At 59.3% G+C, this 227,772-nt stretch carries 209 protein-coding genes, 5 pseudogenes and 1 riboswitch (1 of these 215 only partly in view); of the genes and pseudogenes, 157 read left to right on the forward strand and 57 right to left on the reverse strand.

The window, feature by feature from the left end:
• Both PM3016_RS12840 and PM3016_RS38600 read left to right on the forward strand, forming a co-directional pair.
• Positions 1-248, forward strand: the 3' end of a protein-coding gene (locus PM3016_RS12840; RefSeq protein WP_013916019.1) for a glycoside hydrolase family 127 protein. Its footprint begins 1,735 nt before the window's first position; only the last 248 of its 1,983 coding nucleotides appear in the window; its start codon lies off the left edge, out of view; its stop codon occupies positions 246-248.
• 187 nt (positions 249-435) lie between these two features.
• A complete protein-coding gene (locus PM3016_RS38600) occupies positions 436-582 on the forward strand; it encodes a hypothetical protein (protein ID WP_013916021.1) in 147 nt (48 codons plus the stop codon).
• Between the two features lie 823 nt (positions 583-1,405).
• Here the strand turns inward: PM3016_RS38600 and PM3016_RS12845 are convergent.
• Positions 1,406-2,056: a hypothetical protein gene (locus tag PM3016_RS12845; RefSeq protein WP_014369762.1), complete on the reverse strand. Its 651-nt coding sequence runs from the start codon at positions 2,054-2,056 to the stop codon at positions 1,406-1,408.
• A 132-nt stretch (positions 2,057-2,188) separates the two neighbouring features.
• Between PM3016_RS12845 and PM3016_RS12850 the strand changes: the two genes are divergently transcribed.
• From PM3016_RS12850 to PM3016_RS12860, 3 genes are all read left to right on the forward strand, one after another.
• The gene (locus PM3016_RS12850) at positions 2,189-3,133 is read left to right on the forward strand and encodes a helix-turn-helix transcriptional regulator (protein ID WP_014369763.1); all 945 of its coding nucleotides are present in this window, start codon (positions 2,189-2,191) and stop codon (positions 3,131-3,133) included.
• The gene (locus PM3016_RS12855; RefSeq protein WP_238540501.1) at positions 3,123-3,464 is read left to right on the forward strand and encodes a TfoX/Sxy family protein; all 342 of its coding nucleotides are present in this window, start codon (positions 3,123-3,125) and stop codon (positions 3,462-3,464) included. Before PM3016_RS12850 ends, PM3016_RS12855 begins: the two co-directional genes overlap by 11 nt.
• A 237-nt stretch (positions 3,465-3,701) precedes the next feature.
• A complete protein-coding gene (locus PM3016_RS12860; RefSeq protein WP_014369765.1) occupies positions 3,702-4,367 on the forward strand; it encodes a stalk domain-containing protein in 666 nt (221 codons plus the stop codon).
• 110 nt (positions 4,368-4,477) lie between these two features.
• Here PM3016_RS12860 and PM3016_RS12865 read toward each other — a convergent pair whose 3' ends face one another.
• The gene (locus PM3016_RS12865) at positions 4,478-4,921 is read right to left on the reverse strand and encodes a ribonuclease domain-containing protein (RefSeq protein ID WP_014369766.1); all 444 of its coding nucleotides are present in this window, start codon (positions 4,919-4,921) and stop codon (positions 4,478-4,480) included.
• A 195-nt stretch (positions 4,922-5,116) separates the two neighbouring features.
• Between PM3016_RS12865 and PM3016_RS12870 the strand changes: the two genes are divergently transcribed.
• The 8 genes from PM3016_RS12870 (at position 5,117) to PM3016_RS12905 (ending at position 10,354) form a co-directional block, all read left to right on the forward strand.
• Complete coding sequence (locus PM3016_RS12870; protein ID WP_014369767.1) at positions 5,117-5,611, forward strand: rRNA adenine N-6-methyltransferase family protein; 495 nt, start codon at positions 5,117-5,119, stop codon at positions 5,609-5,611.
• 36 nt (positions 5,612-5,647) lie between these two features.
• Complete coding sequence (locus PM3016_RS12875; RefSeq protein WP_014369768.1) at positions 5,648-5,911, forward strand: hypothetical protein; 264 nt, start codon at positions 5,648-5,650, stop codon at positions 5,909-5,911.
• Positions 5,912-5,990: 79 nt separating this feature from the next.
• On the forward strand, positions 5,991-6,365 hold the full coding sequence (locus tag PM3016_RS12880) for a VOC family protein (protein WP_013916029.1): 375 nt from the start codon (positions 5,991-5,993) through the stop codon (positions 6,363-6,365).
• A 26-nt stretch (positions 6,366-6,391) separates the two neighbouring features.
• Entirely contained in the window at positions 6,392-7,087 is a 696-nt protein-coding gene (locus PM3016_RS12885; protein ID WP_013916030.1) for a LysE family translocator, read from the forward strand.
• A 34-nt stretch (positions 7,088-7,121) separates the two neighbouring features.
• Positions 7,122-7,979, forward strand: coding sequence for a phosphotransferase (locus PM3016_RS12890; RefSeq protein ID WP_014369770.1), 858 nt, complete (start codon positions 7,122-7,124; stop codon positions 7,977-7,979).
• 24 nt (positions 7,980-8,003) lie between these two features.
• On the forward strand, positions 8,004-8,504 hold the full coding sequence (locus tag PM3016_RS12895) for a GNAT family N-acetyltransferase (RefSeq protein ID WP_013916032.1): 501 nt from the start codon (positions 8,004-8,006) through the stop codon (positions 8,502-8,504).
• Positions 8,501-9,025 (forward strand): DEAD/DEAH box helicase family protein, encoded by a 525-nt coding sequence (locus PM3016_RS12900; protein WP_014369771.1) that lies wholly within the window; start codon positions 8,501-8,503, stop codon positions 9,023-9,025. Before PM3016_RS12895 ends, PM3016_RS12900 begins: the two co-directional genes overlap by 4 nt.
• A 561-nt stretch (positions 9,026-9,586) precedes the next feature.
• Entirely contained in the window at positions 9,587-10,354 is a 768-nt protein-coding gene (locus tag PM3016_RS12905; RefSeq protein WP_014369773.1) for a TIM barrel protein, read from the forward strand.
• 125 nt (positions 10,355-10,479) lie between these two features.
• Here the strand turns inward: PM3016_RS12905 and PM3016_RS12910 are convergent, their stop codons facing one another.
• The 3 genes from PM3016_RS12910 to PM3016_RS12920 all read right to left on the reverse strand — a co-directional run bounded on the left by PM3016_RS12910 (position 10,480) and on the right by PM3016_RS12920 (position 14,273).
• Positions 10,480-12,036 carry an ABC-F family ATP-binding cassette domain-containing protein gene (locus PM3016_RS12910; RefSeq protein ID WP_013916035.1) on the reverse strand — a complete coding sequence of 519 codons (1,557 nt, stop codon included), beginning with the start codon at positions 12,034-12,036 and terminating at the stop codon, positions 10,480-10,482.
• A 266-nt stretch (positions 12,037-12,302) separates the two neighbouring features.
• Positions 12,303-13,043, reverse strand: a complete 741-nt coding sequence (locus tag PM3016_RS12915) for an MBL fold metallo-hydrolase (protein WP_014369774.1) — start codon at positions 13,041-13,043, stop codon at positions 12,303-12,305.
• Positions 13,044-13,373: 330 nt separating this feature from the next.
• Positions 13,374-14,273: a DMT family transporter gene (locus PM3016_RS12920; protein WP_014369775.1), complete on the reverse strand. Its 900-nt coding sequence runs from the start codon at positions 14,271-14,273 to the stop codon at positions 13,374-13,376.
• 158 nt (positions 14,274-14,431) lie between these two features.
• On the opposite strand from PM3016_RS12920, the gene PM3016_RS12925 reads away from it, so the two are divergent.
• Complete coding sequence (locus PM3016_RS12925; RefSeq protein WP_013916038.1) at positions 14,432-14,809, forward strand: MerR family transcriptional regulator; 378 nt, start codon at positions 14,432-14,434, stop codon at positions 14,807-14,809.
• A 190-nt stretch (positions 14,810-14,999) separates the two neighbouring features.
• Here PM3016_RS12925 and PM3016_RS12930 read toward each other — a convergent pair whose 3' ends face one another.
• Positions 15,000-16,361, reverse strand: a complete 1,362-nt coding sequence (locus tag PM3016_RS12930; RefSeq protein WP_014369776.1) for an MATE family efflux transporter — start codon at positions 16,359-16,361, stop codon at positions 15,000-15,002.
• Positions 16,362-16,508: 147 nt separating this feature from the next.
• On the reverse strand, positions 16,509-17,930 hold the full coding sequence (locus PM3016_RS12935) for a hypothetical protein (protein WP_014369777.1): 1,422 nt from the start codon (positions 17,928-17,930) through the stop codon (positions 16,509-16,511).
• 480 nt (positions 17,931-18,410) lie between these two features.
• On the opposite strand from PM3016_RS12935, the gene PM3016_RS12940 reads away from it, so the two are divergent.
• From PM3016_RS12940 to PM3016_RS40740, 6 genes are all read left to right on the forward strand, one after another.
• Positions 18,411-19,877: an oligosaccharide flippase family protein gene (locus PM3016_RS12940; RefSeq protein ID WP_013916041.1), complete on the forward strand. Its 1,467-nt coding sequence runs from the start codon at positions 18,411-18,413 to the stop codon at positions 19,875-19,877.
• A 763-nt stretch (positions 19,878-20,640) separates the two neighbouring features.
• On the forward strand, positions 20,641-21,624 hold the full coding sequence (locus tag PM3016_RS12945; RefSeq protein WP_013916042.1) for an aldo/keto reductase: 984 nt from the start codon (positions 20,641-20,643) through the stop codon (positions 21,622-21,624).
• A gap of 330 nt (positions 21,625-21,954) precedes the next feature.
• The gene (locus tag PM3016_RS12950) at positions 21,955-24,456 is read left to right on the forward strand and encodes a glycosylhydrolase-like jelly roll fold domain-containing protein (protein ID WP_013916043.1); all 2,502 of its coding nucleotides are present in this window, start codon (positions 21,955-21,957) and stop codon (positions 24,454-24,456) included.
• A 2-nt stretch (positions 24,457-24,458) separates the two neighbouring features.
• A complete protein-coding gene (locus tag PM3016_RS12955) occupies positions 24,459-25,133 on the forward strand; it encodes a rhamnogalacturonan acetylesterase (protein ID WP_014369778.1) in 675 nt (224 codons plus the stop codon).
• Between the two features lie 327 nt (positions 25,134-25,460).
• Positions 25,461-27,107: an AAA family ATPase gene (locus tag PM3016_RS12960; RefSeq protein WP_238540502.1), complete on the forward strand. Its 1,647-nt coding sequence runs from the start codon at positions 25,461-25,463 to the stop codon at positions 27,105-27,107.
• A 54-nt stretch (positions 27,108-27,161) separates the two neighbouring features.
• Positions 27,162-27,545, forward strand: coding sequence for a helix-turn-helix domain-containing protein (locus PM3016_RS40740; protein ID WP_274379998.1), 384 nt, complete (start codon positions 27,162-27,164; stop codon positions 27,543-27,545).
• A gap of 8 nt (positions 27,546-27,553) precedes the next feature.
• Here the strand turns inward: PM3016_RS40740 and PM3016_RS12965 are convergent, their stop codons facing one another.
• On the reverse strand, positions 27,554-28,915 hold the full coding sequence (locus PM3016_RS12965; RefSeq protein WP_014369779.1) for a cytochrome P450: 1,362 nt from the start codon (positions 28,913-28,915) through the stop codon (positions 27,554-27,556).
• 252 nt (positions 28,916-29,167) lie between these two features.
• Here PM3016_RS12965 and PM3016_RS38605 point away from each other — a divergent pair, with 252 nt between their 5' ends.
• On the forward strand, positions 29,168-29,344 hold the full coding sequence (locus tag PM3016_RS38605; RefSeq protein ID WP_014369780.1) for a hypothetical protein: 177 nt from the start codon (positions 29,168-29,170) through the stop codon (positions 29,342-29,344).
• A 214-nt stretch (positions 29,345-29,558) separates the two neighbouring features.
• Here the strand turns inward: PM3016_RS38605 and PM3016_RS12970 are convergent, their stop codons facing one another.
• On the reverse strand, positions 29,559-30,392 hold the full coding sequence (locus tag PM3016_RS12970) for a DUF2797 domain-containing protein (RefSeq protein ID WP_014369781.1): 834 nt from the start codon (positions 30,390-30,392) through the stop codon (positions 29,559-29,561).
• 247 nt (positions 30,393-30,639) lie between these two features.
• On the opposite strand from PM3016_RS12970, the gene PM3016_RS12975 reads away from it, so the two are divergent.
• From PM3016_RS12975 to PM3016_RS13010, 8 genes are all read left to right on the forward strand, one after another.
• The gene (locus tag PM3016_RS12975; protein WP_014369782.1) at positions 30,640-31,368 is read left to right on the forward strand and encodes a response regulator transcription factor; all 729 of its coding nucleotides are present in this window, start codon (positions 30,640-30,642) and stop codon (positions 31,366-31,368) included.
• Complete coding sequence (locus PM3016_RS12980; protein ID WP_014369783.1) at positions 31,358-32,389, forward strand: sensor histidine kinase; 1,032 nt, start codon at positions 31,358-31,360, stop codon at positions 32,387-32,389. The genes PM3016_RS12975 and PM3016_RS12980 overlap by 11 nt, the downstream gene beginning before the upstream one ends.
• Before the next feature lie 151 nt (positions 32,390-32,540).
• Positions 32,541-33,461, forward strand: a complete 921-nt coding sequence (locus tag PM3016_RS12985) for an ABC transporter ATP-binding protein (RefSeq protein ID WP_014369784.1) — start codon at positions 32,541-32,543, stop codon at positions 33,459-33,461.
• The gene (locus PM3016_RS12990) at positions 33,454-34,188 is read left to right on the forward strand and encodes an ABC transporter permease (protein ID WP_014369785.1); all 735 of its coding nucleotides are present in this window, start codon (positions 33,454-33,456) and stop codon (positions 34,186-34,188) included. The genes PM3016_RS12985 and PM3016_RS12990 overlap by 8 nt, the downstream gene beginning before the upstream one ends.
• Before the next feature lie 97 nt (positions 34,189-34,285).
• Positions 34,286-35,083: an undecaprenyl-diphosphate phosphatase gene (locus tag PM3016_RS12995; RefSeq protein WP_014369786.1), complete on the forward strand. Its 798-nt coding sequence runs from the start codon at positions 34,286-34,288 to the stop codon at positions 35,081-35,083.
• Positions 35,084-35,161: 78 nt separating this feature from the next.
• The gene (locus tag PM3016_RS13000) at positions 35,162-35,650 is read left to right on the forward strand and encodes a GyrI-like domain-containing protein (RefSeq protein WP_014369787.1); all 489 of its coding nucleotides are present in this window, start codon (positions 35,162-35,164) and stop codon (positions 35,648-35,650) included.
• A 689-nt stretch (positions 35,651-36,339) separates the two neighbouring features.
• Positions 36,340-36,582, forward strand: a complete 243-nt coding sequence (locus PM3016_RS13005; protein WP_013916055.1) for a hypothetical protein — start codon at positions 36,340-36,342, stop codon at positions 36,580-36,582.
• A gap of 37 nt (positions 36,583-36,619) precedes the next feature.
• On the forward strand, positions 36,620-40,288 hold the full coding sequence (locus tag PM3016_RS13010; protein WP_014369788.1) for a CBM96 family carbohydrate-binding protein: 3,669 nt from the start codon (positions 36,620-36,622) through the stop codon (positions 40,286-40,288).
• A 143-nt stretch (positions 40,289-40,431) separates the two neighbouring features.
• Here PM3016_RS13010 and PM3016_RS13015 read toward each other — a convergent pair whose 3' ends face one another.
• Positions 40,432-41,145 (reverse strand): ArsR/SmtB family transcription factor, encoded by a 714-nt coding sequence (locus PM3016_RS13015; protein WP_013916057.1) that lies wholly within the window; start codon positions 41,143-41,145, stop codon positions 40,432-40,434.
• Between the two features lie 121 nt (positions 41,146-41,266).
• On the opposite strand from PM3016_RS13015, the gene PM3016_RS13020 reads away from it, so the two are divergent.
• Positions 41,267-42,151: a DMT family transporter gene (locus tag PM3016_RS13020; RefSeq protein ID WP_014369789.1), complete on the forward strand. Its 885-nt coding sequence runs from the start codon at positions 41,267-41,269 to the stop codon at positions 42,149-42,151.
• A 125-nt stretch (positions 42,152-42,276) separates the two neighbouring features.
• Here PM3016_RS13020 and PM3016_RS40745 read toward each other — a convergent pair whose 3' ends face one another.
• Positions 42,277-42,411, reverse strand: a complete 135-nt coding sequence (locus tag PM3016_RS40745; RefSeq protein ID WP_014650557.1) for a hypothetical protein — start codon at positions 42,409-42,411, stop codon at positions 42,277-42,279.
• Positions 42,412-42,676: 265 nt separating this feature from the next.
• Between PM3016_RS40745 and PM3016_RS13025 the strand changes: the two genes are divergently transcribed.
• The 4 genes from PM3016_RS13025 (at position 42,677) to PM3016_RS13040 (ending at position 45,510) form a co-directional block, all read left to right on the forward strand.
• Positions 42,677-43,267 (forward strand): TetR/AcrR family transcriptional regulator, encoded by a 591-nt coding sequence (locus tag PM3016_RS13025; RefSeq protein WP_013916060.1) that lies wholly within the window; start codon positions 42,677-42,679, stop codon positions 43,265-43,267.
• A gap of 220 nt (positions 43,268-43,487) precedes the next feature.
• Positions 43,488-44,636: an MFS transporter gene (locus tag PM3016_RS13030; RefSeq protein ID WP_013916061.1), complete on the forward strand. Its 1,149-nt coding sequence runs from the start codon at positions 43,488-43,490 to the stop codon at positions 44,634-44,636.
• Between the two features lie 31 nt (positions 44,637-44,667).
• Positions 44,668-44,928, forward strand: a complete 261-nt coding sequence (locus tag PM3016_RS13035; protein ID WP_016362543.1) for a hypothetical protein — start codon at positions 44,668-44,670, stop codon at positions 44,926-44,928.
• Positions 44,929-44,964: 36 nt separating this feature from the next.
• The gene (locus PM3016_RS13040; RefSeq protein ID WP_014369791.1) at positions 44,965-45,510 is read left to right on the forward strand and encodes a PadR family transcriptional regulator; all 546 of its coding nucleotides are present in this window, start codon (positions 44,965-44,967) and stop codon (positions 45,508-45,510) included.
• Positions 45,511-45,643: 133 nt separating this feature from the next.
• Here PM3016_RS13040 and PM3016_RS13045 read toward each other — a convergent pair whose 3' ends face one another.
• Complete coding sequence (locus PM3016_RS13045) at positions 45,644-47,020, reverse strand: family 43 glycosylhydrolase (RefSeq protein ID WP_014369792.1); 1,377 nt, start codon at positions 47,018-47,020, stop codon at positions 45,644-45,646.
• A 498-nt stretch (positions 47,021-47,518) separates the two neighbouring features.
• Positions 47,519-48,064, reverse strand: a complete 546-nt coding sequence (locus PM3016_RS13050; protein ID WP_014369793.1) for a DinB family protein — start codon at positions 48,062-48,064, stop codon at positions 47,519-47,521.
• Between the two features lie 194 nt (positions 48,065-48,258).
• On the opposite strand from PM3016_RS13050, the gene PM3016_RS13055 reads away from it, so the two are divergent.
• The gene (locus tag PM3016_RS13055; protein WP_013916068.1) at positions 48,259-48,675 is read left to right on the forward strand and encodes a VOC family protein; all 417 of its coding nucleotides are present in this window, start codon (positions 48,259-48,261) and stop codon (positions 48,673-48,675) included.
• Between the two features lie 151 nt (positions 48,676-48,826).
• Here the strand turns inward: PM3016_RS13055 and PM3016_RS13060 are convergent, their stop codons facing one another.
• Positions 48,827-49,705: a YwqG family protein gene (locus PM3016_RS13060; RefSeq protein WP_014369794.1), complete on the reverse strand. Its 879-nt coding sequence runs from the start codon at positions 49,703-49,705 to the stop codon at positions 48,827-48,829.
• A 158-nt stretch (positions 49,706-49,863) separates the two neighbouring features.
• Between PM3016_RS13060 and PM3016_RS13065 the strand changes: the two genes are divergently transcribed.
• From PM3016_RS13065 to PM3016_RS38615, 7 genes are all read left to right on the forward strand, one after another.
• Positions 49,864-50,169 (forward strand): hypothetical protein, encoded by a 306-nt coding sequence (locus tag PM3016_RS13065; RefSeq protein WP_014369795.1) that lies wholly within the window; start codon positions 49,864-49,866, stop codon positions 50,167-50,169.
• 463 nt (positions 50,170-50,632) lie between these two features.
• A complete protein-coding gene (locus tag PM3016_RS13075) occupies positions 50,633-50,851 on the forward strand; it encodes a hypothetical protein (protein ID WP_014369797.1) in 219 nt (72 codons plus the stop codon).
• A 239-nt stretch (positions 50,852-51,090) separates the two neighbouring features.
• The gene (locus PM3016_RS13080; RefSeq protein WP_014369798.1) at positions 51,091-51,387 is read left to right on the forward strand and encodes a hypothetical protein; all 297 of its coding nucleotides are present in this window, start codon (positions 51,091-51,093) and stop codon (positions 51,385-51,387) included.
• Between the two features lie 388 nt (positions 51,388-51,775).
• Positions 51,776-51,922 (forward strand): hypothetical protein, encoded by a 147-nt coding sequence (locus PM3016_RS38610; protein ID WP_014369799.1) that lies wholly within the window; start codon positions 51,776-51,778, stop codon positions 51,920-51,922.
• A 70-nt stretch (positions 51,923-51,992) separates the two neighbouring features.
• Positions 51,993-52,334 carry a hypothetical protein gene (locus tag PM3016_RS13085; protein WP_014650563.1) on the forward strand — a complete coding sequence of 114 codons (342 nt, stop codon included), beginning with the start codon at positions 51,993-51,995 and terminating at the stop codon, positions 52,332-52,334.
• 30 nt (positions 52,335-52,364) lie between these two features.
• Entirely contained in the window at positions 52,365-52,583 is a 219-nt protein-coding gene (locus tag PM3016_RS13090; RefSeq protein ID WP_013916078.1) for a hypothetical protein, read from the forward strand.
• A 40-nt stretch (positions 52,584-52,623) separates the two neighbouring features.
• Positions 52,624-52,767: a hypothetical protein gene (locus PM3016_RS38615; protein WP_014369801.1), complete on the forward strand. Its 144-nt coding sequence runs from the start codon at positions 52,624-52,626 to the stop codon at positions 52,765-52,767.
• Positions 52,768-53,677: 910 nt separating this feature from the next.
• On the opposite strand, the gene PM3016_RS13105 is transcribed toward PM3016_RS38615, so the two are convergent.
• The 3 genes from PM3016_RS13105 to PM3016_RS13115 are packed head-to-tail and all read right to left on the reverse strand — an operon-like array spanning position 53,678 to position 55,932.
• Entirely contained in the window at positions 53,678-54,529 is an 852-nt protein-coding gene (locus PM3016_RS13105) for an SDR family NAD(P)-dependent oxidoreductase (RefSeq protein WP_014369803.1), read from the reverse strand.
• Positions 54,530-54,569: 40 nt separating this feature from the next.
• The gene (locus PM3016_RS13110; RefSeq protein WP_014369804.1) at positions 54,570-55,382 is read right to left on the reverse strand and encodes an alpha/beta fold hydrolase; all 813 of its coding nucleotides are present in this window, start codon (positions 55,380-55,382) and stop codon (positions 54,570-54,572) included.
• Positions 55,360-55,932 carry a PadR family transcriptional regulator gene (locus PM3016_RS13115; protein WP_014369805.1) on the reverse strand — a complete coding sequence of 191 codons (573 nt, stop codon included), beginning with the start codon at positions 55,930-55,932 and terminating at the stop codon, positions 55,360-55,362. Before PM3016_RS13115 ends, PM3016_RS13110 begins: the two co-directional genes overlap by 23 nt.
• Positions 55,933-56,095: 163 nt before the next feature.
• On the opposite strand from PM3016_RS13115, the gene PM3016_RS13120 reads away from it, so the two are divergent.
• From PM3016_RS13120 to PM3016_RS13130, 4 genes are all read left to right on the forward strand, one after another.
• Positions 56,096-56,962, forward strand: a complete 867-nt coding sequence (locus tag PM3016_RS13120; protein WP_014369806.1) for a helix-turn-helix transcriptional regulator — start codon at positions 56,096-56,098, stop codon at positions 56,960-56,962.
• Positions 56,963-57,072: 110 nt separating this feature from the next.
• Positions 57,073-58,068 carry a quinone oxidoreductase family protein gene (locus tag PM3016_RS13125; protein ID WP_014369807.1) on the forward strand — a complete coding sequence of 332 codons (996 nt, stop codon included), beginning with the start codon at positions 57,073-57,075 and terminating at the stop codon, positions 58,066-58,068.
• 65 nt (positions 58,069-58,133) lie between these two features.
• A riboswitch (ZMP/ZTP riboswitch) is annotated at positions 58,134-58,212 on the forward strand.
• A gap of 63 nt (positions 58,213-58,275) precedes the next feature.
• Positions 58,276-58,431: a hypothetical protein gene (locus PM3016_RS38620; RefSeq protein ID WP_014369808.1), complete on the forward strand. Its 156-nt coding sequence runs from the start codon at positions 58,276-58,278 to the stop codon at positions 58,429-58,431.
• 62 nt (positions 58,432-58,493) lie between these two features.
• Entirely contained in the window at positions 58,494-59,006 is a 513-nt protein-coding gene (locus PM3016_RS13130) for an acetyltransferase (RefSeq protein WP_014369809.1), read from the forward strand.
• 108 nt (positions 59,007-59,114) lie between these two features.
• Here PM3016_RS13130 and PM3016_RS13135 read toward each other — a convergent pair whose 3' ends face one another.
• Positions 59,115-60,122 carry a DUF3231 family protein gene (locus PM3016_RS13135; protein ID WP_014369810.1) on the reverse strand — a complete coding sequence of 336 codons (1,008 nt, stop codon included), beginning with the start codon at positions 60,120-60,122 and terminating at the stop codon, positions 59,115-59,117.
• Between the two features lie 235 nt (positions 60,123-60,357).
• Positions 60,358-62,148 (reverse strand): oligoendopeptidase F, encoded by a 1,791-nt coding sequence (gene pepF, locus PM3016_RS13140; protein ID WP_014369811.1) that lies wholly within the window; start codon positions 62,146-62,148, stop codon positions 60,358-60,360.
• A 446-nt stretch (positions 62,149-62,594) separates the two neighbouring features.
• Between pepF and PM3016_RS13150 the strand changes: the two genes are divergently transcribed.
• From PM3016_RS13150 to PM3016_RS13170, 6 genes and pseudogenes are all read left to right on the forward strand, one after another.
• Positions 62,595-62,885 carry an AMP-binding enzyme gene (locus tag PM3016_RS13150; RefSeq protein ID WP_014369812.1) on the forward strand — a complete coding sequence of 97 codons (291 nt, stop codon included), beginning with the start codon at positions 62,595-62,597 and terminating at the stop codon, positions 62,883-62,885.
• A gap of 3 nt (positions 62,886-62,888) precedes the next feature.
• The gene (locus tag PM3016_RS13155; RefSeq protein WP_014369813.1) at positions 62,889-63,137 is read left to right on the forward strand and encodes a hypothetical protein; all 249 of its coding nucleotides are present in this window, start codon (positions 62,889-62,891) and stop codon (positions 63,135-63,137) included.
• Positions 63,127-63,978, forward strand: a complete 852-nt coding sequence (locus PM3016_RS13160) for an SDR family oxidoreductase (protein ID WP_014369814.1) — start codon at positions 63,127-63,129, stop codon at positions 63,976-63,978. Before PM3016_RS13155 ends, PM3016_RS13160 begins: the two co-directional genes overlap by 11 nt.
• A 173-nt stretch (positions 63,979-64,151) precedes the next feature.
• On the forward strand, positions 64,152-65,372 hold the full coding sequence (locus tag PM3016_RS13165) for a glycoside hydrolase family 130 protein (protein WP_014369815.1): 1,221 nt from the start codon (positions 64,152-64,154) through the stop codon (positions 65,370-65,372).
• 246 nt (positions 65,373-65,618) lie between these two features.
• Positions 65,619-66,018, forward strand: a pseudogene (locus PM3016_RS41365) (IS30 family transposase); the annotation flags it as partial.
• Between the two features lie 200 nt (positions 66,019-66,218).
• Positions 66,219-68,252 (forward strand): RCC1 domain-containing protein, encoded by a 2,034-nt coding sequence (locus PM3016_RS13170; RefSeq protein WP_238540503.1) that lies wholly within the window; start codon positions 66,219-66,221, stop codon positions 68,250-68,252.
• A 521-nt stretch (positions 68,253-68,773) separates the two neighbouring features.
• Here PM3016_RS13170 and PM3016_RS13175 read toward each other — a convergent pair.
• The gene (locus PM3016_RS13175) at positions 68,774-69,625 is read right to left on the reverse strand and encodes an AraC family transcriptional regulator (protein ID WP_014369817.1); all 852 of its coding nucleotides are present in this window, start codon (positions 69,623-69,625) and stop codon (positions 68,774-68,776) included.
• Between the two features lie 873 nt (positions 69,626-70,498).
• Between PM3016_RS13175 and PM3016_RS13180 the strand changes: the two genes are divergently transcribed.
• Positions 70,499-71,656 carry a Gfo/Idh/MocA family protein gene (locus PM3016_RS13180; protein WP_013916101.1) on the forward strand — a complete coding sequence of 386 codons (1,158 nt, stop codon included), beginning with the start codon at positions 70,499-70,501 and terminating at the stop codon, positions 71,654-71,656.
• 599 nt (positions 71,657-72,255) lie between these two features.
• On the opposite strand, the gene PM3016_RS13190 is transcribed toward PM3016_RS13180, so the two are convergent.
• A complete protein-coding gene (locus PM3016_RS13190; RefSeq protein WP_014369820.1) occupies positions 72,256-73,017 on the reverse strand; it encodes a LytR/AlgR family response regulator transcription factor in 762 nt (253 codons plus the stop codon).
• 40 nt (positions 73,018-73,057) lie between these two features.
• Complete coding sequence (locus PM3016_RS13195; protein WP_014369821.1) at positions 73,058-74,803, reverse strand: sensor histidine kinase; 1,746 nt, start codon at positions 74,801-74,803, stop codon at positions 73,058-73,060.
• A gap of 75 nt (positions 74,804-74,878) precedes the next feature.
• On the opposite strand from PM3016_RS13195, the gene PM3016_RS13200 reads away from it, so the two are divergent.
• The gene (locus tag PM3016_RS13200) at positions 74,879-75,616 is read left to right on the forward strand and encodes an MBL fold metallo-hydrolase (protein WP_014369822.1); all 738 of its coding nucleotides are present in this window, start codon (positions 74,879-74,881) and stop codon (positions 75,614-75,616) included.
• Between the two features lie 236 nt (positions 75,617-75,852).
• A complete protein-coding gene (locus PM3016_RS13205; protein WP_014369823.1) occupies positions 75,853-78,447 on the forward strand; it encodes a beta-mannosidase in 2,595 nt (864 codons plus the stop codon).
• A gap of 239 nt (positions 78,448-78,686) precedes the next feature.
• Here the strand turns inward: PM3016_RS13205 and PM3016_RS13210 are convergent, their stop codons facing one another.
• Positions 78,687-80,060, reverse strand: coding sequence for an aminotransferase-like domain-containing protein (locus PM3016_RS13210; protein ID WP_014369824.1), 1,374 nt, complete (start codon positions 80,058-80,060; stop codon positions 78,687-78,689).
• A 135-nt stretch (positions 80,061-80,195) separates the two neighbouring features.
• Here PM3016_RS13210 and PM3016_RS13215 point away from each other — a divergent pair.
• Positions 80,196-81,226, forward strand: a pseudogene (locus PM3016_RS13215) (DMT family transporter).
• Positions 81,227-81,306: 80 nt separating this feature from the next.
• On the forward strand, positions 81,307-81,465 hold the full coding sequence (locus tag PM3016_RS38630) for a hypothetical protein (RefSeq protein WP_013916109.1): 159 nt from the start codon (positions 81,307-81,309) through the stop codon (positions 81,463-81,465).
• A gap of 208 nt (positions 81,466-81,673) precedes the next feature.
• Here the strand turns inward: PM3016_RS38630 and PM3016_RS13220 are convergent, their stop codons facing one another.
• Together PM3016_RS13220 and PM3016_RS13225 are read right to left on the reverse strand one after the other, a co-directional pair.
• Positions 81,674-82,084: a DUF2203 domain-containing protein gene (locus PM3016_RS13220; RefSeq protein WP_014369826.1), complete on the reverse strand. Its 411-nt coding sequence runs from the start codon at positions 82,082-82,084 to the stop codon at positions 81,674-81,676.
• 371 nt (positions 82,085-82,455) lie between these two features.
• Entirely contained in the window at positions 82,456-83,298 is an 843-nt protein-coding gene (locus tag PM3016_RS13225; RefSeq protein WP_014369827.1) for a helix-turn-helix transcriptional regulator, read from the reverse strand.
• A 174-nt stretch (positions 83,299-83,472) separates the two neighbouring features.
• Between PM3016_RS13225 and PM3016_RS13230 the strand changes: the two genes are divergently transcribed.
• Both PM3016_RS13230 and PM3016_RS13235 read left to right on the forward strand, forming a co-directional pair.
• Positions 83,473-84,198, forward strand: a complete 726-nt coding sequence (locus tag PM3016_RS13230) for an SDR family NAD(P)-dependent oxidoreductase (protein WP_014369828.1) — start codon at positions 83,473-83,475, stop codon at positions 84,196-84,198.
• 46 nt (positions 84,199-84,244) lie between these two features.
• Entirely contained in the window at positions 84,245-84,922 is a 678-nt protein-coding gene (locus PM3016_RS13235; protein WP_014369829.1) for a ThuA domain-containing protein, read from the forward strand.
• A gap of 1,087 nt (positions 84,923-86,009) precedes the next feature.
• Here the strand turns inward: PM3016_RS13235 and PM3016_RS13240 are convergent.
• On the reverse strand, positions 86,010-86,828 hold the full coding sequence (locus PM3016_RS13240; RefSeq protein ID WP_014369831.1) for a helix-turn-helix domain-containing protein: 819 nt from the start codon (positions 86,826-86,828) through the stop codon (positions 86,010-86,012).
• A gap of 270 nt (positions 86,829-87,098) precedes the next feature.
• On the opposite strand from PM3016_RS13240, the gene PM3016_RS13245 reads away from it, so the two are divergent.
• From PM3016_RS13245 to PM3016_RS13265, 5 genes are all read left to right on the forward strand, one after another.
• Positions 87,099-87,908, forward strand: a complete 810-nt coding sequence (locus tag PM3016_RS13245; protein ID WP_014369832.1) for a phytanoyl-CoA dioxygenase family protein — start codon at positions 87,099-87,101, stop codon at positions 87,906-87,908.
• Positions 87,877-88,800 (forward strand): sugar phosphate isomerase/epimerase family protein, encoded by a 924-nt coding sequence (locus PM3016_RS13250; protein WP_238540504.1) that lies wholly within the window; start codon positions 87,877-87,879, stop codon positions 88,798-88,800. Before PM3016_RS13245 ends, PM3016_RS13250 begins: the two co-directional genes overlap by 32 nt.
• 442 nt (positions 88,801-89,242) lie before the next feature.
• A complete protein-coding gene (locus PM3016_RS13255) occupies positions 89,243-89,962 on the forward strand; it encodes a class I SAM-dependent methyltransferase (RefSeq protein WP_238540505.1) in 720 nt (239 codons plus the stop codon).
• Positions 89,963-90,038: 76 nt separating this feature from the next.
• On the forward strand, positions 90,039-90,218 hold the full coding sequence (locus tag PM3016_RS13260; protein WP_014369835.1) for a hypothetical protein: 180 nt from the start codon (positions 90,039-90,041) through the stop codon (positions 90,216-90,218).
• A complete protein-coding gene (locus PM3016_RS13265; protein WP_014369836.1) occupies positions 90,215-90,799 on the forward strand; it encodes a class I SAM-dependent methyltransferase in 585 nt (194 codons plus the stop codon). The genes PM3016_RS13260 and PM3016_RS13265 overlap by 4 nt, the downstream gene beginning before the upstream one ends.
• Here PM3016_RS13265 and PM3016_RS13270 read toward each other — a convergent pair.
• Positions 90,756-91,700 carry a GNAT family N-acetyltransferase gene (locus PM3016_RS13270; protein WP_014369837.1) on the reverse strand — a complete coding sequence of 315 codons (945 nt, stop codon included), beginning with the start codon at positions 91,698-91,700 and terminating at the stop codon, positions 90,756-90,758. The genes PM3016_RS13265 and PM3016_RS13270 overlap by 44 nt on opposite strands.
• Positions 91,701-91,865: 165 nt before the next feature.
• Here PM3016_RS13270 and PM3016_RS13275 point away from each other — a divergent pair, with 165 nt between their 5' ends.
• The 10 genes from PM3016_RS13275 (at position 91,866) to blaI (ending at position 103,333) form a co-directional block, all read left to right on the forward strand.
• Positions 91,866-92,147: a hypothetical protein gene (locus PM3016_RS13275; RefSeq protein ID WP_014369838.1), complete on the forward strand. Its 282-nt coding sequence runs from the start codon at positions 91,866-91,868 to the stop codon at positions 92,145-92,147.
• Between the two features lie 203 nt (positions 92,148-92,350).
• Positions 92,351-93,313, forward strand: a complete 963-nt coding sequence (locus tag PM3016_RS13280) for an NAD-dependent epimerase/dehydratase family protein (protein ID WP_014369839.1) — start codon at positions 92,351-92,353, stop codon at positions 93,311-93,313.
• Positions 93,314-93,369: 56 nt separating this feature from the next.
• A complete protein-coding gene (locus tag PM3016_RS13285) occupies positions 93,370-94,848 on the forward strand; it encodes a multicopper oxidase family protein (RefSeq protein ID WP_014369840.1) in 1,479 nt (492 codons plus the stop codon).
• Positions 94,849-94,997: 149 nt separating this feature from the next.
• Positions 94,998-95,393 carry a hypothetical protein gene (locus PM3016_RS13290; protein WP_014369841.1) on the forward strand — a complete coding sequence of 132 codons (396 nt, stop codon included), beginning with the start codon at positions 94,998-95,000 and terminating at the stop codon, positions 95,391-95,393.
• Positions 95,394-95,506: 113 nt separating this feature from the next.
• Positions 95,507-97,510: a serine hydrolase domain-containing protein gene (locus tag PM3016_RS13295; protein WP_014369842.1), complete on the forward strand. Its 2,004-nt coding sequence runs from the start codon at positions 95,507-95,509 to the stop codon at positions 97,508-97,510.
• Positions 97,511-97,580: 70 nt separating this feature from the next.
• The gene (locus PM3016_RS13300; RefSeq protein WP_014369843.1) at positions 97,581-98,288 is read left to right on the forward strand and encodes a response regulator transcription factor; all 708 of its coding nucleotides are present in this window, start codon (positions 97,581-97,583) and stop codon (positions 98,286-98,288) included.
• Between the two features lie 38 nt (positions 98,289-98,326).
• On the forward strand, positions 98,327-99,667 hold the full coding sequence (locus tag PM3016_RS13305; RefSeq protein WP_014369844.1) for a HAMP domain-containing sensor histidine kinase: 1,341 nt from the start codon (positions 98,327-98,329) through the stop codon (positions 99,665-99,667).
• A 47-nt stretch (positions 99,668-99,714) separates the two neighbouring features.
• Entirely contained in the window at positions 99,715-100,659 is a 945-nt protein-coding gene (bla, locus tag PM3016_RS13310) for a class A beta-lactamase (RefSeq protein ID WP_014369845.1), read from the forward strand.
• Between the two features lie 424 nt (positions 100,660-101,083).
• A complete protein-coding gene (locus tag PM3016_RS13315) occupies positions 101,084-102,883 on the forward strand; it encodes a BlaR1 family beta-lactam sensor/signal transducer (protein ID WP_014369846.1) in 1,800 nt (599 codons plus the stop codon).
• 60 nt (positions 102,884-102,943) lie between these two features.
• Complete coding sequence (gene blaI / locus PM3016_RS13320; protein WP_014369847.1) at positions 102,944-103,333, forward strand: penicillinase repressor BlaI; 390 nt, start codon at positions 102,944-102,946, stop codon at positions 103,331-103,333.
• 136 nt (positions 103,334-103,469) lie between these two features.
• Here the strand turns inward: blaI and PM3016_RS13325 are convergent, their stop codons facing one another.
• Positions 103,470-104,324, reverse strand: coding sequence for a helix-turn-helix transcriptional regulator (locus PM3016_RS13325; protein ID WP_081484323.1), 855 nt, complete (start codon positions 104,322-104,324; stop codon positions 103,470-103,472).
• Positions 104,325-104,464: 140 nt separating this feature from the next.
• Between PM3016_RS13325 and PM3016_RS13330 the strand changes: the two genes are divergently transcribed.
• The 4 genes from PM3016_RS13330 (at position 104,465) to PM3016_RS13345 (ending at position 107,405) form a co-directional block, all read left to right on the forward strand.
• Positions 104,465-105,208, forward strand: a complete 744-nt coding sequence (locus tag PM3016_RS13330) for an SDR family oxidoreductase (protein ID WP_014369849.1) — start codon at positions 104,465-104,467, stop codon at positions 105,206-105,208.
• 202 nt (positions 105,209-105,410) lie between these two features.
• On the forward strand, positions 105,411-105,803 hold the full coding sequence (locus tag PM3016_RS13335) for a RidA family protein (protein ID WP_014369850.1): 393 nt from the start codon (positions 105,411-105,413) through the stop codon (positions 105,801-105,803).
• Between the two features lie 224 nt (positions 105,804-106,027).
• Entirely contained in the window at positions 106,028-106,603 is a 576-nt protein-coding gene (locus PM3016_RS13340) for a LysE family translocator (RefSeq protein WP_014369851.1), read from the forward strand.
• A 25-nt stretch (positions 106,604-106,628) separates the two neighbouring features.
• The gene (locus tag PM3016_RS13345) at positions 106,629-107,405 is read left to right on the forward strand and encodes an AraC family transcriptional regulator (protein WP_013916141.1); all 777 of its coding nucleotides are present in this window, start codon (positions 106,629-106,631) and stop codon (positions 107,403-107,405) included.
• Positions 107,406-107,452: 47 nt separating this feature from the next.
• Here PM3016_RS13345 and PM3016_RS13350 read toward each other — a convergent pair whose 3' ends face one another.
• Complete coding sequence (locus PM3016_RS13350) at positions 107,453-107,806, reverse strand: MerR family transcriptional regulator (protein WP_014369852.1); 354 nt, start codon at positions 107,804-107,806, stop codon at positions 107,453-107,455.
• 38 nt (positions 107,807-107,844) lie between these two features.
• A complete protein-coding gene (locus tag PM3016_RS13355; protein ID WP_014369853.1) occupies positions 107,845-108,585 on the reverse strand; it encodes an SDR family oxidoreductase in 741 nt (246 codons plus the stop codon).
• Between the two features lie 175 nt (positions 108,586-108,760).
• Here PM3016_RS13355 and PM3016_RS13360 point away from each other — a divergent pair, with 175 nt between their 5' ends.
• From PM3016_RS13360 to PM3016_RS13385, 6 genes are all read left to right on the forward strand, one after another.
• On the forward strand, positions 108,761-109,150 hold the full coding sequence (locus PM3016_RS13360) for a MerR family transcriptional regulator (protein ID WP_013916144.1): 390 nt from the start codon (positions 108,761-108,763) through the stop codon (positions 109,148-109,150).
• Complete coding sequence (locus PM3016_RS13365; RefSeq protein WP_014369855.1) at positions 109,114-109,851, forward strand: SDR family oxidoreductase; 738 nt, start codon at positions 109,114-109,116, stop codon at positions 109,849-109,851. Before PM3016_RS13360 ends, PM3016_RS13365 begins: the two co-directional genes overlap by 37 nt.
• A 192-nt stretch (positions 109,852-110,043) precedes the next feature.
• Positions 110,044-110,421 (forward strand): hypothetical protein, encoded by a 378-nt coding sequence (locus PM3016_RS13370; RefSeq protein WP_013916146.1) that lies wholly within the window; start codon positions 110,044-110,046, stop codon positions 110,419-110,421.
• A 78-nt stretch (positions 110,422-110,499) separates the two neighbouring features.
• Positions 110,500-111,450: a GNAT family N-acetyltransferase gene (locus PM3016_RS41125; RefSeq protein ID WP_014369856.1), complete on the forward strand. Its 951-nt coding sequence runs from the start codon at positions 110,500-110,502 to the stop codon at positions 111,448-111,450.
• Positions 111,451-111,474: 24 nt separating this feature from the next.
• Complete coding sequence (locus PM3016_RS13380; protein ID WP_014369857.1) at positions 111,475-111,705, forward strand: DUF7660 family protein; 231 nt, start codon at positions 111,475-111,477, stop codon at positions 111,703-111,705.
• 215 nt (positions 111,706-111,920) lie between these two features.
• Positions 111,921-112,862, forward strand: a complete 942-nt coding sequence (locus tag PM3016_RS13385; RefSeq protein ID WP_014369858.1) for a DMT family transporter — start codon at positions 111,921-111,923, stop codon at positions 112,860-112,862.
• A gap of 114 nt (positions 112,863-112,976) precedes the next feature.
• Here PM3016_RS13385 and PM3016_RS13390 read toward each other — a convergent pair whose 3' ends face one another.
• On the reverse strand, positions 112,977-114,125 hold the full coding sequence (locus tag PM3016_RS13390; protein ID WP_014369859.1) for an RCC1 domain-containing protein: 1,149 nt from the start codon (positions 114,123-114,125) through the stop codon (positions 112,977-112,979).
• A 208-nt stretch (positions 114,126-114,333) separates the two neighbouring features.
• The gene (locus tag PM3016_RS13395) at positions 114,334-114,912 is read right to left on the reverse strand and encodes an MOSC domain-containing protein (protein WP_014369860.1); all 579 of its coding nucleotides are present in this window, start codon (positions 114,910-114,912) and stop codon (positions 114,334-114,336) included.
• Positions 114,913-115,106: 194 nt separating this feature from the next.
• Here PM3016_RS13395 and PM3016_RS13400 point away from each other — a divergent pair, with 194 nt between their 5' ends.
• The 8 genes from PM3016_RS13400 to PM3016_RS38635 all read left to right on the forward strand — a co-directional run bounded on the left by PM3016_RS13400 (position 115,107) and on the right by PM3016_RS38635 (position 121,106).
• On the forward strand, positions 115,107-116,105 hold the full coding sequence (locus PM3016_RS13400; protein ID WP_013916153.1) for a glycosyltransferase family protein: 999 nt from the start codon (positions 115,107-115,109) through the stop codon (positions 116,103-116,105).
• A gap of 279 nt (positions 116,106-116,384) precedes the next feature.
• Positions 116,385-116,807 (forward strand): mechanosensitive ion channel domain-containing protein, encoded by a 423-nt coding sequence (locus PM3016_RS13405; protein ID WP_014369861.1) that lies wholly within the window; start codon positions 116,385-116,387, stop codon positions 116,805-116,807.
• 21 nt (positions 116,808-116,828) lie between these two features.
• Positions 116,829-117,026 carry an LSm family protein gene (locus PM3016_RS13410; protein WP_013916155.1) on the forward strand — a complete coding sequence of 66 codons (198 nt, stop codon included), beginning with the start codon at positions 116,829-116,831 and terminating at the stop codon, positions 117,024-117,026.
• Between the two features lie 53 nt (positions 117,027-117,079).
• The gene (locus PM3016_RS13415; RefSeq protein WP_014369862.1) at positions 117,080-117,544 is read left to right on the forward strand and encodes a DUF1796 family putative cysteine peptidase; all 465 of its coding nucleotides are present in this window, start codon (positions 117,080-117,082) and stop codon (positions 117,542-117,544) included.
• 65 nt (positions 117,545-117,609) lie between these two features.
• Positions 117,610-119,165, forward strand: a protein-coding gene (locus PM3016_RS41370) for an IS3 family transposase (protein WP_420798945.1) whose coding sequence is annotated in 2 segments (ribosomal slippage) — positions 117,610-118,261 and positions 118,261-119,165 — 1,557 coding nt in all. Because the reading frame shifts where the segments join, the coding sequence is not laid out codon by codon here.
• A 67-nt stretch (positions 119,166-119,232) separates the two neighbouring features.
• Positions 119,233-119,385, forward strand: a complete 153-nt coding sequence (locus PM3016_RS38140) for a hypothetical protein (protein ID WP_238540506.1) — start codon at positions 119,233-119,235, stop codon at positions 119,383-119,385.
• Positions 119,386-119,711: 326 nt separating this feature from the next.
• Positions 119,712-120,911, forward strand: coding sequence for a DHH family phosphoesterase (locus PM3016_RS13430; RefSeq protein WP_013916157.1), 1,200 nt, complete (start codon positions 119,712-119,714; stop codon positions 120,909-120,911).
• A gap of 33 nt (positions 120,912-120,944) precedes the next feature.
• Complete coding sequence (locus PM3016_RS38635; protein WP_013916158.1) at positions 120,945-121,106, forward strand: hypothetical protein; 162 nt, start codon at positions 120,945-120,947, stop codon at positions 121,104-121,106.
• A gap of 173 nt (positions 121,107-121,279) precedes the next feature.
• Here PM3016_RS38635 and PM3016_RS13435 read toward each other — a convergent pair whose 3' ends face one another.
• Positions 121,280-121,897 (reverse strand): TetR/AcrR family transcriptional regulator, encoded by a 618-nt coding sequence (locus PM3016_RS13435; RefSeq protein WP_014369864.1) that lies wholly within the window; start codon positions 121,895-121,897, stop codon positions 121,280-121,282.
• A gap of 194 nt (positions 121,898-122,091) precedes the next feature.
• Here PM3016_RS13435 and PM3016_RS13440 point away from each other — a divergent pair, with 194 nt between their 5' ends.
• The gene (locus PM3016_RS13440) at positions 122,092-123,309 is read left to right on the forward strand and encodes an MFS transporter (protein ID WP_014369865.1); all 1,218 of its coding nucleotides are present in this window, start codon (positions 122,092-122,094) and stop codon (positions 123,307-123,309) included.
• 211 nt (positions 123,310-123,520) lie between these two features.
• On the opposite strand, the gene PM3016_RS13445 is transcribed toward PM3016_RS13440, so the two are convergent.
• Positions 123,521-124,228, reverse strand: coding sequence for a response regulator (locus PM3016_RS13445; RefSeq protein WP_014369866.1), 708 nt, complete (start codon positions 124,226-124,228; stop codon positions 123,521-123,523).
• A 6-nt stretch (positions 124,229-124,234) separates the two neighbouring features.
• The gene (locus PM3016_RS13450) at positions 124,235-125,851 is read right to left on the reverse strand and encodes an ATP-binding protein (RefSeq protein ID WP_014369867.1); all 1,617 of its coding nucleotides are present in this window, start codon (positions 125,849-125,851) and stop codon (positions 124,235-124,237) included.
• Between the two features lie 355 nt (positions 125,852-126,206).
• Here PM3016_RS13450 and PM3016_RS13455 point away from each other — a divergent pair, with 355 nt between their 5' ends.
• From PM3016_RS13455 to PM3016_RS38640, 9 genes are all read left to right on the forward strand, one after another.
• Entirely contained in the window at positions 126,207-126,455 is a 249-nt protein-coding gene (locus tag PM3016_RS13455; RefSeq protein ID WP_014369868.1) for a hypothetical protein, read from the forward strand.
• 2 nt (positions 126,456-126,457) lie between these two features.
• The gene (locus PM3016_RS13460; protein WP_014369869.1) at positions 126,458-127,768 is read left to right on the forward strand and encodes a CitMHS family transporter; all 1,311 of its coding nucleotides are present in this window, start codon (positions 126,458-126,460) and stop codon (positions 127,766-127,768) included.
• Positions 127,769-127,878: 110 nt separating this feature from the next.
• Positions 127,879-128,922 (forward strand): type I glyceraldehyde-3-phosphate dehydrogenase, encoded by a 1,044-nt coding sequence (gene gap, locus PM3016_RS13465; RefSeq protein WP_014369870.1) that lies wholly within the window; start codon positions 127,879-127,881, stop codon positions 128,920-128,922.
• Entirely contained in the window at positions 128,898-130,469 is a 1,572-nt protein-coding gene (gene pckA / locus PM3016_RS13470) for a phosphoenolpyruvate carboxykinase (ATP) (protein WP_014369871.1), read from the forward strand. The genes gap and pckA overlap by 25 nt, the downstream gene beginning before the upstream one ends.
• Positions 130,470-131,038: 569 nt before the next feature.
• Positions 131,039-132,607: an ABC-F family ATP-binding cassette domain-containing protein gene (locus PM3016_RS13475; RefSeq protein WP_014369872.1), complete on the forward strand. Its 1,569-nt coding sequence runs from the start codon at positions 131,039-131,041 to the stop codon at positions 132,605-132,607.
• Positions 132,608-132,811: 204 nt separating this feature from the next.
• Entirely contained in the window at positions 132,812-133,867 is a 1,056-nt protein-coding gene (locus PM3016_RS13480; RefSeq protein ID WP_014369873.1) for a LacI family DNA-binding transcriptional regulator, read from the forward strand.
• A gap of 98 nt (positions 133,868-133,965) precedes the next feature.
• On the forward strand, positions 133,966-134,259 hold the full coding sequence (locus PM3016_RS13485; protein WP_013916169.1) for a DUF6509 family protein: 294 nt from the start codon (positions 133,966-133,968) through the stop codon (positions 134,257-134,259).
• A 189-nt stretch (positions 134,260-134,448) separates the two neighbouring features.
• A complete protein-coding gene (locus tag PM3016_RS13490) occupies positions 134,449-135,144 on the forward strand; it encodes an urease accessory protein UreH domain-containing protein (RefSeq protein ID WP_014369874.1) in 696 nt (231 codons plus the stop codon).
• Between the two features lie 140 nt (positions 135,145-135,284).
• Positions 135,285-135,446 (forward strand): hypothetical protein, encoded by a 162-nt coding sequence (locus PM3016_RS38640; protein ID WP_014650623.1) that lies wholly within the window; start codon positions 135,285-135,287, stop codon positions 135,444-135,446.
• 138 nt (positions 135,447-135,584) lie between these two features.
• Here the strand turns inward: PM3016_RS38640 and PM3016_RS13495 are convergent, their stop codons facing one another.
• Positions 135,585-136,025 (reverse strand): hypothetical protein, encoded by a 441-nt coding sequence (locus PM3016_RS13495; protein ID WP_013916172.1) that lies wholly within the window; start codon positions 136,023-136,025, stop codon positions 135,585-135,587.
• A gap of 202 nt (positions 136,026-136,227) precedes the next feature.
• On the opposite strand from PM3016_RS13495, the gene PM3016_RS13500 reads away from it, so the two are divergent.
• From PM3016_RS13500 to PM3016_RS13525, 6 genes are all read left to right on the forward strand, one after another.
• Complete coding sequence (locus PM3016_RS13500; protein WP_013916173.1) at positions 136,228-138,045, forward strand: sensor histidine kinase; 1,818 nt, start codon at positions 136,228-136,230, stop codon at positions 138,043-138,045.
• Positions 138,023-139,597: a response regulator transcription factor gene (locus PM3016_RS13505; RefSeq protein WP_014369876.1), complete on the forward strand. Its 1,575-nt coding sequence runs from the start codon at positions 138,023-138,025 to the stop codon at positions 139,595-139,597. Before PM3016_RS13500 ends, PM3016_RS13505 begins: the two co-directional genes overlap by 23 nt.
• Positions 139,598-139,696: 99 nt before the next feature.
• Positions 139,697-141,034: an ABC transporter substrate-binding protein gene (locus PM3016_RS13510; protein ID WP_013916175.1), complete on the forward strand. Its 1,338-nt coding sequence runs from the start codon at positions 139,697-139,699 to the stop codon at positions 141,032-141,034.
• Between the two features lie 14 nt (positions 141,035-141,048).
• Positions 141,049-141,927 (forward strand): carbohydrate ABC transporter permease, encoded by an 879-nt coding sequence (locus PM3016_RS13515; RefSeq protein WP_013916176.1) that lies wholly within the window; start codon positions 141,049-141,051, stop codon positions 141,925-141,927.
• A gap of 29 nt (positions 141,928-141,956) precedes the next feature.
• Positions 141,957-142,859: a carbohydrate ABC transporter permease gene (locus tag PM3016_RS13520; RefSeq protein ID WP_013916177.1), complete on the forward strand. Its 903-nt coding sequence runs from the start codon at positions 141,957-141,959 to the stop codon at positions 142,857-142,859.
• Between the two features lie 261 nt (positions 142,860-143,120).
• Positions 143,121-143,729, forward strand: coding sequence for a transglutaminase-like domain-containing protein (locus tag PM3016_RS13525; RefSeq protein WP_013916178.1), 609 nt, complete (start codon positions 143,121-143,123; stop codon positions 143,727-143,729).
• Positions 143,730-143,930: 201 nt separating this feature from the next.
• Here the strand turns inward: PM3016_RS13525 and PM3016_RS13530 are convergent, their stop codons facing one another.
• The gene (locus PM3016_RS13530; RefSeq protein ID WP_014369879.1) at positions 143,931-145,643 is read right to left on the reverse strand and encodes an alpha-amylase family protein; all 1,713 of its coding nucleotides are present in this window, start codon (positions 145,641-145,643) and stop codon (positions 143,931-143,933) included.
• A gap of 433 nt (positions 145,644-146,076) precedes the next feature.
• Here PM3016_RS13530 and PM3016_RS13535 point away from each other — a divergent pair, with 433 nt between their 5' ends.
• The 3 genes from PM3016_RS13535 (at position 146,077) to PM3016_RS13545 (ending at position 150,453) form a co-directional block, all read left to right on the forward strand.
• Positions 146,077-148,287, forward strand: coding sequence for a putative bifunctional diguanylate cyclase/phosphodiesterase (locus PM3016_RS13535; protein WP_014369880.1), 2,211 nt, complete (start codon positions 146,077-146,079; stop codon positions 148,285-148,287).
• A gap of 81 nt (positions 148,288-148,368) precedes the next feature.
• Positions 148,369-150,018 (forward strand): thiamine pyrophosphate-binding protein, encoded by a 1,650-nt coding sequence (locus PM3016_RS13540; RefSeq protein ID WP_014369881.1) that lies wholly within the window; start codon positions 148,369-148,371, stop codon positions 150,016-150,018.
• A gap of 27 nt (positions 150,019-150,045) precedes the next feature.
• A complete protein-coding gene (locus PM3016_RS13545) occupies positions 150,046-150,453 on the forward strand; it encodes a carboxymuconolactone decarboxylase family protein (protein ID WP_014369882.1) in 408 nt (135 codons plus the stop codon).
• 168 nt (positions 150,454-150,621) lie between these two features.
• On the opposite strand, the gene PM3016_RS13550 is transcribed toward PM3016_RS13545, so the two are convergent.
• Genes PM3016_RS13550 through PM3016_RS13560 form a run of 3 tightly spaced genes read right to left on the reverse strand, consistent with a single transcriptional unit; the run spans position 150,622 to position 154,328 of the window.
• Entirely contained in the window at positions 150,622-151,011 is a 390-nt protein-coding gene (locus PM3016_RS13550; protein WP_014369883.1) for a carboxymuconolactone decarboxylase family protein, read from the reverse strand.
• A gap of 11 nt (positions 151,012-151,022) precedes the next feature.
• Positions 151,023-152,702, reverse strand: a complete 1,680-nt coding sequence (locus PM3016_RS13555; RefSeq protein ID WP_014369884.1) for a thiamine pyrophosphate-binding protein — start codon at positions 152,700-152,702, stop codon at positions 151,023-151,025.
• 36 nt (positions 152,703-152,738) lie between these two features.
• Positions 152,739-154,328, reverse strand: a complete 1,590-nt coding sequence (locus PM3016_RS13560; RefSeq protein WP_014369885.1) for an ATP-binding protein — start codon at positions 154,326-154,328, stop codon at positions 152,739-152,741.
• A 455-nt stretch (positions 154,329-154,783) separates the two neighbouring features.
• On the opposite strand from PM3016_RS13560, the gene PM3016_RS13565 reads away from it, so the two are divergent.
• The 11 genes and pseudogenes from PM3016_RS13565 (at position 154,784) to PM3016_RS13615 (ending at position 166,632) form a co-directional block, all read left to right on the forward strand.
• Positions 154,784-155,584 (forward strand): ABC transporter ATP-binding protein, encoded by an 801-nt coding sequence (locus PM3016_RS13565; protein ID WP_014369886.1) that lies wholly within the window; start codon positions 154,784-154,786, stop codon positions 155,582-155,584.
• Complete coding sequence (locus PM3016_RS13570) at positions 155,568-156,380, forward strand: ABC transporter permease (protein ID WP_014369887.1); 813 nt, start codon at positions 155,568-155,570, stop codon at positions 156,378-156,380. Before PM3016_RS13565 ends, PM3016_RS13570 begins: the two co-directional genes overlap by 17 nt.
• The gene (locus tag PM3016_RS13575; protein WP_014369888.1) at positions 156,377-157,270 is read left to right on the forward strand and encodes an ABC transporter permease; all 894 of its coding nucleotides are present in this window, start codon (positions 156,377-156,379) and stop codon (positions 157,268-157,270) included. Before PM3016_RS13570 ends, PM3016_RS13575 begins: the two co-directional genes overlap by 4 nt.
• Before the next feature lie 79 nt (positions 157,271-157,349).
• The gene (locus PM3016_RS13580; RefSeq protein WP_238540507.1) at positions 157,350-158,423 is read left to right on the forward strand and encodes an ABC transporter substrate-binding protein; all 1,074 of its coding nucleotides are present in this window, start codon (positions 157,350-157,352) and stop codon (positions 158,421-158,423) included.
• Positions 158,424-158,605: 182 nt separating this feature from the next.
• Positions 158,606-159,964, forward strand: a complete 1,359-nt coding sequence (locus tag PM3016_RS13585) for an aspartate aminotransferase family protein (protein WP_014369890.1) — start codon at positions 158,606-158,608, stop codon at positions 159,962-159,964.
• Positions 159,965-160,037: 73 nt separating this feature from the next.
• Positions 160,038-161,325: pseudogene (locus PM3016_RS13590) on the forward strand (M20 family metallo-hydrolase).
• Positions 161,313-162,194 carry a nitrilase-related carbon-nitrogen hydrolase gene (locus PM3016_RS13595; protein ID WP_014369892.1) on the forward strand — a complete coding sequence of 294 codons (882 nt, stop codon included), beginning with the start codon at positions 161,313-161,315 and terminating at the stop codon, positions 162,192-162,194. Before PM3016_RS13590 ends, PM3016_RS13595 begins: the two are co-directional and overlap by 13 nt.
• Positions 162,195-162,258: 64 nt before the next feature.
• Positions 162,259-163,621 (forward strand): annotated as a pseudogene (locus PM3016_RS13600) (NAD(P)-dependent oxidoreductase).
• Positions 163,622-163,648: 27 nt separating this feature from the next.
• Positions 163,649-164,950 carry an NAD-dependent dihydropyrimidine dehydrogenase subunit PreA gene (gene preA / locus PM3016_RS13605; RefSeq protein WP_014369893.1) on the forward strand — a complete coding sequence of 434 codons (1,302 nt, stop codon included), beginning with the start codon at positions 163,649-163,651 and terminating at the stop codon, positions 164,948-164,950.
• A gap of 2 nt (positions 164,951-164,952) precedes the next feature.
• On the forward strand, positions 164,953-166,401 hold the full coding sequence (gene hydA, locus PM3016_RS13610; RefSeq protein WP_014369894.1) for a dihydropyrimidinase: 1,449 nt from the start codon (positions 164,953-164,955) through the stop codon (positions 166,399-166,401).
• Between the two features lie 12 nt (positions 166,402-166,413).
• A complete protein-coding gene (locus PM3016_RS13615) occupies positions 166,414-166,632 on the forward strand; it encodes a hypothetical protein (RefSeq protein ID WP_014369895.1) in 219 nt (72 codons plus the stop codon).
• A gap of 143 nt (positions 166,633-166,775) precedes the next feature.
• Here the strand turns inward: PM3016_RS13615 and PM3016_RS13620 are convergent, their stop codons facing one another.
• Positions 166,776-168,389 carry a PucR family transcriptional regulator gene (locus tag PM3016_RS13620; RefSeq protein WP_014369896.1) on the reverse strand — a complete coding sequence of 538 codons (1,614 nt, stop codon included), beginning with the start codon at positions 168,387-168,389 and terminating at the stop codon, positions 166,776-166,778.
• Between the two features lie 212 nt (positions 168,390-168,601).
• Between PM3016_RS13620 and PM3016_RS13625 the strand changes: the two genes are divergently transcribed.
• The 9 genes from PM3016_RS13625 (at position 168,602) to PM3016_RS13660 (ending at position 177,299) form a co-directional block, all read left to right on the forward strand.
• Positions 168,602-170,149: a CoA-acylating methylmalonate-semialdehyde dehydrogenase gene (locus PM3016_RS13625; RefSeq protein ID WP_014369897.1), complete on the forward strand. Its 1,548-nt coding sequence runs from the start codon at positions 168,602-168,604 to the stop codon at positions 170,147-170,149.
• A gap of 539 nt (positions 170,150-170,688) precedes the next feature.
• Positions 170,689-172,677, forward strand: coding sequence for a methyl-accepting chemotaxis protein (locus PM3016_RS13630; RefSeq protein ID WP_014369898.1), 1,989 nt, complete (start codon positions 170,689-170,691; stop codon positions 172,675-172,677).
• 189 nt (positions 172,678-172,866) lie between these two features.
• The gene (locus tag PM3016_RS13635) at positions 172,867-173,229 is read left to right on the forward strand and encodes a PadR family transcriptional regulator (protein WP_013916203.1); all 363 of its coding nucleotides are present in this window, start codon (positions 172,867-172,869) and stop codon (positions 173,227-173,229) included.
• A complete protein-coding gene (locus PM3016_RS13640; protein ID WP_014369899.1) occupies positions 173,192-174,019 on the forward strand; it encodes a permease prefix domain 1-containing protein in 828 nt (275 codons plus the stop codon). Before PM3016_RS13635 ends, PM3016_RS13640 begins: the two co-directional genes overlap by 38 nt.
• Before the next feature lie 21 nt (positions 174,020-174,040).
• Positions 174,041-174,838: a hypothetical protein gene (locus PM3016_RS13645; RefSeq protein ID WP_238540508.1), complete on the forward strand. Its 798-nt coding sequence runs from the start codon at positions 174,041-174,043 to the stop codon at positions 174,836-174,838.
• Between the two features lie 43 nt (positions 174,839-174,881).
• Entirely contained in the window at positions 174,882-175,052 is a 171-nt protein-coding gene (locus PM3016_RS39630) for a hypothetical protein (protein ID WP_238540509.1), read from the forward strand.
• A gap of 24 nt (positions 175,053-175,076) precedes the next feature.
• Complete coding sequence (locus tag PM3016_RS13650) at positions 175,077-175,901, forward strand: permease prefix domain 1-containing protein (RefSeq protein ID WP_014369900.1); 825 nt, start codon at positions 175,077-175,079, stop codon at positions 175,899-175,901.
• 13 nt (positions 175,902-175,914) lie between these two features.
• Entirely contained in the window at positions 175,915-176,769 is an 855-nt protein-coding gene (locus PM3016_RS13655) for a hypothetical protein (RefSeq protein ID WP_014369901.1), read from the forward strand.
• A 20-nt stretch (positions 176,770-176,789) separates the two neighbouring features.
• On the forward strand, positions 176,790-177,299 hold the full coding sequence (locus PM3016_RS13660) for a hypothetical protein (protein WP_014369902.1): 510 nt from the start codon (positions 176,790-176,792) through the stop codon (positions 177,297-177,299).
• A 186-nt stretch (positions 177,300-177,485) separates the two neighbouring features.
• Here the strand turns inward: PM3016_RS13660 and PM3016_RS13665 are convergent, their stop codons facing one another.
• The 3 genes from PM3016_RS13665 to PM3016_RS13675 all read right to left on the reverse strand — a co-directional run bounded on the left by PM3016_RS13665 (position 177,486) and on the right by PM3016_RS13675 (position 180,513).
• Positions 177,486-178,445, reverse strand: coding sequence for an arabinan endo-1,5-alpha-L-arabinosidase AbnA (locus PM3016_RS13665; protein ID WP_014369903.1), 960 nt, complete (start codon positions 178,443-178,445; stop codon positions 177,486-177,488).
• A gap of 376 nt (positions 178,446-178,821) precedes the next feature.
• On the reverse strand, positions 178,822-179,439 hold the full coding sequence (locus PM3016_RS13670) for an SAM-dependent methyltransferase (RefSeq protein ID WP_014369904.1): 618 nt from the start codon (positions 179,437-179,439) through the stop codon (positions 178,822-178,824).
• A gap of 75 nt (positions 179,440-179,514) precedes the next feature.
• The gene (locus PM3016_RS13675; protein WP_014369905.1) at positions 179,515-180,513 is read right to left on the reverse strand and encodes a MerR family transcriptional regulator; all 999 of its coding nucleotides are present in this window, start codon (positions 180,511-180,513) and stop codon (positions 179,515-179,517) included.
• Positions 180,514-181,161: 648 nt separating this feature from the next.
• Here PM3016_RS13675 and PM3016_RS13680 point away from each other — a divergent pair.
• The 5 genes from PM3016_RS13680 to PM3016_RS13700 all read left to right on the forward strand — a co-directional run bounded on the left by PM3016_RS13680 (position 181,162) and on the right by PM3016_RS13700 (position 188,266).
• Positions 181,162-182,124, forward strand: a complete 963-nt coding sequence (locus tag PM3016_RS13680; protein ID WP_013916212.1) for an ABC transporter permease — start codon at positions 181,162-181,164, stop codon at positions 182,122-182,124.
• Positions 182,125-182,170: 46 nt separating this feature from the next.
• On the forward strand, positions 182,171-183,067 hold the full coding sequence (locus PM3016_RS13685) for a carbohydrate ABC transporter permease (protein WP_013916213.1): 897 nt from the start codon (positions 182,171-182,173) through the stop codon (positions 183,065-183,067).
• Between the two features lie 80 nt (positions 183,068-183,147).
• Positions 183,148-184,800 (forward strand): extracellular solute-binding protein, encoded by a 1,653-nt coding sequence (locus PM3016_RS13690; protein WP_014369906.1) that lies wholly within the window; start codon positions 183,148-183,150, stop codon positions 184,798-184,800.
• Positions 184,801-184,881: 81 nt separating this feature from the next.
• Complete coding sequence (locus tag PM3016_RS13695) at positions 184,882-186,447, forward strand: response regulator transcription factor (RefSeq protein WP_014369907.1); 1,566 nt, start codon at positions 184,882-184,884, stop codon at positions 186,445-186,447.
• 28 nt (positions 186,448-186,475) lie between these two features.
• Positions 186,476-188,266 carry a sensor histidine kinase gene (locus tag PM3016_RS13700; protein ID WP_014369908.1) on the forward strand — a complete coding sequence of 597 codons (1,791 nt, stop codon included), beginning with the start codon at positions 186,476-186,478 and terminating at the stop codon, positions 188,264-188,266.
• 174 nt (positions 188,267-188,440) lie between these two features.
• On the opposite strand, the gene PM3016_RS13705 is transcribed toward PM3016_RS13700, so the two are convergent.
• Positions 188,441-189,328, reverse strand: a complete 888-nt coding sequence (locus tag PM3016_RS13705; protein ID WP_013916217.1) for a LysR family transcriptional regulator — start codon at positions 189,326-189,328, stop codon at positions 188,441-188,443.
• A gap of 127 nt (positions 189,329-189,455) precedes the next feature.
• Between PM3016_RS13705 and PM3016_RS13710 the strand changes: the two genes are divergently transcribed.
• From PM3016_RS13710 to PM3016_RS13730, 5 genes are all read left to right on the forward strand, one after another.
• Positions 189,456-190,541: a branched-chain amino acid aminotransferase gene (locus tag PM3016_RS13710; RefSeq protein ID WP_013916218.1), complete on the forward strand. Its 1,086-nt coding sequence runs from the start codon at positions 189,456-189,458 to the stop codon at positions 190,539-190,541.
• Positions 190,542-190,776: 235 nt separating this feature from the next.
• Positions 190,777-192,423, forward strand: a complete 1,647-nt coding sequence (locus PM3016_RS41575; protein ID WP_014369909.1) for a stalk domain-containing protein — start codon at positions 190,777-190,779, stop codon at positions 192,421-192,423.
• Positions 192,424-192,667: 244 nt separating this feature from the next.
• Entirely contained in the window at positions 192,668-193,975 is a 1,308-nt protein-coding gene (locus tag PM3016_RS13720; protein ID WP_014369910.1) for a homocysteine synthase, read from the forward strand.
• Positions 193,976-194,188: 213 nt separating this feature from the next.
• On the forward strand, positions 194,189-195,076 hold the full coding sequence (locus PM3016_RS13725; RefSeq protein WP_014369911.1) for an alpha/beta hydrolase family protein: 888 nt from the start codon (positions 194,189-194,191) through the stop codon (positions 195,074-195,076).
• 185 nt (positions 195,077-195,261) lie between these two features.
• Positions 195,262-195,513 carry a hypothetical protein gene (locus PM3016_RS13730; protein ID WP_013916222.1) on the forward strand — a complete coding sequence of 84 codons (252 nt, stop codon included), beginning with the start codon at positions 195,262-195,264 and terminating at the stop codon, positions 195,511-195,513.
• Between the two features lie 105 nt (positions 195,514-195,618).
• Here PM3016_RS13730 and PM3016_RS13735 read toward each other — a convergent pair whose 3' ends face one another.
• The 5 genes from PM3016_RS13735 to PM3016_RS13755 form a co-directional block, all read right to left on the reverse strand.
• Positions 195,619-196,812, reverse strand: a complete 1,194-nt coding sequence (locus tag PM3016_RS13735) for a hypothetical protein (RefSeq protein ID WP_014369912.1) — start codon at positions 196,810-196,812, stop codon at positions 195,619-195,621.
• Positions 196,813-196,828: 16 nt separating this feature from the next.
• Positions 196,829-197,656 (reverse strand): hypothetical protein, encoded by an 828-nt coding sequence (locus tag PM3016_RS13740; RefSeq protein ID WP_014369913.1) that lies wholly within the window; start codon positions 197,654-197,656, stop codon positions 196,829-196,831.
• Positions 197,653-198,342: an ABC transporter ATP-binding protein gene (locus PM3016_RS13745; RefSeq protein WP_014369914.1), complete on the reverse strand. Its 690-nt coding sequence runs from the start codon at positions 198,340-198,342 to the stop codon at positions 197,653-197,655. The genes PM3016_RS13740 and PM3016_RS13745 overlap by 4 nt, the downstream gene beginning before the upstream one ends.
• The gene (locus PM3016_RS13750) at positions 198,335-198,736 is read right to left on the reverse strand and encodes a GntR family transcriptional regulator (RefSeq protein ID WP_014369915.1); all 402 of its coding nucleotides are present in this window, start codon (positions 198,734-198,736) and stop codon (positions 198,335-198,337) included. The genes PM3016_RS13745 and PM3016_RS13750 overlap by 8 nt, the downstream gene beginning before the upstream one ends.
• A 544-nt stretch (positions 198,737-199,280) precedes the next feature.
• Positions 199,281-200,957 carry a ribonuclease J gene (locus tag PM3016_RS13755; protein WP_013916227.1) on the reverse strand — a complete coding sequence of 559 codons (1,677 nt, stop codon included), beginning with the start codon at positions 200,955-200,957 and terminating at the stop codon, positions 199,281-199,283.
• A gap of 167 nt (positions 200,958-201,124) precedes the next feature.
• Between PM3016_RS13755 and PM3016_RS13760 the strand changes: the two genes are divergently transcribed.
• Both PM3016_RS13760 and PM3016_RS13765 read left to right on the forward strand, forming a co-directional pair.
• Positions 201,125-201,985, forward strand: a complete 861-nt coding sequence (locus PM3016_RS13760; protein ID WP_014369916.1) for a manganese catalase family protein — start codon at positions 201,125-201,127, stop codon at positions 201,983-201,985.
• A gap of 243 nt (positions 201,986-202,228) precedes the next feature.
• Complete coding sequence (locus PM3016_RS13765; RefSeq protein WP_014369917.1) at positions 202,229-202,879, forward strand: phosphatase PAP2 family protein; 651 nt, start codon at positions 202,229-202,231, stop codon at positions 202,877-202,879.
• 280 nt (positions 202,880-203,159) lie between these two features.
• Here the strand turns inward: PM3016_RS13765 and PM3016_RS13770 are convergent, their stop codons facing one another.
• Positions 203,160-203,516 carry a hypothetical protein gene (locus tag PM3016_RS13770; RefSeq protein WP_014369918.1) on the reverse strand — a complete coding sequence of 119 codons (357 nt, stop codon included), beginning with the start codon at positions 203,514-203,516 and terminating at the stop codon, positions 203,160-203,162.
• A 20-nt stretch (positions 203,517-203,536) separates the two neighbouring features.
• Positions 203,537-204,238 carry a pirin family protein gene (locus PM3016_RS13775; protein WP_013916231.1) on the reverse strand — a complete coding sequence of 234 codons (702 nt, stop codon included), beginning with the start codon at positions 204,236-204,238 and terminating at the stop codon, positions 203,537-203,539.
• A 190-nt stretch (positions 204,239-204,428) separates the two neighbouring features.
• On the opposite strand from PM3016_RS13775, the gene PM3016_RS13780 reads away from it, so the two are divergent.
• From PM3016_RS13780 to PM3016_RS13800, 5 genes are all read left to right on the forward strand, one after another.
• Positions 204,429-204,686 carry a hypothetical protein gene (locus PM3016_RS13780; RefSeq protein ID WP_013916232.1) on the forward strand — a complete coding sequence of 86 codons (258 nt, stop codon included), beginning with the start codon at positions 204,429-204,431 and terminating at the stop codon, positions 204,684-204,686.
• 92 nt (positions 204,687-204,778) lie between these two features.
• Positions 204,779-205,471 (forward strand): aspartate/glutamate racemase family protein, encoded by a 693-nt coding sequence (locus PM3016_RS13785; protein ID WP_013916233.1) that lies wholly within the window; start codon positions 204,779-204,781, stop codon positions 205,469-205,471.
• 236 nt (positions 205,472-205,707) lie between these two features.
• Complete coding sequence (locus tag PM3016_RS13790) at positions 205,708-207,288, forward strand: spore germination protein (protein WP_013916235.1); 1,581 nt, start codon at positions 205,708-205,710, stop codon at positions 207,286-207,288.
• Positions 207,285-208,400, forward strand: coding sequence for a GerAB/ArcD/ProY family transporter (locus PM3016_RS13795; protein ID WP_013916236.1), 1,116 nt, complete (start codon positions 207,285-207,287; stop codon positions 208,398-208,400). The genes PM3016_RS13790 and PM3016_RS13795 overlap by 4 nt, the downstream gene beginning before the upstream one ends.
• Positions 208,387-209,595: a Ger(x)C family spore germination protein gene (locus PM3016_RS13800; protein ID WP_013916237.1), complete on the forward strand. Its 1,209-nt coding sequence runs from the start codon at positions 208,387-208,389 to the stop codon at positions 209,593-209,595. Before PM3016_RS13795 ends, PM3016_RS13800 begins: the two co-directional genes overlap by 14 nt.
• A gap of 437 nt (positions 209,596-210,032) precedes the next feature.
• On the opposite strand, the gene PM3016_RS13810 is transcribed toward PM3016_RS13800, so the two are convergent.
• On the reverse strand, positions 210,033-213,167 hold the full coding sequence (locus PM3016_RS13810; protein ID WP_014369920.1) for an ATP-binding protein: 3,135 nt from the start codon (positions 213,165-213,167) through the stop codon (positions 210,033-210,035).
• A 203-nt stretch (positions 213,168-213,370) separates the two neighbouring features.
• Here PM3016_RS13810 and PM3016_RS13815 point away from each other — a divergent pair, with 203 nt between their 5' ends.
• From PM3016_RS13815 to PM3016_RS13850, 8 genes are all read left to right on the forward strand, one after another.
• Positions 213,371-215,131, forward strand: a complete 1,761-nt coding sequence (locus tag PM3016_RS13815) for a methyl-accepting chemotaxis protein (protein ID WP_014369921.1) — start codon at positions 213,371-213,373, stop codon at positions 215,129-215,131.
• Positions 215,132-215,513: 382 nt separating this feature from the next.
• Entirely contained in the window at positions 215,514-217,004 is a 1,491-nt protein-coding gene (gene araA / locus PM3016_RS13820) for an L-arabinose isomerase (RefSeq protein ID WP_013916241.1), read from the forward strand.
• A gap of 192 nt (positions 217,005-217,196) precedes the next feature.
• On the forward strand, positions 217,197-218,198 hold the full coding sequence (locus PM3016_RS13825) for an aldose 1-epimerase (protein ID WP_013916243.1): 1,002 nt from the start codon (positions 217,197-217,199) through the stop codon (positions 218,196-218,198).
• 163 nt (positions 218,199-218,361) lie between these two features.
• A complete protein-coding gene (locus PM3016_RS13830) occupies positions 218,362-218,835 on the forward strand; it encodes a DUF4385 domain-containing protein (RefSeq protein ID WP_014369922.1) in 474 nt (157 codons plus the stop codon).
• 349 nt (positions 218,836-219,184) lie between these two features.
• Positions 219,185-219,382, forward strand: a complete 198-nt coding sequence (locus tag PM3016_RS13835; protein WP_013916245.1) for a GapA-binding peptide SR1P — start codon at positions 219,185-219,187, stop codon at positions 219,380-219,382.
• Between the two features lie 220 nt (positions 219,383-219,602).
• Positions 219,603-222,077, forward strand: coding sequence for a beta-mannosidase (locus PM3016_RS13840; RefSeq protein WP_041619444.1), 2,475 nt, complete (start codon positions 219,603-219,605; stop codon positions 222,075-222,077).
• A gap of 125 nt (positions 222,078-222,202) precedes the next feature.
• A complete protein-coding gene (locus PM3016_RS13845; protein ID WP_014369924.1) occupies positions 222,203-224,257 on the forward strand; it encodes a methyl-accepting chemotaxis protein in 2,055 nt (684 codons plus the stop codon).
• A 164-nt stretch (positions 224,258-224,421) separates the two neighbouring features.
• Complete coding sequence (locus PM3016_RS13850; RefSeq protein WP_013916248.1) at positions 224,422-224,775, forward strand: hypothetical protein; 354 nt, start codon at positions 224,422-224,424, stop codon at positions 224,773-224,775.
• Between the two features lie 154 nt (positions 224,776-224,929).
• On the opposite strand, the gene PM3016_RS13855 is transcribed toward PM3016_RS13850, so the two are convergent.
• From PM3016_RS13855 to PM3016_RS13870, 4 genes are all read right to left on the reverse strand, one after another.
• A complete protein-coding gene (locus PM3016_RS13855; RefSeq protein WP_013916249.1) occupies positions 224,930-225,154 on the reverse strand; it encodes a hypothetical protein in 225 nt (74 codons plus the stop codon).
• 292 nt (positions 225,155-225,446) lie between these two features.
• Positions 225,447-226,049: an ATP-dependent Clp endopeptidase proteolytic subunit ClpP gene (gene clpP, locus PM3016_RS13860; protein ID WP_013916250.1), complete on the reverse strand. Its 603-nt coding sequence runs from the start codon at positions 226,047-226,049 to the stop codon at positions 225,447-225,449.
• 52 nt (positions 226,050-226,101) lie between these two features.
• Complete coding sequence (locus PM3016_RS13865) at positions 226,102-226,440, reverse strand: hypothetical protein (protein ID WP_013916251.1); 339 nt, start codon at positions 226,438-226,440, stop codon at positions 226,102-226,104.
• The gene (locus tag PM3016_RS13870) at positions 226,424-227,089 is read right to left on the reverse strand and encodes an ArsR/SmtB family transcription factor (protein WP_014369925.1); all 666 of its coding nucleotides are present in this window, start codon (positions 227,087-227,089) and stop codon (positions 226,424-226,426) included. Before PM3016_RS13870 ends, PM3016_RS13865 begins: the two co-directional genes overlap by 17 nt.
• A 387-nt stretch (positions 227,090-227,476) precedes the next feature.
• Here PM3016_RS13870 and PM3016_RS37370 point away from each other — a divergent pair.
• Positions 227,477-227,701: pseudogene (locus tag PM3016_RS37370) on the forward strand (two-component sensor histidine kinase); the annotation flags it as partial.
• Between the last annotated feature and the right edge of the window lie 71 nt (positions 227,702-227,772).

A 227,772-nucleotide genomic window follows, 5' to 3' on the forward strand; every position in this document is an offset into this window, starting at 1 on the left:
CGAACCTGCAGGACATCGTCGTGGAGCGCGATGCGGAGTTCGAGGCCGAGTTCGACGCGGGGCTGCTCGGCGGCGTCACCGTCCTGCGGGGCATGGGTACGCGCAGCGTGGTTCCTCCCGAGGGCGCGGGTGTGCTTTACACGACGCAGGAGTACGACCGGACGGCCGTGCCGCTGCAGGCGGTGCCGTACTTCGCCTGGAGCAACCGCACGCCGGGCGAGATGACGGTGTGGATCCGCAGCAGCTGAGCGGGGGAAGGCTGTGGCCTCGGGTGGCGCAGGAGTACGAGCGGACGCTGTGCTTCCGCCGCTGCAGGCGGTGCCGTACTCCGACAGGGGCAACCGGACGCCGGGCGAGGTGACGGTGTGGATCCGGAGCAGCTGAGCGGGGGGAAGGCTGTGGCCCTCGGGTGGCGCAGGAGTACGACCGAACGCTGTGCTTCCGCCGGTGGCGCTCTACTTCGTGAGGAGCAAATCGGACGACGGACGAGGTGCGGTGCTTCTGCCGCTGCAGGCGGTGCCGTACTTCGCCTGGAGCAACCGCACGCCGGGCGAGATGACGGTGTGGATCCGGAGCAGCTGAGCGGGGGGATGGCTGTGGCCTCGGGTGGCACAGGAGTACGACCGGACGCTGTGCCGCTGTAGGCGGTGCCGTACTTCGCCTGGAGCACCCCAACGCCGGGCGAGGTGACGGTGCTTCTGCCGCTGCAGGCGGTGCCGTACTTCGTCTGAAGCAGCCGGACGCCGGGCGAGTGCGTTCTAATCCCGCAGCTAGCGAGGGCCGGGATTGGGCATAGAGGTAGTGGCTACGCAGGAGCACGGCCGGACACGGGAGATGGTGGTGTGGTTCCGATGCATCCGAATGTGTGGGGGGCCGCCCGCTGCCGGAGCCGCTAGCCGCCCCTTTTGCAAATAGAGGAACTCAGATGTCTTATTCGAGTATTTCCCGTCATTTCCCAAAGGATAGCGGAACTCAGATGCCTTATTGACCCCTACTTCCTCTCAAAGTGGGCATGAGGGACAGAATAGCGAATCTCAGTTCCTCTATTCACAAAAAGAGTCATCAGATAAGGAGCATAGCGCATCTGAGTTCCGCTATTTGTTATGGCCTGTATACCTGGATTGTCTAATCTCCAATCTCAGTTCCAGCCATCCGAAGGATCGCCTATGCGGTCCTTCTTTTTTTCTGCATCCCATTCAAGACTGAGCAGCCCAGCGAGCAGACATTCGGAGCGGGAACGGTCAGGTCCATTCAAACAAATAAAACGAGGAACTCATACCCGTGAGCGGCTTCCTTCGGGACCAGGCCCATTCATCCGGACACTCGCGGCTTTCGAGCTCCCGGCTGCCGCCTCAAGAACTATGGACCAAGCCTGATCCCGCTGGCCGTGCCATAGCATCTCCCCTCAAAACTCCACAGGAACGGCAAACGTCATCGTTAACGTGGTTTCATCGAGCAGCTCCATGCAGGCTTTCATGCAGGGGGCGTCCTTGATTTCGGCGAACATTGCGTCCGCGGAGGCACGGTCCCGATAGAAGATCGTCTCCAGCCACTGTCCCGTCTTGGCGATGTAATAGACCTCTCTGCGGATGAATCCCGCATGGGTCCGGAGGGTCTCCGACATCTCGCGCAGCACATCCTCGTAGTTCGGCAGGCTGGCCCCTGCGAGCAGCCGGTACTGCAGCAGCTCGACGCAGCCGGAAGGGGTGTCGATCGGATTCCGTGCGGAGACGGCACCAAGCTCCTCCCGCCAGTTATAATGATGCATCGCGAGGCCCGCCGGGTCCAGGCAGCCGATCAATCCCGCTGCATGGGGGTGGTCCATGAATGTCTCCGCCGCATGCTCTGCAGCCTGCAGATCCGACCACCGGACGAGATCGAACCAGGTGTCCTGATGCACATCGTGATACAGTTCCCGGCTGACATAGCCCGGATACTGCTTCAAGGAAGCTTGGGATGCGTGAACATGGCGCAGGAAATCTACACGGTCCACACCGGCTTTCAGCCTGCATGATACGAACTCTGCAGCGGCTGCAGTTGAATTAGAGATTCTCATAAGGGATTCCTCCTGGGGATGGATTGGACTTCGGGACTAAGCATACGCAAAAATAGTGACAGCTGCTGGCACATTTATCCTCTATACTGGATTTATTATCTGCACGGGAATGACATAGGGAGGGAAGTGTCCATGCATAAAGCGCAGCGGCTGGTTCAGCTGATCATGCTTGTGAATGAGCGCATGAGGTTTACGGTCCAGGAGCTGGCCGACGAGTGCGGGGTATCGCGCCGGACGATGATCCGCGATTTGATGGAGCTCGGTGAACTGGGCGTGCCGCTATATTCCGAGGTTGGCGCAGGGGGCGGCTACAGGGTGCTGCGCGAGAAGGTGCTGCCTCCGATCAGCTTTACGGAGCAGGAGGCGATGGCCTTGTTTTTTGCAGCCCAATCCCTTGGCAATTACAGATCGCTGCCCTTCGGGAACGAGGTGGAGGGGGCGCTCCATAAGTTTTTTCATTATCTGTCCAGTGACCTCAAAGCCAAGATCATCCGGATGCAGCAGCGGCTGGTCTTCTGGGTGCCGCCGCATGAGCTGGAAGCACCGCACCTTGGGGAGCTGTTCGAAGCGGCGCTGGAGCAGCGGGTGGTGACCCTTCTGTACGAATCGTCCTCCCTGCGGGAGCGGAACATTCAGCCGCTTGGGATCTATACGATGAACGGACTCTGGTACTGCCAGGCGTACTGCTTCTCCACGGGGGAGTACCGGGTATTCCGCGTGGACCGGGTCCAGTCCTGCCAACCGGCGAAAGACCAAAGCGTACGTCTGGATGCCGGCGGAGAGCCGATTGACAAGTGGATCATGCGGCCTGCGGAGAACGCGGATCTGGTGCTTGAGGTAGAGCTGACCCCGGAGGGGGCAAGGCGGTGCCGGACGGATGTATGGCTGGCGAAGACGCTTAGAGTGCATGACGATGGCTCAGGCAGCATCCGCACCCCCATGCCCGATTCGTATGTGCCTTGGGCGGTGCATTTTTTCCTGGGCCTCGGAGTGGAGGCGAACGTGAAGGGTCCCAAGCAAGTGCGAGAAGGGATCCACGGCAAGCTGCGGGAGATGCTTGTCCAATATGAAGAGTAGAGGTGAGCAGGCTGTGGCACAAGAACGCAAGTCGGAAGCGGGAGGCGGCCGGATCAAGAACATGGGCCCGAAGGGCAGCCAGTGGCTGGAGAGCATAGGCATCAAGACGCGGGAGGACCTGGAGCGGGTCGGATCGGTAGAAGCCTACAAGCGCCTGAAAGAGAGCATTCCGGGGGTGAGCATTCTTGCGCTGTATGCGATGGAGGCGGCGCTGTGGGATCTGCACTGGAACGCGCTGCCGGAGGAGATCAAGGCCTCGCTCCAGGAGCAGGTCGGGCATACTCCGCCGAACCGCGCAGCGCGAAAGGGAACCGGAACAGGGATCGATTAGGAGGGGCTGGCATTGGACCCCGGCTGGGTACATTCCGATGCAACCACGTCCTGATGGGGATGGAGCGTATTCCTTTCGCTGGCTCTCGGGGCAGTAGGATCAGGAATCTTATATGTAAATATATAGAAATAATGGGTTCATAAACCTGTAAATCCATGGTACATTAATGGAGTGCTATGCCAATCCGTGGTGTAACATACATAGATTCATTCCATCCCAAGGAGGAAAGTGACTTTGATGAAGAAGATCACCGCAGCCGCCGTGTTAGCAGTTACAGCTCTCGGTTCTGCAGCCGTCGGCGTATACGCCGCCTCAGATCTGAAGCTCTTTGTGAATGGAAAGCCGTCTCCTTCCGTCGTTGAGAACATCAATGGGTCCAGCTACGTGCCTCTCAGGGCCGTTGCGGAGATGCTGGGTGCCGAGGTGAAATGGAACGGGGACTCCCGGACGATTCATATTGATGCTAAAGATGCCCATCCCGAGGAAGCTTCTGTGCCGGCGGCACCTGCCGAAGCGAAGACATTCGCTACCAGCATTGCAGTGTCCAGCGGTCCCATGAGAATGCAGATCTCCAAGGTGATACTTGATCCGGCGTATAAAAAAGAGGGTGCTCCCGCTCCGATGAAGGCCGTTGTGCTTGAAGTGAAAGTGGAAAATACATCGGATGAGCGGTTAACTTGGCAGGTTGGGAACGGGAAGGTGATTACCAATACCCAGGAGCAAATCAACGGGTCCGCTGCATCGGATCCTGTAGGCGGAGAATTTAACGGGAAAGTGATCAAAACAGGGAAGATCGTGTTTGAGGTAGAGAACCTGGACGGAATCACAAGCTTGCAGTACTTTGCTGAGGGTGCGTATAAGGAAGGGTATAACCCGGCTGGTGCCAATATTACATGGAAATAAAGTCACCGGCCTCCCCTTTGCCCGAACACCGGATCGGTTTCTCTGTTCCATACTTATATGCGGAAAGGGACCTGCTTCTCAGCAAGTCCCTTTTTCCTTGTTTCAGCGTATCAGTACCATCTCTTGAACGTCGCGTAGTGGTCGCTGGTCGTGTAATACAGACCGTCGTTCGAGAACAGAACGCGCTGGGCGCCTCTGCACCCGGACGTGTAGTACGCGTCGGCCTCGTACCATACGCGGCCGGAGGCGGACGGCAGCTTGCCCTCGCGGTTGTAGAAGACATCGCCGCCGATGCTGTAGCCCGGCGCTACCGTGGCCAGATTGCACTGGCTGGAAACCCAGCCTCGCTGGGTCGCCTGGCTCTTGGTAATGAAATTGCTCGGGAGCCAGCCGTTCGCTTTGATGTAATTGATGATGCCGGCAAAATCCGTCGGCCCGGACACGGCCGCTTCGGCAGTGGAGGTACCTCCGTTCGGGATCACCGAACCCACGCTGCCGAATACCAGGCTGAGCATAAGGGCGAACATGGCGATGAATCTCAACGCGGTTTTCATCACATAAAGCCTCCTTTGATAGAGAGATGGGAATGCGAAATTCCAAGATTAGTATAAAGGAAAATATTCCCTTTGTTTGTAATGTTTTTATGAAGCCGACTTCGAAAAAGCAGTTGCTGCAGAGGATGCCGCATGATACGATCTCCTGAATACCAATAAATTCCTGGTGCTTGCAAGCACGAGGGAGGCCGTGGGATGGAACGCAAACATACCTTTAATGAAGTGACGCGGGAATATGAACGGTACCGGCCGCGTTATCCGAAGGAGCTGTTCGAAGAGATTGCGGCATCCAACTCGGTCACGCCCACAAGTCCGATCCTGGAGATCGGCTGCGGAACGGGGCAGGCGACCGGCGGCTTGGTGGAGTCGGGATTCGACCGGATCACCTGTATTGAGCTGGGGGAGAAGCTGGCCGCGGCCGTACGGGAGAAGTTCAGGCACAGCCCGAATGTCCAAGTCGTCCATGCGCATTCGAAGAGTGGCAGGCGAGCACCGCGCGGTACGATCTGGCGGTGTCGGCCACGGCCTTTCACTTCGAACAGCCTCAGGAGCTCGGTTACCGGATGGTGTATGATTTGCTTCACGAGGGTGGAAGCATCGGGCGGATGCGGAAGTACCCATGAACTCACGGAGGACGAGAAAGCGGCTGGGGAGGCTGTACAGGCGGCGGGTTACCGAATCACCGCTTAACTCGGCGAAGTTCACCGGTACATCCTGGACCGGAGCATGCTGTACGGAAGCACGGAATCCATTCCCTACCGGCAGGCCTGGGAAGTACAGAAGGTGGAGCCTGAGCTCTACTTTGGCCAGGAAATCCGGATTGTCGGCTTCATCGTGCGCGATCATCCGCCGGAGCGGATCTACGGTTTGAAGACCTGTGTGTACCTGATGATAAACGGCGGCAAAGTGATCGGCGGGCATGCTTTCCCGGCGGGTGAAGGGATGGCAGGGGCTTATTATACGTTGGACGGGAAGACCTGGAGGAAGTGACGGGATGGACCTACGTGGAGTGGAGCGTGAGGTGGAAGGCGAAGTATGGCGGCGGGTGAGACAGATAGGAGGGAATGCTGTGCCATTTTCATTCGAAGGAATCGATCATATTCAATTGGCTGCGCCTGAGGGATGTGAAGAGGAAGCCAGAGGGTTCTATGCCGAACTCTTAGGTTGGCAGGAGATTCCCAAGCCGGAGCCGCTGAAGAAGCGGGGAGGGGTATGGTTCCAATGCGGTACGCATCAGGTCCATATCGGTGTGCAGCAGGACTTCCGTCCCGCGCTCAAAGCGCATCCCGCTTTTGCTGTCAGAGGGCTTGAGGAGCTGCGCGCGCGTCTGGTTCAGATCGGCATTCACGTCATAGACGATGAGATCCGGGCGGAGGAAGGCATCAGCCGAATCTATGTCAGGGATCCGTTCGGCAACCGGCTGGAGTTCCTGGAACGGCATTAATATACGGTAAAAGATGAGGGTGTGCGATGAGTATCCTTTTGTTGAGCAAAGGCATTCTGATCGGCCTGGCCATTGCGGCGCCCGTGGGGCCGATCGGGCTGCTCTGCATCCGGCGGTCGCTGGTCCATGGCCGGATCTATGGGCTTGTATCGGGGCTTGGCGCCGCTACGGCAGACACGATCTACGGCTTCATCGCCGGATTCGGCCTTACGGCGGTGTCCGGCTTTCTGACGGCCCACGCCTTCTGGCTGCAGCTCCTCGGCGGGATCTTCATGTGCTATCTCGGCTGGCGGACCCTGCGCTCCAAGCCGCCGGAGCAATCCGCCGCGGTGCAGGGAGGAAGCCTGCTGAAGTCGTACTCCTCGATTTTTCTCCTCACGATCACCAATCCCATGACCATTCTGTCCTTCGCAGGCATCTTCGCGGGGCTGGGTCTTACGGCCGGCTCAAGCGATTGGACCGCTTCTCTCTTCCTGGTTGGGGGCGTCTTCGTAGGATCGGCCCTTTGGTGGCTCCTGCTCAGTACGGGCGTGGGACTCCTGAGGCACAGGTTGAGCCCGTCTTCCCTGGCATGGATTAACCGCATCTCCGGGTGGATCATCATGGGATTCGGCTTCGCGGCGGTAAGTCTGGCGGTTCATTCGGCAGTCCTTCGCCTCCAGCGGGACAGTTGGCTTATACTCATACTCTCCATCGCTTGGGCGGGGTCCGTGATTTTATAATGGGTGTATGGAAAATCATGGGGAGGACCAATACATGGCACAGAGAGCAGACGTCCAAGACCTGCTGCAAACACTCCGCCGCACGGGCGTAGTGGACCGTCGCACTTATACCCAAGAGCAGCTGAAAGGCACCACCGATGGCGTGGTGTACGAGCTTGCGGTCGCTGGGGAGACGGCCTATATTCTGAAGCTGGACTGTCCGGAGCAAATTCGCCAGGTGGAGCGGTTCTACGAGGCGTATGCGGACAGCAGCCTGCTGCCGCGGCTCCTGCAGGCGGACCCGGCGGGCGGCAGCATGGTCTATTCCTATGTGCCCGGGACGACGCACATTCACCGGGGGCCCAAGGTCCGTTGGATGATCCGGCTGGTGCAGGAGCTGCTGAATCAGTATCAGGCGTATCCTGGCATCGGAGGATGGGGGCGGCTTGAGGCGCCGCGGGAATCCTGGCGCGCCTTTCAAGAGCGGAGTGCGGAGGATGCGTCCCACATCTTGGCCGGCGTCCTGCCTGCTGAGGCTCACGCAAGGATCAGGGGACTGATCGGCCGGATTTCCGATGCGGGGGAGCCTTATCTGCTGCACGGAGATACCGGCATTCATAATTTTGTATTTCATCACCGGGAGCTGAGCGGCGTGATCGATCCTTCGCCGATGACCGGTCCGGTGCTGTATGATTTTACATACGCGTTCTGCTCATCCCCAGACGACTTGAATCTGGATACCCTCCTCGCCGCCTATGACATGCTCGATCCCAAGCCGGTAGACCGGACCAGACTGATGGAGGAAACGTTCTTCCAGCTCTACTGCCGTATCGCCATCTGTGTCCGAGTGCACCCGCAGGATCTGGAAGGCTATCTGCAGGTCTGGCCGTATTGGCGGGACCTGATCTCCTGACGGTACGATGAGAGGGTGGGACATATGGAGCCGGCAAAAGAATTCGAGATCACAGTGCGGCGGCCAACGGTGGCGGAGCACCAGATGCTGTGGCAGGCCGCCGGGTGGGGGACGGTCGACTCCCGGATGGCGGAAGCGTCACTCGCCCGTTCCGTGCACGCTGTGGTGGCCGAGGCGGAAGGCCGCGTAGTGGGCATGGGCCGCATCGTCGGCGATGGCGTGATGTACTTTTATATCCAGGACGTGGCTGTCCTGCCCGGGTACCGGGAGCGGGGAGTCGGCAGGGCGATCATGGAGCGGCTGCTGGCGTATATCCGGGCGAACAGGTATGAGCAGGGGCTCGCCTTCGTCGGGCTGTTTGCGTCCCCGGGCAAGGAAGGGTTCTACGAACGGTTCGGCTTCCGGGATCACTCCCCCGGCATGACCGGTATGTTCCTGGTGATGGAAGACGCTGCGCCTGCTCGCGAGGATAGAGAGACAGGGGGCAGCGGAGAAGAGAACAGCGAAGGGAGGGAGAGCCCATGACGGGTGAATCCAAGACGCCGCTGTTTATCGTTACGGGAGCAAGCGGCTCGGGGAAAACAACGGTCATTCCGGAGCTCCGGAGAATCCTGCCGGACATGGCTGTATTCGATATCGACGACATTCTTCCGTTTGCCGGGGAGGATTGGCACAGCATCCGGAATATCTGGTTTCGTGTGGCCAGAGGCCTTGCCGAAAGCGGCAGAATGACGGTGATCTGCGGGACCGTCATGCCGTGGGATGCCGAGCAGTGTGAGGATTATCCTTATTTTGCGAACGTGTACTATTTGAATCTGCATTGTGACGAAGAAAGCCGGGAAGCCCGATTGCGGGCAAGGAGCTGGCCCGAGGAGAGGATTGCGGAGCATCTGAAGTTTGCCGGGTGGCTGCTGGACAATGCGGATCAAGCCTATACGCCGCCCATGCCTACCCTGGATACGTCCGAGACTGTCCCAGCCGAGGTGGCTCTTGGAATACGAGAGTGGATACACAGCCATGCCGGCCGTGGTTCGATGAAGGGATGAACGAAGTGGAGCAAGAGGTGAAAGAGATATTCAATGATTCCATCCTGCAGGCCGGAGCAGTTCCCTGCATTCTGCGATTCACCCCCAGCATTGTATGAGTGTCGGGTGTCATCAACATCCTAAGGAGGACTATTCGTGAAGCTGACAAGCTACCGGGCAGCCTAGCCTGCTGCTCTACTATGAACAACCTGCAGACGATACACTCGCGCACTTTTTCAAATAGAGGAACCAGGATGCCTTATTGGGGACATTCGTGTGATATCTCAAACCATAACGGAACTCAGATTCGTTATTGGCAGGCAATTCATCACAATGCGGCTTTATTCATCGAGATAGCGAATCTCAGTTCCTCTATATTCAAATTCATCCATTCCATGAGGAAGATAACGCATCGGAGTTCCCTTATTTCCGTTTCACACTAGAGTGCTCCTCTGTTTTTACCGACTGCCGCCTCCAGGGGCGGCTTTTCAGCATACTGCACGAGAGGTGTTATTAACCGGAAGTTTCGGTGTAATGATTGAAGAACTGTAAAATCATTGCAGCGGAAGGGGCGGACAGGCCATGAAATTGTCCTTCAATACGGAGACGCTGTTTCCGGGGAAGAGCATCTACGAGAGCATGAGAGTGCTGAACCAGAACGGGCTGAAAGCCATCGAATTCTGGTCCTGGCACGATAAAGATCTGAGGCAGATCAAGGAAGCGAAGGATGAGTACGGCATGGAGGTCGCTTCCATTGTCGTCAAGCTGGAAAGCCTGGTCGATCCTTCCCGCAGAGAGCAGGCCGTCGAAGCGGTCAAACCATCGTGCGAGGCGGCCAAGTATCTCGACTGCAGGACGATGGTCCATACGGTCGGCTTCGAGGTCGAGGGGCTGTCCCGTGAGGAGATGCATAACAGCCTGGTTGAGGGTCTTCACGCCTGCATCCCCGTACTGGAAGCATACGGGATCACCACGGCAATCGAACCGCTGAATACGAAGGTGGATCTGGAGCTCAGCGGCTACTACCTGACCACCTCCGAGGAGGCGTTCGAGATCGTCAAGAAGATCAACCATCCGCTCGTCAAGGTATGCTATGACATGTACCATGTGCAGATCATGGAAGGCCATGTGATCTCGCGGATGCAGAATCATATCCATCACATCGGCCACATCCAGGCAGCCGGCAATCCCGGAAGGCACGAGCTGTATATCGGGGAGATGAATTACGACAACATTTTCGATGCGATCAAGCAGATGGATTATCAGGGGTATGTAGGGATCGAATACTTCCCGATCCACGATCCGGTGGCGGATCTCAGGCAGCTTCATGCGAAGCATCACACCGGCTAAGGGAGTAGAGCCTTGCCATCCGGGCAGGCTTAGTGATCCACAGAAGCCAATTGCCCTCTGCGGAAACGGGAAAAACAAAACCCTGCGACCTCTCCGGTCAGCAGGGTTTTTCATAATCATACGCTCTAGAATACCTTCGTCGTCCAGGACTCGCAGTTCCACGTATCCGTCACGACATCGCGGTAGAATTCCGGTTCGTGGGAGATGAGCAGGATGCTGCCTTTGTACGCCTTGAGGGCGCGCTTCAGCTCATCCTTCGCATCCACGTCCAGGTGGTTCGTGGGCTCGTCAAGCACGAGAAGGTTCGTCTCGCGGTTGATCAGCTTGCAGAGGCGGACCTTGGCTTTCTCGCCGCCGCTCAGCACGGCGATCTTGCTCTCGATGTGCTTCGTCGTCAGGCCGCACTTAGCCAGCGCCGCGCGCACCTCGAACTGCGTGAAGGAAGAGAACTCGTTCCAGATTTCCTCGATGCAGGTGTTATAATTGGCATCCTTCGCTTCCTGCTCGAAGTAGCCGATGTCGAGATTGTCGCCGAGCCGGACCGAGCCGGATACCGCCTGAATCTCGCCGAGGATGCTGCGCAGGAGCGTCGTTTTCCCAATCCCGTTCGCACCGACGAGGGCGATCTTCTGCCCGCGTTCCATGCGCAGGTCAAGCGGGCGGGACAGGGGGCTGTCATAGCCGATAACGAGCTGCGACGTCTCGAAGATGAGCTTGCCGGACGTTCTCGCCTCCTTGAAGTTGAACTGCGGCTTCGGCTTCTCCTTCGCAAGCTCGATGACATCCATCTTGTCGAGCTTCTTCTGACGGGACATCGCCATGTTCCGGGTAGCCACGCTTGCCTTGTTGCGGGCCACGAAGTCCTTAAGATCCGCAATCTCCTGCTGCTGGCGCTTGTAGGCGGACTCCAGCTGCTGCTTTTTCATCTCATAGACCGACTGGAAATGATCGTAGTCGCCGACGTAGCGGTTCAGCTCCTGATTCTCCATATGATAGATGAGGTTGATGACGCTGTTCAGGAACGGGATATCGTGGGAGATAAGGATGAAGGCATTCTCGTATTCCTGCAGGTACCGCTTCAGCCATTCGATGTGCTGTTCGTCGAGATAGTTCGTCGGTTCGTCGAGGAGCAGGATGTCCGGCTTCTCGAGCAGCAGCTTCGCCAGCAGCACCTTCGTCCGCTGCCCGCCGCTGAGGTCGTTGACGTCCTTGTCGAGTCCGATATCGGTCAGCCCGAGACCGCGGGCGGTTTCTTCGATCTTCGCGTCGATCATATAGAAATCCTGGTCGGTCAGCGTATCCTGGATCACGCCGACTTCCTCGAGCAGCTGCTCGAGCTCCTCCGGAGAGACCTCGCCCATCTTGGCGTACATGTCATTCATCTCCTGCTCCATATCGAACAGGTATTGGAACGCGCCCTTGAGCACGTCGCGGATCGTCATGCCCTTGTTCAGCACAGCGTGCTGGTCGAGATAGCCGACGCGCATGCGCTTGGACCACTCCACCTTGCCGTCGTCCGGCTGCAGCTTGCCGGTGATGATGTTCATGAAGGTTGATTTGCCTTCGCCGTTGGCGCCGATCAGTCCGATGTGCTCGCCTTTGAGCAGGCGGAAAGATACGTTATTGAAGATCGCGCGGTCCCCAAAGCCGTGGCTCAGTCGTTCTACGTTAAGTATGCTCATTGAGTGACACCTTTTCTTTTAGTCTTCATTCTTTCCCTATTATATGCGCAGGGGGCGAACAACTCAATGTGGAGACTTTGGTTATTATTGAAAAATTCCGTACAAGACGGGGACCGCGGCCCATAACATAAGGGACAACCGCAGCGGAAGAGGCAGGAGGACCGTGACCGGTTGGACATCGGGGCAAGCTTGGTGAGATTTTATTTTGAAAAAAGGAGGGGGCCCAGCGGCCCCCGGTGCTCCGGCCCACCAGGCCGGATCTGCGGTCAGACCTCGAGCATCTCGCCGGGCCTCAGCAGGTTCAGGTTCACTCTGCCTGCCGCGGCGGCTTCGAGCCGTGCCGCAATGTCCGGCGTCTCCCGGTAGATCGGGGGATGGTGAATCGCCCCGTAGTGGATGGGGATGAGGACGCCGGCTTGGAGCACGGCCGCCGCCGAGACGGCCTGCTCGGGCGTCAGGCAGATCGGCTGGCCGCTCGGAATGCGGCCGGGAAGCTCCAGCACGGCGCCGTTGACCGGAAGGCAGGCGGCGTCGAACGGGCCGTGAGCTGCGGCGATGGACCACCAATAGCCGTGCCACAGCGTGTCGCCGCAGTGAATCGCTCTGCGTCCTCCGGCTTCGACGATCCAGGCGACCTGCGGATCACCCACGCCGTCTACCGAGAGGGCTGCGGTTGCGGTAACATCGCCGCCAAGCTCGTAAGCGGCGCCGATGCGGCTGCCCGTGACTCGACGGAGTCCGGCCGCCCGCGCGGCCTCCACGCCCTGCTCCGGGACATAGACGGGAATGTCGGGACCATAGGCGGCGATAATCGCTTCGGGATCGAAGTGATCCTCATGCATATGCGTCACAAGCACGGCGTCCGTACGGCCGAAGGTCTCGAGCGGAAACATCGGCTCCTTGGAGCCGCCGAACTTCGCCGGAATGCGTGTCACGGCATCGATGACAACGGAAGTGTCTCCGGCTTCGATCCGGATACCCGCCCAGGGGAAGCGCTGGATTCTCATGATTCCTCATCCTTTCGTTAGTAACCTTCAAAATTTAATTATGACGGTTATTCGAGATCATCATAACAGAGTAAACATAACCTGTAAATAATTATTTTGATGGTTAGTTGTATTTGGGCAAGGTACGGGATCACAGCGGCGTTCCAGGTCACCAGTGAGCTTGGGGGAACAAGCCACTAAGTGGGGAAAGGGGAAGGATGGCAGCGCAAAAAGCCCCGCCATCCTTAAGGGGACGGGGGGCCCTACGGGTTGATTATCCATGATGCTTCTCTGCGCCTGCGGGTAGATCGGCTGCACGCCGTCACCAGCCGGGTGGGGCGGCCTGCCGCGTTATGCGGTGGGTACGCCGGGGGCCATGGGGGCCGGGGCTTTGGCCTTCTTCTTGAGCGTGGCGAGAATCACGCCGCCGACGATTAGGACCGAGCCGGCCAGCTGCACGGCGGTCACCGGCGTGCCGAGGAAGGCGAAGCCGACGATCATGGCCACGAAGGGCTGCAGGTTCAGGAACACGGACGCTTTGCCCGCGCCGACCCGGCGCAGCTGCGTGTTCCAGACGAGCCCGCATATGCCCTGCATGACGATGGCCGTCACGATAAGCAGCGCCCAGGCCCACAGGTGGGAACTGCTGCCCTGCAGCGGCTCCTTGATCAAGGCTGCCGGGATCACCATACCGGAGCCGATAACGGTCGAATAGACCGTGGCGATGAAGGGCTCGATACGCTCGGTGAGCCTGCGCATCATGATGATCGAGGCGGCGAAGGTCAGCATGGCGATGCCGATGTAGACCAGCCCCCGGGACAGCGCCAGTCCCCCGGACTGTCCGACCACAAGGAAGATGCCCGCAATGGCGAGCACGGACCCCGCTGCCATACGCAGCGTGAAGGTCTCCTTCAGGAAAAGCGCGGCGAGCAAGGCGGTAGTGATCGGGGCGAGCGACAGGACGAGCGAGGCGGTCGTGGCGCTGACGGTCTGCAGGCCGGTGAAGAAGGCGGCCTGGTTCACCAGCGTGCCGATGAAGCCGAGCGGAACGAGCAGCAGGTAATCCCGGCGGGAGAGGCGCTGCAGCCGTTTCGTGCTCCACGCATAGCCCAGCAGGAACAGCGAGGTGGCGGTGAGCCGGAAGGCCGACAGCAGCAGGGGCGGGAACTCGTGAACAAGCATCGAACCGAAGACGAAGTTGCTGCCCCAGCAGGTGACGCAGAATAACAAGAGCAGATAGGAGCGCATCATGGGAGGGTTCTCCTTTTACAACTAAGAATGATCGTGCTAAAATCGTGCTGACATGCCGTATACCCAACGTAAAACTCAGGCGGATCATCACGATACATAACTGCGCATCCGGCGGAACGGAAAATCCCCGCGGTGCGTGAATACGGGAGGATGGAATCATGGGTTTATCCATCAAGGAAGCGGCACAGCAGGTGGGCCTCATGCCCCATACCCTGCGGTTCTACGAACAGGAAGGCCTGCTGCCGAACGTCCGCCGGGACGATCACGGCAACCGGATCTTCGAGCCCCAGGACATGGGGTGGCTCGGGCTCATCACCTGTCTGCGCGCGACGGGCATGCCCGTCTCCGAGATCAAACGGATGGTCGAGCTCACCCGCGAGGGCGACGGAACGATCCCCCAGCGAAAGTCGATGCTGGCCCTTCACCGGACCGCGATCCAGGAGAAGATGAACGAGCTGCAGGACGCGCTCGGCAAGATCGACGCCAAGATGGAGTGGTACGATTCGCTCGAGCGCCGCGCCCTTGAACAGCAGTAAGTTTCGAGGCCGCGCAGGACAGCATGGAAAGACAGCGATAAAAAAACACAAGGCTTCCGGTCAGCGCCGCAAAAGTGAGCGTGTCCGTCAGCCGGTTCATAGAAGGCAATGCCCGCCCGAATGCTGCATTCGGGCGGGCTTTTTGTGCGCGTTCAAGGTAGCAGGGGACTTCCCTTCCGGCAGGCCCGGTTTACATATGCATGGCTGCGCCGGAAGCGGCCGGGGCCGACTTGGCACTGGCGCTTCTCCAGTCGAGCGAGAGGTAGCGCCAGCCGTTCGCGATGGCCTGCAGGACAATGAGCATGCACAGCGCGGTCCAGGCGCCGACCTGGCCGAAGTCGTAGACCTGCGTGAGCAGGACCGTGCAGGGGATGAACAGCGCCCAGTTGAGCACCAGCGAGGTGCGCGACAGGAAGGTCGTATCCCCGATGCCCCGTAAGCCCCCGGCGAAGATGATGCTTCCCCCCGTGAAGAGCTGGATGAACGAGGCCAGGTGGATCAGCGAGATCGCCGTCATGTACACGGCCGCTTCGCTCGTATAGAGCTTCGCTACCGGCAGGGCGAACAGGAACAGGAAGAGCGATACGAGCACCATGAAGAGAAGACCGAGGTACACGGTCACGAGTCCGAAGCGCCTGGCCTCCAGCGGCCGGCCCTTGCCGACCTCCTGGCCGATGCCGATCGTGGAAGCGGCACCGAAGCCGTTCGACGGCATGAAGCCGAACGAGAGGATATTCAGGGCAATCTCGTTGGCCGCGATCGCCGTGGTGCCCAGGCGCGTAATACAGGCGGTGAAGACGAGCATCCCGACGCTGTTGGACATTTCGGTCACGCCGAGCTTGACGCTCTCGGAGAAGATCATTTTGACCTGCGCAAGCTCCATCTTGATCCATGCCCTTGTGTTGTACTTCTTGTGCATGAGACGGTAGAAGACGATCAGGTTGAGCAGCAGGGTGATGACCTCCGCCGCCACCATGCCCCATGCCGCTCCCTGCAGCCCGAGATCCGGGAAGCCGAACTTGCCGTAGGCGAGCAGGTAAGTCAGGGCGACGACAAGTCCGCTGTTGATCAGCGAGATGGTCATCGGGGTCTTCGTGTCGCCGATGGCCCTCATGTAGGCGAAGAAGACACCGCTGAAGAGCGTGAAGATCATGGCGTAGATGCGGACCTGCACGTAAGGGGCGCCGAGGGTCAGGATTTCCTCGTTCGAGCCCATCACCTTCAGGATCCAGTAGGGCAGCGCGAAGCTGGCGCCGAACAGCACGACGGCCTGCAGCAGGGTGCCTAGCAGAGCGATCTGCATGCGCTGGTTGCCCTGCTTCATCGTATTCGAGCCGAAATTCTGGGCGACGAGATAGTTGATCGTGCCCTGGACGCCGGAGAACATGGCCCAGACGTTGTACATCAGAATATTGGAAATGCCGACGACGGCGATGGCCGCGGCCCCCAGCTTGCCGACGATCATCAGGACGAGCAGTCCCGTAAATGTCATGGAAGAGAACGTGGCAATCGAAGGCAGGGCCAGCCGCAGAATCGGTCTGACTAAGTCCATGGGATCACCGTCCGATCCGCTTTACTCGATCCCGGATAGCGTGAACATTGGGTATGCATTGGATCTTTTCACCTCAAGTCACCATGCTACACCTTCAAGTGGACTTTAAGGCAAGGGGGTGGAATGACATTTTGTAAGCCAATGCCATCAAAGCAGCAGAAGTCCCGCCGCAATGCCGATCCCCCCGAACACGATGCCGTAAGCCAGGTTCCACAGCGTGATCCGGTACGGATTGACCTCGAGCAGCCCGGCCATGATCGTCACGGTCGTGTTGAAGGTGCCCATAAAGGAGGACGCCAGCGTCGAGGTGATCATCACGACGGCCAGACTCAGCGGGCTTACATGCTCCATCACCGGCTGCAGGAAAATGCCGAACAGGCTCATGACGACGAGCGGATGGATGCCCAGCACCGGCAGCACGAGCGATGCGGCCAGGATGATCAGAAACAGCAGCAGCGGGGAGCCGGAGATGCTTTCGACGCTTCCGCTGAGTTCACTCAGCAGCGGCGTACGGGCGAGCACGCTGTTGAAGAGGCCGAAGGACAGGAACAGCACGAGCAGATGGCGCAGGTTGTCCGCCCCTTCCTTCCAGTGCCTGCGGCTGAGCGCCGCGAAGCGTCCGAAGCGCCTGAGGAGCAGGGCCCAGCCGGCCGCGAAGGGCACGAGCACGAAGGTCATCGCCGCGAAAAAGGTGGAGCCGAGCGCCGCCTGCAGCAGGAAGGCCGAGCCGATGAGCAGCACGAGCGCCCCGAGGAAGACGAGTGTCTTCGGGACGGAGTGGGCCTTGGGCTGCGCCGGGGGCCGGGACGGGTCCGCTTCCTGCGCGGGCGCCAGCGGCAGGCCGCGGAACTTCAGGGCCCACAGGCAGCAGGCGGCGAAGAGCACGAGCGAGACGGCCAGCAGCCACGGCAGCAGCGCGAGATAAGACACGCCGGTCAGGAGGACGGCGGTGGCGACGAGCGGCTCCACCGGGCTCCATACGGCGACCATGCCGAAGCCGCGGAGCACCGATATGCCGATGAACCGGCGGGCCGTGTCCTCTCCGGCATTCCTCAGCTGCCTGCCCAGCACGCGGTGCAGCAGGGGCAGAGCCGCGAAGAAGAGGAACAGGCTCAGGATGTAGCTGACGGCCAGGGAACGGACATACAGCTGGCCCATGCCGCCCGACGGGGCGTTCAGCCAGCGGCTGAGGTTGCGGTCGTACCCGCCGAGCCGGATGGCCCGGTTCACGAAGGGGAGCATGAACAGCAGGGCGACCAGCATGACGTTGCGCGTCATGAGGCCCGGCAGCTCGCTCAACGGCACCCCGGCCCAGGCCATACAAGCCAGCGAGGCGGCGATGAACATGGAGCCCACCACCTGGAACATGCGGCGGGCGGCCGGGAAGGAGACGAGATAGCAGAGGACGGCGAGCCAGCCTTGAAGGGCGGCGGCCCAGGCCCAGCCGGTCAGCACGTGCACGGCATAGGCGGCTACGAGGAGCGAAATGAGATAGGGCCTGGCCGGATGCATGAGCTCCATGAAGCTTCTGGGATTCAAGGGATTCAAAGGTCGGGTAAGTAACGTCACGGCAGGCTCTCCTATTCCGGTGCTTTGGCCCGCAGAGAACGCGGGGAATGCATTTGTCGCACATCCATGTCAGTACTGCGCAATGATGATGATCCGTCCTGATTCACGCGAACCGTTCTTTAAAAATCGATGAAGCGGTCATTCTTCCATTACACCCATGTTGAATCGCAGACGTTTTATTTTGTCGCCGTCCGTATTTCATGAGTCCCGGGGACCGCAGCCATACGCACGGCGGAGCCGGTTAACTTAACGGGTATTATAGCACTTCCCTTCGGGGGCCGCCTCTAGCGGCTGGCCCTGGGAAGAATTCAACTTCGTGTCAGAAGAGCAAGAAATGGATGTTTTTTCGGTGAATTGAGTCCGAGAGTCCCTTTTTTCGCATTTTTTGGCCTTTGCGCTTAAAACGTTTCACTGATACGATGTAGCAAACGTTTGCATTGCCGCAACAGCAAGTGATTTCATCTGAAGAAGGGGATGGCCATGTCCGAACCGGGTATGCCGCCGAGCGGCTCCCAGCGATTTTTGATTCGAAGCGTCTCGATTGTGGTCTTGGGGCTGTTCGTGAACCAGCTCCTGCAGACGGTGGGGAGCATCGGACTCGCCCGGCTGCTGAATGATCCGGTGGCGTTCGGGGAAGTGAATCTGCTCCTGCAGATTTTTGGAATGGTCACGCTGTTTCTGAATGTGGGGTTCAACTCGGCCCTGGTGTATGCTTTCTCAACGCATAAGGAAGAAGCCCTGCACGTGAAATTCCGGCACGCGGTTGCCGGCAGCGTGTTTTTTGCCGTCTTGACGGGCCTGGTTCTGGTTCTGCTGGCGCCGGTGCTGGCAGGAGCCTACGGCATTCCGAAGCTGCAGGGGGCGCTGGTCATCAGCGCGGCGACCCTCCTCTTCCAATCGGTCGTGAACATCGGCGTAGCCTCGTTCTCCGGCTCCCGCGAGTTCCGGACCCAGGCGTTCTTCATGGTCGTCATGACGGTCTTCTCAACAGCCGGCATGGTCGTGGGCGTTCTGCTGCCGGTCGGCGGGTATCTGTGGGGCGTCGCCCTGTGGAGCTGCATCGGGTCAGCCTGTACGGCGGCCTATGTCAGCTGGCGGGCGCACCGGGTGCACCGCCCGAAGTGGCGGGGCCCGCTGTCCGCCCGGCAGCTGCGCGAAATGCTGCAGTACGGGGTGCCGATGTGGGCCGGCAATATCGCCAAGGCATTCCAGCAGCCGTTCCTTGTCATGATGATCGGCTCGATCTCCGTCATCGCCGTCGGCGAGCTGGCGAACGCATCGCGGATCACGGGCTTCGTGGGCATCATCACATGGGCGTTCATGATCGTGACGCTGCCGTTCGTCGCCGACAGCATCCGCGACCCCGAGGAAAGCCGGCGCCGGGGCACGCTGTGCATCCGCTACAACAATCTGGCGCTCTATCCGCTGACCGCGGCGATCTGCCTGTTCCCGGACGAGCTTAACTCGTTACTTTTCGGGTCGGGGTATACGACCCAGGATTCGGGCACGTACATCCGTCTGCTGGCGCTCGGGGTGTTCTTCTCCTCCGTCGGCCGGCTCGGCGGCAACATCCTCGCGGGTGTCGGGAAGACGAAGGCGAACTTCTGGGTGATGATCGTCGCCGGCGTGCCGGTCATCGCTCTGGTGCCGCTGCTCGTCGGCGTCCACCCCGTATGGGCCGTCTGGATCTATACCGGCAGCTGGGCGGCCTCGGCGGCAGCCATGATCGGCTTCTTCCACCGGGAAGGCTTCGCGCTGGATTGGTGGCGGGCTTACGGCCAGCCGCTGATCCCGACGCTGGCCATGTGCCTTTTCATCGGGCTCGGCCGGCTGGCGGGAGCCTGGTTCCCGGTGTTCGCCGCGCTCGGCGTGGCGGGGCTGATTCTGCTTACCCTGCGGATGGAGACGAAGGGCCTGTCCCTCGGCCGCGTGCGGATTACGCGCTGAGCCGGGGGAGCAGAACAGGCAGGCGAAAGCGCATATGCGGGAGGGCGTAGGAGGGTAGGGCCGGTTTCGTCCGACTTGCTTGGCGGGCCGGTTCCTCGTGGTTCACGGCGCTCGATGTGGCAGGCTGGGTGCGCCGGATAGCGGAACTCAGATTCCTTATTCGGCTATTTCCCATCATTTCCCGAAGAATAGCGGAACTCAGATGTCTTATTGGGTACTATCATGGGGAGCTAGGCCTGTCGGGGCGCCATTAACGCACCTGAGTTCCGCTAATTTACAAAAGGCCCCCCTCACGGTGGCAATAACGCATCGTAGTTCCTCTATTTCACAAAAGCCACCTCTCACGGTGGCAAAGCGAATCGAAGCTCCGCTGTTTCGCGAAAGGCACCTCTCATGCTGGGAGCTCTCAGGCTGGCAGCGCACGGGGTTCCGCTATCTCACAAAAGGCACCTCTCACGCCGGGGGGCAGCACAAACGGAATTCGAGAATCGCCTTCTACGGTGGGAGCAGCGCAAAACCGCTAATAACGCATCCACCTCTCATCGGACCTGAGTATTCCGACTTTGGGGGCGAACCTTTCGGCGGCGCGAATGGTCGTTCCGGCGGCACCCTTTTTCGAAACCACCATATACATACCGGCTAGCCTGACTGATCCATCACAGTAAAAGGTGCCTCAACATTCCTTCATTGTTGTGTCTTCCGTTTCTTCCCTTTATGGGATATCATGGAAAATAAGCTTGGCTAAAGAGGAGTGAGTGGGAAAATGGAGTATGTGAAGCTCGGATCTACCGGATTGGTCGTGTCCCGGCTGTGCCTGGGATGCATGAGCTATGGAGTGCCGGAGCGCGGGGCGCACCCGTGGTCGCTGAACGAGGAGCAGAGCCGTCCTTTTATCAAGAGGGCGCTGGAGCTTGGGATTAATTTTTTCGATACCGCCAACATGTACTCCGACGGGACGAGCGAGGAGATCGTAGGCCGGGCGCTCAAGGATTACGCGAACCGGGACGAGGTCGTCATCGCTACGAAGGTGTTCTATCCGATGCGCAAGGGGCCGAACGGCGGCGGGCTGTCGCGCAAGGTGATCATGACGGAGATCGACCACAGCCTGAAGCGGCTCGGCACCGACTATGTGGACCTCTACCAGATCCACCGCTGGGACAACGCGACGCCGATCGAAGAGACGATGGAAGCCCTCCACGATGTCGTGAAGGCCGGCAAAGCCCGCTATATCGGCGCCTCCTCCATGTACGCGTGGCAGTTCCTTAAGGCGCAGCACACGGCTGAACGCCACGGGTGGACGCGCTTTGTCTCCATGCAGAATTACCTCAACCTCCTGTACCGTGAGGAAGAACGGGAGATGCTGCCGCTTTGCAAGGACGGGGGCATCGGCGTGATTCCGTGGAGCCCGATGGCGCGCGGACGGCTGACGCGGGATTGGGAGGAGAGCAGCGAGCGCTCGATGACGGACGAGTTCGGCAAGACGCTCTATGCCGCTACGGCCGAGGCCGATCGCAGGGTCGTCGAACGGGTGGCCGAGGTGGCGGCGGAACGCGGCGTGCCCCGTGCGCAGGTGGCGCTGGCATGGGTGCTGCAGAAAGAGCCCGTGACGGCGCCGATCATCGGAGCGACGAAGACGCACCACCTCGACGATGCGGCCGCAGCCCTGACGCTGAAGCTGACACCGGAAGAGATTGCGCGTCTCGAAGAGCCCTATGTGCCGCATCCGGTGCTGGGCGGACTGAATTAGACCTACGGGGCACTCCGGAAACGGGGTGTCCCTCTTTGAATTGGCGTTTTGCGGGCATCGCACACCGATCTGCAAGAAAATCCTATAGCAGTCAAGCCGCCTTACAGGTATCGTGAAAAGCAGAGGCGGCAGCCTTATGCCCTTGAACCCGGTGCCTGCATGGCACATGCCGACCGGACCTGCTCTGATTCAAGCGGAGCGAACAAGGCCGAAACCCATAGGGCAGCTTCCATAGAAGTAACCTACATAGAAGACGCGGCAACCAACCGGCTGCCGGCCTCGCGTAAGCCAACCAACTCAACCCACTTTTGACCCTGGAGGTACAACCGAATGCTGGACCGTTTGAAGCAAACGTTCGTTCATCCCCCCGACGAATTCACGCCGGTACCGTTCTGGTTCTGGAACGACGAGCTGTCGAAGGAGGAAATCATAAGACAGATCCGCGACTTCCACGCGAAGGAGGTCGCGGGCTTCGTGCTCCATCCGCGCATGGGACTTCCGCGGTCCCAGCCTTACCTGGGGCCCGAGTTCCTGGACCTGGCCGAAGCGGCCGTGAAGGAAGCGGCGGAGCTCGGCATGCAGGTGATCCTCTACGATGAGGGCATGTATCCCTCCGGTGCGGCGAACGGCCTCGTGGTGAAGCGCAATCCGGCCTTCGCCAGCCGGGGGCTGCAGCTGACCGAGCATCCCTGCGCCGGGGCGGGCAGCACCCGGCTCCAGCTGAGCCGGGCTCCGGGAGAGCACATCGTCGCGGTCCTGGCCGTCCGCAAGGTGTCGGAGAAGGAGATCGACCCGAAGGCCACACGGCAGCTCCAATCCTCAACCGGTGAAACGATCGAATTCACACCGCCTGGCGAGGGGACTTGGTCCATTCTCGTGCTCAAGGATACCTTCTCCAAAGGGACGATCCGGGGCATTCACGAGGGTCAGGACGACGGGGATGCGGACGCGCCCCTGGCCGCCGACCTCCTGAATCCGGAGGCGGTCCAGGCGTTCATTGAGCTGACGCACGAGAAATACTATGCGAAGCTGGGCGCTTACTTCGGCTCCACGGTGATCGCGATGTTCACCGACGAGCCCGACCTGCTCGGCCGGCGGCATCTCCGCGGGCTGAAGCCGTGGACGACGGACCTGCTCGAAGAAGTGCTCGTCGCCGGCGTTGGTCCGGAAGAGCTGCCCGCCCTGTGGCTCGAGGCGGGGGAGGAGACGCAGCGCATCCGCAGCGCCTACGAGCATGCGGTCTACCTGCGGATGACGCGCTCCTACTACAAGCCGCTGTACGATTGGTGCGAGGCGCACGGGGTTGCCCTCACCGGCCATCCGGCGGCAAGCGACGATATCGGGCTGCTGAAATATTTTCACATCCCGGGGCAGGACGTCGTATGGCGCTTCATCGCTCCAGAGAACGATCTCGGGGTGACCGGAGTGCACAGCACACTCGGCAAATGCTCGGCGGACTCGGCCCGCCACCGGGGCAGACGGCGCAACCTCAACGAGGCCTTCGGGGTGTGCGGGAAGGAGAGCGGCTGGGCGCTGAAAGCGGACGAGATGAAGTGGTATCTCGATTGGCTGTTCGTGCGCGGTGTGAATCTCATCTCCCCGCATGCGTTCTATTACTCGATCCGGGATCAGCGCCGTGACGAGCGCCCGCCGGATGTGGGCCCGAACAACATCTGGTGGCCCGAATACCGGCGGTTCTCCCGCTATATCAAGCGGATGAGCTGGCTCATGACGGACAGCGTCAACCAGGCACAGGTGGCGGTGCTCACCCCGCCCGCAGGTCTTCCCTGGAAGTCGGTGAGGGGACTCTACGAGCGCCAGCTCGAGTTCAACTACCTCGAAGAAGAGCTGCTGCACTCCGCGTGCGAGCTGGACGGGGGCGTGCTGCGCATCGCGGACCAGGCGTACCGGGCCGTGCTGGTGGAGGACGGCAGCCGTTTCGGAGCGGAGACCTGGAGCAGGCTGCAGACCTTCGCGGAGCAGGGCGGCCTCGTGATCGAAGCCGTGGAAGAGGAGCGCGGCAGGGGCAGCGGCGCGGACATCGGCCAGCAGCGGACCACGCCGGCCGGGGCGGCGGAGCTGCTCGAAGCGGCGCTGGGCCGGGGCGCCAGCCTGTCTCCCGCCCATCGGGACATTCGGATCAGCCATGTGGTCAAAGAGGGCGTCCACTTCTTCTGCGTGGTCAATGAAGGAGAGACGGCCTACGAAGGGGCCTTCTGTCTTCCGGCTGCGGTCTCCGGCCGCACGGAAATCTGGCACCCCTGGCACGGGACGGTGGAAGCGGCGGCAGCCGTACCTGCAGAGCACGGGGCAGAGCTTTCTCTGCGGATCGAACGGCGCGAAAGCCTCGTGATCGCAGTCGACCCCGGGCAGTCTGCGGCCCCGGCATCTGCAGATGCCGGCCGGTTGAGGCTCACGGAGGAAATCCCGGTCACGGCCGGCTGGCGTGTGCAGGGAGCGCCCGGCGTGGAAGAACCCGCCTCCCTCTCGTCCTGGACGGAATGGGAGGGTATGGCACATTACTCCGGTACGGTCGTCTATGAATGCAGCTTGCCGCTCGACGGCCGCACGGCAGGCGGGAACGCCAAAATCGTGCTCGACCTGGGCGAAGCCCACGAGCTGGTGCGGGTCTGGGTAAACGGCCGGGAGGCAGGGGCTGTGATGTGGAGTCCGTACCGGTTCCAGGTCGGGGAGCTGCTGCACGAAGGGGATAATGAGCTGACGGTAGCGGTAACGAACACGCTCGCGAACCGGTACGACGGGCAGTCGCTGCCCTCGGGCCTGATCGGTCCGGTGAAGCTGTCCGTCTATACGGCTGGGGAGGAGAGATAACGATGAGCGCGGAAAAGAAGATCAAAGTCTATCTGGCAGGCGATTCCACGGTTCAGACGTATCCGGAGGAACGGGCGCCGCAAGCCGGATGGGGCCAGTTTATTGCGGAGCATTTTACAACAAAGGTTCTCTTCGTTAACCGGGCGATCGGCGGGCGCAGCTCGAAGACGTTCGTTGAGGAAGGGCGCCTGGCGGAGATCCTCGCGGAGATCGGGGAAGGGGACTATCTCTTCGTGCAGATGGGGCACAATGATGCGACGCCGAGCAGGCCGGAGCGGTACACAGAGCCGTTCGGCAGCTATAAGGACTATCTGCGGCAGTACATCACGGGCGCGCGCGAGCATGGGGCCCGGCCGGTGCTGATTACACCGATGGGCCGCCTGCACTACGAGGACGGCGTCTTCCTCAACGACTTCGCGGACTACTGCACGGCGATGAAGGAACTGGCGGAGGAGCAGGGTGTGCCGCTCGTCGACCTCATGACCCGCAGCCTGGCCGATTATGCGGCGATGGGCTATGACGAGGCGCAGCGCCTGTTCATGATCTCCGTGAACGGCACGGACCTCACGCACTTCAGGGAGGCCGGCGCGCAGCGGATTGCAGCCCTCCTGGCCGAGGGGGTGCGGGAGCTGGGGATCCCGCTGTCGGAGCAGGTGCCGGTGCTGCAGGAAAAGTAGCAGGGCGCTGCAGGAAGTAATGGATTGTATGGAAACGGAAGGGAGCCGATTCGCCTCAAGAGAGGGGGAGTCAGGTTCCCTTTTTGTGTTCAATATCAGAAAGGATAACTCGCGTTAGCAAAGTCATTCGTCTGGGGTTACCCCTGCGGATTCACCGGGCACTTGCGAGGCGGTATCCGGTTTATGCTCTATGGCGTGGCGGAGTGCCCGGCTTTTCTGCTGCGGCCCGCTTCTGTGAATCTTTTAACAAAACATGGAAATCGTCTCCTGGACCGGGAAATTTTCTGATATACTGTGGCTACCAAATCAGGAATACGGGTGAAGAGAATGCCGCAAGGAACGAACCGGATTGCCGACCGTGAGTCGGAGTTTATCGTAGGCAGGGAACGGGAAATGGAGCTTTTTCGCGCGCTGCTTGAGCGGCGCCGGGGCGCTGGTGAGGGTGTGGGACCGCTGACGATCCTGCACTTGTACGGCACAGGCGGGGTAGGCAAAAGCACGCTCCTCCGCCAGTTCCTCCGGGAGGCGGAGGAGAAGGGGGAGACGGCCCTGCTGCTCGACAGCCGCGACTTTGTGCATACGGAGCAGGGGCTCTTCGAAGCGCTGCTCCGGCAGCTGCAGGGGGTGACGCCGGCAGGTTCGGATCCGCAGGCTGCTGCGCTGCAGCCTGCAAGAATGGGCTGGCTGGCGGCGCTCGAACGCCTGCCGGCGGACCGCCGGCTGATCCTGGCGTTCGATACGTTCGAGGAGATGCAGGACATCGAGGCGCTGCTCCGCGACCGTCTGCTCCCGTGGCTGCCCGAAGGGGCACTGGTGCTGCTGGCCGGACGGCTTGCCCTCGGCAGCGGGTGGATGAGATCGCCTGCTTGGAGGGAGCGTGTCCGCCAGCTGCCGGTGGAGCACCTCTCCAGGCCCGACTGCATGCGCTACCTGGAGCAGTGCGGGGTGCGGGAGGAAGAGCAGAAGGAGCGGGTCTGGCGCCAGACGCACGGCCACCCGCTGTCCCTGTCGCTGGCGGCAGCCGCCCATGCCCTCAGCGGGAGCTGGGAAGAAGCCGCGCCGCTCGACTGGTTCGCGGAGGTGGCGGCCCTCTGGCTCCGGGAAGTCCCGGACGGGGAGCTGCGGAAGCTGGTTGAAGCGGCTTCGGTGCTGCGGGTGTTCGACCAGGAGCTCCTCTCGTCGAGCCTGGAGGCCGAGGTGCCGGCCGAGGTATTCGACCGGCTGACCGGGCTATCCTTCGTCCGCAAGTCGGAGAGAGGCTGGCAGCTGCACGACTTGATGCGGGAGACGACGGAGGCCCGGCTCAGGGAGCGGGCGCCGAAGCTGCACCGGCAGATCAAGGACCGGATCGCGGCCTACTATGCCGATGAGATCATCGCCGCCTCCGGAAGAAAGAATATGGACTGGGAGGTTGGCGAGCTGTTCCGCCATGCCGGGGTAGAGGTGCTGCCGGCCCTGACGGCCGAGCGCTCCCGCAGCCGGTACTACTGGGAGACGGTGACGGAATCCTCGCTCGGGGATGCTCTCGCCTATCTTGAGGGACGGAGGAGCAGCATGACGGCGATCCGGGGCTGGGAGACCGATCCCCAGACCGGCCAAAGCTTCCGCATCGATTACTCGGCGGAAGCGGTCAGGTACAATTCGGCCGGCCTGGACCTCGAGGAGGTGTTCCGGCTCGAGCCGTCATCCATTCAGCTGCTGCGGGATGCGGAAGGGGGAACTCAGGCTCTGTCCGTGAACATCCCCATCCACAAGGGGACCCTGACCTGGCTGACCAGGGACCCTTTCTGCGGCCCGTATCTCCGGTCGCTGTCCCCGGGCGAGCTGCGGGCGCTGGAAGCTCCGCCGGAGCGCCCGGCCGGCTGGTTCCTGCGGTGCTCGGATTATGCCGACCTCATGAATCCGGCCGTACGCACGGAAGGGGTCTATCTCATCTATTCGTATATCGGCCGGGGCGGCATCCTCATCTGCTAGCCTTATCCTACGGAGATTACCCGCAAGGCCTACATTGGCTTCGGGTTCAGCGAGGTGCCCCAGGCCGAGCACCGGAACTATGACGGCGTCACGCCTGCTCCAACCTATGTGCTCGATGCCAGAGGCGCCAAGCTCCGCTCCTTCTTCGAAGGGCTGCTCGGCAAGCCGGATGCGGCGAAGACCTCTGCCGAGACCGCGTCGTCTGCGGAAGCGGGCGGCAGCGGCGGAGAAGCCGCCGGTCCCTCCCCGCTGTGGGAGAAGCTGACGGAGCGGGAACGCGAAGTCGCGGGGCTCGTGCTCGGCGGCTGCTCCAACCCGGAGATCGGCGCGAGGCTGTATATCTCGGAGGTGACGGTGAAGAAGCACCTCAAATCCGTCTACGCCAAGCTCGGAATCACGAAGCGCATCCAGCTTGCCGGCCTGCTGCTCGGGGAGTGAGCCGGTCCTTAGCGCTGACGCCGCTCGGCGGTAACGCGGATGCCTCCCTTCGGGGCAAGCGTGAGCAGCGCCTCAGGGACGGCCGGCGGATGGCCGGGCACATGGCGGAGCCGGTACCGCTGGCCGATGACGACGAGAATCTGCACCATCTCCAGCATCGCGAAGTGATTGCCGATGCAGGACCTCGGTCCGGCACCGAACGGGAAGTAAGCCATCTGCGGCAGCGACTTCAGGAGCCCGTTCTCGAACCGCTCCGGCCGGAAGGCCAGCGGGGCGTCGAAGTACTTGTCGCTCGTATGCAGCGGGTAGGGGCTGATCATAATCACTTCTCCCTGGCGCAGGGACAGCGGACCGATCACCACGTCCTCCAGTGCCGTCCGGCTGGTAATATACCCGGCAGGCCGCAGCCGGAGCGTCTCCCAGAGGACATTCTGCGTATACTCGAGCGCGGGGTAATCGTCCGCAGCCGGCAGCCGGCCGCCCAGGACGCGCTCCCATTCCTCGAGGAGCTTGGTTTCCACTTCGGTATGACGCATGAGGAAGTCGAAGGCCCACGCCAGCGTATGGGCCGACGTCTCATGTCCGGCGAGGAACATCGTCATGATCTCGTCACGCAGCTGGCGGTCGGTCATGCCGGAGCCGTCCTGCTCGTCCACGGCGGACATCAGGGCGGAGAGCAGATCCTGCCGGGACCCGGGTCCCTGGGCCCGGCGCTCCCCGATCAGCCGGAACACGATATCATCGAGCGTGCGCAGCGCCCCCGTGTATTCGCGGTTCTGCCGGGTGGGGACGAACAGGGGCAGCCGGACGAGCTGCCGGATCTTCTCCGAGGCGATCCGGTTGACGGAGTCGAAGGCTTGCCCGATCATGTCGAGCTCGCTGCGGGAATCATAGCTGAACATGGTGCTGGCGATAATGTCGAAGGTAATGGCGAACAGATCGTGCGTGAGGTCCCGGGTGTCCCCGTCCTTCCAGCTGTCCAGCCTCGTGAGGGTGCTGGCGGCCATATTGTCCGCGAACCGCTGAATCTGGGTGCGCGTCAGTTTGGGCTGCAGAATGCGGCGCTGCCGCTGGTGGAACTCGCCCTGGCTGAGCACAAGTCCTTCGCCGGTCAGCCGTTTGAGCTCGTCGAAGGTGCCGGCTTTGGTGAAGGAGTCGGCCTTAGTAACGAACACCTCCTTGAGCAGATCCGGGTGGAACAAAGCATGGAAGCGCTGGGGGCCTAGCCGGAAGACGGCCGCGTGGCCGTAAGTGCGGTGCAGCTGCGTCATAAACTCAAGCGGATCCTGGCGGAAAGCGGCCAGGGAGCTGCCGATACGGGTTTCTTTGGGAAGGGCCGAAGGGGCCTTGGTTTCGGTAAGCGGGTTCATGGTTATGATGTCCTCCTTCATCCTGCGCTCAGCCGGTCAATTACCGGCTGACTCCGTCATTATGGCATGGGGATGAAGGGAAGGGGCAGTACCCGGTAGGATACTTTTGCGGGACCGGGAGGATAGGACAGCGGGAGCCGGAAGAAAACCCTTCGCATTTGACAGTAAATGGTTCCCATTTTGTCCTGTTACGTAAGGGAATCCCCCAGAAACCTCAACAGCTTCCCCCTGCTTGCCCAAAGGAGGTACGGCATGAAATTCGATACGGCGGTCAAAGCAGCCCCGTTCGCCATCATCCTGTTGATGATGTTTGCCCTGTTTGGCAGAAAGTACGTAACGTATGCGCCAGCCATCGGTTGGTTAGGAACGTTCGCTGTGCCCCTCCTGCTGGCGATCTGGTATGTGGTGTTGAAGCTTCGGAAGGAATAGGCGGTACGGAGCGGCTTCAAAAGCTGCTGTTCCTCGACACCTCCCGGTTCACATGCCTGTTCAGAGGATGCGAAGCGGGAAGAGCGGAGGCGGTTCGCTTCTTCCCTGCTTTGTTCATGTCAAGCAAAACAGCCCCCGATGGGATGCATCGGGGGCTGTTTCATTCCGGGCTCTGCAGATCATGGATGATACGATGGCAGGATGAGAACAGTCTTTAGAATACGAGCTGGTCTTCGGCCTCCTCGGCAGGCACCGGGGCTGCGATGTCGATATTCACCTTGTAGCCGCTGAATTTTTTGACATTGAGAACGGCCCCTTCGAAGATCAGGTAATTGCCCTTGATCCCGATGAGCCGGTCCGTGATGAGCGGAGCCTTGGCCAGATCGTAGGTCTTGATCTTTTCGGGTGACTGGAGCTGGGGATACACGAACTCATGTACCTCCTCGTCATCCAGCAGATACGGACGGAACGCTTCGGGCACGTAGGCCAGAATCTCCTGCCGGCTCCGCAGCAGGTCGATCTCGTCGACCTGGCCCTTGAGCATTTTGCGCCAGTCGGTCTTGTCCATCACGTGCTTGCTCAGCTCGAATTCGAGCTCGCCGGCGAGCTTCCGTGTCGGCAGCTCCGCCAGCGGAATCGCCTGCATCGCGCCCTGGTCGGTCCAGCGCTTCATCTGGTTGCCCTTGCGCGTCAGGCCGACCTTCAGGCCGCTGCTCACCGCAAGATAGACATAGTGCGGAACCATGCAGTAGGTCTGCGCGAACTCGGGGTCCCGGCAGGTCCCCTGATCGAAGTGGCATTCATGAGGCTTCACGATGCAGAGATCGTTCTCGGCCAGCTCGGTAAAACAGGGATAGCAGTAGCCGGAGTTATAGGTTTTCTTGATCTTCCGCGAGCAGTGAACACAGCGGATCTCTCCCGTGAACTGGATGTGGAGCGTCTCACCGATCCAGTCGTTGAGGGGGATTTCGGTATCGTCGAGCTTCAATCTATACTGAACCGGCGCTTCGTACCGGTGGGCAAGGCCTTGCAGCATTCCGCTGGGCATAAGGGAAATCCTCCTGTTGTGCATGTAATGATGTGAGAAAGTAAGAATGAATGTTCCTCTATTATACCTCCTCCACCCCCAAAGGGACAGGAAGGAAAGGGAAAATCGCGGGACGGGCGGGATCTCCGGGGGGAAAAGTACCGGAATTGAAACATTTGGGCGGGATCTACCGTCTGCCCTTAGGATCATTGCGGTGAAGGCCGGATGGCTGTGACGCACTAGAGAGAAAAGGAACAGGTGAGGAACGATGGAAGAAGTTCGGGTGCTTGTCGCCGATGACGAGAAAGAAATCCGGGAGCTGCTCAGGCTCTATCTGGAGCGGGAAAGGTGCCGCGTAGATCTGGCCGCAGACGGGGAGGAGGCGCTTCGACGGTTCGGGGGGCAGACGTACAGTCTGGTTCTGCTGGACCTGATGATGCCGGGTCTGGACGGCGTGGAGGTGTGCCGGCGCATCCGCGCCGTCTCGAACGTGCCGATCCTCATGCTGACCGCCAAGGATCAGGAGATCGACAAGGTGCTCGGCCTCAGTATGGGGGCCGATGATTATATCACGAAGCCGTTCAGCATCCACGAGGTGATGGCCAGGGTGAAGGCGCAGCTGCGCCGCTTCAGAGTGCTGGGCAGTGAGGCGGACGCCGGCGGGGGCGGGAGCCGCGATCATGCCGTACTGCGCTTCCGGAATCTGACGGTCGATACCCGGACCTATACGGTAACCAAGGACGGGCACGAGGTAAACCTCACCGCCAAGGAGTTCCAGCTCCTGAAGCTGTTCGCCTCGCACCCCCACCAGGTGTTCACGAAAACCCAGCTGTTCCGGCAGGTGTGGGACAGCGAGTATCTCGAAGATGACAATACCGTGATGGTGCATATCCGCAAGCTCCGTCTCAAAATCGAAGACGACCCGTCCGACCCGAAACGCATCCAGACCGTATGGGGAATCGGGTACAAATTCGCAGGTGAGCCTCATGAAGCGTAACGAAGGGCTGCTGCCCCTCCTGCAGCTGACGGCCGCCGGGGGACTGCTGTTCACCGAGGCCGGGGGCTGGGGCTGGAACGGGCCGGCGGGGCTCCTTCGGGGCGTCCTGTGGGCTGTGGTCGTGACGGTCTCCTTGCTACTACTGCGGAGCAGTCTCCGTTATACCGCCCGCCTGAAGGGCCTGACAGCCGAACTGCACCGCGTCCTGGCGGGCCACGGCGGCGCCCGGCTGCTGGCCGGCGGGGATGCCGTATGGAACGAGGCCGTCTTCGCGGTGAACGGGCTCATCGAGCGCCTGGCGGAGGTGCAGGCCCGCTCGATCCGGTCCGAGGCCGCAAGGAAGAGCCTGCTCGCGAACATTTCGCATGATATCCGAACCCCTCTCACGTCGATGATCGGCTACGTCGATGCGCTGCGGGACGGGATGGCGCCGACCCCCGGGGAGCGGGAGGAATATGTGGCGATCCTCTCCCGGAAGGCGTATGCGTTGAAGCGTCTCGTCGATGAGACGTTCCATCTCGCGAAGCTCGACGCGGACGATCTGCCCCTGCGCCCCGAGCCGCTTGACTTCGCCGAGGAAGCCCGGGAGGCGCTGATCTCCCGGCTCCCCGAGCTCCAGAAGCGGGGGATCGAGCTGCAGGTCCGTCTGCCGGAGGAGGGCTGCCGGATCACGGCCGACCGCCTCAGCCTGCAGCGCATTCTCTCGAATCTGCTGGAGAACGCGCTGCGGTACGGCGGGGAAGGCGGCGTCCTGGGCGTGGAGCTGGCGGCGGAGGACGGGGAATACCGGCTGCAGGTCTGGGACCGGGGGCCGGGCATCCCGGCGGAAGAGCTGCCGCACATCTTCGAGCGCAGCTACCGGGGGGACCGTTCGAGATCGTCCCGCGACGGAGGGAGCGGACTTGGTCTTGCAATCGCCCGGGCGCTGGCGGAGAAGAACGGGGGAAGACTCCGGGCCGAGAGCGAGCCGGGGGTGCGTACGGTGTTTATGCTGGCTTTCCGACGCGCGGAGCAGCCTTGACGGTCCGCCGTGTGCCGTACAGTGATGCCCTGCTGCCAGCTGGAGCGGCCGGTTAAGGAAATGGTAAGAACTCGATAAGCGGGGCTTAAACTCTGCCCGTTATGATGATGAAGTAACGGTGGATATCCACACGAAGGAGAGGAGGCGCCGCATGGGCACTGTCATCCGCACGACGGAGCTGAGCAAGATCTACGGTAAGCAGAGAGCGGTGGACCGTCTGAACATGCACGTGGAGCAGGGCCGGATCTACGGGTTCCTCGGACAGAACGGGGCGGGTAAAACAACCACCATCCGCATGCTGCTCGGCCTGATCCGCCCTTCGCAGGGAGAGATCGAAATCTTCGGCGAACGGCTGCAGGAGAAGCAGAAGGAGATCCTGCGGAGGATCGGGTCGATCGTCGAGTTCTCCGGCTTCTACGAGAACCTGACGGCACGGGAGAATCTGGCGGTCAATGCCAGGCTGATGGGCGTACATAAGAAGAATGCGGTTGAAGAAGCCCTGGAGACGGTCGGCCTCCTGGGCGAGACGAAGAAGCGGGTCGGCTCCTATTCACTCGGCATGAAGCAGAGGCTCGGCATCGCCCGGAGCATCCTGCATCATCCGGAGCTGCTGATCCTCGACGAGCCGACGAACGGACTCGATCCGATCGGGATCAAGGAGATCCGCCGGCTGATCTCCTCGCTGGCCCGGGAGCGTGGGATCACGATCCTGATCTCAAGCCACATCCTGCCGGAGGTCGAGCAGCTCGCCGACCGGATCGGCGTCATCCACCACGGACGTCTGCTCGAGGAGATATCCCTGGAGGAGCTCCGGCGCCAGAACCGGCGGTATCTCGAATTCCAGGTGTCGAGCGACACGAAGGCGGCCATGCTGCTCGAGAAATTCCGGCACATCCACGATTATGAAGTGGGGGATGAGGGACGCATCCGCATCTACTCCCACATCGGGGAGCAAGGGAAGATCAACAAGCTGTTCGTCGAGCACGGCATCGAAGTAACGGGGATGACGGTGAGCGAGGACAGGCTCGAGGATTATTTTGTGAGGAAGATTGGAGGAGGAAGCTTTGGTTAATCTGCTCTATACGGAGCTGCTGAAGCTGAAGCGGGCGCGCATGTTCCTGGTCAGCCTGATCGGGGCGGCCGCAGCCCCGGCGATGATGTTCCTTGGGCTGCTGGACTTCCACATGAGGCGGCCGGGCGAAACCGTGACCTTCGCCAAGGTGTTCGAGGACACGAACCTGTATGTGATGCTGCTGATCGGGACGCTGCTCTACGGGGTGATCACCGCGTACCTGTTCCAGCGCGAATACACGGAGGATACGCTGAAGAACCTGCTCACGATTCCCGTATCGCGGACCAGCCTGATTGTCAGCAAGCTGCTCCTGCTCTGCCTCTGGATTGCGGTGCTGACGCTGACCGCCTGGGTGCTGGCCCTGGCGGCCGGACTGCTGGGCGGAGCCGAAGGCCTGGACGCGGACGTGCTGCTTCATTCGCTCGGGCAGTATTTGGCCGGGGGCGGCCTGCTGTTTCTTTTGTCCACGCCGACGATGTTCGTGACCTTCCTGTTCAAGAATTACGTTCCCACGATCATCTTCACCTCCGTGATTACGATGGGGAATGTGGCGCTGGCCAATAGGGACTATAAGGCGCTCTTCCCCTGGTCGGCCGTGCAGGTGATTGCGGGCGGCGGACAGGTGGACGCATACCCGATCCACTATTCGTACCTGGCGGTCGGCCTCGCCTCCCTGGCGGGATTCGTGGCGACGCTGATCTATTTTAAGCGTGCGGATATCCAGTAAGAGGAAGATCCAGTAGAGGAAGATCCAGTAGAGGAAGATACGGAAGAGGAAGGTACGGAAGAGAGAGATCCAGTAACGAGGGAAGAAGGAGAGTAGCATGAGTGATTTGTGGAAAGCCGTCATCATGGGCATCGTCGAGGGGCTGACCGAATTCCTGCCGGTCTCGTCTACCGGGCATATGATTCTGACGGGACATCTGCTGGAGTTCGAGGGGGACAAGGCTTCGACCTTCAAGGTCGTGATCCAGTTCGGCGCGGTGCTGGCGGTGCTGGTGCTGTACTGGAGGCGGTTCTTCGGCTTCCTTCGGATTTCCCCGCGGATGCTGGAGCGTCCTGGCCTGAACCCGCTTCATGTGGGAGCGGCGCTGGTGCCTTTTTTGGTGGCGGGACTGACAATCTACGGATATATGAAAAAACACCTCTTCGGCCCGACGCCCGTGCTCATCGGACTCGTCGCCGGCGGCGTGCTGATGATTGCCGCAGACCGCTTCCGGGGAAGGGTGACTGCGGAGACGATGGATGACATCACCTACAAGCAGGCGTTCGGCATCGGGCTGTTCCAGTGCCTGGCGATCTGGCCGGGCTTCTCCCGGTCGGGCTCGAGCATCTCGGGCGGCATGCTGCTCGGGACCAGCCAGAAGGCGGCGGCGGAGTTCACCTTCATCATCTCCGTGCCGATCATGTTCGCCGCATCCGCCTACGACCTGTACAAGAGCCGGGAGTTTCTGTCCATCGGCGATCTTCCGCTGTTCCTGACAGGACTCGGCACGGCGTTCCTTGTGGCGATGCTTGCGATCGTCACGTTCCTGAATCTCATCAAGCGTCTGAGCCTCTCGTGGTTCGCCGTTTACCGGTTCGTGCTTGCCCTGGTGTTCGTCATTATCCTCTATTTTTAAAATCGACGGATGACAAAAAAAGGGAATCACCGGGCGCTTATCGAATAGTTCAGGAAACGTTCACGGGGAGGCGGGAGCATGACAAGAGTACTGGAAGCCCAAGTGATTCAGAAGCCGGCGTTTCGGGCGGTTGGATTGCGGTGGGAAGGCACGTTCGCGGAGGCGGCCGCAGGCGGCATCCGGCTCGTTCAGCAGGAGCTGCGCGGGAGGCTCGGTGAGATTGCGGGTCAGGTGAACCCGGAGCAGCTGCTCGGCCTCTCCTACCACGCGCATCCCGAGGCGGAGGGCTTCGTTCACTATGCCGTGCTGGAGACGGTTCCCGGGGCGGGGATTCCCGAAGGCATGCTGGAGATCAGCGTCCCGACCCTCGCCTATGCCGAATGCGGGCATGCCAAAGGACAGGACATCCAAGAGACGTACCGGCTGATCTACGAGTGGATCTCGGAGCAGGGCTACGTCCTGAATAAGGACACGGAGCTCACGCATTACGAGGTGTACCCGGTGTCCCAGAATCCGTACGATCCGGACCCCGAGTTCACGATCCGGATTCCGATCAAGGGTCAATAAAGTGGACGGAAGAGGGCGCTATGGAAACAAAGCGTCCTCCGGGCCATTGAAATGGCAATCGGCCCATAAGGCACCTGCGGTTCCGCGGAGAAAAGATCCCGCAGTGATCGGAGGTTCCCGCCCTATGGCGTCGGTGGGTCAGCTGGTTTGGCGGGAACTTTCTGTTCGACAGCCGGAGCAAGCGGCCTATGTCCAATGCCAGACCGATGCTGTCTCTCCTGCAGCTCCATGTTCCGATGTGCCTGGATGGGGTCCGTGGCTCGAAGAGGCCGTGGACTTACCGGAGGGATGTGGCTTTATTCTTCAGATTTTTATTCTTCAGATTTTTATTCTTCAGATTTCTTTCTCGGAAAAGCCGTGCTGGATGGCGGGGGATAACAGGAATCTATACCTTTTCAAAACTCGGTTGACCAGGGAATGGGATTTGGATTGGGACTGTTATGGACCAAGTACATATCCCTTCCGAATAATGGAATTTTTACTCACTGGGCTGATTCATCTACTCCTTCCGCGGGTAACTATACACATGACACTACCAGATCGTACCAGCAGCCCCAATCCATTCGCCCTACGATTCGAAGTCAGCGCCTTACAAGAGGCCTGGCTTTGTTGGCGTTTCCCTAAAGAAAGCGCCAACAATTGCCGTGGCCCTCAACTTGTGCCATACTGTCATGTGGAGGTGGTATAATATGTATAAAAATCCCAATTACATGGGCAGGGACTACAAAGAATTGGTCTCTGGCACAGAACTCTTTGCCGCTGCGCTGTTTCAGCGGCCCGTACACATCTGGCTCTCGCAGCCCGAGACGGAGCGACGGCTCGACTGCAGCGGCATCATTCAAGGGTATGATGACGACTATGTGCAGATCCGGGGCGTACGCTACAGCCGCACCTGGTGCAAGTTCTATGTAGGCAAAAGAATCCGGGCTTAGTGTCGCGGACAACGTGGATGAGAGAAAGGATGAACTAGTGATTGTTTTGAATGGATTGTTTCGTAACTGGATGCTTTGGCTGCTGGTGTGCAGCCTGCTAGCCATGCTGCTGCCGATGTCCGGCAGAGGGACTGCGGCCGGTGCCGCGGTCCTGATCGACGACCTGACCGATTGGAGTAAGGTGTACGACCGTTCCGATTCCCTGAGTTTACGAAGCTTTCCGGACTATCCGGCGGAGGACCCGACACGTGCGGTGCCCGGCGGTTCCGGAGGGGAGTACGTAACTTACAGGACGAAGGATCCCCTTCGTTCTTTTGCCGTGAGTGCTTATTACTCGCCCGCGGGAGGCCGGCACGGCCATCCCACCTTCTATGTATCCCCGGACGGGATGACATACAGCCCGGTTACGGCTAGTGTCTATGAGAACGGCGGGTACTTGCAGGCGGTGAGCTATGAAGCGAATCGGCTCCCGCCAGACGCGCATTATCTTCAAATTCGTTATAACGCCCGATCCGCCGGCGAGCCGCCCACCCTGGGGAAGGTGGTTCTGAACGGCCCGGGGAGCGTTCAATCGTCCCTGCCCGGAGGGCTCGTTCCCTACGGAAGCAAGGTGGTGCTTAGGTCCGAGACGCCAGGGGTTACGATCTACTATACGACAGACGGCAGTGATCCCCGGTCGTCCCGCACACGCAGGCATTACGGGGGGCCGATCGACGTCCTGGACTATATGGAGCTGCGCACCTGTGCTGTCCTGACCGGGACGGCGGCGAGCCGCGTGTCCCTCTACCGTTATGTGCCCCTTCCGGCCGAGGATGAGGGCCGGATCGGACAAGTCTTCGAGGACGGGTTCGTGGACAGCGGTGTACCCCAGGCCGTCTACGGGCAGACGAACACGCTGCTGCTCAAGAAATTCCGGAGCAGGGAGGCTTATCTGAAGTTCCGGCTGCCGGAGGTCATCGGCGAAGGGGATACGGTCACCCTGCAGGTGTACGGGTATGCGGCGGACAGCTCCCGCCAGCCCGCAGCGCTGAAGCTGTATTCGGTCTCTCCGGCGTGGTCCGAGGGGACCTTAACCTATGCGAACAAGCCGCTGACCGTGACCGGCTCCGCCTATGGAGCCGCGCCTCCTTCATCGGTAGGGGGGACGGTCTATGGAGGAAGCTCTCCCCCCAGTGTGGGAGACGAGGTTTATGGACAGTCCTCCTCCAGCACAACGGAGGCGGTGTACGGACAGCAGCCCGTGTCCGGATCCTCGACCGTAACGGGAGCCGCCTACGATCCGGCTCCCTCCACCGTCACCGGAATGACCTATGGGAAGCTGCTGGACAGCCTAACCCTGGATTACGGTCCATCCGGCTGGCTGCAGTTCGACATTACGGCGTATGCCCGGGAGGCCCGGCAGCACGGGCTAACGGAGATCAGCCTGGCGCTCGTCAATGAAACCGACGGGATGACCTTCCTCGGCAGCCGGGAGTCCGGAGCGACGGCACCGTTCCTGCTCTCTTCCCCTCAGGTGAAGGAAGGCTTCACCGACGGGCTCGAGACGACGGGCCGAATCCATTCCCGCTCGAATGTGTATCTGACCGGCACCGACCCGGATTACTATGGCGGGGATACCGGCCGTCTGGCCCGGACGTCGACCGCTGCAGGGTGGGTAATCTACCGGTCCGACGAAGATATCCGTTCCGTGACGATGACGGTGTATAAGTATGTGGCTGCCGGAGGGGACAAGTTCCGGCTGTACGGCTCCAAGGACGGCACGGTTTACGTGCCGATCGAAGCGGAGGCGTATGGAACGAACTCTTCAGCCGGCGGCTGGCTCGGCTACCTCTACGAAGCCGTAACGTCCGAGGAAGGGATCCGCTACCTGAAGATCGAGCTGCCGGCGTCCACCGACAAGCCGTGGGCTTCGCAGCTTGCCGAGGTGACGCTGAACCGCAGCACGGCGTCCGTGCAGCTGTCTTCCACCCGGACCGCCGGCGGACTGGTGGCGGAGCTGTCTTCCGCTGCCCCGGGTGCAGCGGTCTTCTACCGGCTTGGGGAGGAGCAGCCGTACCGGCGCTATTCGGAGCCGCTGCTGCTCACGGGCTTCCCTAAGCTGCAGACCTACGCTGTGAAGGACGGCTTGAAGCCGAGCCCTCTGCGCACCTACACCCTGAATGCATCGGATGCCATCAAGGTGGACCGCTTCGGACAGCTCGGTACGAACCCCTTCGCAGGCAGGGTCCATAGCGAGCAGGAGCTTCGCAATGACGCTGCTGCCGACGAGGCCTATTACGGCAGCCTGGCGCCGCCGGAGGAGTGGGACCGCTTCGGCGGGCTCGACGGCAGCGCCGAACGGTTCGGCCTGGAGGCCACGGGCTATTTCGCCGTCGGCGATGCCGGGGGACGGAAGGTGCTGAAGACGCCGGAGGGCAACGTCTTCTTCAGCCTCGGGGTCAACGGCCTGACGAACCTGGAGACGTTCACTAAGGTAGAGGGACGGGAGGAGCAGTTCGAGTGGATTCCGCCGTCGGACGGGGAGTACCAGCAGGCCTTTGTCCCGGGGGATCCGGGGAGCTTCTCCTACTACATGGCGAACAAGTACCGCAAGACGGGCCAGTTCCCGACCAGCAGCGCTCTCTACACGGAGGCTGTGGGGCGGCTGAAGGACTGGGGCTTCAATACGGCGGGCAGCTTCTCGCCGGAGCAGTACGGGAGCAAGAATGCGTTCCCTTATGTGCGGATGCTGCCGCTGAGCTGGATGGACTGGGCCCGCGTACCGGGACTGTCCCTGTTCGATATCTTCGCTCCGGATGCGGAGCAGAAGATCGATGCGACCTTCGCGTCCGTACTGCCCCAGCATGAGAACGACGAGATGCTGATCGGGTATTTTCTCGATAACGAGTACGATTACCACAAGTTCCGCCGGGAGGTGCCTAGGCTCAAAGGAAGCAGGGCGGCCATCAAGCTGAAGCTGGTGAGCGAGCTCGAGGCCAAGTACGGCACGATCGCCGCATTCAATACGGCCTGGGGAACCGCCTTCGCCTCGTTCGAAGAGGCGAAGGAGCAGGAGCTGCCCCTGAAGAGCTCGGCCTCATGGCATGACATGAACGCTTTCTTCGAGCTCTATATGGATACCTTCTACGGTACGGTCTCGCGGATCTACCGCAAGTATGACAGCAATCATCTGCTCCTCGGCGACCGCTGGATCACTACGCCTTTCCACGATACGAAACTGAGGGAGATCATGGCCGAGGCGTCGGGCAAGTACATGGATGTCATCTCCATCAACTACTATACGCGGAAGCTGGAGACCGACCTGCTGAGCGAGGTGCATGCCAAGTCGGGCGGCAAGCCGATCCTCTTCAGCGAGTTCGGCTACGGAACGGCGGAGCAGGGGCTGAAGCCTCTCGTACCGGGTGCGGCGCTGAACCAGAACGACCGGCAGCTGCGCTACCGCAATTATGTGGAAGGGGCGGCGAGCCTCAGCTACGTCGTGGGTGTGCATTGGTTCAATTACGTGGACCAGGCCGGCACGGGGAGGTACTGGCAGGGCATCGGCGATTGGGCGGAGCGTTACAACTCCGGTCTGCTCAATGTGGCGGACAGGCCCTACAAGACGTTCCTGGCCGGCGCGATGAAGAGCAACTACGAGATCTACCAGGTGATGCTGGGGGAGCGTCCGCGCTTCTATTACGAATTCAACAGCAGCAGCACTCCATAATATTTTTAAAAATAATACAAAAGAACCCTGCCAGGACCTTCGGTCCGGACAGGGTTCTTTTGTGTGCAAAGGAACTGCAAACGCGCCAGGGATGATCCTTGAGCGGTACTGGTGCGGGAGGCACGGTGCAGCGCGCGGCGCGGCTAGGGCTTGCCGGGTGCCGGCTCCAGCGACAGCCCGAACGCCGACGCCAGCCCCCGGGTACCCTCGGCCGTGACACGGAGGGACCGCCCGCCGGGCAGCCGCTCAATCCACTGCAGCTCGAAGAGCCGGGCAGTGAGCGCAGCTCCAAGGCTCCCGGCCAGGTGGGGACGGCGCTCGCTCCAGTCGAGGCACTGCCGGGCAAAATGCCGGCGCCTGCCGCCGGACTCCAGGGCGTGCACGCCGAGGTCCGCGAACCGCTCCCGGCCCAGCTCTGTCAGGGCAAAGTCGCGGCTGCCGTCAGCTTCGAGCCACCCGAGCTCGAGCAGCCGCTCCGTCACGGCGACGCCCAGCCGGCCGGCCAGGTGATCGTAGCAGGTGCGCGCCTGCCGCAGCGCGCGGAGCTGGTCGGACTCCCGCAGGGAGCGGACGGGCTTCGGCGGGGCGATGGCATGCAGCGCCTCCAGCGCATGGGCGACATCCCGTCCGGCAAGCCGGAAGTACTTGTGCCGGCCCTGCGTTTCCCGGACGAGGAGGCCGCCTTCGACGAGCTTGGCCAGGTGGGCGCTGGCCGTCTGGGGCGAGACCCCGGCGCTGCGTGCGAGCTCCCCGGCCGGGAGCGATTTGCCGCCGAGCAGGCTGAGCAGGATGGAGGCACGCGACGGGTCGGCGATCAGGGCTGCGGCAGAGATGAGGTTAGGGCCTGGAATGCTCATGCGTAGGTTTCTCCTTATCACAGAAGATGATTTCATACTTCGATCATAACCGAAGTGTTCCCATGCTACAATCGCATAAGGAATAACATATTCATCTCCCGATAGGAGGGGACGCACACACATGAATCCCATCTCATATCTGCTGCTGATGCTGCTGGCCACCTCGCTGATGGGCTCGTCCTTTGCCGCAGGGAAGCTGGGACTGCCTTATGTCTCTCCGCTGCTGCTTGTGGGGATCCGGTTTACGCTGGCCGGCGGGCTGATGGCCGGATGGGCCGGCCTCCGGAAGCTTCCGCTTCCCGCGGACCGGGCCGATTGGGGCCGGCTCCTGCTCATCGGCTCCCTGCAGACCGCAGGCGTCATGGGCTGCATCTTCCTCAGCCTGCGGACCATCACGGCGGGGGAATCGTCGATCCTCACCTTCATGAATCCGCTGCTCGTCGTCGTGCTGGGCACCCTGTTCAGGGGCTGGAGGTACCGGCCCGTCCAGTGGCTGGGGGTGCTGACCGGCTTTGCCGGCGCAGCCGTTACGCTCGGCGGCGGGCTGCGCCTGGAAGCCGGCACGCTGCTCGGTCTCGGCTCCGCCTTCTCCTGGGCGGCCGCCACGCTGCTGGTGAAGGCTTGGGGAGCGCGATTCCACACGTCGGTGCTCACTGCTTACCAGATGCTCTTCGGAGGACTGATCCTGCTGGTTCTCAGTCTCCTGGCCGAAACGCCGAAGCTGCAGTGGAACGCTGTATCGGTCGGCGTCATTCTCTATCTGGCGCTGCTTGGCTCCATCGTTCAATTCGCTGCCTGGTATTATCTTCTGAGCCGGGGAGATCCCGGGCGGACCAGCGCATTTCTGTTCCTGGCCCCCTTCTTCGGGGTGCTGTCCGGGTGGCTCGTACTCGGCGAAGAAATCACGGGCCGTACCGCTGCGGGCGGGGCGCTGATTTTTGCGGGCATCTTCCTGGTGAACTGGACCTTCGGCGCCCGGGGCGGAGCCAAAGCAGGCAGGCCGTGAAGCTTTGAAGGGGTCGGACGCATGCGAAAAAGGCCTAGCGGCTCGGGGATCCGGCCGGGCTAAGCCTTCGGGTTAGCTGGGGATGCTGGAAGGAGATCGGTCCGTCTGAAACGCGCGCGTCAGGGTTAATCCTCCAGCTTCTCGATTCCCTGGATGACAGCCTGGCTGTTATCCGACATGAAGTTGCAGAATTCCGCATACGTATCAAAGATGTGATCCTGATCGTCCACCTTGACAATGTACTGTGCCTTTTCATCCATGACAACCATCACTCTCCTTTACTTACATATATGTGGCAGGAGCGAATGTAGTACAAGATGACCGGCCATATTCCAAAAATTCTGAACAGTTGTTTGGGGATGATTACCCGCTCTGCGCTCCGTTGAAACAGGGCGGGGGACAAGCTTTTCGATAAGCGTAAACGGCAGACTCGGGAAGATGGCCCTATGCCCATTGACATCTTCCAGGATAAGGAATAAGATGAATGTCAGTACTCACTGACATTGAAAGAGAGGGGGCGTTCGGATGACCGATCATCCTCCCCGGGACACGGATGAGAAGCTGCTCCGCGCAGCGGTGGACCTGATGGCCGACCGGGGGTACAACGGAGTTACGACGAAGGAAATTGCCGATGCCGCGGGGCTGAGCGAGAAGACCCTGTTCCGGCGCTTCGGCACCAAACGCAATCTGCTGGAGACGGCATTCGACCGGTATCATTATGGGACGGAGATGATGAAGCTCTTTCACGAGAAGCTGGTCTGGGAGCTGCGAACCGACCTTCTCCTCGTGGCCCGGACCTATCATATGCTCATGAATGCCAACCGGAAGATGATCCTGATCAGCATCAAGGATGAAGGCCACCTGCCGGGCTTCCGGGAGAGAACACGGAAGCACCCCGTTCAGCTCATGGAGGGGCTCGCCTCTTATTTTCGGGAGATGGCCGGGAAGGGCAGGATGCGGCCGGGAGATCCGGAGCTGCAGGCTGCAGCGTTTCTCATGCTGAACTTCGGGATGTTCATGAACGACCTGGAAGCGGGCTCCTCGCTGCCGGGGATTCACCTTGACCCGCTGATCGAGGAGAGCGTGGCGATTTTTGCTAGGGGGCTGGCTCCCTAGTATTTTTTCAAACTGCATGTCAGTGGGCACTGACATTCCGCCATTCTGCAGGGGAGCGGGAATCAACGGACTCAGGTGAAAAAAAGGGATTGTAAAATCCAGGAAATGGCTGTATCATATGTCGTAACGATGGGTCGTAACGACATATTAGATTCTCGCTGACATTCATTTTTTTCAGGCTTAGCCAGAGAATTCATCCATTGGATCGGGAGGGATCGGCATGGACAAATTGTGGACGCGATCGTTCATTACACTTACGGTCGGGATGCTGTTTCTGGGAACGGGGTTTTATCTGCTGCTGCCTACACTGCCCTTTTTCATCCGGGAGCTTGGCGGCAACGATTCGCAGATCGGCCTTGCGGCGGGCATGTTCACGATCGCGGCGGTGGTCTGCCGTCCGCTGGTCGGCGCCCTGCTGGACCGGTACGGCAGAAGGCCGTTCATTCTTGGAGGGATGCTGGCCTTCACGGCTGCGATGTATCTGTACGACTGGGTGTTCGGCATTGCGGCTCTGATGATCCTGCGCGCGCTTCATGGGGTAAGCTGGGCGTTCACCACGACCTCCATCTTCACAGCCATCACGGACAGCATTCCGGCCTCCCGGCGGGCCGAAGGCATGGGGTGGGCGGGCGCGTCCATGACCGTCGCCATGGCGGTGGGCCCCCTGCTGGGTCTGTGGGTGCTGGAGCAGTCCTCCTACCACCATCTCTTTCTGTTCGCCGCCGGACTATCGGCCGTCTCGCTGCTTCTGGCGTCCGGTGTTCGAACGCCGTTTCAGCCTTCGGCTTCCCGCGGCCCGTTGGTATTCTTCGACAAGTCGCTCGGTCCGATCGCGGCCGGCGTCTTCTTCCTTGCGGTCGCTTACGGAGGGGTAACGACGTTCCTGCCGCTCTTTGCACAGTCTATTGGTGTTAACGCCGGGCATTTCTTCCTCACCTATGCCATCACGCTTACCCTGACCCGCCCGCTGGCCGGCTCGCTGTCGGACCGGCACGGCGAGCTCGCTGTCATCGTGCCGGCACTTGGGGTCACAGTGGCGGCACTGGCTGTTCTCGCGGGCTCCTCAGGCCTGCCGGGGGTCCTGACGGCAGCCGTGCTGTACGGGATCGGCACGGGCGGCGCCCAGCCGGCCCTGCAGGCCGCTACGCTGCGGATTGCACATCCGGAGCGCAGGGGCGTGGCCAACGCCTCGTTCCTGACTGCCTTCGATCTCGGCATCGGGCTGGGCTCGATTCTGCTCGGCGCCGTATCCGAATATCTGGGCTACCCGACGCTGTTCACTATCAGCGCCGTATCGGTGGCCGTGTCGATGATGATCGGGGCCGTCTTCGTACGCAGAATGCTGGCACAGCGTGCCGCCCGGCACTAGGCTGAAGCCGGCAAGCCGGGAGGGGCCCGCTTTGGAAAGCGGGCCTTCCACCGGCAGCGGATGCCGGCGGCGGCTGCAGACAGCAGGAGCCGCTGTGCTGATGGAGGAAGCTTGCGCCCCCGCCGGGAGTGAGAGTGAATTAGACTGGGGAGAAAGGAATCCCGCTGTCACCGAATTCGAGCGGCTGGACGAAGAGGCCTTTTGGCGTACCGCTGACGCTCTGGAGAAGGAACTGGACGTGAGTCCTTATCGGAGAATCTTCGAGCAGGCGCTTCAGGAGGGCACGGCATGAGCAGCAAGGGCTATTACCGGATGGAGGCGTCACAAGATGTACGAATTGTTTGTATTGGGCGAGCTGTCAATCGGACCCAAACACGGATATGAGCTGCAATACATACTGAAATCCACGATCGGCCCGTTCCGGCAGATCAGCTCCGGCACCCTGTATCCGCTGATGTCGCGCCTGGTCGGGAGCGGCTTCATCACCCAGCGGGACGAGCCCCAGGAAGGCGGCCGGCCCCGCAAGCGGTATGAACTGACGGAGGCGGGCCGGCAGCGGTTCCATGAGCTGATGACCGCCCCGCTCGAACACGGCACGGACATCGGGCTGACGTTTCAGTTCAAGCTGAACTTTTTCGGCTATGTCGACCCCCGGGTGCAGCTGGATACGCTGGAGCAATACCTCGGCTACCTGCAGGCGGACCGGAAGTATATCGCCGAGCTGGAGCCGCAGGTCCGCGCCAAGCCGGGGATTCCCGAGCCGAAGCGCGCCCAGGTGCTTCGGATGTTCAGCCACCGCCGGTGCGTAACCGAAGCGGAGATCGGCTGGGTGACGGAGGAGATCGACCGGCTGAAAAGGAAACCCGTTATCTGATCGGGCCCCCTGCGCAGATCACCCTCATAGGGTCCCGCAAAAAAAAAGCATCCCCGGAACCCTGTACTTATTGGGTCCGGGGATGCTCGCGCTTTTACGCTAAACGTCACCTCAAGTTGAGTTCCACTTCCGCTTAATTCACGATTCTAAAGGTGGCGTCCTGCTTCTCCAGATCCGTGCTGATCGGATCGAGTTTCAGCTGATAGCCGCTGTGCCGGATATAGCGCGCAGGGAAGTTATAAGACTGGAAGGAGGTCCATGAGGCATCCTTCAGCCCCGGCACCTTCTTGAAAGTCGCATCGGCCTTGAAGGTGTCCGTGCCGTCGTTTTTCGCCAGGACAAAATCGTAATTGGAATGCCTCAGATAATATCCCGGATAGTAGACCGATTGGAAGGAGACATATTCCGAGCCTCCATTCGCAAGCCCCGGCACGACCTGCCAGTACTGGTCGCCGGCAGGCGTGATGTTCGAATCGATGGTGACATCAAAGCTCGCATGCCGCACGAACATATTCGGAACATTATAGGACTGCAGCCGGTTCTTCACCCCATTCACTCCGGTGGAGGTCTGCTCGAGCGTCGGAATGGTCCCATCCGCATTGTAGTTGAATTTCTCGATGGCTACCGAACGACGGTAATCGCCGCCTGTGGGAAGGGCGCCGTTATGGTATATGAAATAAGGCTGCCCCTTAAATTCGATGATGGATTGATGATTCGTACCGCTGGTTCCCGTCGGCGCCATGATGACCCCTCTGTACGTCCAGGGGCCCGTCGGGCTGGTGCTGGTGGAGTAGGAGATCGCCTCCGGCCAGCCGGAAGCATACGACAAGTAATAGAGTCCATTGCGTTTATGGATCCAAGGCGCTTCCGTAAACTGCGTAGGACCGAAGGAAGCCTGCGTCAAGGGAACATTGTTGATCGAACCGCTGTAGGAGATCATATCGCTGTTGAGCTTGACATACATCAGGGCGGTGTTCCCCCAGTACAGGTAGGCCTGTCCGTTGTCATCGATCATCACGCTCGGGTCGATGTCATCCCAGGAGATGCCCGAGAACTTCGTCATATCGTTGGTGATCAGTGCGCGTCCCAGAGCATCCCGGAAAGGACCGGTCGGACTGTCCGATACCGCCACCCCTATGGCTTTGCCCGGAATAGTTTTATGCTCTGCACAGATGTACCAGTAGAACTTGCCGTTGCGCTCGATCACCTGGCCTGCCCAGGCGTCCCCCTTGGCCCAGCTGAAGGCGCTTACAGCCAGCGGCGTTCCCCGATCCGTCCAGTTCACCATATCCGTGGAGGAATATACCTTCCAATCCCGCATGACATACCCTGTGCCGGTGGCGGAAGCCTCGTCGTGTCCGGTATACAAGTAGACCATATGGTTATATACCATGGCCGCCGGATCCGCCGTATAGGTGTTCCGGACTACGGGGTTATCCGCAAAGCATGTGGCGGCAGACGTCCATAACATCACCAGCGCCATGGACAGAGGTCTGACTATGTTTCTCATTAACATCGTCTCCTTCATTTTGGTTTTCCACGCATTGTATCCGCTTTCTTATGTGGGTGAAAGTGCTCCCCGCCAGTGATTCCTCCTTCACCGGTAACGTAACCCCACCTCTAGATCGGGGCGAAGAAGGCCGCTGCAGCCTCTCTTTACGCCTTCTCTGCTGCGAGTTCATACCAAATCTTATCCTACTTCCTCTGCGAAAAAAATAGAATGATTTGAGTTAAAAGTGGAATTTCATTACAACCATGTCACAAAAACTTCGAGTTTATTGTCTTTGATATTGAACAAATCGATTTATACCGCGAATACGTACCTGGCATTGACCGGGTCTTCCTGGATGCACAGGAAAAAGTAAAGCGGAGTGAGCGATTGACAGTAAGCGGCGCACACAAGCTCGCCTGCCAAACAGCAAAAAACGGACTGCGCCGGCAGTCCGTCTTGTCTTATCGCGGGGCTCCGCGGTGATCTTCCCGGGCTTCCCCTGACCGTGGTGATCCCTTACTGGGCTCTGCCTGCCGGAGCTGCCCGCCCGGTATCCTGGGCACCGCCCATATACCAGAACAGCGCGTATTCCGTCATCGTCGAGGCGTGGCCCATCTGCCGCAGCATGGCCGATACGTTCCCCCGGTGATAGGTCGCGTGATTGACCACCTGCAGCACCATCTCGGCCAAACTCGTTTCCCTCACGGTGACGTAAGGATTATCGAGCAGGACCGTCCGTTCCAGGTCCGTCTCCTTCCGGAAGAAGGCTTCATACCGTTCGGACAGGAGTCTGAACCGTTCCGAGAGCTCCTGGATGCTCAGCTGCTCGGCTTCCTCTTCCAACGGACGGCAGGTAATCAAAGCTTCCGGCATCGGCACGCCGTTCAGGATCTCCAGCCAGGTATAGTCGACAGCATAGATATGGGCCATGCCTTTGGCGACGGTAGGGAAAATACTTTTCACTTCCTGCGTGTATACCTCGGAAGGCAGCTCGCTGATCCGGTTCAGCAGGGTTTGGTTGGCCCAGGCATGGTATTGATACATCGTTACGGCGCTTGGCATTTGAAACATCTCCTTTGTTCCTCTGATTGACTTTATACCCTTATTATAAGGAGGCACAGTGACAACAGTCTGTCAGGGTTCCTGAAGAAAAGCCGCAATCGGTAAGAAATATTCGGAGCCGCACTTTGATATGATCAAGAAGTCAAAAACACAAGGGAAGCCGTTCCAAACTATTCTGATGAGGTGATTCAAAGATGGCACTGACTGCGAACATGATTTTTGTCAATCTTCCCGTTCGGGATCTGAAGAAGTCCAGGGCGTTCTTCGAGGCGGTAGGCTTTGAGTTCAACGACCAATACTCCGATGACACGGCAGCTTGTCTGGTCATCAGCGAGCAGATCTTCGCGATGCTGCTCACACATGAGAAGTTCCTCTCCTTCAGCACCAAAGAAATCTGCGACACGGCCAGAAGCAGCGAAGTGATCCTCGCGCTGACCGCACAAAGCAAAGCCCACGTGGACGAGATTGTTGAGAAGGTGCGTCAGGCGGGAGGCAAGCCGGCCAAGGAGCCGCTTGATTACGGTTTTATGTACGGGTGGAACTTCGAAGATGTGGACGGCCATCATTGGGAAGTCTTCTTCATGGATCCGAGTGCAGCGCAGCAGGGATAAGCAGACAGGTTATACGGGAGGCACCGCAGGCAGCTGCGGTGCTTTATTTTTGTCCGAACGGCCGGCTTTGAGACATACGAGAGGAATCAGCGGGTGACGGGACAATGCCCGCCCAATGGATTCTTCCGCCTAGCATTTCCTTCCGTCGAACTCAGCAGCACTGCATCTCACATACCACCCGGTCAAACCGCTGTGCGGACAAATCCTCCTCTTTGATCCAAAAATAAACCCGTCCGACGTCGCCCCACATCATGCCCGTCTTCTCCTCCTCGGAATCGATCTGCAGCAGCAGGCGCCAGCCCAGCGCGGATTGCTGCACGCGTTGACGCTCCGCTTCCGACTCCCGGATGTCCTCCCATGACAGCCCCTGCGTATGCATCTCACAGCTGAACTGCATATCTCCCTGGATCGGATCGGCATGGCCGAGGAAGCGGTGGATGCAGTTTCCGGCGGACTGGCGTTTGTTGAAGCTTTTCAGGAATGTTCTCCAATACTTGTCAAAATCTTTCCGGTTGCTGTTCCAGCCAAGACCCAGGCTCTCCAGGAAGGCGGACTCCGAAGGGGGAACGGACAAGGTCGGAGCGAAGTCCACCCGGTTCGGCTTCAGGGTGAATTCCTCTTGGAGATCATCCGGCGCCGGACGGCGGGTCATCTCATCCAGCCGCTCTGCGGGGGTATAGATCACACGGCAGGTATCCGGATCACCATAGAACTCCGAGTCCTCGAACATCCCTTGAACGGCATAAAAGAAGGACAGCAGTCCTTGGGAGGGCAGGCCGTGGGCGGGGGGAATGTCCGCGAGATTGATTTGGGCAAGGAAGCTCTGGGGGTAATCCTTCCACATCGGCCATTCCACATCAGGAGGCAGGTCGGGACGGCCGCCCACCTTGCTCGAGCCAAACGGGAATTGCTCCTCCTGCGCCGGCTGCAGATGTAACTGATGGGATGGAAAAATCCAGGAAGCGATGGCCTCCCGGTATGCCTCAAGTCCTGAATCATCAAGCAGTTTAACGATTTCATCACGGTTCATAGGTTCTCTTGTCCTCCTGGCAGCGGCAGCCAACCAAGGTCCATCGATCATCCTTCCTCCGGACAGACGTTTGGTTTGAACTGTATAAATTGGTTTAAAAACGGAATAAGAGGAACGGATTTTCCAATTATATCATGAATTCGGAGGAGGTGGAGGGTGTGGATTCGCTGTGGGGACCCACCTGGTCGGGGGTTGTGCTGGTCTTGGTGTCGGTCATTTACATGCTGCTGCTGACCAAGGTGGTGAACGTTGTGCATGATCGGCTGCCGCTCCGGAAGTCGACGATTCATTTTATCATCGTAATGCTCGAGGCTGTTCCGTTCACTTACAAGGTAGTGGACCTCTATCCTTGGAGGCTGCTGTCGTATTCGACCACACTGCTGTCGATTATCATGCTGTATACGCTGATCCGGGGCATCTGGGTCCGGAGGCAGGAGGATTGGGGTAAACCGGTTGCCAAGTAAAGTTAAGCGTAATAACCTCCCTTGGCCGGATACTCATGGGACTCACGAAAATGCCTGTATATTTTACTGAAGACCCTGTTCGCCATGGCTTGGGTTTGCTTGTCATTCATCAGCCTTACGACTTTGCTCATAGGTGTATCTTCAGCAAGTTCTCCATGAACGCATGCAGACAGATCCGTTACGAATATCCCATCCAGGGGCTGCCCGCAGGGTCCGAATCGGTACACGGCCGTGGTGCCGCGGATTTCAACGAGCTCATATTCAAGACAGATGGCCATCATTATCTCTCACCTTTACATGTTGGATGGATCTTACATCTCACTGTTCTATAAGCCTACCCGAAGCACGGGCCGTTGACAAGCGATCCTTGGGCCGGGAGATTTCTCGCCAAGCTGGTGATTCTTACCTCCTCAGCCCGTCCAAGTAAGAAGAGAGGACTAATAAGGAGAAAGGGTGAATTGACATGTCCGGTAAGGGACCTGAACGAAAAATGGAAGTGATCGAGAAGCTGCGGGAGATGGGCGAGGAGGAAGCGGCCCAGCGGCTCGACAAGTGGCGCAACGACCGGGACGAGAACCGCGGCTGGGACAGCTGGTTCGTCACGGAATACCCTGATCTGGCCGAGGAAGCGGGCGTGGACCTGGTGCCGATCCAGGACCGTCCCGAGCGCAAGAATAAATAACGCATCCTGTGCTCCGGACAAGCCGGCAGAACAGGAATCAGGCGTAGCTTCAGAAGGAAGGAGGGGCCGTGAGGCTCCTTCTTTTTGTGTCTGCAGCAGGCCTGGGATGCGTTCATACCTCCGTTCGATCTCTGCATGAAGTGTTAAATTCAACTGGAATGGCGCAGACTGTGAGCGCGCGGCAGGAGACACCCTGTGATTTTTTTGGTAGAATGGGCTGTGGATTGGAGGGGTTAAGGATGATGAATGAACTTCAAATACAGGAAGTCAAGGATGATATGGCAAGGCAGTACCGACAAAAAACGCTGAACGCGGCGCAGATCGTCACGGCCCTCCTCGCCCTGAAGCTAGCGGGTGTCATGACGGAGAAGACGATGCAGTCTATCATCGAGGAGATCGTGCGTACGGCCGAGATCCCCAAAGCGGTAAAGGACTCCCTGTCCTTCGCCAAGAAGGACAAAAAGACGATGCGGGGACTCATCGACCTGGCGAAGGAGCGTTACGGACCGAAGGACGAGAACGCCGTGCAGGCTTAAGGGCACCATTTCACTGAAGAGGCTTCGGACGAAGCTGAGAGCTTCGGGTCGACTCGCACCGGGTACAGCCCAGCCTGACCAAGGAGGAGCTGAACCCGGTTTTCGGCGCGTGTGCCTCGGTGAGAGCCTTCGGAGAGATCCAGGCGGCAGACAAAGGGGATCCGGCCGATGCAGAAAATGAATAGATTCCAAAGCTAAAGGACACTCCGGCTGCTCAGTGGAGTGTCTTTTGTTTTGGGTTGATTTGTAGACGCCCACCGTACCGTGCAGGAGGGAATGCCGAATTCCCTCGGGAGTGTCTTCGGAAGCCGATTGGAAGGATTGGCGTATATTTACAACCGGGCGGGGGACAGTAACTGATGTTCCAATGAAAAGGAGGGATTTTCGAATGGATCAGCAAACCAAAGCGGGGATCGACCAGCAGGAGCAGACCGTGGATGCGGCGAACCTGGCCAGTGCCATGAACGGCGAGGAAGAAGAGAACGTCACAGCCAAGGAAAAAACTATAAGCTCGACAATTCCCATATTTCCGTAAGAAACGAGTAGGGAGCCGGGCCGGGTCAGCCATGAACGGTGAGCCCGGCCTTCCTGCGTAAGACGGAGGAATGATCGTGGAGAGGGAAGAGAAGAGCAGCGGATTGGAGATCCAGTATAACGAGGGTCTGCGGGTCAGCATTACCGCGGCAGGGGAGGAGGAGCCCCTTGCTCTCCGAAGGCGGGCATTCCAGGCCGTGCTGACGGAGCTGGTCTGGTCTGTGAGAGAACCGGGGGATCCGGCTTCGGAAAGGCAGCAGAAGGAGCTGTGGACCTGGATTCTGCACGAGATCGGGTGGGCGCTGACCCATGCTTCCCCCTTCCGCGCCGAATCGGAGGAAGACCCTCTTGCCGTGCTTGCTGCTGCGGTCGGCACGCTTCGGGAGGAAGCGGGTCAGGAAGGCCCGTATTGAGATCGAAGGAAACAAGGGAGGGGAACCGTCATGGATGATGCACTTCCGCCACGGGCGCTGGTTCACCACCTGCTGTCTGTCATCGAAGACGATGATACGGTCGAATCGATCGTATATGTCGCCCGGATGAAGGACGGCACCATCGTATCCGGCTGGTCGGATCTGCTGCACACCGAGGTGATCGGGCTGCTCGAAGTAGGCAAGCTGCAGGCCGTCAAGGAGATGTGGGAAGATTGGCAGCCGCGATGAACCCGGCAGCCGTGCGCTGCCCCGGAGGAGGTGACAGGAGATGAGTCAGCAGGAGAACAAATCGGCGAGCGAGAAGATCATGGACAGCCATCCGATCGATCCGGCCTTTGCTCCGCAGGAGAACGAGCAGGAGCGCAAGTTCCGCGTGAATCAGCCGGACCCGGAGCAGAAAGGAAGATCCTAGCATGCTCCAGGCAAAGGGCCGGGAGGGCTGGCGTTTGGAGCATGGGCGGACGATAGCGGGGCTCAGGCAGGGGCTGCAGCTCGGACAGGCGGAACAGGGCTCCATATGTCAGGAGCCCCTGTTTGCGCTGAGCGTCGGGCCTTGCCGGCATAGAGCCGGAGGCCATCAGGCGTTTGCAAGCACAAGCGGATGAAGCGGTGCTCCACACGCCCGGAGCCCCTGTCTTGTGCTGGCCGCCAAGCCTTGCTTGCCGGCATAGAGCCGGAGGCCATCAGGCGTTTGCAAGCACAAGCGGATGAAGCGGTGCTCCACACGCCCGGAGCCCCTGTCTTGTGCTGGCCGCCAAGCCTTGCTTGCCGGCATAGAGCCGGAGGCCATCGGGTCGCGAAACGGGCTGCCAGGCTCCGCTTCGTGTGCTGACCGGCGTGCCAAGCCGGACGATCTGTCTCCTTACCGGTGTTCCCGGTATCGTACCGGCTGGATAGACACCGGTTTTTGAGATAAAGGAACTAGGATTCCTTATTCGAGTATTTCCCACGATTTCCCGGCCGATAGCGGAACTCAGGTGCGCTATTGCCCGCATATCCATCGAAAAACAGCCGTTGGCACCGAAATAGCGAATCTCAGTTCCTCTATCGCAAGACCGGCCCTTCCTGCACGGAACTTAACGAATCTCAGTTCCGCTATTTGCATTTGCACCGCATCCCAGTGCCGCGGGCGCATCGATCCCACCCACAAAACGGACCCAAAAAGCGGAGCCTCTCCCTGCAGGCTCCGCTTTTCGCATCCCCGGGCCGGTCGCACACGGACCGCTCCTTCTGCCGAACCGTGCGGACCGGCTCCCAGCTGCAGTACTTCGCCGTCCCGTCATCCTTCCCCGGACCCGCCGTCAACGCTGAGGCCGCTCCTTCTACCGATCCGTGCGGACCGGCTCCCAGCCGTAGTACTTCGTCGTCTCATCGTCCTTCTCCGGCATGCCGGGAAGGATCAGACCGCCGTCGACCTTGAGCGAGGCGCCCGTGATGTAGGAGGCCGCATCGGAGGCGAGCCACAGCACGGCCTCCCCGATATCCTCCGGCTGGCCGACCCGCCGCAGCGGGATCTTTTCGCCGAGCTTGTCATAAAACGCGGCGCTGCCGCGCTCGATCTCGGTCGCGCCGGGCGCCACGTTGTTCACGCGGATGCCGTGCATCGCCAGCTCGATGGCGATCGATTCCGCCGCACGGCGCAGGCCCGCCTTCATCCCGCCGTACAGGGAGTCATGCGGGTAGGCCCGCTCGGCCCGGGTGGAGGTGATGTTGATGAGGCTCCCGCGGATGCCTTTCTCCTTCATGTGCCGGCCCACGTGCTTCATGAGCAGCATCGGAGCGACAAAGTCGATGTGGATGAACGCGAGCATCTCCTCTGTCCCGATATCGAACAGATGCTTCCCGAAGCCGGCTCCGGCGTTATTGACGAGCAGGTGCACCTCGCCCAGCTCCCGGATCGCTTCCGCCGCATAGCGCTCGACGAAGGCGGGATCGGACAAATCCCCCTGCACCGCATGGAACTGGCGGCCGTAGGTCCCCTTTACCGTTTGCTCCAGCTCCTGGATGCCGAGTTCATTCGATTTATACACGGTGGAGATATGATAGCCCGCTCTTGCGAGCACGAGGGAGATCCCTTTGCCGATCCCGCTGCTGGCTCCGGTCACAATCGCGGCCCTGCGCTGTCTTCTGGTCGGTTCGGCCTCCATTTTGGTCTCCTCACGGCTTCCGCTCATTCCCCTTGCTCCTTCCTGCCTTAGGCGCGTTTACCCCTACTTACCCGCAAACGCCCCGCTTCAAAAAGGCCGTCACCACTTCATTAAACGTCCGGGGAGCGTCCATATTGGCGCAGTGGCCGGCATGTTCAATCTCCACGTAGGTGCTCTGCGGCTCCTGCTCCTGCCAGCGGATCGAAGCCTCCTTCACCACCGGCAGATCCCGGTCCCCGCAGACCAGAAGCAGCGGGGGGCCGTCGGGACGGTCCGGAGCCATCCCGGTCAGGTGGCGCAGGCCGGACATGACCCGGAAGGAGCGGCGGGTGAACGAGCAGGCCATCTCATAGAACTGCTCCTGCTGCTCGGGACGGATCACGGTGACGGAAGCCAAATACCGGCGGAAGCGGTGCATGGAGAGGATGCCCATCAGCAGCCATTTGAGCATCTCGGCGCGCTGGGCCTTCACGATCTCCGGGTGCTCCTCGCGGATCGAGTAGCCGCCGACGGAGACGAGGGAGCGCACCTTCCCCGGGTGGCGGAAGGCGAAGGCCTGTGCCAGCAGCGCCCCCATCGACACACCGACGAGATGGCAGCGCTCCGCGCCCTCTTCGGCCAGGATGCCGAGCAGATGGCCGGTCGTGCTCTCGATACCGAGACCGGCATCGTATACCTGGCTGCGCCCGTGGCCGAGCAGGTCCACCGTAACGACACGATAGTTATCGGCAAAATGGCCCAGCTGCCCGTCAAAGCAGCGGTGGTCCCCGAAGGCCGGATGCAGGAAGACGATCAGCTCCCGGTCCGGCTGGCCCGAGACATAGTAATGAACCTGCGCCCCTCCTGCGCGCAGCACCTTATGCACCGTGGAGACTCCCATCGCTGCGGCCGCCCCCCTCTCTCATATTCTGCAGCAGTTCCGCATACCACTTCGCGCTGAACGCATACTGGTCGACGCCGTACCGGAGCGAGAGCATCTGGCAGCGGTAGATGTCCCGTTTGTCCTCCGGGATCTCGGGCTCCATCAGAGCCGCCTGGATCTCCAGCGCGGTCAGGTGCCGGTGCATCTCCGTGAGCGACGCCGCATAGCTTTCAAGCACCCGGGTCCGGTCCGCTGCGGGAAGAAGTCCGAGGAAGAACAGCCGGGCGACCGCCAGATCCTTCAGCTTGTCGATGGGAATCGGGGAGCGAAGCCAGTCCAGCAGCTGTTCGCGTCCGGGCGCTTCGATGGAGTACACCTTCTTGAGCTTGCCGTGCTCCACGATCTCAATGCAGGAGATCCACTCCTTGTCCATCAGCTTTTTGAGGGCCGCCTGGATGCCGCCGAGGCTGTCGCTGTAGAAGAGGGCGACGGTATTTTTCATATTCTTGCTGAGCTCATAGATGGTCTGCCCGCGCAGCGCAAGCAGTCCGAGCAGGACATATTCCAAGGGACCCAGCCTCCTTCGTCTTATTGCCTTTAGTAATATTACGCTTGGGAAGATGGAGATATGACTGCCGGGCAGGGATGAGAACAACGAGAGGGGGATGGCGTACGGGGCCGGGCAGAGGTTACAATGAGAAAAAAAGGAAGAAAGCGGCAGGTGAGGAACAATGGCAGGCAGGGAAGCGGCGATGAGACCGGCGGAAGCAGACAGCAGGGCGAAGCTTCTGGGGGATTTTCTCAAATCCCGGCGCGAGCGGCTGCAGCCGGAGCAGGCTGGAATTACCGGGTCGTTCGGCAGGCGGAGAACGCCGGGACTCCGCAGGGAGGAGGTGGCCTATCTGGCAGGGGTGAGCGCCACCTATTACACCTGGCTGGAGCAGGGGCGCGAGGTGACGGCCTCGAGGGAGGTCATCGGGAGCATCGGCCGGGCCCTGCAGCTCAGCGGGGATGAGATGACGCACCTCCTGAGGCTGGCCTCCCCGGAGGCCGCAGAGCCTCCCGCCCCCGAAGAAGAGGGCTTCAGCCCCGAGTGGCAGCGCATCATCGACCAGCTGGCGTACCCTTCTTTTATCAGCAATGACCGGACCGAAGTGCTCGCCTGGAACCGGGCGGCCTCCGTGGTGATCGCGGATTTCGCTTCGATGGAGCCGGGCGACCGCGTGATGATGCGGCTGCTCTTCGAGGACGCGGGACTCTGGGACCGCCTGGTCAACCGGGATGAATTCGCAGCGTATTCCGCGGCGGTCTTCCGCACTTACTGCGACAAGCACCGCAGCGACCCGTGGTTCGGGGAGACGGTGGAGAGACTGTGTGCGAGCAGCCCCGTATTCGAGGAGCTGTGGCGCCGGCACGACATCCAGCTGAAGAAAATCGCCCGGATCAGCCTGATCGCCCCCGGGGCAGGGGAGCTTGCGTTTGAGATCCACTCTTTTGCCAGCCTCAATGGGAGAACGGACCTCCACTGCTGTGTGTATACGCCGGTCGCCGGAACAGAGACGGAGTCGAAGCTGATGAGCCTGCTGGGCAGTACCTGAAGCGGCCGGCAGCCTGGTAATCCTGTTACTAGTATAAACATGCTGTGGCTGCACTCCCCGGAGCCGTCTAGCATGGTGTTATCAACCAATCCGGGGAGGATGCATAACAGATGAAAAGCATGGTAATTGACCGGCCTATGGGCGCAGATGAGCTGGTGGTGAAGGAGCTGCCGGATCTGCAGCCGCCTCCGGGAAGACTGGCGGTGGACGTCGTGTATGCAGGCGTAGGGTATGTGGATGTCCTGCTCCGGCGGGGAGCCTTCGGTGATCTGGTGCCGCTGCCGGCCGTACCGGGCCTGGAAGTGTCCGGTTATGTCCGGGCCGTCGGGGCCGGCGTGCAGGGGTTCCGCGTGGGGCAGCCGGTGGCTGCCATGACCTTGACCGAACTCGGGGGCTACGCTTCCATCGCCGTCACCCGGCCGGAGCTTACGGTCCCGCTCGACGGGCCGCTCGGCAGTCTGGATCTGTGCACCGCCGCAGCGAGCATTGTGAACCTGACGACCGCGTATATGGCACTCGGGCAGGTGGCGAGGCTGCGGCAGGGGGATCACGTGCTGGTCCATGGCGCAGCAGGGGGACTCGGGAGCTTCATCGGACAGATGGCGAGACATTTCGGCGCCGGCCGGGTCTACGGTACGGTAGGAAGTGCGCAGAAGCTGGAGCTGGCCTCCTCTCTTGGCTACGACGAGCTGTTCCTGCGGGAAGGCTTCGCGGAAGAGCTGCGCAGCAAGGACGGCTTCCGCGGCCTGGATCTGGTGCTGGACCCTGTAGGCGGTGAGATGCGCCGGGCGAGCCAGGAGCTGCTGCGCCCGCTCGGCCAGCTGGTGGTCCTGGGCAATGCCAGCGGGGCGGAGGACGTCCCGCAGTCAATGCTGGAGGCTTGGCTGGCGAACCGGTCGCTGACCGGTTTCAGCATCGGCGGCTACAGCCAGTACGCTCCGTCGGAGGTGGGAGAGGCGGCGAAGGCGGCGCTTCACCTGCTGGCGGACGGCGTGATCCGTTCGGAGGTGTTCGGCGTGTACCCCCTCGAGAAGGCCTCCGAGGCTCATGAGCTGCTTGAGACGAAGAACACGGTGGGTAAGCTGGTGCTGCAGATTTCCGGGTGAGCATAAGACCGATACAGGCGGCAGTTGATGAATTGGCAGCGATTCATGTACAATCATAGAAACTGATCGCTGTGTGTGACTGGCGGAGCATGGGGAACCATGAGGAAGCACACGGACATACGAGCCGTACGCCTGGCAGAGGTAAGGGGAGACAAGGTCCCCTTGCCTCTTTTTGTTTAGATCTCCAAGCGAAGGAGCGGCAGGAACATGAAGGAACCTATGGTGCTGGACGGCAGCCGTGTGGCGGCAGAGATCAAAGCAAGCCTGGCGGGACAAAGTGGATTATTTCCACATGACGTAACAGACTCCTTATATGTATTTGTCTCGACTATTCTACCATATATTAGAAGAGTGGTAGAATAGGCTTGGGGAATACCTGCTGAAGAGACGTTAGCCTATCAAAAGCAAAGCTTGGAGGACTTGTCATGACAATCGACATTATCGCTTATCAAGAGAAATTCCATGATCAGCTCGTGGATATCTGGTACCGGGCGGTCCGGCAGACACATGCCTTTTTGACTGAAGAGGATATGGAGTTTTACCACGGAATCGTTCGGGGCGGTGCCCTGCGAGAGGTTGAAATCTGGGTAGCACTGAGGGATCATCGGGAGCCGGTCGGATTCATCGGGCTGGACGGAAGCAAGATCGAGATGCTGTTCATCGATCCGTCATATCACGGACAGGGGATTGGGAGCGGGCTGATCCGGCATGCCGAGAGCCTGAAAGGCGGCACGCTCCAAGTGGATGTGAACGAACAGAACGAGGGAGCATCTTCGTTTTACAAGCGGTATGGATTCGTACAGAAGGGCCGCTCCGAGCTCGACGGGGCCGGCCGGCCGTATCCCCTTCTTCATCTTCAGTGGAAAAAGGATTCTATGAACGAGTACGACGATGAACCAAACTCATCATCTTTGACGGCATCGGATGGAGCCGAATGAGGAGTGGACGGTTCCCAAGAAGCAAGGCGGGGGAAACCCTCCCCTAAGAAGGAGGGAAACACCCAATGGCAGCAGGTCTCAGGGCGCGGCTTCATGACACTTTCCCTATTACACTCCTGCGAGTTCGGCCCGGTTAGGGGAGTGAGGAGGCTCTTCCATCCATTCCCGCTCAATAAGGAGATCGGTTAGGTCCTTCCCATACTGCATTACATCACTGATCAGCTTGGTATACTCCACAGCCAGATCAAGACGGGTGGACATGGATAACGCGCTGCCCAGGTAGGTAAGTGCAGTAGAATTTAGATAGTTGGTAAGGGTGAGAATCAGCTTGTCGGAGAAGGGCGACACGGTGGAAGTGGTGACCTCGGTATTGACCATGATCGTCCCGAGCAGGTCATCCTGAATCAATTTTTCATTAATATATTCGATTTGATGCTGCGCCAGCTTTTTGCCTCGGAACAGGAGGTGCTTTATTTTCTCGTCTTTTACCACTTGAATGAACGCCATTAGCACAATCAAGCCGAAGAAATTCCGTTCAATGTTGAAAAACATTTCGGACATCTCCATGACGTTCAGTGTGCGCTGCGGCGCGAACCATCTGGAGAGGATGTTTTCTTTCCTCTGAATGAAAGATACATGATCCGGATAGGGAATCAGCGGCGGGCGATCGTAGATCCCCTTCGACAGCATGAGTTCTACCGATTGATTGTACAGTTCGGTTGTGGAATGCAGAGATTGTGAAAAAAAGCTCCTTATATCCTTACGGGCTACGTTGGCCATATTCATGGCGTGCTTGGCCAGAGCCATTCGGCTCATGGCATACACATAACTGAGGGGGAAGAGATCGAAAAATAACGGGGGAGCAGAAAGATTGACGTCCGCTTCCGTTAAACCCACAGGGACAGGAAACTTCTCTCCTTCGAAAATGTCCCGGATCGTTTTCAAATGCGTCTGGGATAAGGCCATCGAAAGCTCAAGGAGCGGCTTCACTTCTTTATCCTCAATAATGGCAAGGAAGTACCTGGACATCTGCAATGAGATGCTGTCGCCCATATAAGTTGACCATAGAGCCGAGAGCTCCGTCGCCGTTAATCCGATTACATGTGAACCTGCCATGGAAGAACCCCCTCCGGCTGTAAATATCGTTGCATCAAAGAAAGTATTTCCACACGTGGAAGGCCCTATGCAATGAGGCGGTGATGTCGTTACGCCGTTCGGCCACAGCAGGCTCACATTCCCTGAGGGATGACCGGAACGAGCAAATGCGAGTCATCCATCCTGCTATTTTCAAAAAAGCCAAGCCCCTCTCCGCGGCGGAGAGGAGGCTTGGCTCCTGTTATTCCTGGTGCACTCAGAACGTGCTCTCGAATTCCTTCACGATCCCGGCGAACGCCTCCATGGCCCCCTGGATCGGCTCCGGCTGCAGCAGATCCACGCCGGTGCGGCGCAGAAGCTCGAGCGGGTACTCGGAGCGGCCGGACTTCAGGAACTCCAGGTATGTCCGCACCGTATCGGTATCCCCGTCGAAGATGCGGGAGGCCAGATGGAACGCCGACGCATAGCCGGTCGCATACTTGTAGACGTAGAACGCGTTGTAGAAGTGCGGAATGCGGGCCCAGCCGTATTTGACCTCGGGGTTGAGCTCGAGGACGTCGCCGTAGTAGGTCTTGTAAAGGTCCTCGTACACCTCGCTGAGCGAATCGCTGTTCAGGGTCTCGCCGCGCATCGCTTTCTCGTGCACCCGCTTCTCGAACTCGGCGAACATAACCTGCGTGAAGTAAGTGCCGCGGAACTCGTCTATGAAGTGGTTCAGGAGGTACTTCTTGAGGCTCGCCGACGGATTCTGCTTCAGGTAGTGCTTCATGAGCAGCACCTCGTTGACCGTAGAGGCCACCTCCGCCACGAAAATCGTATACTGCGCCGAGATCGCCGGCTGGTGCTTGTCGCTGTAGTACGAGTGCATCGCATGACCCATCTCGTGCGCCAGGGTGAACATGCTGTCGAACGTGTTGTTGTGGTTGAGCAGCACATACGGGTGCGTGCCGTACGGGCCCGAGCAGAAGGCGCCGGAGCGCTTGCCCTCGGTCTCGCGGACGTCGATCCAGCCGGAGGTGCGGGCTCCGGCCAGCACGCTCACATACTCGTCGCCGAGCGGAGCCAGGGCTGCCAGCATGGTGTCGTACGCTTCCTCGTACGGAATCGTCATCTCCACATCGGTGACCAGCGGCACGCTGAGGTCATACACGCGCAGATCCTCGACGCCGAGTGCTTTTTTGCGCACCTGAAGGTAGTGGTGGAGGGGAGCCAGGTTCGCCTTGGTGGCTTCCAGCAGGTTATCGTACACCGAGACCGGCACGTCGTCCTTGAAGAGGGAGCGCTGCAGCGGCGACTCATAGCCCCGCATCCGGGAGAAGAGGACGTTGTTCTTCACCGAGGAGCCGAGGGTGGCGGCGATGGTGTTTTTCAGCTCGAGGTAGGGCTTGTTGAACGCATGGAACGCCTCCTCCCGCTTCGAGCGGTCCTGGTGCTCCATGATCTTGGCGTACATCCCGCGGGTCAGCGGAACCTCGCCGCCTTCCTCGTTATGCACCTTGCCGAAGCGGATGTCCGCATTGTTGAGCATATTGAAGATCGTGCGCGGGGCGCCGATCACCTCGCCGAGCTGGGAGAGGACCTCCTCTTTTTCCTGGCTCAGCACGTGCTTCTTGTATTTGTATTCCTCGTAGAGGTCTCTCTCGTAGTAGCGCAGTCCTTCCTCTTCCTTGATATAGCCTTCGAGCACCTCGGGATCGAGGGACATCAGGAACGGGGAGAAAAAGGCCGTCGAAGCGCTGACCCGCACACCGAGCTGGCTGGCCTTGTCGAGCAGGGCCTGCGAGGAGGTTTCGCGCGTATCCTGGGCGAGCTGGAGAGAGGCGTACACAAACACCTTTTCGTACAGGCGGTACATCTCTTCCTGGCTGCGGAGGAAAGCGAGCAGGGAGCCGCTTGCGGTCAGCTGGTTCTCGAATGCCTTGATCGTGGTGATCAGGGTTTCGATCTTGGCGTAGTCTTCGTCCCACGCGGCGGGCGAGGGGTAAATGTCGGCCAGATTCCATTTTTCGTGCGCGGGCACGTCTTGGCGCTGCAGTTGGTTTGGCATGCGAACACCCTTCTCTCTGTAGTGTTTGGTCCGCCCGAGGGGCAGTGGCACAGGGGTGGAAAAAAGCTCCACCTCCCTATTGTAGCACTTCTTTACTTTTCATTCATATAAGCGGGGGGCCTCTGATATGATGACAGTAGGAAGCGGAAGGCAGGAATCTACTCACGGAGGTGCCGCTGGATAGGAGAATTTCCGTGTTCGCGCAAAAAGAAATCGTATCCCGCACGGCCGCAGGGGTGCTGCGATATACTGCCGCTGCTCGAGAAGGTGAAGGACCGGCTGGTCCACGTCGAGGGTTATATCGTCATGTCGGATGGGGAAGACCTTCCGGAGACCTCTTTACAGCCTCGCTATTCCTATGAGAACATGATAGAGAGCGGGGACGCAGGCTCCGAGTTTCCGAACGACTTTGATGAAAGCGCTCCCGTGGGCATGCGAGTCCGCTCGTGACCGTCTCCCGGCTGGCGCATCCCGCTGTCTTCGAGGCGTGTGTCATCGGGGTCCCGCATGTGAAGTGGGACGAGAGGCCGCTGGCTTTTGTGTCATGGAAGGAAGGCGCGGAAGGGACGGCCGGGAAGGAGGAGCTGACCTTTCTGGGGGAACGGTTTGTCAAGTGGTGGATTCCGGACGATGTCGTGGTGCTGAAGGAGATTCCCCGGACGTCTGTAGGCAAGTTCATGAAGCGCGAGCTTCGCGGGCAGTACAAGGACCACTACCAATCAGGAGATGGGGCATAGACGATGAATCATACGCTGATCGGGCTAAACCTTAGGATGAATGCGGTGCAGGGGAGATTAAGGCAGGTGGAGTCTGCGGTACTGACCGCCGATGAGCACGAGCGGAGCAGCGAGGCGGAGGCTGCTGCAGCAGAGCATCCCGCGAAGTGGCTGGCCCGGGGACTGTTCGGAGGGTACCGGCGACTGCGGGACAAAGGATCGGCCGTGCCGGGAAGCCGGCAGGCCGGGAGGGGGCGCCGCCATGTTCGATAAGGAGCTGCTGCGGGATAAGGTGGTGCTGATCACCGGGGGCGGCACCGGGCTTGGCCGGGCGATGGGCGAGCGCTTCCTGGAGCTCGGGGCGAAGCTGGCGATCACGAGCCGCCGGGAGGAGGTGCTGGCGCAGACCGCTTCGGAGCTCCGCGCCGCAGGCGGCGAGGCGTTCCATACGCCCTGCGACGTGCGCGATGCGGCCCAGGTGCAGGCGATGATCGATGCCGTCGAGGGGCACTACGGGCACATCGACGTGCTCGTGAACAATGCGGCGGGCAACTTCGCGAGCCCGACGGAGAGCCTCTCGCCGAGGGCCGTGGACGCGGTGCTGAACATCGTGCTGCACGGCACGTTCTACACGACGCTGGAGCTTGGCCGGAGGTGGATCGCAGCGGGCCGGGGCGGCACGATGCTGAACATCGTGACGACGTACGCGTCGACGGGCTCGGCGTTCGTCGTGCCTTCCGCGGCCGCGAAGGCCGGCGTGCTGGCGCTGACCCGCTCGCTCGCGGTGGAGTGGGCCCGCTACGGCATCCGCCAGGCGGCCATCGCACCGGGCCTGTTCCCGACGGACGGCGCGTGGAGCCGGCTGGCGCCGACGCCGGAGCTCGCGGAGAAGCTGGTGCAGGGCGTGCCGCTGAAGCGCGTCGGGGAGAAGGCGGAGCTGGCGAACCTGGCCGCCTATCTGATCTCCGACTACGCCGGCTACATCAACGGCGAGGTCGTGACGATCGACGGCGGGGAGTGGCTGCAGGGCGCCGGGCAGTTCAACGACCTGCTTGAGGTGACCGCAGAGGAGTGGAGCGAGCTTGCCGGGCTGACCCGTAAGGGGAAGTCCTGAGAGTGAGCGGGGAGCAGGCGGCTTCAAGCGGAGAGCAGCTGTGAAAACAGGACCGCAGGACGGTAAGGCGGCATCATCGACAAGCAAAGCCGGGGCGGCAGCCGATGCCCCCTTCTTCAGGCGGTTCGTTCCGCCGTATATCTCTGTATTTTGATAAGGAGGCGGAGAGAGGCATGAAACCCCAGTTTTTCTATTCGCCGGAGCCGGTGCTGGTCCCCCAGCCGGGCTGCGACTGGGCCAGCAAGATGGTGCTCAACCCGGCGATCGTCCAGGACCCGGAGGAGGCGGATACCCTGCATATGCTGTTCCGGGCGACAGGGCCGTGGCCGCAAAAGCAGCGCGAGGGCAAATACCCGCCCTACCCGATCTTCCTTGGCTATGCCGTCAGCCATGACCGGGGGCAGACCTGGGCTGCGGATTTCTCGCGTCCGGCATTGGCCCCTGAGCTGGGCTGGGAGGAAGAGGAGCTGAAGGTCACGGATGCGGAGGGGCGGCAGGTATGGAATTACGCCAACGGCTGCATCGAAGATCCACGGATTTTTCCGGTCGAGGGGCAGCTGTATCTCTCGGCTGCATGCCGGCTGTTCCCGCCCGGGCCGTATTGGCTGGTGGATGGGGACCCTCCCATTGAGACCCGTTACGATTATGTGCCGGAGTGGACGCAGGAGGGGGAGGGCCCATTCTACGAAACGTGCCGGACGAATGTGACGGTTACCGTGCTGTACCGGCTTGACCTCGACAAGCTGAAGGCGCGCCGGTACGAGGAAGCCTTCGCTTATGTGGGCCCGCTGACCGAAGGGCATGTGAGTGACAACCGCGATGTGTTCCTGTTCCCTGAGCGGATGAAGATCCACGGGCGGCTGCAGTATGTCATGCTGCACCGTCCCATGACCCCGGCGGCCTTCCCGGACGGGGCGGATCTCGGCCCTTCGATCTACCTGGCGGCGGCCGAGGAGATCGGGGACTTCGCTTCGCCGAAAGCCGAGCACCGGCTGCTGGCGGCCGGCCGGTTCGACTGGGAGGAGAACCGCATCGGGGCGAGCTGGCCGCCGCTGCGCATCTCCGAAGACGAGTGGCTGGTCGCGTACCACGGCAAAAAGGATGCGCACTTCGGCTACACCCAGTCGTTCCTGATCGTGCTGGAGCAGGAGGACGATTTTCCGGTCGTGACGCACCGCTGCTCCGAACGCATGATGTATGCGCAGCAGGAGTGGGAGATGCCGACGGATTATCCGACGCCGTGCCTGTTCACGACCGCGGGGATCCTTGTCGGAGACGATCTCGTAATGGCCTATGGGGCGGCCGACCAGAAGGTGGGACTGTCGTGGGTCAACTGGGCGGAGCTTGTAGCGTACGTACGGTTATTTGATGCGGATGGAGTAAAAAAGGGCTGAGTAAAAAATCCGTTTCTTCGGGCAGGGCTGACCGGGGAGACGGATTTTTTTAATGAAGACGGATTGAAGAACCCATCATAAACTACTCCGTTCCTAGCATAATTGAACGTGCACAACTAGAGACGCTGCCTAAACTAGGCTGGTCATCGAGATCCATTGGTCAAAAACTCAATCGTCATCACTCTACCAATGCCCCAGAAATTCAGCAGGTCACCAGAGCAGATCGCGAAGTACATAGAACCGAGCGAACGTAAAACACGCCTCTACTTCGCTGTAAAGATGCCTGATCGCACCGCTGATTCAATGGAGATCGCCTCTTTAGTGTGACGACCAGTCAGTACCCGCGTAGTGCCTTCAAGACAGCCACAACCGATCTGGTAAGGAGTTTGCCTGCTATACAGCTTTAGAAAATCGCCATGATATCAAAGTGTATTTGCAGATCCTTACTCCTTATGGCAGTGCGGATCCACCGGAAATGCTAACGGTCTCTTACGGAAGTTCGTTCTTCCCCAAAGGACATGATCTCTCAACGGGATCCGATGAGGAGTTGACATATGCTATCCACCTAATCAATAGTCCTGGGAAATGTCTACAATGGAAGTCGGACTGCGAAGCCTTCATGGGTGAACTGTCACACTTGGCTTGACAATCCGTCATAATAAAGTGCCGTTGGGACGATCTTTAGTCTTTAACTTTACCCTCTGTTATGACAATTACACCAGATTTGTATAGTGCAACGGGCAGATCAATAGACTTCCGTAATATGGTAGATTTAAGTGAAACAAAGATGGGAGTGAAGATGGAGTGAGACGACGGTGTATGCTTTGGGTTTGTGGATTTTTGCTGATGTCGCTGCTTCTGCCCTTTCAGGCAGCCGCAGCGGAGGTTGGTTCCGCGGTTGCAGCAGAGAGCTCGAAATCGGGTGTAACGATGGTTGCAGCAGGACGGTTTCATAGTCTGGCTCTTAAAGAGGATGGAACCGTCTGGGCGTGGGGAAAAGATTCACTCGGCAATGGAACCCCGTATTCCAGTGCCACTCCCGTTCAGGTAAAAGACCTTGAAGAGGTGGTTACCGTAGCTGCAGGTGGAAATCATAGTTTGGCGCTCAAAAGCGACGGAACCGTTTGGGCGTGGGGGCAGAATGAGTATGGCGTACTCGGCGAAGACCCATATAAAACAAGTTGGCGTTTAACCCCCGTTCAAGTGCAGGGTCTCAGTTCGGTAGTCGCCATCTCTGCGAACTTTTCACATAATTTGGCGCTCAAAAGCGACGGAACTGTTTGGGCGTGGGGAATGAATAACGCTGGGCAACTCGGCAATGGAACAACGTCAGACATGTATACTTCCTTCTATACTCCATCTCAAGTGCAAGGTCTCGATTCGGTGATCGCCGTAGCTGCGGGTCCTGGCACAAGTTTGGCGCTCAAAAGCGACGGAACCCTCTGGGCGTGGGGAGGTTTGGTCGGCGATGGAACAACTGAAAGCCGTTCTACCCCCGTTCAAGCACAGGGTCTCAGTTCGGTAGTCTCCTTCGATGCGGGCGATAGCCGTTTCGTGGTCAAAAGCGACGGAACCGTCTGGGCGTGGGGATGGAATGGTTATGGTCAACTCGGTGATGGAACAACCACAACCCGCTATACCCCTGTTCCATTGCAGGAACTCAGTTCGGTGGCCGCCTTCGCTGCGGACGAATGGCATAGTTTGGCGCTTAAAAGCGACGGAACCGTCTGGGAATGGGGATGCAATTCGAAAGGCGAAATGTGCTACGAATCTGACATTCGTACCACTCCCGTTCAAGTGCAAGATCTCAGTTCGGCGGTAGACATAGCTGCGGGTTTTGAGCATAGTTTGGCGGTCAAGAGCGACGGAACCGTCTGGGCCTGGGGAAATAATGGTTACGGTCAAATGGGCGATGCAGCAAGGACTTACCATTCTACTCCCATACAAGTTCTAGGACTTGGCGAGCCCAGTCCCAACACTCCTGAAGCGCCGCAGTGGCCTGCTGGTAACATTCTCAGCGTCACGGAAGCGACCTATAATAGTGTAATACTGAACTGGGTGCAGGCAGTCGACGATACGGGCATAGCCGGATACCGATTATACCAAGATGATCTGTTCCTTGGTAACGTGACAGGGACTACCTATAAGGTGACGGGGCTGAAGGCATCGACCTCCTACCTCTTCCACCTCACTGCCTTCGATAAATCAGGAAACGTGAGCCTGCCGAGTCCCTCACTGAGCGTGACAACGGACACTTACACACCTCAGCCAGAGAAGGCACCACTCGCTTTGAACGTCAAACCCGGATTCTATGAGGTAGGTTCGGAGGTAGAGGTTTATGTGCACGCCAAGGATCAACAGGACCTGTACGCCTTCCTTCTCAAGATTGGGTACGATCCAGCGAAGCTGCGTCTGAATCATATTCTTCTCAGTAAGGAATTTGGCGTTGAGGGGCAGAGTGCGGTCTTCAGCAAAAACACTTCCAAGGCAGGGCTTGCGGGGGTCAGCGGAAGTCTCCTGGGCAGCACGACCGGGCGCAATGGAGATGTTAAATCCGCCGTGCTGAAGTTCACGCTTTTGGCAAAGGGCAGCTCGGAGATCGTGCTCAATCCTGGTTCCAGTACAGCCGACAGCAAGAATCAGATTCGACAGCTGACAGAGCCGGTAAAGCTGGTGATTTCGACAAGCAGTATTGATTTTAACGGAGATGGGCTGATTGGTCTGGAGGACCTTGTGCTCATCTCGCGGAAAAGCGGAGAAGTCAGCGGACAAACAGCCGGGTTTGACGCCCGGTACGATATCAATCACGACGGAGTGATTAATGTTCCGGATGTACAGTACGTCGCTAATAAAGTTGCATCGGTTGCTATTGTGAATTAATGTGCATTGATATGAAATGCCATCAGGATTGTGATTAATGTAGTCACTTATACTGGTGGCTTTTACGGCTTGCTTCGGAACCTACAACTGGACTAACGTTACATCAATCATCGTCCTCGAAAATGTCTGCCATGGAAGTCGGCCTTCGAAGCCTTGATGAGTGAACTGTCGAAGTTTCCAAAGAAGCTGAAGCGTTCTTATATCGCAAGAAAACTTCATATTAACCCACGAAACCACTTCTTCGAAAGTACCCCGATCAGGGGTTTTTCTTATGCCTATCGGGGCGCACGGGACGGACGTGAAGCGATTCTGGCTGCCGCCTGATCTGGGAACGGAGCTCTAACTGTCCGACGGTGTGACGGCCGCTGCGGGAGTACGCGTGCCGGAGGAGAAAGGGGGCTCACCCAGGGACAAGCCCTCCTGACAATCGGTCCATCCCATGGAACGAGCCGGGAGTGTCGGCCGGGTGGGAAGCATGTTGGGTTTCCTGAACCGGCAAGCTTCCTGCAGCGGAGAGCCCGCTACTTCTGCACACGCAGCCGGTACTGGTGCGGCGTGGTGCCCATCGCTTCGCGGAACACCCGGCAGAAGTACGAGGGATTCGGATACCCGGTGCGGATGCCGATCTCCGGGATGGCCAGCAGAGTCTGCCTCAGCAGCACGCAGGCATGGCGGACACGCGTGGCATGCACGTAGGAGAGGATGGTCGTGCCGGTCGCTTCCTTGAACAGATGGGCCGCATGGTAGCGGCTGATATGCAGTTCGCGCGCCAGCCGTTCCAGCTCGAACGGATCGGCGTAATGCCGCTCGATCCACTGCATGATCTCCTCGGCCCGGTGACTGCAGCGGGAGGCGGGGGCGACCGGTCCGGGAGCGGGCTGGCGGAAGCGGCGCAGCTGCCGGAGGAAGCCGAGCAGCAGGAACGCGTACTCCTCCTGCGTCTCGTGCAGCGCCAGCTGCGGCAGAGTGTCGTGGAACTGAGTCAGCAGCGACACGGCCGGATCCCCGGGGGCCAGGCACAGCGGCGGGCTCACGGGTTGGCTGAGTTTCAGTGACTGGAAGAACTCCTTCAGCGCGGGGAACTGGCTCCAGTAGGGCTGCAGCACCGCGGGATCGAAGATCAGCAGCGTCCGGACAAAAGGCCTCCCCGGCGCCACATCCATGCGGATCCGATGGAGCTGGAACGGATGGAACATGAGCAGCGTCCCCGGCGAGATGGCATACGTCCGCCCCTCGAGGATCAGGTTGCCCTCGCCCTCATGCACGTAGGTAAACTCCATCTCGGGATGAGCGTGGAACACTTCCTTGAATTCATGAAGGGACGTGCGCCGGTAGTCGAACAGATAAGGTTCGGCCATCGGAGGAATCATCATGGCAGATCACCGCCTTTGGCTAAGATGGGTGGAGCGGACAGGCGGATAAGGTGATAGAGAGAGCCGGACAGCGGCCGGGCTTAACCCACGTAAGCCGGATTTTCCGTATACGGTCGACCAATCCGCCCTCGGCAGGCCGGCGAACGCGGAAAATCCGTGTTCGGAGCCGGAAGCCTCGGACATTCGGCCGAACGCAGCCTCTGTAAGACGGATAATCCGTCTTCGAGCGGCCAATCCGCCCTCGGCAGGCCGGCGAACGCGGAAAATCCGTGTTCGGAGCCGGAAGCCTTGGACATTCGGCCGAACGCAGCCTCTGTAAGACGGAAAATCCGTCTTCGAGCGGCCAATCCGCCCTCGGCAGGCCGGCGAACACGGAAATCCATGTTCGGAGCCGGAAGCCTCGGACATTCGGTCGAACGCAGCCTCTGTAAGACGGAAAATCCATCTTCGAGCGACCAATCCGCCCTCGGCAGGCCGGCGAACACGGAAATCCGTGTCCGAGCAGCCAACCTGGCCCGCAGGCACCCGTCTTACGCTCGGATGCCGCCCGCACCTTTTGCATCGATCATAGCAAGATCGGAGCATTCCCGGCAAGTGCCTGCGGGGCAGTAAAAGCTCTTCCTCCAGAGTGCTGCAAGCCACTCCAAGCCTGCCGCTCATCCACTCGTACAGGCTTCTCCCTTAGCTGCCAAAGCACGGAGCCATCCGGCAGACCCGATCCTTCGCATCCGCACGGTTCCTCAGTTCCTCCCGGCAGCCGTTCGTACAGTTCCGCAAGATCGAAGCATTATCCCACAATATTGCGGCATAAAGGAGGCCGGGTTTCTTTTACAATGAAAGAAAACAAGAGAAGCCTGAGGAGGTCTTTCCCCTATGTTGAAGATTGCCATCATTGGTACCGGAGCCATCTCGCGTGCCCACATCGAGGCTTACCTGCAGTTCCCCGATCGCTGCCGGATTGTCGCGGTCAGCGACATCTATCAGGACAAGGCGGAAGCCCGCATCGCCGAATTCGGACTGGAGGGGGCACGGGCGGTCGCGGATTACCAGGAGCTTCTGCAGGAGGACATTGACCTTGTATCGGTCTGCACGCCGCCCTACACCCATGCGCCCATCTCGATCGACTTCCTTCGGGCCGGCAAGCATGTGCTCGTAGAGAAGCCGATGGCGTCCTCCCTGCAGGAGTGCGACGAGATGAATGCGGCGGCGCGCGAGAGCGGCCGTATCCTGTCGGTTGTGGCCCAGAACCGATTCACGGCACCTCTGTGGAAGCTGAAGTCGGTCCTGGACAGCGGGCTCATGGGACCGGTCGTCCACGCGCAGGTGGACTCGTTCTGGTGGCGGGGCCACTGTTATTACGATCTGTGGTGGCGCGGCACGTGGGAGAAGGAAGGCGGGGGCTGCACCCTGAACCATGCGGTGCATCATATCGACGCGTTCCTGTGGATGATGGGCCGGCCGGCCGAGCTGCAGGCGTTCATGAGCAACACGTCCCACGACAATGCGGAGGTCGAGGATCTCTCGATAGCGATGCTGCGCTTCCCGGACGGGGCGCTGGCTCAGATCACGAGCTCGGTCGTGCATCACGGCGAGGAGCAGCAGCTGATTTTCCAGGGCAAGCGGGCCCGCGTATCCGCCCCTTGGAAGGTAAAGGCTTCGCGTTCCCGGCCGAACGGCTTCCCGGCTGCGGACGAAGAGCTGGAGGCACAGATCCGGGAACTGTATGACAGCCTGCCGGGTCCGGAGTACGCGGGGCACGCCGGCCAGGTGGACAATGTCCTCGCCGCCATCGAAACCGGGGCGCCGGTCCTCGTCGACGGGATCAGCGGCCGCAGCACGCTGGAGCTCATTCTCGGGATCTACAAGTCGGCAAGCACCGGAGAGAAGGTGACCTTCCCGCTGCAGCCGGACGACCCGTTCTATACCCGGGAAGGGATTCAGGCGAATGCCACCCATTTTTATGAAAAGAGCGCATCCGTGGAGAACTTCCAGGATCTGCGGATCCCTACCGGAGCGGGCGAATCGCAGTAGGACTGTACGGACCAAGGCCTCAGCACCTCCATTGGAATGAATGGAAGCAAGCCATGAGGAGATGCTCCATGAATAGAAAAGACCCGGGATCACAGGATTCCGGGTCCTTTTTTCCTTGAATGATCAGTAAGAATAAATCGCATTTGCTTGTTTACCTTACGGAACCGAGCCACAGCCAGCTGCCGCGCAGAACAAACCGGTCGGCGCCTCTTCTTCCTTTCCAAGTCCACCCCTCGCAGCACATTTCGGGCGCAAGATTCCGCATTTCGGACGCAACCCATACCCAAACTGTGCCGCCGGTTGGTACAGTAGACTTAGATACTGATCGAAAGAGGACGGGAACCATGAGAGAACGCTGCATACACTGTTCGTCGGAGAGACTGATTATGTATGAGGAGCTGGGCCTGGGGCGCTGTCGTTCGTGTCAACGGCCCTTTCCCCTGTCACAGCTTCCCCACGTGAACGAAGCGTACGTCAGCCGGAAGCTGCCTGTTCCGCCGGTGCGGGGGATGCGGCCCGGCCACCGCCTGCTCCCGATGCCGATTCCTCCGGATTCGTCCAAGCCGCTGCCGGCCGGGAAGGTCCGGATGCGCTGGTCCTCATAGCGGGCCGCCCGTGAACGATTCCATCTGCTGCCTGCATTCACCGTAGTACGTAGGCGTCAGCGGTACCTTGACCGGGCAGCCGATCAAGGTAATCTCGTAATTGCGCCTGGAACCGCCCGGTACCGTCTCGATCGCCGCGATCCGGGCGGTGTTGACGAGGTAGCTCCGGTGGCTGAACACGATGCGCTCCGAGCACTGGGCCTGAATGTCATGCAGGGGGGTGCTTGTGAGAAAATGGGTGCCGTCGCTGAGAACCACCTTCGTCTTGCGGAGCATCGTCCGCTCGGCATAGAGCAGCTGGGGCTCGGCGAACTGCAGGTCCCTGTAACGGACCTTGCAGGTGATGAAGTTCACCTGATCCGGAAGCGCGGCCGCCCGGCGTCTGGCATCCACCCTGGCCTTGGCCCGGTCCACGGCCTGCTTGAAGCGGGCACGCAGGATCGGCTTGCGCACATAATCCACGGCGGCAATGTCATAGCCGGCGAGCAGGTGCTCGGGATCGACGGAGCCGGAGACAAGGATCACCACGGGGGCGAGCCCGTCCCCGATCATCTCCCGGATGGCGGAGATGCCGTCCTGCCTCTTCAGGGTGATGTCGGCGATGACGAGATCCGGCCTGCCTGCCGTGACCTCTTCGATGAGCCGGCGGCCCGACGAGACCGCGCCGAACACCTGCAGTCCCTCCTCGGTGCAGAACTGCTCCAACAGCCTCGCCTGCAGGGGATCATCCTCGGCTATGATAACGGTATATGTCAAGATGCATCCCTACCCTCTGTATTTCTCCTGATGTGTTTCCCTAGACCGGAATGCTGAGCACAAACCGGGTTTCGGCCTTAGAGCTGTGAACCTCGATCTGTCCCTTGTACCTGCTCAGAATAGACTGAACGATGGACAGCCCGAGTCCCTCATGATCGCCGCTTTCCGTCTTGGTAGTGAAGCCGGCTTCAAATAAGCGTTCCCGCACCGCCCCGGGAATCGGTTCGCCGTTATTGGCAACCACGAACTGCAGCCTCCCGTCCGCTAGTCTGCCGGTCAGCCCTACGTGCTTATCGGACCTTGGCGAAGCGCTGACGGCGTCGAAAGCGTTATCAAGCAGGTTGCTCACGACCTTGACGAGGTCGGTAGCCTTCAAGGCCCCGAGATTCGCACCAGACAAGTTCTCCACGTCGTGGGTGAAGCGGATTTTCCGCTGGGCGGACTCGATCAGCTTGGCCTGGACGATGGCGCACAGGGCCGGAACGTTGATCTGGATGATGTCGTTCAGGGCATGAGTCTCCTCCGTGAGCTGCTCCGTATAACGGGTCAGTTCCTCATACTGCTTCAGCTGCACGAGGGCGGAGAGAGCGGCAACATGGTTGTTAAAATCGTGCTGCTGCTCCTTCATCGAGCGGAACAGATCGTCGATCTTGTCGGTGTATACTTCCTGTACGCTCTCGGCCGTGCGCTCCCGGCTGCGGCTCATCACCCTGGCCGAGAGGAAGAGGGTGAGCAGCCCGATGAAGATCGTGGAGCCGATGAGCAGCGTCAGCTGCGTCTGCTGTTCGCGGACCCAGTCGAGGATGGGCTCATAATCCGCGGTCAGCCCGATGACGGCCGGGTACTCCAGCCCCAGCGGGATGAACATCTTGAGATAGGTATGCCCGTCCAGCACGGTCGTGAACTCCTGCTTCTGTCCGGTTCGCATCACTTCGCGGACGGAGGAGGCATCCCGGCTGTCCTTCAGAGTGTAGCTGCCGAACAGGATCTCGCGGTCGGAGAACCAGGTGAAGGCGTCCTTGCGGTACTGCTCCTGCTCCTTCAGGAAGGTCGGGGGATTATAGACCGTAATCTCGCTCGCCGCATTCAGCCGGTCCTCGCGCGTCATCTCGCGGATGAACGCGTCCACCCCGGTGTCCCGCTGGTATGATCGCAGATGGGTATCGTGAACGAAGGGATCGGTGATGTAGTTCGTCGAGCCGTCATGATAATAGCCCCATTTGTCCACGGAGCTCGGATTGGTCATCGAGGTGTTGATCGGACCGGACCAGTAGTTCGGCAGCGCCTGTCCGCTCGGGACCTGCGTCTCTTTCCGGTCCAGCAGCTGGTTGAACGCCTTGAACCAGTCACCGCGCCAGTCCTTTGTGCTCATGCCGATCTCCTTCGGGTCGGAAGACCTGTAGCCGACAATATCGTCGCCCTGCCGCTTCATCAGCGTGATATGGTTGACCATCAGCTGCCGGCTGAGCGTCTGCAGCTCTTCGTTCGAGACCTGCTCGATGTCGGCGGGCAGCTGGCTCTGGGCTGCGATCGACACGGACCGGAGGTTCAGGCCGATCAGATCCTCCACATGCTTCTCGCCGGCCCGCGCATGCTCGATGGAGACGGCCAGGACATCGGAGATGAGCTGCAGACGCTCCTCTAGCTCCCGGGTCATTCTGTTTTTTGTATAATAATAGAAAACGCTGTTCGTAAGTAGTACAATGATCAAGGAGATCAGCAGCATCGATAGCGATGGCTTCCATCTTCGCCGCTCCGGGCGGGAAGGGAAGAGACGGCGCAGCATCAGGGTGTCCTCCAAGTAAGGGGTGTCAGTTTATCCTTACTATAATAGATTCACTGTGGGAGGGGAATAGAGAATATGAAACTCACTTTTCTGGGGGCGGGCGACGGGTTCAGCGTGGGGCAGGGGCATAACAGCGCGCTCCTCGAGTTCGGCGGCACGAATCTGTGCATTGATTTTCCGGAGTCCAACCATGCGGCGCTCCATAAGCTAGGGCTGGAGCTCAACCGGGTGGAGAACGTCTTCGTCACCCACCTGCACGAGGACCACATCAACGGGCTGCAGAAGCTGGCGTTCTACCACGGGGTCTACCCGCTGAAGGGCAAGCCCCGGCTGTTCGTGCACGAAGAGCTTCTCGGGGACCTGTGGGATGCGCTCCGGCACGGGCTCGCTTATTCGACGCGGGGGCCGAAGGAGCTCTCGGACTTCTTCGAGGTCGTCCCTGTACAGGAGGCGTTCGAGCTCGAAGGACAGCGCTTCGAGCTGGTAAGAACAGTACATATCCCGGGGATGATTTCCTTCGGGCTGCTCTGCGCGCCTTATTTTTATTTCAGCGGGGATACGCGGTTTGACCTCGGCCAGATTGAAGAGGCCGCAGCGAAAGCGAAGGTGCTCTTCTACGAGTGCCACATGCAGCCCTACAACCTGCCGTCGCACACCTCACTGGATGAGCTGCTGACGCTGCCGGAAGAGCTTCAGCGCAGAACGGTCCTTATGCACTATCTCGACGATTATCTGGATGCGGAGAAGCGGGAAGCGTTCCATAACGCGCACGCCCTGAGATTGGCGGAGCTTCTTCAAGCGTACGAATTCTAGGTTTGTTCTTATCCCAAAAGCTTAGCCGGTTTCCATAAAGGGAAGCCAGCTAGGCTTTTTTCGCGGATACGGCAGCATTCATCCTTTATGGCCATGGGGGGATAACCCCCTTCCCTCTATGTTATATTTGTTATATTTAATGTCCGTATTATGTTATTGTCAGGGGTGGTCATTTGCCTTATAATGGGGGCACAGCATTCCACTCTATTCCACTTCCATAGAAGGAGACGGTGATTGTGACGATAACGAAACCTGCCTATATGACCCTGTCCGGCTGGGAATTCAAGGCCTGCAAAGATGAGCACTGGCTGCCCGCCGCCGTACCGGGCTGTGTACATACGGATCTGCTCCGAAACGGGAAGATCGAAGATCCTTTTTACGGCACGAATGAGAAGAGGCTGCAGTGGATCGACAAGGAAGACTGGGAGTACCGCACGAGCTTCGCTGCATCACCCGAACAACTGAGCCGAGCGAACGTCGAGCTTGTATTCGACGGCCTCGATACGTATGCCGACGTTACCCTGAACGGGCAGCCGATTTTGTCGGCCGACAATATGTTCCGCTCCTGGCGCGCCGACGTCAAAGAGCTGCTGCAGGAGGAGAACACGCTGCGCGTCCGGTTCCGCTCTCCGATTCAGGAGGATCTGCCGAAGCTGCGGGCGCTCGGGTATGCGCTGCCTGCGGCCAACGACCAGAGTGAAGCGGGCGGTCTTGGGGACGAAAAAGTAAGCGTTTTCGCCCGGAAGGCGCCGTATCACTACGGCTGGGACTGGGGCCCGCGGTTTGTAACCAGCGGCATTTGGAAGGACGTGCGGCTCGAGAGCTGGTCCGGCATCCGCATCCGGGATTTCCACATCCGCCAGGATCAGGTGACGGCGGAGGCGGCGCGTCTCACGGCGCTGGTCGAGGTCGAGACGGACGAAGCCTGGAGCGGGGAGCTCCGCGTATCGGCCGAGGGGCGGCAGTGGAGCCGCGACGTCCGTCTGGAAGCCGGCAGCCATACAGTCCAGCTGGCCGCCGAGCTGGAGAGCCCGCGTCTGTGGTGGTCCCGCGGCCTGGGGGCGCAGGAGCTGACGGACTTCCGTGCGGAGCTGGTATCCGGCGGGGATGTGCATGCGCAGGAGACGGTGACGACCGGCCTGCGGTCGGCGAAGCTCGTACGCCAGAAGGATGCGCACGGCACGAGCTTCTACATCGAGCTCAACGGCGTGCCGGTCTTCTGCAAGGGCGCCAACCACATTCCGAACGACAGCTTCGTGACCGAGGTCACTTACGAACGCTACCGCCACGAGGTGGCCTCGGCGGCGGAGGCCAACATGAACATGCTGCGCGTCTGGGGCGGCGGGATCTACGAGCACGACGATTTCTACCGGCTGTGCGACGAGTACGGCATCCTCGTGTGGCAGGATTTCATGTTCGCCTGCAGCATGTATCCGGGGGACGAGGCGTTCCTGGCCAGCGTCCGCTCCGAGGCCGAGGAGAATGTGAAGCGGCTGCGCCGCCACCCGTCGGTCGTGCTGTGGTGCGGCAACAATGAGATGGACACGGCCTGGTCCCACTATGACGAGAATGCGGGCTGGGGGTGGAAGAAGAAGTACAGTCCGGAGCTCCGGGAGAAGATCTGGCGGGATTACGAGGCGATTTTCCATGAAATTCTGCCCGAAACCATCCGTGCCCTGTCGCCGGAGACGGATTACTGGCCGTCTTCCCCGATGCGGGAAGTGACCGGGGATGCGAATCAGCATGCCACGAGCTCCTCGCCGGATGGGGATATCCACTACTGGGGCGTGTGGCATAACGTCGAGCCGTTCTCGAACTACAAGGTGCATATCGGCCGCTTCATGAGCGAGTACGGCTTCCAGTCGTTCCCTGAGGAGAAGACGGTGGAGACCTATGCGGCCGAAGAAGATATGGCGCTCGTCTCCGAGGTCATGCTCAGCCACCAGAAGAACGGGCGGGGCAACATGCTCATCAAGGAGTACATGGACCAGTATCTCAGCGAGCCGAAGGACTTCCGCTCGTTCCTCTACATGAGCCAGGTGCTGCAGGGCGAAGCGATGAAAACCGCGATCGAAGCGCACCGCCGCCGCATGGGCTTCACGATGGGCTCGCTGTACTGGCAGATGAACGACTGCTGGCCGGTCGCTTCCTGGGCGGGCATGGATTATCTCGGCCGCTGGAAGGCGCTGCAGTATTACGCAAAGCGGAGCTTCCGCGACGTGATGCTGTCGCTCGACGAGAATGACGGCAAGGTCGAGATCCATGGGGTGTCCGACCTGCAGGTGCCGCTGACGGGAACGCTGGAGCTCCGGCTGCTCGACTTCCAGGGGAACGTGCTGAGGCAGTGGCCGGCTTCCGTGACGCTGGCTGCGAATGCGGCAGGCCATCTGAAGTCGCTGGCACGGGAGGAGGTGCTGGAAGGGGCCGACCCGGCATCGGTCGTACTCACGGCCCGCTTCGAAGGCAGCGAAGGCACGACCGATCTCAAGGAGCACTACTTCTTGCCGGTGAAGGATCTGCGGCTGGAGGAGCCGGGCGTGAGGATCACGCGGCGGACCGAAGGGGAGCAGGTGCTCTTCACGCTGGAGGCGGACCGTCTGGCGAAGCAGGTATGGCTGTCTTCGGAGGCCGAGGGCCACTTCACCGACAACTTCTTTGATCTGCTGCCGGGCAGTCCGGTGACCGTGGCGTTCCGCAAGCGTTCGGACGGCGGCGAGCCTTTCGCGGCCGGGGACCCGGGCAGCATGCAGGTGCGGTCGATGTACGATTTTATCAAAAGCAGTGCTGGGGCTCAGGAAGCGGACCGTCAAGCGGAGGAGCAGGCGCTGTAGCCCCTCTGCAGCCGGTGGCGGAGCACTGCAGGCAGTCCGGCAGGTACTGCGGAGGGGCCGCGCGGCATTACGTTGACCCCAACGCCACGAAAGTCATCAGGGCGCGAACCCAGATGGCTGCTGCCATGCGGGTCTTCCGCCTGAACCCCACGCACCACGCACCAATCCATCGAGGCTGCCTTCGGGCAGCCTTCGTTATTTTTGTTATACTTTGTTGTTTGCTGTCGAATTACAAGGCTCTAGGTGCTAAGCCCCTTGGCTGTGTGCAGAGGACTTCCGGATATCTCCTCCGCGATCAGCTCCACCCCCCGTTCGATCTCGTCCGCCTTCACCTGCGATACGTTCAGTTTGAGAAGAGGATCCCGGGGAAAGCCCTCCAGATAATGCTGATCCATCGGCCCGATCAGCACGGACCGGCGGGCGAGCCGGGCGGCCAGCCGGGGGACGTCGATCCCGGGATGCAGCTCCAGATGCGTGTGGATCATGGGTGCCGGAGCCGGACGGAACGCTGCTCGATCCCCCAGCTGCCCGGCAGCTCTCTGCAGGCTGTCTTGGAGCAGACGGGCTTTCTCCGCATAGGAACGGGAGAGCCGCTGCTTGTGACGCCCGAACATGCCGCTCTTCAAGTAGATTTCGAGCGCCGCCTGCGACAGCATGGAGGTGTCGATATCCTGCAGTTTCTTGTGCCTGGAGAACACTTCGGCGAGTGCCGGCGGCAGGACCGCGATGCCCAGGCGCAGGCCCGGGAACAGGATCTTGGCGAAGCTTTTGAGATAGATCACGCGCCTCGAAGGATCATGGGCGAAGAGAGGATCGGCCCGGCGGTTCTCCTCGAAGTCCGCCATATAATCATCCTCGACAAGGTAGACATCATGCTTCGCGGCGAGCCTCACGATCTGTTTTTTCTGATCCTCGGTGTAGGAGCACCCGAGCGGATTGTGAAAGCGGGGCATCGTGTAGAAGAACTTGATCTCTCCTCCGCGGAAGAGGCGCTCCAGCTCTTCCATATCGATCCCCTCCGCTGTACGGCGGATGCCCCGGGCCGGTACGCCATAGGTTTGAAGGTAACGAACCATGAGATGGTAGCCGGGCTGCTCGATCAGGACGGTGCGGCGGCCGCCGGGGAACGGCATGGCGGCCAGCAGGGACAGCGCCTGCTGAACGCCGGAGGTGACGAAGAGGCGGTCCGTCTCCGTGAATATCTGGGAGGAAGCAAGCAGACTGCGGACCACACGCAGCAGCGAGGGCAAGCCCTGGGGCGTACCGTAGACGAACAGGTCGTTCTTGTAGGTTTCGATGGCCTTGTTGATGCAGTGCTGAAAGTCGAGATACGGAAAAAGCTCCGGGTCCGGGGCGGCGGCGATGAAGTCGAGCACCCCGGTACGGGTATCCTCCGAGGCCGCCCGGCTGCGGACGACGTAGTAGCCGCTTTTGGGCACGGCGTAGATGCGATGCTGCCGTTCGAGCTCCTGCAGGGTGCGGATGATCGTGCTCTTGCTGCATTCATAGCGCTGGGCCAGCGTACGGATCGAGGGCAGCTTGCCGCCCTCCCGGAGCGGAAGGGTCTCGATCAGCCCTTCGATTTCGTTCGCCAATTCCATGTATTTCAGCATGCGGTTCACCTCCCGGGTTCATCTGTACCGGTACAGATTTAGTATTTGCCATATTGTACCACGCTGGGGATCGGGTTACGATAGGTCTCGACAGAACCTGGAAAGACACTCAGGCAGAAACGGAGGGGCAGCTTGATGATGCACATGGAGAATAAGGGCAGGACAAGGGAAGAGGGGGCCCGGAAGGCCGACGGCACCCGTCAGCAGAAGAACAACGAGGCCTCGCGTGACCGCGGGCAAACAGCGGCATATCTGGCGGCCGTCGGTAATGCGGTGATTATCGGCTTCTCGTTCCTCTTCGTGAAGATTGCACTGGACACCGCACACCCGCTCGATACACTGGCCCACCGGTTCACGGCTTCTTTCGCCGTCCTGGCGCTGGCCGCGGCCTTCGGATGGATCCGCGTGAAGCTCCGTCCCCGGGAGATGGCCGCCTTGCTGCCGCTGGCGCTGCTGTACCCGTCGCTGTTCTTTGCCTTCCAGGCCTTCGGGCTGGCTTACAGCTCTTCGTCGGAAGCGGGTATCATCCATGCGACCGTCCCGATCTTCACGGCACTGCTGGCGGCTGCGGTGCTCAAGGAATATGCAGGCGTACGGCAGATCCTGTTCATTCTCCTGTCGGCGGCGGGCGTGGTCTACATCTTCGTGATGAAGGGGGCGGCCATCGGATCGGGAGCCCTGCTCGGGACGGTACTGATCCTGGTCTCCGCCGGCTGTATGGCGGCTTACAGCGTGCTTGCCCGGCGGATGACGCGGCGCTTCACGGTGATGGAGATGACCTTCGCCATGACGCTGATCGGCTTTTTATTTTTAATGGCATGTCCGTGATCCGCCACTTGCTGGCCGGGACGCTCCCGGCTTACTTCGAGCCGCTGGGCAGCCTGCCGTTCCTCGGTTCCGTGCTGTACCTCGGCATCCTCTCGTCGATGGTGACCGCCATGCTCAACAACTACGCGCTGTCGAAGCTTGAAGCGTCGAAGGCCGGGGTGTTCACCCACCTCTCCACCTTGGTGACGATGGCTGCAGGAGCGCTTCTGCTCGGCGAGCAGCTGTTCTATTATCATTTCGTCGGCGCGGCGCTGATCGTGCTCGGGGTCGTGGGCACGAACCTGCCGGGCAGCCAAAAAAAGCCGGTGTCAAGCGCGGGCCGCAGCATGATAAGGTAGATTTTTCCGGAACGGGGTATAGAAAAGCCTTCCTGTGGAATGATAACGATGTTGTTGTCATTTTCAGGAAGGAGGTGCTTATGATGGCAAACCAGCGGAATCAAGTGTCCAAGGCGGACGTGCAGTCCACGGAGCTGAACAAGCTGCCTGTCGAGGGCGAGAACGATACGGAATTCTCCGCAGAGGAAGCGGCTGAGGTGTTCTCCGAAAACCAGAATGCGAACAACAATCAGCAGTAATCTGCGCTGGAGTATGGCGGGGGCGGGTAACAGCGGCCCCGCTGTGTTCGGATGAAATACATCACTATAACGGCTGCAGGGTACACGAAACAGCCCGCGTTCCCCGTAAGATGGGGGATCCGCGGGCTGTTTTTTTTGATAAAACAGACACCCAAAAAGCCGAATGATTCGATCATACACAGGCTCCTGCAATGTACATCTATTCCTATTAGGCGTCCGGAAAAGGCTTGCGGCCCGCGAATCCGTCATGCCAGCCATGGTAGTGCGTGATGCGCTCCTCGCCTTCCTTCCAGCAGATGAGCACCTCTTCGCCGTCCACAACGGCAGGGAAGTCGATCAGTCCGGGCTTGATCATCTTGAGCAGCACGCCCTGGCGCGTGAAGTTCTCGATGAAAAGCTCCGCTTCGATCCGCAGGAAGTCGAGCCGTCCCTCCATCTCGAAGAACGGGTCACCGCCCTCCTGGCCGGCGGGCTGCAGCAAGTATTCAGCCTTGGCCTGCTTCAGTTCCTGGTAGAGTCCCTCGAACTGCTTCACGAGCTCCTGCAGCTTGGCCAAATCTTCCCGGAGCCGGGGCAGCATCGCATTGGCTTCCTCCAGAGTAAATCTTCTGTTGTTCACCGCATATCACTCCTTATCCTTCAAGTGTACTAAATCCGGGGCCGGATTGTCACGCTGAGGATGGAAGGGTCATGGATGGCAGGGCCGGCTGCCGTACGGATTACCGGAAGTGCCGGAGCGGAGGGGAGGGGCGGGTGTAAGCGGAGAAGAGGGAATGGAAGGATGGCCCAAATGATGTAAGCGCCGGTCAGGTGGAGCGAAGGGGGAAGGGCCGGGTGAAAGAAGCGGGAGCGGAGACCCAAAGAAGACCTCGCATAGAAACGGATACCCCTGCACGCCAAACAGGCTGCCATGAGACAGCCTGGAATCACGTTCGCGGGTATGTACATGGCGGCTTGACGGAGTCCCATGCCCTTTTATTATGGGAGCGGCTAGACCCCTCCGGATTTCCGCCGGTATTCCTTGGGCGCATAGCCGAACGTCTTTTTGAACATGCGGGAGAAAATGAGCTGGTCGCTGTACCCTACGGAATACGAGATTTCCTTGATCGACAGGGAGCCCTGCATGAGCTCGCGGGCTTTCTCCATCCGGTAGCGGCAGAGATACTGCTGGGGCGGGACGCCGACGGCAGTCTTGAAGAGGCTCGCGATATATTTGCGGCTCAACCCGAGCGCGTGGGCCATGTCCTCGATGGAGACGGACCACGAGTAGTTCGTTTCGATAAAATCGAGCGCCTGGGCGACGTAATAGGACTTGATGGAGCTGCGGTTCGGGTCAACCGGGCCGGCCTGGATCGCATCGAGCAGAGCCGCGAGGAAGGTGTAAAGGGCCGCCGTCAGGCGGAGCGGCCGGCTGAAGCTGTCCGGATTCCGGTCCGCTTCGATCATGGCCTGCAGGCTCTGGCGGGTCGGGCCGTCCGGCGGACAGGTGAACAGCGGGCTTTCGTAAGAAAGGCCGGCCTGCTCAAGATACAGAGGCACCGCTTCGCCGTTGAACGCCACCCACGATAACTTCCACGGATCGTGTGCATCGGCCTCGTAATCATAGAGCTCGCCGGGCACCAGGAAGAATCCGTCTCCCGCCGACCGCGGGTATTCCGCTGCTGCGGTGCGGAAGGTTCCCCGGCCGCTGTGGATGTAGAAGATTTTGTAATGATCCTTGACGCCGGGCCCCCAGGTCTGTCCGCTCTCGCATGCTTCCGTGCCGGCATAGTAGAATTTGATATCCTGGCAGGAATTGACGGTGTGTTTAATCCTCGGATGACGGGATTGCATGGGCTTCGTGCTCCTCTCTGGTTCCATTGTTGAATGCGCATACAGTCCATGACATTATACTATATTTGTCGTCCATTGGGTTATGTTCGCAGAAGCTTCCGTATTTTACGATGAGAGGGAACATGGCGGCTGAGCCGCTCTAACTTTATAAAACGAAAACGGAGCGTGAGCGTCATGGCAGAGCACCGGAGGGTTTGCGTCACGGGAACGGACAGAGGCGTAGGGCTGGCACTGACGGAATCGCTGCTGCACGCAGGGTGTACTGTATTTGCGGGCGGGATCTCCAGGGAGAATCCCGAGATGGACCGGCTGAAGGAGGCGTTTCCGCAGACGCTGCATGCGTTCTACCTTGATGTGGGCAGCGACGAGAGTGTACGGGAAGCGGGAGCGCTGATCCGCAGCCGGACGGATGCTCTGGATGTGCTGATCAATAATGCGGCGCTGCTCGGGGATACTTCGGTACCGATCGAGGGGGAGCTTGATTTTGACGAGATGCTGCGGGTGTATGATGTCTCGGCCCTCGGGGCGATCCGGATGTCGAACGCCTTGATCGGTCCGCTGATGAACGGCGGCAAGCTCATCGTGAACATCTCCTCGGAAGCGGGCAGCATCACCCAGAGCTACCGGGAAGCGTGGTTCGGCTACTGTATGGCTAAGAGCGCGTTGAACATGGGATCGACGATCATTCATAACCGTATACGGCGTAACGGCGGGCGCGTGCTGCTGTTCCACCCCGGGTGGGTGAAGACCTACATGAGCGGAACATGGAACGATGCGGGCACCTACACTCCGCAGGAGGCGGCAGAGAACATCCTGCGGCGGATCGACGAGTACGGGAGCGAGATCCGGGAGCAGCCGATCTATATCGAAGCGGACACCGGCAGAGAGCTGCCTTGGTAGCAGCAGGAAGGCAAGCTGAACTGAACCTATGGGAGGCGAATGAAGAATGGCGGAGAAAAAGAAAGCTATGCTACTTGGCGATTATACGGATGCCCCTTGGCATCCCCTGGAGCCTGCGCGCGCGGAACTCGAAGCGATTCTGGGCGAAGCGTTCGAGCTGACGGCGACGGAGGACTATGACGTCCTGCTCCGGCTGCAGACGGAGGCGGGCGGCTATCCGCTCTGCATCGCCTACACGGACTGCTGGAACCGGGAGCTGACCAAGGCGCAGACCGCCGGCCTGCTCCGGTACGTGGCGGGCGGGGGCGGCCTGCTCGTGATCCACAACGGCATCTCGCTGCAGTGCAGCTACGAGCTGCTGCAGATGATCGGGGCCGAGTTCACCGGCCATCCGCCGTATCAGAAGCTGCGGTATTCCCGCACGGCGGAAGGGGAAGGGCATCCGCTGCTGGAAGGCGTAGAGGACTTCGAGCTCGACGAGGAGCCGTACCTGTTCGAGCCGGATCCGTTCGTCGAGCGGAGGATCTTCCTCGAATTCGAATTCGAGGGCAAGCGGCTGCCCGCCGGCTGGGAACACGACTACGGCCTCGGCCGGGTGGTGTATCTGCAGCCGGGGCACCACGCGCCGTCGTTCCGGCCGGAGCCGTACCGGCGGCTGATCCGCAACAGCGCAAGCTGGGCGGCGGCCGGCCGGGTGGTGAGCGGGCGTGAACGCGGGCGGTGAGGCCGGGTGGTGAGCCCGCGGGGTGAGCGGGCGTGAACGCGGGCGATGAGGCCGGGTGGTGAGCCCGTGGGGTGAGCGGGCGGTGAGGCCGGGAGAGGTGGAGCCGGGCGGTTGTAAGGCTAATCCGCCCCCTTCTCATCACGACCGACAACTGGCGACCGACACCCGACAACACGACCCGCCTGAGTCACACATCTGATCTGGGCCTGCATTATGAAATAGCGGAACTGAAATGCGCTATTCGAGTATTTCCCATCATTTCCCGAAGAATAACGGAACTCAGATTCCTTATGCTGCCCTAATACGGAGGATGCCCGCTCAATCCCATGGAATAGCGCATCTGAGTTCCTCTATTCCTCTGAGGGAGACTCTTATTCATGCAATAAGGCATCTGAGTTCCTCTATTGCCTAAGTGCCAGTGGGCAAGCACCTGGAAGTTGGCACCGCCGGCAGCTGTACCAAATGTCCAGCAGTGAACAGCTCTACCCGGATTTCCAAATGGGATCCGGGTAGAGCTGTTTGCATGGGGCGGGCACCGGAGCACTACGATGCTTAGGATGCAGCGCGGCTGGAGCTTATATCGCTTTGCCTGCATGGCGTATTAGCGGTGCCTTTGTAACCCGCCCCGCTGCCCGGCGGTGACGGCAAAGGCGGAAGTCGGCTGCCTATGCCAGGTCCAGGTCTTGTGCTGCGTCCGCTGCCACCCCGGCCGAAGGAACGTCAATGAGGCTTTGGCCGGCGAGGAAGCACTCACTGTATCCGCCGGTTCCTCAGGCTGCACCTATTGTCGCTCTACAGTCACTCCCACCTCAGCGCGGTTGCAGCCGCTCCGTCCCTCGCATTTGCGCCGTGTCCGGCCCGCTTCCTCACTCATTCCCGACCCACCGCCTTGCCAGCCTCCGGCACGGTTGCGGTCTTTGCTACGTCCCTCGCTCGCGCCCCGTGCCCAGCCTGCAGCCTTCGCTGCTGCAACTCAGTATTCGCGCCTCACTCATCCCCGTTCCACCGCCCCGCCCGCCTCCGGCACGGCTGCAGCCTTCGCCGCTCCGCCCCCGTTCCGCTGTCTTACTCCGCTTCGCACAATCTTTTACACACTCGTTCCACTCTCCCTGCTCTTGTACGTGCTCGGGTTCACCCCGTAAGCCCGGCGGAACTGCGCCGCAAAGTGGTGGTAGTTCTGGTACCCCACGTCCTGCGAGACCTCCAGCGCAGTGCGGTCGGTGTGGCGGAGCAGCAGGGCGGCCTGCTGGACCCGCATGCGGTTCAGCGTCTCGATGATCGAGACCCCGGTCTCGGCCTTGAACAGGTGCGACAGCCGGGAGGGCGACAGGCCGGCGGTCCGGGCGGCCTCTTCAATCCGCACCCCCTCGCGCAGCCGGGAGGACAGCAGGTGAAGCACCGAGCGGATGCGCGGATCCATCCCGCGGTTCATGGACTGGGCGAGCAGCAGCAGAATCTCGCGGATCGCCTGCTCGCACAGCTCCTGCCAGTACGCATTCCGCTCGACGGAGTCGGTCAGGATGCGCCGGAAAGCCCGATAGATCCGCCGTCCCGCGGGATTGTCGCTCACCTGATGCAGGAGGAGGGGGGCGGCCGGAAGCATGCCGGTTTCCCCGATGCGCTCCGAGAAGTGAACCCACATGAACTCCCACCGGCCGCCCTTCACAGTCCCATACTTGTGGGGGGTGTCCGGCTTCAAGAGCACGAGGTCGCCCCGGCGGCAGTGGAGCTCCCCTTCCGGCGTCTCATAGTACCCTTCACCATCCAGGGTATAGGTGAGCAGCCAATCTTTTCTGCCTGCGGGGCGGGAGGTGACATAACGGTCCCCTTCATCAAAATGCCCGGCAATCACCGTCCCGCCGGCCTCCTCCGGCGTTAGTGAGGGCGGCTCCAAATGCTTCGGCACAGCAGCATCAGCTCCTTGTAAGGTCCCTGCGCGAATACAGGAACGGGTCATACTTGGTAGAACCCATCATACTACCTGCGATACAAAAGAACCAGTCCCCAAATGCCGTATGCAGTATCTTTGCAGCAATGAGAACTAATTCACAGCATAATCGTGATACCTTTCAGCAGGATTGTTGCTTGGAGCGCCGCCCCCTCTGCCGTAAGATGGAAGCATGGAAGCGATCTTCAGCATCCATCCCACCCATTCCTGCCAAGGAGGAGAGAGTCCGTGCCACAACTGCTTAAATCACTAACCCCCGAGCAAAAAGAACACTTTGACACCGAGGGCTATCTGATCGTCAAAGGCCTGTTTACCGAGGAGGAGCTGACCGAGATCGACCGTACCTTCGAGGAGATCGGCAGCCGGGCGGTTCCCGGTTACTTTGAACCGAATCTGCAGGCGGGAACCGCCGATCCGCTCTCCCGTTACCCAAGAGTGATGCACCCCCACAGGTTCAATGAGACGGCACGCCGGTATCTGCTGCACCCACCGGTGCTGGCAGTCCTCGAGGATCTGTACGGGGAGGAGGCGCTCGCGGCCCAGAGCATGTTCTACTACAAGCCGCCGGGCTCCAGGGGGCAGGCGCTGCACCAGGACAATTTTTACCTGAAGGTGGAACCCGGCAACTGCATTGCCGCATGGACGGCGGTCGACGCGGCCGATGAAGAGAACGGAGGCCTGCTCGTGGTGCCGAAGACCAGCGGGCACGAGATCGTATGCCCCGAGCTTGCCGACGAGAGCGAGTCCTTCACGAAGCACCTCGTCAAAGTACCGCCGGGCCTCAAGGCCGTTCCGGCCGTGATGGACAAGGGCGATGTGCTCTTTTTCAACGGAAACCTTATCCACGGCTCCTATCGGAACAAGTCCAAGGACCGCTTCCGCCGGGCATTCATCTGCCACTATGCACCGGCTTCGCTGGCGAAGATCGCCACGCATTACCGGCCCCTGCTTCGGGCGGATGGTACGCCGGTGGATGCCGAAACCAGCATGGATGGGGGGCCCTGCGGTGTTGAATTCGACGCGCTCTATCCGCACTGAGGACCGGCCGAAGCTGGAGGTTCACATGTCGTGGTGGGGCATGAACGGACAGCAGATCACAGGGGAAAATCCGTCGGACGAAGAGAAAATCCGGCTTATCGCGGAGGCGGGCTTTGACGGAGTGAACGGTTTTCTGCCGGAGTCCGGTGATGCCGGGACATGGAAGGAGCTGCTGAATGGCCACGGCCTGTCATTCAGCGTGAATGCATACCCGGCCTCCGTTCCGGAGCTGGAAGCGTTCATGCAGCGGGCGGCTGCGTACGACGGTGAGATCGGGCATGTGAATGTTCAGGTCATGACGCCGTTCCTGACCGGCGCCCCTGCCGTGGAGCTGCTGGAAGGACTGCAGGCACCGGCCGGGGTCTACGGGATCCCGGTTTGCATCGAGACCCACAGGGGGACGATCACGCAGGACCTGCTGCGGACGGTGGAGTATGTCCGGGCCATCGAGAGCCTGCGGCTGACGGTCGACTTCTCCCACTACGTGACCGCAGGCGAGATGCGTACGGTATCCCCTGAAGCCGAAGCGCTGCTGGGAACGCTGCTTACGCGCACTTCGGCAATTCACGGCCGGATCTCGAACGGGGAGCAGATTCAGATCGACCCGGGCGAGCATGGAGAGCATGAGGCGGTGGAGCATTTTGTCCGCTGGTGGAAGCGGGGGATGGAGCACTGGGTGCAGTCTGCGGGCAGGGAGGACGTCCTGCCGTTCGTCTGCGAGCTGGGGCCGCCCCCCTATGCGATCACGCGGGATGAGGCTGCAGGCAGAACCGAGGAGCTCGGGGACCGTTGGTCGCAGTCGCTGTGGCTGGCACGGACGGCCCGCCGCTTGTGGGAGGAGGCTCGCCAGGTAACTGACAGTGCACTGATACCAGATGAGAAGCTGCAGTGAGGGATATGTGAGTTGGATGCATGCAAGGGCTGCTGTTCAGCAGGCCCTTTTTTTACTTAAAATTGAAGTTTCGGGGGACTTATTAGCTGGGAAAGAGATGGAATGGATCGTAGATTACGAGGTTGGATTTCCCAAGGAACTCGAGCCGTAGTGCGGTGCGGTGTGACCTGTGCAGAAAAGCCGAAGCGATGGCGAAGGCAATCCGTCCGGAGATCAACATCCGGTCGCCGCGGCCGGAAGCGATGGAGAGGATTTTAAGGAAGCGGGATAAGAAAGAGCAGCATACGAAGCTATCGGAATCGTACGAAGCTATGACGATGCCGGTACCGGTGCGTCGGCAACTTCACTTTTTGTCAGAGAGTCCGTCCAACTTATTCCTGAATATGGTAAAATGGCCAAAGGTGCAGAGAGAAGCAGCAGACAGGGGTGGAAACAAGGGGGTATGGAAAGATTGGACATCGAGCGAATCAACCACATTCGGATCAAGGAAAAAGAATATCACGATGACTGTTACGACAACGTGAAGCTGTTCCAGGCGGGCTCCTGGCTGCAGAAGCCGGTCAAGTCGGTGATGGAGGCGTTGGGGCACTGCCGTCCGTCCGAAAACCTGCAGCTGCTCGATCTGGGGTGCGGCGTCGGCCGAAACAGCATTCCGCTCGCGGAGCGGATGGGCCGCGGGGGCGGGAAGATCGTCTGTGTGGATCTGCTGCCGTCGGCGATCAGCCATCTGAACCGATATGCGGCACAATACGGTGTGGCGGACCGGATCGAAGGGGTGGTGTCCGATATCAGGAACTACCGGATTCCCCCTGACGCGTTCGATTATATGTTCTCCGTGTCGGCCCTCGAACACCTGGAAACCCAAGCGGCCTTCGATGGAGTCTTGACGGGCATGATGGAGGGCACGCGGGCCGGGGGAGTACACTGCCTGCTGATTAACGCGAATATCACAGAAACCGCGGTGGATACGGGAGAGTCCCTCGATCCCATGTTCGAGCTGCTGTTCGAAACGGATGAGCTGCTCGCCAGGCTCTCGGTCCGGTATCACGGGTGGCGGGTGCTTCAGCAAACGGTCAAGTCCTTCGTGATGAGAATCAAGCGGGATGGCCGGCCTGTGAAGCTGGGCACGGACGTGGTGACTTGGGCAGTACAAAAAATATGACGGGCCGCCCGGAGGTAAGGATGGATCCGCAATCTCCGCAGCGAACCCCAAGGTCCGCACGCATACGGAGGAGCCGATGTACGCTCCGAAGCTGACGGCGGAGGCGGCTGATTTACGCATCAAGAAGGGGATCGTGACCTTTCGATTTCGAGGAACGCGGAAACTTCTCCCTGCGGCCGAAGAAACCGGGAATCAATCGACCGTGTATGGGGAGATGGACGTGGGGCAGGTTCGCTATGAGGAGGGGTTCGGGTGACTGAAGACCTGAGGATTGTCGTGGGGGCCGGGGCCGTCTGCAATAATCCGGACTGGATTCATACACAGGAAGAAGAGCTAAGCCTGCTGAACAGGGAGCAGTGGGCCCCCAGGTTCAGGGAGGGCTCTATCACCGCCATACTGGCGGAGCATGTCTGGGAGCATTTGACCTACGATGAGGGAGTCCAGGCAGCCCGGCTGTGTTACGACTATCTGAAGCCGGGAGGGTATATCCGCTGTGCCGTACCGGACAGGTGGTTTCCGAACGACGATTACCAGCGGACCGTTCAGGTGGGAGGACCGGGCCCGAAGGAGCATCCGGCCGCTTCCCACAAGATCGTCCATACCTGCCGGTCGCTGCAGAGCCTGTTCGCATCGGCCGGGTTCGAAGTGGAGCTCCTGGAGTATTGTGATGAGTCGGGCCGGTTCCATGCGCGGGACTGGGATGAGACGAAGGGATTCATTTACCGGACCCGGCGGTTCGACCACCGGAACCGGGATGGGGCCTTGAGGTTCGTGTCGCTGCTGGTTGATGCGGTCAAGCCGGAGAGCCCGGCTGGATGGTCTTCTCCGCAACGGTAACCTCATAGACGGCTCTCATGCCGGCCTTCTCATACAGCCGGAAGGCGCCGGACGGGTTCGAGGTGTCCACGCCGAGGGAGATATTCGGCTGTCCGGCGGCATAGGCCTTGAGGAAGGCGGTCTGCAGCAGAGCCAGGCCGAGTCCTTGACCTCGGAAGGAACGGAGGACACCGATCTGGTTGAGGTACAGCGTATCCTCTCGCATCCGGCCGAGCGCAAAGCCGGCAATGTCACCATCGCGCCCGCGGGCGATAAGCCACCATTCGGGACGGAAGGAGGGGCGGCCGATCTGCTCCGCCCAAGTGTCAAAACCGGGAACGGCGAAGTCCCAATGGTCGGCGAAGGCTTCGATATACGCAGCGTAGAGATCCTGTTCGTCAACTCCCGGGAGAAACGGTGCCAGGGTAATGCCTGCAGGCAGATCCGGCGCAGCAGGGGCGGCTTCCAGGCGGATGCTCATCCGCTTGAACAGCCGGACGGGGACGAAGCCGCGGGTCCGAAGCAGGGTTTGAGCGTCCTCCCGAAGCGTAGGAACGACGTTCTGGAGGCGCTTATCCCGGCCGGATGCCGACGCGAGCTCATCGGCGCGGGATTCGATCGCCGTGAGAAGGGCCGTACCCACGCCCGTCCCCCGGGCGGAGGGCAGGACGAAGCCATAGCTGAACAGCTTCTCTTCGCTGTCTTCCTCGAGGAAGGCGTAACCGACGATCTGGCCCCCGGCGTTCTCGGCGACCCAGACATTGTGCTGGAGATCGAAGCCGGACCACATGTCGAGCAGCTCGCCAAGATCAAAATCGGGCGACCCGAAATCCTCCACGTCGCAGGCGATGACAAGATCGCAGACGACCGCGGCATCTTCGGGCTTCGGGCGGCGGAGGCGAATAGGGTAAGGTGTCATCATCAGTTGAGATCTCCATTCTTTTTGACTTGAGCGGCGACTGGATCGGATATTGCTTTTATTCAGGCTATCGCAGCGATTGGCCGGATGTCTATTATACCAAAGTATAATCTGCATGAATGGACCGCCTGTACTTATACAAGGCCCATACTCAAGGGGGTACCCGGGATGAACAGGGTCATGATCGTTCTTCTTCATATCATTGCCGGGGGCCTGCTCGCGCCCTTCTGGCTGTTCTTCGGCATTGCCGCATACCTCACGAACTGCTCCCTGGTCGGCTATTCGATGGATTATCTGGTGCCCTTCTTATTTGCCGGTCCTCTGCTGGCAGGGCTCTGCAGCTGGGTGTTATTCAAGCGCAAAGGCTGGGATTACCGCTTGGCTGCGGTCGTGTTCATGCTGGTGACCATCTGTGTGACGTTCCTGATCCCTTTGCTGGAGCAGAAATGATTAGAAGGTGAAGGAAGAAAAAACCTCATTCCATCGTCCGACGCGAGATTCGCTCGGCAGCAAGGAGCGTTTTTCCGAAACGAAATCGCACCGTTTGACCGGGAAGCATAAATTTACAAAATAGTTATTGACTAATCACTAACTGCGTTGTATGATGAAATCAAGTTAGTGATTGATCAATCACAAAAATCAAAGGAGAGATGATGGATATGAAAAAAGCAATGGTAGTGGGCGCAACGGGCGGAACGGGAGCCGTTATTACGGCGGAGCTGGTCAAACGGGGAGTACCGACAACAGCGTTCGGCCGTTCCCGTCAGAAGCTGGAGGAGCTCGCGGCTCAGCTGGGAAGCCCCGCGCACTTAAGCTTGGCGGTCGGCGACGCCTTCAAGCCGGATGATGTTGCGGCCGCTGCGAAAGATGCGGATGTGCTGTTCCACTGCGCGAATGTTCCTTACCACGAAATGGAGAGCAAATTGATTCCGCTCGGCGAATCCATCATGGAAGCGGCGAACCGGCTGGGCCTGAAAGTAGCTGCCATCGACGGAATCTATCCATACGGAAGAAGGCAGATGAGCCGAGTGACCGAGGACCACCCGAAACAGCCCCATACGAAGAAAGGAAAGGTCCGCCTTGCCTTTGAACAGATGATCTTCAGCAGCCGCTGGAACAACGTACGCCCCCTGATCGCCCGGCTGCCGGACTATTACGGACCGACCGCAAACCAAGCTTCCTATCTGGGCGGCACACTTGAAGCCATCGCCGCGGGCAAACCCGCCTTTTTCATCGGCAGTATGACGGTTCCCCGTGAGTATGTATATCTGCCGGACGCGGCCATTATGGTTGTCGAGCTTGCGGGACGCGACGAGGCGTACGGGCAGAACTGGAACATTCCCGGCTCGGATATCATTTCCGGGCGGGAGATCGTTCGGATCGCCCAGCAGGCCAGCGGAACGAAGAAACCCGTGATTCCGCTGGGCAGGGTCGGATTGTCGCTGCTCGGGCTGTTTGTCCCCGTCATGAAGGAAGTGGTCGAGATGCTATATTTAACGGAAGAGCCCCTGCGGCTTAGCGGAGACAAATATCAGCGCCACATCGGAACGATTCCGGCTACCAGGCCGGCGGACGGGATTGCAGCAACGATTCGTGCACTGCAGAAGAGCAAGTAAACCTATTTTTATCTCAAGCGAAGTTATTGATCAATCACTAATAAGGAGTGGCGGGAATGCGCAGACTCGGCTGGAAAAGGAAGATCGGCTTTGCCGTGCTGGGCCTGGCTCTATTGCTGGGTGCGGTGATCGGAACCTACTTTTGGCAAATACGAATGCAGAAGCCTTACGAAGTGAATATGGGCGGGTCACATCATATGGAAGAGGGGGCAGCCCATGACCATGGATCTGTGCAAGCCTCGGCGGCGAATCAAGTCATGCCGGGGGGAAGGTCTTGCGCAGCCATAACAGAGGACGCAGGCAATGAGGCTGTCCGTGAGTTTCGGCTCACGGCGGCGCAGACCGTCAAGGAGTTGGAGAACGGCACAACGGAGCAGGTGTGGGCATTCAACGGCTCCATCCCCGGCCCGGAGATTCGAGTGACGGAAGGAGAACGGGTACGCGTCATTTTGGATAATAAGGACATTCGCGAAGGGGTGACCGTTCATTGGCACGGCATTGTGCTTCCTTGCTCCCAGGATGGCGTAGCCGGAGTCACTCAGGATGCGGTTAACCCGGGGGAGCAGTTTACGTATGAATTCATAGCGGATTCTCCCGGAACGTACTGGTACCACTCCCATCAGGCCAGTTCCGAGCAGGTCAAAAAAGGGCTGCTGGGTCCGCTGATTGTGGAGCCGAAGGAAGAGGCATTCGACTATGATCGGGAGATGACCCTCCTCATCCAGGAGCTGAACGGGGTCTATCGGATGAACGGCTCGGCGCGGGTCCTGCCTGTTGAGGCGGCCCCCGGCGAAACGCTCCGGCTGAGGATGATTCAGGCCGCGAACGAAACGGAGACCTTCAGCGTGAACGGGGCCTCTTACCGGATCCTGGCGATGGACGGTCATGATTTGAACGCCCCGGGGGTGCTCGATCATCACAAGTTTCGGATGGGAGCCGGGCAGCGTTATGACCTTCTTCTGCAGATGCCGCAGAACGGCAAGGTTGTCATCGCGAGTGAATCCGGTTTGCAGGTGATTTTGGGGACGGGAAGTGACCCGGTGATCCGTTCTGACCACGCTTTATTCACATGGACGGACTATGGCGTCCCCGACCCGGGTGCTCCTGTCGCGGACCTGCCTGTGGACCATTCCCACACCTTGACGCTGGATCAGAATCTGTTCATCAACTCGATCAACGGCAAGAGCTTTCACGAAATTCCGCCGATTATCGTGAATGAAGGTGACAGGGTAAAGCTCACGATTACGAATATAGGAGGCGGCGATCATCCCTTTCATCTGCACGGCCACAGGTTCCAGGTACTGAGCCGGAATGGCATGCCACTTAGCGGAAGTCCTGTCTATCTCGATACCCTGTTAACCCAGCAGGATGAAACCTTCGAGATCTATGTCAAAGCGGATAATCCGGGGCTGTGGATGATGCACTGTCATAATCTGATGCATGCCTCGATGGGGATGAGCATGATGCTGAATTATGAAGGCGTAACGACGCCTTACAGGGTCGGGACGAAATCCGGGAATTTGCCGGACCTGTAATGTGACTAAGGGGATCCAGGCTGCCGGCATTCGGCAGCCCTTACTCGTTTGGACAGGCAGTGCAACCTGCGGGGAGATGAAAGCGTCTATGGCCATTGAGGGATCGTAATCCGTGGATACCCAACCTGAAATGGCAAGGAGAATGAAGCATGGCGGACATCCAACTCAATCTATTGAACAAGACAGACGGCCCGTGGACCTTTGTGCTGTTTCGGAAAGCGGCGGACGGGAGCCCGTTTTCCGACCATCCGATTGCCTGGTACGTACTTCCCTTAAGTGCTGGACAGGCAAAAACCATATCTTATTCCATACAGACATCGCTTGGGGTAGATACAGCCGTTCAGCCAGGCGACGGCGCACAGGCTCAGCCGGAAGCGAAACTGTACGTAATGTACACCAATGAGCTACAACCAGGCGAAGAGCTTCCCCCGTTCGAGGAATCCAATGCAGCCGAGATCAACCTGACGGGTCTGACCGGCGCAGATATTACCCTTGAAGTCTTCCCTGGTGAAAAGCGCTGGCACGTGGTCACTCACCCAACCTGATGAGGTCGGTTCATTGCCACATTTCACATTCCATTAAGGTTGTGTAGAGCTTGCATTAAGTTTGCTCCGTTATGCTGGTCCCTGTTACGAGAGTGAAGTGGAGGGAGCAAACAATGATGGAATTGAAAATGATCCGCTGCACGGCCGCTGTCCTGGCCTTCACCCTGCTTGGCGGAGCGGCTCTGCCGCCGGAAAGATCGGCCGCAGGGCCTGCGGCGGGACCGCTGAGCGCAGCCGAAGCGGAGCGGTTTGCCGACACGTTCTTCGGACGGCCCGAAGTCAAGGAGCAGCTGGCCGGCGCGGTCATCACAGTGGTGAAAGACGATGAGGTACTGCTGAAGAAAGGCTACGGCTACGCAGACGTCCTGCAGAAGCAGCCGGTCGATCCGGAGGAGACGGTGTTCCGCGTCGCTTCCATCTCCAAGGTCATTACCGCTACCGCCGTAATGCAGCTGGCCGAGCAGGGGAAGATCGACTTGAACGGGGACGTATCCCCTTACCTTGGAGATCTGCAGATACCCAACGAGACAGGGACGCCGCTGACGATGAGGGATCTGCTTACCAACTCGACCGGATTCGAGTACGGGGATACCCCGGCTACGAGTACGACGGACCTGACCCTTGAAATTCCTCTTCGGCAGTATGTGAAGGACTATGCGCCGGCGGTAACCCGCCAACCGGGTGCCTTCTTCCGGTACGATAACCTCGGCTTCACGATCCAGGGCTATGCGGTCGAGCACGTATCGGGCCGTCCGTTCGGCGAATATGTCCGCGAGCGTATCTTTCAGCCCCTCGGCATGGTGCACTCGGAGTTCAGGCTGACGCCGCAGATCCGGGAGCGGCTGGCCGTGCCGTACAGCGGACTTGGCGAAGCGATAACCCCCTATGCGACGGTACCCACGGAGCTCCCGGGCGGAGGAATGCTGTCCACAGGCGCGGACATGGCGCACTTCATGATGGCCCACTTGGGAGGCGGCAGCCTTGGGACGGCGAGGATTCTGAAGGCCGAAACAGTGTCTGAGATGCTAAAACCACAGCTGGCGATCCATCCCAAGCTGCCCAACATGGCCTACGGATTCGAATTCTCCAATCAGCAGATCTATAACGGACAGTACGTTGTAGAGAAGAGCGGAGACGAGGAAGGGTATCATTCCGCCCTGTGGCTGCTCCCCATGCAGAAGGTCGGCGTGTTCGTCGCGGTCAACAAGGACATGGAGCTCCGCAAAGAGCTGTTTGAATCGTTTATGGACCGATTTTATCCCGGCGGTGAGAGCTCGCCAGCCGGGGGGACGTTCCAACCAACACAGCCGTCACTGGAGCGGTTCGCAGGGATGTACGGTGATCTCCGCAACCGGATGTGGACGACCCGCATTCGCACGGAGGAGGGCAGGCTGATCGTCCGGGATCCGCTTGGCGAGCATGTCCTCTATCCCGTCGAGCCGCTGCTGTTCCGGGACGAGCAGGGGGTTCGGGCCGCTTTCAAGATGAACGGCCGCGGTGAGGTGACGGCCTTCTACTCTGACGCCAAGTCCGACAGCTGGGCCCAAAAGCTGCCCGAGCCGCAGCCCTATACCGATGTGGGAGCGGATCATCCGTATGCGGGCTATATCGGTCATCTGCGGCAGCTTGGGGTGTTCCCAGGTGAGAAAGACGGCGGGGAACTGTTTCATCCCGACAGGCCGATCACCCGGGGAGAGTTCGCCGCTTGGTTGATGGGCTGGTCCGGTATCGCATCCTCTAGGAAAGAACCTGTCTTCGGGGACACAGCCGGCAGTGCATATCGGGAACAGATTCAGGCCGCCTATGAGTTCGGTCTTATCGACGGCACGGATGGCGCGGCCTTCCATCCCGACCGGCCCATCACCAGGCAGGAAGCGGCGGTCATGACCTGGCGGCTGGCTCGCAGGTACCTGCACGCTGTACCGAAGGAAGCGAGACTGAGCGGGAAGACCGATGCCTGGGCGCTGGAGGGAGTCCGTTTTGTGGCGGCCAAAGGGCTATACGGTCCCGAAGCGATCCCGGATGCCGACGGTTCGCTCGATTATCAGTCGAAGCGGCCCATGCTGCGGAAGGAAGCGGCGGCGTTATTGTCACGGTTTGCGGATCACCTGCTTTGAGTATCACATACTGGTCCTCCCCGTTGTGCACTGTCAAGGGGAGGACTCCTGCCGTATAAGGGGGGAGAAGATGAAGACCATCCTGATTATTGACGACGAGCAGGAAATCCGGGAACTGCTCGGTATTTATCTCAAGAACCTGGGTTATGTCACACTGGAAGCATCGAATGGAGCCGAAGCGCTCCGGATCTTCAGCAAAGAAGGGGCCGACCTGATCATCGCCGATATTATGATGCCGGAGATGGATGGATTCGAGCTGCTCCGAGCGATGCGTTCCGCATCAAATATCCCGTTCCTTTTTATCTCCGCCAAGTCGGATGACATGGATAAAATCTACGGGCTTCAGCTGGGGGCGGACGACTATGTCGGCAAGCCTTTCAATCCGCTGGAAGTAGTCAGCCGGGTACAGGCGCTGTTCCGGCGGGTCGAAGCGTACCGGCGGCAGGAGGGGGAGGAGTGTAACTGCCTCGACATCGGAGATCTGCGGCTGGATGAGATGGGCTGCAGGCTCTATAAGCACGGGGTTCCGGTGGACATGACCTCCTATGAGTTCAGGATCCTCGCTCTGCTCATGAAGAACGCGGGCCGGGTGATGACGAAGGCGCAGCTCTACGAGCAGGTGTGGGGAGAAGAGTACATCGGAGATGAAAATTTGATTATGGTCTACATCAGCAAAATCCGTGAGAAGATTGAGGCGAATCCAAGGAAGCCGGATTATCTTACGACGATCAGGGGGCTCGGCTACCGTTTTGAACAAAGTAGATCAGCCGGCCGATAAGCGGCCGCTGAAGCGGCTTTTTTTTTCGTCACTACCTGATGATCTGCGGACTGCTCCTCGGAACGATCTTCGTCTCACTCCTGGCCGCCGACCTCCTGATGAACCGGGTATTCGACACCTCGCCGGACTTCACGAAAATTCACATCGCGGACCTGTACGATCCGGCGGCGGGGAGCATTCGCAGGGAGCTGCTGGAGGAATACGGCGGGTGGATCGAGCTTGTGAATCCGTCGGGAGAGATCGTCCTTACCCAAGGCGTCAAAGGGGACAACATCGACAGCTACAGCAGGGAGGAGCTGTACGCGAAGCTGGATGTTCTGCGCAATGAGGAGTCGGTATACTATCATGCATACCCTGTAAAGGGGCCGCAAGGTGAGCCTTATGTGCTCCTGTGGAAGATTCCCGAGCCCTGGTGGGATATTTCGCTGGCGCTCGGGATCTTTGGCGTGCTGTTCGTTGCGTTCCTGTTCGTCGCCCTCTATTATTACACCCGCTTCTCCGTCCGGCAGGTCAAAAAGCCCATCCAGCAGATCGTGGAGGGCATCCGCGAGATGGAGCGGCTCAATTACAACAAGCGGCTCGAGTTCTCGGCGGAGCAGGAATTTGCAGAGATCCGCGAAGCCTTCAACGCTATGGCTCAGCGTCTGCAGCGCACCTCTGCCGAGCGGGATGCGGCGGAGACCAACAAAAGAAACATGCTGCTCCACCTGTCGCACGATCTCAAGACCCCGGTAACCTCCGTCTTCGGATATTCGAAGCTGCTTATGGACAACCGGGAGCTGGAGCAAGGGCAGCAGGAGAAATACATCCGGTATATTCACGACAAATCCTCGTATATGGCTAAGCTGATTCAGGATCTGTTCGAGCTGGCGAAGCTGGATGATCCCCGGCTGAAGCTCAAGAAGGAAAAGGTGAACCTTCCGGTGTGGTTTCAGGCGCTGGTGGCGGAGTTTTATCCGGACATGGAAGCGCGGGGCTTCGTGCTGGAGGCGCAGATTGAGGAGACTCCGCTCTTCGTTCTGCTGGACCAGGTGCACATGAACCGTGTGGTGACCAACCTCATCGGCAACGCGATGAAGTATAATCCGCCGGGGACCGTGCTGTATGTATCCTGCAGGAAAAAGGGAGACCGGGCGGAGGTCTGTATCGGGGACAGCGGGGCAGGGCTGCAGGAGGATGTCAGGGACCGTCTGTTCGATGAGTTTATCCGCCCTGCGGGCCCGGGGAAAGACGGAACGGGACTGGGCCTGGCCATCTGCCAAAAAATCATCGCGCTGCACGAGGGTACGATTGAGTTGGAAGCCCATGCGGACTATGCGACCTTGTTCCGGATCAGCCTGCCCTGCGGGAATTTTGACAACGGAAGATTACAAGTGTAGTATTGTATTACACGTGTAATCTAATATGAAATGAGGTTTGGATCCCTATGAATCCATCGCATGATCGTGTCCTACCCGTAAGGCTCGCTGTTCTTCTTCTTTGTGTTATGCTTCTTCTCTTGACAGGCTGCATGAAGGGGGCCGCACCGGCTGCTGCTCCTCCGGATGCGGCGGTTCCGGCGGATGACGAGGCTTCCGCCAAGCAGCCCTTTGCGCAGCTGGAGAGTGAGTACAAAGCCCGTCTCGGCGTATACGCGGTGGATACGGGTACAGGGCGGACCATAGAGTACCGGCCGGATGAACGATTCGCGTACGCATCCACCTTCAAAGCGCTGGCCTGCGGCGCGGTGCTGAAGGCGAAACCGTTGGAGGGACTCGAGGACCGCGTAACCTACACCAGCGGGGAGCTTGTGACCTATTCGCCGGTTACGGAGAAGCACGTAAGTACGGGAATGACCCTGAGAGAATTGTGTGATGCGGCCATCCGCTACAGCGATAATACGGCCGGGAACCTGCTGTTGAAGCAGCTGGGAGGGCCCAAAGGCTTCGAGGCTGCATTGAAGGAAGCCGGCGATGCCGTTACGAAAGCGGAGCGTTACGAGACTGAACTGAATGAAGCCGTACCCGGGGACGACCGGGATACGAGCACGCCCCGGGCGCTGGCAAGCTCACTGCGGGCCTTCACGCTGGGCGATGCGCTCTCCGCGGACAAGCGTGATGTCCTCACGGATTGGCTGCGGAGGAACACAACGGGGGGCGAGCTGATCCGGGCCGCTGTGCCCGAAGGCTGGGTGGTCGGCGATAAGACCGGGGCGGGCAGCTATGGAACGCGCAACGATATCGCAGTGATCTGGCCGCCGGATGGCGCTCCGCCGATCGTGATGGCGGTCTTATCGAGCCGCGATACCAAGGATGCGGCCTACGACAATGCCCTGATTGCCAAAGCAGCGAAAGCGGCGCTCGATGCTTTGAAGCCGCCGGGGAACAAGTGAGTCGACTGATGTTTCCCATCAGATAACGGTGCAGCGCCGCGCGTTCCGGCGGCTGCCGTCGCGTATGTGATGTTTTGCATCACATACGGCGTTCACGGCGCCTACGCGGCCGGTTATCTGATGTTTCCCATCAGATAACGGTGCTGCACCGCGCGTTCCGGCGACTGCCGCCTTGTATGTGATGTTTTGCATCACATAGGGCGTTCACGGCGCCTACGCGGCCGGTTATCTGATGTTTCCCATCAGATAATCGTGCAGCGCCGCGCGTTCCGGCGGCTGCCGTCGCGTATGTGATGTTTTGCATCACATACGGCGCTCCGGGCGCCTAAGCGGCCGGTTATCTGATGTTTCCCATCAGATAACCGCTCAGCACCTCGCGTTCCGGCAGCTCCCGCCTTGAGCACCCATAAAAAGGAGGCCGGTCATGATCCTTTCCGTGCTGCTGACAGGCTTAATCCTGTCTTCGATTACGGCAGCCCTATTGATGCTGGTCAAAAAGCTCTTTCGCAAGCAGCTGACGGCAGCATGGCATTATCGCCTGTGGTTTTTGCTGATGATCGCGCTGGCGATCCCCTGGGTGCCCGCGGACGTTTGGGTGGCCGCGACTCATCCGCTGGCCCCCCCGAGCAGTGCCTTGTATGATGCGGCCGCCTCGACGATCAGCGGATCCGGGGACGCAGGGGCCGGAACGGCGGGCTGGCTGCAGGATTTTACCGAATCGGTCCACCGTTCCACTCCTGACGCTATGGATACCCTGGCCTCCAGTGTCTGGCTTGCCGGGACGTCGGTCCTGGGCCTGCTGACGCTGCAGGCTTGGCTGAAGATCCGCAGCATGACCCGAACGTTCCGCAGCGTAGAGCATCCGGAAGTGCGGAGCCTGTTCGAACAGTGCAAACAGAGATTGAAGATCTCCGGTACAGTGACAGCCGTCGAATCGCCGCTGGTGAAGTCCCCGATGCTGCTCGGGATTTGGCGGACCTACGTGGTCCTGCCGGAAGGTTTTTCAGAAACGTATTCGATGGAGGAATGCAGGTATGTGTTCCTGCACGAGCTTAGTCATTACAAGAGCAAAGACCACCTGACGAATGGGCTGGTCATCCTCTTCCAGCTGTTGTACTGGTACCAGCCGCTCGTGTGGATCGCATTCCGCAGGATGAGGCTGGACCGCGAGTTGGCCTGCGACACCGCTGTGCTGCAGCTGCTGGACGAGCCGGATTACGCCGAGTATGGCAGGGCCCTTATCCATTTGGCAAGCGGGCTTTCCCGCCCGGTGGCTTACGCAGGGGCAAGTCCTTTCACCAGCTCCAAGGGGCAGATCCGCAGGCGGATCCAATGGATCGCCGCTTACAAGGCTGAATCCGGACGGTTGAGACGGAGCAGCCTCCTTCTTTTCTCGCTCGTCGGTGTCTTGGTGGCCGGGCAGACGCAGGTCGCCGCTGTGCTGGGCCGGGAGGACGACAGAACCTACTATTTTGCTAGCGAGCGGACGGTGAACGAGGATTGGAGTGCGTATTTCGGCGGGTATGAGGGAAGCTTCGTGCTGTACGATACGCAGGCGGACAAGTACCTGATCCATAACCGGGAGCAGAGCACTTGGAGAATCTCGCCCGATTCCACTTACAAAATCTACAGTGCTTTATTCGGCCTGGATTCGGGCGTTATCACGGGGGAACATTCGGACATTCCATGGAACGGCGAGCCCTCCCCCTATGAAGCGTGGAACCAGGACCAGAACGTGTACACAGCGATCAAAGGGTCGGTGAGCTGGTACTTCAGGGAGCTGGACCGGCAGGTAGGAGAGGACCGGCTGCGGGCATACCTCAAGCGCATAGGGTATGGCAATACGGATCTGTCCGGCGGGCTGGGGCGGCATTGGCTGGAGTCTTCCCTGAAGATCTCGCCGGTGGAGCAGGTGCAGCTGTTGAAAGCATTGTACACCAACGGTTTCGGATTCCAGCCGGACCATATCGGGACCGTCAAAGAGGCCATGAAACTGGCGGAAAGGGATGGGGCCCGGCTGTACGGCAAGACAGGAACAGGCGCGGTCAATGGCAGGGAGATCAGCGGCTGGTTTGTCGGCTGTGTGGAGAGTAGGGGGAATGCCTATTTTTTTGCAGCTCACATCCAGAATAAGGACCACGCGAACGGAAGTACGGCGGCTGAGATGACCTTGTCCATTCTGAAGGATCAGGGGATCTTTCCAGCCCCTGAAGCGTCCGATTGACAACGGCGTGGAGCGGCGGTAGCATGGGATTACATATGTCATCCGTAAGGGGGGATGGGGATGCCGGGCCAAGTACCCAGTATCTCGGAGGCGGAATGGGAAGTCATGAATGTGCTTTGGGAGAGGGCTCCGCAGACGGCGAACGAGGTCATTGCCTGCCTGCAGGAAAGAACGGATTGGAAGCCGAAGACCACCCGCACGCTCCTCGACCGCCTCGTCAAAAAAGAAGTGGTCGGTGTCGATCAAAACCAGAAGGTGTATACCTTTTATCCGTTATACTCCCAGAGTGAATGCCAGCTTGCGGAGGCGCAGTCGTTCCTCAAGCGCATCTACGGCGGTACCTTGAAGTCCATGCTGGTGCAGTTCATCGAAGAGCAGCCCATGTCCGAAGAGGAGATGAAGGAGCTGCATACGATTCTTCAGGAAAAGTCCGGAACCCCCAAGCGATAGCCTTTAGGACAAAAGGTAAAGGACAGGCTCGGCTGTCCCTGAGCGCTGTAGCAGACTCTATCGGGAATCCATATCCATAGCACAATAACCAGGGAGCAGAACGCCGCACGGCAGCTGCTCCCTTCTTCATACCCCTTTACGTCTTTCGAGATAGTCTTTTGAGCTTTTCAGCAGTATCGGTGCCCTTAGCGGGCATATGGAGTACCATTTGCAATTCCGGTGAATCCATGACTTGAAACGCAAGATACTCGAAACTCATTTTCCCCATAAGGGGATGGTATATGATTTTATGCCCGTCGGGAGCATAGAGAACATCCTGGCGGTCCCACATTTCCTTAAATATAGGGCTGCTCATGCTTAATTCGGTAATTTGCTCCTGCCACCAGGCATCCCCGACATGCTGGCCATACCCCGCACGGAACTGCGCCAGACAATGCACTGCCGCCTCCTCCCAATGCTCTCCTTTCAGCTTGCGAAATTCAGGGGACGCAAAGGTTATCCAAACCAAATTCCGCTGGCGTTCACCCTTATACAGATAATCACCATACACATCGCTGAATGCTTCATTCCACCCAACAATGTTCATGCGTTGGTCCAGGATGTAAGCAGGCGTTGTCTCCAATTGGTCAAGCAAGCTCTGTAGGATCGGGCTCACCGCAGGGAGAGGCTGTTTCACTTCCGTAGGGTCATGAAGATGCGCAAGGGTGAACAGGTGCCTTCGTTCATTGGGGCTTAAATGAAGTACCCGTGCCAGACTTCCCAGGACTTCGGATGATACCTGAATCGCTCTGCCTTGTTCAAGATACGTATACCACTCCAGGCTCATGCCGGCCAGCATGGCCACTTCTCCGCGTCTTAGACCGGGCGTTCGGCGCCTGCTTCCCCGTGGGATTCCAATTTCTTCGGGCGATATCCGTTCTCGCCGTTTCCGCAAAAAGGACCCGAGCTCATGATGTCGATCGATATTCAAGAGGTTCGAGCCTCCCCTCATTCGTTAAGATAGTAGTATTGATCCTAGGGTAATCATACCCCTCGCTGCCATTTGATATTGATTATACATTATAGACGTGCAGTACAACGATTTCGGGTTCCGGTGCTGCGAATTCTAATCCCCGACAGGAGGACTTTACAATGTCACAGAACAGCAACAAAATAGCGCTAATTACCGGCGCGAACAAAGGGATTGGCTTTGAGACAGCGCGCCGCTTAGGTCAACAGGGAATTACGATACTGGTTGGTGCTAGAAATAAAGATAGGGGACAGGATGCTGCAGCAAAGTTGTGCGCTGAAGGTGTGGACGCTTGTTTTTTGGAGCTGGAAGTCACCAACCCTGACTCCATTACGGCAGCGGCAAAAGAAATCGACGAGCAGTATGGCAAACTGGATATTCTGATTAACAATGTGGGAATAGTGACTGGAAATCCGGAAACGATTCTCATCCCTTCCCAGACAGATGTTAGACTACTGAAAGCAGCGTTCGAAACCAACTTTTTCAGCATGTTCGCCGTGACTCAATCGATGCTTCCGCTTATTCATAGATCAGACGCAGGCAGGATTGTGAATATGTCAAGCGGACTCGGTTCATTGACCCAGCAAAGCGATCCAACGAGTGAATTCTATGATCATAAAATTTTTCTTTACAACTCGACGAAAACGGCGGTCAATACGATCACGGTTCACTTGGCGTACGAACTGCGGCATACAAAAATAAAGATTAATTCGGCAGATCCGGGGTTTACGGCAACCGACCTTAACGGATTTCGAGGCACACGGACGGTGGAGCAAGCTGCAACGGTTGTTGTTCGCCTCGCCACGCTTGCAGAGGATGGGCCTACGGGCGGATTCTTCGATGAGAACGGCGCTCTGTCGTGGTAAGTCAGTGAGGAGGAGCCTTTACAGTTTTCTAATGCAGACAGAGCAGGAATCATGTTTTATTTGAAGGCATTGAAGCAGATTTGATTGAAATGGAAAACCCGTACACTATCTTTTCTGGTAGCACCTATCAAAAAAGTGCGTACTATTTTATTTGTTGCATTCATTTTATACTAGCCTTACTTTGAACTGAAGGAGAGATAAAATGAATACGGCTAAAACCTACAATCACGGTGTGCCATGGGAAGAAGCTTTCGGAGTCACTCAAGGTTACAGCATCAACGGGACGATCTACATTTCGGGACAATTTTCCCATGATATGCAGGGCGAGTTTGTTGGCGAGGGCGATTTCGAGACACAGACGCGGCAGACGCTGGAGAACCTCGACCGCGTGCTGGAAGGTTTTGGTGCCACAAGGTCGAACATCGCTGAGATCGAGGTCTTTCTGACAAATCCGCAAGAGCACTTCGAGCAGTCCGTCGCTCTTTACAAGGAGTATATTGGCGACCATCGGCCTGCCGCTACTCTCATCGGCGTGTCGGGGCTGGCCTTCCCTCACCAACTGATTGAAATCCGCGCCGTCGCCTGCACGAACTAACTCGGTCGAAGGGTCATCGCCAAGAAGCCAAAGTCCCCACCTCAGCTCAGCCAGAGGGGGGCTTTTTTTATGCCTAAACATGGAAGGATCCAACCATCCAGCCATTAGGGTCACCGGGCAGCATCAGATCCATGGCGGAAGTAGTTCTCCCTCTGCAATAATATACTATAAGACATTTCGTTTGGAGATGTAGGATATGAGAAGAGCTTGAAAGGAGCATTCTCATGGAGATTACATCTTTTTTGATTTATTGTTTGATTGCTACGTTTACACCGGGACCAACGAATATTGTTATCTTGTCCACGGTGCATCGATTTGGGGCAAAGCAGGCAATGGAGTATACTTATGGAGCAACGCTTGGTTTTGGGTTATTGCTTGTTATTTCTGCCGGCTTGAATACGATGCTGCTAACGGTCATCCCCAAATTAATCCTTGTGATGCAGGTCATCGGAAGCTGCTATATGTTCTATCTGGCATACCAACTCTACAGAACGGATACCTCTAAGCCAGCTGTCACCCAAACGGCAACCTTTATCTCCGGCTTTCTGATGCAGTTTTTCAATCCCAAGGTAGTCCTGTTTACCATAACAGTAATTCCAACTTTTGTTATACCCTATGACAGCGCGATCTCTGCGTTGTCGATAAGCATACTGGCGATCACCGTCATTGGATTTTTGGCATTTACTACATGGGTTCTTTTCGGTACAATCTTCAAGGATTTTTTACAGAAGCATACTAAGACAGTGAATGTAATGATGGCCTTATTTTTAGCTTACGCTGCCGTTATGGTATGGATGTAGGTAAGCTTATGCAGAGGTGTTTGAAATGGACAAATTCGTCTATAAAAAATCAGCAGGCATTACTGCGTTATCGGCAAGTATGACGGAATTTAAGTATAAAAAGCACGCACACCAGGAGTATGCCATAGGAGTTACACTGCGCGGGATCCAGCATTTTAACCTGGACGGTACGTTACAATTATCGTATCAGAATGGGATTATGCTATTTAACCCGGAACAAGCCCATGACGGGATGGCACACGATCATACAGGCCTTGATTATGTCATGTTATATATTGAACCCGAATTGCTGTTAGAGGCAGCTGGGAAAAAGGATATCGTTCGTTTCTCAACTCCTATTGTGTATGACTATAGTCTTGAACAGCAGGTATTACGTCTTTCTCAAGCCGTATTAAGTGAAAAAGACGAGGCGTTATGCAGCGAATTGCTCTTATCCCTTACGGATCGTCTGGTTCGAAGCAACCTTTCTACAGACCACAAGAAGGACAGCGCTCTGCTTAAAAAAGCAAAGGATATGATCCATGCCAGCTTGGAGCATGTACTCAAGCTTGATGATATTTGCAGTGAGCTTCAATTATCGAAATTTCAGTTTATCCGATTATTTAAGGCCCATACCGGAATTTCACCGTACCAATACTTTCTTAACTGCAAAATCGAACGTGCCAAGCAATTAATCGAAAAGAACGGGGATGTTTATTCGGCAGTAGCGGAGTGTGGTTTTGTGGATTTGACCCATTTGAATAAACACTTTAAAAGCGTATATGGAGCAACGGCCTATGAATATTTGTCACATATCAAATGATTTTATGTAACGAGGAAACGGCAGCCGGTCAGGGCTGCCGTTATTCCTCATTCTTCTTTGCGCATGTTCCTGTACAAATCTATTTTTCGATGAATCATAGCCTGATACGCAAACAGTTGATTGATTTGAGAAGTTACGTTTTCGTTTTGTCTTTCGAGGATCCCGAGGCGCAGATCAATGCTTGTACTTTCCTGAACAAAATGCTTAATATCCGATATCGACATGCCAAGGGCTCGGAGGCAGCTAATAAATTCAAGGGCCTCCAGGTCCTTGTCTACATAGCTTCGCATGCCGCTTTCGCTGCGCATCACTGAAGGTAAGATCCCTTCCTTCTCATAATACCGAAGGGTATGAATAGATAACCCGGTTCGCTCTGCAACTTGACCGATGGTATAACTCACATGCCTTCCTCCATAGTTGGGTATAGAAGATGATCTTATTATAGTTCCTGACTGGTGGGCCTTACAATGATTTCGTTAACTGCCGTAGACTCTGGCTGGGAGATGGCGTATGCAATGGAATTGGCAATCGCTTCAGCAGGCAGCGCCCTATGCATGGATTCCTCGATGTCTTTCCTGATCTCGGCATTCGATACGGTATGGACCAGTTCGGTCATTACTCCTCCGGGGCAAATAATCGTAGTCCGGATGTTATTCTCCGCTTCCTCTTGCCGCAGCGCCTCGGTGATGGCCCGAACGGCGAATTTGGTGCCGGAATACACGGCCCATGATTTTCTGACGATATGCCCTGTTACTGAAGAAACATTAATGATATGGCCCCGCTTTTGTGCTCTCATATAAGGAAGTACCGCGCCAATCCCGTACAGCACACCTTTGATATTGATATCGATCATTTGATCCCACTCCGAAACTTTCTTCTCATGCAAATAAGATAAAGGCATGATCCCGGCGTTGTTAACCAACACGTCGATTCGTCCAAAGGTATCGACAGCCAGCCGGGCCAGGTCTTCGACCTCCGGATGAGAAGAGATATCCGTAACTTTGTATATGGCAGCCCCGCCTTGTTCTTCAATCGTGCGTTTCAGTGAAATTAGCCTATCCTCGCGTCTGGCGGCCAGAACGACCTTCGCTCCATTTTGAGCGAGCAGTTTGGCAGCAGCTTCACCGATTCCGCTCGACGCACCTGTAATAATCACAACTTTGTCCTTCACATTCCACATCATTATCCATCCTTTCCAGAACCAGGATGAATTCAGTATAAAGTCTAGAGTTCACTCTAGGTCAAGGGCCGCCCGCAGCGTTTTGAGGACAGCCGGAGTAGGCTGCTTTCTACTTTTTCAGGTAGGATTGACCTTAACATGATGTGATGGTTTAGTATGATTGTGATTCCGATACATGGAGGGGATTGACATACATATCAGTGAGTTATCCAAAAGGACAGGCGTCAGCTTACGTTCATTGAGGTATTACGAAGAAAAAGATTTATTGAACCCCACCCGGCTGGAGAACGGATATCGTGATTATGCTGAAGCTGACGTTGAGAAAGTGAGAATGATACAGCTTTACTTTAGCTTGGGACTGACGGCGAAAGAGATCAACGATTTCTTTGACTGCCTCTTTCAGCAGGGAGAGAAAAAAGAATGCCTCCCTAACGCAATACAAGTGGGAGAAAGAAAATTAACCGAGATTCGAAGCCAAATCGATTGGTTACAAAAAGCGGAGTCTCAATTGGAGAGGAGTCTGTTGAGATGGAAAACGATCATCAATCCGAACGAATTGCTTTAGTAACGGGGGGAAACCGAGGAATCGGGATGGAAATCGCTCGTCAACTTTCCTTAAAAGGCTTACACGTCTTGATCGGATGCCGGGACGGGGAAAAGGGCAGGCTCGCGGTTGAACAATTGAACCGGCAGGAAGGAGTTAAAGTGGATTGGGAAGTCGTGGATGTGAGCTGCCGCGGGAGTATTGACGACATGATGAAACGGATCGTTAGCAAATACGGCCGTCTGGACGTGCTTGTAAATAACGCAGGGGTCATTTTGGATAGAGGAGTATCTATCTTGGAAGTGAAGGAAACCGTGATGAGAGAAACCTTCGAAACCAATTATTTCGGAGTTCTGAATCTCATTCAAGCCGTGGTTCCTTTGATGAAAAAGCAGAATTATGGTCGCATCGTTAATCTCTCATCGGGAGTAGGCGCCTTTCAAGTTCACCAAGGCTTATTAGGTCTAAAAGGAAAGTCGGCCGCTTACCGGATATCCAAAACCATGCTCAATGCCTTGACCTGTTTGGCAGCACATGAAGTGGGTGATGCGGACATCAAAGTAAATGCAGCTTGCCCGGGGAGCGTTAGAACCGATATGGGCGGAAAGGACGCCCCCTTGTCGGTCGCTGAAGGAGCAGACACTGCCGTATGGCTGGCTACACTGGAGGAAAATGGCCCAAACGGCGGCTTTTTCCGGAATCGCCTGAAAGCTGAATGGTAGCCGCCGGCTTAAGGACCGAACCGCAAGGGGGCTGCTCTGTCAGTGCAGGCTGCTCCCCTCTGCAAATTCCGCTTGCCCGCACCTCCATAGACCGTAATAATAGAGAGATATGGAAGCATGGTTTCTCCATAAAAAGGGAATGGGCCGGGCAAGCTAATCGGGACGGAATCCAAGCTGTAAGGAGGACAAGGGATGGAAAGCAGTGCTAGCGAGGTCCTGCCGCCGGAGCAGCGGAGCCGGATCGAGGCGGAAGTGGACGGATTGAAATTCACCAAAAACTTCCGCTCGGCGACAGCTGAAGAATGGTATGTCTTTTTGCCGGGGTATCAGGATCCGGTCAGCGGGGGAGCGGCGGGCAAAGCCATCATCCACTACGATCTCTTGGGGAATAAAGAGGTGTTCATCAACACGACGATCATCTACGACGACCCGGCCCTGTATGAGCCGGAGCAGCACGCTCTGGTGTACGCGGTCAGCGAAGAGGTCGTGAACCGGCTGGTCGGTTATGCGGACACGCTGCTGTCCGTTCATTCGGGGGCAAACTCGTATCAAGCGGAATACCTTCAGTGAATGGAATGGATCTGCCTGCCCGGCCGGTGTGCCTGGCAGGTTATATGGGTTAGAACGGGAAAGCGGGGGAGACGTGACATGTGGAGAGGGGCCGCGGCCATGATCCGGAATGAGAGCAGACAGCTGCTGATGATTCTGCAGGGCAGGCCGGAGGAAGAGAAGAAGTGGTCCGTCCCTGCGGGCGGACTGAATGACGGAGAAGCCTTGGAAGAGTGCTGTGCCCGCGAGGTCTGGGAGGAGACGGGGCACCGGGTGCAGGTCGGTGCGTACCTTCATGAGAAGAGAGGCATCTCCCGGGGTTATCCTTACCTGGTCAAGTACTATGAAGCGGAGATCACCGGAGGTGCTCCCGTGATTCAGGACCCGGACGGTCTCATCTATGATATCCGGTGGATGTCGGCCCCGGAGATCCGGGAGCTCGCCTTAACGTACCCGGAGGACCGGGCTTTCCTCTTGGAGTACACGGAACGGGGGGAGACGCCGATCCTCTTCCGCACGAATCCGTTATCCGTGCGAAGGCTGCAGGATGCGGACGCGCCGCTGCTACAGAAGTGGCTGAACGACCCGGAGGTGCTGCGTTATTACGAGGGCCGGGACCGGCCGTATACTGCGGAGATGATACAGGCCGACTTCTATTCCCCGGAGGACCCGGCGGTCAAATGCATTCTGGAGCACAGCGGCACACCGATCGGATATGTGCAGTTCTACACGGTGGATGGGGAAGAGCGAACAGAGTACGGCCTGCAGGAGCGGCCCGGGGAGCGCTGTTTCGGCATGGACCAGTTCATCGGCGAGCCATCCTATTGGAACCGTGGGATCGGAGGGCAGCTGGTGCGCGGCATGCTTCGCTACCTGGCCGAGGAGCAGGGGGCCCAGCGTGTCGTCATGGATCCGCAGGCCTGGAACGAGAGGGCGCTTGCTTGTTATGAGAAGAGCGGCTTCCGCAGGGTGAAGCTGCTCCCGAAGCACGAGCGGCACGAAGGCGAGCTGCGGGACTGCTGGCTGGTGGAATGGCGGCCGGAAGCTTGAGGGGGAGAGGGGGAGGCAGTTGAAATGAATTTTCCTGGGAATGGGCAGCAGGTACAGTCCAAGGAGGATTTTGTCCGATTCCTTTCGGAACTGCGTATAAACTTGTCAGTACATCCTGCGGAGTGGGAAAATAGGAGTCTCGAGAGCTATCTTGAAGCCATGGAAGCATGGCTGGCCGACAGCTCTGCCGATTCTTCCGAGCCTTCCTGGGGAACGCTTGCCGAATTGCTTTTAGCCGCAAGAATATACGAGTGAATAAGAGGAAATCCTCTGCCCAAGAGGTAAACGATGCTAAGAGCTGTCATAGGGGACGTCATCGGATCGGTATTGGATTGGCATAATACCAAATCTATGGAATTCCCGTTGTATGACCGATTCTATGAGATTCACCGATGACACGGTGCTCGCAGTCGCTATTGCCATCAAAGTTCAAAGTACCTATCTAAGCTTACATAAGAAAGAGGATTCACATGCAGACACCACACCAAGACAAGCTGGACGCTTCCAAAAATCCCTATGTGCTTATGCCGATTTTGCTGCTCATGTGGGGCTCCCTGGCGGCGGTAAGCAAGCTGCTGCTGGAGAGGCTCGACAGCTATCAAGTCATGTTTTATATGTATGCCCTGGGGGCGGTCATCTTTTTGGCCATCCTGATTCGCAAGGTGCGCCTGAAGGAAGCGCTGAAGTCCTGGAAGGTGTCAGATTATGGGCTGCTCTTTGCCTGCGGTCTGTTTACGTTTCTCTATGATTTCTTCTACCTCAAATCCCTTGAACTCATTCCCGCCGTCGAAGCGTCGATGCTCAATTACCTGTTTCCGATCTTCATCGTGCTGTTCGCGGTGCCCATCCACAACGAGAAACTGACGTGGGCGAAGCTGGTGTCCGTCGGCATGGGATTTCTGGGTACGGCGCTGCTGACCACGAAGGGGGATCTCGCCAATCTGAACTTCACGAACGCCAAAGGCGATGTGCTGGCTATCCTGGCCGCCGTAAGCTGGGGAATCTTCACCAATCTCGTCAAAAAGAACAAGAAGGACATGGTGGTCAGCACCTTCCTCATTACCGCTGTGGCGCTGGTGTTATCCACCGCCGCGATGCTGGTTTATTCCCGTTGGATTCTTCCGGGGCAGGCGGATTTCCTCGGCGTGCTGTGGCTGAGCCTGAGCAATATTGTGCTGGGCTTCTTCCTGTACTTCCGGGCCCTTGCGTATTCTCCGGCTTCGCTGATCGCCAGCTTTACGTTCTTTACGCCATTTGTTACACTGCTGTTTATTGTCCTCCTGCTCGGGGAGCGGTTAACCTGGGTGGACGGGTTGGCGGCGGTGCTCATTCTGTTCAGTGTGCCGATGCAAAAGATCGGCAGCGTCCTCGCCGCGCGTAGGCCGCCGGGTACGATCAAGCATGACGTATAAGTATCATATGAACCGGCCCGGATGCGGGGATGATTTCCGCACGGGTCGGGTTATCCGCTGCGCCTTAACATAGACCAAAGCCTGCCCCGTGAAGGGAGCAGGCTTTTGGGCGTTCTACTTTGTTCTGAAGTCGACCTGAAGCGGCTTGGGGTGAAAGGTCGCAGAAGTATCGATGCCCCACATCCACAGCGTGCCATCTTTTTTGACGGCCGTATCCGCGTCAACTCCGTGGCGATCGTCGTTGACGGACACGGACACAACGTCCGACAAACCCTCAACCGGGAAGAGTTCCTTCCATTCATCCGGATGTTCCCCGCCCAGGGCTCCCATTCTTAGGGTGAAATAGCCCAACCCCCAGACGGACCCATCCTTCTTCACGAACAGGGCGTGCTTACCGCCGTTATCCAAATCCGTCACTTCGGATAAACCGGGCAGCTGATAGGGGGAGACCGCGGTATCAAAACTGTTTTTTTGTTTGGTCGCAACCATGCCGGTTCCCCATACCCAGACGGTGCCGTCCTTGGACAGAGCGGAGTCGGTATCGAGCTTCACGATCCCTTTCAGTTCTTTGATTTGCTTGGCGGTGGACGCGAGAATCAAGTTTTCATTCATAGTGAAGCCGTATTGACTCTTGGGATAGTCGATGATCCAGACGGTTCCGTCCTCACGCAGGAAGGACACCCCCGTGGATCCGAAGGCCAGGTCCTTGATCGAATCCAGGCCTCGAAGCTGCTGGGCTTTCATTAACGGGATACTGTTTCTGAACCGCCGGGAAGCCGACTCAAACATCCACACCTTCCCCTCTTGATCCACCGCTAAGCCTAGAGTGCCATGGAGGATGACTTTCTGAATTCCATGCAGCCCGGGCACCTGATCACCGAGGGACACGTACACCAGCTCTTTGGTCAGGGTCGGGTCTTCCCTTTCAATCACCCAGACCGTTCCGTCTTCCCTCAAAGCCACCGCCATACTGTTTCCGGAAGCTACGCTCTTTACCTTATCCAATCCTTTGCCTTTCATTAACAGCGTACGATGAAACCCCTCTTTGACTGAAATGGATTGAAGGGCCCTGCCCCATACATTCCCTTGGTCGTCGAGTGCCAGGGGATCGGCTGTGGCTTGGACAATCTTGGGCTGAGCTGCTTCTGTACGGGCGGCGGCTTGGACGTAAGAGGACGTCCCGGCAGGGAGGACGAATATGGCAGCCGCTGTTATTACAGCAGAGTAACGCAGCAGCCGGCTCTTGAGCAAACCAGTTTTCATGCAGGTACCTCCGTTTACAATGAATTAGAAAACCATTTAATTCCATATAAGTAAACGGAAGTAAATAGGGAAATGTTTCAGCTTCAGCCTATTTTGTAAAGCAGCCCATGATATAGACGTTTGGCCCCCGCGGCAGGAGCAGAGGACAAGGCATCCACCCGAGCCGCGGGAGGCACGAATCACCGCACGTTTCTGTTAAAAATAGCGTCTACACCCGGTCCAGCGGCCGGTGGGGCAGGGGAGGCAGCTCCGCCGTGATCGCATCCCCGGGACGGATGGGACCGCCGGCAAGCACAACCGCCATGATCCCGGCCTTCCGGACCAGGCTGCCGTCCGGCCCCTGCTCCAGCACCTGATCCTTCAGTCCGGGCATGAACCGGTCGAGCTGCGGGCAGGGGTTGCGCAGGCCGGTCACCTCGATCACCGCTTCGCTCCCGATCCGCAGCAGGGTGCCTGCCGGGAGCCCCAGCAGGTCGATGCCGCGCGTAGTGACATTTTCGCCCATCTCGCCGGCCCCTACGGGGTAGCCCTTGGCCCGAAGTTCATCATGAAGCTCCGCATGAATCAGGTGCACCTGCCGCAGGTTCGGCTGGGTCGGATCCTGCGCGACCCGGGACCGGTGCTTGACGGTGGCCCCTTGATGAGCGTCTCCCTCGACGCCGAGCCCGGCGACCAGCCGGATCTGTTCCTCGCTTCGCTTGCTGAACGTGTGTCCCTCGCTGCGGCTGACCGCTGTCACCAGGCCTCTGACGACCTGTTGATCCGCTTCCCTCTGAACGACATTCATCGGCATGCCTCCCGGCCCCCATTCGTAACGACTTCGTCCGAAACAGGGTTAGAATAGATTTCCAATTCGAGGTTATCACCCGGATCCGGTGGTGGCAAGCACCTATTTTGCCCCGGCTAGGGCGCATACAGCTACCCGGTGTGCAGGTACCGCATACACTGAAAGCATATGGACAAAAGGGAGTTGTTGCGTCAGTGGCTGTCATCATTTACCCCAAGACTCTCAGCTGGAATTATATGAAGCAGCGGCCGCAGCAGCTCATGACCCATCTGGGCAGGCTCGGGCACCGGGTATTCTTCGAGAACCTCGCTCCGCTCGAGGTGCAGTTCCGGGAAGTGGAGCCGAACGTATTCTTGTTCAATGATACGCAGAGGCTGATCGGGCAGGTGCTGCCGGATCTGAGACGCACCGAGAGAGTCGTCGTGTGGACGACATGGGCCAAGCAGCGCACCCGCATTCCTCTTTTCCGTCCGAACGGGGTGATCTACGACTGCTGCGACGAATTCCCGCAGTGGGCGAAGTACGAAGCGCCGATGGTGGCTTATGCCGACCATGTCGTCTGCAGCGCGGAAGTGATCCGGCAGCGAATGGAGCTCGCCTATCCGGGTCAAGACATCACACTGATCCGCAATGCCGCCGATGAGCGGTTCCTGGCCCGCGATCCGCTGCCCCGGCCGGCTGATCTGCCGCCGGGCCCGGTCGTCGGGTACATCGGCGCCTGGGCCTACTGGGTCGACCATCCGCTGATGATGGCGATGGCCCGGTGGTTCCCGCACGTGCAGTTCGTCTCCATCGGGGCGGCTTACGGCGATGTGCCGTCCTATGACGACTATCCGAACGTGCATGTGCTCGGGGAGAAGCCGCACGACGCGCTGCCCGCTTATCTGCAGCACTTCCAAGTCGCGATCATTCCGTTCCGCTATCATCCGATTACGCTGGCCACCAATCCCGTCAAGGCTTACGAATATCTCGCCGGCGGCGCCCGCGTCCTCTCCACGGCGCTGCCCGAGTGCATCGCCATGAACCCGCATGTCGTCACGGCAACGACGCATGAAGACTTTGGCTGGAAGCTCCACAAGCTGCTCAGCGAAGCGGATTCCCCCGATGCGGTGGAGCAGCGGCGCGCTTATGCGTATCGCAACCGTTGGGAAGAGCGGGCGCTCCAGGCGGATGCCATTATCCGATCGTTGTAAGCAGGGGATCTCGAAGGGTACAAGGCGCTGCGACCGGAACCGACAAAGAGGGCCGTGCCAGCAAGCAGCCGGCCCCCCCTTTGCAGCTCGTGCTTGCATACAGCAGTTGGTCGGAGGTGCCGGCATGCGCCGGCTGTAAGGGCCGCGGGGGCCGGTCGCAAGCCTCGCAGGGGACCGCATGTGCCCTTTTTGTCATGATGCCCTCACGCGACTCTATCAATCTCTCATACATTGTTATGCACCACTTATTCCCAGTAGCAGAAGGGAGTTTTGCATATCATGTGTTTCTTTTGCTGGAAGCCAAGCAGAGAGCTGGAGAGAAGGGTGCGCCGGCTCGAAGTGGAGTTCGAAGCATTCCGCGAGCTCACGGCCGGGGAGATTCAGCGCCTTGAGCAGGAGCAGCTGGCCCTGAAAGCGGAAGTGACAACGCTCCGCGGCGAGCTGCTGGAGCTGGAAGGGCAGTGGATCGCCCTGACAGCCGAGGTCGCCGAACTGCGCGAGCAGGTGGAGACCGGGCTGTTCCCGCAGCCGGAACTGCGCGCGTTCCTCGAATCGAAGCTCGGCGATACCGTCTCCATTACGCTGCCTGACGCGTCGCTGCAGGGCGTGGTGATTACGGTAGGCGTTGACGCCGTTCAGATCCGGGAAGCGTCCGGCGAGCTGGTGACCATTCCTCTGGCGCAGATCACGGCCGTGCAGTAACCAAGGAGAGGAGAGATCGTCATGAATTTCAAGCAGATGCTATCGGCTTTCATTGGCAGTGAAGTGGAAGTGCTGGTGCCCGGTGAGCTGTTTACCGGTGAATTGCTCGCGGTAACCGGCTCCCGGATCACGATCAAGGTGGCGCCGGTGATCTATGGCCCTCCCGGGGACGAGGCGGTTATTCCGTTCCGTTCAATCCAGTTTGTCCGCGTCGTATAAGCGATGAACCCCTAAACGGGAATTATCTCAGCATATAGAAGGGAGTGAAATCCATGCGCTGGAGTACTGCTTCCCGAAGCTATGATGTCGTGATCTCGCTGGGGTCCAACTGCCAGCCCGCCTATCAGCTCCGGAGGCTGAAGCTGCGGCTGGCCACCTATCCGTTCGACTGGTTTTATTTCTCGAATACCGCAGAGGTGACGAAGGTCCTGCAGACGGAGTTCGCCGAGTTCATGCGTCTGGAGAATCTGGAGCCGGGCCGGCCGAGCCGCGTGACGACCCTCGTGCGCGACAGCCGCACCACCTGCTGGTCGTATCATGATTTTCCCCTGCCGACTGAGCCGGGCCAGGATCCGCTGTACGGGTATCCGGAGTTCCGTGCGAAGCTGGACCGCCGGATTGACCGCTTCCTCCGCACCGCCCGCAGCGGCAGACGCATCCTGTTCATCCGCAATCTGGTCCGCAGGGAGGAGGCTCTTCCCCTCAAACAAGCGCTCGATGCGCTGACAGCTCCCTGATACGCTCCCCATACGGTAGACAGGTGAAATAATAAAAAACCTGTTACTGTAAGGGGAGCTTTTTCATGTCTAAAGAAAAATACTGTGCTACGGAGAAACTTGCTATCCTTGAAGAAGTTTCAAGTGGAAAAATTGGTTTTATCGCTGCAACCAAAAGATACGGTATGAATAAAACAACTTTAATGAAATGGCAGCGTCGTTATAAGCTATATGGGTATGAAGGACTGGAAAGAAGTACTCGCAATCGAAGTTACAGCGCTGAGCTGAAGCTTCAAGCGGTGAAAGATTATGTAGAGGGTGGATTGTCAAAATACCGGATCATCGACAAATACAGGATCTCAAGTACAACGCAGCTTTCTAACTGGATTAAGAAGTATAATGGTCATAGCAGCTTAAAAGCCTACAAAGGGGAAGCACAAGCTATGACAAAGGGTCGCTCTACTACGTGGGATGAGAGGATCGATATCGTCCACTATTGCCTGGCACATCAGCATGACTATCATAAGACAGCTGGCCAGTTTCAGGTCTCCTACCAGCAAGTATATCAATGGGTGAAGAAATTCGAAGCCGGCGGTGCGGATGCTTTAAAGGATGGCCGGGGGCGAAAGAAGGCGCCGGAAGAGATGACGGAGGCAGATCGCCAGAAGCTCGAGATGAAGAAGATGGAATACGAAATGGAGAGGCTTCGGGCGGAGAATGCATTTCTAAAAAAGTTACGGGAAATCCAAAGGAGGCGAAGCTAAGCCAATATCGCCAAGAGAACGTCTACCTTGCCATCCAAGCGCTTCAGGAAGAGGAGTCGATCAGCATTCAACTTCTGTGTGAAGTCGCAGGAGTTGCACGCTCAAGCTATTACAAATGGTTAAACCGCAAACCCAGCTCTCGTGAGCAGGAGAATGAGCGGCTGACAAAGATGATGATGTCCATATATGAAAAAGTAGAGAAAACCTTTGGGTACCGCCAATTAACACTCCACATGCGCAAGGAAACCGGACAGACGATTAACCATAAACGCGTGTACCGGCTGATGAAAGTCAAGGGAATCCAGTCGGTCATCCGCAGGAAGAGAAAGAAATACCCTCATTCTACTCCCCAGCACGTGGCCGAGAATGTGCTGAATCGTAATTTCCAAGCAGCTGAACCCAATGAGAAATGGGTAACGGATGTAACAGAATTTAAATACGGCAACGGTCAGAAAGCGTATTTAAGCGCGATTCTCGATCTTCATGATAAATCCATCGTCTCCAGAGTAGTGGGGCATTCCAACAACAACCCACTTGTTTTCGAGACGTTGAAGCAAGCCTTGCAAGCAGCTCCAGGAAGCAAACCAATGCTTCATAGTGACAGAGGATTTCAATACACTTCACTTGACTTCAAAAAGCTTTTGGACGATAACGAACTGACTCAAAGTATGTCCCGGGTTGGGCGGTGTATCGATAACGGGCCGATGGAATCCTTCTGGGGGACCTTAAAATGCGAGAAGTATTATCTACACACTTACCAAACCTTTGAGGAGCTTGAGAGAGACATTCTGGCTTACATCGATTTTTACAATAACGAACGATTACAAGCAAAACTAAACGGCCTCAGTCCAATGGAATACAGGACCAAGGCCGCTTAAGATTTTTATTTTTTGTACTGTCTACTTGACGGGGGGCTGTTCACCCCGCGGATGCTCCCTTCTGATTGTGAACTACCATGAAGAGGCGTCCGGGGTGCAGGAGGAAGAGTGGAATCTCGACGGGGTATATGCGGTGAAGATCGCCAAGGGCACCCAGTGGTACGGGGACTCCGTGGCCTGGGATATGCTGATGAAGAATGTAAGGCTGACAGGCAGGTAGCCGATGACAGTAAAAAGAAAAGGGCTGCTGCGCTTCGTGTGCAGCGGCTTCTTTGAATTTCAGTGAATGAACCCCCGCAGCAGTCCGTTTTCGTCATCTGCCTTACCACATACTTTCTTACCATGGGCAGCCCATACAATCACCTCTGCCTGCGGCAGGGGAGGTTCCGTCTGTCTGTGGTACTACCTCCGTCCAGGCCAGACGCTGGCGGGCGCTGTACTGTACTTATCCCCCCCCCCCCGGGTCTCTGGCGCATAATTCCAGCGTACTCAGGGCATTTTATCCCTCGTAATCCTAACATGCATATGCGGGAGGAGCCCGAAGCAATGTACTATCTCTATACCCATAACGATCTCGACGGGCTGGGCTGCGGCATTCTGGCCAAGTGCGCGTTCGGCGACAAGGTGGAGATCCGCTACAATTCCATCGCCGGGCTGAACACGCAGGTGGAACGGTTCCTCGAGCGGGCGAAGAAGAAGAAACACCTGTTCATTACGGACCTGGCGGTCAACGAGGCCAATGAGCAGCGGATCGAAGACTTCGTGAAGAGCGGGGGCAAGGTGAAGCTTATCGATCACCACAAATCCTCGCTTCACCTGAACCGTCACCCCTGGGCGCTCGTGGAGGTGGCATATGACGACGGGCGGCTGGCTTCGGCAACCTCGCTGTTCTATGACTATCTGCTGAAGGGCCGGCTGCTGAAGCCGAGTCCTGCCATTGAAGAATTCGTGGAGCTTGTCCGCCTGTACGATACCTGGGAATGGGACGAGGCCGGGAACCTGGAGGCGAAGCGGCTCAGCGACCTGTTCTCCATGCTGTCCCTGGAGGAGTTCGAAGAGCGGATGCTCGAGCGGCTGATGACCGGGGAGCCGTTCGCCTTCAGTCCGCTTGAGCTCGAGATGCTCGGGGTGGAGGAAGAGCGGATCGGCCGGTATGTGCGCCGCAAGAAGCGGGAGATCGTACAGACCTTCGTCGGCGGCCACTGTGTCGGTGTGGTGCATGCGGAGTCCTACCACTCCGAGCTGGGCAATGAGCTGGGCAAGGAGTATCCGCACCTCGACTACATTGCGATCATGAACATGGGCGGCAAAAAGGCCAGCTTCCGCACAATCCACGACGATGTCGACGTGTCCGCCGTAGCGGGACAGTACGGGGGCGGAGGCCATGCGAAGGCCGCGGGCTGCCCGATGACCGAGGAGGTGTACCGCCACTTCGTCGCGGAGCCGTTCACCAAAGAGCCGCTGCGGATGGATGCGTTCCGCAACGAGTACAACGTCAAGGATTCGACCTACGGCACCTTGTACGAGAACGGCAAGGAGCAGCAGATGTTCATTTTCGCTTCGGGCGATGACTGGATCGTCGATGTGGAAGGGGATGAGCTTAACCGCACCTTCCCGGCATTCGAGGAAGCCGAGCGGTACGTCAAGCGGCAGTACGGCGCCTGGCTTGTGCGCGACGAGGTATACATCGCCTATCTCATGGAGCATATGAGCCACCGCAAGTCGCAGGCGCTCGTACTGATGTAGTTCCAAGCCGAAGGAAAAAAGGGGGCTGGCGAAGTGAATCGGGAAAACGAAGGGCAGCGGGAGTACGAATCGGAGGACGGGGCGGACCTCGGAGCGATCCAGCGGCGGCTGGAAGAGGCGGAGTCCATCACAAGGGTGCCGGGCGAGTCCGCGATCGATGCGGCGGATGCGATGGATGCGGAGCCCCGGGACTGAGCAGCCTGGAGCGACGAAGAGCAGCATGCTGCTGAATCGAGAAGACTGGCGAGATATCCATTCTGATAATTGCCCAAAAAGAGCCGGTGCGGTGCACGGGCTCTTTTTGGGTTTGCTGTGAAGGGAATGTGCTTGCGGCTCACACAATCATGCCGGCCGAAGGTCCCGTCTTGTTAGGCTCTGTCTTCTGCCACGCAAAAGAAGTCAAGGATGGCATCCCAGGTTTCCGTGCGGTTGTCACAAATCTTAAAGCCCTGCGACTCCGAAATCATTCGGGCATGGGCGATCGTCAGGAAGTAAAAAGCGAGCTCCCTCGGAGGCCCTGCCCTGAACTGCCCTGCAGCCTGTCCTTCGGCGAAGATGCCCGCCAGAATATCCAGGTTCTCGCTCATCTTGCCCCGGACAGAGGCCTTCAGCTCCTCGGAGATCGTATCGGAGGAGAAGATCTGGTCGACGAACATCTGATAGAACAGGGCTTCATCCCAAGGCTCGCTGCGGAACTTGTCGATGAGCCGTTCCAGCTTGCCCTTCGGCGTGCGGTCGAGCGAATGGATCCAGAGCAGGATGTTCTCCAGCACGTTCATATTCATATCGAGAAGGGAGAGATAGATCTCCTCTTTGGAACGAAAATAATTGTAGACGAGCCCGTGGCTCATGCCGGCCTTCTTGGCAATATCGGAGATTTTGGTGGAGGTCAGCCCCTGCTTTGCGAAGAGCTCCACCGCAGCGGAAAGAATCTGGCTGCAGCGTTCCTTGCGGAGTTCCTGGTCTTTGGCTGTGTTTCTTGGCATGGTACCGAACCTCACCTCTTCCTGCTGGACTCCTCACCGGGTCGCTCTTATGATAGTGCGGCTGGGCTGAGGTGTCAAGAACCATAGGGGGCCTATATTGTTACAGATTGACTTAAAGTCAATCTGTGATATACTACCTTAAGAGAGAAACCGCCGGCCCCCGGCCGGAAGAAAGAAGAGGAGAAACCAAAGTCATGTCAGAGTTACAAAATAAGAAATCCCCGCTCTATATCCTGATGATCAATATGTTCATCGCGATGCTGGGGATCGGACTCATTATTCCCGTCCTTCCCGAATTCCTGAAGCATTTTGATGCGGGCGGCCAAACCGCCGGCTATCTGGTGGCCGCCTTCGGCCTGACCCAGTTCATCTTCTCGCCGATCAGCGGAGAATGGTCGGACAAATACGGGCGCCGCAAGCTGATCATTCTCGGCTTGGCGATGTTCACGATCTCCAACCTTATATTCGCCGCGGCGGAGCAGATCTGGATGCTGTACGTGTCCCGCTTCGTCGGCGGTATCGGCGCGGCAGCCATGATTCCGTCCATGATGGCTTACGTGGCGGACATTACCGATGAGAAGAACCGCGGCAAGGGCATGGGCTTGCTCGGGGCCGCCATGTCGCTCGGCTTCGTGATCGGGCCAGGTATCGGCGGCTTCCTCGCGGAATTCGGCTTCCGGGCGCCGTTCTACGTATCGGCCGGCGTGGGCCTTGTAGCCTTGCTGCTCTCGCTCATGATGCTGCCGGAGACCCTGTCCGCCGCGCAGCGCGAGTCCGCGAAGAACAGCACCAAGAAGCGCGAGAGCATCTTCAAGCAGCTCGGCCGCTCGTTCAACGCCCCGTACTTCGTACTGCTGCTGCTGGTCTTCTCGATGACCTTCGGCCTGGCGAACTTCGAAGCGATCTTCCCGTTGTTCGTCGACCAGAAGTATGGCTTCACAGCACGCGAAATCTCGATTCTGATCACGATCGGCGCCCTGATCGGTGCCGTTATCCAGGCCGTTCTGATCAACAAGCTCCTGCTTCGCTTCGGCGAGCGGAAGCTGATCAACCTGACATTCCTGCTTTCGTCGGTGATGCTCGTGCTGATGCTGGTGTCAGGCGGCTTCTCGTATGTGCTTGTCGTGACGCTGCTCTTCTTCACCTTCACCTCGATCATGCGTCCGGCGATCAATACGCTGCTGTCCAAGATGGCCGGTGAGGAGCAGGGCTTTGTGGCAGGCATGAACAACGCCTACATGAGCCTCGGAAATATTTTCGGACCCGCCATTGCCGGCATCCTGTTCGATGTTCACATCAACATTCCTTATCTGCTCGGCGCAGCCGTGCTGATGGCCAGTCTGTTCATCTCCCTGGCGTGGAGCCGCCGCACCAATGTGGCCGGCCGCGTCAGCTCCCAGGGCAGCGTCTAAGCGACGGTCCTTGGGTACGCAGCTCCGAACATCTGCGATATGCACAATGAAACAAGCACCTTCGTTTCCTTTGGGAAGCGGAGGTGCTTGTTTGTCGTCCCGGGGTAACCGTGGACCGGGTCCCTATGAAGGAGGGAAGCGGATAGGCGATGAAGTGCCCGCCCTGCGGGGCATCTGCACTTCTAGATCCGCTTGCATCAGGCCGCCGGCTTCACGGCAGGCGGCGGGAATACTTGCGTTCCGGCCGGCCGACGGTGCCATAGACGATATCGACCTGCACCTCGCCTACGGAGACGAGGTATTCCAGATAGCGCCGCACGGTGGAGTGGCTCATGCCCGCCACGGCGGCGAATTCGTCGGCGCCGTTCGGTTCGTCCAGCGTTCGCAGCTTGTCCCTCACGAGCTTCAAGGTCAGCTTGTCGATGCCCTTGGGAAGGGCCGTCTGCTCCCCGCCGGACCCGCCGCTTCCCGCCGCGGCCGCCGGCCGGAAGAGCCGGTCGACTTCATGCTGTTCCATCGTCTGCCGCTGTCCGAGCTGCACGCGGGTTTGCGCGTACTGCTCGAGGGTGGCGGTGAACTTGTCGAGAAGGATCGGCTTGATGATATACCCGTAAGCGCCTCCGCGGATCGCTTCGCTTACCGTATCGGTATCGTTGGCCGCGGTGATCAGGATCACGTCGGTCTTCAGCCCGTGCTGTCTGACATGACGCAGTACGTCCATCCCGTTCATGTCGGGGAGGAACACGTCGAGCAGGATGAGCTGCGGAGTTACCACCTGGAGCAGCCCGAGCGCCTGACCGCCGGTCGCCGCCGTGGCGATCATGCGGAAGCTTCCGAGCTTCGCCGCGAACTGCTCGTAGATTTTGGCCGCCACAGGATCGTCTTCGACGATCATGACGGTAATCGCTTCATCGGACACTGGGAATCACCTCGCTTCGCGTGTGGATGGAGGACACTTGGGCACGGTGACGGTGAACCGGGCGCCGCCGAGCCCGCTCCGGTCCAGATAGATCTGTCCGTGCACCGACTGCAGCGCGTGCTTCACGATCGCCAGGCCAAGCCCCCGGTTCCCGCCCGGCTTCGTCGAGTACCCGCTGACGAACACGTCCGCCTCGCGTTCCGGCGGGATGCCGGGCCCGTTGTCTTCGATATCGAAGACGATATCGTGGCCGAGATCCGTGAAGGACAGGCGAACCAAGGGCTCGCCGTCCTGCCGCCCGCGGGCGGCCTCCATGGCGTTGTCGAGCAGGTTGCCGAGGACGGTCACCAGCGCCTGGCTGTCCAGCCCTTCGGGGGGGCCCGTCAGGTGGCTGTCCGGGTCGATCTCGAGCTGCACCTTGAGCTCCCGGGCCCGGTTCGACTTGCCCAGCAGGCAGGCGGCGATCAGCGGGTCCGGTACGGAGCTCATCAGGAAGGCGATCACGTCCTGCCGCTCGCGGACCTCGCCCGAGATGATCTCGGCAGCTTTATCTGTATGCCCGAGTGTCAGCAGGCCGGAGATCGTGTTCAAGGTATTGAGGTACTCGTGCGTCTGCGCCCGCATGTTGTCCGCGAACGCGCGGATTTTGGAGAACTCGCCGGTCAGCCGCTCGATCTCCGACTCGGTATGGAAGGTGAACACCGTGCCCTCGGCGCGGCCGCCGCTAAGGATCGGCTCGGCGTGCAGCGCGTACACCTCGGAGTCGAGGAACACGCGGTGGTCGCTGTAGCCCTGCCTGGTATCGGCCACCTCCCGGGCGGCTTCCAGCAGGGGGCGGTGGGTCAGCCTGCCGCCGACCGCAAGGGAGTGCATCTGCAGGAGCTCCCGGGCCCGGCGGTTCATCGTCACGATGATCCCCTGCCGGTTCACGGCGACGATCGCATCCCGGATCGCCTCGATGGTCGCTTCCTTTTCTTTGAACAGGAAGGCGATCTCACCGGGCTCCAGGCCGAAGATCAGCTTTTTGACCCGGCGTGCGATCAGGTAGGCGCCGATGATGCCGGCGGCGAGCAGCGCGGCGCTCAGACCGGCAATGCTGCGCGTATAGCCCTCCACGACGCTGCGGATGCTGCCCGAGGTAAATCCGGCGGAGACGATCCCGATGACCTCCCCGCCGGCGTTAAGCACGGGCGTTTTGCCGCGCAGGGACGGTCCCATCGAGCCGACGGCCTCCGAGATGATCGATTCTCCGGCGAGCACGGGGGCATTGTCGCCGCCCTGCATCTCGCCCCCGATCAGCTCCGGGTTCGTATGCGAGTAGCGGATGCCCTCCCGGGAGCCGACGACGACGTAGCTCGCCCCGGTCTCCCGGCGGATGCGCTCGGCGATCGGCTGGATGACGGCGGCCGGGTCGGGATCGTCGAACGCCTCGACGATCCGCTCGTTCAAGGCGGTCATGCGGGCGACGTTCAAGGCGTTCTGGCCGATATAGCTGGCGACCACCCGCTCGAGCAGAACGGAGAAGAAGGTGCCGGCCAGCAGCATGCTGGCAAAGACGACGACAGAGATCAGCAGAACGATCTGCGTCAGCAGACGCAGTCTCGGTTTCGGTATCGCGAACATGAGCACGGGGCCTCCTGGTTCTTCGAAGCTGTGGTTCTGCGTGGATCGCATGGCTGGTCCAAGCCCTTCCGACAGGGGAATCAACGTATGCCGGCCTCGCCCTCCGGAAGAATGCAATGGTAAGACAGATGGTCATTTGCTCATTGTACCAGATTCCTTGTATTCGCTTCCATCGGTGGAGAGGGGAGAGTGCCGTGAAATTTATGAAAAAAATGAACTTCATGAAAAAAATCCAACTTATGCGTGGAAACTGTTCCCTTCCCCTCCCGGTCACTATACTACTCGTAAGACCAAAGTAATGCGCTTACATGGAAGGGGTTCCAAGGAGCGCAGGCGATCAGGGAGGATGAAGAGAATGCAGGCACAGCATATAATGCTCAAAGCTTACAGGAGAATGAAAGCGGTTAAGACGATGGAGGGAGCCTCGGCCTGTCCGCTGTGCGGCGCGGGTGCGGCTCCCGGCGGCCGGCCGGAGGAGCTCTGCGGAACGTGTGTGGATGTGCTGGAATTCGGCTATGCTTCGTTCCCGGCCTACCGCCTGGAAGACAAGCAGGTGTTGGAAGGCTCCATCCGGGTGCTTCCTTCCACGGCAGGGGGGTGCTGAGGATGTTTCTCTCTCTGCTCGGTTTCGGGATGATCACGGTCTTCATGTACCTGATCATGACGAAGCGGATTTCGCCGCTCGCGGCTCTGATCCTCGTGCCGATTGTCTTCGCCCTGATCGGGGGCTTCCATGCGGAGCTCGGGACCATGATGCTGGCCGGCGTGAAGACGATTGCCCCTACCGGTGTCATGCTGATCTTCGGCATCCTGTATTTCGGCGTCATGATCGATGCCGGCCTGTTCGATCCCATGGTGAACAAGACGCTTCAGCTCGTGAAGGGCGATCCGGTCAAAATCGTCGTCGGCACGGCACTGCTGTCGCTGTTCGTCTCGCTCGACGGGGACGGCTCCACTACGTATATGATTGTCGCCGCAGCGATGCTGCCCCTGTACCAGCGGCTCGGGATGAACCCGCTGATCCTGTCCGCGGTGACGATGCTCGGCAGCGGCGTCATGAACATTACCCCGTGGGGCGGTCCGACCGCCCGGGTGATGAGCGCCCTGCATCTCGACGCCTCGGAGGTGTTCACGCCGCTGATTCCGGGGATGGTCGCTGCAGCCGTATGGGTCGTCTTCGCCGCCTACCTGCTTGGGCGCGGGGAGCGCAAACGGCTCGGGCTCGAAGGCGCCCTGCGCCATCCCGAGCAGGAGGCGGCCATCGCCGGACTCGCGGCTTCCACGGAAGTGCTCGAGCATAAGCGGCCGAAGCTGCTCTGGTTCAACTTTACGCTGACGGCCGCACTGATGACCTGTCTGATCCTGAATGTGCTGCCGCTGACCATTCTTTTTATGATCGCGCTGGCGATTGCCCTGATCGTGAACTATCCGAAGCTCGCGGACCAGAAGGATCGGCTGGAAGCCCATGCGGGCAATGCGCTCGCTGTGGCAGGCATGGTGTTCGCCGCCGGGATCTTCACCGGCATTCTCTCCGGCACGAAGATGGTCGACGCGATGGCCCAGTCGCTCGTCGCCGTCATTCCCGAGGCGCTCGGGCCGCATATGCCCGTGATCGCCGCGCTCGCTTCCATGCCGTTCACGTTCTTTATGACCAATGATGCATACTATTTCGGTATCCTGCCTCTGATTACGGAAGCCGCTGCGGCTTACGGGGTCACCCCGGCCGAGATGGCCAGAGCTTCGCTGCTCGGGCAGCCTGTGCATCTGCTCAGTCCGCTCGTACCCTCGACTTACCTGCTTGTCGGGCTGGCCGGCGTTGATTTTGGCGACCACCAGCGGTTTACCCTCAAATGGGCGGTGGGCACCACGCTCGTCATGCTCGCGACGGCTCTGCTGCTCGGCGTGATCGTGTTCTAAATGAACAAAATGTGAATTAATGAATTAAATAGTACACATTAAACAAGAAATAGTATACAATAAATACAGCGTTGAGAATTATATAAGTGTACTATTGGAGGCGATCGAGGGTGAAAGTGACGAAAAGCATCGGCATCAGCGGAATGGGGAGAATCGGAAGGCTGCTGGTCCGCCGGCTCTTCTCGGGAGAAGCGTCGGGACTTGCGCTCAAGGCGATCAACTGCGTCTACCCTGCGGAAACGGTGGCCCACCTCCTCAAATACGATACGGTTCACGGACGCTGGGACGCCGACGTATCGGTGGAGGACGGAAATCTGATCATTAACGGGCAGAGCATCCGGATCGTGGGCGAGCGGGACCCGGAGAAGCTGCCCTGGGGTGAGCTGGGCGTGACCCTGGTGCTGGATGCCACGGGCAAGTTCAACAACCGGGAGGGCGCCGCGAAGCATCTAGCCGCCGGAGCTGCCGAGGTCATCCTGACCGCACCGGGCAAGGACGTCGATCTGACGATAGTCATGGGCGTCAATGACGGCATGTACGATCCGGGGAAGCACCGGATTCTCTCTGCCGCCTCCTGCACGACGAACTGCCTGTCGCCCGTGCTCCATATCCTGGACCGCGCTTTCGGCGTCACCGGCGGATGGATGACCACCGTACACTCGTTCACCTCCGACCAGAACCATCTCGATAACCCGCACAAGGATCTGCGGCGGGCGCGCGCCTGCACCCAGTCGATCGTGCCGACGTCCACCGGGGTAGGCAAAGCGCTCGGGGATGTGCTGCCTCACCTGGCCCCGCACATTCAAGGCTTGTCCCTGCGGGTTCCGACGCAGGATGTTTCGCTCGTCGATCTGACGGTGCAGGTCCGCCGCTCCACGGATGCGGCCGAGGTGCGCGGGGTCTTCCGGGAAGCGGCGCAGGGGGCGTTCGCCCGCTATCTCGGATACACCGAAGAGCCGCTCGTCTCAGTGGACTTTATCGGCAACTCCAAATCCGCGGTGGTAGACGGCCTGTCCGTCGCCGCCATGGAGAACCAAATCAAGGTGCTCGCCTGGTATGACAACGAGTGGGCTTATGCCTGCCGGGTTGTGGAATTGGCGGAGCTTACAGCAGAAAGGAATGTGCAGCCATGGCAAAGCGCAGTTTTGGCATAATCGAATCGGAGCAGGTGCATTACGGTCTCGGGGTGGGCGAGCTGATCGAAGAGGCGCTGGCCCGGGGAGAGGGCAGACTGACTTCGACCGGCGCCCTGAGCGTGCGCACGGGTGCCTTCACCGGCCGTTCGCCGAAGGACAAGTACATTGTCAGCGAGCCGTCCGTCCGCGAGCAGATCGACTGGGGTCCTGTCAACCGTCCCATGACGGAGGAGCAGTTCGAACGGCTCTATCTCCGGGCGCAGGATTACGTGGCTGGTCGCGAGACCTACATCTTCGACGGCTATGCGGGCAGCGATCCGGCTCACCGTCTGGCGATCCGCGTGCGCACCGAGTATGCCTGGCACAACCTTTTCGCGAGGCAGCTGTTCATCCGTCCGGCGAACGGGGAGCAGGGAGCGGTGACGCCCGACTTCACGGTGCTGGCGCTGCCGGGCCTGAAGGCCGACCCGGAGAAGGACGGCACGAGATCCGAGACGTTCATCGTTATCTCCTTCGAGCGCCGGATCGTGCTCATCGGCGGAACGGAATATGCCGGTGAGATGAAGAAGTCGATCTTCAGCGTCCTGAACTACCTGCTGCCGCTGCAGGGCGTGCTGCCGATGCACTGCTCGGCCAGCGTGGGCGGGCGCGGAGATACGGCGCTCTTCTACGGCCTGTCGGGCACCGGAAAGACGACGCTATCGGCCGACCCGTCCCGCCGCCTCATCGGCGACGACGAGCACGGCTGGTCGGAGCGCGGCGTATTCAACTTCGAGGGCGGCTGCTATGCCAAGTGCATCGGTCTCAGTGAAGAGAAGGAGCCGCAGATCTGGCAGGCGATCCGTCACGGCGCGGTGCTGGAGAACGTGGCGGTGAACCCGTTCACCCGCGAAGCCGACTACAGCAGCGGGGAGCTGACGGAGAACACTCGCGCCGCTTATCCGATCGACTACATTCCGAATGCCGTTCCGGACGGCATGGCCGGCCACCCGGAGGTCATCGTCTTCCTGACCGCCGATGCGTCCGGCGTGCTGCCGCCGATCGCCAGGCTGACGAAGGCGCAGGCGATGTACCACTTCCTCTCCGGCTATACCTCGAAGCTCGCGGGCACGGAGCGCGGCGTCACGGAGCCGGAAGCCGTATTCTCCGCCTGCTTCGGCGCCCCGTTCCTGCCGATGAAGCCGGAAGTGTACGCGCAGATGCTCGGCAGCAAGATCGACCGGCATGCAGTCCGCGTGTATCTCGTGAACACAGGCTGGACGGGCGGTCCTTACGGTACGGGCTCGCGCATGAATCTGGGGCACACCCGGGCGATGGTGGCCGCAGCTCTTGACGGCAGCATCGAAGAGGCCGGATTCACGCCCGATGCGGTATTCGGCCTGCAGGTTCCGGACCGGGTTGCCGGCGTGCCGGATCACGTACTGCAGCCGCGCAGCACCTGGGCGGACAGCAGTGCTTACGACGCCAAAGCGGCCGAGCTGGCGGCTGCGTTCCACCGCAACTTCGCGAAGTTCGGTGACGTAAGCGAGGATATCCGTGCGGCAGGACCTGTCGTGGGGAGATAGACTCCCGGTTCGCAGGGAATGAACCCGAATGCTAATGGATAGATAGGCCGGTATACTTGGCGGCAGAGGTTCCTCTGCTCCGGTATACCGGTCTTTTTTGACATGATGGAATTGATAAAATTGGGGGGTTCGATTCTGCTGGCACGCAAGCGGTCAATGAAAATAGCGGAAGTACGGTGCGTTATTCCCTTTTTTCGATGATATCCACCACAAATAAAGGAACTCCGATGCGCTATTTTAGGGATTGCGCGGTTTCCGGACCGGGTTTCCTCTTATAAAGCATCTGAGTTCCGCTATTTTCTGGGAAATCCCCGGAAATACCTCAATAAGAGACCTCACATCCGCTATTTTAAAGCGAACGTTCCGTCGCCGTGCCGAAACGATCGGTCACCGGAAGCGGCGGCTGAACCGCAAACCTTCCGGCTCGAACTGCAGGCAGCACGCAGAGATCTTAAAGGACGCCGGCAGGCGTTGTCTTATGTATCGGGGAAGGGACTGCGGCGTCTGTCTCCTGATGCCATGCAGGAGAACGGACGCTATTCCAGAATTATAGAGAGGAGGTGAATAGCGTGAGTTTGATTCGACTGGAGAATGTCACGAAGAAATATGAGGATACCCTGATCCTGCGGGATGTGTATTTCAAGGTGGGTGAAGGGGAACGTGTGGCACTCATCGGCCGCAACGGAGCAGGCAAATCGACGGTATTCAAGCTGATCCTGGGGCGGGAAGAGCCGACCGCCGGAAAAGTGGAAGTGAACAGGAACGTCAAGGTGGGGTACTTCTCCCAGTTCTCGGAGCTGCAGGGGGAGAATTCCGTCCAGCAGGAGCTGGAACTGTGCTTTGAGCACATCCGCGAGATTGAACGGGAGCTTAAGGATATTGAGGAGAAGATGGGTTCGGGTCCGGACGACCGGCAGATGGATGAGCTGCTGAACCGGCAGGCGGAGCTCTTCGAACAGATGGAGCATCATGACGGCTGGAATGTACCGGTGGTGATCGACACGGTGCTGAGCAAGCTCGGCTTCCACGACACGTCCCGTCACCAGCCGATCGGGCAGCTGTCCGGGGGCTGGAGGAACCGGGCCGCCCTCGCGAAGATGCTCATCCAGCAGCCGGATATCGTGCTGCTGGACGAGCCGACGAATTACCTGGATCTGGACGGGCTCGTGTGGCTGGAGCAGTGGCTGAACCGGTTCGGCGGCGCGATGATCCTGATCTCGCATGACCGGCAGTTTATCGACAAGGTCGTTACCCGTATCGTGGAGATCGAGAATTACCATTTTCACGAATATGAGGGCAGCTATACGGAATACATACGGAAGAAAAAACTCCGCAAGAAGGAGCTGGACCGCCAGTTCGAATGGGAAGAAGAGCTGCTGCTGATCGAGGCTGAAGGGATCGACAACAAGCGCCAGAAGAAGTCCGGCGACCGGTTGTCCCGCAAGCTCGCGGATCTGAAGAAGCGGGTCGAGCCCAACCCGGTGAACGCGCTCATTACGGATATCTATCAGAACTTGCGGGTTCCGGATAACCTGTGCAGGGTCGAAGGGATCAGCAAGGTGTATGGGGACCGCACCCTGTTCCAGAACGTCAGCTTCGACATTCAGAAGGAAGACCGGCTGGCCATTCTCGGTCCGAACGGCAGCGGCAAATCGACCCTGATCAAGGCGCTGACCGGGCAGGAGCCGCCTGACTCGGGCGAGATCCGCTGGGAGAAGGGCGTCTCTTTCGCCTACTTCAACCGGATGTGGGAGGAGCTGGACGGGAAGGACACGGTCTCTCACGCCGTGAACGTATACGGGCTTGGCCTGGATGCACCCCGAAAAAAAGTAAGCCGCTTCCTCTCAATGCTGCAGTTCTCCGAGGCCGACCAGCATAAAATGATCGGTCAGCTGTCCGGCGGACAGCAGGCAAGGGTGGCGCTGGCCAAGTGTCTGCTGTCGGGAGCTGCGGTCATCGTACTCGACGAACCGACGAATCATCTCGACCTGGCGAGCATTCAGGTGATGGAGCAGGCGCTGATCCATTTTCCGGGCGCCGTGATCACAGTCAGCCATGACCGGTTCTTCATCGACAAAATCGCGACGAAGACCCTGACCTTCGGTCCCGGCGGGACATTAACCGAGCACAGCTTATAGAACAGCTCCGAAGACCGGCTTGGAACATCCGGGAACGTGGGGAGCGATACTCGGCCTGCACCGGAGCGGCGTTCTCGCGCGGCGGGTCGTGTGAAGCTCCTTCTATTGTGTAAGCCCGGCAGCACACCTATAATGAGAGGAAACTGCACATGCACTCAGCGTGAGTAAGAACTGTCACCGACATAGAAGGGCGGGGGAGCCGGAGTGGATAAGAAAATCATCGATGTGGCCCGGGCGGCCGGGGTGTCCCCTGCGACCGTCTCCAGGGTGCTGAACAATAGAGAGCTCGTCAAGGAGAAGACGCGCGAGAAGGTGCTTCAGGCGATCCGCGACATGAATTATCATCCGAATGCGGCGGCCAAGCAGCTCCGTTCCCAGCGGACGATGACCATCGGCGTGATCGTGCCGGATATTAACGTGTCGCTGTTCGCCGAGATCATCAAGGGCGTACAGAACAAGGCGGAGTCGAAGGGCTACCATGTCATCATCTGCGATTACTCGGGCAGGAAGGGCAGGGAGCCGGACTATTTTGCCCTGCTGCACAACCGGACCGTGGATGCCTTGATTTTTGTAGCCCCGGAGGCAGCAGCGGAGATATTCGCCGAAGAAGCGGATAAAGGCTTCACGATCGGCGTTATCGGCAGGCAGATCGAGCATGATTCCATCCCCTGTTGCTATACGGATAATGCGGCGTTCTCGGTAGAGGTCATCCAGCACTTCGTCCGGCAGGGACACCGGCAGATCGCCTTCATCGGCGGCTACCCGGAGGCGACCGACGCGTTCGAGCGGCTTGAGGGCTACATGAAAGCGCTGCACCGCAGCGGCATCGGCTTCCAGCCCGCACTGATCGAGAACGGCGATTTCAGCGAAGAGGGCGGCTACAGGGCCTTCCTCCGGCTGCGGGAGAAGGGCCATGCGTTCACGGCGGTCTATGCGGCGAACGATGAGATGGCCCTCGGCGTCTACAAGGCGTGCAGCGAGCTCGGCATCCGCATCCCCGAAGAGCTGGCGGTGTTCGGTGTGGACAACAACCGGATCTCGCGCTACATCACCCCGCATCTCAGCACGGTGGAGCAGCCCAGCTACCTTATGGGCTCGATGCTGGCCGAGAAGCTTCTCAGCCTCCTGGGGGAGGAGAAGCCGGGCCCCGGGGAAGCCGCGGACAGCCGCATTGAGGTGAAGTCCAGGCTCATCATCCGGGAGTCCTCGACCTTTCACCGCGAAGGCGGGAGCGCAAGTTCCGGGAACCTTGGAGGATAACCCGTTACTCTCTCCCGGATGCCGGCTGCAAGGGCTGCTCTGGCTTTCAGCCCTTTTTCATGTATAATAGGGGCAGAAGTCTGGAAAGGATGATCCCATTGTTCAGTGTTACCGAATACAGCGTGGAGAAGGTCAAAGATCCGTTCGGCATCATCGAGGGGCAGCGCTATGAGTTCAGGCTCGATCTCGAGGTGGAAGAGGATGACGAGCTCTACTCCGAACAGGGCGTTTATGTTCGCGTGATTTATGGAGTGGCTGAGAACCGCAGCGGCATCGTGAAGTATGATCTCTACGAGCGCAGCAGCGACAAATACCTGGAGTTCGACCTCGAGGACGAAGAAGTGCAGACGCTGGAGCTCTTCTGCAAGGAGCGGCTTCAGGAAGCGGAATAAGAACGGCAAGAAGGTGTGTCCGTCCCGGATGGGATGGAGACGCCTTTTTTCATTGCGGGGAGGGCGCAGGCCGGGGGAATTTAGGAGTGACTATTCCCGGCGGGTGTGTTACATTAAGTAACATGGGTAACACGATGACGCACGAATGTAACACGGACTTGGACTTAGGGAGCAGGAGGTTGTGCAGGAATGGAAGTCAGTTTGCTGTCGATTCTGGCCCTGGGCTTCGTCCTCGGCATCAAGCATGCCGTGGAGCCCGATCATGTGATCGCCGTATCGACGATAGCCAGCCAGAGCAAAAAGTTATCGAGGTCCTCCATGGCCGGGGTCTACTGGGGTATCGGCCACACGGCAACCTTATTCATCGTAGGACTCATTCTGATTCTCATGAAGAACGAAATTCCGGAGAAATGGGCGATGTCCCTCGAGTTCCTGGTGGGGATCATGCTCGTCTATCTCGGTATCACGACGACGCTTTCCTTCCGGAAGCTCAGCGTACATAAACATCAGCACGGCGGGATGTCTCATTCCCATACGTCGGCTGGTGCGGCCGATGAACAGCCGAAGGTATCCTACGTCAAATCCATGCTGATCGGTCTGGTGCACGGCCTGGCCGGGAGCGGGGCCATGGTGCTGCTGACCATGAGCACGGTCCAGAGCGCCTGGGAAGGCGCGTTTTATATCCTCGTGTTCGGAGCGGGAACGGTAGCGGGCATGCTGTTCTTCACCACGGTGATTGGCATTCCGTTCGTTCTTACGGCGAACAAATCGGGCTTGAACATACCGCTGACTTCTCTGACGGGCTTGATCAGCACGCTCTTCGGGATCTATTACATGTATAATCTCGGGGTGAACGAAGGGCTGTTCAAGCTCTGGATCGGGTAGCCGGTGAAGCCGGTGAGTGGAGCAAGATTCACACGTAAGACAAATCGGGGGCTGCCGGAGGGCAGTCCTTTTTTGCAGTGATCTGCTTGCGTACGAGGGTGTGCGAGTATATTGAAATGATGTGCAGCGGAAAAGGAGGGATGATGGTGGCAGTGGTGCTGGGGATCCTGGCTTGCGCTTTGACGTTTCTCCTGGATACGACTTATGGCGGGAGTCCGGGACTGCTGATCACGAATACGTTATTAGGGATCATCGCGGGGCTGCTGTGGAAGATCACAGGGCAGCGCCGGCCTCCGGGCTGACACAGACCAAAATCCCCTCCGGCCAAACAACGCAGGTCCATTCATCTCCGGATGGGCCTTATTGGCGTTGTGAGCCTGAGGGGATCTTCACTACATGAGCCTTATATCATGGAGCGGGCAGCGGCAGCCGACTCCCCGTCAATCGTAGAACGAAACGGTAGCCGTGCCTCCGAAGGCTTTGTATACATAGAACTCCGCCCGGTTGTTGTCGCCATCGACGAAGCCTCCGATGCTGCGGAAGGCGCCACAGGCGCCGGCATACAGATAGACGTAGCCTACGCGCTCGTCGGCGTTGCCGTCCGGATCGTCCTCATACAGGTTGTAGTAACCGGAAGGTCCGGATTCCAGGCAGACGAGAAAATCGCCCCCGGCCGACTTGGCTACCGCACTGGAGTAGGTGAAGGTGGAAGAACCGACATAATCCCATTCGCCGGCTCCGGCAGGGGCGGCCTGCGATTTCTCGACAGTCGGTATGGCGGCGCTTTCGGCCGCCATCGCACTGCCGTACGGAAGCGCGAGCACGCATGCTAAGGCCAGAGAAAGGGTGCGAATCTTCTTTGGAATCATTTTAAACATCATAATCCCTCCTAAATAAAGTAATAAATTAACATTACATTAACAATTTAACATAATGTGGGTGTCGAAGTAACCTTATTGGTGTCGAATTTCATATTGCTTTCATAAAGGAAAGCGGTGGCCTCCGAAGCATGGGCTGTCAAGCAGGAAATTCGCTCCGGTCATCCGAATCCCTCTACCATCCAGTAACGAATGGAGGGACATCATGCCAAGCGCCATCCTCTCCCGGTGGAAACGGTTTATCGACCGGTATGTCAAAGGTTTTCATTCTATTGCGGTCCAGCTCTACCTGCTCTTCTTCATCTCGATCCTGATCCCGGTTCTGATCGGAGGCTACCTGTCTTATCAGAAGTCGGCCCGCATGATTGAAGAGCAGGTCAGCCACGTGGCTACCCTCACGATCAAGCAGGTGCGCGATAACCTGGACTTCGTCTTCAAGCGGCTCGACGACACCTCAATGCGGCTGTTCAGTTCCCCGCTGATCCAGGAAGCGCTTGAAGGCAGCGGTTCTTCGGAGCCCTTCGAGCAGTATAAGCTGAACTATGATGCCAAGCAGTTCCTCTACCAGATCATAATGAACATGCCGGAGATTATGGACATCTATATTCTCGATGTGAACCGGGAGAACTCCGTGATCTCCTCCTCAATTCAGAGTCTGACCGACCCGTGGGAGACGGAGTGGTACAGGCGGATCGTCGAAGCGGACGGCCGTACGGTCTGGTTCGGGCTCTCCAATATCTCCTATCTCAAAGGCGTGGACATGGGCATCCCGGTGTTCGGGGTGGGGCGGACCGTCAAGGAGGTCGAGACCGGACGCATCATCGGCGTCATGTTCATCGAGGTCCGGGGCAAGGTGCTGACCGATACGCTAGGGGAGATGCGGTTTGGCCGTACCGGCTATACGTACCTTGTCGATGAGGGAAACCGGTTCGCATACCACGGGGATGCCTCCCTGTACGGCCAGCGCTCCGCGCTGCAGCTGCCCGGGCAGACCGAAGTGCTGGAGGTGGAAGGCCGCCAGCAGATGGTCATCCCGGCGGAGCTCGGCAACGGCTGGAAGGTCACCGGCATCGTCCCGCTGGAGGAGCTCGTGGCCGGAACGGTGGAGATCCGCGACCTCACGGTATGGATCGCCTTGGGCTCGGGTGTGGTGGCCCTGATCATGGGCTACTATGTGGCCCAGCGGATCGGCCGCCCGCTCGTGCACCTGAGCCAGCTCATGCACCGGGGGGAGACAGGCGACCTGACGGTGCGTTCCCCGATCCAGGGGCGCAACGAGATCGGGCGGCTCAGCCGCAGCTTCAACAAGATGATTGCCCGGATCCAGCAGCTCATCGAGCGGATAGCCGAAGAGGAGAGCGAGAAGAAGAAGGCCGAGATCCGGGCGCTCCGCTACCAGATCAACCCGCATTTTTTGTATAACACGCTCAATACGATCCGCTGGATGGCCAAGCTGCAGCGCACCGACGATGTGGCGGCCATGATTTCGACGCTCGTGCATATTCTCGAGTCGAGTCTGGAGCGGACCGGTCCGATCGTCACCTTGGGAGAGGAACTTCAGCTGCTGGAGAAGTATATGATCATCCAGCAGTACCGCTACAACAATGGCGTTACGCTGAGCGTGCAGTGTCCCCAGGAGCTGTCCGGCCTGACGATGCCGAGGATGCTGCTGCAGCCGGTGGTGGAGAACGCGATCTTCCACGGGATTGCGCCGAGGGATGACAAGGGCTCGGTCGGCATCACGGTCTACCGGCAGGGGGAGGACGCGGTCATTGTGATCGAGGACGACGGGGTCGGCATCCCAGCGGAGAAGCTGCCTTACCTGCTTGGCGGGGCCGGGGGCAGCCGTACGGGCGGCATGACGCGCATCGGGCTATCCCACGTTCACCAGACGCTTCAGCTCTACTACGGCAGCGATTACGGGGTCACCGTGGAGAGCCGGGAGGGCACGGGGACGCGGGTGCAGCTTACATTTCCGATTAGACAAAAGGAGGACGCTTATGTACAGAGTTCTGCTGGTTGATGACGAGCCGCTGGCCCGCATGGGCCTGAGGGAGACGTTCGACTGGGAAGGGAGCGGCTACCGGGTGGTCGGGGAGGCTTCGAACGGGCGCAGTGCCCTGCCCTGGATCGAGCGCGGGGAAGTGGACATTCTCATCACGGACATCGCGATGCCGGTAATGGACGGGATGGAGCTCATGCGTCAGGTCCGGGAGAGCTTCCCGTCGGTGAAGATCATCCTGCTCAGCTGCCACAGCGATTTTGCTTACGTCCGGGAAGGGATTCGGATGGGGGCGACAGATTACCTGCTGAAGCCGACCATGCAGCCGACGGATCTGAAGGAGGTGCTGAACAAGGCACGGAGCCAGGCCGAGGAGGAGCGGCGAATCCGGGACCTGGTGGAGCACCGGGAGCAGGTGCGGCGGAGGGAGGAGCTTGAGAAAGCTTTCGCCAGACTGCTGCTGGGAGAGGGGACGGAGGAGTCCGCTGCTGTGGAGCCGCCGTGGCTCGCATCCGGCTACCGGGCGGTGGTCGCCGAGCTCGACGGGGCGGCCCGGCTGCGCTCGGAGGAGGGCGGCATCTACACGGAGATTCTGATGGAGGAGCTGCAGGAGAGCTTCTATGAGGAGTACGGCGGGGAGGGCATCGCCCTGCGCGTCGGCGCCGAGCAGCTCATTCTCGTCCTGAAGAGCACGGACGGGCTGGAGCGGCTGCAGGCCAAGGCGGCCGAACGGGGCTGCACGCTGACCCTTGGAGTGAGCGGCCCGGCTGCAGGCGCGGTGGATTTCCGGCGTGCCGTGCGGGAGGGGCGGGAGGCAGCGCGTCTGCGCTTCTATGAGGGCCCCGGAGCGGTCCGGCCTTACCGGGCGGAGCCGGGCGGCGGAGGCGCACCGCAGTCCGGCCGGGGGGCGAAGGAGCCGCAGGAGGCGCTGCTCGCCGCACTCGAGGCGCAGACCGCCGGGGGCCGGGCCGAGGAGGCCGCCAGCCTGCTCGACGAGCTGGCGGCCCTCTGGAGCGAGCAGCGTCCGTCTCCGGCGGAGGTGAAGCGCCAGGCCCGGGGCCTGCTGGCGGCGCTGCGCCGCCCGGCGGATGCCGGCAGCGAGGCGGCCGAGCGCATCGAAGCGCTGCAGGGCATGGAGTCGCTCGAGGAGGTGCGGCTGCTGCTCCAGGAGGCGCTGCGTTCGCTCCAGGAGCCGGGGGAACCGGCGGCGGTTCCCGAGGACGCCGGGCTGCACCGGCGGATCGTCTCCCAGGCGCTTCAGTATCTCGGCGCCAACTATACCCGCAACATCTCGCTTCAGGATGTGGCGGACCACGTGGCGGTCTCCCGCAATTACTTCAGCGAGCTTTTCAAGAAGGTGACGGGGCAGAATTTCATCGACCATCTGATCCATCTGCGGCTCGAGCATGCGTGCGGGCTGCTGCGGACCACCACGCTGCGCGTATATGAGGTGGCGGAGCTCTCCGGCTTCAATGATGTCAAATACTTTAGCAAAGCCTTCAAGAAGGTGATGAAGGTGTCTCCTGCCGATTACCGGGAGAAGCGGCCGTCGGCTGGGGAAGAGGGAACCTGATTCCAGGAAATCAAGACACCATTTCGGAATAAAAGCGGTTACAAAAAGCAGGTCCGGGGGGCTATACTGAAAGCGTATTCAAATACAGGGGTCGAAAGGATGATCGAGATGAAGTGGAATGCACGCGTACCGTTTGTTATGGGGGCTGCCGCCCTCGCTCTGCTTCCGCTGCTGCAGGCCTGCGGCACGGACGGGGGATCGGGAGGCTCGGCGGATGCGGGTTCGACCGGCGGGAAGGTCAAGATCAAGTGGTCGACATGGGGGAATCCGGGCGAGCTCGGACGCTTCCAGGAATTCACGAAGGACTACAACGCCAAGCATCCGAACGTGGAAGTGGAGCTCATTCCGATTCCGTCCGACTACGACCAGAAGATTCTGACCCAGCTGAGCGGCGGTGCTGCACCGGACGTGTTCTACGCCGGCGATGCGGCGATCGTCAAGATGATCGATAACGGCACGATCGCCGACCTGTCTACATACATGAAAGAAGCGAACAGCAAAATCAAGCCGGACTCGTTCTTCCCGGGCCTGTGGGGGGCGGCGAAGAAGGGGGACCAGATCTACGGGGTGCCGGTGGACTGCAACCCGCTCATCCTCTGGTACAACAAGAAGCTGCTCCAGGAATCCGGTGTCAGCGTCCTGCCTGCCGATCTGCATGAGAAGGGCGAATGGACCTGGGCTGCCTTCCAGGGCGTGCTGGAGAAGCTGCGGGCGGCCGGCAAGCACGGCTTCGTGCTCGACAACTCGTGGACGAACTATTACAGCTTCGCAACCTCCAACGGCGGCACCATCTACAACGAGAAAGGGGATTTCGTAGCGGACAAGGATCCGAAGACCGTCGAGGCCTTCAAATTCCTGTATGACAATGTGAAGCAAAAGAACATGACCTTCGCCGGCACGCTGCCGAAGGGCCAGGGCGGGGACGCGATGTTCATGTCCAACCAGGTGGGCTTCGTTACGGCGGGCCGCTGGTACCTCCCGATTTTCAAGCAGAACAAGGATCTGCAGTTCGACATCGTCCCATACCCGACGAATACGGGCAAGAAGATCGAACCGGCGGCGATCGCCGCAGCCTATATGGTCATGAACAAGAGCACGAAGCATCCGAAGGAAGCGTTCGACTTCATCAATGAATTCAATGCCAAGGAAGGCCAGACCTTCCGTCTGCAGGGCGGCGGCAATGCGGTGCCGTCCGTGGAAGGGGCCGACGCGGTTGTGATGGAGGGCAATGTGCCGGAGCATGCGAAGTTCTTCCTCGACACACGGGGCATCGGCTTTGCTCTGATGCCGGCCGAAGCGGGCGTACCTGGACTGAGCAAGGTGATAACGGATGAGATGGAATCGCTCTGGCTGAAGGACGGCAAGCTCGATGAGACGCTGAAATCGCTCGGCACGAAGGCGAACCAGAAGATCCAAGAATACAAGTCGGGCAAGTAGCGGGGGGCAGAGCCATGAACAAACGCTTATCGGAAGGGCTGTGGGGATATCTGTTCATCCTCCCGCAGTCCCTCGGTCTCCTGGTGTTCGCCCTGATTCCGCTCGTGTCCGCTTTTACGCTCAGCCTGATGAAATGGGACGGCTTCGGCGCGAAGCAGTTCGTCGGCTTCCGGAATTTCGCGGAGCAGTTCGCCTCGGAGGACTTCCGCCTGTCGCTCTTCAACACGCTCTGGTACACGGTGCTCGTCGTTCCGTCCGGTATCCTGCTGGCCATCCTCGTGGCGGTGGCACTGAACAAGGTACGCGGCAAGGTCATCTACCGGCTCTTCTATTATATGCCTGTCGTCACCGGCTCGATCGCCGTATCGATGGTATGGCTGTGGCTGCTCAACTCGGAATTCGGCGTCATCAACGTCTACCTGAAGCAGTGGTTCGGCATTGAAGGACCGAACTGGCTGACGGACCGCGCCATGGTCATCCCGTCAATCGCCCTGCTCAGCGTCTGGTGGGGCCTTGGCGGCAACATGGTGCTCTTCCTCGCGGGGCTGCAGGGCATCTCGGCAAGCTACTACGAAGCGGCCCAGATCGACGGGGCCGGCAAGTTCCGCCAGTTCATGCACATCACGCTGCCTCTGCTGTCGCCGACGACCTTCTTCGCGACGATCATGACGATCATCGGCTCGTTCCAGGTGTTCGACCAGTCGTTCGTCATGACGGGCGGCGGTCCGGCCAAGGCCAGCTACACGATGGTGTACCATATCTACCAGCTGGCGTTCGTGGAATTCACGTTCGGCAAAAGCGCCGCCGCCGCCGTTCTGCTGTTCATCCTGATCCTGTCGCTGACGCTGGTACAGATGTACACGTCGAAGCGCTGGGTGCATTACGGCGACTGACGGCCTAGAGAGAGGAGGAGAGAGACCTTATGGAAGCCAATATGGAAATGCGTACGCCGCCCAAAAGCAAAACGGCATCCGCCGGACTGCTCCGGACGGACCGCAGCGGGGGAAGCCCGCTGGCCGGTCTCCTGCTGCACGCGGTGCTGATCACCGGAGCCGTGCTCATGACAGGGCCGTTCATCTGGATGATCCTGAGCTCGCTGAAGCAGTTTCACCAGATCTTCCTGATCCCGCCCCAGTGGATCCCGGATCCCTGGGAGTGGGGGAACTACAAGCGCTCCTGGGAGGCGCTGCCGTTCGGGCGCGCTTACTTCAACAGCGCCTACATCGCCGTGATCTCGGTCATCGGCAAGCTGCTCACGTGTTCGATGGCGGCCTATGCCTTCGCCAAGATCCGCTTCCCGCTGCGCGAGCCGATCTTCGTGCTCTTCCTGGCGACGATGATGGTACCGGGCCAGGTGACGATCATCCCGCTCTACCTCATGATGAAGAGCATCGGCTGGATCGACACCCACCTGGCGATCCTCGTGCCGGAGATCCTCTTCAGCGCCTTCGGGGTGTTCATGCTCCGCCAGTTCATGAAGAGCATCCCCGACGAACTGGCCGAAGCGGCGGTCGTCGACGGGGCGAACCGCTGGACGATCTACTGGCGCGTGATCCTGCCGCTAGTGCGGCCGGCGCTGGCGGCTCTCGGGATCTTCACGTTCCTCGGGCTGTGGAACAATTTCTTCGGACCGCTGATCTTCCTCAACACGCCGGAGAAATTCACCGTACCGCTGCTGCTCAACATGTTCCGGGGGATGTACATTACCGACTGGACGCTGATGATGGCCGGCTCGTCGATCGCCGTCGTTCCGGTTCTGATCGTCTATCTCTTCGGTCAGCGGTACATTATTGAAGGCGTCACGCTGACAGGGATCAAAGGGTAACCGCCCTCCAGCAGACACAGATGTACGGAGTATGGTCTGCTGCGAGGGATGCATGGTGCGCCGCCCAGCCGCAGATCCGTCGCCATGAGCCCGGTCATATGCCAGAATACGAAGTACGCCCCAGCCGGAGATACGGCTGGGGCGTCTTTGTTATTGATAGGGGGAGCGGAAACAGGTATTGTATATTTATACATTTTACCGCATAATTATAGTCAGTTTGCAATCATTTCCATACTTGTCTAAGGGGGCGTACGGTTGACTATGAACTATAGCTGCGAAACGGATGCACAGGAGGCCTATCTCGAAGAGTCGGAGTGGGTGGATTACAGCCACCCGATGATCCGGAAGCTCTCGGACGAACTCTACAGCGCCTCAGGGGATGAAACTGCTTTTGTACAATCCGCATTCGAGTTTGTCCGTGACCATGTCTCCCATTCCTGGGATATTCAGAGCTCCCGGATTACCAGGTACGCGTCGGAGGTTCTGAAGTACCGCGAGGGAATCTGCTACGCCAAGTCGAATCTGCTGTGCGCGCTGGCCAGAAGCCAGGGCGTGCCGGCAGGCTTCTGCTACCAGCGCCTGACCCTTGGAGATACGCCGGATACCGGCTATGTGATCCATGCGCTGAATGCCGTATACCTGCGCAGTATGGGCCGCTGGATCCGGCTGGATGCCCGCGGGAACAAGCCGGGCGTGGATGCTAGGTTCTCGCTCGAGGAGGAGCGGCTGGCCTTCCCGGTACGCGCAGCCTACGATGAGTGGAATGACCCCGTCATTTACAAAGCTCCCCATCCGAAGACGACCCGCGCCCTGCTCGGGCATTCGGACTGCATGGCGATGTACCTTCACGGACTGCCGTCCGAGCTGTAGGCCATAGCCCCTGCTCCTCTCCTAACACTTTAAAAGGGGGGAGCACAGCGGCCGGCCATTGACGGACACTCCTGCAGCGGCAAGGGACGACGGCCTTGCATGGAATGCAAGTGCACGTCTCCTCTCTGCCATCCTTCCTTGGTTCCTCAGATGCTTCGCTCGCGTTCGCACGCAAACCTGTCTGCCTGCCTCTCTGCTTGCTTACTTCAGCCTTACAGCCGCCTCCGTTGTCCGGAAGGGGGCTTTTTTGCCGAGGACCATGTCATAAATGCTCTTGTGCGTCTCGGTGACCCCGGAGAGGAAGGTCTTGTAAGGCCGGTCGGCGACATTCAGGAGGCCGAAGTTGTAGCTCTCGCCCTGCAGGCCTTCGAACCACCGGCCGGTCGCCGGCTGGTCCAGGTAGGAGAACCAGTGCGTGCCGACCACGAAGCCCAGCGATGCGGCCTCCTCCACATAGGCGCGGTACAGACGGGCGCGCTCGGCCTCGCTGCTTGCCAGCAAAGGGGCGGACAGCCCCTGCTCCCGCGTGCCGAAGGCGAACTCCGTCAGGAGCACCGGCCGGCCGCCGGACTTGTCGTACACGTCCTGCAGCATCGTACGGTCGAGCTGCGGGGAATAGTGGTTGATGGAGATCACGTCCATGTGCTTCCCTGCCGTCTTGGCCAGGATGCCGCGGACTTTCGGATGATTCGAAGGCGTGGTAAGCCAGCGGTCCCCGAGCAGCAGATGATTCGGATCATATTTGCGGAAGAGGCGTTCCACCGTGCCGTAATATGTGTCCAGATACAGCTCCAGGAAGGCGTCCATATCGCTGATCGCCTGAGAGGAGGAGAGCGCCAGCGGTTCCTCGTACAAACGGTCGAAGGAGCTGTAGCCGGCTTTCCAGGCTGTGTTGAACTTGTCGATCGTGCCGTACTTCGCGATAAGCACCTCCACCAGCTTGCGCTTGGACGGCGCCTGGCTGGCCTTCAGCTTCGGCACATCGTTGATGATCCGGTGGTAGTCGGATTCATTGCCAAGGAAATATCCGACGATATAAGGGTTATTCTTATTCTGCGGCAGAGTTTTGGCGAAGAGCGCATCGATCCTGGCTTCCGCGCCTTCGGCGAAAATATCGAAGATTTTCAGCCCGTCCACCTTCGCCTCCGTGATCTCCGAGAGGGGAAGGAAGGGGAAGTGCGGCACCTTGAATTCCGTGGCGTAATTCGCCGGAGACCAGCCGCCGGCGCTGTTGAAGCCCCATTTGCGGATGCGGGAGATGCTCTCCTGATAGAACTCGCGGGAAGTATAAGTCTGCCCGGTCTTGCGGATCCGGTTGGCGACGTAGAAGGAGAACGTATCCTTCGTATTCAGGAAGGCGGAGCGGTATTCCCCTTCATAGGGAGGGAGCCACTCGAAGCGGTCTTCCTGGCCTTTGAGCTGAGTGTACGTGTCGTTGACGGTGATGCCGTTAACACCCAGGGAAAAATAAAGCGTGCCGAGCGGGGTGACCAGAACTTTGCGGCCTTGAAGCGTCTCGACATGGTAATAGCCGGTGGCTTTGAGCCCGTAGGTTTCCCCGCTGCCCTTGAGCCCTCCGTAGGCATCCCAGTCCGGCGCCTGCAGACTGCCGTAATACGCTTCGTCAGCTTCCCGGTCCTTCTTCAGCGCCTCTTCGCCGGCCACCTTCTCCTGGAACTTGGCGGAAGCCACCTGGCCGAAGCGGTCCACACGGAGCGGTCCGGCCGCCGGGGATTCGCTCTTCGCCGGCTGCTGCTTCTCGTCGGCAGGAACACCCGCCGGCCCCCCTGCTCCGGGGAGGCCTCCGGGGAAGCCGGGAGGGGAAGTCAGCATGGCCGCCGCCGCGGTGATGGCCGCCAGCACGACGATGCCTGTGCTGAACCGGGCACCCGGGAATTTGAATGGTAGAATCACTGGTTTGAAACCGCCCTTTCTCGCTAAACGTCCTTAGTAGAGGACAGCGCTGCCCTTTTTTAACACAATTCTACCAAAAAAGATCCGTAATGTTTCTAAAAATTGGGGGGGTTCCGTGTCGATTTGGTGTTGAGGGCGCTTGCAGGGGGCGAACCTGTGGGATTCCTCGGATCTTAAAATCACAAACTATTGGTCTCCAAATTATAGGACCCAAACGAACGGGAAATGAGAAATAGAAATCAGGGTCCATATTCCTACTTTTTCTATGAATTCATCCTATTATGGTAAATTATTCATAAAAATGGTCGAATTCCATAATTTAATATCAAAAAAATGTGATAATATGCGACAAAATCGGTCATTTGATCTATAATATACCCAATGACTTGGCGAAATATCAGATATACACGTCAAACGAAGGTAGGACTTTACGATGAGCGGCATATCTAAAGATTACATTACCGCATCGAAGCGGTTTTGCGCCGAGGCCGGCATGGATGCCAAAGTGATCCCCGCTCCTGCGGTCGTGATGACGGAGGAAGAGCTTGAGGCCAAGCGCAAAGAATATGATGAAATCCTGTCGGTCGTACAGTTTTTTGGGGACAAAGTGCTGGATTCCTTGAAGGGGACTCCCCTGCTGCTCTCTGTCGCTGATGAGAAGGGTTTCATTCTTCGTATGATGGGGGACGAAACCATCAGGAGCATGGTCAATGAGCTGGGAATCCGCCCGGGGGTACAGTTTACCGAAGAAGTGATGGGCACCAACGTGGTCTCCCTGTCCCTCAAGCACAGCGGTCAGCCCATCGAGCTGATCGGGCCGGACCATTATCACGAATACCTGCATACGAGCGCCTGTTATGCTGTGGCGTTCCGCTACACGGATAATAATAATCTGCTCGGCTCGCTGTCTATCATGACGGCCATCGAATTTAAGAACCCGTTGATGATCACGATGCTGTCAACAACGATTGACTCCATAGAAAGAGAGCTGCTGCTGCGGAAACAAAACCGGAAGCTGAACATCATGAACCAGATCATGTTTCAGAATACCCGCAACGGGATCATTATCACGGATAAAGAGGGTGTCATAACGGATTTCAACCAATTTGCCCAGGAGCTTACGGGCCTTACGATCGAGGAGACAGTGGACAAGCCGGTCCTGTGTCTCGATCCGATGGGAGGGTTTATCCACTCCGTCATTGAGGAAGGAAAGCAGTATGAGGACATCCAGATCGAATTCGGCAGCCGCGATGGCAGCCGCCACAAGAATGTCTGTCTCTTCGACGCGTTCCCGATCTATGATGAGTTCCGGCGCATTATCGGGGCGTTCGGTCAGTTCCGCAACATTACAGACCGCTACGAAGCCGAGGAGCGTTACAATTACCTGGCCAATCATGATGACCTGACGAACATTCCGAACCGCCGGTATTACAAGATGAGGCTTCAATCGATGATCGAACAGGCCAAGACGGGGCTGCATCCTTATCAGATCGCCGTCATTTATCTCGATCTGGACCGCTTCAAGCTGGTGAACGATACGCTTGGCCACACCAACGGAGACATGCTCCTGAAGCTGGTGGTCGACCGTCTGAAGTCCCTGCTTGCACCGGGGGATATCATCGCCAGAATGGGCGGGGACGAATTCATGTTCATGCTCCCCGGGATCTGCTCGGTTGGCGAGGTTACCCGGCGGGTGGAGAATATTCTGAAGCTCTTCCATGAGCCGTTCAATATGAACGGGTACGAGTTCCACATCACCGCGAGCATCGGGATCGCAATGTACCCGGATGACGGCCTGGATATCGAGATGTTGATGATCCACGCCGATACGGCGATGTACAAGGCCAAGGAGCGCGGCAAAAATCAATACCTGCACTATTCTTCGGAGATGCAGACGAGATCCCACGAAAAGATCCGTATGGAGACTTCCCTGCGCCGCGCCCTGGAAAACAACGAGTTCATCCTCTACTACCAGCCGCAGATCGATATCCGCTCCGGCAGAGTTAAAGGTGTCGAAGCGCTGGTCCGCTGGCAGCATCCGGAACGCGGGATCGTCTCGCCGTATGAGTTCATTCCGCTGGCCGAAGAGACCGGTCTGATCATTCCCCTGGACCAATGGGTGCTGCGCACCGCCTGCCACCAGAACAAGAAATGGCAGGATATGGGCCTTGCGCCGCTGCGCATTGCGGTGAACCTCTCCTCCCAGCAGTTTGCGAAGGATTCCCTGGTAGACATCGTCCAAGAGATTCTGGAGGAGAGCGGTCTCGACCCTCAGTACCTCGAGCTCGAGATCACCGAGACTATGACGATGGATGTAGAGCATACGATTCCGACGCTGGAAAAGCTTCATGCCCTAGGCGTTCAGATCAGTATAGACGACTTTGGGACGGGCTACAGCTCGCTGAACTATCTCAAGAAGTTCTCCATCGACCGTCTGAAGATCGACCAATCTTTTGTCCGCGATATCATGTTCGATGCCCATGATTCCGATATAGTGGGTACCATCATTGCGATGGCCCACGGCATGGGGCTGGAAGTGATTGCGGAAGGGGTAGAGGACGCCGGACAGCTGGAGTTCCTGAGAAAACAAAACTGCAACGAAGTGCACGGGGTATTACTACAGCAAACCGATACCAGCAGATGAGTTCGAAGCCAAGTACGAGCACCTGCAGCTTCTCGCGCAATCCAACAACCAATAAGGCACCGAAGAGAAGGAGTATAACATATGCAAACCGTGGCGCAATTGTTAGTGAAGCATCTGGCGGCTTGGGGGGTCACCCACGTGTTTGGGATCCCAGGCAAGCCTGTGACCCCCCTTGTGGTGGAAATGGACCGCCAAGGTCTCACTTTCGTGCTCAGCAAGCACGAAGGGGGGGCCGGACTGGCTGCCGCAGGCTACGCCTACGGTGGCAGATCTCTTGGAGTAGCGCTTGGTACGGCGGGTCCCGGGGGCGTCAATATGCTGACGGCGGCAGGACAGGCACTGGCATCGAACCTGCCTGTCTTGTTCCTGACCGGGCAGCCGCCGATCCGCGAGATCGGCAAAGTTCTCGGCCAGGACAGTACGATGTTCGGCACCGATCTGGTGAAGATGTTTGAGCCTGTGACCAAATTCAGTGCACGCATTGAGCGCGGCGATCTCTTAAAAACATACCTGCAGCATGCGATGGAGCAGGCTTTCACGGGGTCCAAGGGTCCCGTGCATCTCTCCATTCCCTCTGATGTGCTGATGGAGGAGATCGAGGAATTTGAACTGGCTCTTCCGACGCATTATCCGCCTGTTCTCTCCTCCAATCTTCAGGAGGTGTCAGATTTACTGAACAGGGCCGAGCGTCCGCTGCTCCTGCTGGGCGGCGGTGTTCACAACCAGGGGGCGTACCGGGAGCTCGCGGCGTTCGCCGAGCTGTACAACCTCCCTGTCATAACGACGCCGGGCGGCAAGGGAGCTTTCCCGACGGTACATCCGCTTTCGGTCGGTCCGTTCGGATTAGGCGGGACCGACGCTGCGCGCGACGTATTGGCACAGGGGATCGATGTATTGGTAGCCGTCGGCACCCAGCTGAGCGATATGGAAACCGCAGGCATGGGGCCGGGATTCTTCCCGAAGCAGGTCGTACAGTTTGATTATGATGCCCGTTTCGTTGGCAAAACATTACCGGTTCCAACCATCCCGGTGCTGGGAGACCTGACCGCCAACCTGCGGAAGCTGGTGGAGCTGGGGGCGGTACGGGAAGCTCAGCGGCAGCTCGAAGCGTCTGCTCGTGAAGCCGTTGCCTGTGCGCAGGAGGCTGTCCCTGCAGCTGATGCTTGGGGAGGGATGCTGACCGGGGAGCAGGTCATGAAGGTGCTCCGCGGGGCGCTCCCGGCGAGCAGTCAGATGTTCGGCGATGCCGGCAGTCATTCGTTCTATGCCGTGAAGCACTTCGAGGTCCTGGAGCCGGGGACATTCCATTTTGAAGAGGTATATGCAACGATGGGCCGGGCGATTGGGTATTCGATCGGCGCGCAGCTGGCCGAGCCCGAGCGGGTGGTCGTCTGTCTCACAGGCGACGGCTGCATGTTCATGAACGGCACCGAGGTGTCCACGGCTGTCAACTATGACGCTCCCGTAATCTTCGTGGTTTTGAACAATGAAAGATTGGATATGGTAGATAAAGGCATGGCCCGGCATCTGGGCCGTGCCATCGGTACCGTCTATGAAACGCCGCTGCATGCGGCGCTCTTCGGCGAATCGATGGGAGCCTTGTCTTATCGCTGCCGTACGGCGAATGAGCTGCATGACGCCGTGGCATCCGCCCTCTCGGCCCGGCAGACGGCCGTTATCGAAGTGATGGTGGATCCGCTGGAGATTCCGCCGACGATGGCCCGCGGGTAAGGCTTAAGGAACAGGAGTGACGAAGCAATGAGTCATAAAGAGCAGACGAACGAGGAGCGTTACCGGCAGGGCCGGGAAACGCTGGTGAAGATGGTAGGCGAAGAGGGGACGCGCACGATCGAAGGGATCCGCACGTTCTTTCCGGATTTTGGCGATATGCTGATCTCCTTTGGCTTCGGGGACTTGTATTCGCGCAAGCGGCTTGATCTGAGACAGCGGGAGATCATTACGCTGACATCCTTGATTACTCAAGGGGCTACCGATCAGCTTGGATTTCATGTGCATGCCGCGCTGAACGTGGGGCTGGAGCCGGAGGACATTCTGGAGATAGTCATGCACTGTGCCGGCTATGCCGGATTCCCCAAAGCCTGCGGAGCTCTGAATGTGGTGATGGCTGTATTCCAGGAGCGTTCAATCGAACTCAAGCTGGATTAACAGTCATTAAAAAAAGGTATCGAAGCGCACAAAGATGCGCACAAAAAAAGAAGGTCCGTCCCTTGGTGGCGGGCCTTCTTTTGGCATGTGTATGGATCTGTCCTCTGGCGGATGGAGAGCTCCTGGGAGGCAGCAGATGGCGGCCGCTGTGCCTCCCAAGGCTTCCGCCTACAGGGATGCCATATTCCTGCGTTCCTCCAGAACGGCACCCAGGATGCGAAAGCCGTTCATCACCTTGGGGATCCCTACAATGGGAATGCAATGGAGCAGAATTTCGGTGATTTCCTTGGTGGTGAGGCCAACATGCAGTGATGCGTGAAAGTGAAAATGCAGCTGGTTGGCTGTGTCTCCCTGAGCGATCAGGGCGGAGATTGTCAGCATTTCCTTTTGCTGCAGGCTGAGGCCTTCTCGGGCGTAGATTTCGCCGAAGCCGAACCCGACGACATACGCGGCCAGCTCGGGAAAATCCTGCTGCAGCTGATTAACAATTTGATTGCCGACCGACCCGGCCATCAAAGTAAGCTGTTCTTTACCTTTGTCCATTTGTTCGCTGTTCATAGCTGTCTCCCCTATCCTCGGGCTAATGTTGGAGGAATCTCCTCCGGATCGACCAGTACTTCAATGACGGCGGCTTTCCCTGCCTGCAGAGCCTTCTCCAGTGCGCCCTCAAGCTCAGGAGGGGAGGAGGCGGTGAAGGCCGAGGCGCCCAGGGCTTCGGCGAGCAGCGCGGCCTGCAGCGGCGTCTCGTAGACCGTCCCGTCACTGCGTCCGGTAGCATGACGCATGCCTTTATTGACCATATCCAGACGGCCGTTGTTCAGAACAATGAAGATGACCCCGGCTCCGTTATTCACGGCCGTGGAGATCTCAGTCCCGTGCATGAACATGCACCCGTCGCCGGTCAGGCAGACCACCGTTCGGTCCGGGGAGGCGATCTTGGCTCCGATGGAGAAGCCGATCGCATGGCCCATCGCGGCGAAGACGTCATCGAAGCGGAAGGAGCCGGGAGTATGAATATCCAGACTGCGGATCGCATGATAGCTGTGGCTCCCGTCATCGCCGAACACCATAACATCCGAAGGAAGGCAGCGGCCCAGGACCTCCATCACCTGCACCGCAGTGATGAGCGGCTGGGTTTCGTCCGAAATTACCAATGATTTCGCTTTCATAACCTCATTCTCCGAAAGGTCAGGCGTCTGCAGCGCGGCAGCGGCCTCGGCATACGCTCCGCAAACTTCAGGTGCCCGTTCGGCAGCAAGCTCGAGCAGTGCTTCCAGGTTCGCCTTCGCATCTCCTTGAATGAACAGGGCAGGGGCGGGAAAGCTCTTGCCAACGAAGGTTCCGTCGATATCAAAGTGAAGAACGGCCTGCGGAATCATGTCTTCCGTGATGGCAGGCAGGGACATGTCGCTGAGTTTCGTGCCGATGGCCACGAACAGGTCGATCCCGCTCTTCAGGTATTCGGAAGCCTCAGGGCAGCCGCCCAGTCCGTAAGGACCAATATGAAGAGGGTGCCGGGAACGGAAGGCGCCTTTGCCGCCGGGAGTGGTCATGACGGGAATCTGCCACCGTTCGGCGAAAGCCTCCACTGCCTCATAGGCTCCGGAAATATGTACGCCCTTGCCCAGCAGGAGAGCAGGACGGTGGGCCTGCTCCAGCAGCTCTGCGGCTTCCTTCAGCCGGGGAGAGCGGAGGGCAGGATGCAGAGCCGGCAGCTCCAGCTCGAAGTGGCGGACGGGTTCCGTCAGCACATCCTGCGGGATGGAGAGATGGACGGGGCCGCGCACACCGGTCAGCGCCCGTTCGACCGCATGCTGGAGATACACGGGGAACTGTTCGCTCCGCTCGACTCTCGCGCTGAACAGCGTTACAGGCTCGAACATGCGGGCCAGATCAGCTGCGAAGAAGGTGGAGTCCTGTCCAAGCGGCCGGCCGCTGTCTTTACTGGATGCATGCCCGGTGATGAAGAGGACGGGCAGATGATAAGCTTTGGCCTGCCCGGCCGCGGTCAGCATGTTGGTGCCTCCGGGGCCCGAGGTGCCGATGGCCACGCCAAGCCTGCCGTTCATGAGGGCATAGCCTGCGGCCGAGAACCCGGCGCCGCCTTCGTGGCGGCTGAGCACAAACTCCACGTTCTGGTTGCCAAGTTCAAGGATGAGCGGAACAATAGCTTTGCCGGGCACGCCGAAGGCATGCCGGATTCCCCAGCTGTGAAGATGGCGTACGAGCGATGATGCAACAGTTTCCATAGAAAACCTCCTCTGTGGGACGAATTTCCTGATCTTCTATCTTGGAAGATCGATGGTAAATTTCGTGCCTCTTCCTTTTTGGGATGTGAACGACAGCTTGCCCTTATGATTCTCGATAATCCGGTAACAGGTCGACAATCCCAGGCCCAATCCCGCTTCTTTCGTTGTGAAGAAGGGGTTCATCACCTCTCTCATTTCGTCATCGGTCATACCAATTCCTTCATCTGAAATGGTAATTTGGTAACTATTTGGATTGGCCAAACGCGATTCGATTTTGACCTCTCCTCCGTCGGGCATCGCCTCCAGCGCATTCTGAATCAGGTTGATGAGCACCTGCTTGATCTGGATCGGGTCAATGCGCATCGGCGTTTCTTCAGTCAGGATGTAGTCAGTAATGGTCGATGAGCTGAGCTTGGCCTGGCTTTCCATAAAACGAACGGTGTCCCTGAGCAGATCTTCGATCACGACGTCCTTGCGGTCCGGCGAACCGGGCTTGGCCATCATGACGAAATCTGAAACGAGCTGCTTCATCGTTTCGAGCTCGGAGTAAATCAGATCGAGATACCCGCTTTCGGATTCCGTCTTGGCCCGTTCACGCAGCAGGTAGATAAAGCCCATGACGGAGGTCAGCGGATTGCGGATCTCATGAGCAAGCCCCGCGGCGAGCTTGCCGATGGCCGAGAACTTCTCGGAGGTGATGATCTGCTTCTCGAGATCATAACGCTCGGTGATGTCGCGGAACTGGGCATAGGAGCCGATCAGGTTGCCGCGGTCGCCGAAGATCGGCATGGCGTCGAACAAACAGATCGTGCGGTGGTCGAGCGAGTTCGTGAAGGTCAGCTCGATGTCATGGAAGCGCTGCTTGTTCTTCAGCACATTATAAATGTAGTTGCCGAACTGCTCGAAGGCGAAGATCGGATTGCCGATGACGCTTTCGCGGTCCCGGTTCGTAATCTTCTCGGCGAACGAATTGAACTCCTGAATATTGCCCTTGTCATCGGTAATAATGACCCCGTTGTTCATGGTATTGATCATCAGGTCATTGATGATGGTCTGATCCCGGCTGGCCTGGCGCAGGAGCAGCTCCCGTTCCATGGAATCGACCATGCTCGTAAGCAGCGGAAGAATGAAGGGGCTGTGATACTGCGTGGCCGTCATGATCGCGATCGTGCCGGACAGGTTGTTGATTTTTTTGAAATGAAACGGAACACAGTAGCATGCGGTCTGCCAAAGCACCTCGTGAAAATGCTGAGGACCGACCAGTTGGATGCTCTTATTGTGAAGCATAGCCATATGAACGACATTCGTGCCCATTTCCTTCTCGCTGAACTGCATGCCTTCAACGATGCCGAGCTTGTTCATCATTTGGCGGATGTTCTCGTCTCCAAAGAGGGAAAGGACAAAGCCTTCGTGGTTCGCGATCAAGAGCATGATCGGGGGGCCGTCGAGCATCTTCACGAGCTTCTGACCGAAATAATCGACCACTGAAATGAGGGCATGGTACTTATCCTGGCTTCGTTTGAGCTCCAAGGAGGAGAGGGCGGTGACGGGCACGGGAATCTGATCCGGCTTCATGCCCCTCTCGATGCAGCGCTGTTTGGATTCGGAAATGATATCTATACTCATGAGAAAACTCCCTTGTTATGAACGATTCACATTAGTTCTTATTATATACATCGGCGCCCTGACCAAGTTTAATGAAGACCCGCTGCGTCCGCTTTCGGACTAGGGACTCCGTAGGGGCTGTCCCTATTATTTTACATTGTTTTGCGGAGATTGACACATAGAATGTTCGCAGGAGCGCAGAATGCTTGGAAAAATATCTCTTCGATGGGGCGTAAGGGCATGGAAGAGGAGAATAGAGGGGAGGGCGGCAGCTGCACTGGTGAGATATTCACGATATCTTTGGACAGTATGTCAAAGAGTTAAGCCCATAGTCCGCACAGTATGTATAGTGATAAAGGCAGAGATGGGTTATATAATATGACATACACGGTACACAGAGTGAACTCATTTGTTGACATACCCCGATTTGTATCCACCGCTCTTCAGTTCGCAACCACTGCGTAAGGAGGGATCGCATGGACCGACCGCCGAACCAGGAAGCCCCGTGTATCTCCGTCCGTGAAGTGTCTCACCGTTTCCAGGATATGCAGGCCCTAAGCGGAATAAGCTTCGACATTTATCCCGGTGAACTGATTTCCCTGCTCGGCCCTTCCGGCTGCGGCAAATCCACCCTGCTCCGGCTGATGGCCGACCTGCTTCAGCCTACGTCGGGAGAGATCCGCGTCAGCGGGGGAGATCCCCGAACCGCCCGCCTGCGCCGCGAATTCGGCATCGTGTTCCAGCACCCCACCTTGTTCGACTGGCGAACGGTGCGCGGAAATATCGAGCTCCCGCTCGAGCTGCTGGGCGCCGGCCGTGCCGAACGCGACGACACCTGTGACGCACTTCTCGATCTGGTCGGCCTCCACCGCTTCGCGGGCCATTACCCCTGGCAACTCAGCGGCGGCATGCAGCAGCGGGTGGCCATTGCCAGAGCCCTCTCGCTGGATCCCCCGATCCTGTTCATGGATGAACCCTTCTCTGCCCTCGACGAATTCACGAAGGAAAAGCTGCACATCGAACTCCTCTCCATCCAACAAGCCACCGGCAAGACCATTGTCTTCGTGACCCATTCGATTCCCGAAGCCGCATTTCTCTCCGACCGCATTATGGTCCTGTCCGCCCACCCGGGCCGGATGCATTCCATCTTCGACGTAGGCCTCGGCGCCCGGCGCGTGCCGGAGCACCGGGACGAGCCGCAGTTCCATGAGCTCGTCAGCCGGGTCCGGGCCTGCTTCAGGGAGGAAGGTGAGCCCCGTCATGAAAGAGCGGTCTAACCGGCGGGACACCCGCTGGATTCTCTGCTGGGCCGGCGGCCTCCTGCTCCTGTGGGAGGCGTGCGCCTGGCTGCTGCACCAGTCCTCCGGGCCGGCCGGAGCGCCCGCCGCCTCGAAGCTGCCGTACCCGCACCTCGTGCTGGCTGCGATAGCGGCGGGCGGTCCGGAGTTAGCCGGGCAGGGCGCCGTGACCTTCGGCAATGCGGCGCTCGGCTTTGCCGCCGGCGCCCTGATCGGGTACCTGCTCGCGATAGGGATGAGCTTGTCCCGGACGGCCGAGCGCATCTTCGCCCCCTACGCCGTCGCCTCGCAGATGGTTCCGATCATCGGGCTGGCGCCCATCGTCTACGGCATACTGCACCAGGCGGAGACCGCCCGCGTGCTGATGGCCGCTTATGTGACGTTTTTTCCTGTGACGGTTCATGCGCTCCGCGGGCTCAAAAGCGTGCAGCCGGGACAGCTCGAGCTGATGCGGTCCCTGGCGGCAAGCCGGTGGGTGACCTACCGCAAGCTGATCCTCCCTGCGGCGCTGCCCGGCCTCTTCACGGGGCTGAAGATCGCCGCCCCGCTGGCGATCACGGCCTCGGTCGTCGTGGAGCTGATGGGAGCGCCGGACGGGATCGGCGTCCTTATGGTGTCGTCGCTCTACTACGGCAGCGCCCAGGTCTATACGTTCTGGTCAACGGTGATCGTGTCGATGGGCATCGGGCTCGGGGCGTACGGCATCGTCTCCTGGATCGAGCGGCGGGCGGCGCCCTGGCAGCCGGAATTTCGGGCAAGGAGGGGAAGTTCGTGAAGGAAGCCGCATTCACAGCGGAAAAAGAACTGCTGGCCCAAGCGGTCCGGGAGCCGGGAGACCGCGGAGAACCTCCGGCGGAGTTCACACGAACGGGGAGAACGCGCAGAGGAAAGAGTGCCGCCTCCTGGCAGAGCCGGCTGTATCCCGCTGCCGCCGGCCTCCTGTTCCTGCTGCTGTGGCAGCTCGGAGCGCTGCATGGGCTGCTTGGCCTCGAGCCGTACCAGCTGCCGCTGCCGTCCGACATCGGCGCCTCGATCCGCGACAACGCCGACGTGCTGTGGCTCTACTCCCTGTACACCGGGGCCGAGATCGCAGGCGGCTGCCTGCTCGGCTCGGTGCTCGGGCTCGCCGCCGCCGTCGGCGCCTCATTCCTGCCCCGGGCCGGGCAGGCGGGCATCTCCGTGCTGGCGGCCGTCAGCGCCGTGCCGATCGTGGCGCTGTCGCCGATCGCCAGCTCCTGGTTCGGCGACGGCATCCTCTCGCGCATCGCCGTGGTGGCGGTGCTCACGACGGCGACGATGGCCGTGAGCGCCTACAAGGGGCTGACGGCCATCGAGCCCAGCTACCTGGAGCTGATGTCCTCGGCGGCGGCGGACCGCTGGCAGACGCTGCGCAAGCTCCGGCTGCCCCATGCGCTGCCCGATATCTTCTCGGCTCTCAAGATCGGCATGTCGACAGGCATTATCGGGGCGATCGTCGGCGAATTTTTCGTAGCTTCCCGGGGGCTCGGGTACCTGCTCTCCGACCAGATCCGGCTCGGCAACATGCCGCTGGCCTGGGCCTGCATCACCATCGCCGCCGTACTCGGCATCGTGCTCTACACTCTGATCGAAGGGGCGGAACGGTTCGCGATTCCGTGGCACGTATCGCAGAGGCGGAGCTCCTGACAGAGCAGTTTCACCACCGGCAGTCCATCAGAAGTAAGAAGTAGAGAGAGTATTGATTTCGGAAGGGGACACGATCCAGATGAGCAAGCGCAGGGGGTTTATGGTTTGTTCCATGTTATTGGCCGCCGTCATTCTGCTTCTTACCGCCTGTGGAGGAGGCGCGACGGCTCCGGCGAATGTCACGAGCAGCGGCACACCGGCTGCCGGGGGGAGCGGAGCCAAGCCGCTGCAGAAGGTGAAAATCCAGCTGAAGTGGGTGCCCCAGGCCCAGTTCGCGGGGATTTATGCGGCGAAGGAGAAGGGGTATTTTGCGGAGGAAGGCATCGATGCGGAGATTGTGCCCGGCGGGCCGGACGTGATCATCGAGCAGCAGGTGGTGAACGGGGCGGCGCACATCGGCGTCACCTCACTCGACTCCCTCTTCGTCAACCGGGACAACGGCCTGCCGCTCGTCTCGCTGGCCCAGGTGTCGCAGAAGAGCTCCTACCGGCTCATCGCCAAGAAAGAGAAGGGCATCGACGCGCCGGAGAAGATGAAAGGGAAGAAGGTCGGCACATGGATGGGGAGCCAGCAGTTCCAGGTCCTCGCGTTCATGGAGAAATACGGACTCGATCCGAAGAAGGATATCTCGCTCGTGAAGCAGGGCTTCACCATGGACCAGTTCTTCAGCGACCAGCTCGATGTGGCTACAGCGACGATCTATAACGAGTACTATGTCGTGCTCGAGAGCGGGGTGAAGGAGGCGGACCTGCATGTGTTCTCCCTCGAAGAAGCAGGTGTAGCGATGCTGGAGGATACGCTGATTGCCAAAAAAGACTGGCTCGATGCGAACAGGGACCTCGCGGTGAAAACGGTGCGTGCCATCCTGAAGGGCTGGAACTATGCCATTGACCACCAGGAGGAAACGGTGGAGACGGTCATGAAGAGCGTGTCGGCCGGCAGCACGACGAAGGGGCACCAGACGACGATGCTCATGGAGATGGCGAAGCTTGTGCGTCCCCAAGGCTTCAAGCCGGAGGACGTGGGCAGGTTCGACGACGCCTCGGTGAAGCGCACGGCGGACATCGCGCTGAAGTACGGGCTGATCAAGAAGCCGGCGGAGCTCGATCAGGCGATCGACAAAAAGGTGTTCGAAGCGGCGGCTGCCAAGTAGCTTGGAGGTTGAACGGCAAACCGCAGTACGTTAGCGAGAAGCTTGATGTATGCATTATCAAGTTCGCTTGCTGAAGAAACGGGAGCAGCCGCCCCCAGAACGGCGGTGCCCCAAGGAAGCAGCGGAGAGCAGGCCGTCCGTCCGCGGACCGGCGCTCTCCTCCATGAGGAAGGGGCGGGGATATGAGCACGATGGAAGAGCAGTCGCTGAAGGAAGAGCTGCTGGCCATGGACCGGCGCCACCTGTGGCACCATATGAGCCCGCACAATGACCATCCGGTGATCTTCGCCGAAGGCCAGGGAAGCTGGGTAACGGATGTTGAGGGGAACCGGTACCTCGACGGCATGTCCGGTCTGTGGTGTGTGAACGTCGGGCACGGAAGGGAAGAGATCGCGCTGCGGGCCTTCGAGCAGATGAAGACGATCGCCTATACGCCGCTGATGCAGTCCCATCTGCCCGCGATCCGGCTGGCGGAGAAGCTCAGTGGCTGGATCGGCGGACCGGAGTACCGGATTTTTTTCTCGAACTCGGGTTCGGAGGCCAATGAGGTCGCCTTCAAAATCGCCAGGCAGTATCACCACCAGAACGGCGAGCCGACACGGCACAAATTCATCTCGAGGCACCGGGCCTACCACGGGAATTCCATGGGAGCCCTGGCAGCGACGGGGCAGGCCCAGCGCAAGCGCAAATACGAGCCGCTTGGCATGGGCTTCCAGCACGTGCCTCCGCCGTACTGCTACCGCTGTCCGTTCGGCCAGTCGCCGGAGAGCTGCCGGCTCGAGTGCGCGAGAGCCATCGAGGAGGCGATCGTCTGGGAAGGGGCGGAGACGGTGGCCGGCGTCATCATGGAGCCGGCCATCACCGGGGGCGGCGTGATCGTTCCTCCGTCCGGATACCTGCCGGCCATACGGGAGATCTGCGACAAGCACGGCGTGCTGCTCATCATCGACGAGGTGATCACGGGCTTCGGCCGGTCCGGCGAGCGGCTCGGCCATCACAACTACGGGATCACGGCCGACATCGTGACGATGGCCAAGGGCCTGACGAGCGCCTACGCCCCCTTGTCCGCGACAGCGGTGAGGGCGGAGCTCTACGAAGCGTTCCGCGGGGCCGGGGACGACACGCATTTCCGCCATGTCAACACCTTCGGCGGTAATCCGGTCTCCTGTGCCGTGGCGCTGCAGAACCTCGAGATCCTCGAACGGGAGGGACTCGTGGAGCGGGCGGCGGAGCTCGGCGAAGGGCTCCGGCTCCGGCTGGCGGGGCTTGCGGAGCATCCGCATGTCGGGGACCTGCGGTTCTTCGGGTTCATCGCCGGCATCGAGCTGGTGGAGGACCGCGCGAGCAAGGAACCGGCATCGGCGGACAAGGTGATGAAGGTGCTCTCCTTCTGCCGGAGCCGGGGCGTGATTCTCGGCAAGAACGGCGATACCGTGCCGGGCTATGCGAATATCGTGACGGCGGCGCCGCCTTTTGTGACGACGGAAGCGGAGCTGGATCTTATCGCAGGGACGCTCAGGGAAGCGCTGGAGTCGCTGTGATGGAAGCCCGGCAAACAATACACCTTACCCGGATTAAGGATCAACCCATTACATACGAAAGGCGGGAGGCTGCATGGCCCAAACGGCACCGCGTACGATCAACAGCGAACGGCTGCACGGACGGCTGGAAGCATTGTCGCAGATCGGCAGGCTGGGGGGAGACTGGTGTGCGCCGGCTGGCGCTCACAAAGGAAGACAAGGAAGGCGTGCTGCTCGTGAAGTCCTGGATGGAGGAAGCCGGCCTGCAGACGCGGATCGACGCGTTCGGCAATCTCATCGGCCGCCTTGAGGGGGCAGACCCGGCCGCCCCCGTGCTCATGCTCGGCTCGCACATCGACTCGCAGCCCTACGGCGGGCGGTTCGACGGGGCGATCGGTGTGCTCGGCGCGCTGGAGGCGGTGCAGACGCTGATCGAGGACGGCGTCATGCCGGGGATGGCGGTTGAGGTGGCGGCCTTCTGCGACGAGGAGGGATGCCGCTTCAACAAAGGGCTGTTCGGCGTACGGGGGCTGACCGGCCGGCTGGAGGAAGGCGAGCTGGACCGGGCGGATGCGGACGGGATAACCCGCCGGCAGGCGCTGGAGGCATTCGGCTGCACGCCGGACCCGGAAGCCTTCGCGGCTTCGCAGTACCCGGCGGCAAGCGTGGCCGCCTACCTCGAGCTGCACATCGAGCAGGGGCCGGTGCTCGAAGCGCTGGAGCAGCCCGTCGGCATCGTGACGGGAATCGCCGGTCCGCTGTGGCTGACCGTGGAGCTGACGGGCTTCGCCGGGCATGCCGGCTCCGTGCCGATGCTGCTGCGGCAGGATGCGCTGGTCGGCACCGCCAAGATCATCGCGGGGCTGAATGCCCTCGCCGGCGAGGAGCCGGGAGCGCCTACCGTCGGCACGGTCGGTTCGCTGAACGTGTTCCCGAACTCGCGCAACATCATCCCGGAGCGGGTCAGCTTCACGGTGGATCTGCGGGACATCGATCTCGAGCGGCGCGAGGCGATCGAACTGAGGCTGCGGAGGCTGATCGACGAGACGGCGCAAGCGCACGGGCTCACCGTGACCATTCGGGAGGATACGAACAGCGAGCCCCGCTACTGCGCCCCCTGGATCAAGGCGCTGCTTCGGGAGCAGGGGCGGGCGATGGGGCTGGAGGCGCCCGAGCTGATGAGCGGACCATTCCACGATGCACTGGCGATGTCGTACTTCTGCGATTACGGCATGATCTTCGTCCGCAGCCGCAAGGGAATATCCCATAATCCCGAGGAGTATTCGTCCCCGGAGGACATCGCCCTCGGCGCGCAGCTGCTGTACAGGGCGGCCAGACGCATCATCGAATCCCGGAAGGAGGAGCGCCTATGCGCCACGTAACGATAGGTTTGATCCAGGCCTCCCACGAGGTGCATGGGGATGAGCCGGTGGAAGTTCACAAGGATGCTGCAGTGCTTAAGCACGTGGAGCTCGTAAGGGAGGCTGCGGCCAAGGGCGCACAGATCGTGTGCCTCCAGGAAATCTTCTACGGCCCCTACTTCTGTTCCGAACAAAAAACGAAATGGTACGACGCGGCCGAGCCGGTGCCCGAAGGGCCGACGACACGGCGGTTCAAGGAGCTGGCGAAGGAACTCGGCGTCGTGATCGTGCTCCCGGTGTATGAGCGCGAAGGCATCGCCTCGTACTACAACACCGCGGCCGTGATCGATGCGGACGGTTCTTACCTCGGCAAGTACCGCAAGCATCATATTCCCCATGTGGCCGCGGGCGGCGGGAGCTGCGGCTTCTGGGAGAAGTTCTACTTCAAGCCGGGGAACACGGGCTATCCGGTGTTCGATACGGCCTATGCGAAGATCGGCGTGTATATCTGCTATGACCGGCACTTCCCTGAGGGCGCCCGCCTGCTCGGCCTGAACGGGGCGGAGATTGTGTTCAACCCGTCGGCGACGGTGGCGGGGACGTCGGAGTATCTGTGGAAGCTGGAGCAGCCGGCACACGCGGTGGCCAACGGCTACTATGTCGGCGCGGTGAACCGGGTCGGGGTTGAGGCGCCGTGGAACATGGGCGAATTCTACGGCCAGTCGTACCTCGTGGATCCGAGGGGCTCCATCGTGTCGATCGGCAGCCGGGACCGGGATGAAGTGGTGATCGGCGTGATGGACCGCGAGCTGATCCGTGAGGTGCGGGATATCTGGCAGTTCTACCGGGACCGGCGTCCCGAGACGTATGAGGCGATTATGAATCTGTAGGGAGAAAAGGAAAGGGCTGCCTGCCGGCGGCCAAACGGAGATCGTATTGAAGGAGGACCTGCTTATGAACCATCTGCCATGCTCCGCCTCGGACGCCAAGGGACCGTTCGACGAAATCGAGCCCGGGATGCGGCCGGGCGAAGCGCTCGAGGAATCGAACCGCTGTCTGTACTGCTATGACGCGCCCTGTATCCAGGCGTGTCCGACGGCGATTCCCGTGCCCACCTTCATCAAACAGATCGCCACGGGCCACCTCAAGGGGGCGGCACGGACGATCATGCTGGCGAACCCGGCGGGGGCGAGCTGCTCCCGGGTCTGTCCGACCGAAGAGCTCTGCGAGGGCGCCTGTGTGCTGAACGACGCCTCGAAGCCCATTCTCATCGGCCGGCTGCAGCGCTATGCCACGGACTGGGCGATGAAGAGCGGCCAGTCGCTGGCTGCAGGCGGGCGCACCGAACGGCCGGAAGGCGGCGGTGATCGGCGCGGGGCCCGCCGGCCTGTCCGCCGCCAGGGAGCTGGCCCGCTTCGGCTTCGCGGTGACGGTGTATGAAGCGAAGGAGCTCGGAGGCGGGCTGAACACCTACGGCATCGTGTCGTTCCGGCTGCCGCAGGAAGTGCCGCTCTGGGAGGTGGAGCAGGTACGGTCGCTCGGCGTGGAGCTCCGCACCGGAGTGCGGGTCGGCCGGGACGTCTCCGTGGAGGAGCTTCTGGCCTCATACGATGAGATCGTGCTCGCGGCCGGCATGTCGACGGTACCGATGCTCGGCATCGAAGGCGAAGGGCTCGCCGGCGTCTACGATGCGATCGAGCTCATCGAAGGGACGAAGACCGGGATGCCCGAGGATCTGGCCGGTGCCCGGGTGATCGTGATCGGCGCGGGCAATACCGCCGTGGATGCCGCCGTGACCTCGCAGCGCCTGGGAGCCTCGCAGGTACGGATGGTCTACCGCCGCACACGGCAGGAGATGACGGCCTACGCGTTCGAATACGAATTCGCGAAGGCGGAGGGGGTCGAGTTCCGCTGGCTCACGGCGCCGAAGCGGATCGTCGGGGATGCCTCCGGCAGGGTCACCGGCCTCGAATGCGTGCGTATGGAGCTGCGTCCGGCGGAAGACGGCGGGCGGCCCGTGCCTGTGGAGATCCCCGGCTCCTCCTTCGTCATGGAGGCGGATGCGGTAGTGAAGGCGATCGGCCAGACGCGGCATCTGCCGCTGATCGAAGCCCTCGGACTGGAGCATGACCGCGGCGTCGTGCGGGTCGATCCCGTGACCCTCCGCACCTCGAATCCCCGGATCTATGCGGCCGGCGATGTGATTTTCGGCCAGGGACAGGGGGAGGCGATGGTGGTCTCCGCCGCTCAGCAGGGCAAGCTGGCCGCTGAAGCGATCCGCCGGGTGTCCGAAGGCTATGGCGCAGAGACCGCTTAAAAAGAACAAAGTCGAGGAGGGGACGGCATGGCCGATTTACGCATCAATCTCGCAGGAATAGAGTCGCCGAATCCGTTCTGGCTGGCCTCCGCGCCGCCGACCAATACGGGCTATCAGGTGCAGCGTGCTTTCGAGGCGGGCTGGGGCGGCGCCGTATGGAAGACGCTCGGAGATCCCATCATCAATACGTCGGCCCGGTTCGCCGCCGTTCACTTCGGCGGCCGGCGGGTGGCCGGCCTCAACAATATCGAGCTGATCACCGACCGGCCGCTGGAAGTGAATCTCAGGGAGATCGCCGAGACCAAAAAGCGGTTTCCGGGGCACGCCATCATCGCCTCACTGATGGTCGAGCCCAAGCGGGAAAAGTGGCATGAGATCGTGAAGCGGGTGGAGGAGGTCGGCGTCGACGGGCTCGAGCTCAACTTCGGCTGTCCGCACGGCATGGCCGAGCGCGGCATGGGCGCGGCGTCCGGACAGCAGCCGGACCTCGTGGAAGCGCAGACGATGTGGGTCAAGGAGGCGGCCCGCACGCCGGTCATCGTGAAGCTGACGCCGAACATCACGGACATCACCGCAACGGCCGCGGCCGCGGTGCGGGGAGGAGCGGACGCCGTGTCGCTCATCAATACGATCAACTCGCTCGCCGGCGTCGATCTCGACTCGTGGAACACGGTTCCCCATGTCGGCGGCAGGGGCACGCACGGCGGCTACTGCGGACCGGCGGTGAAGCCGATCGCACTGAACATGGTGGCGGAGTGTGCTCGCAATCCGCAGGTGGGTGTGCCGATCTCGGGCATCGGCGGCATCTCGGACTGGCGGGATGCCGTGGAGTTCATGCTCATGGGCGCGACGGGGGTACAGATGTGTACAGCCGTCATGCACCATGGCTTCCGGATCATACACGAGCTCGTCGAAGGGCTGAATGATTATTTGGATGACAAAGGCATCGCCAGCGTATCCGAGCTCGTGGGCCGTTCGGTGGAGCGGTACTCGGATTGGGGGGCGCTGGATCTGAACTACAAGGTCGTCGCGCGGATTGATACGGACACCTGTATTTCGTGCAACAAGTGCCACATCGCCTGCGAGGACACGTCCCACCAATGCATCGAGCGGCATACGGCGGCGGACGGCTCCGCCTACCTGAAGGTGAGGGAGGAAGACTGCGTCGGCTGCAATCTCTGCTCCATCGTATGTCCGGTCGACGGGGCGATCGAGATGGTGGAGCTGCCGGCTCTGGCGGCGCCGATGTCCTGGAACCAGCGGCAGACGGCTCTGGCGGAGCTTGGGAGCGCGGAACCGAAGGAGAACGACACGAAGGAGGCGGTGTAACCATGACGGTGAAGCTGATACGGGGCGGAACGATTGTCACGGCAAGCGACACGTACCGGGCGGATCTTCTGCTGCGCGACGGACGGATCGCAGCGATCGGGGTAGGGCTCCCGGCGGAGGGGGCCGAGGTGGTGGATGCGGCGGGGCTGTACGTCATGCCCGGCGGCGTCGACCCGCATACGCATCTTGACATGCCGTTCGGCGGTACGGTGACGGCAGACGACTTCGAGACCGGCACGAGGGCCGCCGCCTTCGGAGGGACCACAACGGTGATCGATTTCTGCCTCACGAACAAGGGAAGGCCGCTCTCCGAGGCGGTGGCTCAGTGGCATGCGAAGTCGGAGGAGAAGGCGGTGATCGACTACGGCTTCCACCTCATGATCTCGGAGATTACCGATGAGGTGCTGGAGGAGCTGCCGCGGATCATCGAGGAGGAGGGCATCACCTCGCTGAAGGTGTTCATGGCATACAAGAACGTCTTCCAGGCCGATGACGGAACCCTGTACCGCACCCTGCTGTCGGCCAGAGAGCACGGCGCGCTGGTGATGGTGCATGCGGAGAACGGGGACGTCATCGACTACCTGATCCGCGAGGCGCTGGAGGCGGGGAACACCGATCCGATCTATCATGCCAAGACGAGGCCCTCCGTGATCGAGGGCGAGGCGACCGGCCGCGCCGTGAAGCTGACAGCCTTGGCAGGCTCGCAGCTCTATGTCGTTCATGTCACCTGCGAGGAGGCGGTCCGGCAGATCGCCGAAGGACGCAGCCGGGGGCTCGACATCTGGGGCGAGACGTGCCCGCAGTACCTCGTACTCGACGAGACGGACCTGGAGCGGCCGGACTTCCAAGGGGCGAAGTATGTCTGGTCTCCGCCGCTGCGGGAGAAGTCCCACCAGAGTGCGCTCTGGAACGCGCTGAAAAGCGGGGAGCTGCAGACGCTGGGGTCAGACCACTGCTCCTTCAACTTCAAGGGGCAGAAAGAGCTCGGCCGCGGCGACTTCAGCCGCATTCCGAACGGGGGACCGACGATCGAGGACCGTTTCAGCATTCTCTATTCCGAAGGAGTGGCCAAGGGACGGATAACGCTGAATCAGTTCGTCGATATCGTCTCGACCCGGAGCGCCAAGCTGTTCGGTCTCTTCCCCCGCAAGGGGACCGTGGCCGTAGGCAGCGACGCGGACCTCGTGCTCTTCGATCCGGCTGCGCGCCGCGTCGTCTCGGCGGAGCTCCATCACATGAACGTCGATTACAACCCGTTCGAAGGCATGGAGCTGACGGGTCTGCCTGTATCGGTGCTCTCCCGCGGCGAATTCGTTGTCCGCGACCGCGTCTTCACAGGCGTTCCCGGCCGCGGGCAGTATCTCAAGCGGGCGAGATACGGAGCGGAGCTGACGCACGGGAATGCCGGCAGTCCGGCGGCGGGCACCACCCAGCCGCTGCTGCAGGGTTAGGAGGGAGTACCGATGTCCGAACATAGACAGGTGGTCGAGGAGCAGTACCGGATGAACGCCTATCTGGCCCAGGGCTATCTCATCGGAGAAGTGGCCGAAGGGCTGAGCGGCACCCGGCTCGTGCTGCACCATCCGCAGCGGCCGGAGGAGCGGCAGGTGATGCACCTGCTCACCGCGGAAGCGAGGAGAACGCTGGGCTGCGCCCTGATGAAACAGCTCGGCCGGGCATGACTCCGGCCTGCCGGCAGCCCGGCCTGCGGCGGATCGGGTACGCTGCTAGTACTGGCATGCTGAGCTGTGCAGGCCATTCGGCTAAACGGAGTATGCCGTGCCGGTATTCGCAGCGGCTGCTAAGCCGGCTCACGGGGAAGGGCTCACTTCATCGAACCGTGCCCGTATTCATAAGCGTACAGAGCCAGTTCCAGGGCCAGCCGCTTGCGCGGCTGGTCGAAGTCATTGCCGATCAGGGTGGCAATCTTCTCGAGGCGGTGATAGAGCGTCTGCCGGACGATGAACAGGGCGGCCGCGGTCTCCTGCTTCGAGCCGCTGGCGGCGAGATACACCTTCAGCGTCTTAAGCAGCTGGGCGCTGCGCTCGGCGTCATAGCGGATCAGCGGCCCGATGTAATCCTCGATCAAGGCGGGCAGCTGCCCCGTTCCTTTGAGCAGGGCCAGGATACGCTCCACGTGGAGCTCGCTGTACATGGGCCGGGGGAGAGGGCCCGTATCCCTCTGGATGACGGCCGTCTCCCTCGCGGTCTCATAGCTTTCCCGCAGCCGGGTGAGGTCGGTGACCTCCCGGCCGATGCCGGCCCGGCTGTGGAAGAGGCCGGTCCCCGGCTCGGTCTTCCGGAGAAGGTGGAGACAGCGGAGAATGCGTTCGGCGGCCGGCGTACGCCCCGGAGGCATCCCGTCCGCGAGTACATACACGGCCTGCCGGTCCACCCAGCCGGGCAGGACCGTGAAGCCTTCGCCGCCGAAGATGGAGCGGGCGACGATATGCTTTTGGATGAGAACGGATTCGAAGTCCCTTGCGGCGGCCAGCGCAGGTTCGGGATCGAACAGACAGACGGTGGCCGACCGGATGCGGCCCGCTGCGCACAGCGTACTGAGGCCGGTAAGCACTTCCTTCTCCGTATGCTTGCCGTCCAACCAGTCCGCGAGCCAGCGGTCTTCCCGGTGCCTGCGCTTCTCCTCCATGTAACGGGTGCGCATCATCTCCTGGGCCACCGCCGTGGCGGTGCGGTCGAGCGCCAGCAGCGCATAGTCGCTGAGCTCTTCGGGGGAGGAGAGAATGAGGTCCCCGAAATGCTGGTCAAGCGCAAGGATCGGCCGGTGGGTCCGATGCGGCGGCGCTTCCGGCGGCCGGCTGCGGGCGCCCTGGGACCATTCGGCCGTGAACCGGGCTTCCTCCGCGCGGGCCAGCGGGGGCACGAAGGAAGGTTCCGCTCCGATCGGCAGGAAGGCAACGGAAGCGCCGGTAGTGCTCTGGAGCAGCTGCAGCAGCGGAAGAATGCCCCGGCCGGCAAGCAGAGACTGGTTCAGGCGGGCGGATAATGACTCCAGCTCGGAGACCATGCGGTGATGGCGGTTGATGAAAACCGAGTGCAGATCCTGGGTGATGTCAATGTAGCGGACTTCCTCATGGAAGAAGATCAGGGGGAAGTGGGCCTGAAGCGCGAGTTCTTTCATCCCCTGGAGTGGGTGCTTCGTATAGCGGCCGAGCTCGATACAGAGGCCCGAGGCTCCGCTATCGATCAGCCCTTTCAGGAAGAGCAGGCTCGTCTCTTCGCTCTCCTGCCAGCCGACGCCGGTGGAGAGAACCAGCTCCCCGCCGTTGAGCAGCCGGCCCACTTCGCTGACCTCCAGAATGTGGGCCCACCGGACGACCCGGTCGAGCGCCTGGTCGCTCGCCAGCGCTTCCGCCTTGCGGAACAGGGGGCGTCGGAGAATCTCGCGGATCGTGAGCTGCAGCAGCGTGCTTGCCAAGAACATCGCCTCCTAATCAGGTGGATGTGTTGCGAGTACCATGGTAACGAGCGAGCGTGCCGGGAGCAGGCCGGCGCAGCGAGACGGGATGGAACGTGGAAGGGATCGAAGGGGGGCGGAACGGCGTGTTTGCCTTTTATGTTCGAGAAGGATGGGAGAATTCCTGCCATGACGGATCGATTTATTCTTAAGCCAGAAACGGAGGAGATTCCATGAACGCTGGAAGTGCGGCTCGTAGGAAGGAGCAGAGCGGGGTGCGCCTGCTGCCCAATCGGATCGGCGGACGGGAGGTATTCCCTGCGGGCGGAGCCTGCGAAGAGGTCCTCAACCCGGCCACAGGCGAGCTGCTGGCGCAGGTGCCTCTCTCCGGCGCTGCGGAAGTCAGCCTCGCGGTGGAAGCGGCTGTGGAAGCATTCGGTTCCTGGAGCCGGGTGCCTGTGCCGAAGCGGGCGCGCGTGCTTTTTCGCTATTGGCAGCTGCTGCAGGATCATGCGGAGGAACTGGCCGCGCTGATCACCGCGGAGAACGGCAAGAGCCTGAGGGAGGCTGCCGGGGAAGTGCAGCGGGGCATCGAATGCGTCGAATTTGCCGCAGGTGCTCCGTCCCTGATGATGGGAACGGGACTCGGGAACATTGCGCCGGATCTCGACTCGTCGATGCTGCGCGTGCCCCTTGGCGTCGTGGCCGGGATCACGCCGTTCAACTTCCCGATGATGGTGCCCTGCTGGATGTTCCCGCTGGCCGTAGCCTGCGGCAATACGTTCGTGCTGAAGCCCAGCGAACGTACGCCGCTCACCGCCATGAAGCTGGCTGCCCTGCTTGAGGAGGCCGGCTTGCCGCCCGGCGTGCTGAACCTGGTGCATGGCGGCTATGACGCCGTGAATGCGCTGACCGGACATGATAAGGTCAAAGCGCTCTCGTTCGTCGGCTCCCAGCCGGCGGCCTTGAGCGTGTACCGCAAGGGCACGGCCGCCGGCAAGCGGGTGCAGGCGCTCTCCGGCGCGAAGAACTACCATATCGTCATGCCGGACGCCCACCCGGAGAAGACGGTGGAGAACATCATTGCCTCGGCCTTCGGCAGCGCCGGGGAGCGGTGCATGGCCTGCAGCGCCGTAGTCGTCGTGGGCGAAGGCGATGCCTTCGTCGGGCGGCTGGCGGCCGCGGCAGCCGCCCTGACCGTCGGCCCCGGCGCAGACCCGGATTCGGGGCTCACGCCCGTCATCCGGGAGGAGCACCGGGAACGGATCCGGCGCATGATCGAGCGCGGCGTGGCGGAGGGCGCCCGGCTCGTGCTCGACGGCCGGGGCGGGGGACTCCGTCCGGCCGCAGATCCGTCGCCGCCGCTGCCGCCGGCCGAGGGAGCTCCGGCTTCCCGAGCTGCGGAAGCCGGGACGGCCGCCTCCCCGTCCGCCGGCTTTTTCCTCGGGCCAACGCTCTTCGACGGCGTCCGTCCCGAGATGTCGCTCGCACAGGAGGAGATCTTCGGTCCGGTGCTCTCGGTGCTCCGCGCGGCGGATCTGGATGAAGCGCTGGCCATCGCGAACGAATCCCGCTTCGGCAACTCGGCCGTGCTCTATACGGACAGCGCCCGGGCGATCCGGCAGTTCCGCGAAGAAGCGGAGGCCGGCATGCTGGGCGTGAATGTCGGCGTCCCTGCGCCGATGGCCTTCTTCCCGTTCTCGGGCTGGAAGGACTCGTTCTACGGCGATCTTCATGCGAACGGCCGGGACGGCGTCGAGTTCTATACGAGAAAAAGATGATTACCTCACGCTGCTTCTGAACGGCAGCACAAGACGGCAGCCCCGAGCGGTGCCGGTGTAAGTCTGTCAAGCCGCCGCCTTTTCGGCTGATGGTTTGTTTCGCCCGATGAGAGCATACCTGCCTTCTGACGCAGAATGCTTCTCTTCGGGATACTTTCGTTTTAGCAGCAGTAAAAGGAGGAAGAGTCTTGGGTAGAGAGTTGAACCTGTCCGCAGCCTTACTGCTGCAGAGGCAGATGGTGCCCTCGCTGCCAAAGTCCTGCATTTTTTTGGGGGAGCCTCTAAACAATGCTCGTCCTGCCGCCGATACTTCATTATGTCAAGGTTGTTGACATGCGCTCTGCCGGTGCGTATTATAATCAACAATACAGCCGTTCTTGATAAAGAACATTGCGCAGACATCTGACACTGTGTTTACTTCCCTGCGATGCCAGGCCCTGCCCGGGTCCATCAGCATACGGGGTGTTTTTTTTATTATAAATATGTCGAATGGTGTAAAAGTTTGGCGGTACATATCAATCTAAAGCGAGGGTATAGCAATGAAACCGAAGAAACCAAGGAAACCGGGAACCGCATGGAATCTCCGGACGAAATTTATGACCGTATTTGCGTGCATACTGCTCCTTCCAAGCCTGACGATCGGCCTGTTGGCCTACTTGAGCGCCAAGGATGAGATCGGTTCGAAGATTCGTGCGAGTGCCATGGATAATCTGCAGATGCTGAACTCCACCATAAACGATAAAATGGACGCCAAGGTTCATGACATGAGCTATTTCTCCAAGGTGTTCAACGCTTCCTTCTACAGACCGGAGCAGATCCCGCTGCTGATCGCCAAGCTGGAACAGTACGTGGGCCTGCATCCGGACGTCATGGTTGCATACATCGGTACGGCGGAAGGGCAGATGTTCCTCTCTCCGCTGCAGGAACTTCCAGCCGGCTTTGATCCCCGGCAGAGGCCGTGGTACGAGGATGCGATGAAGCAGCCGGGCAAGGCGGTTATTACGGATCCTTATGTGACCGCATCCACCGGTGAGGTGGTCGTCAGTGTCGTGCAGATGCTGGAGGACCGCTCGGGCGTCTTCGGGATCGACATCAACCTGAAGCACATTCTGGAGTTCACGAAGCTGGCGAAGATCGGGAGCGAAGGATATACGTTTATTTTGGACAAAAACCGGAAGGTTGTCGTTCATCCGCAGATCGCCAGCGGTACCGAATCCACGGAATCGCACTTCGATCCAATGTATGCCAATGCCCAGGGCGAATTTTCGTACTCGGATGAAGGTGCGGACAAACACATGGTGTTCTACACGAACGAGTCGACCGGATGGAAGCTGGCCGGTTCCATGTTCCAGTCGGAGGTGGAGCAATCCACCCAGGGCATCTTCAACACGACCGCGCTGGTGGTTGCCGCCGCGCTGCTCCTGGGCGCCTTGGCCGCCTACCTGTTCATGCGCTCCTTCCTCGGACCGCTCCGGGAGATGCGTTCGGCCGCCCAGAAGATCAGCGAAGGCAACCTGACCGAGACGATCACAATTCGCAGCCGGGATGAACTCGGAGAGCTGGCGGGCGCTTTCAACCGGATGTCCGCGAACCTGCGGGAGGTGATCGCCCGGGTCAGCGGGAACATGGAGCTCCTCGCTTCTTCGGCGGAGCAGCTCACCGTCGGCGCGAAGGAGACGGGCTATGCAACCGAGCAGATTGTCAACATCATCCAGGAGGTCGCCTCCGGCTCCGAACGGCAGGTGCAGTCCGTCGGCTCGAGTGCCCAGGCGATGAAAGAGATGACGACCTCGGTACAGCATGTGGCTGCCAATACGTCGGATGCGGCGGCATCGGCCGTGCAGACGCTCGATAAATCCCGCGAAGGCAACCAAGCGGCGGACACGGCGGTGGAGCAGATGAAATCCATCCAGGTTGCGGTTAGCGGCTTGGCCGGAGTGGTCCAGGGCCTCGGTGCCCGTTCCGATGAGATCGGCAAGATCAGCGGCATGATCTCGGCGATCGCGAACCAGACGAACCTGCTGGCACTGAATGCGGCCATCGAAGCGGCGCGCGTGGGCGAGCAGGGCAAAGGCTTCGCGGTGGTCGCCGCCGAGGTGAGGAAGCTCGCCGAGCAGTCGGCGGCTTCGAGCAAGGGGATTGAGGAGCTCGTCTCGCATATTCAGTCAGAGACGAGACAGGCGATAGGCACTATGGAGGTGGCCGTGCAGGAAGTCGCGGACGGCATCGTGGCGGTGCAGACCGCAGGGGACAAATTCGAGGACATCAACCGGTCCGTGAACGACGTCGCGGAGCAGATCGAGCAGGTCTCGGCTGCCGTTCAGCAGATTGCGGCAAGCGTGGAGCAGGTCTCGTACTCGATCGACCAGGTGGCGGGAATTGCGGACGCCACAGCGGCCGGTACCGAGACGGTCTCCGCGGCGACGGAGCAGCAGCTCGCCTCCATGCAGGAGATGAGCCATTCGGCGGCGTCCCTGAACGAGATGGCTCAGGAGCTCAAGGCCATTACGGCCAAGTTTCAAGTGTAATAGAGCAGGGCGGGTGCTCTCCTGTAAGGGGGAGGCCCGTTTTTTTGATGCGCCCCCATGCTTGAGACAGGGGCTTTTCTGCGTTTCTGTATCTTTTTACCTTGTATAAAATGGATATTTCGCCTCATGCCGTGCAATAACTTCCAAGCTATTCTGTATACATAGAATGACATAGTAAGGGGGCCCGTCATGCGCAATGAGATGATCAAAGGCTATATCGACGCCATCATCCTGTCGATTCTTCAGAACGGGGATGCGTACGGGTACGAAATCACCAAAATTGTGAATGCATCAACCGAGGGAGCCTTCGAGCTCAAGGAAGGCACGCTGTATCCTGCGCTCAAGCGGCTGGAGGCGAACGGCTTCATCGAGGGCTACTGGGACGAGCGGGATGCGGGGCCGCGCCGCAGATATTACCGGATCACGGAGGAAGGGCAGGGCAAGCTGGCCCGGAATAAGGAATCCTGGGTGAGGAACACGCACATCATCAACCAATTTCTTGGAGGGCTCGGGCATGGACAAGGCGGACCGCTATCTGAACCGAATACTTAGAGGCACCTTTCTGACCGGGAAGGAGAAGGCGGAGTGGGAGGCCGAGATGCGCACCCATATCAATTGCTCCGTAGAGGAGCTGGAGGAGGAAGGGCTCGGCAGGGAAGACGCGCTGGAGCGCACCCTCCGGCAGTTCGGCGACCCGGGCATGCTTCGCCGGGATTTGACCCGGCAGACGTACGGGATCAGCATGGATATAATCCTGCAGGTATCGGCACTGCTCTGGGCGGCTTTCCTCTTCTTGTATCTGCAGAGCCAGTTTCGTCTGTACGACAGCCGCTTGGTGCTGCCGCTGATTCCGCTCACCCTGCAGGCTGCGGTCTTATTTATGCTCACGACCCGCAATCGAGCAGACCGCTTCGGTCTGCTGGGTGCAGTGCTGCCTTACATCTTGCTGCATGTGTGCCTTGCCATCGGGATTCCGGAGGCCGTCAGGTGGTATGATGCGGTCATGAACGGCTACACACCCGATTGGAGGAGCTATCAGCTCTTCCTGTCGATGATGTTCCTATGGGGGCTGGTTCTCCTGAAAGGAACGAAAAACACCGGCGTTGCCGCTCTTCCTTTGTTCCTTGCCTTCCTCTACAAGGGATTTGATCTGTGCAGGAGCTTGAATCTGCACCTGTTCTCGGCCTTGGATAGAGGAGTGAACTCTGCTTCCCGCCACGAAGTATTGTCCCACTTGGAAGGGGTCTCGATCCGTCTCTTCGCGCTGGCCGTCTTTCTGGCTGTCGCTCATGGTTATCTTCAGCAGCAGAAGAGCAGGCCTGCCGGAGCCAGCAGAGCGTAGGGGGAGAAAGGAGGAATGACCGTGTCCCGCTTCCAAATCTTCGCTATTGTTGGGTATCGTCTCATCGGATTGTTCCTGGTGCTTCAAGGAATCCGGATCCTCCTTCGTGAGGCAGGAGGGGATGACACCGGCTATGCACAGCTCGGCTTGTTCACACCGGGTTCGGAGGAAGGGATGCTGGCCTATGCCGGCCTGCTGCTTGCTGCGGGGGTCGTTTTCTCGGCGGTCCTGCCTTTCATTCTGAGAAGGCAAACCTTGGGGAGGATCCTGCTTTCCGGAGCGGTGCTCTCGCTTGGATTCGGGCTGTTGTGCGCCAGGGCGGCATCGGATCTCCCACCTATGGCAGAGGTTGGCGTATCCCTGTTTGGCATGTTTGAACTCTATCATCCGAGGGAGCAGGCCCTGTACGGGAGGGTGTTGGGGGGACTGGCCGCGGTCCTGCTCCTCCTTGTACCGGCGGGGTTCCTGATCCGCTGGCACGCCATGTCCCCGACAATCTGTCGCAAAACGGCATGTATTCTGCTCTTTTGTCTTACAGGAGCGGGCTGGGCGGCGGCAGGTGAGAGCAGCGGTGCAGATGCGGAAGGCCAAGTGAAGGCCGTGGCTGGGAAGTACGCTGCGGCTCTGCTGAGCGGGAAGCCGGAAGAAGCCGCAGCATATGCCGAGAGCCGGCATGCCGTCAGCCGGCAGTCGCAGATTGAAGATGACAAGCGAATAGCCAAAACATACTCCGAGGTCTCGGTCGTATCGGTTGCCCCTCTTGGCAGGCAAGTGATGGAAGTGAAGCTCTTATACGGTTTCGGAAGGAAGACCGTATGAATATACGTATCCGGCCGTTCGCCGAGGAGGGCGATGGGTTCTTGTGGTGGGAACCCTGATCTCGCATGAGGACTACATGCGGATGAATCAGATCCTGAAGGATGTGAAGGCAGGCAGGGTGCGGGCGGAAGCCTTAAAAGACGCCCAGCCTTTGCTGGACCGGATGCCTTATGCAGAGCGTGCCGGATACTCGGAAGGACAGCACAGTTCATGAATTAAACACTTGGAGGGCACAGGAATGGATAAGATGGACCGCTATCTGAAGGAGGTCCTCAGAGTGACGTTCCTTCGGCGTGAAGAAAAGGCGGAGTGGCGGGAGGAGATGCGAACCCATATCGACTGCTCTGTGGAAGAGCAGGTGTCTGACGGATTCAGCTGGGAAGAGGCGCTGGAGCTCACCCTCCGGCAGTTCGGTGATCCGGGCATGCTTCGCCGGGATTTGACCCGGCAGACGTACGGGGTCAGCATCGATGTCCTGCTGCCGGTGTCCGTGCTGTTTCTGGGCTGGTATGCTTATGCCGTGGCGGAGGAGCTGCAGGTGCATTTTTCCGGTCAAGGAATCGGGGTTGTCCCTTTGACCCTGCTGGCAGGAACGCTGTCTCTGCTGCTGACCCGAAAAACAGCTGACCGCTGGGCCGTTCTGCTGACGCTGCTTCCCTTTGGGCTGGTCTTCGGACTTCAAAAGCTGCAGGTTCCCGGGGCCTTATCCTGGTATTACGGCGTCCTGCTGGGTGACCGCTGGGGATTTTACTCCGGCTATGCAGGGATAATGATCCTTCTGGGACTGCTTATTTTCCTAAAGACGCAGAACGGGAGGATCGCTTCTCTGCTTTTACTGCTGCCTGTCCTGTACTCGGCGCACCAGCTGCCGGGACGGATCTCGAATTACATGTATCACCTCCAATACAGCAGTCCGAATGAGCATGGGATGTACTATATGGCTGTGACGTATCAACTGGACTCTCTTCTGATTCGGACTTTTGTATGGGTTGTTTTTCTGCTGGCGCTTCGTTACTTCACACAATTCGTGCACCACCGGCGCATCAACAAGGCCGGATCATAAGGGGAGAGGAAACATGAGCACTTTACAACTTGGTGCGTCATTTGTATCGAGATTAGCCGGACTGTATATGGTCATGTCCGGGATTCGTATCCTGCTTGCCGGCGGGAGGGCCGCTGATACGGGGTCTGTCCCCCTAGGTCTGATCATCCCCGTAACAGAGACGGAGATTTACATATACAGCATCGGCATGATATCGGCGGGCGCGATGCTGGTATTCCTCCTGCCGAAGCGGGTCGGCCGGTTTTCCCGGTTCACTGTTCTCTTCGGTCTGGCAGCTGGCTCTGTGGCTGTGGGCACGATATTCGGCTATATGGGAGTCGAGCTGCGGAAGGCGGGACCTGTCGTCATCCAGATGTTCGATTGGGTGAGATTAACCGGGTCCGGGCAGCAGCGCATCGGCGCCTGGGTACTGCAGGGCCTGGCCTTTGTCTTCATCCTGATTGTGCCGGTGCTTCTGTTCAGACACAGATGGAAGGCGGCGGTCAGCGGGGTCGGATTGTTCACTGTGATCCTGGCCGGGCTGACTCAAGACGCAGCGGCCGCGAAGGCGCCGCTTTCTGCGGAGTACGAAGCCCGCGCCGTGGTGGAACGATACCTGGAGTCGCTGCTCAGACACGATCTCGAGAGCATGGTGCAGTATGCGGATGACCTGAGATTCCCGGCCAAGAGGGAGCAAATCCGCCAGTACCGCACGATCTCCGATGAAATTAGCGAAGCCCGCGTACTCTCCGTGACCAAGAAAGGCGAGAGGGTCATGGAAGCAAGAATTCATGCGGTTGTGGATGGAGAACCAGGGGAATTCACCTTCCCGGTGATCAGGAAAGGCTCCCACTGGCGTGTCATCGTCGGCCAGGATCGCCAAGCTTAGAGACGGGGAGGTTTATCCTAATGGGTCATACCAGGAATGTTCTAGTTCTCATGGTGATCATGGCAGCTTCGCTGTGTGCGTCAGTCTACGGAGCAGAATACTGGCGAAGCACGCAAACGCTGGAGATGCGCACCAGCCGGCCGGCAGAGCAAGTGGCAGACAATCCGGCGGAGCAGGGCGAAGCGATCGTCCGCGATTATTTTACAGCACTGATGAACGACAAGACACTGGAGGGTACGCCGTTAACCTCATTTGAGATCGGGAGGACGGATGCTTCCGATCCCGACCGGATTCGCGTATCGGTAACGGCCCAGTTTGCGGAGGGACCGGAGTGGCCGCCCGTGGACTACTTTGTGGTTCGGGCAGGGGACCGCTACAAGGTACAAAAGCAGGTGTGCGTCATGGAGGCGCTCCCCGATACACCAGGCAAGCTCACGGCACGCTGTACGTCTGATTATACGGAGAGTATTGACGGAACCATCTCCGTTCCGGGGCCGGGGAGCGGAACTCCGGCAGAGAATGGACTCTAAACCCAATAGAAACGGCGTACAAAGGGGCAGTCCCCTTGTACGCCGTTTTTCACTTGAAATCCAAGAATTTATATCTTACGAGGGATCGATCCTGTAATCTTATATTTTTGATAAACGCACATCATCCATAAAGGACGGCAAATCCGTTTATCTTAAATCCCCAGGATGGCCTGGCAGCCCAGCGGCTTAGTACGTCGGCCAGCCGGAGGAATCCCACAGCAGGTCGTTGATCAGCATCTTCGGCGCACCGTTGTCGGTCGCGTCGTAGGCGTGTCTGACGATAATGTTATTGTTGTATACGTCCTGGTGGCCGGGGCCCTTCCAGCGGTCATTGCCGCTGTCGAGGATCGTGCCGCCGTTGTTCAGCATCGAGACGCCGTTCTTGTCCAGATACGGGCCGGTGATGGAGGTCGAACGGCCGTACACGATCTTGTACGTGCTGTCCACGCCGCGGCAGCAGTAGTCGATGGAAGCGAACAGGTAGTAGTAGCCGTTGCGGTACGTGATCGTCGGCGCTTCAATGGCCCCCCCGTTCGTGGTACGTCTGGCGATCGTCGTCAGGCTGCCGGTCGGCTTCATGGTGTTCTTATCGATCTTCACCAGCTTCAGGCCGCTGCCGAAGGAGCCGAAGCTCAGCCAAGGCTCGCCGTTGGCATCGATCGTGAGGTTCGGGTCGATCGCATTGTAGTCGTTGCCTTCCTGCGTCGTCCGGATGACGAGTCCGTCATCACGCCACTGACCGGAGCCGATGCTGGCCGTTGAGGTCAGACCGATGAGGGACGTGCGGGAGCCGAAGGTGGAGATGGAGTAGTAGAGCCAGTACCGTCCGTTGAAATAGTGGATGTCCGGTGCCCAGACGTCATTGTTCGTGTTGTTGGGGACATAGGTCTTCCACCATGAGAGCGGTTGCAGGAAAATCTGCGGTGTACGGTACCAGTTCGTGCCGTTATCCGACCGCAGCACCTGCAGGCCGGTACCCGTGGAGAACGTGTAATAAGAGCTGCCTTCCTTAATGATGGAAGGATCATGCACGCCGATATCTCCGGTCAGGTTCCAGAAGGCGGCGCTGGCCGGGATCACGGAGGTGAGCGCCATAGCGCAGGTGAGAGCGACGGTTACGAGCCATTTTTTGGCGGGCTTTTTCATTACTTTTCGCTTCCTTTCAATTCAGGGATTAGGGATTACCGACGTACGGCGGTACGTTTCCATCTACGGATCGGGTGGTATCACCTCATTTCCATTCAGGGTAAAGATGCGTTGGGCAGAAGGACCGCCAAAGGGGCTGGGGCTGAAGACCACTGAAAGCGCATCCAATCTACAAACTTATGTTAAATAATTCAAATTAATTTGTCAATATTTTCTTTTATTAATTTATAACTATGTAAATGGTAAATGGTGCAAGCTCATCAGCCTCGCTGTCCTTTAAGGACAATGCGCATTTAGAAATAGAGGAGCCCTGGTGAGCTATACATTCTTATGATTAGAAAAAGGCCGCCGAACACTCGGCTCGGCAGCCCTTCCTTCAGGTTGGTTTTCTCGCGATGAGAATGCTTGCGGCATGCCGGTGGGCCACGCCGCTGGAGCAGCAATCGAAGATGACGGTCTCGCTTACGAGTGTGTCCCAGTGCGGATAGCAGCTCTCCAATTCTTGAGGCTCGTACAGGTATTCATTCTTCCCCCAATCGGGGGCTGTTTCCACGTCGGGATGCCGTGTGAAGGCGAACAGCACGTGAAGTCCGCCGGCTGCCGTGCGGTCCTGCCAATGGCGGAACTGCCGGGGCCGGTTCTCCGGATGCAGATACTGGAGCGTACCGATCGAATAGATGACATCCACGGAGAGGGGAAGCATCCAGTCATTCAGGTCAACCTCCAGCGTGCGGATGGACACCTCTGCTTCTTCCGCCAGCCGGCGGGCTTTGGCAAGCCCCGCGGAGGCAAAGTCCATGGCGAGCACATCGAAGCCCAGCTTCGCCAGGAACACGCTGTCCCGTCCTTCCCCGGCCCCGAGGTCCAGCAGCTTCTTCCCCTGCCGGTTTTCTTCCGGAATGAATGCAGGGACGCGCCTCGCCAGCTCGTTAGGCTTCTTACCCCAGTAATATGCTTCCTGCTTGTAGATCTGCTGCAGCTGATCTTTGTCCAATGATACCAGCCTCCCTTAGAGTGATGCTCTCATCATAGGGATTGACGCTGCGGCAAGGTCAAGCGCTTGGGGCTATTACCGGATCGGTACCGCATAGACGATGTGAACCATACCTTCGATCTGTCCGTGTTTGGTTACATAGCCGGCATCCTCAAGCCACTGCAGCAGCCGCGGCAGGGAGGGATAATGCTTCCCCTGCCCGGAATCGGAGTCATGATCTGAGATCACCATCCGGTCCACGATGCAGATCCGTCCGCGGGGCTGCAGCACTCTGCGCATTTCGGCTAAAGCCAGCGCCTTCTGATTGTCGGTCAGATGGTGAAAGGCGAAGCTGGTCACCACGAAATCGAACCGCCCGTCCAGATAGGGGAGCGCAAGAAAATTCCCGAGCTTCGTCTCCATCCCGGGGTTCTTCCGGCGGCATCTCTTCAGCATTTCCTTCGACTGGTCTACGCCCGCCATCTTCACCCCGAGTTCAATAAGACGTGCGGCCAGGTTGCCGGTGCCCGTCCCGATATCGAGCCCGGTCTCCCCGGGAATGGGGGCGAGCCACCGCACGGCGGTCGCTAACGCTTCCGTATAGCCGCGGTACTCCTCGGCATCGGTAAGCACACGCTGGTCGTGGAGACCGGCCAGCCGGTCATAGTTCCACAGGTCCTTCCAGTCCCTGCGCTGTTCCCGCAGCCGTTTGGAGCCCTCGGCGAGCGCATAGATATCGTCCAGCGGCAGCGATTGGTGCTCCTTCAGCATACCGATCATATAGTCGGTCGTCTCGATAATCTGCTTGATCTCCAGCCATTTCGAGAACATGACGGAGCGCTGAAGCTCCAGGTAATACTGCAGCTCTTCGTGATCCCGGGCATCGCTTTGCTCCAGTGCCTTCTTGATGTCCTCCAAGGGCATGCCGGATTCACGGAGTGCGATAATCGTCTGCAGGCGCCAGATATCCTTCTCGCTGAAGCGCCTGTATTGGTTGTCGTCCTGCTTGGCCGGGGCGATCAGCCCTTTTTCTTCATAGAACCGAATCGCCCGGGCCGTAATGTTGAGCCTCTCTGCGGCTTCCTTGATTTTCATTGGGACTCCCTGCCTTCCATACTACCAAATTAAACGTTAACGTAACGTCAATGTAAAGAGAGGGCAGACCCGGTACATGATTGGCAGGAGAATCCGGAAGCGAACATGAATCCTTGGGGAAACGCTGCCGAGTCTCTTATACAAATAACGGAACTTGGATGCGTTATCTCCTCAATCGGAATGACTCTTCCAAGAATAAGGGAACTGAGGTTCGCTATTATTAGAAATCAAGTCCCGGTGACGCTTGAGAGAAGCAATAAAGCATCTGAGTTCCGTTATTCTCCGGTAACCCCCGGGAAATGGCCGAATAAGAAACCTCAGTTCCTTTATTTCATCACAGCTCCCCCGTTACCACCCTTGCCCCCATGATCCCCGGCGCTTTGCCGGATTCCAACCGCTCTGGCCAGAGCGGATTTTCTATCCCCGTAAATCCCAGCTGGCTGGTGGGAACGCGGTATCTTTTACAGCCCCCCCGCCGGATCACGTTAGACGTCACTTTCCATCACACACTGCCGTTATACTCATCATTGAAAAGTATCATATTTAGTTGATTAGACAGATAGATGCAGCGTTTGCAGAGGGATACAATGAAGACATGAAACAGGCAGCATAACAGCTCAACGGACCTGATGGGAAGGAGGCGCAGAAGTGGCCGAACTTACGGTAAGCGGCAAAAGCGAAACCGCCAAACGGCGGCCCGGCCGGAGTGCCGTGCGGCGGTTCCTCGGGCAGCTGGATATCCAGCTCATGGTGTGGCCCGCGCTGATCCTGATCTTCGTCTTCAGCTATATTCCGATGTACGGCGTGCTGATGGCGTTCCAGGATTACAACATTTTCGGCGGGATGAAAGAGAGCCCCTGGGTGGGGTTGAAGCACTTCAAGCAGTTCTTCCAGGCAGCGGAATTCGGGGAGGTTATGCGCAACACGATCGTGATCTCGCTCCTGAAGCTGGTCATCGGCTTTCCGGCCCCCATACTGCTGGCGCTCATGCTCAATGAAGTCAAGCATATGATGTTTAAACGGGTCGTGCAGACGGTGTCTTACCTGCCGCACTTCCTCTCCTGGGTGATCGTCGCCGGCTTCGTGATGTCCATGCTGTCGACGGATAACGGAAGCGTGAATATCGCCCTGCAGGCTGCGGGCCTCATCGGGGAACCGATTAATTTTCTCTCCCTGCCGGAGTATTTCTGGACGATCCTGGTAGCCACCGGCGTGTGGAAGGAGATCGGCTTCGCGTCGATCGTGTATCTGGCGGCCATCGCGGGGATTGATCCGCATCTGTATGAAGCCGCCGAGATGGACGGGGCGGGGAAGATCAAACAAATGTTCCTGATCACACTGCCCTGCATGATGCCGGTGATCATCATCTTCATGATCCTGGCGATCGGCAACCTGCTGAACGCGGGCTTCGACGATATCCTCCTGCTCGGCGCCAACCCGGTGCTGCGCGACGTCTCGGATGTCATCGATACGTACGTCTACCGCGTAGGGATTCAGAATTCCCGCTACTCTTACGCAACCGCCGTCGGATTGTTCAAGGCCGTGATCTCCGTTGGCCTGCTGGCTATGGCGAACTACGCCGCACGCCGATCGGGGAACTCTCTGTGGTAGGCGGCCGGGAGAGATGGCGAAAGATTAACCGAAAGGAGAGAAGCTTATGATCCGGCTCAGCCCGTCGGACCGCGTCCTGATGGCTTTCATTTATGCAGCGCTGGCCCTGCTCGCCTTCACGACCTTCTACCCGTTCTGGAATGCGGCGGTGATCTCGTTCAACAAGGGATCGGACACGATGCTCGGCGGCGTGACGTTCTGGCCCCGCGCCTTCACGTGGGAGAATTATGAAATCGTCTTCAACGACAAACGGATCCTGACCGCCTTCGGCGTCTCGGTGCTGCGGACCGTGGTGGGGACGGTGCTCTCGGTGCTCGCCACCGCCTTGTTCGCCTACGGGCTGTCGAAACGGGAGCTCATGGGCCGCAAATTCTACATGGTGGTCTGCATCATCACCATGTATTTCAGCGGGGGGCTGATTCCGACCTTCCTGCTCATCCGCGGACTCGGCATGATGAACTCGTTCTGGGTGTTCATTATCCCTTCGCTGATCTCCGTGTGGAATATGATCATCTTCCGCACCTTTTTCCAGGAGCTTCCTGCCGGTCTCGAGGAATCGGCGAAGATCGACGGCTGCGGCAACTGGGGCACGTTCATCCGGATCGTAATGCCGCTCTCGGGGCCGGTGGTGGCGACTCTCGGGCTGTTCACCGCCGTGTATCACTGGAACGACTGGTTCCTCCCGAGCATCTACATTACGAACCAGGATCTGTTCCCGATCCAGACGATGCTGAAGCAGATCCTGAGCTCCAACATCATGAGCGAGCAGATGTCGCAGATGGACTCGGCGGCCCAGGGGCGGCTCGGCCAGATGCAGACCGTGACCACCAAGTCGCTGTCGATGGCGACGATGATGGTGGCTACCGTGCCGATCATGCTCGTGTACCCGTTCGTGCAGAAGTATTTCGTCAAAGGGGTGCTCGTCGGCTCGCTTAAGGGCTGATGTCCGCCTCCCGCAGGGTGATGGCTTTACAAGCATGAGCTGTTCACATACAATTCCGATGAATGAGAGGGGTTAACGGGATGATCAACAGACAAAGAGGATGGGCGGCGCTCAGCGCATCGGTGCTCACCACCGTAACGATCCTGGCGGGCTGCAGCAGTGAACCTGCACCTTCGGGGGGCGCCCAAACCGGCACGGGAAGCACAAGCGGGTCGCCGGTCGAGCTGGGGTCGAAGCCCCTGGAGTTCACCTTCTACGGACACTATGATTGGTACACGATGCCGCCGTGGGGCGAAGACGCCGCGACGAAGTGGATCAAGGAGAACAAGAAGGTCACCGTGAAGCCCGTGAACTCCGGCGGTGCGGCCAAGCAGAAGCTCAATACGATGATTGCATCCAGCGAGCTGCCGGACGTGATCTGGACCGACCGGGGTTCGGACGTGGAGAAGCTCCGCGAAGCCGGGATGCTCGTAGCCTATGACGAATACATCGAGAAGTATCCGAACCTCAAGAAGTGGCTCGGGCCGGAAGGGCTGAACATGCTGCGCTCTCCGGACGGGAAGATCTACCAGTTCCCGAACTGGTACACGAATCAGCCGAACGGCAACGCCGGCTATGTCGTCAACAAGAAGATCTACAAGGAGCTCGGCTCGCCGAAGCTCGAAACGACGGACGATCTGTACGCCTACCTCAAGATGGTCAAAGAGAAATACCCGAACGTCGTGCCGTATGAGCCGCATCTGGCCAAAGACGGCCAGGGCCTCGATGTGCTCTACTCGGCCTTCGCGGAGAACCATCCGAACAGCTTCGTCGGCAACCGTGCGGTGCCGAACGGGGATAAGCTGACCTCGATCTTTACCGATCCGGTCTTCCGTGAAGCGACGCAGTATACGAGCAAGCTCTTCCGCGAGAAGCTCATCACGCAGGATGCGCTGACGCAGACGGTCGACCAGATCACCGAGAAGGTCGTGAACGGGAATGTGGCTGTGTTCGCCGGAGCGAGCCCGACCGACATCGGATTGAAGGCGCATACCGCGCTGTCGGCGAAGGACCCGGAAGCCGGATACTTCGTGATCTGGCCGATCCACAAGCCGGGGCTCGACAAGAACAAGATCTTCCCGGGGAACTACACCCAGCTCGGCTGGAACGTCTCGCTGATCACCAAGGCGGCGAAGGACCCGGAAGCGATCTTCGCCTTCCTCGACTGGTATACGGGGCCGGAAGGCCAGCGCGTCCAGATGTGGGGCCCTCCGGGAACGTATTGGGACGGGCTCGAGGCGGACGGCATGACGCCGAAGTTCACGGAGAAGTATTCGAGCGACACGGAAGGGCTGTCGAAGCTGCAGTCGGTAACGATCAACATGATGTGGAACGGCAATACGGTGTACATCGATTCGACCAAGGCGAAGTATGAGAATACGCTGCCGGTGGAAAAACGCAACTGGGCAACCCGCTGGCAGTCCGAGATCACGTGGAAAACGCAGGCGAACGCGACGGAATTCATCAACCTGAAGCCGCTGCCGGATTCGCCGGAGGGGATTTCGGAGCAGACGATCAACGACATCTTCCTCGAGGCGCGGGCCAAGGCGCTCTATGCGAAGAGCGACGAAGAGGTCCTGGCGATCCTCGACAAGGCGGAGAAGGATGCGCAGGCTGCGGGGTATGCGAAGCTCCTCGAGTACAAGACGCAGAAGTGGCAGGAGAACCTGAAGAAGATGAAGGGCGGCAAGTAAGCGTTCTATTGCTAAACGACAGGGGGAGGGTATACTGAAAAGTATATCCTCTTTGTATTTGCCTAAGGGAGGTCCAACGACATGTACAAAGTGCTGCTCGCTGACGACGAGAATCTCGACCTGGAAGGGATGAAGACCTTCATCCCTTGGCAGGAGCTCGGTATGGAAGTGGTGGATGCGGTGACGAACGGCTTTGCGGCCTGCAAGGTGCTGGAGACTGAGACGGTCGATATTCTGGTGACGGATGTGCGGATGCCCAATATGTCCGGTCTGGAGCTGGCCAAGCGTGCGATCGAGAAGCAGGGGGCGCTGCGCGTCATCTTCGTCAGCGGGTACCAGGACTTTCATTACGTCAAACAAGCGCTCGCCCTGAACGCCTGCAGCTACGTGCTGAAGCCGATGGACGACCAGGAGCTCATCGATTCCCTGGTGAAGGTCCGCGGACAGCTCGATCAGGAGCGGGCGCGCCAGGAGGCGGACCTCGCCTACAAGCAGATGATCCCGATCGCCAAGAACGAGTACCTGCTCCGGCTGCTCGAAGGAAGCACGGGAGCCGACGTGCTGCAGGCGCTCGGAACCGGCTACGGCATGAACGGCTGGAGCTGGCCCGGCCGGGCGGCCGTGCTGGAGATCGACGATCTCGCCTGGAAGCTCGGCCCCCAGGAAGGACGGGAGGCTGGCGGCGAGCCGCAGGCCTTCATCTCCGAGGTGATGGAGCTGAGCCGCAGGCTCGGCATCGAGCATGTGTGCAAGGTCAGCCGGCAGCGGATCATGCTGCTGCTGCCGGCTGACGGCGCGGAGCTGGCCGAGGAAGTGCTGCGGCACTTGAACGAACGCAGCGCCTTCACGGTCACGGCCGGGCTCGGCGGCGAGGCGGGCGGACTGGCGGCGCTGGCGGATTCATACCGGGAGGCGGCGGAGGCGCTCGAGTACAAGATGTTCTACGGCAAAGGCCGGGTCATCTTCTCGGGCCAGCTCCGGACGGCGCAGCGGGAGGATTCCCGCAAGCTGGATCTGCAGCTCGACGCCCTGTTCGAGGCGATGGCCAATTACGACCTCGTCCGCATCCACGATGAGCTGCAGCGGCTGTTCCAGGTGGCGATGAGCCTCAAATCCCGTTTTACGATCCACAACTTCGCCCTGGCGCTGCTCATGAAGCTCGACGAGCGGCTGCGGACGATGAACGAGGACCTGTTCTCCTTGCTCGGCATGGAGCTGCAGGATCTCGATATCCTGCACCGCTTCGAGACGATAAGCGATATCCATTCCTGGCTGCGGCGCCGGGTCTTCGAGGTCTCGGAGCGGCTGCATACCCGGCGGCGCAACAAGAACTGGAAGCTGGTCAGCGAAGTGCAGGCGTACCTGCAGACGCATCTGGCCGAGAACATCACCCTGAAGGATGTGGCGGAGCGCTTCTCCTTTTCGCCCAATTACCTGGGGTCTCTGTTCAAGGAAGAAACGGGGCGCGGCTTCAGCGAATACCTGATCACGCTGCGGATGGAGAAGGCCTGCGAGCTGCTGCGGCAGAGCAAGCTGAAGATCTATGAGATTGCCGAGGGCGTCGGGTACCGCTACCTGCCGTACTTCTCCCGGCAGTTCAAGGAAACGTACGGCATGACGCCGCTCGAATACCGGCGCAAACATTAACCGCACAGGGCGGAGGGGAGGATCATCTATGAGGCAGTGGAGGCAGTCGAATCCGTATCTTCCCTTCGGCTACAAGCTCATGCTGTCGTTCTGCGTGCTCATCCTCATCCCCGTGCTGCTCGTCGGTTATACGGCGAATTCGATCTTCGTCGGCTCGATCCGCGAACAGACGCGGGAGAACATCCGGGGCACACTGGAGCAGATGAAGGACAATATCGGGTACAAAATGGCCGAGGCCAAGCGGGTCTCCGACATGCTGTACTTCGACTACACGCTCGGCGACCAGCTGCGGCACTACCAGGAGGGGTGGGTCAGCTACGAGGCGACGACCAAATATCTGCTGCCGAAGCTGCGCTCCACGCTGGAGACCTCTTCGGGCATGCTCTGGCTGTCCGTGTATCTCCACAACGAGACGCTGCCCGAGGTGTACCAGAACTACGGGGGCGCCGATCCCTTAACGCTGAAGAACCGGCTGTTCGACTTGTACCACATCCGGCGGATTGCGGACAAAGCCTGGTACCGGGAATACCCGCAGGAGAAGTACGGCGTGACGATGCGCTGGCAGCAGGTGGAGGACGACGCGCAGTACGGGCGCATCTCGCTGCTCCGGCGCATCGTGGATACGCGCAATCCGCTGAATCTGGGGGAGATCGGGTTCATCCGGATCTCCGTCCGGCTGGCGGATCTGTTCGAGAGCGTTGACTATAACAAAATCGGCCAGGGGACGACGCTGCTGGTGGCCGATGAGGAACGCCGATCCGTTGTGATCTCGGCCGGGGCGGAGGGCGGAGGAGGAGCGGACGTATGGCGCGCGGAGGAGGCAGGCCGGCTCTACATCCGGGAGGAGCTGCCCGGGCTGCCCTGGAAGCTGACCGCGGTCATCCCGCCGGACATCACGGAGCGGGATACGGAGAAGGTGCGCACGTGGACGATTCTGATCTGCCTCGGCTGTATCGCCGTCTTCCTGGTCATCGGGTACTTCATCTCCCGCTATTTCTCCCGCCGGGTATCGAAGATTGTGAAGGTGCTCGATTCATTCCAGGAGGGGGAGTTCGACCGGCGGCTTCATTTCAAGGGCCGGGACGAGTTCACGCAGATCTCGGAGGCGCTCAACGAGATGGGGCAGCATACGGGCAATCTCATCCAGGAGGTCTACCTGACCCGCATCCAAAAGAAGGAGGCGGAGCTCGAGTCGCTTCAGGCGCAGATCAATCCGCACTTCCTGTATAACACGCTCTCGTCCATCTCCCGGCTCGCGAAGTTCGGACAGACCGACAAGCTGCAGCGGATGGTGCTCGACCTCGCCAAATTCTACCGCCTCTCGCTCAACGAAGGGAGGACGGTGATCCCGGTATCGGACGAGCTGGCGCAGGCCCAGGCGTACATGAACATCCAGCAGACGAAGTACGAGGAGCGGCTGCGCATCCTCTTCGACATCCAGCCGGAGATTCTGCCGTACACGACGGTCAAGCTTATCCTGCAGCCGTTCATCGAGAATGCGCTCGAGCATGCTTGGTGCGGAGACCGCATTCACATCCGGATCGTCGGCAGGCTCGAGCAGGGGAACGTCGTCTTCAAGATCATCGATGACGGGATCGGCATGGACCGGGGGTTGATCCGCCAGGTTCTCGATCCCGTTCAGGGGCAGCATGTGGGCTACGGCATCCGCAACGTCGACCAGCGTATCCGCCTTCACTACGGCAGGCAATACGGCGTCGAGATCGAGAGCCGGCCCGGCATGGGCACCGGCGTGCGCATAACGGTGCCGGCGCTCAGCGGCGATGCGGCGGCTCGGGCGGCTGCCGGCGAAGCGTCGTAGAAGAAGAGCAGGCCGGAACTTTGCAGGAGCCGCCGGAAGGGATCCGGCGGCTTTGTTAATGGAAGCATGTAATGGAAGTTCCTGGGGAGCAAACGCGTGGAGGCTCGCTGCGGGCCAAGCGGGGGCGCGGGTGTACGCGGCACATACGGCCGGCTTCCCGTTTCGCTCTGCTCCTCACGTGGCGAACATCTGGATGAACCTCCGGGCCGTCTTGGGCAGGTAGCGGTCCGTGAGCCACAGGATGCCGACGCCGGACTGCACCTCCGTATCGGCGATCGGCAGCGTCTTGATCTGCGGCAGCGTGAATGAGGCCATGACCGAGGCGGGGAAGACGGTGGCCCCGATCCCCGCGGCCACCAGTGCGATGATGATGGCCACGGAGGAGCATTCACCGATGACGCGGGGCTCGAAGCCGTGCTCCCGGCATTCCTTCATGACCTTCTCATGCATGCCGGTGGTTTTCTCCGTCTTGAGGCTGAGGAACGGGACGTCCGCCAGCTCGTTCATCCGGATGCGGCCCGGGGAGAAACGGCCGCTCCAGGGGGCGGGAATCACGGCCACGAACGGGTCGGACGGCAGGGGCAGCACGGCGTGCTCGGCGCTGCCGGACGCCTCGAAGGGCAGGCGGGCGAGGATCAGGTCGATGCTCCGCTTCTCGAGCTGCTCGCCGAGCTGGTAGTGGTCGCCCTCCTGGATTTTGAACGTGACCTCGGGATACCGCTCCCGGAACACCTCGATCTTCGGAGGGAGCAGAGAGATGCACGAGACGACCGAGCCGATGGACAGCACGCCCCGCACGCCTTCTTCAAGCTCCTTGACCTCCTGCACCGTCTCGTGGAACTGGGCCAGGAGCCCCTGCGCCCTCTGCCGCAGCCGCTCGCCGGCCGGCGTCAGCTTGAGCCGGGAGCCGCTGCGGTCGAACAGGGTGACGCCGAGCTCCTGCTCCATCTGCCGAAGCTGCCGGCTGAGCGGCGGCTGTTCGATATTCAGCACTCTGGCGGCACGCGTGATGCCGCCTTCCTCCGCGATCGCCATAAAGTAGCGCAGCTGACGGATATCCATGATGCTTTCTCTCCCTTCTTCACCCATACCTATTGGGTATGATTATCCCACAAAACAGATCCTTTTCATATGGGGCTCATAGTGGTATTATACTTCTCAACCAATCCATTCGAGAGGAACATGCAGGATGACTTATTCCATAGAGATCGAACGCAGCACCGCGCCGAAAACGAAGCCGCAGGAAGACCAGCTGGGATTCGGCAAGCATTTTACAGACCATATGTTCGTGGTCGATTATGAGACGGGCAAAGGCTGGCACGCTCCGCGGATCGTACCGTACCAGGGGATTACGCTGGACCCGGCCGCGAAGATCTTCCACTACGGCCAGTCGGTGTTCGAAGGGCTGAAGGCTTACCGTGCGGAAGACGGGCGTCTGCTGCTGTTCCGTCCGCAGGACAACTTCAAACGGCTCAACCTGTCGAACGAGCGGATGCATATGCCGGAGATCGATGCCGACCTGGCCATGGCCGGCCTCCAAGAGCTCATCCGGATCGACAGCGGCTGGATTCCGTCTGCGCCGGGGACATCTCTGTACATCCGGCCTTTCGTGATTGCCACCGAGCCGTCGCTGGGCGTGGCGCCTTCCGCCAAGTACCAGTTCCTGATCATCATGTCGCCGGTAGGGGCTTACTATGCCGAGGGCATTAATCCGGTCAAAATCTACGTCGAATCCGGTTACGTTCGTGCAGTGAAAGGTGGCGTCGGTACGGCGAAGACGGCCGGCAACTACGCCTCCGGCCTGAAAGCCCAGGAAGAAGCGGCGAAGAGAGGCTGTGCGCAGGTGCTGTGGCTGGACGGCGTCCACCGCAAGTACATTGAGGAAGTCGGCAGCATGAACGTCTTCTTCTACATCGACGGCAAGGTCGTTACGCCGGCCCTGAGCGGCAGCATCCTGGACGGCATCACCCGCCGTTCGGTCATCGCCCTGCTCAAGGAGTGGAACATTCCGGTAGAGGAGCGCACGATCTCGGTCGACGAGCTGTTCGAGGCGCATGAGAGAGGCGCCCTGACGGAAGCGTTCGGCTCGGGCACCGCAGCGGTTATCTCCCCGATCGGTGCGCTGTACTCCGAGAACGGCGATATCGAGATCGGCGGAGGGAAGACCGGCGAGCTTGCGGCCAAGGTCTATGATACGCTGACCGGCATCCAGTACGGCCGCGTTGCGGATCCGTTCGGCTGGACGTATGAGCTGCAGGTGGCTGCGGTGAAGTAATTGTTGTTTTGCTTGGCAATGGGATTTGTAAGAGTACGCGGCAGTTTGCCGATGATGAGGGCTTCCGGACCAGGTTCGGAGGCTCTTTTTTGTTACGCCGGATTGGATGAAGTCGGAGGGCACAGGAGATGCAGATTTTCCTTGTCAACCTGACGCGTCCGCCTTATATTGATAGAGACAGATACATAAAAGAAGAATTCATAGAGACAGAACAAGAAGAGAGGGCTTTCATTTGATGAACAAACGCTGGTTGGCCGGCTGTCTGGCAGGATCGCTCGTCGTCGTGTCGGGATGCTCGGCGGTCGGAGGCTTCGACCCGAAGGTAATACTGGAGAACGAGAAACAGGTCGTGTCGTATGAAGGAAACATGACGCTTTCGTTCGATTTTGACGTGGAGGCGGCCAAGGGGGAAACCAATGGAGATCCGATTTCAAGCGAGGACATCTGGACCGAGGCTGCAAACGAGCTGAAGCGGACGCACTACCGGACACTCGACGGCATGAAGCTCAGCCTCACCTCCCTCTCGCTGAATAACGCCGACAGCACGGTATCTGCCAAGGGAACGCTGGAGAAAGCCGACCGGGTGATTCCATTCGAGCTTTCGGCGGACCGGGATACGCTGGTGGTGAAGGTAGAAGGACTGAGCCGACCGCTCGTCATCGAAACAATGGCGGGGATGTCAGAGATTCCCCAGGAATTTGCCGGATTGGTAGAGCAGGCGACCGAGGTATCGAACGAGCTCGGGAGCTTCCTGGTCCTGAACCTGCCTAACGCGGCGGACATCAAGGCCGAGAAGAAGAGCGAGAAGCTGCAGGGCGGAGAGGTGCAGGGCACGGCATTGTCCCTGAGCGTGCAGGATGAGGAGTTCCCGGTGCTGCTGCAGAAATACCTCAAGAACCTGACGCTGGATGATGCCGGCCTCCACAAGCTGGCGGAGAAGGTATACGAAGCGGCGGAAGCTGCTGCGGCTTCCGAAGGGGTCCGGCAGCTCATGCAGCAGATGGAGGAAGAACGCGGCGAGGAAGCGGCCGAAGCCCAAGAGGTGCTGGGTCCGGTTGTCGAGAGCTTCTTCTTCGACAAGGAAGTGACGGTGGAAGGCCTGTACGGCATGGGCAAATCCATGTTCGCGACGGCCGCAGCGGCCTCCTCGCAGTGGAAGAAAGCGGACGCGCCGAAGGATACGAAGGCGGTTATGACGCTGTTCGCCGATGACAAGCAGCAGTGGAGGAAAGCCGGCTTTGAATTTGAGAGCAGGGATGCCCGGTTCATGGCGGACGGCGTGAAGAGCGGGAAGGTGTCCCTGTCCCTCGAACGCTGGAATGTGAACGGGAAGGTGGCGACGCCTCAGCTTTCTTCCGCGAACGGGATTGACCCGGAAGCGGCCGAAGGCGCCGACGAAATGCTGGAAGCACTCGACGAGCGTTCGGACCTGTACAAGTTCCTGAAGGAAGACCTGAAGCTTATGCACAAGGAGCTGCAGCTCTACTACTCGGACAAGGCGGAGCTGCAGAGCCTGATGAACGAAGGGCCTCATCCGGAAGTGTTCCAGGATATGTACTACATCACGGACGGCAAAGGTTACGGCTCCGTTCGCGAGCTGGCGGAGGCGTTCGGCGGCGAAGTGTCCTGGAATGCCGCGGACAAGACGGTACGTGTAGAGTCGGGCGGACGTGTGGTCGAACTGACTGACCCCGGGCAGCTCTTCGGCGCTGTTGGACGGTTCCGCCGTCGACATGGGCGGCCCGGCCGAATGGTGCGGTCCGGTGCTGTACGCCCCGATCCGCTTCCTGGCGGAGCAGCTCGGAGCGCAAGTGCAGCCGGTGAACGAAGCGTTCGATTGGATCACGATTACGAAGGATTAATCGGCGAGCCCAGCCGGTGAACATACTTTGAAAACGCAGGCTTGACTTGTGTTGACAGTCCGGGAAGCGGATGGTACGATACGAATAGATTTATTTTATACCTCATCGGAATAATCGGATATTATTTTACACCATGACCCGGTTGACCGGATTTCCGGAGACCCACGCCCGCAAGGAGCCTGGAGTCTCCTTTTTTACATCCCCGGCTTTCTTCCCGCCATCCGGCCGCGGAGAAGCCGAAGATCCTTCAGGAGGCTGATGACCATGTCCACGAATGAAAGAGTACTGAGACCCGAAACCCTTGCCGTCCATGCAGGCCAGGAGCTTGACCCGGCTACGTTCTCCCGCGCCGTTCCGATCTACCAGACGACCTCGTACGGCTTCAAGGATACCGAGCATGCCGCGAACCTGTTCGGGCTGAAGGAATTCGGCAATATTTATACACGGATCATGAACCCGACAACGGATGTCTTCGAGAAACGGATCGCGGCGCTCGAAGGCGGTGCCGGGGCGCTCGGGCTGGCTTCCGGTCAGGCGGCCATCACGTTCTCCATCCTGAACATCGCGGAAGCGGGGGATGAGATCGTCTCCTCGACCAGCTTGTACGGCGGCACGTACAACCTCTTCGCGCACTCGCTGCGCAAGCTCGGCATTACGGTCAAGTTCGTCGACTCGAGTAATCCGGAGAACTTCCGGGCGGCGATCACGGACAAGACGAAAGCGCTATACGCCGAGACGATCGGCAACCCCAAGGGGGACGTGCTCGATATCGAGGCGGTTGCGGCGATTGCGCATGAGAACGGCATCCCGCTCATCGTCGACAATACATTCCCGAGCCCGTACCTGCTTCGTCCGATCGAGCACGGCGCGGATATCGTCGTACACTCTGCGACGAAGTTCATCGGCGGGCACGGCACTTCGATCGGCGGCGTGATCGTCGACAGCGGCAAATTCGACTGGGCCGCGAGCGGCAAGTTCCCGGGCCTGACCGAACCGGATCCGAGCTACCACGGCATCGTGTATACGGAAGCCGTCGGCCCGATCGCGTACATCATCAAGGCCCGCGTCCAGCTCCTGCGCGACCTCGGCGCCTCGCTCTCGCCGTTCAACTCGTTCCTGCTGCTGCAGGGGCTCGAGACGCTGCATCTGCGCCTGGAGCGCCACAGCTCCAACGCCCTGCAGGTCGCCCGCTTCCTCGAAGCGCACGAGGCGGTCGAGTGGGTGAGCTATCCGGGCCTCGAGAGCCACGCATCGCATGCACTCGCCCAGAAGTACCTGCCGAAGGGCCAGGGCGCGATTCTGAGCTTCGGTATCAAGGGCGGCGTCGAGGCCGGCAAGCGGCTGATTCATGCCGTGCAGCTGTTCTCGCACCTCGCGAATGTCGGCGACTCCAAGTCGCTGATCATCCATCCGGCCAGCACGACCCACCAGCAGCTGACCGAGCAGGAGCAGCTGTCCGCCGGCGTCACGCCGGGGCTGCTCCGCCTGTCGATCGGCACGGAGGCGATCGAAGACATCCTGTACGATCTCGAGCAGGCCATCGAGGCAAGCCAAGCGGTTGTGACGACCTAAGCGGCAGCCGGCTGGAATTCGGAAGGCGTATGGAATCATGCCAAGAAGGGAGAGCCGGGCCTGCAGGTCCGGTTCTCTTGTTGTCCGCCGGATGCCGAGCTCCTGGAGGATTTTGGGTCGCCTATCGGGAATAAGAGGGAGCAGGGTAATGAATTAGGTGCGTTGAAGTCTGCGCTTACAAACGATACTTATCATGCAAAGGAGTGTGGGACAATGAGCGGATCAGTACAGCAGCTGCCGTTCGAACTGGATGCGGGAACCCATGAGGAGGTGGGCGCTCTGCGCATCCGCGGGGATGTGCGGGTGAAGCCTGCCGGAACAGGCGCCAAACAGCCGGTGCTCGTAATTCTGCACGGGTTCAAGGGCTTCAAGGACTGGGGCTTCTTCCCGTATGCCGCAGAGCGATTTGCTGCCGAAGGGTACTATACGGTGACCTTCAACTTCTCCTGCAGCGGCGTAGGGGAGACGGACTTCGACGAGCTGGAGAAATTCGCAGTCAATACGTACACGAGGGAACAGGAGGATGTCTCCCTGCTGCTGGAGGCGTTGAAGAACGGCCGTCTGCCCGGCGCGGAGCATGCGGACCTTTCGCAGGTGTATCTGCTTGGGCACAGCAAGGGCGGAGGAGGCAGCATCATCTATGCCGCCGACCATCCGGCCGACATTGCCGGCGTCATCACGTGGAACGGGATCGCACGGGCCGATCTGTTCGACGACACCTTCAAGCGGGAGATCGCCGAGCATGGCGTGGCCTACGTGGCGAATGCGCGGACCAAGCAGGAGATGCCGATCCGGGCCGTGTTCTACGAGGACCTGCGGGCCAATGAGGAGCGGTTCGACGTGACGGCCCGGCTGGCGGGGCTGAAGCTGCCCGTGCTTCAGGTGCAGGGAGACCAGGACTCCCCGCGGCTGCGGGAGGGCTTCCAGCGGCTGAAGGAAGCGGCGCCGCAGCATCAGCCGCTGACCATAGACGGCGGCAATCACACGTTCGGCGCGGTGCATCCGTTCGCCGGAACAACGCCGTATCTGGAGGCAGCGCTGCGGGTCTCGCTGCACTTCCTTGAGGGACTGCGCCGCAAGCGGCACCAGGCGGCCGAGTAAGGCGGACGGATGGGGGAAAGTCGGTAATCCGGTGTTCTTGAAAGGAATCCCTGTGACAGGCTTCCCCGCTGCACGAGTCCATTCCCGAATACCGGGGGAGTCGGGGGGAGACGCAGGGATTCACTTTGCTGCGATTTTGCTATATACTTTCCCTCGTAACCTCCTTACGAAAGGAAAGAGAACCCATGAAGTTTGCCGATTTCATGCTCACCCCGGAATTCAGCCGGTTTAATAATGTGGAAGCCCCGGCCGACCGCCCCAAATCCCAGATGGACGAGTGGGACAAGGAGCGCCTGCTCGACACGCTCAGCAAGCTGAACCGCGAGCTGCTCCGCAGGGACACCTACGGCACGCAGGACAGCCCGTTCGATGAGAGCAACGCCCAGCTGCACGTGATCTCTTACGCGCTGCTGACGATTCTGAAGTCGAAGATGTAGGGGTTGGACGAGGAAAAGCGCTGCATACTCTCCGTAGGAGAGGGCAGCGCTTTTTGGGTTGTTAGTGAACAAGAGGGATAATAGTACGGACAGAAGGTTCGTTAATTATCGATGAACCATCAGTTGGGACACGTTAAACCGATCAGGCATGACGCCGTCCGTACGTGATACAACACCTTCGTACACAACCCTGCCGCTGTCCAAATCGGCTATTACCACCCCGGGGGCGTCCTTTGTCAGCATTTGCCCATTCATCAACATGTACATCCGGTTGTTCTTGATCATTCCGTAATTAAAGGCCGAGATGGGAAGCGGAAGTTCTGCAAGAGAAATTCTGTGGTCATGAGTCACTTTTTTCTCATGTATTTGATAACGCATTACTCTGGGAGACTTGGGATCCGCCCAGGACGTTAGAAAGATTTCATCTGAGTTGTAACTCATCCCCTGCTCTTCTTTGCTGTTCAGCAGTTCGACTACAGGTTCGGCCGTAACCTGCTCAAGCTTGTCTGTCAGGGAATCGAATACGAACAGTTCCCGGAACTGTAATATTCGATTCCCGGTAGTGGAGTCGATAGTCCAATGCCCTTTTTCGAAAACAACACATTGTTTGGGTAAGGTAGTGTCGATCTGATTCAAGTGACTCACGGAAATGTCAGTCTTCTCTTGATGATCGCTTGCTAAGATGACCTGATCTTTCATTAGCTTCTCTTGACTGAGATCGACCACGTATCTATGCATTTCGACTTTTCTCAGTCCATTCCAGGAAGGAAGAGAATTAGAAGTGAAGAGGTTGACCGATTGTCCGTATATTTGTATGTCGTGGAGATTCAAGTCTGTATATCCTGCTTCATTCGGAATAAGGATTTCAAACGAAATCTTCTTATTTGATTTTTCATCCATGATCATAACGGAGAATCGAAACTGATTTTTCACTTGAGCTTCGACTGCCTCTGATTTAATTGCTGCGTAGACGAGCTTGTTACCATCATAAACGACGCCTCTCAAATCTGTAACCCCCCGCATAAAACTGCGGTGTTCTTGAATCATTCTCTGAAGTTCATAATCAGGATCGTCAAAGAGGTATTCCCAAAAAGACCCAAATTGACTGCCCTTATCGCTGAGTTTGAGAGCATACCCCCCGTCATGAGCTTGGAGTACTATAGGTGCCGCTTCAGAAGCATCTCCTTGCAGAACTTTTAGTACGTATTCCGGTCTGCTTCCAGACGCTGTCGCATAATACGAACCGATAACCAGCACGATGAGAGGTAGGAGCACGATCAGTTTCCAGTATCGCAGCATAGTAGAGTGCACCTCCTTAGACAGAAATTTTATACCGGATCAGATATGAGCTCACCCACAAGGAGACAGATACGATCAATAATCCAGCCATACATTCCATGATGATAATTTCGTTGTTATAGAAAAAATTAGGAACCCATGTGTCGTTCAGCCAGCTAGGAACTGAAAGAAGTGCAGTTGTACCAAGCAAATACAGGCCTCCGGCGATCAGCCCCCGAAGCCTGTAGCTCCGTTCAAACAAAATAAAGGTAAACAGAATAATGACAATGGCAGTTCCTAAAACGTAAAGGAAAAAAAACTCCGAAACACGAAGAGGGGTTAAAAGTTGAAAGAGATCATTTCGCATAAGGATTTGTGCGATAGTTACAGGACTCCTGATCTCCACCGGTACGATGGAATTAAACGTAAACAGGTGCAGGGGCAGAGTGACCAACTGAAACGCGATCAATCCAAAAACAAAGATGAGAATGGTGCCAAGCTTTGCCCAATATATATTCATCCTTGAAGCGGGCAGCATTAAGAGTCTATAGATAAAAGAGTTCTTGCCGAACCAGTCACGGTACCAAATCAGAAAGACGTAGAGAAGCATGGCCGCAGCACATAAAGCAACCGGAGCCATAAAGAACAGGTTGGAGCCGAAGTCCACAAAGCTGACTTTGCCGAAACGGTCAGCGTAAGCAAATGGGGACAATCGGAATTCCTCCTCAATCCGGTCCACCAACCCCTTCGCCATCCAAACCGTACTCACCCACTGGACAACCAGCGTGAGCAGCGCCATCGCCCCATAAATCTTGCTAAACCGGTCGATCTCGTAATGCAGCAGCTTCCAGAAGCTGTGTTTCACGCCCGGTACACCTCCCTCATCACATCAACCACCGACTTGCCTTCCTGCATGCGCACATCCTCTGCACTGAATTCCCGGTAGACCCGCCCGCCGTCGAGCAGGACGACCTTGTCGATGAGATGCTCGATATCGTGAATTTCATGCGTGGTGATGATCACGCCGCGGTCTTCGATCAGGTGGGTGGTGAAGACGCTGGCGATCTGTTCGCGGCTGAAGATGTCGATGCCCGAGAAGGGCTCGTCCATAAGCACATAGTCCGCGTCAAGCGACAGCCCGAGCATCAGATTCACCTTGGCAGCGGTTCCCTTGGAGAGGTCGTTGATCTTGTCCATCCTGTTCAGCTGGAAGAAAGAGAGGAGCTCCTCGGCACGCGGCAGGTTCCAGTTGGGATAAAAGTCCGCCATGAAGCGCATCGCTTCCTCGATCCGCATGCCGGGAGGCATCGTCAGCGAGTCGGGGATGAACGAGACGCGCTCGTAGATCCGCGGGGTGACCGGCTCGCCGTCGATTCGAATGTCCCCGCCGCTGACTGGGGTCAGCCCCATGACGGCCTTCAGGATGGTGGATTTGCCGGCCCCGTTGAGGCCGATCAGGCAGGTGATCTGGCCTTTCTCTGCCGTGAAGGTGACCTCGTTCAGGACACGCTTGCGGCCGTACTTCTTGCTGATTCGGCTGATCTCAATCATCTCCGTCGTCCTCCTGCTCTCTGTACTGCTGCTTGGCTTCATACTTCTGCCGGACGATAGAGAGCAGCTCCTCCACCGGCACCGAGATTCGGCTCACCGAGTCTACGAACGCATCGACGGCCTCGCGCAGCAGCTCCTCCCGAAGCAGGGACAGCAGCTCCTCGTCCGTCGTGATTCTGCTCGGGGAATTGCCTTCCGTTGTGATCAACTTCTGCTCCTCCATTTCCTTATAGGCCCGCTGGGCCGTGTTGGGATTGATCTGCAGCAGGGCGGCGAGCTCCCGCCGTGAGGGGATTTCCTGGCCTGCCGCCATCCGGCCGGTGACGATCTCTTCCTTGAAGTGACGGATCACCTGAAGGTACACCGGATCTCGATTGTTGAAGATTACATTCATCGGCCCATCTCCTAAGTTGGTGTTTGTGCCTGAGTGCCTGCAGGGATTCCGAGAAAAAAGTGTGTGTACTAAGTGGTTCATACACCCATCGTGTACTATACCCTTAGTACACTTCGCGTGTCAATCAAAAATTGGAAAAATGCATATACGTATCCAGAATTTCAGGGGAACGTATCCGGTAAGCCTGTAATCAAAGAAGGGGGGAGTCACGCCACAAGATCAGCCCCCGGACTTTAGCTGCCGGCATTCCCTTGGACACGCCGGAGCGCCGAAGAGGTAATACGCCGAGGAAGGGGCGTCTTCATCCGTCCAAGCCCCAAGACCTCCGTCTCCCCGGGTCTCCCGCTGCTGCGAGATGCGAGATCGGCGGGGGAATCCAAGGCATAACGGCAGGCAGGCAAAAAAAGCGCCCCTGCGGCTGGATATCTACTCGGTACAGCCAACACAGCTCAGGGGCTCACAGCACACTGAACCGGCGGCTGGACGGGGATTCCGCAGCGCGGGGACGCTTTTTTGAGGGGAAATTTCACAGCCTGATTCTATTCTACACTTCCACGATAATCGGAAGGATCATCGGACGGCGCTTCGTCTGGTCGTACAGGAACTTGCCGAGGGCATCCTTAATCTTCTGCTTCACAATGTTCCACTGGTTCACGTTCTCTTCCTGCAGCTTCGCGAGGGTGCGGACGACGATCCCGTTCGCCTGCTCCATGAGGCTCTCGGATTCGCGGACATACACGAAGCCGCGCGAGACAATGTCCGGACCGGAGAGAACGGTGCCCGTCGCCTTGCTCATCGTGATGACGACGATCAGGATGCCGTCCTGCGAGAGCGACTTGCGGTCGCGCAGCACCATGTGCCCAATGTCGCCGATCCCGAGGCCGTCGACGAACGTGCTGCCGGCCGGCACTTTGCCCGCCTTGCGGCCCCGGCCGTTCTGGAACTCCACCACGTCGCCGTTATCGACGATGAAGATGTTCTCGCTCTCGACGCCGACGGCTTCGGCCAGCTGCCGGTGCTGGTGGAGCATGCGGTACTCGCCATGGATCGGAATAAAATACTGCGGCCGCATCAGGTGAAGCATCAGCTTCAGCTCCTCCTGGCTGGCGTGCCCGGACACGTGCATCCCGGTCGAGGACCCGGGGCCGTAGATGACATGGGCGCCCAGCCTGTACAGGTCGTCGACCGTACGGGAGACGTTGCGCTCGTTGCCTGGAATCGGCGTAGCGGAGACGATGATCGTATCGCCGCGCAGCACCTCCACCTGGCGGTGGTTGTTGCGGGCCAGGCGGGCGAGGGCGGCCATCGGTTCTCCCTGGCTGCCCGTACAGAGGATCGCCACCTTGTCCGGGGAATACTGGCCGACCTCACCTGGATCGATCAGCATGCCGTCCGGAATGTTCATATAGCCGAGCTCGGCGGCGATGGAGACGACGTTCACCATGCTGCGCCCGATAAGGGAAAGCTTGCGCCCTGTAGCAAAAGCCGCATCGACGACCTGCTGCAGCCGGTGGACGTTCGAGGCGAAAGTGGCGATGAACACCTTCTGCTGCGCCTTGCGGAACACTTCCTCGAGATGGAGGCCGACCTTGCGCTCCGAAGGGGTGAAGCCCGGGCGCTCGGCATTCGTGCTCTCGGAGAGCAGGGCCAGCACGCCGCTCTTGCCGATCTCCGCCATGCGGTGCAGGTCGGCCGACTCCTCGTTGACGGGCGTCAGGTCGAATTTGAAATCCCCCGTATGCACGACGGTTCCCTCCGGCGTTTCGAAGACGACCCCGATGCAGTCCGGGATACTGTGGTTCGTTTTGAAGAAAGTCACGGTGAAGGCTCCGAGCTGGAGGGTGGAGTCCTCCGTAATAACATGCGTCTTCGTGGAGCCGAGCAGCCCCTGCTCCTTCAGCTTGCCTTCGATCAGCCCGAGCGTCAGCCGGGTACCGTAGACGGGCATCCCCATCTGCTTGAGAATATACGGAAGTCCGCCGATATGATCCTCGTGGCCGTGGGTGATGATAATGCCCCTGACTTTGTCGCGGTTCTCCAGCAGGTACGAGATGTCGGGGACGATCAGGTCGATGCCGGGCAGGCTCTCGTCCGGGAACTTCGAACCGCAGTCGATGGCGATGATATCGTCTCCGTATTGAATGACGTACATGTTCTTTCCGATTTCGCCTACCCCGCCCAGGGCCATGACGGATAAGGTGCGTTCCTGCTCACTGCTCATTCGGTTATTTCCTCCCTTTGCACTTGGAAGTCCGGCATAGAGTTACTGTTTCCATCCCATGCAAAATTATGAATTCCCGGAGCGTTTCGCCTGATTTCATATTTTTTTCTTCGGGGGGCAAGGTACAGGGAGACACAGCTTACTCTTAGGCCATGAGGAGGAGAACCATGTTTTTCTATACGGAAGCCTTGATTAACGAAATCGTACCGGACCAGCCGGACCCGTCGGCGGCCAAAGCCATGCAGGAGATTCTCGGCGGACACTACGGCGAGATGCGCACGATGATGCAGTTCTCGTTCCAGAGTGCGAACTTCCGCGGTCCGGCCACGCAGTACCGGGACCTGATCCGGGGGATCTTCCTCGAGGAGATTTCTCATGTGGAGCTCGTGCAGACGACGATCAACAAGCTGCTGGACGGATCAGGACGGAGCGACAAAGGAGAGAATGAACCGCTGCTGGCCAATGCGCCGGGGGACGGCCAGACGTACCATTACATCATCGGGGCGCAGAGCTCGCTGCCGGTCGATTCCTCGGGGAACCCGTGGAATGGCTCGTGGGTCTATGACCACGGCAATCTGGTAAGCAACCTGCTCGACAACCTGGTGCTGGAGGCGACCGGCACGCTGCAGAAGTCGCGCATCTACGAGATGAGCACGAACAAGACGTTCCGCGAGACGCTTGCGTTCCTCATGGTCCGCGACAATGCGCACCAGAATGCATATGCGAAGGCGCTCGAGACGCTCGGCGTGAACTGGGGCAAGGTGCTGCCTGTGCCGGATTACGACCTGACGCAGTATCCGGAATGCCGCAAGTATATCGAGCGCGGCTGGCATAACGCCCAGTTCAACTTCCGTCTCGACCCGACGCGGATCGGCGAGATTTTCCAGGGCGAGTCGCCGGGACGCCACGGCGGCACACTCAAGGTCGAGCCGCCGCCGGCCGGCTTCCCGGTACCGCAGATGCCGGAACGGGTGTCCGAGCACAGCCCCGGCATTCCCCGGGAGCTGACAGGGGCTGCTCGCTCATAGTGGCTCGCTCATAGTGGCTCGCTCATAGTATAGAGACGTGCCTGACCGAAGGGCTTCGGCCTGCCGGTCTTTTTGCTGTGTTCTTATTGCACCGGGATGGACACAGGTTCAGACACCTGACCGGACAAGGAACGGTCTAGACTGCATTTTAGCCGGGTTCCTTATTCCTCACCATGGGGACTTCGTGGTATAATATGGCGTTATCTTTCGACTATACATAGATCAATAAAGGGGAACAAAACGATGAAACACATCGGATGGATGCTGGTGATCGCTATCTTGTTCGGGGTCATCGCAGTGGTGGTGATTCCGGCGCAGGGTCCGGCGGCGTGGGACCGGCAGGCGGCCGAGCTGCTTGGAGCGGACCGGCAGGGTGAGCCGTCGGGGCTGCTGCTTGCCCTGAACATGCTGGGCTCGACCGCCGCGCTTGCGGGCGTCGCCCTGCTGTCCGCCGCGGCGGCCTGGTGGCTGCACAGCCGAAGAGCCGCTGCAGCGGTTCTGGGTACGGTCATTGCGGCCATGGTATTGAACAGGGTACTGAAGACAGCCATCGGCCGTCCCAGACCGGATCATGCCGGCTGGGTGGAGGTGACAGGGTACAGCTTTCCGAGCGGCAACGCCATGATCGGGATGGCGCTCTACGGCATCCTGGCCTTCGTCATCTGGAAGTATGCCCGCAGCGGAGCGCTTCGCTTGGCAGGCACCGCTGCCGGAGCCGCCGTCATCCTGATCCTCGGGTACTGCCGGCTGTACTTCGGCGTCCATTACCTGACAGACATCGCAGCCGGCTATCTCGGCGGGCTGTTCTGCATCACCGGGGCGGCAGGATGGTTGAAGGCGTTCGAGACTCGCCTTGCGCAGCGGCGGAGCGGCACACGGCCGCGCGCAATGTAAGCTGGGAACAGAAACAAGCAGGCAGTGTGCCGGGGGAGGAGGTTGGCGCCTCGGTCCAGCACCGCCTTAGCGTGCTCCCGCCGCGGGGAAGAAGGCCCATGAGAAGGGAAGTCGGTAGTGGACTGCTGCAGAAGGCGGGTCCCACAAGCTCGAACAGGCCGCTGCCGGCACTATAATCTACACGGCAGGCTGTAACAAGGCGAAGCCCGTACCTGAGGTGTCCAATGCATGGACCGAGGTACGGGGCTTCGTCTGTTATGCAGGATGAAATTCTCCGGGCTTACATCGGAATGTTCGTGTTCTCGTTGGAGTAAGGCGTGCGCGTATCGAGAGACAGGGTCAGCGTGCCCTCGGCTTCATGGCCTGTGACCTCCGGCGTGTCCTTGTCGTACAGCCACCATTTGCGCAGGGTGCCGGCCGTCGTGTCCTCCTCGAAGTAGAACAGGTTCAGCTCGTCGGAGAGCCGGAGCACCTCCCGGATCACATCGGGCTCTACGCCGCTGGCTTCAACCACCCAGCGTCCGGCCTTCTCCTGCAGAGAGAAGCGGAAGCCGCCGCCCAGCTTGCGGGAATCGAGCAGGAACCGGCCGGTGACATGCTTGATGAGCAGGGTACGGTGAATCGCAGGTTCGTTCATCGCTTGTTGTCCTCCTCGCTCTAGTATGGCAGATCGATCAGCATCCACTGCGCCCCCTGCTCGGAGCGGACACGCAGGGAAGGCGTACCGGTGATCCGCGCCGCATCCCGGCGGGAGAGCGCCTGCTCGCCGTTCAGGGTCAGGCCGCCTTCCATGACGAAGACGAAGATGCGCCGGCCTTCCGGCTGTTCGAAGAGAAGCTCCCGGCCCCCTTCGAGCTCGGAGAGGTAGATCGTCATATCCTGGTGGATATGGGCGATACCCTCCCCGGATCGATTCGAGACGACGGGCAGCAGTGCATTTTTCATGGCGGTTACCTCATACCGGCTTGTCTCATAGGAAGGCTCGAGACCCTTCGTGTCCGGCGTGAACCACAGCTGCAGGAGGGTGACCGGCTCCTCCGACGGGTTCATCTCGGAGTGGATGATGCCCGTACCGGCGGACATCCGCTGTACTTCGCCAAAGGTGGTGACGGCGGAATGGCCCGTGCTGTCTTCGTGCTTAAGCTCACCCTGCAGCACTACGGAGACGATCTCCATCTCCCGGTGCGGATGCGCGCCGAAGCCGCGTCCTCCCTGGATCGTGTCGTCATTGAACACGCGCAGGGGGCCAAAGCCCGTATTGTCCGGATCATAATAATCGCCGAACGAGAAGCTGAAGTTGCTTTGCAGCCAGCCGTGATCGGCCGAATAACGCGAAGCGGCGGGATAGATCGAGATCATCGGGATGCTCCTCTCAGGTTTCACGAATAAAGTAGGTTACTAACATTATTATAGCTGATAGTGCATTCAAAACACAACCGCATCCTAAAGTGAAGGCTGCGCCTTTCCTGACCGTTTGCCGCCATCGGTCTCTTCCGGTTATGATAGGCATGTAGAAGCTGCATGGACAGCGGACGGAGGGAAAGAGAGCATGACAGAACGAACGAACGGAGGGTCTCCGCTGACGGAAGCCCTGGAGCGGCTGTTCGCCGAGGCGGGACGCCGGGAGGACGCACTGCTTCAAGCGGTGGCGGCCTATGAGGAGGCCGAAGAGGTAAGAGCACGGCTGCGGGAGCTCGAAGAGGAGAACCGCAGGCTGAAAGAACTGCTCGTCAAAGCGAGAAACACAGCGGCGGCGCGCGCTTCCGAATCGATGTCGACCCGCCTCAGGGAGGCGCTGAGGGAGTAGTTCCCGAAGGAATAACTCAAATCATATTGCCAATTTTCTCCTAATATGCGAAGGTAGAGAAAAGAGAGAGCCTTTGGGAGGGAGAGAAGAGAATGAAAACCATCGGATTGATCGGAGGAATGAGCTGGGAATCCTCCGTCGAGTATTACAAGCTCGTGAATACGCTGGTGAAGGAAGCAAGGGGAGGCCTGCACTCGGCGAAGTGCATCCTCTACAGCGTGGATTTTGCCGAGATTGAGCAGTGTCAGCGGGAGGACCGCTGGGAGGATGCGGGACGCATCCTGGTGGAAGCGGCCCAGGCACTCCAGCGCGCCGGCGCGGACTGCCTGCTGCTCTGTACGAATACAATGCACCGGCTGGCGGCGGAGATCCGCGGAAGCGTGGAGATCCCCTTCCTGCACATCGCCCACGCGGCGGCCGATGAGATCCGGGCCAAGGGCTGCGGGCGCATCGGGCTGCTCGGCACCGTCTATACGATGGAGGGCGATTTCTACCGCAGCGAGCTCGAAGAGCGGGGCATCGGCGTCCTGATCCCGGATGAGGAAGACCGGCAGACGGTGAATGCCGTCATCTATGACGAGCTGTGCCGGGGTATTATCCTGCCGGAATCCAGGGAGAAATTCGTATCCGTCATCCGCAGGCTGCAGGCCCGCGGTGCCGAGGGGGTCGTTCTCGGCTGCACCGAGATCGGACTGCTTCTCCGCCAGGACGACAGCCCGCTGCCGCTCTTCGATACGGCTTACCTGCACGCGAAGAAGGCTGTTGCCGAGGCGCTTCAAGGCTAAGCCGGAAGACAACGTGAAACCGGGCAGCTGCCGGCCTGCATACCTATGACGCTCATCCCACCGGATGGGCGTCTTTCGCATACCCTGTCAGCTGACGCCGCCATACCTGCACTCTTCTGGATAAATTCCGCGGAAGTGGCAAATAGTGAAGGATAAAGCTGTGGAAAGCAGGCCTTGCCGTCAGCATTCCACCATCGGACTCTATTCTTAATCTATTGCGGACGGAGGAGAGAGGTATGCGGTTCTCATGGCTTCTTCGTACCATGCGCAGCAAACGGCTGAATGCGGCGCACAGCGGTCCAGGGGGCCTGCCGGGGCAGCCTCAGGCGGTCCCCGTTACCCGCTCCGCCCGGCAGAACACGGAGCAGATTCGAGAGCTGCTCGGCTCCCCGGGGGATCTGATTGTAAGGGAGCTCGTCCTGGGGGGAACGGCCGGCGTCACCGGTGTAATCATCCATATCGACGGACTTGCGGACAAGACGCTCGTCAACGAAGAGCTGCTGCTGCCGTTCCTGCTCACCGCCGAGCTTCCCGCTGATCCGCCTGCTGATATGCTGCTCGCCCTGGTGGAGGAGCGGGTGCTCGGCACCTCCGACTATTCGCTGGCGAAGGAGCTGGGGGAGACGATGCTCGCCATCCTCTCGGGAGATACGGCCGTATTCCTGGAGGGGCTGGACCAGGCACTGATCATCGGCAGCCGAAACTGGAAGAGCCGGTCCGTGGAGGACCCGCAGAACGAATCGATCATCCGTGGACCGCGCGAAGGCTTCACGGAGGATCTTCGGACGAATACCGCGCTGGTCCGGCGCCGGATCCGCAGCGCCAACCTGCGTTTCGAAGAGTTCCGGCTGGGCCGCAGGGCGCACCGGGATACCGTACTCATGTATATGGACGGCATCGTCAATCCGAAGCTGGTCGATGAGGTGCGCCGCCGGCTGCGGACGCTGGATATCGATGATGTGGAGGGCTCGGGCTTCGTCGAGCAGTGGATCGGGGACAGCTTCCTCACCCCGTTTCCCCTGCTGCTCAACACGGAACGGCCTGATAAAATATCTGCCGCGCTGCTCCAGGGCAAGGTGGCGATTCTTGTGGACGGGGACCCGTTCGCGCTGGTTCTTCCCATTACGTTCTCTTCATGCATCCAATCACCCGAGGACTACTATCAGCATTGGCTGATTTCGACGATGACGCGGTTCCTCCGGCTGGTTGCGGCCTTCATTGCCACCTTCCTGCCGGCCTTATACATCTCGCTTGTGGAATATCATCACGGGATGCTGCCTTCCAAGCTGGCCTTCTCGATCGCAGGGGCAAGGGAGGGCGTGCCGTTCCCCGGCGTGGTGGAGGCATTCATCATGGAGATTACTCTGGAGCTCTTGAGGGAAGCGGGCCTGAGGCTGCCGAAGCCCATCGGGCAGACCATCGGGATCGTCGGAGGTCTCGTCATCGGAGAAGCCGCCGTTTCTGCTGGAATCGTCAGTCCCATCATGGTCATCGTAGTGGCCGTTACGGCAATCGCTTCATTTGCCCTGCCGTTTTATGCGTTCGGAATCACGCTGCGGATTATCCGGTTCGGCATCATGATTGCCGCTTCCATCTTCGGGCTGTACGGCGTCATCATGTGCTATATCCTGATCAACATCCATCTGGTGAACCTGAGAAGCTTCGGTGTTCCTTATACCGCCCCGTTTGCGCCGCAGCTGATGGAGGACTGGAAGGACCTGGTACTCCGGGCGCCTCTCGTCTTTCTCCGGGAACGTCCCCGGTTGATGAGAGACAAGGACCGGCAGCGGCAGCCTGACAAGCAGGTGAAGCCATGAAGCGGTCCTTCAAGCTGGGTGAGGAGAGCATCGGTTCCCTGGATCTGACGATCACCATTTCTTCCATGATGATCGGTGTCGGCATTCTGACGCTTCCGAAGACACTCGCCCGGGTAACCATGTCGTCTGACGGTTGGATGTCGATCGTACTCGCCGGGACCATGGCGATCGTTTGTGCCTGGATCATGGCGAAGCTCGCCGGACGGTTTCATGGCGAAGGTTACTTTGCCTATGCATCGTCCATTATCACAAAGCCCGTCGCCCTGCTGTGGACGACCGGCATGTCCGTGTACTACATCGTATTCTGCGCCTTTGAGATCCGGGCCATCGCCAATATCTCCAAGCAGTATCTTTTTGAGCGGACGCCGGTGGAGATCATCGCTCTGACCTTTCTGCTTGTAACCGTCTATGCGGCGGCAGGCAGCCGGATCGGGCTGATCCGCCTCAACACCCTCTTTTTGCCTTTGGTCATGAGCATTTCGGTGTTTGTCCTGCTGTTCTCCATTCCGCTGTTTCACTACAGCGACCTCAAGCCCTTTTTCATCACGGATTGGCACAAAGTGCTCGGCGGCGCAAAAGAGACGGTTTTTTCGGTGCTTGGGTTCGAAGTCGTCCTGTTCTACACCTCGCTGATGAAGCGGCCGGAGGACGCACCGAAAGCGGCCATGCTGGGCGTGGCCCTCACGGTACTGCTGTATCTTACCGTGTACATTATCGCTGTGGGGGTTTTCTCGCATCAGGCCCTGAAGGAAGTGACCTATCCGGCTATCGAGCTGGCTAAGGAGATGCAGGTTCCGGGTGAGTTCTTCGAACGTTTCGAATCCATCTTTTTCACCATCTGGATCATGACCATCTTCAATACGTCCGCGATGGCTCTGGATGTGGCCGTCAACAACCTCAGTCATCTTTTCCGGAAAATGAAGCGCATGCAGGGGATGTTCCTGCTCAGTCCCGTGGTCTATCTCATCTGCATGTTCCCGGAGAACGGAATCGAATTCAACATGCTGGGCACGCTCGTGAACTATGGAGGGATCATTTTCGTCATCCTGATCCCTTGTCTGATGTATGGCGTCGCCGTGATTCGCAGGAGGAAGCCGCATGGGAACACATAATCATAGAACACTGTCACTGGCGCTGGTGCTGATCATGCCCCTCACAATGACGGGCTGCTGGGACCGGATTGAGATCGACCAGCGGGGCTTCGTGGTCGGCGTCGGAATCGACAGAAGCACCGCAAAGACGGTTACCCGGGAGACGTCCGGCGGGACGGACAAATATGCGGGCACCTACCAGATCGTGGTCCCCTCCGGTCTGAGGCAGGGGAATACGCAGTCAGGGGGCGGATCGAAGGCGTACTTCAACCTCACGGCTTCGGAGAATTCGATGCATTCCCTGACGGGCAAGATGTCGACGAAGACGAGCCGCGCCCCTTACTTCGAGCACTTGAAGCTCATCATTATCTCAGCGGAAGTCGCCCGCACGAAGGAATTCGCGGACATTATGGATTTCTTCCTGCGGGACAACGAGATGCGCCGCAATGTGAAGATCATGATCTCCGACGGGAGAGCGGAGGACGTGTTGAACGTGAAGCCGCTCAGCGAGAACATGCCGGTGAATTACATTGAATCCACCTCCAAGAACAAGCGGAAGAGCAATTTCATGCTGCCGGTTACGAGGATCGGCGACCTTCATGAATACATGCTGACCCAGGAAAGCTACACGGTACAGAAGGTATCCTCTTACCGCGACGGAATCACCCTTACGGGGGCTGCGCTGATCGACGGGGAAACGAACCGGCTGCTCGGTTTTCTGACCGGGGAGGAGACCCAGGGGCTCAACTTTCTCAAGCAGGAAGTCAAAGGGGGGATCGTGGAGACCGAGATGTACGGCAGCACGGTCGATCTGGAGGTGGAGCGCGCTAATCGGCAGATTAAGGTCGACTGGCCTCCCGGCGGGAAGCCGGTCTTCTCCGTGTATATTCAGGTAGAGGGGAGCCTGGGCAAATCGTTCGCCAAGCTGGACCTGACGAACTCCCCGACGCTGACGGATATCGAGGCGAAGCTGGGGGCGAAGGTGACCGATACGTGCACCAAGCTCATGGCCGTGCTGCAGAAGAAGTACGGCAGGGACGCCGCAGGGCTGGGATCCCATCTGCGGGAGAACCACTACAGGCAGTGGACAGCCATCCAGAACAATTGGGAGAAGGGAGATAAGCTGTTCCGGGAGGTGGAGGTTCGGGTGCAGACGGATGTCAAAATCCGCCGGATCGGCAGCATTAACGCCAACGAGGAGGGGCGGGGCTCATGATTGAAATGGTTTTGGGGCGGATTCCCCCGGGGTTTATCCAACTCTGCGCTGTCCTTGCACTCCTCATACCTTGGTTGACGTACTGGGTGAACCGCCGTATCCATGAGCTGGGTGACCCGCCTTGGATGATGGAGGAGCTGCCTCAAAGCTCGGAGGAGGAGGATGGCTGAGCCCGGCTTCCTGCGGCGAGCCGCCACAAAGCGAAAAGCCTTCGTTGTCCCGGTCAAGGGAAACGAAGGCTTTTCGCTTTGTGCACCGTTGGTGAGGCAGAGGGAGAGGCGAGGGCGCCTCCCTCTGCCGGCCGGGAACCGGCAGCAGGCAAGGGGGCCGCTCCGCAGCAGCCATGCGCGGGTTGATGACTGCGCATGGATGGTGCCGGGAGCGGGCCGTCTCCTGCCGAGCTGGTCCGTGCAGCCAGCCGCCCGGCCGGGGGCCGGCTAGGCAACCGGAAGCATAAGCGTAATCCGGCAGCCGGTGTCGCCGTCGGGCGCGATCTGCAGCGTGCCGCCTAGATGCTGCACCCGCTCCGTCATGGAGCGCAGGCCGAAGCCCATCTCCTCGGCATCGAAGCGGCGGCCGTTATTCGAGAGCTCGAAGCGCAGCTCGCGCTCCCGGCAGGTCAGCCGGAAGCGGAAGCGGGTGCTGCCGCCGTGGCGGATGCCGTTCGTCAGGCCTTCCTGCAGCGCCCGGTACAGCGCGCGGCGCTGCTGCGCGTCGAGCTCGGGGAGGTCATCCACCTCCTCGTCGATCTCTACGCCTGCGGCCTGCCGGGTATCCCTAAGAAGCTGAAGCATCGCATCACGCAGGCTGCCCTCGGTGCCTTGGTCCCGCAGCATGCGCACGGACTGGCGGACCTCGCCCAGGCTCTTGCGGACGAGATGCTGGGAGAGGTCGAGCTTCTCCATGCCGAGCTCCCGGTTCTGAAGCAGGAGCCGTTTGGCCGCTTCGATCTGGATGTTGATCACCGTCAGCGTGTGGCCGACGATATCGTGGATCTCCTGTGCAATGCGGTTGCGCTCCTCGAGCACGGAGATTTCGGTCATGGCGTCAATCGTCTCCTGCATCGAGGAGGCAAGCTTGCGGTTCGCCTTCTCGAGAGCGGCGGTGCGCTCGGCGACGAGCTCTTCGAGCGAGAGGTTCAGCTGCGAGAGCTGCAGCTGGATCCGGACCCGGGCGAGGAGCTCGCTGCGGTGAATCGGCTTCGTGAGATAGTCGTTGGCGCCCGCTTCGAAGCCCTCGGCCAGGTCCCGGGGCTCCGACTTCGCCGTAAGCAGGAGCACCGGCAGCTCGCTCGGATTGAAGCGCTCTCTCAGCTGCCGGCAGACTTCCACGCCGCTCAGCCCGGGCATCATGACGTCGAGGAGCATGAGGTCCGGCTTGCTGCGGAGCGCGAGCTCCAGCGCCTCTGTCCCGCTGCGCGCCTGGACCAGGCGGTAAGGCTGGCTCGCCAGGTGCTGCTGCAGCACGAGCAGGTTGACGGGCTCGTCGTCGGCGATCAGGATGAGCGGCAGCGGGCCTTCCTCCGGACCGGCGGCGGACTGCCCTTCATCTCCGCCCGCCGTGTCCACTGTGTGATAGGCCGGCGTACCGAGGGCGCGAAGGACGGGAACCTCCTGCGCAGGCGGCGGCAGCGTTCCGTCCGCTGCGGGCAGGGTGAAGGCCACCGACGTACCGCCCCCCGGCTCGGAGTCCAGGGTGATCGTACCGCCGTGCAGCTCGACGAGCTTCTTCGTAATCGAGAGCCCAAGGCCCGTGCCGCCACGGCCCAGCCCCTCCGCCGCCTGCTCGAACGGCTCGAAGAGCGCCGGCAGCTTCTCCGGCGGAATGCCGACCCCCGTATCCCGGATGCGGATGCGCATGCCGGCCCCGGTGGACTCGGCGGTCAGGCGGACCTCTCCGCTGTCCGTGAACTTCAGGGCATTGCCGATCAGATTGTAGAGGATCTGCTCGAGCCGGCCGGCATCCGCCAGGACCCTGCTGCCCTCGGGCACGCCGTTCACCAGGGCGATCCCCTTGCGGGCGGCGAGCGGGCCGAAGACGGTCAGGACGAGATCGGCCAGCGCATGGAGCCCCACCGGCTCCCGCTTCAGCACGATGTCGCTGTGCTTCAGCTTGGAGAAGTCCAGGATGTCATCGACGAGCCTTGCAAGCCGGCCGGCGCTGGAGATGACCAGCTCCACGTTCCGGCGGGAGTCGTCCCGGACGCCGCTGTGATCCGCAAGGATCGCCTCCGATAAGCCGATGATGCCATGCAGCGGGGTCCGCAGCTCGTGCGACGTGTTCGCAAGGAAATCGTCTTTGAGCCGGTCGAGCTCCTGGAGCTTGCGGTTCTTCTCTTCAAGCTCCAGGGCGTACCGCTTCACCCGCTCGTTCACCTGGTCGAAGCGCTGGACCAGCACCATCGTCAGGCAGAGCATGAACAGGAAGATCCCGAAGCTGAGCTGGTCTTCCCGCAGGAAATACAGGAGCGCGGGCGCTGTCCGGAAGGCCGCAAGGTCCCACCGCTCGAGCAGGAAGAACAGCGAATGGCTGACTCCGAAGAGGATCAGCAGGAGGTAGCCGAGCATCGTCCATTGGGCCTCACTCGTCTTCTGCCTGCGGAGCTGGACGAACATCAGCGCGCTGTCCGCCAGGAAGATGAGCATGAAGGCGGCGGAAGCGAAGTAGTTCACGATATCAAAGTAGAGCTGGTCACTGTAAAGCGCCGCGGCCAATGTGACAACCGAGAAGACCAGCGAGAACACCGACAGCTTCCCCCGCATCCCCCTGAAGCCGTCCCCGAAGAGGGCTCTCAGGAAGGCCAGGATGGAGAAGGTGCCGAGATAGAACGGAACATCGTGCAGATAAGTGACCAGCGGAAGCTGCCAAAACTCGTTAAAGAGGAACGTCCTTGCGAAGCAGCCGTGCAGCGAGCACAGCGCGAACAGTCCGAAATACAGATACATGGGCTGCGACCGCTGTCTCAGGTAGAGCAGCAGAGAGAGGATTGCCGCCATGGCAAAGCAGAAGCTGAAGAGAATCTTGAACCCGTCCTTGACCAGCGCGTTCGCCGTATATTCCTGACGGCCCGCGAGGGTGAACTGTCCCAGATTCAGCGCTTCGCCGGATTTGTGGAGCTTGAGATACAGCGTCTGGCCTTCGTACTCGTCCGGCAATCGGATGAAGTTCCAGCGGTAGGAGGGATACACCGGGACATAGGAGCTGCCGGTGTTGAATTCGTAGAGAGCCGCTCCGCCGAGATAAGCGGCAATCCGGCCCTGGCCCTGGCCGATCATGTAGGGGTCGCGGATCGGCAGTCCGGGCAGCGTGACCTTCGCCCAGTAATAGCCGCGGTAGGCTGCGGTCTCCGCAAGGGAAGCGGCTTGCTCGGAGGGAACCCACCCCTCTCCGTCACCGGGCGGGAGGGGGCTCCCGGAAGGCCGGTCGCCGAGCAGAACGGACCACGATCCGGAGGACCGCAGGTCATGCAGCGGCGGCGAATGGCGGCCATACATCAGGGTAAGCAGGAAAAAGACGGTGATGACCGCCGACAGGATCAATACTTTGCTGAAGAATAATGAGCGGGCTTGCATGCGGGTGACACGATCCTTCCTCCGGGCGAGTGGCGTCTTCTGAAGCGAATGAATATTCGGGGAAGCGTCCTAGGTGTATTTTACCATAGGCGGAGAGGGCCTTGGAGGGGATGTAAGGTAAATTTTCATACAAAATAGGCCGATAATGTTCTTAGGCTTTACTTATAAGTCAAATGTACTGGTAATAAAAAGGAGAGGGACATATGAATCGACGGCCTTGGAGGCACTCGCTTGGGATTCGGATCGCCCTCATGGTCATGGGCATCCTGATTGTCATGAATCTGTTCAATACCGTGTTCTTATACTTTCATACGAAATCGGTCACGGAGCTTGCGATCGCGAACCGCAGTATCGATACGGCGGAGCGGATCGCGAAAAAGGTGGATCCGGAGAAATACAGGGCGTTTCTGCAGAATCCACAGGAGAACGACGTGTACTGGGAGCTTCGCGACCTGCTCAGCGACTACCGCATGAAGAACGGCGTGCTCTACGTATATACGCTCCAGACGGAGGCTGACGGACAGCATCCGCGGATCTTCGTCGACGGGGCGGCCCGGGATGATGCGGACTATTCGCCGATCGGGGAGCCGGCTTCGACGACGACGCCGGAGATGATTCGGCCGGTCCTGCAAGGGGAAGCGGTCTCGACGCCGATCGTCAATGACGAGAAGTACGGCGATTACCTGTCCGCCTTTGCCCCGATCAGGGATGCCGCCGGGCAGGTGCTTGGAATATTGGGGGTCGATACCTCGGCAGATACGGTAGGCTTGGTCACTTCAGAGGTGATGGCGGCCTCCATGCCGCTGTATATCGGCAGCATGATCGCGGCAGCCGTGCTCATGATCGCTCTGACGATGGTATATATCGTCCGCAGGCTGGCCCCTCTGGTTGTACTGAAACAGACCGTGGAAGCCATGGCGGAAGGCCGCCTCGGAGAGGCCGGCCGGATCGTCCGGACGCTGCAGGTCCGCTCCGGGGATGAGATCGGCTCGCTGAGCCGTGCGGTCGGCACGATGGTCGGCCATCTCCAGGAGATGATCTCGAAGATGTCGGCCCATGCGCAGCAGGTCGCCCGGATGTCCGGGGAACTCTCCGCGGCCGCGGAAGTGACGGCGGAAGCGGCGACGCAGGTGGCCGCCGATGTCCGCGGGGTCGCGGCAGGCGCGGACACGCAGCAGGGCAGCGCGGAAGAGAGCGCACGCGCGATGGAGGAGATGGCCGCCGGCATCGTGCGCATCGCCGAGTCCGCCTCCTGCGTCTCCGACCGGTCCAAGCTGGCTTTCGAAGAAGCGAGGCAGGGGACAAGGGCGATCGGGAGCGTCATGGAGCAGATGGGCTCGATCCAGAGCACCGCGCTCCACAGCGCGGAGGTCATCCGCACGCTGAACGCCCGTTCACTCGAGATCGAAGAGATTCTCGGCGGCATTACGGCCATTGCGAACCAGACGAATCTGCTGGCCCTCAATGCTTCCATCGAGGCGTCCCGAGCCGGCGAGCACGGCCGGGGGTTCTCGGTGGTGGCGCAGGAGGTGCGCAAGCTGGCCGAGCAGTCGAAGCTTGCAGCCGACCAGGTCGTTGCCGTGATCAAGGAGATTCAGCAGGACACCGGGCGGGCCGTCGAAGTCATGACGGCCCAGGTGGCGGAAGTGGAGCAGGGACTGCAGAAGGCCGGGACGGCGACGGATGCGTTCCAGCGGATCTACAGCATGAGTCATCAGGTGGCGGACCAGATTCTTGAAGTCTCGTCCGCCGCCGAAGAGATCTCTGCCGGAGGGGAGGAAGTGACCGCCACGGTCGGGGCTATGGCCCAGATCGCGCGCTCTTCAGCCGCCGGTGCGGCCAGCGCGGCCGGTGCGGCAGGGGGGCAGCTCGCGTCGTCGGCGCAGGTGTCCGAAGCCTCCGGGGAGCTGCGGCGCACTGCGGCGCAGCTGCAGGAGCTGGTCAGCCGGTTTACACTGGAATAAAAGCTTGGAATAGAAGCGGAAGGTAGGGGACGGTGCCGTTTGGGCAGCCGTCTCTTTTTTTGTACAGATTGATACCAGGCATAACCGACTGGAGTGTGTGATCCGGCAGGACATCCCTTCAGCCGGCTCTTCGCGGCAGAGGTGCGCCGACACGGTTGTACGTACTTATGGGGGCCTATGACGATAATGTTGCAGGCCACAAAACTGCTTATTGAAATGCGCGGCAAAGAAGAGTACAATAAGCCTGAAAGCAGTTGTACGTACAACATCGTACAATGCCGGGGGTAAACCTCCCAATGTACCGGGTTGTCCGGACGATGTTCGTACATATGAATGCGCTTAAGATGATAATACTGCACTTATATCCAAGGAGGACTCATTCATGTTAAACGTTAAACCTTATGTATTCTGGTTTGTGACAGGCAGCCAGCATTTGTACGGACCTGAGACGCTCCAGGAAGTCGACGCCCACTCCCAGGTGATTGCGGAAGGACTTGACCGCGATGCCGCGATCCCTTACAAGGTAGTCTTCAAGCCGGTCGTCACAACGCCGGAAGATATCCGCCGCATTTGTATCGAAGCGAACTCCGATGAGGACTGCGCAGGGATCATCACTTGGATGCATACGTTCTCCCCTGCGAAGATGTGGATTGCCGGCCTCTCCGAGCTGCGCAAGCCGCTGCTGCACCTGCACACGCAGTTTAACCGCGATATCCCTTGGGATACGATCGATATGGACTTCATGAACCTGAACCAGGCGGCTCACGGCGACCGTGAGTACGGCTTCATCGGCGCCCGGATGGGCATCTCCCGCAAGATCGTCGTCGGCTACTGGGAGAACGCGGAAGTACTCGGCCGCATCGGCGGCTGGATGCGTACGGCAGTGGCCTTCGCGGAGAGCCGCACCCTGAAGGTGGCCCGCTTCGGCGACAACATGCGCCAAGTGGCTGTCACCGAAGGCGACAAGGTGGAAGCCCAGATCAAATTCGGCTGGTCGGTGAACGGCTACGGGATCGGCGATCTCGTGCAGCGCGTGAACGACGTGTCCGATGAAGAAGTACGCCGTCTGTTCGACGAGTACACGGAGCTCTACGAGCTCTCCGCGGAAGCCCGCGCGGCAGGCGCGATCCGCAGCTCCATCGAAGAGCAGGCGCGCATCGAGCTCGGGATGAAGGCGTTCCTCGAAGAAGGCGGCTTCGGCGCATTCACGACGACGTTCGAAGATCTGCACGGCATGAAGCAGCTGCCGGGCCTTGCGGTACAGCGCCTGATGGAAGCCGGCTACGGCTTCGGCGGCGAAGGCGACTGGAAGACCTCCGCACTCGTACGCCTCATGAAGATCATGGCGGGCAACGAAGGCACGTCCTTCATGGAAGACTACACTTATCACCTCGAAGAAGGCAACGAGCTCGTACTCGGCTCCCACATGCTCGAGATCTGCCCGACGATCGCGGCTACCCGTCCGAAGCTCGAAGTGCACCCGCTCGGCATCGGCGGCAAGGCGGACCCGGCGCGTATGGTGTTCGACGGCCGTTCCGGTTCTGCGATCAACGCTTCGATCATCGACATGGGCAACCGTTTCCGCCTCATCGTCAACGAAGTGGATGCCGTACAGCCGGAGAAGGCTATGCCGAAGCTGCCGGTGGCACGCGTCCTCTGGAAGTGTCAGCCATCGCTGCGTGACGGCGTGGAAGCTTGGATCCAGGCGGGCGGCGCCCACCACACCGGCTTCTCCTACGTGGTGAAGACCGAGCACATGCTCGACTTCGCCGAGATGACGGGCATCGAGTGCGTCGTCATCGACAAGAACACGACGCCGGTCTCCCTGCGCAACGAGCTGCGCTGGAGCGACATCGCCTGGAAGCTGCGTTAATTCCCAGCTGCATTTCCTATGACCAAGGCCGTCCTTCCTGTAGAGGGGCGGCTTTTGTCAAATCTAAGAATAGATCTCCACAAGTATGGGGCACAAACGGAGTTGTCCGTACAGGGATAAACTTGGTAAGATACAGAAGTCAGGCTGCTCCTTATTCCATTCGATGATCCGAAGCAGGAGGTAATAACGATAATGACGACTCAACCGAAAGCCTATCAGGGCGATTACCAGGGAGAACCGGCCGTATGGCTGCAGGCGGGCCCGTATGAGGCGGCGGTGCTGCCGGGCGTGGGCGCGAATCTGATCGCGCTGCGTGAGACGGTGAAGGGGTACAAGATTCTGCGCGAGCCGGAAGCCGGTGAGATGGAAGCGTTCAAAGCAAACCCCGGCGTGCACGGCATTCCGGTCCTCTTCCCGCCGAACCGCTACGTCGACGGCAAGTTCCCGTGGAACGGCCGCACCTACGAATTCCCGGTGAACGAACCGGCTACAGGCAATCACCTGCACGGCTTCCTGCACACGATCCCTTGGACCGTGGAGAAGTTCGGCAGTGATGAGACCGAGAGCTGGGTCGTGCTGAGCCAGAAGGTGTCCGAAGGCCATTCCGTGCACCGCTACCTGCCGCATGACTTCACGATCCGCCTGCGCTATACGCTCGGCGAGTCGGGGCTGCTGCAGCACGTGTCCGTACATAACGACGGTGAGGAGCTCCTGCCGTGCCTGCTCGCGTTCCATACGGCGATCAATGCGCCGTTCGCTCCGGGCAGCACGCCGGAGGATGTCACGTTCCTCGCCACCATCGGCGAGCGCTGGGAGCTGAACGAGCGGATGCTGCCGACCGGCCGCTTCCAGGAGCTGACACCGGAGGAAGAGCAGCTGAAGAAGGGCGGCGTATCCCCTTACTTCGCAGAGATGGACAACCACTATACGGCTGTACCGCAGAACGGGCGCAACCGGATGGAGCTCCGGGACCACAAGGAAGGCGTCACGCTCGTCTATGACGTCGGCACGTCCTACAAGCAGTGGATGATCTGGAACAACGGGGCCTCCCGCAAGTTCTTCTGCCCTGAGCCTCAGGTGAACCTGGTCAACGCGCCGAGCGTCGACCTGCCGGCCGAGGAGATCGGTCTGTTCGCCCTGGAGCCGGGCGCGGTGTGGGAAGAGACGTCCCGCTTGTACCTCATCCGCAAGTAAGCCAATCAGCACGATAGCGGAACGAAGATCTCAGACAGGAATGCATCCGGCTTGCCGGGTGCATTTTTTGTGTTCAACGATAAGTAGATCTTCATCCAGGCTCGATTCTGTAATCCTTGGCAGCTGAAACGGGTAATAAAAAGGACCAAAGGAGGGATAGACCATGCTCCGGTCCTTCGATTACACGCTGGATTATGCTCATCTTGACCTGCGCAAGCATCCTGAGCTGTACCGGATCGGCCGCGGGGAACAGGGCGTGCTGCTCGTAGAGCCTTACAAGAGTGAGATGCTGCCTCACTGGCGCTTCAAGACGCCCGAGCTCGCGAGGGCCTCGTCCGACAAAATCTATGCGATGTTCCTGGGGTACAAGGCGGCAGGGGACTTCGTCGGGATGGATATGGCCCGCAAATTCCTGCAGATGGGTTATACCCGGGCCAGAAGGTATGCCAATCACCCCGGGGGCCGGAAGTACTCGAAGGAGGATGGGACCGTGCTGCCGTACGGACTGGATCCGCTCAAGGCCGAAGCCGCGGCGATCTTCAAGGCGAAGTGGAATCTCGCCAAATCCGACGAGGACTATCTCCGGATGAAACGGGAACACCAGGCTCGCTGGGAATCCGGCCATGACACGAAGTGAAGAAGGCTCCATGGACACGAAGTGAAAAAGGTTCAACGGATACGTAATCATGAGGTTCCATGGAGCCGAAGCGGACGGGAGGAGGCCGGCGGAAGGCGTGTGGAGCAGAAAGGACAGTTTCAGAACAGGGTACAGTCACGCCATGCGCGGCGAGATCCAGAATAGAGCCGTATGGCTCTTTTTTGCACTCATTTTCAGAGATATCTTCACAAATAGTACACACTAATTAAAATAAAATGCATATTATATCTAGTCAAAATTGGAAAGGGTGTGGTATAGTAAGGGTAAGCAATCGAACGGCTCCCGTCGACGGAAGACGGTAGAGCCCAATCTTAAGGAGGCGGAGCAGATGAATCGAAGCGAACTGCTGGAACAGAGGAACGGCACTGTCCCGGAGCTGGGAACGATTGTATGCAAGCACTGTGAAGGCGTGGTAGATACGCTGCCGACCCGCAGGGTGCAGGTCATCTACGGGGAGTGCGAGGGATGCCGCTCCACAGGGCTGAAGCTGACCGGGATTGCGGCACAGCAGAGCTACTGCAGTTGATTCACCTCGCGGCTGGAACTACATAGATATCATCCTGGAAGCGACCGTCGTGCGAAGCCCGATGGAGTGCGGCCGAAGGATATATCCGAACATACTGGGCTCTGATCCTCTGCAGGATCAGGGCTATTTTGCTTGGCTGCCTCATACAGTGTAGGACAGCAGCAGTATGTCCTTGCGCAGGTCGAAGGGATTACCTTTGGATGGGATGGGGGAGCTCGGGATGAAAAAGATACGGGACTTCAGCGGCACATGGCAGATGCGCCGCCGCAATGAGGATACATGGATGGAAGCACAGGTGCCTGGCTCAGTCTTCGCCGATCTCATGCGGTCCGGGCGCATGGGCGATCCCTTCTTCCGCGACGGGGTGGAGCAGGCGAAGGAGCTCGCCCGGCACGAATATGAATACAAGAGAAGCTTTACGGCGGACGAAGAGCTGCTCGCTTCCGATAAGATTCTGCTGGTCTGCGACGGATTGGATACGCTTGCACAGATCCGTCTGAACGGTCAGCCGCTGGCCGAGACGGATAACATGCACCGCAGTTATACGTTCGACGTAACAGCCATGCTTTGTCCCGGCCTGAACACACTTCACATTTCCTTCGGTTCGGCCCTCCTCCATGCGGAGCAGCGTCATGCGGAGCATCCGATCTGGTGCACCACGGTCGGTGCGACCGGCGGATTCAATCAGATCCGCAAGGCGTCGTACATGTTCGGCTGGGACTGGGCTCCCGTGCTGCCGGACATGGGCATCTGGCGGAACATCCGGCTCGAGGGCTATTCGGCGGGCAGGCTCAGCGATGTCTTCGTTACGCAGCAGCACGAGCCGGAAGGGGAAGTGGGGCTCGCCGTACGGATCCGCAGCTCGCTGTGGACGGCCGAGGGGGTCTTCGCGGAAGTGACGCTGAACGGCCCGGACGGGGAGGTGCTTCACCGGACCGCACATGCCTGCAGCGGGGAGGATCTGACCGTGGACGTGCTGGTCGCGGAGCCTGAGCTCTGGTGGCCGAACGGGTACGGGGAGCAGCCGCTGTACGAGCTGGCGGTTGTGCTGCTCGGCCGTGCGGGGCAGACGCTTGATGAGCGGAAGCTGCGGATCGGGCTGCGCACGATCACCTGGCGCAGGGAGCCTGACGCATGGGGCGAGTCGTTCGAGTGCGTGGTGAACGGAGTCCCGGTGTTCGCCAAAGGCGCCAACTACGTTCCGCAGGACAGCCTTCTCAGCCGCTGTACGCCGGAGAGAACCGAACGGCTGATCCGGGACTGTACCGAGGCGCATTTCAATATGCTGCGCGTGTGGGGAGGGGCCTTTTTCCCCGGGGATGAATTCTACGACCTCTGCGACCGGTACGGCCTGCTCGTCTGGCAGGACCTGCTCTTCGCCTGCGCGGCTTACGAGATGACAGAGGCCTTCACGGAGAATATCGCGAGGGAGACCGCGGACAACGTGATCCGCATCCGGCATCATGCCTGTCTTGCGCTGTGGTGCGGCAACAACGAGATGGAGTGGGCCTGGGTGGAGTGGAGCCTGCCGAAGACGGGAAAGCTGCGTTCGGATTATATCAAGCAGTTCGAGATGGTGCTGCCCGCCGTGGTCAAGACCCACGATCCGCAGACCTTCTACTGGCTGGCCTCGCCCTCCTCCGGCGGCGGGTTCGACCACCCCAACGATCCTTCGCGCGGTGATGTGCACTACTGGGACGTGTGGCACGGAACGAAGCCGTTCACCGACTACCGGAAGAGCCTCTTCCGCTTTTGCTCGGAATTCGGGTTCCAGTCCTATCCCGACCTCAAGACGGTGGAGAGCTTCACGCTGCCGGAGGACCGCAACGTCTTCTCCTATGTCATGGAGCGGCATCAGACCCATCCCGAAGCGAACGGCAAAATCATGAACTATCTCGCCCAGCTGTTCAAGTTCCCCAAGGATCTCGACTCGCTGATCTACGTCTCACAGCTCGTACAGGCGGAAGCGATCCGGTACGGTGTGGAGTATTGGCGGCAGAACCGCGGGATCTGCATGGGCTCCCTGTACTGGCAGCTCAACGACTGCTGGCCTGCGGCTTCCTGGTCAAGCATCGATTACTATGGGCGCTGGAAGGCGCTGCATTACGCGGCCAAGCGGTTCTACAGCCCGCTGTGCGTCTCCGCTTCGGAGCGGGATCTGAAAGTGGAGATTCATGTCACCAACGATATGCCGGAGCCGGCCGAAGGGCTGCTCGAGTGGCAGCTTCGGGATCACCGTTCGCGAGTGCTTCAGGAGGGCGGTGTCTGGACGACGGCAGCGGAGCTCGCTTCCTGCTGTCCGCTTCAGCTGGACTTCCGCGGCGAACTGACGGACAGCGAACGCCGGCGCTGTTATCTGGAGTACCGCTGGCGGAATGCGGAAGGGGAGGTGCTCAGCAGAGGCACCGTCCTGTTCGTGCCCTCCAAGCACTTCGAGCTGCTGCCCCCGCAAGTGGACGCCGAGGTGGAGGAGACCGCGGACAGCTTCCTGGTGCGGGTACAGTCCGCCGCGTTCGCAAGGTACGTGGAGCTGACGCTTCGGCAGACGGACGGGGTGGCGTCGGACAATTACATTGACTTGTCCGCCGGGGAGCCGCGCGAGATCTTCTTCCCCAAGGACCGGCTGTCCGTCCCGCTCAGCCTGGAGGCGTTCCGCGGGCAGCTGCGCCTGCGCAGCCTGTATGATATCGAGTGAACGGCTGTAAGGGCTTGGGCGGTGCCGTCCCGGCCGTCTGGCAGTATGCTCCACTGTAAAAAAATCAGAAGGCAGCCGATATAACTCCTGAACGATACCATCGACAAGAGGGAGTTAGGAGCCGTATGAAGCATACTGCCAAGGGCATAATTAGCAGAGTGAGGAATGCTTCGCTGCGCGTGAAGCTGCCGATCCTGATCAGTTTACTCGTTATAGCGGCGCTGCTCGCCACATCCATCACGACTTATATTTATTCATCCAATCTGGTTCTCCGCAAAAGCAAAGATGAGATCAACGCGATGGCGGACCGCCTCGGCGAGGGGCTGTGGACTTCCCTTCAGCTGCAGGAGCAGTCGACCTTCCTGGTCTCCAATCATGGCACGTACCGCGACTTATTGAAGCTGCGGGAAGCCGGTACGCTGGCGGATGCGGATTTTTTCTCCGCCCGCAACCCTTATTTCGAGAAATCTAATGAGATCCTGAAGACCAGCCTGGCAGGGGCCAAGGATACGAGCTCCTACTTGGTTGTGGATCCGAAAGGGATCATTGTTTCCGCAACCACTATCGAGAATATAGGCCAGTCGCGGGCAGACCGTGAATATTTTACGGAAGCTCTCCAGGGCAAAAGCTTCGTGAGCGATGCGATCGAGTCCAAAAGCACGGGTAAAATCCTGCTTGCCTTCTCGGTGCCGATCAAAGACAGCGACGGCCGCATCCTGGGCGTGTTCGTCACCACGGTGGACAGTCAATTTTTCGTAGGCAAGCTGGGGAATGTAACGATCAACGGGGAAGGCGGCATCGAAATTCTCAGCCGCGGCGGCACCTTCTTGTACAGCTCCAAGGATCCATCCATCATCGGAACAAAGCTGCAGGCCGAGGAGTTCCTGAAGGACCGGGCTGCCGGGGAAATTAAAGTGATCAGCATGGATCTGGATAACCAATACCTGCGGATCAATAAAATACCGGGTGCCGATCTGACGATCACGGTCCTTGATACGTACGCCGACATCGAGCGGCCGATTAACGATATGTTTAAAGTGATTGCCCTCATTACTCTGGTGATCATTCTCGCTTCCATCGGCTTCGGCCTGCTGCTCTCCCGTTACATGTCCAAGCCGCTGGTCGAGATGGCCGGCCTGTTCAAGCAGCTGGCCCAAGGGGATCTCACCATCAAGGCGGAGGACAAATATGACGGCGAGTTCAAAGTGCTCGCGGACAGCTTTAACAGCATGGTGAGCCAGAACAAGGACCTCATTACCCGGATGAACCAGTCCATTGAGGTGCTGCATACAAGCACGAATGAGCTCGAGGCTTCATCAAAGCAGACGGCTTCGTCCATCAACGAAACGTCCGTGACCTCGGTGGAGATCGCCAAGGCGATGGAGTCCCAGTCGCATGATACGGAGCATATCGTTGATAAGTTCTACGGCTTCGGCGAGAAATTCGCCTCGATGAGCGCGAAGGCCCGCTCGGTAGGAGAGAGGGCGGACGAAATCATCGGCGTCTTCCATAAGAGCAGTGAAGTGGTGAATGAACTGAGCCACATCAATCAGCAGAATGAAGAGCAGGTTCAGAAGATTTCGGCCATCACGGCCAAGCTTCAGGAAAGCTCGGACCATATCAGCAGCATTACCGGGGCGATCAGCGATATCGCCAACCAGACGAACCTGCTCGCTCTGAACGCTTCCATTGAGGCGGCCAGAGCAGGGGAGCACGGCCGGGGCTTCTCGGTGGTAGCCTCGGAGATCCGCAGGCTGGCGGAGCAGAGCTCCCAGCAGTCCAATGAGATTTATGCCATCATTCAGCAGAACCTCGCCTTCGTGGCGGAGAACAATCAGAGCGTATCCGAGATCCGTACAATCGCGCTCCAACAAGACGAATTTGTGGGCCAAACGCAGCTCGCCTTCCAGGCGATCCTTGAGAAAATCACGGAGATTGCGGATCAGATCAAGGGGATGACGGAAGAGGTAGCCCGCATGGAACGGGATAAAGACGAGGTGCTCGAATCCGCGCAGAGCCTCTCGGCATCCGGAGAAGAAGTGTCCGCTTCCGTAGAGGAAGTGACGGCGACCATGGTCGAGCAGTCGGCCACGGTTCACCAGCTGGCGGACATGGTACAGACCATCGACCGCCTGACGAGAGAGCTTGCGGAAGCGGCCTCCCGGTTCAAAGTCGAATAAGGGGAATCGAATGTTTTAACGGAGAGGGGCTGCAGCTGCAGCTCCTTTTTCGTCTCGATATGCCTAAGCTTCGGCGGAGATGGAGAAAATAGGTTGCAATTCGTATTAATCTGAGTATAATACTTGGTATATAGGATGAGGCTGATTCGAAGGAGGTGCCGGGGATGTCTTTGACAGCGCGGAAGGATTGGGAGCAGGCTTGGGTGGATGACTATCTGGACCTTTTGAATATGGCAAAGAGACTTCAGGATACGCAGTGGGAACAGGAACTGCTGCAGACCCTTCAGGAATACAAACGCCATACGGCTGCGGAGATTCATTACCGGTTCACCCAGGAGCTGTGGCGGAGATTCGACGAGATCAACCGGCGCATGCTGGAGCTGTACGAGAAGCTGAAGGCGAACCGGGATCAGCAGGAGAACCGGCTGCTTCAAGAGCAGGTGTGGGATCTGAAGCTCGAGCGGATCGAAGTGATGCGCCGCATCCACTCCGGGGAGAACGGAATTCCCGCCCAATAAAAAAAGGCATGCGGTCAACCGCTCTGCCATGGGTCATGTGGTTATGAGATTCTGCTGCTGCGAGGCATACAGTGGTCTGTTCTGCCATGCTCTGCGGTTCCTTGAAGGTAGGAGTTCAAGGGACCTGAATCTGATGCGGTGGAGTGGGAAGGAATTACTTCGATACCTGCTCCATCTTGCGCATGGTTTCCATCATCGACGTCATCATTTCGTCGCACTGCTGCATCTTCATCATCATGCTGTTCATGTCCATGCAGTCGGTCATGTTCATTTCGTTCATGGTGTTCATCATGGTCTTCATACAGTTCATCTTGCCCATCATGTCTTCCATACACATCGTCATCATCATGTTCATGCACATCGATTCCATTTTTTCCACAGTAGTTCCTCCTCGGTTTTTCTTTCGTTTGTTTTGGCTTAAAGAATTAGCATACAGAGGACTGTTCTGCGTCTTTCTCTATTAAAATACTACAGGATCTTCCAAACTACAAGCTATTTTTGTGCATTTGACACCATTTATGGATTATTATTTTAATGGCGTACTACACCTATTTTTCACATCGGAATAAATAGAAGCGTACGGGGAAAGCCAGACGGCGGCTCCCTGTACGCTTCTTTTTTTGTTGGTTTGGACCGGGACAGGAGGCTGTGAGCCGTGAAGTGCTCCTGTCTTAGCTGGCCGCGCCTGTGCCCTGCACCGAGTGGAGCACCTTGTCGATGATGCCGTACTCCAGTGCGGCGGGTGCCGTCATGAAGTAGTCGCGGTCCGTATCGCGCTCGATCTTCTCGAAGGGCTGCCCCGAGCGCTCGGCGATGATCCGGTTGAGCAGCTCCCGGGTCTGGACGATCCGCTGCGCATGGATGTGAATGTCCGACGCCTGGCCTTGGGAGCCGCCGTGCGGCTGATGGATCATCACCTCCGCATGGGGCAGGGCGAAGCGTTTGCCGGGGGCTCCGGAAACGAGCAGCACCGCCGCCATCGAAGCGGCCATGCCGACGCAGATCGTGGACACGTCCGGCTTGATGTACTGCATCGTGTCGAGGATCCCGAGGCCCGCCGTGGTCGAGCCGCCCGGCGAATTGATATACAGGTGGATGTCCTTATCCGGGTCTTCGGCGGAGAGGAGCAGGAGCTGGGCGATGATGGAATTCGCGACCGTATCGTCAATGGCGCTGCCCAGGAAGATGATCCGGTCCTTCAGCAGGCGGGAGTAAATATCGTACGAACGCTCTCCGCGTCCGGTCTGCTCGACAACCATCGGAATATAGTTCATCGTAAGCCCTCCTTTAATATGGACAAACTGTACAGCCAAATTCACTTCGGGGTCAGGCAGCCAGGCATGCCTTCACATCGCCGGCGCCGCCCCGGCCGGAATGGATCACGGCCGGAGCCGCGCCGAAGCCGGAGGAGACCATGATCAGCCACTGCGCGGGGTCCCCCTTCTGGCGGCCCGGGAGGGCCCACCGCGTGACGGTGGCTTCCCGGTCGGGGGCGGCGGCTTCCTTGCGTTCGCGGTAAGCACTCAGATCGCTGACCTGTCCCCGGTCCGGCGGAGCGGTCTCCGCAGTGCTCTTCGACTCCCAGACCACCGCAGGCTGCGGAGCATTCCCGGGGCGCTGCTCTTCGGTTCCGGCAGCGAATTCCTTCTTAGGCTTGTGTTCCATCGATACGCTTCCTCCTTTTCTTGGGGGCGGGCTTCTCCTGCGCTCCTTCAGGGGCCGCTGCGCGGCCGGACGCCTCCGGATAGACGGCGACGACCACCTGGTAGGCGCCTTCTGCGGCATCCCCGCCGTACTTCGCGGTCAGCTCCTGGACGAGCCGGGCATACTCTTCCACGAAGGCCTGCCGCCGCTCCGGTGTCGCCAGTTCCACCTGGAACTGCAGCGTGGCGCTCGGGACTTCTTCTCCTTCGTCGGAGTGCTCCATGAGAAGAAGGGCATCCTGCTTGATCCGGTCGGCGGTCCCGATCAGGTGGGCGAGAGAGCCCTGATCCTTCAGTTTACGCACCGTCTCGGGCTTCATGCCCAGACGCTCCGACAGGACGAAGGTCCGGGCAATGCTCTGGTACAGGACCTCCACCAGGTTGCGCACCTGCCGGGAGCCGACGCGGCGCACCAGACCGGCCTTCTCAAGCGCCTTCAGGTGATAATTGATCCGCTGGGGCGCTTCCCCGATAGCCCGCGCCACCTCGGCCGCGGAGCCCGGCTCCGACAGCCGCGCCGCAATCTCGGCGCGAAGCGGATTGAGCAGCACCATCGCCTGCTCCGGTGAGTCGATCAGGACACTTTCCAGGATCGGTTCATGAGGGGTCATACAGCATCATCTCCACAATAGTTACGGTTTACGTAAAACAATATTATTACGTCAGGGAAGTATTGTCAAGGGCGGATGCCGCTGTTGTTGTTGAGCTTTATTTTGTCATTCTTCAGAGCCTTCGACCTTCAGAATTTCTTTAGAACTATCCCGATAAGCCCCTAAGATTTTTATTTTATGATACTCTCATCGACATCAACGAGGAGAGCGCATTGGTTTGGACTGAAGTGTTCTTTGCTTTTGGTAAGTTCTTTGGGAATCATCTAATGAATTTGCTGGCTCTAATCGATTTCCAATGGGCTGTGATCCATCTGATGATGGCCGTGGTAGCTTTTATCACGATCAAGTGGTCGGTTATGTTCTTGAAAATTAGGAGGGGATGTAGGGGACAGCGGTAAATTCGCCAGAGCGATCGATAATCTGCTGATGAACGCCCTCAAGTGCAGCGTTAAGCCGGGGACGATTCAGATCTTATTAAGCATTCAGAACGGAACCGGATTGGGGCTTTCCATCGCCCGAAATATCATCGAACTGCATGGGGGAACGTTGACACTGACCCACCGGAATGGCATTTTTGTTTTAACCATAGGTGCGGATCTGAACGGAACTTGATAATTGTTAAGGAAACAGAAGCGATGTCAGGCAGATCGTGTAGGAGGCTAAAATGAAAATGAAAATTGCTG

The sequence above is a fragment of the Paenibacillus mucilaginosus 3016 genome (assembly GCF_000250655.1).
Taxonomy (GTDB): Bacteria; Bacillota; Bacilli; order Paenibacillales; family NBRC-103111; genus Paenibacillus_G; species Paenibacillus_G mucilaginosus.

What these genes read in the sequence shown, in the direction of transcription:
- PM3016_RS12845 (WP_014369762.1), bottom strand. Translation starts at nt 2,056, where the DNA reads ATGAGAATCTCTAATTCAACTGCAGCCGCTGCAGAGTTCGTATCATGC.
- PM3016_RS12850 (WP_014369763.1), top strand. Translation starts at nt 2,189, where the DNA reads ATGCATAAAGCGCAGCGGCTGGTTCAGCTGATCATGCTTGTGAATGAG.
- PM3016_RS12855 (WP_238540501.1), top strand. Translation starts at nt 3,123, where the DNA reads ATGAAGAGTAGAGGTGAGCAGGCTGTGGCACAAGAACGCAAGTCGGAA.
- PM3016_RS12860 (WP_014369765.1), top strand. Translation starts at nt 3,702, where the DNA reads ATGAAGAAGATCACCGCAGCCGCCGTGTTAGCAGTTACAGCTCTCGGT.
- PM3016_RS12865 (WP_014369766.1), bottom strand. Translation starts at nt 4,921, where the DNA reads ATGAAAACCGCGTTGAGATTCATCGCCATGTTCGCCCTTATGCTCAGC.
- PM3016_RS12870 (WP_014369767.1), top strand. Translation starts at nt 5,117, where the DNA reads ATGGAACGCAAACATACCTTTAATGAAGTGACGCGGGAATATGAACGG.
- PM3016_RS12875 (WP_014369768.1), top strand. Translation starts at nt 5,648, where the DNA reads ATGCTGTACGGAAGCACGGAATCCATTCCCTACCGGCAGGCCTGGGAA.
- PM3016_RS12885 (WP_013916030.1), top strand. Translation starts at nt 6,392, where the DNA reads ATGAGTATCCTTTTGTTGAGCAAAGGCATTCTGATCGGCCTGGCCATT.
- PM3016_RS12890 (WP_014369770.1), top strand. Translation starts at nt 7,122, where the DNA reads ATGGCACAGAGAGCAGACGTCCAAGACCTGCTGCAAACACTCCGCCGC.
- PM3016_RS12895 (WP_013916032.1), top strand. Translation starts at nt 8,004, where the DNA reads ATGGAGCCGGCAAAAGAATTCGAGATCACAGTGCGGCGGCCAACGGTG.
- PM3016_RS12900 (WP_014369771.1), top strand. Translation starts at nt 8,501, where the DNA reads ATGACGGGTGAATCCAAGACGCCGCTGTTTATCGTTACGGGAGCAAGC.
- PM3016_RS12905 (WP_014369773.1), top strand. Translation starts at nt 9,587, where the DNA reads ATGAAATTGTCCTTCAATACGGAGACGCTGTTTCCGGGGAAGAGCATC.
- PM3016_RS12910 (WP_013916035.1), bottom strand. Translation starts at nt 12,036, where the DNA reads ATGAGCATACTTAACGTAGAACGACTGAGCCACGGCTTTGGGGACCGC.
- PM3016_RS12915 (WP_014369774.1), bottom strand. Translation starts at nt 13,043, where the DNA reads ATGAGAATCCAGCGCTTCCCCTGGGCGGGTATCCGGATCGAAGCCGGA.
- PM3016_RS12920 (WP_014369775.1), bottom strand. Translation starts at nt 14,273, where the DNA reads ATGATGCGCTCCTATCTGCTCTTGTTATTCTGCGTCACCTGCTGGGGC.
- PM3016_RS12925 (WP_013916038.1), top strand. Translation starts at nt 14,432, where the DNA reads ATGGGTTTATCCATCAAGGAAGCGGCACAGCAGGTGGGCCTCATGCCC.
- PM3016_RS12930 (WP_014369776.1), bottom strand. Translation starts at nt 16,361, where the DNA reads ATGGACTTAGTCAGACCGATTCTGCGGCTGGCCCTGCCTTCGATTGCC.
- PM3016_RS12940 (WP_013916041.1), top strand. Translation starts at nt 18,411, where the DNA reads ATGTCCGAACCGGGTATGCCGCCGAGCGGCTCCCAGCGATTTTTGATT.
- PM3016_RS12945 (WP_013916042.1), top strand. Translation starts at nt 20,641, where the DNA reads ATGGAGTATGTGAAGCTCGGATCTACCGGATTGGTCGTGTCCCGGCTG.
- PM3016_RS12950 (WP_013916043.1), top strand. Translation starts at nt 21,955, where the DNA reads ATGCTGGACCGTTTGAAGCAAACGTTCGTTCATCCCCCCGACGAATTC.
- PM3016_RS12955 (WP_014369778.1), top strand. Translation starts at nt 24,459, where the DNA reads ATGAGCGCGGAAAAGAAGATCAAAGTCTATCTGGCAGGCGATTCCACG.
- PM3016_RS12960 (WP_238540502.1), top strand. Translation starts at nt 25,461, where the DNA reads ATGCCGCAAGGAACGAACCGGATTGCCGACCGTGAGTCGGAGTTTATC.
- PM3016_RS12965 (WP_014369779.1), bottom strand. Translation starts at nt 28,915, where the DNA reads ATGAACCCGCTTACCGAAACCAAGGCCCCTTCGGCCCTTCCCAAAGAA.
- PM3016_RS38605 (WP_014369780.1), top strand. Translation starts at nt 29,168, where the DNA reads ATGAAATTCGATACGGCGGTCAAAGCAGCCCCGTTCGCCATCATCCTG.
- PM3016_RS12970 (WP_014369781.1), bottom strand. Translation starts at nt 30,392, where the DNA reads ATGCCCAGCGGAATGCTGCAAGGCCTTGCCCACCGGTACGAAGCGCCG.
- PM3016_RS12975 (WP_014369782.1), top strand. Translation starts at nt 30,640, where the DNA reads ATGGAAGAAGTTCGGGTGCTTGTCGCCGATGACGAGAAAGAAATCCGG.
- PM3016_RS12980 (WP_014369783.1), top strand. Translation starts at nt 31,358, where the DNA reads ATGAAGCGTAACGAAGGGCTGCTGCCCCTCCTGCAGCTGACGGCCGCC.
- PM3016_RS12985 (WP_014369784.1), top strand. Translation starts at nt 32,541, where the DNA reads ATGGGCACTGTCATCCGCACGACGGAGCTGAGCAAGATCTACGGTAAG.
- PM3016_RS12995 (WP_014369786.1), top strand. Translation starts at nt 34,286, where the DNA reads ATGAGTGATTTGTGGAAAGCCGTCATCATGGGCATCGTCGAGGGGCTG.
- PM3016_RS13000 (WP_014369787.1), top strand. Translation starts at nt 35,162, where the DNA reads ATGACAAGAGTACTGGAAGCCCAAGTGATTCAGAAGCCGGCGTTTCGG.
- PM3016_RS13005 (WP_013916055.1), top strand. Translation starts at nt 36,340, where the DNA reads ATGTATAAAAATCCCAATTACATGGGCAGGGACTACAAAGAATTGGTC.
- PM3016_RS13015 (WP_013916057.1), bottom strand. Translation starts at nt 41,145, where the DNA reads ATGAGCATTCCAGGCCCTAACCTCATCTCTGCCGCAGCCCTGATCGCC.
- PM3016_RS13020 (WP_014369789.1), top strand. Translation starts at nt 41,267, where the DNA reads ATGAATCCCATCTCATATCTGCTGCTGATGCTGCTGGCCACCTCGCTG.
- PM3016_RS40745 (WP_014650557.1), bottom strand. Translation starts at nt 42,411, where the DNA reads ATGGATGAAAAGGCACAGTACATTGTCAAGGTGGACGATCAGGATCAC.
- PM3016_RS13025 (WP_013916060.1), top strand. Translation starts at nt 42,677, where the DNA reads ATGACCGATCATCCTCCCCGGGACACGGATGAGAAGCTGCTCCGCGCA.
- PM3016_RS13030 (WP_013916061.1), top strand. Translation starts at nt 43,488, where the DNA reads ATGGACAAATTGTGGACGCGATCGTTCATTACACTTACGGTCGGGATG.
- PM3016_RS13040 (WP_014369791.1), top strand. Translation starts at nt 44,965, where the DNA reads ATGTACGAATTGTTTGTATTGGGCGAGCTGTCAATCGGACCCAAACAC.
- PM3016_RS13045 (WP_014369792.1), bottom strand. Translation starts at nt 47,020, where the DNA reads ATGAGAAACATAGTCAGACCTCTGTCCATGGCGCTGGTGATGTTATGG.
- PM3016_RS13050 (WP_014369793.1), bottom strand. Translation starts at nt 48,064, where the DNA reads ATGCCAAGCGCCGTAACGATGTATCAATACCATGCCTGGGCCAACCAA.
- PM3016_RS13055 (WP_013916068.1), top strand. Translation starts at nt 48,259, where the DNA reads ATGGCACTGACTGCGAACATGATTTTTGTCAATCTTCCCGTTCGGGAT.
- PM3016_RS13060 (WP_014369794.1), bottom strand. Translation starts at nt 49,705, where the DNA reads ATGAACCGTGATGAAATCGTTAAACTGCTTGATGATTCAGGACTTGAG.
- PM3016_RS13075 (WP_014369797.1), top strand. Translation starts at nt 50,633, where the DNA reads ATGTCCGGTAAGGGACCTGAACGAAAAATGGAAGTGATCGAGAAGCTG.
- PM3016_RS13080 (WP_014369798.1), top strand. Translation starts at nt 51,091, where the DNA reads ATGATGAATGAACTTCAAATACAGGAAGTCAAGGATGATATGGCAAGG.
- PM3016_RS38610 (WP_014369799.1), top strand. Translation starts at nt 51,776, where the DNA reads ATGGATCAGCAAACCAAAGCGGGGATCGACCAGCAGGAGCAGACCGTG.
- PM3016_RS13085 (WP_014650563.1), top strand. Translation starts at nt 51,993, where the DNA reads ATGATCGTGGAGAGGGAAGAGAAGAGCAGCGGATTGGAGATCCAGTAT.
- PM3016_RS13090 (WP_013916078.1), top strand. Translation starts at nt 52,365, where the DNA reads ATGGATGATGCACTTCCGCCACGGGCGCTGGTTCACCACCTGCTGTCT.
- PM3016_RS38615 (WP_014369801.1), top strand. Translation starts at nt 52,624, where the DNA reads ATGAGTCAGCAGGAGAACAAATCGGCGAGCGAGAAGATCATGGACAGC.
- PM3016_RS13105 (WP_014369803.1), bottom strand. Translation starts at nt 54,529, where the DNA reads ATGAGCGGAAGCCGTGAGGAGACCAAAATGGAGGCCGAACCGACCAGA.
- PM3016_RS13110 (WP_014369804.1), bottom strand. Translation starts at nt 55,382, where the DNA reads ATGGGAGTCTCCACGGTGCATAAGGTGCTGCGCGCAGGAGGGGCGCAG.
- PM3016_RS13120 (WP_014369806.1), top strand. Translation starts at nt 56,096, where the DNA reads ATGGCAGGCAGGGAAGCGGCGATGAGACCGGCGGAAGCAGACAGCAGG.
- PM3016_RS13125 (WP_014369807.1), top strand. Translation starts at nt 57,073, where the DNA reads ATGAAAAGCATGGTAATTGACCGGCCTATGGGCGCAGATGAGCTGGTG.
- PM3016_RS38620 (WP_014369808.1), top strand. Translation starts at nt 58,276, where the DNA reads ATGAAGGAACCTATGGTGCTGGACGGCAGCCGTGTGGCGGCAGAGATC.
- PM3016_RS13130 (WP_014369809.1), top strand. Translation starts at nt 58,494, where the DNA reads ATGACAATCGACATTATCGCTTATCAAGAGAAATTCCATGATCAGCTC.
- PM3016_RS13135 (WP_014369810.1), bottom strand. Translation starts at nt 60,122, where the DNA reads ATGGCAGGTTCACATGTAATCGGATTAACGGCGACGGAGCTCTCGGCT.
- pepF (WP_014369811.1), bottom strand. Translation starts at nt 62,148, where the DNA reads ATGCCAAACCAACTGCAGCGCCAAGACGTGCCCGCGCACGAAAAATGG.
- PM3016_RS13155 (WP_014369813.1), top strand. Translation starts at nt 62,889, where the DNA reads ATGAATCATACGCTGATCGGGCTAAACCTTAGGATGAATGCGGTGCAG.
- PM3016_RS13160 (WP_014369814.1), top strand. Translation starts at nt 63,127, where the DNA reads ATGTTCGATAAGGAGCTGCTGCGGGATAAGGTGGTGCTGATCACCGGG.
- PM3016_RS13165 (WP_014369815.1), top strand. Translation starts at nt 64,152, where the DNA reads ATGAAACCCCAGTTTTTCTATTCGCCGGAGCCGGTGCTGGTCCCCCAG.
- PM3016_RS13170 (WP_238540503.1), top strand. Translation starts at nt 66,219, where the DNA reads ATGTCGCTGCTTCTGCCCTTTCAGGCAGCCGCAGCGGAGGTTGGTTCC.
- PM3016_RS13175 (WP_014369817.1), bottom strand. Translation starts at nt 69,625, where the DNA reads ATGATGATTCCTCCGATGGCCGAACCTTATCTGTTCGACTACCGGCGC.
- PM3016_RS13180 (WP_013916101.1), top strand. Translation starts at nt 70,499, where the DNA reads ATGTTGAAGATTGCCATCATTGGTACCGGAGCCATCTCGCGTGCCCAC.
- PM3016_RS13195 (WP_014369821.1), bottom strand. Translation starts at nt 74,803, where the DNA reads ATGCTGCGCCGTCTCTTCCCTTCCCGCCCGGAGCGGCGAAGATGGAAG.
- PM3016_RS13200 (WP_014369822.1), top strand. Translation starts at nt 74,879, where the DNA reads ATGAAACTCACTTTTCTGGGGGCGGGCGACGGGTTCAGCGTGGGGCAG.
- PM3016_RS13210 (WP_014369824.1), bottom strand. Translation starts at nt 80,060, where the DNA reads ATGCTGAAATACATGGAATTGGCGAACGAAATCGAAGGGCTGATCGAG.
- PM3016_RS38630 (WP_013916109.1), top strand. Translation starts at nt 81,307, where the DNA reads ATGATGGCAAACCAGCGGAATCAAGTGTCCAAGGCGGACGTGCAGTCC.
- PM3016_RS13225 (WP_014369827.1), bottom strand. Translation starts at nt 83,298, where the DNA reads ATGCAATCCCGTCATCCGAGGATTAAACACACCGTCAATTCCTGCCAG.
- PM3016_RS13230 (WP_014369828.1), top strand. Translation starts at nt 83,473, where the DNA reads ATGGCAGAGCACCGGAGGGTTTGCGTCACGGGAACGGACAGAGGCGTA.
- PM3016_RS13235 (WP_014369829.1), top strand. Translation starts at nt 84,245, where the DNA reads ATGGCGGAGAAAAAGAAAGCTATGCTACTTGGCGATTATACGGATGCC.
- PM3016_RS13255 (WP_238540505.1), top strand. Translation starts at nt 89,243, where the DNA reads ATGGAAAGATTGGACATCGAGCGAATCAACCACATTCGGATCAAGGAA.
- PM3016_RS13260 (WP_014369835.1), top strand. Translation starts at nt 90,039, where the DNA reads ATGTACGCTCCGAAGCTGACGGCGGAGGCGGCTGATTTACGCATCAAG.
- PM3016_RS13270 (WP_014369837.1), bottom strand. Translation starts at nt 91,700, where the DNA reads ATGATGACACCTTACCCTATTCGCCTCCGCCGCCCGAAGCCCGAAGAT.
- PM3016_RS13275 (WP_014369838.1), top strand. Translation starts at nt 91,866, where the DNA reads ATGAACAGGGTCATGATCGTTCTTCTTCATATCATTGCCGGGGGCCTG.
- PM3016_RS13280 (WP_014369839.1), top strand. Translation starts at nt 92,351, where the DNA reads ATGGATATGAAAAAAGCAATGGTAGTGGGCGCAACGGGCGGAACGGGA.
- PM3016_RS13285 (WP_014369840.1), top strand. Translation starts at nt 93,370, where the DNA reads ATGCGCAGACTCGGCTGGAAAAGGAAGATCGGCTTTGCCGTGCTGGGC.
- PM3016_RS13290 (WP_014369841.1), top strand. Translation starts at nt 94,998, where the DNA reads ATGGCGGACATCCAACTCAATCTATTGAACAAGACAGACGGCCCGTGG.
- PM3016_RS13295 (WP_014369842.1), top strand. Translation starts at nt 95,507, where the DNA reads ATGATGGAATTGAAAATGATCCGCTGCACGGCCGCTGTCCTGGCCTTC.
- PM3016_RS13300 (WP_014369843.1), top strand. Translation starts at nt 97,581, where the DNA reads ATGAAGACCATCCTGATTATTGACGACGAGCAGGAAATCCGGGAACTG.
- PM3016_RS13305 (WP_014369844.1), top strand. Translation starts at nt 98,327, where the DNA reads ATGATCTGCGGACTGCTCCTCGGAACGATCTTCGTCTCACTCCTGGCC.
- bla (WP_014369845.1), top strand. Translation starts at nt 99,715, where the DNA reads ATGAATCCATCGCATGATCGTGTCCTACCCGTAAGGCTCGCTGTTCTT.
- PM3016_RS13315 (WP_014369846.1), top strand. Translation starts at nt 101,084, where the DNA reads ATGATCCTTTCCGTGCTGCTGACAGGCTTAATCCTGTCTTCGATTACG.
- blaI (WP_014369847.1), top strand. Translation starts at nt 102,944, where the DNA reads ATGCCGGGCCAAGTACCCAGTATCTCGGAGGCGGAATGGGAAGTCATG.
- PM3016_RS13325 (WP_081484323.1), bottom strand. Translation starts at nt 104,324, where the DNA reads ATGAGGGGAGGCTCGAACCTCTTGAATATCGATCGACATCATGAGCTC.
- PM3016_RS13330 (WP_014369849.1), top strand. Translation starts at nt 104,465, where the DNA reads ATGTCACAGAACAGCAACAAAATAGCGCTAATTACCGGCGCGAACAAA.
- PM3016_RS13335 (WP_014369850.1), top strand. Translation starts at nt 105,411, where the DNA reads ATGAATACGGCTAAAACCTACAATCACGGTGTGCCATGGGAAGAAGCT.
- PM3016_RS13340 (WP_014369851.1), top strand. Translation starts at nt 106,028, where the DNA reads ATGGAGATTACATCTTTTTTGATTTATTGTTTGATTGCTACGTTTACA.
- PM3016_RS13345 (WP_013916141.1), top strand. Translation starts at nt 106,629, where the DNA reads ATGGACAAATTCGTCTATAAAAAATCAGCAGGCATTACTGCGTTATCG.
- PM3016_RS13355 (WP_014369853.1), bottom strand. Translation starts at nt 108,585, where the DNA reads ATGTGGAATGTGAAGGACAAAGTTGTGATTATTACAGGTGCGTCGAGC.
- PM3016_RS13360 (WP_013916144.1), top strand. Translation starts at nt 108,761, where the DNA reads ATGGAGGGGATTGACATACATATCAGTGAGTTATCCAAAAGGACAGGC.
- PM3016_RS13365 (WP_014369855.1), top strand. Translation starts at nt 109,114, where the DNA reads ATGGAAAACGATCATCAATCCGAACGAATTGCTTTAGTAACGGGGGGA.
- PM3016_RS13370 (WP_013916146.1), top strand. Translation starts at nt 110,044, where the DNA reads ATGGAAAGCAGTGCTAGCGAGGTCCTGCCGCCGGAGCAGCGGAGCCGG.
- PM3016_RS41125 (WP_014369856.1), top strand. Translation starts at nt 110,500, where the DNA reads ATGTGGAGAGGGGCCGCGGCCATGATCCGGAATGAGAGCAGACAGCTG.
- PM3016_RS13380 (WP_014369857.1), top strand. Translation starts at nt 111,475, where the DNA reads ATGAATTTTCCTGGGAATGGGCAGCAGGTACAGTCCAAGGAGGATTTT.
- PM3016_RS13385 (WP_014369858.1), top strand. Translation starts at nt 111,921, where the DNA reads ATGCAGACACCACACCAAGACAAGCTGGACGCTTCCAAAAATCCCTAT.
- PM3016_RS13390 (WP_014369859.1), bottom strand. Translation starts at nt 114,125, where the DNA reads ATGAAAACTGGTTTGCTCAAGAGCCGGCTGCTGCGTTACTCTGCTGTA.
- PM3016_RS13395 (WP_014369860.1), bottom strand. Translation starts at nt 114,912, where the DNA reads ATGAATGTCGTTCAGAGGGAAGCGGATCAACAGGTCGTCAGAGGCCTG.
- PM3016_RS13405 (WP_014369861.1), top strand. Translation starts at nt 116,385, where the DNA reads ATGTGTTTCTTTTGCTGGAAGCCAAGCAGAGAGCTGGAGAGAAGGGTG.
- PM3016_RS13410 (WP_013916155.1), top strand. Translation starts at nt 116,829, where the DNA reads ATGAATTTCAAGCAGATGCTATCGGCTTTCATTGGCAGTGAAGTGGAA.
- PM3016_RS13415 (WP_014369862.1), top strand. Translation starts at nt 117,080, where the DNA reads ATGCGCTGGAGTACTGCTTCCCGAAGCTATGATGTCGTGATCTCGCTG.
- PM3016_RS13430 (WP_013916157.1), top strand. Translation starts at nt 119,712, where the DNA reads ATGTACTATCTCTATACCCATAACGATCTCGACGGGCTGGGCTGCGGC.
- PM3016_RS13435 (WP_014369864.1), bottom strand. Translation starts at nt 121,897, where the DNA reads ATGCCAAGAAACACAGCCAAAGACCAGGAACTCCGCAAGGAACGCTGC.
- PM3016_RS13440 (WP_014369865.1), top strand. Translation starts at nt 122,092, where the DNA reads ATGTCAGAGTTACAAAATAAGAAATCCCCGCTCTATATCCTGATGATC.
- PM3016_RS13450 (WP_014369867.1), bottom strand. Translation starts at nt 125,851, where the DNA reads ATGTTCGCGATACCGAAACCGAGACTGCGTCTGCTGACGCAGATCGTT.
- PM3016_RS13455 (WP_014369868.1), top strand. Translation starts at nt 126,207, where the DNA reads ATGCAGGCACAGCATATAATGCTCAAAGCTTACAGGAGAATGAAAGCG.
- PM3016_RS13460 (WP_014369869.1), top strand. Translation starts at nt 126,458, where the DNA reads ATGTTTCTCTCTCTGCTCGGTTTCGGGATGATCACGGTCTTCATGTAC.
- pckA (WP_014369871.1), top strand. Translation starts at nt 128,898, where the DNA reads ATGGCAAAGCGCAGTTTTGGCATAATCGAATCGGAGCAGGTGCATTAC.
- PM3016_RS13490 (WP_014369874.1), top strand. Translation starts at nt 134,449, where the DNA reads ATGGAAGTCAGTTTGCTGTCGATTCTGGCCCTGGGCTTCGTCCTCGGC.
- PM3016_RS38640 (WP_014650623.1), top strand. Translation starts at nt 135,285, where the DNA reads ATGATGGTGGCAGTGGTGCTGGGGATCCTGGCTTGCGCTTTGACGTTT.
- PM3016_RS13495 (WP_013916172.1), bottom strand. Translation starts at nt 136,025, where the DNA reads ATGATGTTTAAAATGATTCCAAAGAAGATTCGCACCCTTTCTCTGGCC.
- PM3016_RS13500 (WP_013916173.1), top strand. Translation starts at nt 136,228, where the DNA reads ATGCCAAGCGCCATCCTCTCCCGGTGGAAACGGTTTATCGACCGGTAT.
- PM3016_RS13505 (WP_014369876.1), top strand. Translation starts at nt 138,023, where the DNA reads ATGTACAGAGTTCTGCTGGTTGATGACGAGCCGCTGGCCCGCATGGGC.
- PM3016_RS13510 (WP_013916175.1), top strand. Translation starts at nt 139,697, where the DNA reads ATGATCGAGATGAAGTGGAATGCACGCGTACCGTTTGTTATGGGGGCT.
- PM3016_RS13515 (WP_013916176.1), top strand. Translation starts at nt 141,049, where the DNA reads ATGAACAAACGCTTATCGGAAGGGCTGTGGGGATATCTGTTCATCCTC.
- PM3016_RS13520 (WP_013916177.1), top strand. Translation starts at nt 141,957, where the DNA reads ATGGAAGCCAATATGGAAATGCGTACGCCGCCCAAAAGCAAAACGGCA.
- PM3016_RS13525 (WP_013916178.1), top strand. Translation starts at nt 143,121, where the DNA reads ATGAACTATAGCTGCGAAACGGATGCACAGGAGGCCTATCTCGAAGAG.
- PM3016_RS13535 (WP_014369880.1), top strand. Translation starts at nt 146,077, where the DNA reads ATGAGCGGCATATCTAAAGATTACATTACCGCATCGAAGCGGTTTTGC.
- PM3016_RS13540 (WP_014369881.1), top strand. Translation starts at nt 148,369, where the DNA reads ATGCAAACCGTGGCGCAATTGTTAGTGAAGCATCTGGCGGCTTGGGGG.
- PM3016_RS13545 (WP_014369882.1), top strand. Translation starts at nt 150,046, where the DNA reads ATGAGTCATAAAGAGCAGACGAACGAGGAGCGTTACCGGCAGGGCCGG.
- PM3016_RS13550 (WP_014369883.1), bottom strand. Translation starts at nt 151,011, where the DNA reads ATGAACAGCGAACAAATGGACAAAGGTAAAGAACAGCTTACTTTGATG.
- PM3016_RS13555 (WP_014369884.1), bottom strand. Translation starts at nt 152,702, where the DNA reads ATGGAAACTGTTGCATCATCGCTCGTACGCCATCTTCACAGCTGGGGA.
- PM3016_RS13560 (WP_014369885.1), bottom strand. Translation starts at nt 154,328, where the DNA reads ATGAGTATAGATATCATTTCCGAATCCAAACAGCGCTGCATCGAGAGG.
- PM3016_RS13565 (WP_014369886.1), top strand. Translation starts at nt 154,784, where the DNA reads ATGGACCGACCGCCGAACCAGGAAGCCCCGTGTATCTCCGTCCGTGAA.
- PM3016_RS13570 (WP_014369887.1), top strand. Translation starts at nt 155,568, where the DNA reads ATGAAAGAGCGGTCTAACCGGCGGGACACCCGCTGGATTCTCTGCTGG.
- PM3016_RS13580 (WP_238540507.1), top strand. Translation starts at nt 157,350, where the DNA reads ATGAGCAAGCGCAGGGGGTTTATGGTTTGTTCCATGTTATTGGCCGCC.
- PM3016_RS13585 (WP_014369890.1), top strand. Translation starts at nt 158,606, where the DNA reads ATGAGCACGATGGAAGAGCAGTCGCTGAAGGAAGAGCTGCTGGCCATG.
- PM3016_RS13595 (WP_014369892.1), top strand. Translation starts at nt 161,313, where the DNA reads ATGCGCCACGTAACGATAGGTTTGATCCAGGCCTCCCACGAGGTGCAT.
- preA (WP_014369893.1), top strand. Translation starts at nt 163,649, where the DNA reads ATGGCCGATTTACGCATCAATCTCGCAGGAATAGAGTCGCCGAATCCG.
- hydA (WP_014369894.1), top strand. Translation starts at nt 164,953, where the DNA reads ATGACGGTGAAGCTGATACGGGGCGGAACGATTGTCACGGCAAGCGAC.
- PM3016_RS13615 (WP_014369895.1), top strand. Translation starts at nt 166,414, where the DNA reads ATGTCCGAACATAGACAGGTGGTCGAGGAGCAGTACCGGATGAACGCC.
- PM3016_RS13625 (WP_014369897.1), top strand. Translation starts at nt 168,602, where the DNA reads ATGAACGCTGGAAGTGCGGCTCGTAGGAAGGAGCAGAGCGGGGTGCGC.
- PM3016_RS13630 (WP_014369898.1), top strand. Translation starts at nt 170,689, where the DNA reads ATGAAACCGAAGAAACCAAGGAAACCGGGAACCGCATGGAATCTCCGG.
- PM3016_RS13635 (WP_013916203.1), top strand. Translation starts at nt 172,867, where the DNA reads ATGCGCAATGAGATGATCAAAGGCTATATCGACGCCATCATCCTGTCG.
- PM3016_RS13640 (WP_014369899.1), top strand. Translation starts at nt 173,192, where the DNA reads ATGGACAAGGCGGACCGCTATCTGAACCGAATACTTAGAGGCACCTTT.
- PM3016_RS13650 (WP_014369900.1), top strand. Translation starts at nt 175,077, where the DNA reads ATGGATAAGATGGACCGCTATCTGAAGGAGGTCCTCAGAGTGACGTTC.
- PM3016_RS13655 (WP_014369901.1), top strand. Translation starts at nt 175,915, where the DNA reads ATGAGCACTTTACAACTTGGTGCGTCATTTGTATCGAGATTAGCCGGA.
- PM3016_RS13660 (WP_014369902.1), top strand. Translation starts at nt 176,790, where the DNA reads ATGGGTCATACCAGGAATGTTCTAGTTCTCATGGTGATCATGGCAGCT.
- PM3016_RS13665 (WP_014369903.1), bottom strand. Translation starts at nt 178,445, where the DNA reads ATGAAAAAGCCCGCCAAAAAATGGCTCGTAACCGTCGCTCTCACCTGC.
- PM3016_RS13675 (WP_014369905.1), bottom strand. Translation starts at nt 180,513, where the DNA reads ATGAAAATCAAGGAAGCCGCAGAGAGGCTCAACATTACGGCCCGGGCG.
- PM3016_RS13685 (WP_013916213.1), top strand. Translation starts at nt 182,171, where the DNA reads ATGATCCGGCTCAGCCCGTCGGACCGCGTCCTGATGGCTTTCATTTAT.
- PM3016_RS13690 (WP_014369906.1), top strand. Translation starts at nt 183,148, where the DNA reads ATGATCAACAGACAAAGAGGATGGGCGGCGCTCAGCGCATCGGTGCTC.
- PM3016_RS13695 (WP_014369907.1), top strand. Translation starts at nt 184,882, where the DNA reads ATGTACAAAGTGCTGCTCGCTGACGACGAGAATCTCGACCTGGAAGGG.
- PM3016_RS13700 (WP_014369908.1), top strand. Translation starts at nt 186,476, where the DNA reads ATGAGGCAGTGGAGGCAGTCGAATCCGTATCTTCCCTTCGGCTACAAG.
- PM3016_RS13705 (WP_013916217.1), bottom strand. Translation starts at nt 189,328, where the DNA reads ATGGATATCCGTCAGCTGCGCTACTTTATGGCGATCGCGGAGGAAGGC.
- PM3016_RS13710 (WP_013916218.1), top strand. Translation starts at nt 189,456, where the DNA reads ATGACTTATTCCATAGAGATCGAACGCAGCACCGCGCCGAAAACGAAG.
- PM3016_RS41575 (WP_014369909.1), top strand. Translation starts at nt 190,777, where the DNA reads ATGAACAAACGCTGGTTGGCCGGCTGTCTGGCAGGATCGCTCGTCGTC.
- PM3016_RS13720 (WP_014369910.1), top strand. Translation starts at nt 192,668, where the DNA reads ATGTCCACGAATGAAAGAGTACTGAGACCCGAAACCCTTGCCGTCCAT.
- PM3016_RS13725 (WP_014369911.1), top strand. Translation starts at nt 194,189, where the DNA reads ATGAGCGGATCAGTACAGCAGCTGCCGTTCGAACTGGATGCGGGAACC.
- PM3016_RS13730 (WP_013916222.1), top strand. Translation starts at nt 195,262, where the DNA reads ATGAAGTTTGCCGATTTCATGCTCACCCCGGAATTCAGCCGGTTTAAT.
- PM3016_RS13735 (WP_014369912.1), bottom strand. Translation starts at nt 196,812, where the DNA reads ATGCTGCGATACTGGAAACTGATCGTGCTCCTACCTCTCATCGTGCTG.
- PM3016_RS13745 (WP_014369914.1), bottom strand. Translation starts at nt 198,342, where the DNA reads ATGATTGAGATCAGCCGAATCAGCAAGAAGTACGGCCGCAAGCGTGTC.
- PM3016_RS13750 (WP_014369915.1), bottom strand. Translation starts at nt 198,736, where the DNA reads ATGAATGTAATCTTCAACAATCGAGATCCGGTGTACCTTCAGGTGATC.
- PM3016_RS13755 (WP_013916227.1), bottom strand. Translation starts at nt 200,957, where the DNA reads ATGAGCAGTGAGCAGGAACGCACCTTATCCGTCATGGCCCTGGGCGGG.
- PM3016_RS13760 (WP_014369916.1), top strand. Translation starts at nt 201,125, where the DNA reads ATGTTTTTCTATACGGAAGCCTTGATTAACGAAATCGTACCGGACCAG.
- PM3016_RS13765 (WP_014369917.1), top strand. Translation starts at nt 202,229, where the DNA reads ATGAAACACATCGGATGGATGCTGGTGATCGCTATCTTGTTCGGGGTC.
- PM3016_RS13770 (WP_014369918.1), bottom strand. Translation starts at nt 203,516, where the DNA reads ATGAACGAACCTGCGATTCACCGTACCCTGCTCATCAAGCATGTCACC.
- PM3016_RS13775 (WP_013916231.1), bottom strand. Translation starts at nt 204,238, where the DNA reads ATGATCTCGATCTATCCCGCCGCTTCGCGTTATTCGGCCGATCACGGC.
- PM3016_RS13780 (WP_013916232.1), top strand. Translation starts at nt 204,429, where the DNA reads ATGACAGAACGAACGAACGGAGGGTCTCCGCTGACGGAAGCCCTGGAG.
- PM3016_RS13785 (WP_013916233.1), top strand. Translation starts at nt 204,779, where the DNA reads ATGAAAACCATCGGATTGATCGGAGGAATGAGCTGGGAATCCTCCGTC.
- PM3016_RS13790 (WP_013916235.1), top strand. Translation starts at nt 205,708, where the DNA reads ATGCGGTTCTCATGGCTTCTTCGTACCATGCGCAGCAAACGGCTGAAT.
- PM3016_RS13795 (WP_013916236.1), top strand. Translation starts at nt 207,285, where the DNA reads ATGAAGCGGTCCTTCAAGCTGGGTGAGGAGAGCATCGGTTCCCTGGAT.
- PM3016_RS13800 (WP_013916237.1), top strand. Translation starts at nt 208,387, where the DNA reads ATGGGAACACATAATCATAGAACACTGTCACTGGCGCTGGTGCTGATC.
- PM3016_RS13810 (WP_014369920.1), bottom strand. Translation starts at nt 213,167, where the DNA reads ATGCAAGCCCGCTCATTATTCTTCAGCAAAGTATTGATCCTGTCGGCG.
- PM3016_RS13815 (WP_014369921.1), top strand. Translation starts at nt 213,371, where the DNA reads ATGAATCGACGGCCTTGGAGGCACTCGCTTGGGATTCGGATCGCCCTC.
- araA (WP_013916241.1), top strand. Translation starts at nt 215,514, where the DNA reads ATGTTAAACGTTAAACCTTATGTATTCTGGTTTGTGACAGGCAGCCAG.
- PM3016_RS13825 (WP_013916243.1), top strand. Translation starts at nt 217,197, where the DNA reads ATGACGACTCAACCGAAAGCCTATCAGGGCGATTACCAGGGAGAACCG.
- PM3016_RS13830 (WP_014369922.1), top strand. Translation starts at nt 218,362, where the DNA reads ATGCTCCGGTCCTTCGATTACACGCTGGATTATGCTCATCTTGACCTG.
- PM3016_RS13835 (WP_013916245.1), top strand. Translation starts at nt 219,185, where the DNA reads ATGAATCGAAGCGAACTGCTGGAACAGAGGAACGGCACTGTCCCGGAG.
- PM3016_RS13840 (WP_041619444.1), top strand. Translation starts at nt 219,603, where the DNA reads ATGAAAAAGATACGGGACTTCAGCGGCACATGGCAGATGCGCCGCCGC.
- PM3016_RS13845 (WP_014369924.1), top strand. Translation starts at nt 222,203, where the DNA reads ATGAAGCATACTGCCAAGGGCATAATTAGCAGAGTGAGGAATGCTTCG.
- PM3016_RS13850 (WP_013916248.1), top strand. Translation starts at nt 224,422, where the DNA reads ATGTCTTTGACAGCGCGGAAGGATTGGGAGCAGGCTTGGGTGGATGAC.
- clpP (WP_013916250.1), bottom strand. Translation starts at nt 226,049, where the DNA reads ATGAACTATATTCCGATGGTTGTCGAGCAGACCGGACGCGGAGAGCGT.
- PM3016_RS13865 (WP_013916251.1), bottom strand. Translation starts at nt 226,440, where the DNA reads ATGGAACACAAGCCTAAGAAGGAATTCGCTGCCGGAACCGAAGAGCAG.
- PM3016_RS13870 (WP_014369925.1), bottom strand. Translation starts at nt 227,089, where the DNA reads ATGACCCCTCATGAACCGATCCTGGAAAGTGTCCTGATCGACTCACCG.